223 protein-coding genes, 8 tRNA genes, 3 rRNA genes, 1 pseudogene and 3 riboswitches (2 of these 238 cut by a window edge) are annotated in these 230,686 nt (G+C 29.9%); of the genes and pseudogenes, 152 read left to right on the top strand and 83 right to left on the bottom strand.

The window, feature by feature from the left end; genetic code table 11:
• The 4 genes in view from LN42_RS05405 to LN42_RS05390 are tightly spaced (at most 52 nt apart) and all read left to right on the top strand, a layout consistent with a single transcriptional unit that may run on beyond the window.
• On the top strand, window positions 1-873 hold the 3' portion of the coding sequence (locus LN42_RS05405; protein WP_014296504.1) for an extracellular solute-binding protein. The gene continues 336 nt to the left of window position 1, outside the view; 873 of the gene's 1,209 nt are visible here — the last part of the coding sequence; the start codon falls outside the window, past its left edge; the stop codon is at window positions 871-873.
• A 52-nt stretch (window positions 874-925) separates the two neighbouring features.
• A complete protein-coding gene (locus LN42_RS05400) occupies window positions 926-1,801 on the top strand; it encodes a carbohydrate ABC transporter permease (RefSeq protein WP_014296503.1) in 876 nt (291 codons plus the stop codon).
• Window positions 1,801-3,036 (top strand): carbohydrate ABC transporter permease, encoded by a 1,236-nt coding sequence (locus LN42_RS05395; protein ID WP_014296502.1) that lies wholly within the window; start codon window positions 1,801-1,803, stop codon window positions 3,034-3,036. The genes LN42_RS05400 and LN42_RS05395 overlap by 1 nt, the downstream gene beginning before the upstream one ends.
• Window positions 3,033-3,962, top strand: a complete 930-nt coding sequence (locus LN42_RS05390) for an SIS domain-containing protein (protein WP_075780460.1) — start codon at window positions 3,033-3,035, stop codon at window positions 3,960-3,962. The genes LN42_RS05395 and LN42_RS05390 overlap by 4 nt, the downstream gene beginning before the upstream one ends.
• 32 nt (window positions 3,963-3,994) lie before the next feature.
• On the opposite strand, the gene LN42_RS05385 is transcribed toward LN42_RS05390, so the two are convergent.
• On the bottom strand, window positions 3,995-5,215 hold the full coding sequence (locus LN42_RS05385) for an aminopeptidase (protein ID WP_075780459.1): 1,221 nt from the start codon (window positions 5,213-5,215) through the stop codon (window positions 3,995-3,997).
• Between the two features lie 203 nt (window positions 5,216-5,418).
• On the opposite strand from LN42_RS05385, the gene nuoE reads away from it, so the two are divergent.
• Genes nuoE through LN42_RS05370 form a run of 3 tightly spaced genes read left to right on the top strand, consistent with a single transcriptional unit; the run spans window position 5,419 to window position 8,772 of the window.
• A complete protein-coding gene (gene nuoE / locus LN42_RS05380; RefSeq protein ID WP_075780458.1) occupies window positions 5,419-5,838 on the top strand; it encodes an NADH-quinone oxidoreductase subunit NuoE in 420 nt (139 codons plus the stop codon).
• Window positions 5,839-5,853: 15 nt separating this feature from the next.
• Window positions 5,854-7,062, top strand: a complete 1,209-nt coding sequence (locus LN42_RS05375) for an NADH-quinone oxidoreductase subunit F (RefSeq protein ID WP_014296498.1) — start codon at window positions 5,854-5,856, stop codon at window positions 7,060-7,062.
• Complete coding sequence (locus tag LN42_RS05370; RefSeq protein ID WP_075780457.1) at window positions 7,063-8,772, top strand: NADH-dependent [FeFe] hydrogenase, group A6; 1,710 nt, start codon at window positions 7,063-7,065, stop codon at window positions 8,770-8,772.
• 47 nt (window positions 8,773-8,819) lie between these two features.
• On the opposite strand, the gene LN42_RS05365 is transcribed toward LN42_RS05370, so the two are convergent.
• Window positions 8,820-10,289 (bottom strand): hypothetical protein, encoded by a 1,470-nt coding sequence (locus LN42_RS05365; protein ID WP_014296496.1) that lies wholly within the window; start codon window positions 10,287-10,289, stop codon window positions 8,820-8,822.
• A 157-nt stretch (window positions 10,290-10,446) separates the two neighbouring features.
• On the opposite strand from LN42_RS05365, the gene LN42_RS05360 reads away from it, so the two are divergent.
• The 11 genes from LN42_RS05360 (at window position 10,447) to LN42_RS05310 (ending at window position 29,336) form a co-directional block, all read left to right on the top strand.
• Window positions 10,447-10,722 carry a hypothetical protein gene (locus LN42_RS05360; RefSeq protein ID WP_014296495.1) on the top strand — a complete coding sequence of 92 codons (276 nt, stop codon included), beginning with the start codon at window positions 10,447-10,449 and terminating at the stop codon, window positions 10,720-10,722.
• Complete coding sequence (locus LN42_RS05355; protein ID WP_014296494.1) at window positions 10,716-12,380, top strand: LytS/YhcK type 5TM receptor domain-containing protein; 1,665 nt, start codon at window positions 10,716-10,718, stop codon at window positions 12,378-12,380. Before LN42_RS05360 ends, LN42_RS05355 begins: the two co-directional genes overlap by 7 nt.
• A 1-nt stretch (window position 12,381) precedes the next feature.
• On the top strand, window positions 12,382-13,059 hold the full coding sequence (locus LN42_RS05350; RefSeq protein WP_232223928.1) for a LytTR family DNA-binding domain-containing protein: 678 nt from the start codon (window positions 12,382-12,384) through the stop codon (window positions 13,057-13,059).
• A gap of 112 nt (window positions 13,060-13,171) precedes the next feature.
• Window positions 13,172-14,866: a carbon starvation protein A gene (locus tag LN42_RS05345; protein WP_014296492.1), complete on the top strand. Its 1,695-nt coding sequence runs from the start codon at window positions 13,172-13,174 to the stop codon at window positions 14,864-14,866.
• Between the two features lie 126 nt (window positions 14,867-14,992).
• A complete protein-coding gene (locus tag LN42_RS05340) occupies window positions 14,993-19,888 on the top strand; it encodes a PQQ-binding-like beta-propeller repeat protein (protein ID WP_075780456.1) in 4,896 nt (1,631 codons plus the stop codon).
• Window positions 19,889-20,046: 158 nt separating this feature from the next.
• On the top strand, window positions 20,047-23,394 hold the full coding sequence (locus tag LN42_RS05335; protein ID WP_075780455.1) for a hypothetical protein: 3,348 nt from the start codon (window positions 20,047-20,049) through the stop codon (window positions 23,392-23,394).
• A gap of 92 nt (window positions 23,395-23,486) precedes the next feature.
• A riboswitch (cobalamin riboswitch) is annotated at window positions 23,487-23,663 on the top strand.
• Window positions 23,664-23,715: 52 nt separating this feature from the next.
• Window positions 23,716-24,600 (top strand): ABC transporter substrate-binding protein, encoded by an 885-nt coding sequence (locus tag LN42_RS05330; protein ID WP_014296489.1) that lies wholly within the window; start codon window positions 23,716-23,718, stop codon window positions 24,598-24,600.
• A gap of 59 nt (window positions 24,601-24,659) precedes the next feature.
• On the top strand, window positions 24,660-25,613 hold the full coding sequence (locus LN42_RS05325) for an iron ABC transporter permease (protein ID WP_171814209.1): 954 nt from the start codon (window positions 24,660-24,662) through the stop codon (window positions 25,611-25,613).
• Window positions 25,610-26,380, top strand: a complete 771-nt coding sequence (locus LN42_RS05320) for an ABC transporter ATP-binding protein (protein WP_014296487.1) — start codon at window positions 25,610-25,612, stop codon at window positions 26,378-26,380. The genes LN42_RS05325 and LN42_RS05320 overlap by 4 nt, the downstream gene beginning before the upstream one ends.
• Window positions 26,381-26,457: 77 nt before the next feature.
• The gene (locus LN42_RS05315) at window positions 26,458-27,573 is read left to right on the top strand and encodes a KamA family radical SAM protein (RefSeq protein WP_014296486.1); all 1,116 of its coding nucleotides are present in this window, start codon (window positions 26,458-26,460) and stop codon (window positions 27,571-27,573) included.
• Between the two features lie 539 nt (window positions 27,574-28,112).
• The gene (locus LN42_RS05310; RefSeq protein ID WP_075780454.1) at window positions 28,113-29,336 is read left to right on the top strand and encodes an adenosylhomocysteinase; all 1,224 of its coding nucleotides are present in this window, start codon (window positions 28,113-28,115) and stop codon (window positions 29,334-29,336) included.
• A gap of 27 nt (window positions 29,337-29,363) precedes the next feature.
• Here the strand turns inward: LN42_RS05310 and LN42_RS05305 are convergent, their stop codons facing one another.
• The 5 genes from LN42_RS05305 to LN42_RS05285 form a co-directional block, all read right to left on the bottom strand.
• Window positions 29,364-30,173 (bottom strand): mechanosensitive ion channel family protein, encoded by an 810-nt coding sequence (locus LN42_RS05305; RefSeq protein ID WP_075780453.1) that lies wholly within the window; start codon window positions 30,171-30,173, stop codon window positions 29,364-29,366.
• A gap of 21 nt (window positions 30,174-30,194) precedes the next feature.
• Window positions 30,195-30,980 (bottom strand): flagellar basal-body rod protein FlgG, encoded by a 786-nt coding sequence (flgG, locus tag LN42_RS05300; protein ID WP_075780452.1) that lies wholly within the window; start codon window positions 30,978-30,980, stop codon window positions 30,195-30,197.
• A 47-nt stretch (window positions 30,981-31,027) separates the two neighbouring features.
• Window positions 31,028-31,762, bottom strand: a complete 735-nt coding sequence (gene flgF, locus LN42_RS05295; protein ID WP_014296482.1) for a flagellar basal-body rod protein FlgF — start codon at window positions 31,760-31,762, stop codon at window positions 31,028-31,030.
• Window positions 31,763-31,857: 95 nt separating this feature from the next.
• Window positions 31,858-32,796, bottom strand: a complete 939-nt coding sequence (locus LN42_RS05290; RefSeq protein ID WP_014296481.1) for a hypothetical protein — start codon at window positions 32,794-32,796, stop codon at window positions 31,858-31,860.
• A 13-nt stretch (window positions 32,797-32,809) separates the two neighbouring features.
• Complete coding sequence (locus LN42_RS05285; RefSeq protein WP_014296480.1) at window positions 32,810-33,247, bottom strand: hypothetical protein; 438 nt, start codon at window positions 33,245-33,247, stop codon at window positions 32,810-32,812.
• Between the two features lie 201 nt (window positions 33,248-33,448).
• Here LN42_RS05285 and LN42_RS05280 point away from each other — a divergent pair, with 201 nt between their 5' ends.
• A complete protein-coding gene (locus LN42_RS05280; RefSeq protein ID WP_014296479.1) occupies window positions 33,449-33,778 on the top strand; it encodes an STAS domain-containing protein in 330 nt (109 codons plus the stop codon).
• Between the two features lie 51 nt (window positions 33,779-33,829).
• Here LN42_RS05280 and LN42_RS05275 read toward each other — a convergent pair whose 3' ends face one another.
• The 7 genes from LN42_RS05275 to LN42_RS05245 all read right to left on the bottom strand — a co-directional run bounded on the left by LN42_RS05275 (window position 33,830) and on the right by LN42_RS05245 (window position 42,159).
• Complete coding sequence (locus LN42_RS05275; RefSeq protein WP_014296478.1) at window positions 33,830-35,131, bottom strand: hypothetical protein; 1,302 nt, start codon at window positions 35,129-35,131, stop codon at window positions 33,830-33,832.
• 152 nt (window positions 35,132-35,283) lie between these two features.
• The gene (locus LN42_RS05270; RefSeq protein WP_014296477.1) at window positions 35,284-35,556 is read right to left on the bottom strand and encodes a rod-binding protein; all 273 of its coding nucleotides are present in this window, start codon (window positions 35,554-35,556) and stop codon (window positions 35,284-35,286) included.
• On the bottom strand, window positions 35,556-36,545 hold the full coding sequence (locus LN42_RS05265) for a flagellar basal body P-ring protein FlgI (RefSeq protein ID WP_041638510.1): 990 nt from the start codon (window positions 36,543-36,545) through the stop codon (window positions 35,556-35,558). The genes LN42_RS05270 and LN42_RS05265 overlap by 1 nt, the downstream gene beginning before the upstream one ends.
• A 12-nt stretch (window positions 36,546-36,557) precedes the next feature.
• On the bottom strand, window positions 36,558-37,169 hold the full coding sequence (locus LN42_RS05260) for a flagellar basal body L-ring protein FlgH (protein WP_014296475.1): 612 nt from the start codon (window positions 37,167-37,169) through the stop codon (window positions 36,558-36,560).
• Between the two features lies 1 nt (window position 37,170).
• A complete protein-coding gene (gene flgA, locus LN42_RS05255; protein ID WP_014296474.1) occupies window positions 37,171-38,112 on the bottom strand; it encodes a flagellar basal body P-ring formation chaperone FlgA in 942 nt (313 codons plus the stop codon).
• Between the two features lie 112 nt (window positions 38,113-38,224).
• A complete protein-coding gene (locus LN42_RS05250) occupies window positions 38,225-40,702 on the bottom strand; it encodes an ATP-dependent Clp protease ATP-binding subunit (RefSeq protein ID WP_014296473.1) in 2,478 nt (825 codons plus the stop codon).
• A gap of 218 nt (window positions 40,703-40,920) precedes the next feature.
• Window positions 40,921-42,159, bottom strand: coding sequence for a hypothetical protein (locus LN42_RS05245; RefSeq protein WP_014296472.1), 1,239 nt, complete (start codon window positions 42,157-42,159; stop codon window positions 40,921-40,923).
• 189 nt (window positions 42,160-42,348) lie between these two features.
• Between LN42_RS05245 and recJ the strand changes: the two genes are divergently transcribed.
• From recJ to LN42_RS05175, 14 genes are all read left to right on the top strand, one after another.
• Window positions 42,349-45,477, top strand: coding sequence for a single-stranded-DNA-specific exonuclease RecJ (gene recJ, locus LN42_RS05240; RefSeq protein WP_014296471.1), 3,129 nt, complete (start codon window positions 42,349-42,351; stop codon window positions 45,475-45,477).
• A gap of 2 nt (window positions 45,478-45,479) precedes the next feature.
• Window positions 45,480-45,725 carry a hypothetical protein gene (locus LN42_RS05235; protein WP_014296470.1) on the top strand — a complete coding sequence of 82 codons (246 nt, stop codon included), beginning with the start codon at window positions 45,480-45,482 and terminating at the stop codon, window positions 45,723-45,725.
• The gene (ruvX, locus tag LN42_RS05230) at window positions 45,722-46,360 is read left to right on the top strand and encodes a Holliday junction resolvase RuvX (protein ID WP_075780451.1); all 639 of its coding nucleotides are present in this window, start codon (window positions 45,722-45,724) and stop codon (window positions 46,358-46,360) included. The genes LN42_RS05235 and ruvX overlap by 4 nt, the downstream gene beginning before the upstream one ends.
• Window positions 46,360-47,340: an AI-2E family transporter gene (locus LN42_RS05225; RefSeq protein WP_075780450.1), complete on the top strand. Its 981-nt coding sequence runs from the start codon at window positions 46,360-46,362 to the stop codon at window positions 47,338-47,340. Before ruvX ends, LN42_RS05225 begins: the two co-directional genes overlap by 1 nt.
• A gap of 185 nt (window positions 47,341-47,525) precedes the next feature.
• Window positions 47,526-48,335, top strand: coding sequence for a 16S rRNA (adenine(1518)-N(6)/adenine(1519)-N(6))-dimethyltransferase RsmA (gene rsmA, locus LN42_RS05220; RefSeq protein ID WP_014296467.1), 810 nt, complete (start codon window positions 47,526-47,528; stop codon window positions 48,333-48,335).
• Between the two features lie 150 nt (window positions 48,336-48,485).
• The gene (locus tag LN42_RS05215; protein WP_014296466.1) at window positions 48,486-49,739 is read left to right on the top strand and encodes an adenylosuccinate synthase; all 1,254 of its coding nucleotides are present in this window, start codon (window positions 48,486-48,488) and stop codon (window positions 49,737-49,739) included.
• Window positions 49,740-49,931: 192 nt separating this feature from the next.
• Entirely contained in the window at window positions 49,932-50,210 is a 279-nt protein-coding gene (locus tag LN42_RS05210) for a DUF5320 family protein (protein WP_014296465.1), read from the top strand.
• Window positions 50,207-50,470, top strand: coding sequence for a hypothetical protein (locus LN42_RS05205; RefSeq protein WP_014296464.1), 264 nt, complete (start codon window positions 50,207-50,209; stop codon window positions 50,468-50,470). The genes LN42_RS05210 and LN42_RS05205 overlap by 4 nt, the downstream gene beginning before the upstream one ends.
• Before the next feature lie 121 nt (window positions 50,471-50,591).
• Window positions 50,592-51,440, top strand: a complete 849-nt coding sequence (locus LN42_RS05200) for an ATP-binding protein (RefSeq protein WP_014296463.1) — start codon at window positions 50,592-50,594, stop codon at window positions 51,438-51,440.
• Window positions 51,437-52,309: an ATP-binding protein gene (locus tag LN42_RS05195; RefSeq protein ID WP_075780449.1), complete on the top strand. Its 873-nt coding sequence runs from the start codon at window positions 51,437-51,439 to the stop codon at window positions 52,307-52,309. Before LN42_RS05200 ends, LN42_RS05195 begins: the two co-directional genes overlap by 4 nt.
• 15 nt (window positions 52,310-52,324) lie before the next feature.
• Window positions 52,325-52,669 carry a NifB/NifX family molybdenum-iron cluster-binding protein gene (locus LN42_RS05190; RefSeq protein WP_014296461.1) on the top strand — a complete coding sequence of 115 codons (345 nt, stop codon included), beginning with the start codon at window positions 52,325-52,327 and terminating at the stop codon, window positions 52,667-52,669.
• A gap of 14 nt (window positions 52,670-52,683) precedes the next feature.
• Window positions 52,684-53,019: a NifB/NifX family molybdenum-iron cluster-binding protein gene (locus LN42_RS05185; RefSeq protein ID WP_050899158.1), complete on the top strand. Its 336-nt coding sequence runs from the start codon at window positions 52,684-52,686 to the stop codon at window positions 53,017-53,019.
• Between the two features lie 15 nt (window positions 53,020-53,034).
• The gene (locus LN42_RS05180) at window positions 53,035-53,325 is read left to right on the top strand and encodes a 4Fe-4S binding protein (protein ID WP_014296459.1); all 291 of its coding nucleotides are present in this window, start codon (window positions 53,035-53,037) and stop codon (window positions 53,323-53,325) included.
• Window positions 53,326-53,346: 21 nt separating this feature from the next.
• Window positions 53,347-55,215 (top strand): NAD(P)/FAD-dependent oxidoreductase, encoded by a 1,869-nt coding sequence (locus LN42_RS05175; RefSeq protein WP_075780448.1) that lies wholly within the window; start codon window positions 53,347-53,349, stop codon window positions 55,213-55,215.
• Window positions 55,216-55,239: 24 nt separating this feature from the next.
• On the opposite strand, the gene LN42_RS05170 is transcribed toward LN42_RS05175, so the two are convergent.
• On the bottom strand, window positions 55,240-56,826 hold the full coding sequence (locus tag LN42_RS05170; protein WP_014296457.1) for an NFACT family protein: 1,587 nt from the start codon (window positions 56,824-56,826) through the stop codon (window positions 55,240-55,242).
• Between the two features lie 129 nt (window positions 56,827-56,955).
• Between LN42_RS05170 and LN42_RS05165 the strand changes: the two genes are divergently transcribed.
• The 5 genes from LN42_RS05165 (at window position 56,956) to LN42_RS05145 (ending at window position 62,460) form a co-directional block, all read left to right on the top strand.
• Complete coding sequence (locus tag LN42_RS05165; RefSeq protein ID WP_041638508.1) at window positions 56,956-57,987, top strand: Rpn family recombination-promoting nuclease/putative transposase; 1,032 nt, start codon at window positions 56,956-56,958, stop codon at window positions 57,985-57,987.
• A gap of 19 nt (window positions 57,988-58,006) precedes the next feature.
• On the top strand, window positions 58,007-60,307 hold the full coding sequence (gene dnaE, locus LN42_RS05160) for a DNA polymerase III subunit alpha (protein ID WP_075780447.1): 2,301 nt from the start codon (window positions 58,007-58,009) through the stop codon (window positions 60,305-60,307).
• Between the two features lie 114 nt (window positions 60,308-60,421).
• Window positions 60,422-60,886, top strand: coding sequence for a ribosome maturation factor RimP (rimP, locus tag LN42_RS05155; protein ID WP_014296454.1), 465 nt, complete (start codon window positions 60,422-60,424; stop codon window positions 60,884-60,886).
• Between the two features lie 15 nt (window positions 60,887-60,901).
• On the top strand, window positions 60,902-61,927 hold the full coding sequence (gene nusA, locus LN42_RS05150; protein ID WP_014296453.1) for a transcription termination factor NusA: 1,026 nt from the start codon (window positions 60,902-60,904) through the stop codon (window positions 61,925-61,927).
• A gap of 104 nt (window positions 61,928-62,031) precedes the next feature.
• The gene (locus LN42_RS05145; RefSeq protein WP_014296452.1) at window positions 62,032-62,460 is read left to right on the top strand and encodes a Fur family transcriptional regulator; all 429 of its coding nucleotides are present in this window, start codon (window positions 62,032-62,034) and stop codon (window positions 62,458-62,460) included.
• Window positions 62,461-62,505: 45 nt separating this feature from the next.
• Here the strand turns inward: LN42_RS05145 and LN42_RS05140 are convergent, their stop codons facing one another.
• From LN42_RS05140 to LN42_RS05125, 4 genes are all read right to left on the bottom strand, one after another.
• Entirely contained in the window at window positions 62,506-63,201 is a 696-nt protein-coding gene (locus LN42_RS05140; protein ID WP_014296451.1) for a permease, read from the bottom strand.
• Window positions 63,198-63,674 carry a permease gene (locus tag LN42_RS05135; RefSeq protein ID WP_014296450.1) on the bottom strand — a complete coding sequence of 159 codons (477 nt, stop codon included), beginning with the start codon at window positions 63,672-63,674 and terminating at the stop codon, window positions 63,198-63,200. Before LN42_RS05135 ends, LN42_RS05140 begins: the two co-directional genes overlap by 4 nt.
• Before the next feature lie 88 nt (window positions 63,675-63,762).
• Window positions 63,763-64,395, bottom strand: coding sequence for a Crp/Fnr family transcriptional regulator (locus LN42_RS05130; protein ID WP_014296449.1), 633 nt, complete (start codon window positions 64,393-64,395; stop codon window positions 63,763-63,765).
• A gap of 23 nt (window positions 64,396-64,418) precedes the next feature.
• Window positions 64,419-65,000: a hypothetical protein gene (locus LN42_RS05125; RefSeq protein WP_014296448.1), complete on the bottom strand. Its 582-nt coding sequence runs from the start codon at window positions 64,998-65,000 to the stop codon at window positions 64,419-64,421.
• 159 nt (window positions 65,001-65,159) lie between these two features.
• Between LN42_RS05125 and LN42_RS05120 the strand changes: the two genes are divergently transcribed.
• A complete protein-coding gene (locus LN42_RS05120; protein ID WP_014296447.1) occupies window positions 65,160-66,545 on the top strand; it encodes a pyruvate carboxylase subunit B in 1,386 nt (461 codons plus the stop codon).
• A 38-nt stretch (window positions 66,546-66,583) separates the two neighbouring features.
• On the opposite strand, the gene LN42_RS05115 is transcribed toward LN42_RS05120, so the two are convergent.
• The gene (locus LN42_RS05115; RefSeq protein ID WP_014296446.1) at window positions 66,584-67,429 is read right to left on the bottom strand and encodes a GNAT family N-acetyltransferase; all 846 of its coding nucleotides are present in this window, start codon (window positions 67,427-67,429) and stop codon (window positions 66,584-66,586) included.
• Window positions 67,430-67,575: 146 nt separating this feature from the next.
• Here LN42_RS05115 and LN42_RS05110 point away from each other — a divergent pair, with 146 nt between their 5' ends.
• From LN42_RS05110 to LN42_RS05095, 4 genes are all read left to right on the top strand, one after another.
• A complete protein-coding gene (locus LN42_RS05110; RefSeq protein WP_075780446.1) occupies window positions 67,576-69,300 on the top strand; it encodes a CehA/McbA family metallohydrolase in 1,725 nt (574 codons plus the stop codon).
• 275 nt (window positions 69,301-69,575) lie between these two features.
• Complete coding sequence (locus LN42_RS05105; protein WP_075780445.1) at window positions 69,576-71,831, top strand: xanthine dehydrogenase family protein molybdopterin-binding subunit; 2,256 nt, start codon at window positions 69,576-69,578, stop codon at window positions 71,829-71,831.
• 19 nt (window positions 71,832-71,850) lie between these two features.
• Window positions 71,851-73,266 carry a pyridoxal-phosphate dependent enzyme gene (locus LN42_RS05100; RefSeq protein WP_014296443.1) on the top strand — a complete coding sequence of 472 codons (1,416 nt, stop codon included), beginning with the start codon at window positions 71,851-71,853 and terminating at the stop codon, window positions 73,264-73,266.
• Window positions 73,263-74,618, top strand: a complete 1,356-nt coding sequence (locus LN42_RS05095; RefSeq protein ID WP_014296442.1) for an 8-oxoguanine deaminase — start codon at window positions 73,263-73,265, stop codon at window positions 74,616-74,618. Before LN42_RS05100 ends, LN42_RS05095 begins: the two co-directional genes overlap by 4 nt.
• Window positions 74,619-74,648: 30 nt before the next feature.
• Here LN42_RS05095 and LN42_RS05090 read toward each other — a convergent pair whose 3' ends face one another.
• The 4 genes from LN42_RS05090 to LN42_RS05075 form a co-directional block, all read right to left on the bottom strand.
• On the bottom strand, window positions 74,649-76,100 hold the full coding sequence (locus tag LN42_RS05090; RefSeq protein WP_075780444.1) for an aminoacyl-histidine dipeptidase: 1,452 nt from the start codon (window positions 76,098-76,100) through the stop codon (window positions 74,649-74,651).
• Window positions 76,101-76,116: 16 nt separating this feature from the next.
• Window positions 76,117-77,340, bottom strand: coding sequence for a M20 family metallo-hydrolase (locus tag LN42_RS05085; RefSeq protein WP_014296440.1), 1,224 nt, complete (start codon window positions 77,338-77,340; stop codon window positions 76,117-76,119).
• Window positions 77,341-77,419: 79 nt separating this feature from the next.
• A complete protein-coding gene (locus tag LN42_RS05080; RefSeq protein ID WP_075780443.1) occupies window positions 77,420-77,782 on the bottom strand; it encodes an HsmA family protein in 363 nt (120 codons plus the stop codon).
• A 2-nt stretch (window positions 77,783-77,784) separates the two neighbouring features.
• Entirely contained in the window at window positions 77,785-78,273 is a 489-nt protein-coding gene (locus tag LN42_RS05075; RefSeq protein WP_075780442.1) for a TetR/AcrR family transcriptional regulator, read from the bottom strand.
• Between the two features lie 301 nt (window positions 78,274-78,574).
• Between LN42_RS05075 and LN42_RS05070 the strand changes: the two genes are divergently transcribed.
• Window positions 78,575-79,861, top strand: a complete 1,287-nt coding sequence (locus tag LN42_RS05070; protein WP_014296439.1) for a GGDEF domain-containing protein — start codon at window positions 78,575-78,577, stop codon at window positions 79,859-79,861.
• Here the strand turns inward: LN42_RS05070 and ispG are convergent.
• Both ispG and LN42_RS05060 read right to left on the bottom strand, forming a co-directional pair.
• The gene (gene ispG / locus LN42_RS05065; RefSeq protein ID WP_014296438.1) at window positions 79,858-80,904 is read right to left on the bottom strand and encodes a flavodoxin-dependent (E)-4-hydroxy-3-methylbut-2-enyl-diphosphate synthase; all 1,047 of its coding nucleotides are present in this window, start codon (window positions 80,902-80,904) and stop codon (window positions 79,858-79,860) included. The two genes, LN42_RS05070 and ispG, sit on opposite strands and share 4 nt — an antisense overlap.
• A 71-nt stretch (window positions 80,905-80,975) precedes the next feature.
• The gene (locus LN42_RS05060) at window positions 80,976-82,493 is read right to left on the bottom strand and encodes a site-2 protease family protein (protein ID WP_050899156.1); all 1,518 of its coding nucleotides are present in this window, start codon (window positions 82,491-82,493) and stop codon (window positions 80,976-80,978) included.
• A gap of 182 nt (window positions 82,494-82,675) precedes the next feature.
• Here LN42_RS05060 and ruvB point away from each other — a divergent pair, with 182 nt between their 5' ends.
• Genes ruvB through LN42_RS05020 form a run of 8 tightly spaced genes read left to right on the top strand, consistent with a single transcriptional unit; the run spans window position 82,676 to window position 91,930 of the window.
• Window positions 82,676-83,698 (top strand): Holliday junction branch migration DNA helicase RuvB, encoded by a 1,023-nt coding sequence (ruvB, locus tag LN42_RS05055; RefSeq protein ID WP_014296436.1) that lies wholly within the window; start codon window positions 82,676-82,678, stop codon window positions 83,696-83,698.
• 1 nt (window position 83,699) lies between these two features.
• The gene (locus LN42_RS05050) at window positions 83,700-84,398 is read left to right on the top strand and encodes a YggS family pyridoxal phosphate-dependent enzyme (protein ID WP_014296435.1); all 699 of its coding nucleotides are present in this window, start codon (window positions 83,700-83,702) and stop codon (window positions 84,396-84,398) included.
• Between the two features lie 4 nt (window positions 84,399-84,402).
• Window positions 84,403-84,708, top strand: coding sequence for a YggT family protein (locus tag LN42_RS05045; RefSeq protein ID WP_014296434.1), 306 nt, complete (start codon window positions 84,403-84,405; stop codon window positions 84,706-84,708).
• Between the two features lie 5 nt (window positions 84,709-84,713).
• Window positions 84,714-85,541, top strand: a complete 828-nt coding sequence (locus LN42_RS05040; RefSeq protein ID WP_014296433.1) for an NAD(+)/NADH kinase — start codon at window positions 84,714-84,716, stop codon at window positions 85,539-85,541.
• Complete coding sequence (locus tag LN42_RS05035; RefSeq protein WP_014296432.1) at window positions 85,538-86,257, top strand: DUF47 family protein; 720 nt, start codon at window positions 85,538-85,540, stop codon at window positions 86,255-86,257. The genes LN42_RS05040 and LN42_RS05035 overlap by 4 nt, the downstream gene beginning before the upstream one ends.
• Window positions 86,258-86,261: 4 nt before the next feature.
• Window positions 86,262-89,726: an LptF/LptG family permease gene (locus tag LN42_RS05030; RefSeq protein ID WP_014296431.1), complete on the top strand. Its 3,465-nt coding sequence runs from the start codon at window positions 86,262-86,264 to the stop codon at window positions 89,724-89,726.
• Between the two features lie 16 nt (window positions 89,727-89,742).
• Window positions 89,743-90,411, top strand: coding sequence for a uracil-DNA glycosylase family protein (locus LN42_RS05025; protein WP_014296430.1), 669 nt, complete (start codon window positions 89,743-89,745; stop codon window positions 90,409-90,411).
• Window positions 90,412-90,415: 4 nt separating this feature from the next.
• Window positions 90,416-91,930 (top strand): class I SAM-dependent methyltransferase, encoded by a 1,515-nt coding sequence (locus LN42_RS05020; RefSeq protein WP_014296429.1) that lies wholly within the window; start codon window positions 90,416-90,418, stop codon window positions 91,928-91,930.
• Between the two features lie 31 nt (window positions 91,931-91,961).
• Here LN42_RS05020 and LN42_RS05015 read toward each other — a convergent pair.
• Window positions 91,962-92,038 (bottom strand) — tRNA-Asp (locus LN42_RS05015).
• Window positions 92,039-92,295: 257 nt separating this feature from the next.
• Here LN42_RS05015 and LN42_RS05010 point away from each other — a divergent pair.
• The 7 genes from LN42_RS05010 (at window position 92,296) to LN42_RS10955 (ending at window position 97,266) form a co-directional block, all read left to right on the top strand.
• Complete coding sequence (locus LN42_RS05010) at window positions 92,296-92,568, top strand: HU family DNA-binding protein (RefSeq protein ID WP_014296428.1); 273 nt, start codon at window positions 92,296-92,298, stop codon at window positions 92,566-92,568.
• 81 nt (window positions 92,569-92,649) lie between these two features.
• Entirely contained in the window at window positions 92,650-93,027 is a 378-nt protein-coding gene (gene crcB, locus LN42_RS05005) for a fluoride efflux transporter CrcB (protein WP_014296427.1), read from the top strand.
• Complete coding sequence (locus LN42_RS05000; protein ID WP_014296426.1) at window positions 93,024-93,341, top strand: DUF190 domain-containing protein; 318 nt, start codon at window positions 93,024-93,026, stop codon at window positions 93,339-93,341. The genes crcB and LN42_RS05000 overlap by 4 nt, the downstream gene beginning before the upstream one ends.
• A gap of 33 nt (window positions 93,342-93,374) precedes the next feature.
• Complete coding sequence (locus LN42_RS04995) at window positions 93,375-94,307, top strand: MoxR family ATPase (RefSeq protein ID WP_014296425.1); 933 nt, start codon at window positions 93,375-93,377, stop codon at window positions 94,305-94,307.
• Between the two features lie 5 nt (window positions 94,308-94,312).
• Window positions 94,313-95,557, top strand: a complete 1,245-nt coding sequence (locus LN42_RS04990) for a DUF58 domain-containing protein (protein WP_014296424.1) — start codon at window positions 94,313-94,315, stop codon at window positions 95,555-95,557.
• 10 nt (window positions 95,558-95,567) lie between these two features.
• Entirely contained in the window at window positions 95,568-96,989 is a 1,422-nt protein-coding gene (locus tag LN42_RS04985; RefSeq protein ID WP_075780441.1) for a hypothetical protein, read from the top strand.
• 136 nt (window positions 96,990-97,125) lie between these two features.
• Complete coding sequence (locus LN42_RS10955) at window positions 97,126-97,266, top strand: hypothetical protein (protein WP_156865397.1); 141 nt, start codon at window positions 97,126-97,128, stop codon at window positions 97,264-97,266.
• Window positions 97,267-97,303: 37 nt separating this feature from the next.
• Here LN42_RS10955 and LN42_RS04980 read toward each other — a convergent pair whose 3' ends face one another.
• The 11 genes from LN42_RS04980 to LN42_RS11170 form a co-directional block, all read right to left on the bottom strand.
• Window positions 97,304-98,260 (bottom strand): asparagine synthetase A, encoded by a 957-nt coding sequence (locus tag LN42_RS04980; protein WP_083635651.1) that lies wholly within the window; start codon window positions 98,258-98,260, stop codon window positions 97,304-97,306.
• A gap of 283 nt (window positions 98,261-98,543) precedes the next feature.
• Window positions 98,544-99,110 carry a riboflavin synthase gene (locus tag LN42_RS04975; protein ID WP_075780440.1) on the bottom strand — a complete coding sequence of 189 codons (567 nt, stop codon included), beginning with the start codon at window positions 99,108-99,110 and terminating at the stop codon, window positions 98,544-98,546.
• On the bottom strand, window positions 99,095-100,156 hold the full coding sequence (gene ribD, locus LN42_RS04970) for a bifunctional diaminohydroxyphosphoribosylaminopyrimidine deaminase/5-amino-6-(5-phosphoribosylamino)uracil reductase RibD (RefSeq protein ID WP_075780439.1): 1,062 nt from the start codon (window positions 100,154-100,156) through the stop codon (window positions 99,095-99,097). Before ribD ends, LN42_RS04975 begins: the two co-directional genes overlap by 16 nt.
• Window positions 100,157-100,160: 4 nt before the next feature.
• Entirely contained in the window at window positions 100,161-100,625 is a 465-nt protein-coding gene (gene ribE / locus LN42_RS04965) for a 6,7-dimethyl-8-ribityllumazine synthase (protein ID WP_075780438.1), read from the bottom strand.
• Window positions 100,626-100,627: 2 nt separating this feature from the next.
• Window positions 100,628-101,812 (bottom strand): bifunctional 3,4-dihydroxy-2-butanone-4-phosphate synthase/GTP cyclohydrolase II, encoded by a 1,185-nt coding sequence (locus LN42_RS04960; RefSeq protein ID WP_075780437.1) that lies wholly within the window; start codon window positions 101,810-101,812, stop codon window positions 100,628-100,630.
• 117 nt (window positions 101,813-101,929) lie between these two features.
• Window positions 101,930-102,045: riboswitch (FMN riboswitch) on the bottom strand.
• Between the two features lie 242 nt (window positions 102,046-102,287).
• On the bottom strand, window positions 102,288-102,413 hold the full coding sequence (locus LN42_RS11180) for a hypothetical protein (protein WP_014296416.1): 126 nt from the start codon (window positions 102,411-102,413) through the stop codon (window positions 102,288-102,290).
• Between the two features lie 16 nt (window positions 102,414-102,429).
• On the bottom strand, window positions 102,430-103,170 hold the full coding sequence (locus LN42_RS04955; RefSeq protein ID WP_014296415.1) for a hypothetical protein: 741 nt from the start codon (window positions 103,168-103,170) through the stop codon (window positions 102,430-102,432).
• Window positions 103,154-104,041, bottom strand: coding sequence for an ABC transporter ATP-binding protein (locus tag LN42_RS04950; protein ID WP_014296414.1), 888 nt, complete (start codon window positions 104,039-104,041; stop codon window positions 103,154-103,156). The genes LN42_RS04955 and LN42_RS04950 overlap by 17 nt, the downstream gene beginning before the upstream one ends.
• A 3-nt stretch (window positions 104,042-104,044) precedes the next feature.
• Complete coding sequence (locus tag LN42_RS04945; protein ID WP_148265146.1) at window positions 104,045-104,701, bottom strand: SPASM domain-containing protein; 657 nt, start codon at window positions 104,699-104,701, stop codon at window positions 104,045-104,047.
• 209 nt (window positions 104,702-104,910) lie between these two features.
• Complete coding sequence (locus LN42_RS11175; protein WP_014296413.1) at window positions 104,911-105,033, bottom strand: hypothetical protein; 123 nt, start codon at window positions 105,031-105,033, stop codon at window positions 104,911-104,913.
• A gap of 144 nt (window positions 105,034-105,177) precedes the next feature.
• Window positions 105,178-105,303 (bottom strand): hypothetical protein, encoded by a 126-nt coding sequence (locus LN42_RS11170; RefSeq protein ID WP_014296412.1) that lies wholly within the window; start codon window positions 105,301-105,303, stop codon window positions 105,178-105,180.
• A 304-nt stretch (window positions 105,304-105,607) separates the two neighbouring features.
• On the opposite strand from LN42_RS11170, the gene LN42_RS04940 reads away from it, so the two are divergent.
• Window positions 105,608-107,035, top strand: coding sequence for a hypothetical protein (locus tag LN42_RS04940; RefSeq protein ID WP_014296411.1), 1,428 nt, complete (start codon window positions 105,608-105,610; stop codon window positions 107,033-107,035).
• A 42-nt stretch (window positions 107,036-107,077) separates the two neighbouring features.
• Here LN42_RS04940 and LN42_RS04935 read toward each other — a convergent pair whose 3' ends face one another.
• The 9 genes from LN42_RS04935 to LN42_RS10940 all read right to left on the bottom strand — a co-directional run bounded on the left by LN42_RS04935 (window position 107,078) and on the right by LN42_RS10940 (window position 115,132).
• A complete protein-coding gene (locus tag LN42_RS04935; RefSeq protein ID WP_014296410.1) occupies window positions 107,078-108,601 on the bottom strand; it encodes an AAA-like domain-containing protein in 1,524 nt (507 codons plus the stop codon).
• Between the two features lie 87 nt (window positions 108,602-108,688).
• On the bottom strand, window positions 108,689-110,344 hold the full coding sequence (locus LN42_RS04930; RefSeq protein WP_014296409.1) for an ABC transporter ATP-binding protein: 1,656 nt from the start codon (window positions 110,342-110,344) through the stop codon (window positions 108,689-108,691).
• Window positions 110,345-110,373: 29 nt separating this feature from the next.
• Complete coding sequence (locus LN42_RS04925) at window positions 110,374-111,006, bottom strand: ABC transporter permease (protein WP_014296408.1); 633 nt, start codon at window positions 111,004-111,006, stop codon at window positions 110,374-110,376.
• Window positions 110,990-111,901 carry an ABC transporter ATP-binding protein gene (locus tag LN42_RS04920; RefSeq protein ID WP_014296407.1) on the bottom strand — a complete coding sequence of 304 codons (912 nt, stop codon included), beginning with the start codon at window positions 111,899-111,901 and terminating at the stop codon, window positions 110,990-110,992. Before LN42_RS04920 ends, LN42_RS04925 begins: the two co-directional genes overlap by 17 nt.
• Window positions 111,902-111,916: 15 nt before the next feature.
• Window positions 111,917-112,087, bottom strand: coding sequence for a hypothetical protein (locus tag LN42_RS10950; RefSeq protein ID WP_014296406.1), 171 nt, complete (start codon window positions 112,085-112,087; stop codon window positions 111,917-111,919).
• Window positions 112,088-113,314 carry a 4Fe-4S cluster-binding domain-containing protein gene (locus LN42_RS04915; protein WP_014296405.1) on the bottom strand — a complete coding sequence of 409 codons (1,227 nt, stop codon included), beginning with the start codon at window positions 113,312-113,314 and terminating at the stop codon, window positions 112,088-112,090.
• Window positions 113,311-114,702, bottom strand: a complete 1,392-nt coding sequence (locus tag LN42_RS04910) for a radical SAM protein (protein ID WP_014296404.1) — start codon at window positions 114,700-114,702, stop codon at window positions 113,311-113,313. Before LN42_RS04910 ends, LN42_RS04915 begins: the two co-directional genes overlap by 4 nt.
• 101 nt (window positions 114,703-114,803) lie before the next feature.
• The gene (locus LN42_RS10945; RefSeq protein WP_014296403.1) at window positions 114,804-114,959 is read right to left on the bottom strand and encodes a hypothetical protein; all 156 of its coding nucleotides are present in this window, start codon (window positions 114,957-114,959) and stop codon (window positions 114,804-114,806) included.
• 17 nt (window positions 114,960-114,976) lie between these two features.
• Window positions 114,977-115,132 carry a huazacin family RiPP peptide gene (locus LN42_RS10940; protein ID WP_014296402.1) on the bottom strand — a complete coding sequence of 52 codons (156 nt, stop codon included), beginning with the start codon at window positions 115,130-115,132 and terminating at the stop codon, window positions 114,977-114,979.
• A 1,146-nt stretch (window positions 115,133-116,278) separates the two neighbouring features.
• Here LN42_RS10940 and LN42_RS11220 point away from each other — a divergent pair.
• Window positions 116,279-116,725, top strand: a pseudogene (locus tag LN42_RS11220) (hypothetical protein); the annotation flags it as partial.
• A gap of 41 nt (window positions 116,726-116,766) precedes the next feature.
• On the opposite strand, the gene LN42_RS04900 reads toward LN42_RS11220, so the two are convergent.
• The 6 genes from LN42_RS04900 to LN42_RS11160 all read right to left on the bottom strand — a co-directional run bounded on the left by LN42_RS04900 (window position 116,767) and on the right by LN42_RS11160 (window position 122,276).
• Window positions 116,767-118,290, bottom strand: coding sequence for an AAA-like domain-containing protein (locus tag LN42_RS04900; RefSeq protein ID WP_075780434.1), 1,524 nt, complete (start codon window positions 118,288-118,290; stop codon window positions 116,767-116,769).
• Window positions 118,291-118,385: 95 nt separating this feature from the next.
• Complete coding sequence (locus LN42_RS04895; RefSeq protein WP_014296400.1) at window positions 118,386-119,963, bottom strand: ABC transporter ATP-binding protein; 1,578 nt, start codon at window positions 119,961-119,963, stop codon at window positions 118,386-118,388.
• Window positions 119,963-120,757 carry a hypothetical protein gene (locus LN42_RS04890; RefSeq protein WP_014296399.1) on the bottom strand — a complete coding sequence of 265 codons (795 nt, stop codon included), beginning with the start codon at window positions 120,755-120,757 and terminating at the stop codon, window positions 119,963-119,965. The genes LN42_RS04895 and LN42_RS04890 overlap by 1 nt, the downstream gene beginning before the upstream one ends.
• Window positions 120,747-121,880, bottom strand: a complete 1,134-nt coding sequence (locus LN42_RS04885) for a radical SAM protein (protein WP_014296398.1) — start codon at window positions 121,878-121,880, stop codon at window positions 120,747-120,749. The genes LN42_RS04890 and LN42_RS04885 overlap by 11 nt, the downstream gene beginning before the upstream one ends.
• Window positions 121,881-121,927: 47 nt before the next feature.
• Window positions 121,928-122,050 (bottom strand): hypothetical protein, encoded by a 123-nt coding sequence (locus LN42_RS11165; protein ID WP_255370591.1) that lies wholly within the window; start codon window positions 122,048-122,050, stop codon window positions 121,928-121,930.
• 94 nt (window positions 122,051-122,144) lie between these two features.
• Window positions 122,145-122,276, bottom strand: a complete 132-nt coding sequence (locus LN42_RS11160) for a hypothetical protein (protein ID WP_014296396.1) — start codon at window positions 122,274-122,276, stop codon at window positions 122,145-122,147.
• A 294-nt stretch (window positions 122,277-122,570) separates the two neighbouring features.
• Here LN42_RS11160 and LN42_RS04880 point away from each other — a divergent pair, with 294 nt between their 5' ends.
• The 5 genes from LN42_RS04880 (at window position 122,571) to mutL (ending at window position 127,344) form a co-directional block, all read left to right on the top strand.
• A complete protein-coding gene (locus tag LN42_RS04880) occupies window positions 122,571-123,488 on the top strand; it encodes a hypothetical protein (protein WP_041638496.1) in 918 nt (305 codons plus the stop codon).
• 308 nt (window positions 123,489-123,796) lie between these two features.
• Window positions 123,797-124,165, top strand: coding sequence for a hypothetical protein (locus tag LN42_RS04875; RefSeq protein WP_232223921.1), 369 nt, complete (start codon window positions 123,797-123,799; stop codon window positions 124,163-124,165).
• Between the two features lie 147 nt (window positions 124,166-124,312).
• Entirely contained in the window at window positions 124,313-124,735 is a 423-nt protein-coding gene (locus LN42_RS04870; RefSeq protein ID WP_014296395.1) for a Mini-ribonuclease 3, read from the top strand.
• Window position 124,736: 1 nt separating this feature from the next.
• Window positions 124,737-125,459: a 23S rRNA (guanosine(2251)-2'-O)-methyltransferase RlmB gene (gene rlmB, locus LN42_RS04865; RefSeq protein ID WP_014296394.1), complete on the top strand. Its 723-nt coding sequence runs from the start codon at window positions 124,737-124,739 to the stop codon at window positions 125,457-125,459.
• Between the two features lies 1 nt (window position 125,460).
• Entirely contained in the window at window positions 125,461-127,344 is a 1,884-nt protein-coding gene (gene mutL / locus LN42_RS04860) for a DNA mismatch repair endonuclease MutL (protein ID WP_014296393.1), read from the top strand.
• Between the two features lie 18 nt (window positions 127,345-127,362).
• Here mutL and LN42_RS04855 read toward each other — a convergent pair whose 3' ends face one another.
• Window positions 127,363-129,006 (bottom strand): radical SAM protein, encoded by a 1,644-nt coding sequence (locus LN42_RS04855; protein ID WP_075780432.1) that lies wholly within the window; start codon window positions 129,004-129,006, stop codon window positions 127,363-127,365.
• 169 nt (window positions 129,007-129,175) lie between these two features.
• Between LN42_RS04855 and LN42_RS04850 the strand changes: the two genes are divergently transcribed.
• From LN42_RS04850 to LN42_RS04840, 3 genes are read left to right on the top strand one after another with little or no spacing between them, the layout of a single operon-like run.
• Window positions 129,176-129,634: a MarR family winged helix-turn-helix transcriptional regulator gene (locus tag LN42_RS04850; RefSeq protein ID WP_014296390.1), complete on the top strand. Its 459-nt coding sequence runs from the start codon at window positions 129,176-129,178 to the stop codon at window positions 129,632-129,634.
• Entirely contained in the window at window positions 129,627-131,825 is a 2,199-nt protein-coding gene (locus LN42_RS04845; RefSeq protein WP_075780806.1) for an ABC transporter ATP-binding protein, read from the top strand. Before LN42_RS04850 ends, LN42_RS04845 begins: the two co-directional genes overlap by 8 nt.
• Window positions 131,822-133,660: an ABC transporter ATP-binding protein gene (locus LN42_RS04840; protein ID WP_075780431.1), complete on the top strand. Its 1,839-nt coding sequence runs from the start codon at window positions 131,822-131,824 to the stop codon at window positions 133,658-133,660. The genes LN42_RS04845 and LN42_RS04840 overlap by 4 nt, the downstream gene beginning before the upstream one ends.
• Before the next feature lie 51 nt (window positions 133,661-133,711).
• Here LN42_RS04840 and LN42_RS04835 read toward each other — a convergent pair whose 3' ends face one another.
• Window positions 133,712-134,662 (bottom strand): Fic family protein, encoded by a 951-nt coding sequence (locus LN42_RS04835; protein ID WP_014296387.1) that lies wholly within the window; start codon window positions 134,660-134,662, stop codon window positions 133,712-133,714.
• A gap of 218 nt (window positions 134,663-134,880) precedes the next feature.
• Between LN42_RS04835 and LN42_RS04830 the strand changes: the two genes are divergently transcribed.
• Window positions 134,881-135,444 (top strand): TetR/AcrR family transcriptional regulator C-terminal domain-containing protein, encoded by a 564-nt coding sequence (locus tag LN42_RS04830; RefSeq protein WP_014296386.1) that lies wholly within the window; start codon window positions 134,881-134,883, stop codon window positions 135,442-135,444.
• Between the two features lie 14 nt (window positions 135,445-135,458).
• On the opposite strand, the gene LN42_RS04825 is transcribed toward LN42_RS04830, so the two are convergent.
• On the bottom strand, window positions 135,459-137,162 hold the full coding sequence (locus tag LN42_RS04825; RefSeq protein WP_014296385.1) for an oleate hydratase: 1,704 nt from the start codon (window positions 137,160-137,162) through the stop codon (window positions 135,459-135,461).
• Between the two features lie 337 nt (window positions 137,163-137,499).
• Here LN42_RS04825 and LN42_RS04820 point away from each other — a divergent pair, with 337 nt between their 5' ends.
• On the top strand, window positions 137,500-139,503 hold the full coding sequence (locus LN42_RS04820; RefSeq protein ID WP_014296384.1) for a [Fe-Fe] hydrogenase large subunit C-terminal domain-containing protein: 2,004 nt from the start codon (window positions 137,500-137,502) through the stop codon (window positions 139,501-139,503).
• 92 nt (window positions 139,504-139,595) lie between these two features.
• A complete protein-coding gene (locus LN42_RS04815) occupies window positions 139,596-140,609 on the top strand; it encodes a 3-oxoacyl-ACP synthase (RefSeq protein ID WP_014296383.1) in 1,014 nt (337 codons plus the stop codon).
• 41 nt (window positions 140,610-140,650) lie between these two features.
• On the opposite strand, the gene LN42_RS04810 is transcribed toward LN42_RS04815, so the two are convergent.
• From LN42_RS04810 to thiS, 8 genes are all read right to left on the bottom strand, one after another.
• Complete coding sequence (locus LN42_RS04810; RefSeq protein ID WP_014296382.1) at window positions 140,651-141,985, bottom strand: MFS transporter; 1,335 nt, start codon at window positions 141,983-141,985, stop codon at window positions 140,651-140,653.
• A gap of 167 nt (window positions 141,986-142,152) precedes the next feature.
• Entirely contained in the window at window positions 142,153-143,187 is a 1,035-nt protein-coding gene (locus tag LN42_RS04805) for a hypothetical protein (protein WP_014296381.1), read from the bottom strand.
• Window positions 143,188-143,210: 23 nt separating this feature from the next.
• Complete coding sequence (locus tag LN42_RS04800; protein ID WP_075780430.1) at window positions 143,211-144,839, bottom strand: C45 family peptidase; 1,629 nt, start codon at window positions 144,837-144,839, stop codon at window positions 143,211-143,213.
• 128 nt (window positions 144,840-144,967) lie between these two features.
• Window positions 144,968-146,149, bottom strand: a complete 1,182-nt coding sequence (locus LN42_RS04795) for a thiamine-phosphate synthase family protein (protein ID WP_014296379.1) — start codon at window positions 146,147-146,149, stop codon at window positions 144,968-144,970.
• Between the two features lie 11 nt (window positions 146,150-146,160).
• A complete protein-coding gene (gene thiC / locus LN42_RS04790) occupies window positions 146,161-147,462 on the bottom strand; it encodes a phosphomethylpyrimidine synthase ThiC (protein WP_014296378.1) in 1,302 nt (433 codons plus the stop codon).
• A gap of 12 nt (window positions 147,463-147,474) precedes the next feature.
• A complete protein-coding gene (thiH, locus tag LN42_RS04785) occupies window positions 147,475-148,542 on the bottom strand; it encodes a 2-iminoacetate synthase ThiH (protein WP_014296377.1) in 1,068 nt (355 codons plus the stop codon).
• Window positions 148,543-148,544: 2 nt separating this feature from the next.
• A complete protein-coding gene (locus LN42_RS04780; protein WP_014296376.1) occupies window positions 148,545-149,312 on the bottom strand; it encodes a thiazole synthase in 768 nt (255 codons plus the stop codon).
• Window positions 149,305-149,502 (bottom strand): sulfur carrier protein ThiS, encoded by a 198-nt coding sequence (gene thiS, locus LN42_RS04775; RefSeq protein WP_014296375.1) that lies wholly within the window; start codon window positions 149,500-149,502, stop codon window positions 149,305-149,307. The genes LN42_RS04780 and thiS overlap by 8 nt, the downstream gene beginning before the upstream one ends.
• A gap of 55 nt (window positions 149,503-149,557) precedes the next feature.
• Window positions 149,558-149,668: riboswitch (TPP riboswitch) on the bottom strand.
• Window positions 149,669-149,803: 135 nt separating this feature from the next.
• Here thiS and LN42_RS04770 point away from each other — a divergent pair.
• The 36 genes from LN42_RS04770 (at window position 149,804) to rplQ (ending at window position 170,137) form a co-directional block, all read left to right on the top strand.
• A complete protein-coding gene (locus LN42_RS04770) occupies window positions 149,804-150,373 on the top strand; it encodes a hypothetical protein (RefSeq protein ID WP_014296374.1) in 570 nt (189 codons plus the stop codon).
• A 169-nt stretch (window positions 150,374-150,542) separates the two neighbouring features.
• On the top strand, window positions 150,543-150,917 hold the full coding sequence (rpsL, locus tag LN42_RS04765) for a 30S ribosomal protein S12 (protein ID WP_014296373.1): 375 nt from the start codon (window positions 150,543-150,545) through the stop codon (window positions 150,915-150,917).
• 12 nt (window positions 150,918-150,929) lie between these two features.
• A complete protein-coding gene (gene rpsG, locus LN42_RS04760) occupies window positions 150,930-151,397 on the top strand; it encodes a 30S ribosomal protein S7 (RefSeq protein ID WP_014296372.1) in 468 nt (155 codons plus the stop codon).
• Between the two features lie 20 nt (window positions 151,398-151,417).
• Complete coding sequence (fusA, locus tag LN42_RS04755) at window positions 151,418-153,496, top strand: elongation factor G (protein ID WP_014296371.1); 2,079 nt, start codon at window positions 151,418-151,420, stop codon at window positions 153,494-153,496.
• A 42-nt stretch (window positions 153,497-153,538) separates the two neighbouring features.
• Entirely contained in the window at window positions 153,539-154,738 is a 1,200-nt protein-coding gene (gene tuf, locus LN42_RS04750; protein WP_014296370.1) for an elongation factor Tu, read from the top strand.
• 88 nt (window positions 154,739-154,826) lie between these two features.
• Window positions 154,827-155,135: a 30S ribosomal protein S10 gene (gene rpsJ / locus LN42_RS04745; protein WP_014296369.1), complete on the top strand. Its 309-nt coding sequence runs from the start codon at window positions 154,827-154,829 to the stop codon at window positions 155,133-155,135.
• A 33-nt stretch (window positions 155,136-155,168) separates the two neighbouring features.
• On the top strand, window positions 155,169-155,792 hold the full coding sequence (rplC, locus tag LN42_RS04740) for a 50S ribosomal protein L3 (RefSeq protein WP_014296368.1): 624 nt from the start codon (window positions 155,169-155,171) through the stop codon (window positions 155,790-155,792).
• Window positions 155,793-155,826: 34 nt separating this feature from the next.
• Complete coding sequence (gene rplD / locus LN42_RS04735; protein WP_014296367.1) at window positions 155,827-156,504, top strand: 50S ribosomal protein L4; 678 nt, start codon at window positions 155,827-155,829, stop codon at window positions 156,502-156,504.
• Window positions 156,504-156,803, top strand: a complete 300-nt coding sequence (rplW, locus tag LN42_RS04730) for a 50S ribosomal protein L23 (RefSeq protein WP_014296366.1) — start codon at window positions 156,504-156,506, stop codon at window positions 156,801-156,803. The genes rplD and rplW overlap by 1 nt, the downstream gene beginning before the upstream one ends.
• 16 nt (window positions 156,804-156,819) lie before the next feature.
• Window positions 156,820-157,644 carry a 50S ribosomal protein L2 gene (gene rplB, locus LN42_RS04725; protein ID WP_014296365.1) on the top strand — a complete coding sequence of 275 codons (825 nt, stop codon included), beginning with the start codon at window positions 156,820-156,822 and terminating at the stop codon, window positions 157,642-157,644.
• Between the two features lie 17 nt (window positions 157,645-157,661).
• Window positions 157,662-157,946, top strand: a complete 285-nt coding sequence (gene rpsS, locus LN42_RS04720) for a 30S ribosomal protein S19 (RefSeq protein WP_014296364.1) — start codon at window positions 157,662-157,664, stop codon at window positions 157,944-157,946.
• A gap of 14 nt (window positions 157,947-157,960) precedes the next feature.
• Window positions 157,961-158,413 carry a 50S ribosomal protein L22 gene (rplV, locus tag LN42_RS04715; RefSeq protein ID WP_014296363.1) on the top strand — a complete coding sequence of 151 codons (453 nt, stop codon included), beginning with the start codon at window positions 157,961-157,963 and terminating at the stop codon, window positions 158,411-158,413.
• Between the two features lie 12 nt (window positions 158,414-158,425).
• Window positions 158,426-159,058 (top strand): 30S ribosomal protein S3, encoded by a 633-nt coding sequence (gene rpsC / locus LN42_RS04710; RefSeq protein WP_014296362.1) that lies wholly within the window; start codon window positions 158,426-158,428, stop codon window positions 159,056-159,058.
• A 22-nt stretch (window positions 159,059-159,080) separates the two neighbouring features.
• The gene (rplP, locus tag LN42_RS04705) at window positions 159,081-159,509 is read left to right on the top strand and encodes a 50S ribosomal protein L16 (protein WP_014296361.1); all 429 of its coding nucleotides are present in this window, start codon (window positions 159,081-159,083) and stop codon (window positions 159,507-159,509) included.
• Window positions 159,506-159,712 carry a 50S ribosomal protein L29 gene (gene rpmC, locus LN42_RS04700; RefSeq protein WP_014296360.1) on the top strand — a complete coding sequence of 69 codons (207 nt, stop codon included), beginning with the start codon at window positions 159,506-159,508 and terminating at the stop codon, window positions 159,710-159,712. Before rplP ends, rpmC begins: the two co-directional genes overlap by 4 nt.
• Window positions 159,713-159,718: 6 nt before the next feature.
• Window positions 159,719-160,021: a 30S ribosomal protein S17 gene (gene rpsQ / locus LN42_RS04695; protein WP_014296359.1), complete on the top strand. Its 303-nt coding sequence runs from the start codon at window positions 159,719-159,721 to the stop codon at window positions 160,019-160,021.
• Window positions 160,021-160,389 (top strand): 50S ribosomal protein L14, encoded by a 369-nt coding sequence (gene rplN / locus LN42_RS04690; RefSeq protein ID WP_014296358.1) that lies wholly within the window; start codon window positions 160,021-160,023, stop codon window positions 160,387-160,389. The genes rpsQ and rplN overlap by 1 nt, the downstream gene beginning before the upstream one ends.
• A gap of 9 nt (window positions 160,390-160,398) precedes the next feature.
• Window positions 160,399-160,716 carry a 50S ribosomal protein L24 gene (rplX, locus tag LN42_RS04685; protein ID WP_014296357.1) on the top strand — a complete coding sequence of 106 codons (318 nt, stop codon included), beginning with the start codon at window positions 160,399-160,401 and terminating at the stop codon, window positions 160,714-160,716.
• Between the two features lie 17 nt (window positions 160,717-160,733).
• Window positions 160,734-161,288, top strand: a complete 555-nt coding sequence (gene rplE / locus LN42_RS04680; protein WP_014296356.1) for a 50S ribosomal protein L5 — start codon at window positions 160,734-160,736, stop codon at window positions 161,286-161,288.
• 14 nt (window positions 161,289-161,302) lie between these two features.
• Window positions 161,303-161,488, top strand: coding sequence for a type Z 30S ribosomal protein S14 (locus LN42_RS04675; protein ID WP_014296355.1), 186 nt, complete (start codon window positions 161,303-161,305; stop codon window positions 161,486-161,488).
• A gap of 13 nt (window positions 161,489-161,501) precedes the next feature.
• The gene (gene rpsH, locus LN42_RS04670) at window positions 161,502-161,906 is read left to right on the top strand and encodes a 30S ribosomal protein S8 (protein WP_014296354.1); all 405 of its coding nucleotides are present in this window, start codon (window positions 161,502-161,504) and stop codon (window positions 161,904-161,906) included.
• A 14-nt stretch (window positions 161,907-161,920) separates the two neighbouring features.
• Window positions 161,921-162,475 (top strand): 50S ribosomal protein L6, encoded by a 555-nt coding sequence (gene rplF, locus LN42_RS04665; RefSeq protein ID WP_014296353.1) that lies wholly within the window; start codon window positions 161,921-161,923, stop codon window positions 162,473-162,475.
• 14 nt (window positions 162,476-162,489) lie between these two features.
• Window positions 162,490-162,852 carry a 50S ribosomal protein L18 gene (rplR, locus tag LN42_RS04660; RefSeq protein WP_014296352.1) on the top strand — a complete coding sequence of 121 codons (363 nt, stop codon included), beginning with the start codon at window positions 162,490-162,492 and terminating at the stop codon, window positions 162,850-162,852.
• Window positions 162,853-162,890: 38 nt separating this feature from the next.
• On the top strand, window positions 162,891-163,403 hold the full coding sequence (gene rpsE, locus LN42_RS04655; RefSeq protein ID WP_041638849.1) for a 30S ribosomal protein S5: 513 nt from the start codon (window positions 162,891-162,893) through the stop codon (window positions 163,401-163,403).
• Between the two features lie 3 nt (window positions 163,404-163,406).
• The gene (gene rpmD / locus LN42_RS04650) at window positions 163,407-163,592 is read left to right on the top strand and encodes a 50S ribosomal protein L30 (RefSeq protein WP_014296350.1); all 186 of its coding nucleotides are present in this window, start codon (window positions 163,407-163,409) and stop codon (window positions 163,590-163,592) included.
• A gap of 13 nt (window positions 163,593-163,605) precedes the next feature.
• Window positions 163,606-164,061, top strand: a complete 456-nt coding sequence (gene rplO, locus LN42_RS04645; RefSeq protein ID WP_014296349.1) for a 50S ribosomal protein L15 — start codon at window positions 163,606-163,608, stop codon at window positions 164,059-164,061.
• Window positions 164,061-165,338 carry a preprotein translocase subunit SecY gene (gene secY, locus LN42_RS04640; RefSeq protein WP_014296348.1) on the top strand — a complete coding sequence of 426 codons (1,278 nt, stop codon included), beginning with the start codon at window positions 164,061-164,063 and terminating at the stop codon, window positions 165,336-165,338. Before rplO ends, secY begins: the two co-directional genes overlap by 1 nt.
• 2 nt (window positions 165,339-165,340) lie before the next feature.
• Window positions 165,341-166,000 (top strand): adenylate kinase, encoded by a 660-nt coding sequence (locus LN42_RS04635; protein ID WP_014296347.1) that lies wholly within the window; start codon window positions 165,341-165,343, stop codon window positions 165,998-166,000.
• Window positions 165,997-166,749 carry a type I methionyl aminopeptidase gene (map, locus tag LN42_RS04630; protein ID WP_014296346.1) on the top strand — a complete coding sequence of 251 codons (753 nt, stop codon included), beginning with the start codon at window positions 165,997-165,999 and terminating at the stop codon, window positions 166,747-166,749. Before LN42_RS04635 ends, map begins: the two co-directional genes overlap by 4 nt.
• 19 nt (window positions 166,750-166,768) lie before the next feature.
• Window positions 166,769-167,020, top strand: coding sequence for a translation initiation factor IF-1 (infA, locus tag LN42_RS04625; protein ID WP_014296345.1), 252 nt, complete (start codon window positions 166,769-166,771; stop codon window positions 167,018-167,020).
• A gap of 4 nt (window positions 167,021-167,024) precedes the next feature.
• Window positions 167,025-167,141 carry a 50S ribosomal protein L36 gene (rpmJ, locus tag LN42_RS04620; protein WP_014296344.1) on the top strand — a complete coding sequence of 39 codons (117 nt, stop codon included), beginning with the start codon at window positions 167,025-167,027 and terminating at the stop codon, window positions 167,139-167,141.
• A gap of 22 nt (window positions 167,142-167,163) precedes the next feature.
• Window positions 167,164-167,532, top strand: coding sequence for a 30S ribosomal protein S13 (rpsM, locus tag LN42_RS04615; RefSeq protein ID WP_014296343.1), 369 nt, complete (start codon window positions 167,164-167,166; stop codon window positions 167,530-167,532).
• A 15-nt stretch (window positions 167,533-167,547) separates the two neighbouring features.
• Window positions 167,548-167,931, top strand: coding sequence for a 30S ribosomal protein S11 (gene rpsK, locus LN42_RS04610; RefSeq protein ID WP_014296342.1), 384 nt, complete (start codon window positions 167,548-167,550; stop codon window positions 167,929-167,931).
• A gap of 21 nt (window positions 167,932-167,952) precedes the next feature.
• Complete coding sequence (gene rpsD, locus LN42_RS04605; protein WP_014296341.1) at window positions 167,953-168,582, top strand: 30S ribosomal protein S4; 630 nt, start codon at window positions 167,953-167,955, stop codon at window positions 168,580-168,582.
• A gap of 89 nt (window positions 168,583-168,671) precedes the next feature.
• On the top strand, window positions 168,672-169,721 hold the full coding sequence (locus tag LN42_RS04600) for a DNA-directed RNA polymerase subunit alpha (RefSeq protein WP_014296340.1): 1,050 nt from the start codon (window positions 168,672-168,674) through the stop codon (window positions 169,719-169,721).
• Window positions 169,722-169,726: 5 nt separating this feature from the next.
• Complete coding sequence (rplQ, locus tag LN42_RS04595) at window positions 169,727-170,137, top strand: 50S ribosomal protein L17 (protein WP_014296339.1); 411 nt, start codon at window positions 169,727-169,729, stop codon at window positions 170,135-170,137.
• A 44-nt stretch (window positions 170,138-170,181) separates the two neighbouring features.
• Here the strand turns inward: rplQ and LN42_RS04590 are convergent, their stop codons facing one another.
• Complete coding sequence (locus LN42_RS04590; protein ID WP_014296338.1) at window positions 170,182-171,306, bottom strand: sugar MFS transporter; 1,125 nt, start codon at window positions 171,304-171,306, stop codon at window positions 170,182-170,184.
• A 103-nt stretch (window positions 171,307-171,409) separates the two neighbouring features.
• Between LN42_RS04590 and LN42_RS04585 the strand changes: the two genes are divergently transcribed.
• From LN42_RS04585 to ppdK, 5 genes are read left to right on the top strand one after another with little or no spacing between them, the layout of a single operon-like run.
• Window positions 171,410-172,693, top strand: coding sequence for a hypothetical protein (locus LN42_RS04585; RefSeq protein WP_014296337.1), 1,284 nt, complete (start codon window positions 171,410-171,412; stop codon window positions 172,691-172,693).
• Between the two features lie 14 nt (window positions 172,694-172,707).
• On the top strand, window positions 172,708-173,613 hold the full coding sequence (locus LN42_RS04580) for an ABC transporter substrate-binding protein (protein WP_075780429.1): 906 nt from the start codon (window positions 172,708-172,710) through the stop codon (window positions 173,611-173,613).
• Between the two features lie 9 nt (window positions 173,614-173,622).
• Window positions 173,623-174,018: a MazG nucleotide pyrophosphohydrolase domain-containing protein gene (locus LN42_RS04575; RefSeq protein ID WP_014296335.1), complete on the top strand. Its 396-nt coding sequence runs from the start codon at window positions 173,623-173,625 to the stop codon at window positions 174,016-174,018.
• A gap of 36 nt (window positions 174,019-174,054) precedes the next feature.
• Window positions 174,055-175,071 (top strand): NAD(P)H-dependent glycerol-3-phosphate dehydrogenase, encoded by a 1,017-nt coding sequence (locus tag LN42_RS04570; RefSeq protein ID WP_255370590.1) that lies wholly within the window; start codon window positions 174,055-174,057, stop codon window positions 175,069-175,071.
• A gap of 46 nt (window positions 175,072-175,117) precedes the next feature.
• Window positions 175,118-177,781 carry a pyruvate, phosphate dikinase gene (ppdK, locus tag LN42_RS04565; RefSeq protein ID WP_014296333.1) on the top strand — a complete coding sequence of 888 codons (2,664 nt, stop codon included), beginning with the start codon at window positions 175,118-175,120 and terminating at the stop codon, window positions 177,779-177,781.
• A gap of 50 nt (window positions 177,782-177,831) precedes the next feature.
• On the opposite strand, the gene LN42_RS04560 is transcribed toward ppdK, so the two are convergent.
• The 6 genes from LN42_RS04560 to LN42_RS10935 all read right to left on the bottom strand — a co-directional run bounded on the left by LN42_RS04560 (window position 177,832) and on the right by LN42_RS10935 (window position 182,577).
• Complete coding sequence (locus LN42_RS04560) at window positions 177,832-178,764, bottom strand: hypothetical protein (RefSeq protein ID WP_014296332.1); 933 nt, start codon at window positions 178,762-178,764, stop codon at window positions 177,832-177,834.
• The gene (locus LN42_RS04555) at window positions 178,727-179,506 is read right to left on the bottom strand and encodes an ATP-binding cassette domain-containing protein (protein WP_014296331.1); all 780 of its coding nucleotides are present in this window, start codon (window positions 179,504-179,506) and stop codon (window positions 178,727-178,729) included. The genes LN42_RS04560 and LN42_RS04555 overlap by 38 nt, the downstream gene beginning before the upstream one ends.
• Before the next feature lies 1 nt (window position 179,507).
• Window positions 179,508-180,458, bottom strand: coding sequence for an ABC transporter transmembrane domain-containing protein (locus tag LN42_RS04550; protein ID WP_014296330.1), 951 nt, complete (start codon window positions 180,456-180,458; stop codon window positions 179,508-179,510).
• A 289-nt stretch (window positions 180,459-180,747) separates the two neighbouring features.
• Window positions 180,748-181,629, bottom strand: a complete 882-nt coding sequence (locus LN42_RS04545; RefSeq protein ID WP_014296329.1) for a flagellar motor protein MotB — start codon at window positions 181,627-181,629, stop codon at window positions 180,748-180,750.
• 5 nt (window positions 181,630-181,634) lie between these two features.
• Entirely contained in the window at window positions 181,635-182,405 is a 771-nt protein-coding gene (locus LN42_RS04540) for a motility protein A (RefSeq protein ID WP_014296328.1), read from the bottom strand.
• Window positions 182,406-182,430: 25 nt separating this feature from the next.
• Complete coding sequence (locus LN42_RS10935; protein ID WP_014296327.1) at window positions 182,431-182,577, bottom strand: hypothetical protein; 147 nt, start codon at window positions 182,575-182,577, stop codon at window positions 182,431-182,433.
• A gap of 278 nt (window positions 182,578-182,855) precedes the next feature.
• Here LN42_RS10935 and LN42_RS11115 point away from each other — a divergent pair, with 278 nt between their 5' ends.
• Both LN42_RS11115 and LN42_RS11110 read left to right on the top strand, forming a co-directional pair.
• Window positions 182,856-183,092 carry an AAA family ATPase gene (locus LN42_RS11115; RefSeq protein ID WP_050899152.1) on the top strand — a complete coding sequence of 79 codons (237 nt, stop codon included), beginning with the start codon at window positions 182,856-182,858 and terminating at the stop codon, window positions 183,090-183,092.
• Window positions 183,022-183,777, top strand: coding sequence for an AAA family ATPase (locus LN42_RS11110; RefSeq protein ID WP_337998608.1), 756 nt, complete (start codon window positions 183,022-183,024; stop codon window positions 183,775-183,777). The genes LN42_RS11115 and LN42_RS11110 overlap by 71 nt, the downstream gene beginning before the upstream one ends.
• Here LN42_RS11110 and LN42_RS04525 read toward each other — a convergent pair.
• The 5 genes from LN42_RS04525 to LN42_RS04505 are packed head-to-tail and all read right to left on the bottom strand — an operon-like array spanning window position 183,746 to window position 189,446.
• On the bottom strand, window positions 183,746-185,431 hold the full coding sequence (locus LN42_RS04525; RefSeq protein WP_014296326.1) for an alpha-amylase family glycosyl hydrolase: 1,686 nt from the start codon (window positions 185,429-185,431) through the stop codon (window positions 183,746-183,748). The genes LN42_RS11110 and LN42_RS04525 overlap by 32 nt on opposite strands.
• Window positions 185,432-185,445: 14 nt before the next feature.
• Window positions 185,446-186,258, bottom strand: coding sequence for a MurR/RpiR family transcriptional regulator (locus tag LN42_RS04520; protein WP_014296325.1), 813 nt, complete (start codon window positions 186,256-186,258; stop codon window positions 185,446-185,448).
• A 15-nt stretch (window positions 186,259-186,273) separates the two neighbouring features.
• A complete protein-coding gene (locus LN42_RS04515) occupies window positions 186,274-187,245 on the bottom strand; it encodes a carbohydrate ABC transporter permease (protein WP_014296324.1) in 972 nt (323 codons plus the stop codon).
• Entirely contained in the window at window positions 187,239-188,105 is an 867-nt protein-coding gene (locus tag LN42_RS04510; RefSeq protein ID WP_083635647.1) for a carbohydrate ABC transporter permease, read from the bottom strand. The genes LN42_RS04515 and LN42_RS04510 overlap by 7 nt, the downstream gene beginning before the upstream one ends.
• Window positions 188,106-188,165: 60 nt before the next feature.
• Window positions 188,166-189,446 (bottom strand): ABC transporter substrate-binding protein, encoded by a 1,281-nt coding sequence (locus LN42_RS04505; protein ID WP_014296322.1) that lies wholly within the window; start codon window positions 189,444-189,446, stop codon window positions 188,166-188,168.
• A 446-nt stretch (window positions 189,447-189,892) separates the two neighbouring features.
• On the opposite strand from LN42_RS04505, the gene LN42_RS04500 reads away from it, so the two are divergent.
• Together LN42_RS04500 and LN42_RS04495 are read left to right on the top strand one after the other, a co-directional pair.
• Window positions 189,893-191,953, top strand: coding sequence for an HD domain-containing phosphohydrolase (locus LN42_RS04500; protein ID WP_075780428.1), 2,061 nt, complete (start codon window positions 189,893-189,895; stop codon window positions 191,951-191,953).
• Window positions 191,954-191,967: 14 nt separating this feature from the next.
• Window positions 191,968-193,626 (top strand): methyl-accepting chemotaxis protein, encoded by a 1,659-nt coding sequence (locus LN42_RS04495; RefSeq protein ID WP_075780427.1) that lies wholly within the window; start codon window positions 191,968-191,970, stop codon window positions 193,624-193,626.
• 123 nt (window positions 193,627-193,749) lie between these two features.
• On the opposite strand, the gene LN42_RS04490 is transcribed toward LN42_RS04495, so the two are convergent.
• Window positions 193,750-194,634: an ADP-ribosylglycohydrolase family protein gene (locus LN42_RS04490; RefSeq protein WP_075780426.1), complete on the bottom strand. Its 885-nt coding sequence runs from the start codon at window positions 194,632-194,634 to the stop codon at window positions 193,750-193,752.
• A 124-nt stretch (window positions 194,635-194,758) separates the two neighbouring features.
• Between LN42_RS04490 and asnS the strand changes: the two genes are divergently transcribed.
• Window positions 194,759-196,057, top strand: a complete 1,299-nt coding sequence (asnS, locus tag LN42_RS04485; protein ID WP_014296318.1) for an asparagine--tRNA ligase — start codon at window positions 194,759-194,761, stop codon at window positions 196,055-196,057.
• Between the two features lie 31 nt (window positions 196,058-196,088).
• Here asnS and LN42_RS04480 read toward each other — a convergent pair whose 3' ends face one another.
• The gene (locus LN42_RS04480; RefSeq protein ID WP_014296317.1) at window positions 196,089-196,574 is read right to left on the bottom strand and encodes a hypothetical protein; all 486 of its coding nucleotides are present in this window, start codon (window positions 196,572-196,574) and stop codon (window positions 196,089-196,091) included.
• 351 nt (window positions 196,575-196,925) lie between these two features.
• On the opposite strand from LN42_RS04480, the gene LN42_RS04475 reads away from it, so the two are divergent.
• From LN42_RS04475 to LN42_RS04305, 34 genes are all read left to right on the top strand, one after another.
• Window positions 196,926-198,465, top strand: a 16S ribosomal RNA gene (locus tag LN42_RS04475).
• Between the two features lie 48 nt (window positions 198,466-198,513).
• Window positions 198,514-198,589 (top strand) — tRNA-Ala (locus LN42_RS04470).
• A 30-nt stretch (window positions 198,590-198,619) separates the two neighbouring features.
• A 23S ribosomal RNA gene (locus tag LN42_RS04465) occupies window positions 198,620-201,538 on the top strand.
• A 34-nt stretch (window positions 201,539-201,572) separates the two neighbouring features.
• Window positions 201,573-201,686, top strand: a 5S ribosomal RNA gene (rrf, locus tag LN42_RS04460).
• Together the 16S, 23S and 5S rRNA genes with 1 tRNA gene alongside form the textbook arrangement of a ribosomal RNA operon.
• A 150-nt stretch (window positions 201,687-201,836) precedes the next feature.
• The gene (locus tag LN42_RS04455) at window positions 201,837-206,222 is read left to right on the top strand and encodes a PQQ-binding-like beta-propeller repeat protein (RefSeq protein ID WP_014296316.1); all 4,386 of its coding nucleotides are present in this window, start codon (window positions 201,837-201,839) and stop codon (window positions 206,220-206,222) included.
• A gap of 14 nt (window positions 206,223-206,236) precedes the next feature.
• The gene (locus LN42_RS04450; protein WP_014296315.1) at window positions 206,237-206,953 is read left to right on the top strand and encodes a hypothetical protein; all 717 of its coding nucleotides are present in this window, start codon (window positions 206,237-206,239) and stop codon (window positions 206,951-206,953) included.
• A 116-nt stretch (window positions 206,954-207,069) separates the two neighbouring features.
• A tRNA-Leu gene (locus LN42_RS04445) sits at window positions 207,070-207,158 on the top strand.
• Window positions 207,159-207,187: 29 nt separating this feature from the next.
• Window positions 207,188-207,264: transfer RNA gene (locus tag LN42_RS04440), tRNA-Met, on the top strand.
• 10 nt (window positions 207,265-207,274) lie between these two features.
• Window positions 207,275-207,351 (top strand) — tRNA-Met (locus LN42_RS04435).
• Between the two features lie 608 nt (window positions 207,352-207,959).
• A complete protein-coding gene (locus LN42_RS04425; RefSeq protein WP_014296314.1) occupies window positions 207,960-208,220 on the top strand; it encodes a type II toxin-antitoxin system Phd/YefM family antitoxin in 261 nt (86 codons plus the stop codon).
• Between the two features lie 16 nt (window positions 208,221-208,236).
• On the top strand, window positions 208,237-209,349 hold the full coding sequence (locus tag LN42_RS04420) for an ABC transporter ATP-binding protein (RefSeq protein WP_014296313.1): 1,113 nt from the start codon (window positions 208,237-208,239) through the stop codon (window positions 209,347-209,349).
• Window positions 209,350-209,433: 84 nt separating this feature from the next.
• Window positions 209,434-210,171: a Nif3-like dinuclear metal center hexameric protein gene (locus LN42_RS04415; protein ID WP_075780424.1), complete on the top strand. Its 738-nt coding sequence runs from the start codon at window positions 209,434-209,436 to the stop codon at window positions 210,169-210,171.
• Between the two features lie 53 nt (window positions 210,172-210,224).
• Window positions 210,225-210,935, top strand: a complete 711-nt coding sequence (locus LN42_RS11045; protein WP_014296311.1) for a LysM domain-containing protein — start codon at window positions 210,225-210,227, stop codon at window positions 210,933-210,935.
• A 2-nt stretch (window positions 210,936-210,937) separates the two neighbouring features.
• Window positions 210,938-212,617 (top strand): HD-GYP domain-containing protein, encoded by a 1,680-nt coding sequence (locus LN42_RS04405; RefSeq protein WP_075780423.1) that lies wholly within the window; start codon window positions 210,938-210,940, stop codon window positions 212,615-212,617.
• Window positions 212,618-212,755: 138 nt separating this feature from the next.
• On the top strand, window positions 212,756-212,890 hold the full coding sequence (gene rpmH / locus LN42_RS04400; RefSeq protein ID WP_014296309.1) for a 50S ribosomal protein L34: 135 nt from the start codon (window positions 212,756-212,758) through the stop codon (window positions 212,888-212,890).
• Window position 212,891: 1 nt separating this feature from the next.
• Window positions 212,892-213,242: a ribonuclease P protein component gene (gene rnpA, locus LN42_RS04395; RefSeq protein WP_014296308.1), complete on the top strand. Its 351-nt coding sequence runs from the start codon at window positions 212,892-212,894 to the stop codon at window positions 213,240-213,242.
• Window positions 213,239-213,502 carry a membrane protein insertion efficiency factor YidD gene (gene yidD / locus LN42_RS04390; RefSeq protein ID WP_075780422.1) on the top strand — a complete coding sequence of 88 codons (264 nt, stop codon included), beginning with the start codon at window positions 213,239-213,241 and terminating at the stop codon, window positions 213,500-213,502. The genes rnpA and yidD overlap by 4 nt, the downstream gene beginning before the upstream one ends.
• A complete protein-coding gene (gene yidC / locus LN42_RS04385) occupies window positions 213,499-214,839 on the top strand; it encodes a membrane protein insertase YidC (RefSeq protein ID WP_075780421.1) in 1,341 nt (446 codons plus the stop codon). Before yidD ends, yidC begins: the two co-directional genes overlap by 4 nt.
• Window positions 214,840-214,867: 28 nt before the next feature.
• Window positions 214,868-215,518: an RNA-binding cell elongation regulator Jag/EloR gene (jag, locus tag LN42_RS04380; protein ID WP_014296305.1), complete on the top strand. Its 651-nt coding sequence runs from the start codon at window positions 214,868-214,870 to the stop codon at window positions 215,516-215,518.
• 131 nt (window positions 215,519-215,649) lie between these two features.
• A complete protein-coding gene (locus LN42_RS04375) occupies window positions 215,650-216,111 on the top strand; it encodes a YaaR family protein (RefSeq protein ID WP_014296304.1) in 462 nt (153 codons plus the stop codon).
• Window positions 216,083-217,114, top strand: coding sequence for a hypothetical protein (locus tag LN42_RS04370; RefSeq protein WP_175418199.1), 1,032 nt, complete (start codon window positions 216,083-216,085; stop codon window positions 217,112-217,114). Before LN42_RS04375 ends, LN42_RS04370 begins: the two co-directional genes overlap by 29 nt.
• Before the next feature lie 3 nt (window positions 217,115-217,117).
• A complete protein-coding gene (locus LN42_RS04365) occupies window positions 217,118-217,951 on the top strand; it encodes a regulatory iron-sulfur-containing complex subunit RicT (protein WP_156865395.1) in 834 nt (277 codons plus the stop codon).
• Between the two features lies 1 nt (window position 217,952).
• On the top strand, window positions 217,953-218,174 hold the full coding sequence (locus LN42_RS04360; RefSeq protein ID WP_014296301.1) for a DUF2905 domain-containing protein: 222 nt from the start codon (window positions 217,953-217,955) through the stop codon (window positions 218,172-218,174).
• A gap of 18 nt (window positions 218,175-218,192) precedes the next feature.
• Window positions 218,193-220,085 carry a transketolase gene (locus tag LN42_RS04355; protein WP_075780419.1) on the top strand — a complete coding sequence of 631 codons (1,893 nt, stop codon included), beginning with the start codon at window positions 218,193-218,195 and terminating at the stop codon, window positions 220,083-220,085.
• On the top strand, window positions 220,082-220,804 hold the full coding sequence (gene rnc, locus LN42_RS04350) for a ribonuclease III (protein ID WP_083635646.1): 723 nt from the start codon (window positions 220,082-220,084) through the stop codon (window positions 220,802-220,804). The genes LN42_RS04355 and rnc overlap by 4 nt, the downstream gene beginning before the upstream one ends.
• Window positions 220,801-221,604: a radical SAM protein gene (locus LN42_RS04345; RefSeq protein WP_014296298.1), complete on the top strand. Its 804-nt coding sequence runs from the start codon at window positions 220,801-220,803 to the stop codon at window positions 221,602-221,604. Before rnc ends, LN42_RS04345 begins: the two co-directional genes overlap by 4 nt.
• Window positions 221,605-221,621: 17 nt before the next feature.
• Entirely contained in the window at window positions 221,622-222,662 is a 1,041-nt protein-coding gene (gene rlmN / locus LN42_RS04340) for a 23S rRNA (adenine(2503)-C(2))-methyltransferase RlmN (protein WP_075780418.1), read from the top strand.
• Window positions 222,659-223,171 carry a PASTA domain-containing protein gene (locus LN42_RS04335; protein ID WP_014296296.1) on the top strand — a complete coding sequence of 171 codons (513 nt, stop codon included), beginning with the start codon at window positions 222,659-222,661 and terminating at the stop codon, window positions 223,169-223,171. Before rlmN ends, LN42_RS04335 begins: the two co-directional genes overlap by 4 nt.
• Window positions 223,168-224,070, top strand: coding sequence for a ribosome small subunit-dependent GTPase A (gene rsgA, locus LN42_RS04330; protein ID WP_075780417.1), 903 nt, complete (start codon window positions 223,168-223,170; stop codon window positions 224,068-224,070). Before LN42_RS04335 ends, rsgA begins: the two co-directional genes overlap by 4 nt.
• Window positions 224,061-224,720: a ribulose-phosphate 3-epimerase gene (rpe, locus tag LN42_RS04325; protein ID WP_014296294.1), complete on the top strand. Its 660-nt coding sequence runs from the start codon at window positions 224,061-224,063 to the stop codon at window positions 224,718-224,720. Before rsgA ends, rpe begins: the two co-directional genes overlap by 10 nt.
• Window positions 224,717-225,322: an RdgB/HAM1 family non-canonical purine NTP pyrophosphatase gene (rdgB, locus tag LN42_RS04320; RefSeq protein WP_014296293.1), complete on the top strand. Its 606-nt coding sequence runs from the start codon at window positions 224,717-224,719 to the stop codon at window positions 225,320-225,322. The genes rpe and rdgB overlap by 4 nt, the downstream gene beginning before the upstream one ends.
• 72 nt (window positions 225,323-225,394) lie before the next feature.
• Window positions 225,395-225,470 (top strand) — tRNA-Glu (locus LN42_RS04315).
• Between the two features lie 14 nt (window positions 225,471-225,484).
• Window positions 225,485-225,560: transfer RNA gene (locus LN42_RS04310), tRNA-Val, on the top strand.
• Between the two features lie 12 nt (window positions 225,561-225,572).
• Window positions 225,573-225,648, top strand: a tRNA-Phe gene (locus LN42_RS04305).
• A 31-nt stretch (window positions 225,649-225,679) separates the two neighbouring features.
• On the opposite strand, the gene LN42_RS04300 is transcribed toward LN42_RS04305, so the two are convergent.
• The 5 genes from LN42_RS04300 to LN42_RS04280 form a co-directional block, all read right to left on the bottom strand.
• The gene (locus LN42_RS04300; protein WP_075780416.1) at window positions 225,680-227,377 is read right to left on the bottom strand and encodes an HD-GYP domain-containing protein; all 1,698 of its coding nucleotides are present in this window, start codon (window positions 227,375-227,377) and stop codon (window positions 225,680-225,682) included.
• 28 nt (window positions 227,378-227,405) lie between these two features.
• Window positions 227,406-228,236, bottom strand: coding sequence for a carbohydrate ABC transporter permease (locus tag LN42_RS04295; protein WP_075780415.1), 831 nt, complete (start codon window positions 228,234-228,236; stop codon window positions 227,406-227,408).
• A complete protein-coding gene (locus tag LN42_RS04290) occupies window positions 228,233-229,114 on the bottom strand; it encodes a carbohydrate ABC transporter permease (RefSeq protein WP_075780414.1) in 882 nt (293 codons plus the stop codon). Before LN42_RS04290 ends, LN42_RS04295 begins: the two co-directional genes overlap by 4 nt.
• A 21-nt stretch (window positions 229,115-229,135) precedes the next feature.
• The gene (locus LN42_RS04285) at window positions 229,136-230,398 is read right to left on the bottom strand and encodes a sugar ABC transporter substrate-binding protein (RefSeq protein WP_075780413.1); all 1,263 of its coding nucleotides are present in this window, start codon (window positions 230,396-230,398) and stop codon (window positions 229,136-229,138) included.
• Between the two features lie 79 nt (window positions 230,399-230,477).
• A protein-coding gene (locus LN42_RS04280) for an SLC13 family permease (protein WP_014296288.1) crosses the window boundary here: on the bottom strand, window positions 230,478-230,686 show its final stretch. It continues 1,069 nt past the right edge of the window; only the last 209 of its 1,278 coding nucleotides appear in the window; its start codon lies beyond the right edge, outside the window; its stop codon occupies window positions 230,478-230,480.

Genomic DNA, 230,686 nt, shown 5'->3' with positions numbered 1-230,686 from the left:
TCAGTTGAATATGATGGCCATTATTGGGCAATGCCATGGTTATTGGGAACAAGAGCTTTATTCTTTAATTTAGACTTATTTGAAAGAGCAGGACTTGATCCAAATAATCCACCAGAAACATGGGAAGAATTATATGTTGCAGCACAGAAAATCGATGCTTTAGGTGATGATATTTATGGATTTGGTATGCCAGCTGGTGAAAATTTCAGTCCATGGCAGCAATGGTTCTTACCAGCAGTATGGGGAAATGAAGCATCAATTCTCTCAAAGGATATGAAAAAATCATTATTATATTCAACAAAGGTTATAGAAACTGCAAAATTCTATAAAGCATTATCAAAATATTCATTAAAGACAAAACAGGCAGATTTAGCAAAAGCATTTGGAGAAGGAAAATTAGGTATGTATGTAAGTGGAGCATGGGATATTTCAGGAATTGAAAACAATTATCCAAATATATTATTTGATGTAACATTAATACCAAAACCAAACAAATGGAGCGGTTATCATGCATCATTTGCCGGAGCAGAAGTATTGGCAATTACAGAACAGTCAAAGCATAAAGAAGCAGCTATGAAATTAGTAAAATACTTATTAAAGTCAGACGTTGCAATGCAGATTACAAAATTAGTACCTTCAGTATTCCCTTCAGTAGTTGGAGCAGATAAGGATCCATGGTTTGAAGACCATCCAATGCATCAGGTATTCTATGAACAAAACAAATATGCAAGACCAGCACCTTCACATCCACAATGGTTCAAGATTCAGCAATATTTAACAGAAGCTATAGAAAAAATGATTTTAGAAGATCAGGATGTAGAAAGCACATTAAGATATTATAACCTCAAGATACAGCAAGTATTGAATCATTAAGAAAATTGCCTGCGTAGAGCCACCTACGCAGGCCTTTTAAGGAGTTGAAAAAATGAAAAAGAAAACACGATATAATTTAGAAACTCTTATATTGCTTTCGCCATTTTTAATAATATTTATGGTTTTTGGAATATTTCCAATAGGATATTCCTTTTTTATGAGTTTTACCAATTATACAGGATTAAATCCACATTTTGATTTTGTTGGATTTTCAAATTATACACGTGCATTTAGCGATGAAGTCTTTTTAAAGGCTTTAAAAAACACGTTTATATTTGTAATTGGAACTATTCCATTTACCACAACATTTTCTCTTATACTTGCTGTATTAATCAACAGTAAGTCATTGCCTTTAAAAGATTTATTTAAGGCTGGATTTTTTCTGCCTTCAGTAATATCCATGGTTGTTATATCAACAATATGGATATATCTATACAGCGCAAATGGATTTTTCAATCAAATGTTGCCGTTAATAGGAATAAAACCTCTTGGGACAAGCTGGCTTGCATCTACAAAAACAGCATTGCTCGCAATAATGATTATGGATATATGGGCAGCTATAGGTTATTATACCATATTATTCCTTGCAGGATTGCAAAGTATTCCTGGGGAGGTTTATGAAGCAGCATCAATAGACGGTGCTTCAAAAATACAGACATTTTTTTCTATAACATTACCTTTATTAAAACCAACCATGTTTTTCATTATATCCTTGAATACAATTAGATCATTTCAGATATTTGCAGAAATCTTCACCATGACAGGTGGAGGACCATCAAATGCCACACAGACAGTGGTACATTATCTCTATCAAACTTCGTTTAGGCAATTTGATATGGGTTATGCTTCTGCAATAGCATATATCTTAATGACGATAATTCTTATATTCACCATTATACAGAAGCGCCTGCTTAGGAGTGATATATAATGAAGAGATTTACATTTCTTTTGATTATGTTTGTTTTACTTGGAATCTCCCTATTTCCATTATTAACAATGTTTTTTACTGCGATAATTCCGCAGGGAAATTTAACACATGTGATTACTGAGAAATATCTTAATGATTTTGAGATTAAGTATATTCGTTATGTAAAAAGAAAAGTAAAAACATATAATGGCGCTAAAATAGGATTAGTAAAGGATTCTCCAGAAAGCACACAGAGTTTAAAGGTTTTAATCACAGGTGAAAACCAAAAAATAGCTCTTCTTACAAATGATATGGATTTAAGAGTTATGAAAACACTGGATTTTTATATAAAATCAGATAATGTAAAAGCTTTTGATATGCAGTTTTATGATATTGATGGCAATTATTCTGATATTAAGGTTGAAATTAATAATGATTCAAATAAATGGCAGAAAGTTTCAATTAGTTCAAAAAATATTAGCAAAAATGGTGTAAACTTGAAACACATAACCAAAATAGCATTTTTATTTAACACTAAAAATGCCACTGTTTATCTTGATGATTTTAAGATAAAATACAAATTCCCAACGATGCTAAATTTTGTAAACGTCTGGAAAGAAAATATGTTTGGGCGATATATGTTTAATAGTTTTATAATAGCTATTTTTGCAGTTGTTGGAAATATAATATTCTCTACAATGGTGGCATATGCATTTGCTCGAAGAGAATTTTTTGGAAAAAATGTGTTATTTTTAATAGTATTGGCAACTATGATGATTCCCCCTCAGGTTACCATAATACCAATATTTATCCTTATGAAAAACTTTGGATGGATTGATACCTATTATTCCCTAATCGTCCCGTTTCTTGTAACCCCATTTGGAATATTCTTATTAAAACAGTACATAGAACAACTCCCTATAGAGCTTGAACAGGCAGCATATGTGGATGGCGCAAATACCTTTCAGGTATTGTTCCATGTAATATTCCCATTGTCAAAACCAGCGCTTGCGGTTATGGGAATAAATACCTTTATCAGTTCATGGAATATGCTGTTTTATCCATTGGTAATGACTACTTCAAAGGAAATGAGAACTGTTCAGGTTGGTCTTGCATTATTCCAGAAGTTCAATCAGGTTGAATGGCCAACATTAATGGCAGCATCATCGATTATAGGAATACCGGTTATAATTGCATTTTTGATTTTCCAGAAACACATTATAGCCGGAATAACACAAGGGGCGGTGAAAGGATGAAAGGTGAAAAAACTTTAAGGGAAATAGAAAGAATACCGGAATTATTAAAACATACAAAGGAATTTGATTTTTCATTTGAAAAAGATAAAAAATATACCTTTGTAGGATGCGGTTCTTCATATAATCTTGGATACATTACAACAGAAATGCTAAGAAAAAATGGATATAATGCCGAAATAATTTCAGGTGGAAATGTAATAGTATTTGATAAGGTTCCAGAAAGCGATGTTGCAATATTCCTATCAAGAACAGGAGAATCAACAGAAACAGTGAAGGCTGTAGAGCATTTTAAAAAAAGAAAGATAAAGACCATAGGTATTACATGTGAAAAGAATTCAACACTTACAAAGGTATGTGATGAAAGTTTTGTTTTTGATTTTGCCAATGAAGAAAGCGTGGTAATGACAGGTTCTTTTGTGTTTATATTAAACTTTTTATTAAATGGTATAGAAAAGCATGAGCTTTCAAATGAATCAATTGAAGTGGTAAAGAATGTGGAAAGCATAATAGACAAAATAGACTTAAAAAAATTCAGCCATTTTGTATTTTTAGGTTTTGAAGAACAATATGGAATTTCTAAAGAAGGCGCTTTAAAGATTCAAGAAATGGCTATACAAAATGTGGAATTTCATGAGCCATTGGAATATAGACATGGACCAAAATCATTGGTTACGGATAAAACGCTTGTTATAATAAATTCAAAGGATACAAAAGAAGAAAGAATACTTGCAGAAGAATTAAGGGTAATGGAAGCCGAAGTGATTTTTGTAGGAGAAAATGGTGATTTAAAGATACCATATAAGAATGGATTTGAAAGTCCCCTCAAAATGATACTTCCACAGTATCTTGGATACAAAAAAGCTTTAGCAGAAGGTCATAATCCAGATAAACCAAGAAATCTCAGCAAATCTGTTATTTTAGAATAAAAATGCCCGGAGAAAACCTCCGGGTATTTTTATTATATTGCCCATTTTCCATTTTTCATAATTAATTCTTCTTTTCCGTCTTTTATTCCATAAACATCTAATTCTTCATTTCCAATCATAAAGTCAACATGTGTAATGCTGGTATTTAAACCATGTTCTTTTAATTCTTCCTCAGACATTTTTGTTCCATCTTTAATACATATTGGATAAGCCTTTCCAAATGCAAAGTGTGAAGCGGCATTTTCATCAAAAAGTGTATTATAGAAAATGGTATTGAGTTGATAAATTGGTGAATCTACAGGGACAAGAGCCACTTCGCCAAGGTAGCTTGCGCCTTCATCAAGTGAAATTGCCTGTTTTAATACGTCTTCACCTTTTTCAGCAGTTACCTTTACGATTTTTCCGTCCTTAAATTCCATTGTAAACCCATCTATAATATTTCCGCCATAAACTAAAGGTTTGCTGTTTCTAACATATCCATTTATCTTATCTTTATGTGGAGCACTAAAAACCTCTTCCGTTGGAATGTTTGGTAAAAATACAGTTCCATCTACATTTTTTTGTGTTCCTGCAACCCAAATATGATTTTCCGGCATTCCAACCATTAAATCTGTTCCTGGACCTTTGTATCTTAAATATTCATACTGTCTATTATTTAAAAATTCTGTTCTTTTATTAAGGTTTTCTATGTGTTTATTCCATAATTCCACAGGATCATCATTTTCATTAACCCTTATAGTTTTTAATATAGCATCCCATAAATCTTCAACGGGATTTGTGGATTCAGGGAAAACCTTTTTAGCCCATTTTTCATTAGGAACTGCCACAACAGACCAACTTACCTTTCCTGACATAATTTCTTTTGATACCTCTTTCATTGCCATTTGATTTGCTTTGGAGAATTTTCCTATAATTTCTGGAGGTATTTCTTTAAAAAGATCTGGATCTGAGCTAATTACACTGAGGAAAGCCCCTTTTTCGTCACAGAAAAATTTTGCTGCTTCAACTTCCCAACTGTGAACCTCCTCAATAATTTCTTCAGGTGCATTTTTTAATTTTAAAAAGGTTATATATTCATCACTATATCTAACATATACCTCTTTTGCCCCGGCTTCATAAGCCTTTTCAGCGATTAATCTTGAAAATTCAACAGCGTCTACAGAGGTTCTTAACAATAATCTCTGTCCTTTTTGAATATTTACGCCAACCTTCACAGCAAGTTCAGCATATTTTTCCAATAATTTTCTATCCATAATACACCTCTTTCTTTATAATATGAAATTACTTTTATTATAACATATAACTTCTGCCATTAATATAATCAGAATAAGTGGAAAAATGCACAATATTAAACTTTTATTGTTTTTTATTACTTCTCAATGCAAATAAATGAATATAATCACAATAGTATTTTTTTTAATAAAGTGCTAATATTGAATTAAGGGGGTGAAAAAACATGGAAAAATTCTATGAAAAACCGCTTCTTGATGAGTTGCATGAAATTCAAAACACATATGGGTATATTCCAGAAGAACAGATTATCAGAATTGCAAAAAAAAGAGGTATGCCAAAATCTGAATTATATGGTGTAATAACTTTTTATTCAATGTTTCACACTAAACCACGTGGTCGTTATATAATTCGTGTATGTAATAGTCTATCCTGCCATTTAAATAACAGTAAAAATGTAGTTGAAATGATTAAAGAATATTTAGGGATTGACTCGGGAGAAACAACAAAGGATAGAAAATTTACACTTGAAATTGTTGAATGCTTGGGACATTGTGGTGAGGGACCTGTAATGATGATAAACAACAAAATATATACCAAAGTTACACCACAACAGGCAGTTTCATTATTAAAAGACTGTATATAAAGGTGGTGAGAATATATGATAGAAGAAAAGATTTTTTTAAAAACTGACTTGAAAAAAACACCAGAAGAATATGAATACTTAGGGTTGAAAAACTCTTTGAAATTAATGCCAGAAGAAATTGTGAAAAAAATAACCGAATCTGGGTTGCGTGGAAGAGGTGGAGCAGGATTTCCAACAGGAAGAAAATGGCAATACGCCCTTGCTCAGGAAAATGATGTGAAATTTTTAATTTGTAATGCTGATGAGGGAGAACCAGGTACATTTAAAGACAGATTTTTATTGGAAAATATGCCATTTAAGGTACTTGAAGGAATCATTATAGCTGCTTATGCTGTAAAAGCAAATTACGGATATATTTATATTAGAGGTGAGTATTCAAAGGCTATAGAAATATTTGAAAAAACTATTAAAGATGCATATCATAGTGGGTTATTAGGAAAAGATATTTTGGGAAGCGGATTTGACTTTGAATTGAAACTGGTAAAGGGTGCAGGTGCATATGTTTGTGGTGACGAAACATCATTAATAAATTCAATAGAGGGTAAAAGAGGATTTTCAAGAATTAAACCTCCATATCCAGTTCAAGAAGGGTTATTTGGAAAACCAACTGTGGTAAATAATGTTGAAACATTAGCAACAGTTGCGGAGATTATGAAATATGAAGATAATGTATATGCCAGATTAGGAACTGAAAAAAGTAGAGGAACAAAACTTATATCAATAAATGGAGATGTTAAAGTTCCAGATGTGTATGAAATTGAATTTGGTAGTTGTACAATAAGGGAAATAGTGGAATTAGCAGGAGGACCTATTGAAGAATTAAACTTTGTAGTTCCAGGAGGTATAGCTACTTCAATATTAAAGGATAATGAGATTAATGTTAGATATACCTATGAAGATCTCGAAGCAGCTGGAAGTTCTATTGGCTCTGGCGGAATGATAGTAGTATCCAAAAATCATGATTTAATTGAAATATTGCTGAATGTATCGGAATTTTTTGTAAAAGAGACATGTGGAACTTGTTTCCCCTGCCGTGAAGGAAATAGGAATATCAAAGAGATATTATTGAAATTAAAAAGAAATGGCTATAATGATGAATATAAAAAGATAATAGGTGAATTAAAAGAATCTATTATGCTCGCTGCGAGATGTGGATTTGGACAATCTTCAGTTAATTTTATCTATTCTGTTCTTGATAAATTTTTTAAAGAAGAGGTGATTTAAATGAGAATCACTATAAATAATAGAGAATATGATATGCCAGAAGGAATTACTATTCTTGAAGCTGTAAAAAAAGCAAATATAAAAATACCAACATTGTGCTATATAGAAGGTATGGAGCCATATGGCGGATGTAGATTGTGCGTTGTTGAGGTTGAGGGTTCAAAAACATTAGTTCCATCATGTGCCGTGAAGATTTCTGAAGGGATGAAGATAAAAACACATTCTGAAAAGGTAAGAAGAGTTAGAAGAACGATAATGCAGTTGATAATAGCTTCTCATGGTATTAGTTGTGAATTGAATTGTTTGACATGTTCAAAAGCTACATCATGTGAATTAAAGGAAATTGCTGAAGAAATAGGAGTTACAAAGGTTAATATTCCACCAGTTGAGAAAAACCTTGTTTCTGATTATTCCAGTTATGCAATTGTTAGAGAACCCACAAAATGTATAGTTTGCGGAAGATGTATAAGAGCTTGCTCTAATATACAAAGTGTTAATATTTTCACATTCGCTGATAGAGGTCCAAATACAATAGTAACTACATTTATGGATGAAGGTATGGGAAATGTAGATTGTACAAATTGTGGTCAATGTGTAATGAATTGTCCTACGGGTGCATTACATGAGGTTTATCATATAGATGGTGTTTGGAATGCATTAAATGATCCGGAAAAAGTAACCATAGTTCAAACTGCACCCGCAGTTAGAGTAGCTATAGGAGAACCATTTGGTATGGAACCTGGAACAATTTCAACAGGTAAACTCGTAGCAGCTTTAAGATTGTTGGGATTTGATAAGGTATTTGATACTAATTTTACTGCAGATTTGACTATTGTTGAGGAAGGAACTGAATTTATACATAGATTTAAAGAAGGGGGAAAGCTTCCGTTATTTACTTCATGTAGTCCTGGCTGGATTAAGTTTATAGAACACAATTATCCTGAATATCTTCCTCATCTGTCTTCAGCAAAATCTCCACAACAGATGTTTGGTGCTGTTGCCAAACATTATTATGCAAAAAAATTGGGTATTCCAAAAGAAAAATTAGTAGTGGTATCGATAATGCCATGTACAGCGAAAAAATATGAAATGAACAGACCAGAACATGCTGGAGATGTAGATTTTGTATTGACGACAAGAGAATTAGCCAAGATGATAAAAGAATCAGGAATAGACTTTAAAAATCTACCTGAAGAGGAATATGATAATCCATTTGGCATATCAACAGGTGCTGGAGCAATATTCGGCGCATCAGGTGGTGTTATGGAAGCCGCTTTAAGAACAGCATATGAAATATTAACAGGAAAAGAGCTTGAAAAGCTTGATTTTACTGCTGTTAGAGGTTTGGATATGGTAAAAGAAGCCGAGGTTGAAATAAATGGAAAGATTATAAAAGTAGCTGTTGTAAATACCTTGGGTGCAGCAAGAAAATTGCTTGAAAGAATGAAAAATGGCGAAGTGGAATATCATTTTGTAGAATTTATGGCATGTCCGGGTGGATGTATAGGTGGTGGCGGACAACCAATTCCTACAACAGAGGAAATTTTATTAAAGAGAATGGAAGCAATTTATGAAATTGATTATGGTTCAAAATTAAGAAAATCACACGAAAATCCTGCTGTAAAAGAATTGTATAAAGAATTTTTAGGTGAACCAAATAGTGAAATAGCCCATCATCTCCTTCATACTCATTATGTTGCCAGAAATTAATAAAATCCCCGATTGATATTCATCAATCGGGGATTTTTATATAATGTTTATTCGATTAAATTTCCGTCTTTGTTAAATTTAAATTTTTGATCATTTAAAGCAATTCCAATAGAACTTATTATTACATTATTATAAGTTTCTCCATTATATTCATATGTTCCAACAAATGCGCCATTGGCAAAATGACCTTTAAATGTGCCACCGTTTTTAAGTTTTATTACAAGTTCATTATCCACAATCTGGAAACTTTCTATATTGGAATCTTCGCTTGAAGCATCTCCTTTAGTAATTGATTTATCTGTAGCTTCAAACCATTGCCAGCCTATACTAAAGACATAATTATCATTTGAATCCTTTTTCAAAGAGACATAATATCCATTTCCAGTATCATTACCATTCCAGAACTTTTTAATAGTTCCTTCATATTCTGCAGTATTTTCTCCTGTTTCTTCTAATTCAATAATTTCCTTATATGAGAAATTATTTTCGCTTATATTTTCTGGTGAATCCCACCATTCCATAAATACTTTCTTATAATGCGTAAGATTATTTTCTGAACCAGTGGCATCTATAGTTACATCATCACTTGCAGAATACCAGATTACGCCTATATTTCCAGTTGCTGTAAAGGATTTTGTTGTTTGATCCTTTCCAACCGTTTTGAACCTAACAACAGTTTTTGTGTCGGTATCCCAGAGAAAATCCTTTTCTGTTTTGATATATGTGATACCTGAATTCATAAATATATCTTCTCCATTAATTTCTGTTGAAGATTCGGTATAAAATTCTTCTGCTGTAATTCTATTCCAGAAAGAATCAATTTCAGAAATAGTATGTGAATACCAATCTATACCTGTTGTTGTGGCAGGTTGTGGGATATTATCCGGATATAGATATTCATTTAGATTTTGCAAAATATCAGGTGCTTCAAACATTGCATATCCTACAGTAGAATCCCAATCTTCTTTTTGTTCAATAATATTTCTATTAACAACGCTACCATCTGATAATACTGTTTTATATTCTAAGAGATTTTTCAATTTGAATTCCCAGGAATTAAATGCAACCTTATATTTTTCATAATCATATTTTACAGAAAGATCAAGATAAGGATCCATATATACTTCTAAGATATATCCTGTACTTTCATCTGTTAATGTTGTAGGAGTCATATAAAATGCAGCTCTAATATGAGAATCTTTACCGTAAAAGTTATCAAAATACCCTGTATTAGGAACTCTTACGGTGTTAGAACCTGTACCTCCGTATTCAATATAAACCTGTTCAGGAGTTTTGCCAATTAAATCGGGGATATGTTCTATATTTACTGTTTTTTCTGGAATAACATCCTCTTTTTTCCCCTGAGCAAGACCAATTATTGTTTCAGCAGTTGAAATATATTCCCTTAACGGTGCGAGTGTTTCAGCAACAGGTTTTAGTGAAACTTCTTCTTTATTAAAAATACATCCTGAAAACAGAATGCTTAAAGCAAAAATAAATAATAATACTTTTTTCATAAAAATCACCTCTGATAATTTTTGTATTGATTATATTTTTAAAATTGTTCAATATTATTATACTCTTTTAATGTTAATTGAAAATTACATAAAAAGTTTTGTAAGTGGTATAATAATATAGATGAAATTAATAAAAAGATTTTGAGGGGGGATAACATTGAAGAGCTTAGTGTTATATGGTTTTGGTATAGGAGTTATAGACGTTAGAAGTATAAATAAGATAAAAGATAAGTATGAAAAAATTTATGTATTTGTATCAAAGGCGCCTCAGGGGAAGGCAAAAGAAATGCTTGATGAAATGGATTTTGTAGAAATCATTGAAACATTGAATTTTTATAAAGAAGCTAAAAGAAAGAACAAAGAACTTACTGATTCAGAAATTAAAGATCTTGGAGATTTTGGAGATAGAGCAATGATGAGGGATCCATGTTGAAGGATAGCATAAGTTTTTTACTGCTTGAAAGGGTTTCACTTATTCTTGTTATTACCTATATTATAATGCAGACATATTTTATAAAAAAGATTTTTGGCAATACTCTTGTTGTCAAAAATAAGCTTATTCTTGGAATAATTGGAGGATTTTTAGGGATTCTTGGAACAATTTTTGGAATTCCGTATAATGGTGCAATTGTAAATTATAGAGATATAGGCGTTATTCTTTCTGGAATGATTGGTGGAATGCCAGGAGGATTGGTAGCTGGCATAATTGCAGCGACGTTTAGATTGTTTTTAGGCGGAATTACCGCTGTTCCATGTTTTTTTGGAACAATATCAGCAGGTTTAATTAGTGGTTTTATATCTCAATATTATGGAAGAAAACATTTTACCTTTTTTAGAACTTTGTTTTATACAGCGGTAATAGAGATTATACATTTAACCTATGTGTTATTAATGGTAAAACCTTTCGAGGTAGCTTATAATATAACCTTTAATATATTATTCCCAATGGTTATCACCAATGCTTTAGGTGTTTCATTCCTTAATTTCATGATAATTAATATGGAAGAAAAGCTGGAATATACAACGGAAAATGCTATAAACTCAATTTTTGTAATAATGGAAAGGTCTTTGAATACAATAAAAGACGGATTCACTGAACGAAGCGCAAGAGAGATTGCAAAGACAATACTTGATAATACTTCTTTTGAAGCTGTTGCATTAACAGATAAAAAGAAAATATTAGCTCATGTTGGGATAGGTGATGACCATCATTATTCTGGAATACCAATAAAGACAGAGGCTACAAAAAAAGTAATAAAAAGCGGTCAGGGATTAAAGATAGTTGGGAAAAAGGGAATTAATTGCCCATATCCTAATTGTCCGTTATATTCGGCGATTATAGTTCCTCTTGAAAATGTAGAAGGGAAACTAATAGGGACATTGAAGCTGTATTATTCCAGAAATAATACAATAAAAAATTCAGATATAGTCTTTGGTAAAAAACTGGCACAGACACTTTCATTAATAATATCAACTGCCAAAATCAATGAAGAATTAAAAATGGCAACAGAGGAGAAATTGCGTGAATTAATGGCGAATTTAAGTCCGCATTTCTTATTTAATACATTAAATGCTATAAAATATATTTCAAAGAAAGAACCTGAAAAGGTAAATAAATTTATAGACGATTTGTCAGAACTTTTGAGATATACTTTATATGAAAATAGCACGTATGTTACTCTTAATAAGGAATTGACATTTACTAAAAATTATCTTTCATTAATGAAATTAAGATTTAAGGATAAAATAAATTATAATGTTGAAGATTATGAAAAATACAGTGAAATACTTGTTCCACCTTTTATACTTCAACCTATTGTAGAAAACTCAATAAAACATGGAATGAAGGATACTATTCTAAATATAAATATACGATTTTTAGAAAAAGAAAATAGTTTTTATATTTATGTGGAAGATGATGGAAAGGGTATGTTGAATTCGAGAAAAAAGGGTAAGGGGTTGACATTAATAGAAAATAGACTAAAATCCCTGTATAATGATGATTATAATTTCTCAATAAAAAGTGGATTGTTTGGTGGGACTACTGTGGAAATAAAGATACCTAAAAAAGTAGGTGAGACAATTGATTAATGTGGCTATAATAGATGATGAATATTACGCAAGGGAATCATTAAAGGATTTAATACATGAAATGAGTGATTTTAATATTGTTGGTTGTTATGAAAGCATTGAAGAGTTTATGAAAAAATCAAAGAATAATGAAATTCACGTTATATTTTTAGACATAGAACTTCCAAAAATGAACGGAATAAAGGCAGCGAAATACTTAAATCAGCATAAAATAGTTTTTGTAACAGCATATTCGGAATATGCTGTAGATGCATTTGAGGTTAATGCTCTTGACTATATAACAAAGCCTGTCTCAGAAGAACGTTTTATTGAGACAATAAATAGAATAAAACAATTATTTACCAACACAGAAAACAAAACTACAAAATTGGCTGTTGAAGATGAAAAAGAAATAATATTTCTTGATTTTAAAGATATATATTATTTTGAATTTTTTGACAAAACCATACATGTATTTACATTTGATAATGAATATATACTTAAGCATTTTAGAAAATTTTCAGAACTATCAAAAAATTTGCCAAAAAATTTTGTAAGGATTCATAAATCGTATATTGTGAATCTTGATTATATAGAAAAATATATAAAAGAACTATCTTCTCTGGAATTGAAAAATAAAAAAATATTACCAATAGGTAAAACATATTTAAGGCATGTCAAGAAAATTTTAAATCTTTGAGTTTAGAAATTTGCCCGTTTGGGGCATTTTTTTTTACTTTTGTCGAAAAAGATGAATATTGTATGATATTTTTATAATGGTATAGTTTAAAAATTGAAAGGGGGTATTTTTAGTGAATTCGTTATTGTTGGCTATTTTAGCATTTGTAGGTTATTGGTTGGCCTATAACACATATGGCAAATGGATAGCAAAAAAGATTTTCGGTCTTAACGACAACAACCCGGTACCTTCAAAGGAATTTGAAGATGGTGTTGACTATGTTCCTACTAAAAAGCATATTTTATTGGGACACCACTTTACAACTATTGCAGGAACAGGTCCAATAGTTGGTCCAGCAATAGGTGTTATCTGGGGTTGGGTACCTGCATTTATCTGGGTATTCTTTGGTTCTATATTTATGGGTGCAGTACATGATTTTACATCACTTGTAGTTTCAGCAAGAAATCAGGGTAAAACTATAGGTGAATTAACAGGTAATTTAATTAACGAAAGAACAGCAAAGATATTCTTGATTTTAATCCAGTTCTTATTATGGATAGTTCTGGCAGTATTTGGACTTATTGTTGCATTGTTGTTTAATATGTATCCACAGTCAGTATTTCCAGTATGGATGGAAATACCTATTGCCATGTGGTTAAGTTATATGATTTATAACAAAGGTAAAAACGATACACTTTATTCAATAATTGCTGTTATTTTAATGTATGTAACTATTGGCATAGGTGTTGTTATGCCTATAAAACTTGGTGGAAATGCAATAATTACATGGATTTATATATTGATGGCATATGTTTTCATCGCTTCAACTATGCCTGTTCATAAGTTATTGCAGCCAAGGGATTATATAAATTCACATGAATTATTAATTGCTATGGGATTATTGGTTCTTGGAGTAATTATTGGACATCCAAAAATCGTTGCTCCTGCATTTCAAACAGTTCCAGATGCACCACCTATATTCCCAATTCTTTTCATAACAATAGCCTGTGGTGCAATATCAGGGTTCCATAGTTTAGCTGCTTCAGGAACTACAGTTAAACAATTGGAAAAAGAAACAGATGCTCAGATGATTGGTTACGGCGGAATGATTTTAGAAGGAGTTCTTGCAACAATTGTTATTATTGCAGTAACTGCAGGTCTTGGTATGAATGGTGGAGGCGTTGAAGCATTTACATCACATTATTCATCATGGGCAGCAGCAAGCGGTCTTGGTGCAAAATTATCAGCAGTTATCAATGGTTCAGCAAATCTTATGAACTCTTATGGTATTCCTCTTGACCTTGCAAAAACAATAATGGCTGTATTTATTGTTTCATTTGCTGGTACAACAATGGATTCATCAACAAGAATTCAAAGATTTGCATTGCAGGAATTATTCTCAAATAAAGAAGGAAAAATCATAGTTAAACCTCTTGAAAATAGATATGTTGCAACAGCAATAGTGATTCTTGCAGCAATGGGATTAGCATTGTCAACTGGAGACGGTAAAGGTGCTTTAATTCTCTGGCCAGTATTTGGTGCTTTAAATCAGTTACTTGCCAGTCTAGCATTGCTTATTGGTACTGTATATCTTGCACAGAAGAAAAAGCCAATATGGATTACAGGATTACCAATGTTATTTATGATGGTTATGACATTATATGCAACAGTATTAAACTTAAAGAAATTTATAGCAAGTAATAATAGCTTATTAATATTCATTACAGTTGCTACTCTCATTATAGCTCTCTGGATTTTTGTAGAAGGATTTATAGCTATCGCCCGTGCAGGTAAAAAAGATCTGGAAGAAGTAGAAGAAGAAATTTAATGTTATAAAGTATTTTAGGCAACCTTAAATGGTTGCCTTTTTTATTTGTTATTATTTTTGGGGGATAATCGATATATAATATAGAATAATAATTTAGAGATAGTATAGAAAATTGGAGGAATTGAAATGAAGAAAATTTTAAATCTTATAATTATATTACTGATGCTTTTTCTCTTTCAGGGATGTATATTTAAAAACAATCCCCCGAAAATATTGGAGATGACTCCACAAAATGGCGAATCTTTAACTGATAAAGAAGTTAAATTTTCCTGGAAGGCAGAAGATCCTGATAACGATCTTCTGTATTATAATTTTTATTTATTTTCCAATACTGATAAAAAGGTAATAAAAGATATTAAGGAATATACAGAAACAGAAATTAATTTATCCCTTGATGAAGATAAAACATATTCATGGAAACTTGAAGCAGTAGATAAAAAAGGGAATTTAGATAGAAAAATTATTGAATTTAGAATTGAAAAAATCAATAAAAATCCTCCAACTAAAACTTTTTTAATAAATCCAAGAGATGGTGCAGAAGAAGTTTTTCCATATGAAATAAAGTTTCAATGGATTAAAAGTGTGGATTTTGATGGAGATAATGTTTATTACAATCTTTATCTTGATGAATCTACATCGCTTATAACACCGATTGCAACATATCTTACAAAAACAGAATATACCGTAAAAGATTTAAAGTTAAATACAAAATATTATTGGAAAGTAGTAGTTTTTGATTCAATGGGTGCAAGTGAAACATCAGATATATGGACATTCAAAACAGATGACAATACACCTCCTGTTGTTGACTTTCCCGCTAAAACATTTGTGATAAAAGAAAATGAAAAATTTGAATTGGATTTGAAAAATTTTGTATACGATAGAGAAAACGATCCAATAGAATACCATATATTAACAAATAATAAAGGTGCAATGATTGAAAGAAGTAAGTATATATTCAAACCAGATTATGATTTTGTAAAACATCCAGATTTAACAAAACAAATTCAGGAACAGATAGTGGTATCGGATACAAAAGAAAATTCACTGGGAGTTTTAAATATAATAGTTCAGGATGTAAATCAAACACCTGAAAATCCGGAATTTATATATCCAAAAAACAATTCAATAATTCCGGATAATATCAGATTAAATTGGAATGGAGTGGATAAAGATAATGATAAATTGAAATTCTCACTTTATATGGGTAATAATCCAATGTACTTATCTCCAATTGCCACAAATCTTGAATATACATACTATGATATATCTCTTGAAAAGAATAAGGTATATTATCTAAAAGTAATGTCAGAAGATCCTTATGGTGAGAAAAGCTGGAGTGAAGTGTATAAAATAAAAACAACAAAAGAGCCCGTTTCCCTTGAATGGCAAAAAGAAATAGAAGATATAAAAGATATGTTTATCTATGATGAAAAAATTTATGTTATAACAAATGATAAAATATATAAATTAAATACAGATTCTTCAGAAAATAATATCATAGAAGTTGAAGGCCTTTTACCTGGTGGTATTATTTATAACGGAATTTTATATATTCCTTCTGAAAATGGTGAAATAAAGGTAATTGATTTAAGTAAATTCATTATTCAAAAAACAATATCTCTGGAAATATCAGATACTATTATAGGTTTAACAGCAGGTCAAAATACACTTTATATTACAGTTAAAAATGGTAATATAGTAGCTTATGATCTTTCTAGAGATACAGTAAAATTTAATAAAATATATGAAATTGAACCAATAGCCCCATTAACGATAATTGAAAATGGTAAAATGGTAATTTCGGGTAATTATGAAAATAGTGGGAAAATTATAATTACAAAACCACTTGGCAAGGTACTTTGTGAAATTGATTTATCAAATAAATTGACAGGTTCTATTATTTCTGATGAAAATTATAATTTGTATTTTGCAACAGGTGAGAAATTATATAGTTATACACAGGAAGGAGATGAAAATTGGGAAATAACTTTAAGTGATAATATATATGGTGAAGGAATTTATGATGGAGAGTATGTTTATGTTTCCGGAAATTCTAAAATATTTAAAATTTCAAAATCCGGAAAACTTAAAGCAAGTTATTCTATTGCTAATTTGTACAATAAGAGCAAAATAATTCATGGAAATAATATATATATTTTTACGAAAAACGGAATATACAAAAACTTTGAATCTACAAATAATAAAGATGAATTTGGAGAAATATTATCCTCATCTTTTAATGATGGATTGCTATTGGGAATTTCTCAGAATAATTTATATGCATTATCTATAATTCCCTCAGAAGAGGCTACAGATAATATATGGTGTCAAGACGGAAAAAATTCAGAGCATAATAGAAATCTATATAGTAGAAATAATCACCAACCTGAGAAACCTGTGTTAATTTATCCTGAGAATCAAAGAACAGAGGTTCCTATAAAAGTAACACTCTCCTGGAAAGGCGAAGATCCAGAAGATGATCCTTTGAAATATACTATATATCTTGCTCAGGAAAATGAAGAATTACAGGCTATTGGTACAACCGAAGCTACATATTTTAACATTACACTTGAAAATAATAAAAGATATTATTGGAAAATTATAGCTTCTGATGGAGAATTTGAAACAGAAAGCGATATATATTCTTTTAAAACAATTTTAAAGCCCGCAGATTTAAAATTTAAAAAATATATAGGTAGTGCAATTCAATCGCCTGCAATTTCTGAAGATAATACAATTTATTTTTCAACATCAGACGGAGCAATATATGCATTGGATACCTATGGGAATATAATATGGAAATATAATACAGAAGGCTTTATAAAAGCTCCTGTGGTGTTGAATCCAATTAATCAAATAATTATAGGTGATGAATTAGGTGAGTTATATATAATAAATCCAGATGGAACGTTATATGAAAAAACAGAGCTGGAAGGTCCTATATCAAAGCCTGTGTCTATTGGAGTGAATGGAGAAATATTCGTAGTAACGGATACAGGTATATTGTATAAATTTGGAGCGTTTGGCAACGAAATATGGAAAAAAGAATTATTTGGTAATGCAACTACAAATATAGTAGTTAATGGAAATAACCTGTATTTAGGTATTGGACAATTTCTGTATGGATTATCCAGCAATACAGGAGAAGAATTGTTTAAAATATCCTTTGCTCAACAGATTTCAACAGATTTATCCATGGATAAAAATGGAAACATATATTTTGGAACAAAAGAGAAAAAAATATATGGATATGATTTGTATGGAAATAAAATATTTGAAAAAGAATTAGATGAAGTAATTACAGGAAGTATAGTAGTTGATACAGATAATTCAATAGTATTTGTAGGCGAAAGTGGATATCTTTATAAATATTACTATATAACTGATATTCTGGAAAAAGATTTATATAATGAACAATTATATAATGTTACTCTTACAGGAGAATATAAATATTTAGGCGGTAAAAAAAGTTTTAGGGTAATAAACTCTACTGAAGAGTGGACGTATCAGGATACGGAGGAAACGCAGTTAAAATTAAAATCATCACCAAATATAGATGAAAATGGTGTTATAGTTTTTGGAACGTTAAATGGGTTCATTTATGGAGTATATGGCGATTCAATAGAGCTGAAAGATTCAGGATGGCCAATATATCTTGGAGATAGAAAACATACCGGAAATATTCATGCAAACTTAATCACAATGCCGGATAATAGACCTCCAATAAAGCCATATAATCCATACCCGGCAGATAAAAGTACATTAAGTTTAAAGACACTTACTTTGAAATGGGAATCATATGATCCAGATGGAGACAGCGTAACTTATGACTTGTATTTTGGAAATGTACAGGAGCCTGGATTAAAAGCAAAAAATATAACTGCTAAAAATTATGAAATTACAAATTTGGTTCCAGGAACATATTATTGGAAAGTAATAGCAAAAGATAGCGAAGGAAATATAACCTCAGGGCCATTGTGGGTATTTACAATAACAGAATCATCCAATGAAAATAATCCACCATTAGAACCAGAGTTGCTTGAACCAGCAGATAAAGCAGAAAATATTCCTACAACAGTAACATTAAAATGGCAGGGAAACGATCCGGATGGAGATACGTTAAAATATGATATATACATCTCAGATTCGCAGCAATTTACAACACCAAAAGAAAGCGACTATACAAATACCGATTATACAGTAACTCTTGATTCAGGTAAAACATATTACTGGAAAGTAGTTGCAAAAGACGGAAAAGGTGGAGAGACATCAAGTAAAACATATTCATTTACAACTGCTTTACAACAAAATACGCCGCCTGATAAGCCTGTATTGCTTTCGCCACAGAACAATGCAACAGATATTGAACCGGATATAACCTTACAGTGGAGTTGTAGTGATCCTGATGGCGATTCACTAACATATGATGTATATTTATCAACAGATCCAAATCTTTCAACACCATATAAAACAAATTTGGCCAATACATCATTAAGTGTATCCAATCTTCAAACTGGAGCAACATATTACTGGAAAGTAGTTGCGAAGGATGGAAAGGGTGGAGAAACATCAAGCGATACCTATTCATTCACAATAAAAGAAGATACAGGACCATTAGTTCCAAAACTTTATTTTAAAGATACAACGATACAATCAGGGTCTAAAGGTAATGTGATAATACACGGGCAGGTTATAGAAAATATTCAAGCATGTGATATAGAAATTACATATGATCCGGCTAAACTATCCATTACAGAAAACGATATAAAAGGTATAGGAGAATTAACTGGTAAAGGATTACTTATAAGCATTTCAAATGGAAAAATAAGCATATCTATTTTATCCTTAGGAGGAACCTTTAGTATAAATAATAGTGATATATTACAACTTACCTTTAAAGCAATTGGAACTCCTGGAGAAACAGAACTTAGATTTACAGATAACACAAAGTTTGCATCGGGAATAGATAACTATTTGGATATTGATATATCTGATGTAGGTAAGGTTTTAATACAATAACAGCGCCTTAAAGAGGCGTTGTTATTTTTTTATTGAACCAAAAAAGATAATTTTAAGTCTAATATAATATCATATTAATAAAAAATAACATTAAAGATATTCAAAAAAAAGGACGATAATCAGATTGGATGGAATATAAACCACATGGAGGTGAAATTATGAATATTAAACGGAAAGGATTTGTAATCCTGTTGGGGATAATGATAATTATCCTGTTGAGTAGTTGTTTTAAAAGAATTCCTGTTTCATCGTTGAATACCGATGAAGTCAGCGTAACTCTGGCATCAAATTACAATTTTTATTCTAATGTAAATGCTTCAGCTATTGAAATAGTGATCAATAAAAAAATACCAGAAGATGCATTTTTATATGATAAAGATAATTCAATAGCTATAATTAAACCAATGGATAATAAAACAATTGTATTATTTTCTAAAGCTCAAAGAGATATAACCAAAGGTGAAAAGCTATTTACATTAAAAAGAAAATATCTAAACCTTGAAACAGACAAGTTGGAAACAGAAGCTGCATTTTATGATGAAAAAAGTAAACGCGTTATCACAAAAGCTTCAGATCCATTTGAAGATGGCATATCGGTTACAGATAACCTTGCAATAAAATCAGGTGATCCAGCAACTGTTGCTATTCACATGAAAGGAGTTTCCGATACTCTTGCTCTGGAATTTGATGTTATGTTACCTTCAAATAATATTGTAAAATTCGATGATACAACAAATGCAACAGTGGAATATATAGGCAGTGAAAGTGCTCCTCAAATGATAGTTAAAGAAATTCCAAATGGATTAAGAATTTCACTTGTAAAAACAGATGGAATGAATTTTGAAGATGAAGATGTGTTGGAATTAAAATTAGTGGGTCAGGGAGATTCTCCAAAGACTCCAGGACAGATTACAATAACAAATTTAAGTGCAAAGGATTTAAACAATGCAGATATTAGTTATAGTGTATATGCTGGAGATATAGTTGTTTATAATCCTGTTCTTTTAGGTGATTTTGATAATGAAGATACGAGTGATGATGAGAGAGATAATAAAGTTGATTTAAATGACTTCCTTATTTTTGTAAAACATTATGGAACACAGCAGGGAGATACATTGTACTCAACACAATGTGATATATATCCTGCAGAAATTGCACCTGTTAAGGATTGGGTTGATGAAAATATTTATAGTGTGGCTTTTAAAGATGGGAAAATAGGAATAGAAGATTTTATTATCTTTGCAAGAAATTATAAAAAGAGTGTTCCTGTTGAAAATTCAATTCCAGAATTTCCATCAGATGCTGATTCAAATGTAACACCTTCAGATGAAGCGCAAAATGTGAATATTGGTACGGAAAATGTAACTTTCCCAGATGCCAGTGATGAAAATGGTGATGAGCTAAAATACACTGTATACATAGGAGTTGATAAAAATAATCTTAAGAGTGATACTTCATCATCGACAACGGTGAATATTCTTAAAATCTTAGGAGTGGATAAATTAGATAGAGGTAGAACCTATTATTGGAGAGTAAAGGTATCAGACGGAAAAGGCGGAGAAGATTGGATACCTTCTAAAGATGATTTCTATGAATTTACCACTTCAGGTCTGGATACATTGTTTGTAGCAGGAGGATATGAAGGAATATTTGTAATTGATATTTCTGATACTTCTGCTTCAACCCCAGCAACTGTTGCAAATTCAGTAAATACAGAAGGTTATGTATATAATTTATCTAAATTTGAATTTGATAGTAAAGAATATATAGCTGTTTCAGATGGAAATAACGGAGTAGCAGTTTATGAATATACACCATCAAGTTCAGCTTTAACAAAGAAAACAGATTCTTATTATTTTGGAAGTACTGCATATGATGTTCTTGAAACAACTGTAACAAGTCCATCTACAAAGGCATATATTCTGGTTGCAGCATCAACAGAAGGATTACAGATATTGCATTTTGATAATAGTGCAGGAGAATTATCTTACGTTTCAAGTATTTTAGGTTCTTCAGATGTAAGAGGATTGTACCAATCTGGAGATTATGTATATGTTGCTGCAAATGATGGATTGCATATTGTAGATATTAGCAATATTAATAGCCCAACAGAAATTGGTAGTTATGAAATAAGTGGTGCATTAAATGTATATGTTGACGGAAATTATGCATATGTTGCAGCGGGAAGCGGAGGAGTATATAAGATAGATATTTCAGATCCAGCAAATCCTTCAGAGGTTGCAAATGCAAGTATGGAAGCATATGATGTTAGTTACAAAGACGGTTATGTATATATAGCTGCAGGAACAAATGGAGTTATAAAATTAGATGGAAATACATTAAGCGAAGATTCAAAATATGATAGCGGTATTTATTATGTAGGTAATATACTTATCGATGGTGGAACTTTATTTGCTGGAAATAAGAGATATGGATTATTAATCTTAAATATTGATACTATGGAAAAAATTAATACATTGGATAATGGGGCTGTAGCAAAAGCCACAAAAACATTGGAAAATTATATTATTGTAGCTGATTCAGAAAATGGAGTAAATATTTTAGACGCAACAACATTATCCTTTACAACTGCAAAATCAACAGCATCAATACAGCTTGATGGAATTGCAAAGAGTGTTGAAGCTACACAATTAACAAATATTTTTGTATCCAAAGGGAGTTATGGAGTAGATGTATTAAAATTTGATACTTCAAATGGAAATCTTACTAAATTAAAGAGTTTACCTATTTTAGGAGAAGCTTATAATGTAACTATAGTTTCAACAGTTGTTTATGTAAGTTCCGGTAGTGGAGGATTAAATGTTTATGAAAATAGCGGAAATTATGATTTTGTAAACAGAGTTCAGCTTTCTGGAAAAATAGTAACTGATTCAGCAACAACTGATGATAATAGATTAATAGTTTCTACAACTGATTCTATTGAAATATATGATATTTCAAATCTTGGTGCCCCAACAACAAGTTCAGATTATAGTGGATATAATTTAAGTAATGGTAGTATTTTTGATATTGAAACAGCAACAATTGGTGCAACAAAAACGTATATATATGCAGCAGCTGGATCCGAAGGTGTAATAATTTTGAAATATGAAGGAGATACCAGTAGCGCAACGTTAACTAAATTAGGAAGTTCAAGATTTGATGATGCATTTATTACAGATATAACCTTAGATGGCACAGATACGCTTATATTATCTGCAGGAAATAAAGGTGTAATAATTATGAAGGTTTCTGATCCAACAGAACTTGGTGATGCAGATGCAAGAAATATAGGTGCAAGCAATGATTCAGACAGTGATGGAAATTACGTAGAAAATTCTTATGATACTCAGGGAAATACAACGTTTGTGGAAAAGGTAAATGATGGAACTAATGATCATTATGTTGTATCTGATGGCGAAAACGGCCTTGTAATATTAGATAGCAATCTTGATTTAGAAAAGGATTATAACTGGTTAAACTTTGAAGGTTTAGCTGCAAATTGATCTGTTATACCCCCGGGAATTTTCCCGGGGTTTTTTATGGTTCTTTATATTCATGAAATTATATGATATAATATACTCGAAAAATAAAAAGTAAATAAAAATTCCTTTAAAGTGTAAGGGAAAGCGGTGAAAATCCGCTGCGGGCGCGCCACCGTGAGTGGGGACGAAACTGGCAAAGTAACGCCACTGGAATTGTTTATATTCCGGGAAGGCGCCAGGAGTAGGAAGATCCACAAGCCGGGAGACCTGCTTTAAAGGGATTTGTTCCATCTTCTCGCGAAAAGAAGATGGAAAATAGATTTTATATAGGAGGGATTATAGATGAAGAAGGTATTTTTGGCAACGCTGTTGTTATTATCTTTTATGGCATTTGCTTTTCAATCTGTGACACTTGTAGATGATCTTGGAAGGGTTGTTGTATTTGATAAAGAGGTAGAAAGGATTGTTGTAGCTGCACCAGCTATTTCTGATTTTATTGTAAAGCTTGGTGCTAAGGATAAAGTTGTTGGAGTTACTGATTTTGATTCCTATATTACAGATGTTGAGAAAATAGGAAATATGGTTCCGCTAAATGTTGAAAAAATTGTATCTTTAAATCCTGATGTTGTATTATTAACCGGGGGATTTCAGGAAGGGGAAGTTTCAAAGCTTGAAAAATTTGGAATAAAGGCTTTTGTTATAAATCCAACTACTTTAAATGAAATGTTCAGGGATTTATCTCTTGTAGGTGTAATTCTTGGGAAGGAAAAAACTGCACAGGATTATTCATTTAAGTTAAGACAGAGAATGTTGAATATAGCCAAAAATACATTTACATGGAAAGAGAAACCAAGAGTTATATATCTTTCTGCATATGGTAGTGTTTCACAGATGTGGACATGTGGAACTGGAGCATATTTAAATGAATTAATTGCATATGCTGGTGGTATTAATGTAACTGCTCCATATACAGGAAATAATGGATGGTTTGCAGTGGGTCCGGAATTTGTAATTAAGGAAGATCCTGATATAATTCTTGTTCCTTCATATTATCCTGGGGATAAAGGAGCATATGATTTAATTATGAATGCTGAACAATTTAAAGATATAAAAGCTGTAAAAAACAAGAAAGTATTTATCATAGACGGAAATAAGGCTTCTTTACCAAATACAGGATTAATAGACTTATTGGGAGAGCTAAATAAACTCTTCAGTGAAAATAGATGAAATTAATTAAATCGGGGAAAACTTCCCCGATTTTTTACCTGATTTCTGGAATTGTTTTAGTGTTTTTTTCTATAATTCTTTTTGTTTCACTTGGAACTATAAATATTCCATTTGTTGAGGTAATAAAAGGATTTTTTAATTTATCTGAAAATACATTGTACAATAGAATAATATTTAATTTAAGATTGCCTCGTGTTTTAGGAACATTGCTTATAGGGGCAATACTTGCCGTTGCAGGGAATGATTTTCAAATGATAATAAAAAATCCACTTGCAGATCCGTTTATTATTGGTATTTCTTCAGGGGCAAGTTTTGGAGCTATATTATACACCGCTTTAAAAAGTGTATATGGTCTTGAATTACCTTTTGGAATAGAGATGTTTTCGTTTATTTCAGCGATTATAGCAACATTTATTACCTTTTTATTAGCAAAAGAAGGGAAAAAAATTCCTGTTATATCTTTAATTTTAAGTGGTGTGATTGTTGGATTTACATTTAATTCAGTTTCGACATTATTGACAGTTTTATTCTGGCAAAATTTATTGCATATAAACTTCTGGCTAATGGGAAGTACAGGAAATATAGTCTGGGGAGATTTATATCTTCTATTGTTTTTTTTGATTTTACAAATTACTGTGAATTTTGTATTTCATAAAAAAATTGAAGTGGTAGCAATGGGAGACGATATTTCGGTTTATTCTGGAGTTAATCCCGAGAAAATAAAAATTTTAGTACTTTTAATTAATGTTTTTGCAGTTGCTGTTGTTGTTTCCAAAGCAGGGATTATAGGTTTTGTAGGTTTGATAATTCCACATCTGGTGAGGAAATTAACAGGTCCTGGAATTAGATATTCAACATTGGGATCTATTATTTATGGAGGAATATTTCTCGGGTTTGCCGATTTGTTTTCAAGATACCTTTTTAGACCTACAGAGCTTCCAATTGGTGTAACTACTTCTATAGTAGGGGCTCCTATATTCATAATTATCATGAAAAGAGGAAGAAAGATATGAGTATTTTAAAGATAAAAGATCTTATCTTTTCATATAACAATCATTTTAAATTGAATATTTCTGAAATGTATCTTGAAAAAGGTGAATTTGTTTCTATAATAGGGCCAAATGGTTCAGGGAAAACAACTATATTAAAACTTTTAACTGGTTTAGAAAAACCAATGAAAGGGAATATATATGTTGAAAATAAATCTATTTATGAATATTCCAAAAAAGAATTGTTTAAAAAGATTGCTGTTGTTCCACAGGAATTCTTTACATCATTTGATTTTAAAGTGGAAGATATTATTTCTTCTGGAAGAATTCCATATGCGGGTTTAGTATCAGTTGAGGAAAATAACAAAGTAATGGAAGAAACAATGAAAAAAACAAATACATATGTTTTTAAGAATAGAGTATATAATTATTTAAGTGGTGGTGAAAAGCAACGCGTGATGTTAACGCGTGCTCTGGTTCAACAGACCGATATTTTATTACTTGATGAATTTGTTTCTCAAATAGATCCAGGATTTACCCAGCAATTAATAAGAATGGTGAAAAATGAAGTTGTAGAAAATAATAAAGGAATACTGGCAATATTCCACGATATTAATATTGCATCATTGTATTCTGATAGAATATATATTTTAAAAAATGGTGAAATAAAGTATTCAGGAACGCCTGAAAAAGTAATTACCAGGAAAATAATGAAAGAAATTTTTGATATAGAATGTTTTATTGTGGAGCATCCTTTCAAAAATAAGCCACAGGTGATTTTTGAGTATTAATTTGATAAAAATTGTGAAATTTGATATAATAGAATTGAGTTATATTTATACAAAAAGAACGAAAGGAGGAGGATGAATTGAGTAAGGTAAAGTATTTAGTAAAAATTGATCAGGTGGAACAATTATCACAGGAAGAGAAAGAACAGTTAAAAAAAGTAACTGAAAAATACAAATTTAGAGCAAATGATTATTATCTTGGATTAATTAATTGGGAGGATCCCAATGATCCTATAAGGAATTTGATAATTCCGCAAATGGGTGAATTGGAAGAATGGGGAAGATTAGATGCATCCAATGAGAAGTCATATACCATAAGCAAAGGATTGCAGCATAAATATAGAGATACAGCTTTGCTTTTGGTAAATGATGTATGTGGAGGTTTTTGTAGATTCTGTTTTAGAAAAAGATTGTTTATAAATGTTGGTGCAGAGGTTGTTAGAGATGTAAGTGAAGACCTTGAATATATAAGACAACATAAGGAAATAACAAATGTATTATTAACAGGTGGAGATCCATTATTGCTTGCAACTGAAAAGCTGGAAAATATTATAAAACAGATTAGAGAAATTGAACATGTTCAGATTATAAGAATTGGATCAAAGATGGTTGCATTTAATCCACATAGAATTATTGACGATCCAAAATTAATTGAAATGATTAAAAAATATTCAACTGATGAAAAGAAGATATATATTATGACACAGTTTAATCATCCAAATGAAATAACTGATGTAGCAATTAAAGCTGTAAATATGTTATTAAAAGCAGGAGCAATTTTAGCCAACCAGACACCGTTAATTAAAGGTGTAAATGCTGATTATAAGACATTGGAAGCATTGTTTAAAAAGCTTTCATTTATAGGTGTTCCACCATATTATGTATTTCAGGGAAGACCTGTTGCTGGTAATAAACCATTTGCAGTGCCTGTTGAAGAAGGATATCAAATTTTCTTAAAGGCTATTATGAATGTTTCTGGACTTGCTAAGAGAGCTAAATTTGCTATGTCTCATGAAACAGGTAAGATTGAAGTTGCAGGACTTACAAAAGAGCATATTATCTTTAGATATCAAAGGGCACATGATCCTAATAATGCAGGTAAGTTTATGGTATATAAAAGAAATCCAAATGCATATTGGCTTGATGATTATAAGGAACTTGTTGAAGAATTCGTTGTTGAAAATCCACAACCATAATAAAATCCCCGGTTATTTTTTATAACCGGGGATTTTATTATATAAGTAAAACATAAAAGAAAACATGAATAAAAAGGTGAATGAAGGCTTGAAATTTCCCTAACGGAAATATTGTGTGAGCCGGAACAGCAAAAGTATTGTGAAAAATAAAAACGAATGAAGACTCGAAGAACGCCCGAAAAAACTGCGAATGAAGAGGGACAAAAAAACAGGATGTTTTTTTGAGCGCAGCTTCTGCAGGGATGCAGAATCTAAGCGACCCCGCGAATATGAGCAGTTTTTGAGGATCAGCGTTCGAGTTGTCTGAAAGAGTTTTTATTTTTCACAATTATAAGAAATTTCACCGCCTGAAGAAACCTTTTTAGGAGTGTTTTTTATAGAACAAGGATTAGAAATTCTTGCCGTCTGAGTGAATATTATTTTTCTACTTGAGGGAGTTTTTATTTTTCTCAATCAACACCACAAAAAGATTTTTGTTTATTGTAAAAATAGTGTATAATTTTAGTAAGGGATAAGATGAAAAACAGGAGGGGAAGAATATGGATTTAGTAGAATCAGGAAGAAAGAAGATTGAATGGGTTAAACAGCACATGAAGGTTTTAAATACTTTAAAAGAAATGTATATGGATGAACAACCTTTTAAAGGAATTAATGTGGCAATGAGTATTCATTTAGAGGCAAAAACAGCATATACAGCTGTTGTTTTACATGAGCTTGGTGCAAATGTTGCTATTACAAGTAGTAATCCTTTGTCCACGCAAGATGATGTTGCTGAAGCGTTGAAGACATATGGTGTAAATGTATATGCAAAAAGATCAACAGATGAAGAATTATATTGGAAAAATATAGATAAAGTTCTTGAAATTAAACCTAATATTGTTATAGATGATGGTGCAGATCTTGGAATTAGAATAGTTGAAAAATTTCCAGAATTGCTTGAGAATATTTGGGGGATTAATGAAGAAACGACTACAGGGATAAAGCGATATAAGGCGCTTTTAAATGATGGGAAATTGCCAGTTCCTGTAATAGATATAAATGATTCATATATGAAATATCTTTTTGATAATAGGTATGGAACAGGGCAATCAACATGGGATGGAATAATAAGATCAACCAATCTTACAGTAGCGGGTAAAAATGTTGTTGTAGCTGGATATGGCTGGTGTGGTAAAGGTGTTGCAATGAGAGCCAAAGGGTTAGGAGCAAGGGTAATAGTAACAGAAGTTGATCCAATAAAGGCAATAGAAGCTGTAATGGATGGATTTTCTGTAATGCCAATGGATGAAGCAGCAAAAATTGGAGATTTCTTTGTTACTGTAACAGGAGATATTGATGTAATAACTGAAAAACACTTTATGATGATGAAAGATGGAGTTGTTTTAGCTAATGCAGGACATTTCGATATTGAAGTAAAGGTTGCAGATCTTGAAAGAATAAATACAGAAAAGAAAGAGGTAAGACCGGGTGTAACTCAATATACAATGCCAAATGGAAATAAATTGTATTTACTTGGAATGGGGAGACTTGTAAATCTTGTAAATGGCGATGGACATCCAGTAGAAATAATGGACTTATCTTTCTCTTTACAATTAGAAGGTGCAAAATATATTAAAGAACATAGAGGTGAAATAGAAGTTTCTGTAAGGCCTGTTCCTTATGAAGTGGATTTAAATATTGCGAAAATAAAATTAAAGACAATGGGAATTGAAATTGATGAGTTAACTCCTGAACAAATTGAATACTTAAATAGTTGGAAATAATAATAAATAATAAAACAACGCCAATCATTAAAGGTTGGCGTTGTTTTTTAAGTTAACGTCTATTTGAGTAAATGGGATTTCAATATTATGTTCTTTAAGTAATTTATGTATTTCTGCTGCAATTTTATTTGGATTTTCGAAATAAACTTCTTTTTTAAGCCAGAATTTTAAAGAAAAGTCAATTGATGATGAATTAAATCCAGAAAATAAAACCCATGGTTTATGATTTTCATCTCTATATATTAAAGAGGAAGAATTTAAATATTCATCTATAATATTAAGGAATTTATTCAGGTCTGTATCATAAGAAACTCCAATATTTATCTCGTTTCTTCGTATGTCTTCAGGCCAGAAATTTGTTATTGAACTGTTCCAGATTGTTTTGTTTGGAATTCTTATAAGTTTTCCATCAAAGGTTTTTAGTATTGTATGATTCAAGTCTATTTGATCTATTATTCCAGATATTCCATTAACTTCAACAATATCTTTTTCTTTTATTGTTTTTGAAAACATTAATAATATTCCACAAATAAAATTAGATAAAGGTTCTTGAATTGCAAATGCCACAATAACTCCGGAAACTCCAAGTCCTGTAAGAAAGGGCATAAAATCTTTAAATATGAGGGATAATATTATGAATCCACCAAGAGTATATGAAACTATATTTGTTAATACTTTTAAAGTATTTTTGTATTCAAGTTCTTTTCCAGTTTTTTCTGTTACCGCTATAATGGTTTTATATACAATTTTAGAAAAGTATTTTGAAAGAAATAAAACTATAATACTTATTCCTATTCGTATTGCATAATCTATCATCAAATTAACGTCAATATTCATATTATATCCCCCAGTTAATTATTATCTCTTAAGTGTTCCCACCGTTCTTAAGAAATCATCTGCTGTTTGAACAGCTTTTGCGTTTAAATCATATGTTCTTTGAGCTACAATCATATTTACCATTTCTTTTACTACATCTACATTTGATTTTTCAAGAGAACCCTGTTCAATTGAACCGTAGCCGTCCTGATTTGGTATACCTTCAGTTGCTACACCTGAAGCGTCTGTTGCAAGATAAAGATTATTTCCAATAGCTTTTAATCCAGCTGGATTTACAAATTTTACCAATGTTATATTTCCAACGTTTTGAGTTGTTCCATCTGGTAATTTTGCACTTACAATTCCATCAGGTGATATATTTACACCTGTTGCGTTTGCTGGTATTGTAATATTTGGAACCATCAAAAGACCGTTTGAATTAACAAGCCTTCCATTTGCATCGATTTTAAATGCACCGTCTCTTGTATATGCAATTCTTCCGTCCTGCATTTGTACCTGAAAGAAACCGTCTCCGAAAATGGCTAAATCAAATGTTCCACCAGTTTGTTCAATGTTTCCCTGTGTGAATATTCTATTTGTTGCTGCTATTCTAACACCATGACCAACATATTCTCCAGTTGGTAGCATTGAGTTTTGTGCTGTAGGTGTTCCAGCTTCTTTTATAGGTGTGTATAACAAGTCCTGAAACTCAATCCTTTGAGCTTTATAACCTGTTGTGTCAACGTTAGCAAGATTGTTTGATACAGTATCAAGTCTTCTCTGTTGAGCAATCATTCCTGTTGATGCAGAATATAATGATACTAACATAATATCTTCCTCCTTGAATTATCTTAAATAGGTTATTTTATATTATTTTAAATTCTTTGAGCGCTTTCTATTACCTTACCTGTCATTGTGTCCTGGGTAGTTACAGATTTTTCTAATATATTAAATGCTCTATTAGCATTTATAAGATTTATCATTTCTTTTAAGGTATTCACATTTGATTTTTCTATACTTCCCTGAATAATCCTGAAATTATCAGCTTTTATTTCATTTCCTGTAAAGAGATTTATTCCAAATTTTGAAGGGTTTTCAAGATTTACTATTGCTATTTTTTGACCTGTTAATTGATTACCATTGTAAATATTTCCTTTTTCATCAACATTGAAATTTTGTGGGATTTGTATAGGTTTATTATTTTCGTCTAAAACATAATCGCCTTCAGAAGTAACTAAAAATCCTTTATCATTTCTATTGAATTCTCCATTTCTTGAATAATAAATGTTGTTATTTCTCATAACTTTAAAAAAGCCATCTCCAAAAATTGCAAAATCTAAAGGATTATTTGTTGTTGTTATCTGTCCTTGCTCCAATATGGGTTTTGTTTCATCGGCAATTAAAGCAGTTTCCATATAACCAACATGTTTTCCGCGGTTTATATCGGTAGAATCATAATTTCTAAATTCTTTTTCAAGATAGGCTTTAAACATTATTTCATCTTTTTTATATCCTGCAGTATCAGCATTTGCAAGATTATTTGAAATATTATCCAGTTGAGCCATGTTGGCAAGCATTCCCATTGTTGAGAAATATAAACCTCTTGTCATATATAAAATCGCCTCCTGCGAATATACTCATTAATATATTTCTATTGTTGAGGTAATATTCCCTAAAAAATTAAGGCTTTCCATATTGGAAAGCCTTAAAAGGACGATATCTTTGACATCTCTGATACTAAATTGATAGTACATGTGTATTTGGAGTTTTCGAAATTATTTGAAACATATGTGTTGTCATCTTTTTTGATGAAGTTATTTAAATCTTTCATGGAAAATTCTCCATTGTGTTTTAGAATTACAAAAACTTCATTTGGTATTTCAAATATAATGTTACTTAGATATGATTTTATATAAATTTCACTGTCGTTCTTTGAAGATGGGATTATATGGATTTTTGAAGCTTTTGCGTCAATTTTTGTTATTTTGTTGTTTATTCCAAATAAATCCAGTAATAGATTTCCTGTGTTTGAATTTATTTCAATATGTGTTTCATAATTTTCCGGGATTTTTATTATATTTGCCATCTTTTCCATGGATTTTATTGAGTCAAAACGTAATTTGTTTTTAAGCTTTAATTCGTTATTTTCAAAAAGAATATAATTTTTAAATAAGGAATTTTTATAGGATTCGATAACTTTAATTTTATTTTTTTCGTCTTCGTTTAGTGTTACGCTATTATCACTCCAGCTGGTATCAATATAAACTTTTAATTCAGAATTTTTTTCAGGCGTAAAAACTTTTTCTTCCTGTGTTTTATCGTTTTTTTTCATGGATATAGAAACTTTAAATGAAAAGATTCCAATTAATCCGGCGGAAAATAATAAACTTCCAATATAGAGCATAAATACATCACCAAAGGAAAGAGGATTTTTAAATCCGATTGTGATATCAATTACAAGTAAGAGGCCAAATATAACTGAAGCAAGGGCTTCTTCTGTTTTTTTCTTAAAATTTGAAATACCAAATACAATACTTGCTGCGGCTAAAAAACCTTTTATAATGATTCCTATTGTTATAATATTTCCTGAAAGTGATAATAATATTAAAGCTCCTAAAATTATAAATAATATGCCGTATATCATTGTCCCACCCCGCTTATCGTTTTAAGATTTTTGTTATTCCATAGGATATTAACCATGCGCCGACTATCACAAAAAAAATATCTTTATATCCAAAATTAAAGTTATATATATCAAATGCATCGAGTAGTAATATAGGTCCTGTTAATAAACCAAAAATCAAATCTGATACAAACTTTATTTTTCGATTTTTTGAGGTTAAAAAACGTTTATTCCATAGATTTTCTGTTATATCATCTATTATTTCTTCGGCTTCTTCACCCCTTAATGTTACCTTTTCGCCATCTGTTGAAAGTTCAAGTACAGTATTTTTGTTTCCAAGAAATGGAAATATTAATGCAAAAATTCCAAAGAGTATTTCAAAGATTATCAAAAAAGATGTAGGCCAGCTTATTGTAATTGAAGTAATAATAAATAATCCTAAAGCCATAAAAAATACAGGAATAAATTTCATAAAACCCCTCCTTAAAAATATTAAGTATTTGATTTATAATCATTAATATTATATACTATTTTTTTATAAAAATCAAGTTATCTATTTAAATTTATTTATTCGAATAAAATTATCTTTTTTTAAATGTTTTTGAATCTGAAAAAAAATATGGTATAATATCGTTGAGATATCTTAATAGTACATGATTATGGAGGTGGAATAATGGATTTCACAGTTGATTTCTCAGAAAAGGACTCCTATTATTTAATAAAGGTTGAAGGTGAAATTGATGCTTATCATTCCGCAACGTTTAAACAAAAGGTAAAAGAGAAATTTGCTGAACCTAAATTTACTAAGTTTGTGATTGATATGTCAGCGGTTTCATATATTGACAGTGCTGGATTAGGGGCAGTTGTAAGTTTATTAAAAGAAGCAAGAAATCTTAATAAAGAACTTGTTTTAGCAGGATTACAATCACAGGTTAGAAAGATTTTTGAAATGACAAAGCTCGATAAAATCGTTAAAATTGTAGATACTGTTGAAGAAGCTTAAATAATAAAAAGCTGGTTCGAAAATGAACCAGCTTTTTTATTTATAGGAGTATTATTTCATAACAAAATTAATTTCAACTACAGGATTTCCTTCAACATCCTTTGTTAATATAGCAGATGCCAATCCGCCATAATTTTTTTCTGTTAATCCTGAAATCCCAAGATAATCTTCTGCAAATTTTATTATATTTTTTAAATCAAAGAACATTATGCTAAATTGTGGATTTGGAACCTTGTTTTTTAATTCATTGTATACTTTGTTTTGAGATAATTTTTCTTTTGATTTCTGGAATTTATAAACTTCTTCTTTTTCTTTGTTTGAAACGTATAATAAATCTCCATCCTTCCATATATATATGCTTAATTCTTTGTCTTCTACATTTTCTTCGATTTTTATATAATTATCTGATATTACTTTGTATGTGGTATCATTTTTTGAAAGAATATCTTCAACTTCTTTAATTGTTAATCCAGTGTTGGCAACCAAAGAGAAGATAAGATCTATATTTATTTCTCCAGTTTCTTCATCGCTATTTATATTCATATTCATGTTTTGCTCAACCCAATTTGATTTGTTTAATATATCTTTTATTGTATCGCCGGAGATATTTAAACCTGGAATATTTGTATCAAAATCTTTTGGAATATAATTTGTTTTTGAATAATATAATCCATAGAAATTATCTGTTTCGTAATTAAATGAGTCTTTTATATTTTCAGGTATATTATCCAGGATATAGAATTTTCCATATAAGATAGAATCTTTTATATATGAGAATCCATAACCGTTTAAGCTGCTTGTTTGAATTTCTTCATAAATACCTGTATCATTAAATCGTTTTTTAGGCGTATAACCAATTTTTGTATTGTTGTAAAAATCACCATTTGATGTAATGATTAAATAATCCTGTAAATCGCTTTTTTTAACTATATAGCTGAGGTTAAGATTTACATCGTCTGTAGGGATTAATGTATCTGCTAATTTTTTGAATACTTCAACAAACTTTTCGCCATCGTTTAAAGGACCGAGTATAATACCGAAATCGTAATTGTTATCTTCAGGTTCAACTACAAAAAAAGCAATGTTATTTTTAAATGCATCGTATATATCAGAGCTTTCCATTTCCAGAGATTGAGCTATAGCATCGATATATGCGACAGCATATGTTTCTGCATATAGCGGATCGTCCAATACAGTTCCAAATGAATTAACTGTTTTTAAGTCTTCATATACTTTTTGTGCATTGTGAAAAACAAAAACTGTTTTGGAATTTTCCGGAATTAATTGATAAATATCAGCAAAAATACTCAATGAAATGATAAGAATGGTAAATACAAGTAAAACCTTTTTCATGCTCCACCTCCATAATTTTAATAATTAATAAAATCAATTTAATTATATCATAAAATAAAAATTTAAAGTGATGATTATGAAAAAATTAACATATAAATTAAATTTTTGAAAAATAAATTTATAATATAAATGAGGAAACCATTATGGTTTCCTCAAGGTTTTTGATAAGCTTTTAGGATGTCGTTTATAAGAGGTTTCATGTTGTTTTTTGCTATTAGTACTGAATATTGATCGATAATCATATCATTAAACCATTTCTCTGTATTAGATTTTGGAAGTAAGGTGTTTTCAAATGCCTTTGAGTTATACATATCTTTAAATACTTTTGAGAATACTGAACTTACCAATTCTGCAGCAACTTCTTCTTTTTTTAGATTATGATAATCCTTTGGAGCGCCATTTAATGTTATTGATGAAATATTCATTATATCACCACCAGTTCAGCATATAAATATCCGGCAGATGAAAGATTTTGTATAATAGCGATTATATCTTGGGGAGTTGCACCTGCTGCTTTTAATGCATTGACCAAATTATATATAGTTGCATCACTATCTCCCACTTTTCCATTATTAACAGTAATAACAAAATTACCATAACTTATAGTAAAATCTGCTATTTTTACATTTCCGCCAAATACTATAGTTCCTGTTTTTTCGTTTATAACAATTTTTGCTTTTGAATCTGGATCAATTTCAACATCTTCTATTAATGCGAGGAATGAAATTAAATCGTCTGAGAAAACATCAGGTATTTTTACACGTATAGCAGAAGGATCCATAGCCTTAGCTAATTTTTGACCAAATTGAGCATTAATTGATAATGCTGTTCTTGCTGCTGTTGTTATATCGGGGTTTCTGAGTAGCACTGTTACAGTATCATTTGAAACGATATTTGCAGGTATTTCATTTTCTACTATTGCTCCCTGGGGAATTGTACCGTTTACCTTGTTTCTCTTTTGAAGGTTTGCAGTATTGCTAACTTCTACACCACCTGTAATTACACTTCCCTGAGCAACAGCATACACCTGACCGTCTGCACCGTATAAAGGAGTTTGTATTAAATATCCTCCTTCAAGGCTTTTTGAATCTCCTGCAGCTGTTACAACAACATCCAGTTTCATACCTTCTTTATAAAAAGCCGGTATATCAGCAAAAACAAAAACAATAGCCGAATTTTTTGTTGTGAATGAATTTTGAATATTGATGTTAAGATTTTTCATCATATTTGATAGTAATTCTGATGTAACCTTCCCTGAATCTCCTGTGCCATTTAATCCTGTTACCACACCAATTCCAAATAACTGATTATCTCTTGCACCTCTAAAATAGGCAATATCTTTTAATCTTACAGCTGAAAAAGATATAGAATAAAGCATTATAATTAAGCTAAATATAATAAAAGTTTTTTTCACCATAGTCACCCCTTAAAAGAATAGATTTGATATTCCAGAAAGCATCCATGCCAACCATGTTTTTTTGTTGGGATTTTTTTGTAAATCAGTATCTCCCTGATACCATATTTTTGCTTCAGCAAGATTTTTAGAGTCTATAACGCCATCTTTAATATATTGCGGATCAACATAACCTTCTATTATCATTATCTTTTTCTGTGAATCTACCTTAAATTCCTTTTCTCCGTATATTTTTACAATGCCATTATCTAAGACCTCAACTACTTTTGCAGAAACATATAAACTAACCTTTGCCTGACTTTGAGAAGAGGTTTTTTTATTTGAAACGCTAACCTTATCTGGAGAATTTGCGCCAAGAGGTAAAAATTTAGTTAGATCAAGATTTCCTATTGTATTAAATATTGCGCCAACTGTTCCCATTACACCAGAAAAAGGATCAGGGTTGTTATCTGATAAACTTAAAGATGGTGCTTCAGAAACAGCTACTGTTATAATATCTCCCAGGGAATATACCTTTTCTGGATTTGAGTATAAATTTTTTGTATGGGCTTTTTTCCATAATGAATCCGAAAATGAAAATGTTGATAATAAGATTATCATGATAATAAACGAAATCCTTTTCATCTTAGTTACCTCCTATGTCAATAATTACTTTTGGTCCTTTGTATAACTTTCCTGTTATTAATACTCCTGTTTTTTCATTTCTTCCTGAAACAATTTCACCAATTATTGCATCATTTAAAACGCGCATCCACGATAATATTTTTACACCATAAGCATAAACTTCGACAGGAATTATCTGGCCGGCTTTTACATCAGGTATCTTTTTTACTGAATTTTCGTAAATAATTTCATTTTTTCTTATTTTTCTATTAGCTTGAAATTTTATTAAATCTTTTTTTTCAACTATAAGTGGTGAAAAATTAAGAGAATATATATCAACGGTTTTTGTTGCTAAAAGTGAATCATTTAAAGGAGTTTTATAATCTATATTGTTTTTTGCTATAAATACATTTTTATAATTTGAAACATTTGCTTTGAAGGATATATATTTTTTATTATTAAAATCATCAAGTATTAAAAAATTACCAAATACATTGTTCATAGTTCTTCGATAATTTATATCAAGTACAGTTGAGACTTTTGTGTCTGTATAAAACTTGCTTATTTCAAAGGAATTGATAGTTGCTGTTTTTGAATCTTCAAGGAATATATTTTTAAAATAATCTTCCAATATATATTTTGTATCATTTTTGTTTAAATTAGAATTATTTTTTGTTTTAGTTGGCATATAAAATATTGTTATTATGGTTGACTCAAAGGTTATATTTTCATAATTTGTAAGAGACTCAATCATATTTTTAAGTTTTGAAGCGTCATAAGTTATAGTTTCGCCTGTAAAGAAAGCAAGTGTTCTGTCATTTTTTATTTCAGGAAAAATATCTTTTAAAGAAAAGATATTATCAATAGAAATTATGCTTGCTGGTAATGTAATCTGGTTATTTGCAAATATGAAAGTAGATAAATATATTAAAAATACTATTGAAAGAAATTTTAGATGTTTCATCTAATCACCACGCTTTTTAATCTAATTAATTTTTCAATAGACGGATAGGAAAATCCTTAAAGAATAAATAATAAAAAGGCAGGTTTTGCACCTGCCTTTAAATATGAATTATTTAATTTTTCTTTTCTTCTTTTGGTTTTATTTCGCCGTTGCTGGTTCTGATTAATAATTTATCATCTTTTAAGTCAATAATTACTTTACTTTTTGGAGGAATTTCGCCAGCAATTATTTTATTTGCCAATTCCATTTCGATTTCTCTTTCTATAACTCTTCTTAATGGACGAGCACCAAAGATTCTATCATAACCTTTTTTAGCAATATATTCTTTTGCGTCTTCTGTAATCATTAATTCTATATCTTTTTCTTTTAATCTTTCTTCTGTGCGTTTTAATAATATTCCAACAATTTCTTTTACTTCTTCTATGGTTAATGGTTTAAATACCACTATTTCATCTAAACGGTTAAGGAATTCCGGTCTAAAGAATTTCTTTAATTCTTCTTTTATCAATTTTTCCAGTTCTTCTTCTGTAGAAGCCTTTTCTTCTTCGCTTACAAATCCAAGGTGCCCTTTGTGTTCTAATGTTTTTAAAATCCCTTCAGAACCGATGTTGCTTGTCATTATAATAATGGTATTTCTGAAGTCTACGGTATTACCTTTTCCGTCGGTTAATCTTCCGTCGTCTAATACCTGTAATAATACATTGAATACATCTGGATGTGCTTTTTCTACTTCATCGATTAGTATTACTGAATACGGTTTTCTTCTAACAGCTTCTGTTAATTGACCTCCTCTTTCATATCCTACATATCCTGGAGGTGAACCAATTAATCTTGAAACTGCATGCTTTTCCATGTATTCAGACATGTCAATTCTGATTAGTGCGTCTTCTGTATCAAATAATACTTCAGCTAATGCTTTTGCTAATTCTGTTTTACCAACTCCAGTTGGACCAAGGAATAAGAATGAACCTATAGGTCTTGTTGGATCTTTTAAACCAGCCCTTGCTTTTCTTATATGTTGAGCAACTTTAACAATAGCATCTTCCTGCCCTACAACTCTTTTGTGTATTTCTTTTTCAAGGTTAAGTAATTTTTCTCTTTCTTCTTCGAGCATTTTTTTAGCTGGAATTCCTGTCCATTTTTCAATAATTTCTGCAATTTTGTCTTCATCTACAATTACTTCTTCCTCTTCTTTGTCTTTTTCCTTTTCGTATTCTTCTTTTAGTCTCTCAATTTCTTTTTCCAATTCAAATAATTTTTGTTTCTTTAAAGCAGCTTCTTCATATTTTCCTTTTACTGTTAAGTCGTTAATTTCTTCTTCTAATTCCTTTGCTTCGTATTCCAATTTCTTAATATTGGATAATTTAGAGCTCTTTTCAAGTCTTGCTTTTGCTGCAGCTTCGTCGATTAAATCTATAGCTTTATCTGGTAAGAATCTATCTGTTATATATCTATGTGATAACTTCACTGCTGCAACTACTGCTTCATCTGAAATTTTAACATTGTGATGTTTTTCAAATGTTTCTTTTATACCTCTCAAGATTTCTATTGCGTCTTCTAATGAAGGTTCATCAACCTGAACAGGTTGGAATCTTCTTGCAAGAGCTTTATCTTTTTCAATATACTGTCTATATTCATCAAGTGTTGTTGCACCTATAACTCTTAATTCTCCTCGTGCAAGATCAGGTTTTAACATATTTGCAGCATCCATCGAATTTCCTTCTGCTTTTCCTGCGCCGATAATTGTATGCAATTCATCAATGAATAATATAATTTTATCACCCTGTTTTTTTACTTCATCGATTACATTTTTTAGACGTTCTTCAAATTCTCCTCTGAATTTTGCGCCTGCCAGTAATCTACCCATATCTAGCTGTAAAATTCTTTTGTCTATTAATGCATCTGGAACAGCACCTTTTACTATTCTCTGTGCTAATCCTTCTACTATAGCTGTTTTACCTACACCTGGATCACCAACGAGAACAGGATTGTTTTTTGTTTTTCTGCTTAATATCTCAATAGTTCTTTGGATTTCAATATCTCTTCCAATAACAGGCATTAATTTCTTTTCTTCTGCCATTTTTGTCAAATCAATGGTAAACTGTTCTAAAACATCTCCAACTTTTTCTTCTGTTCCTTCTTTGGTTACTTTTATGTTTTTTAATTCTTCATAAACTTCTGTGGTTGTTAATCCGTATTTTGAGAATAATTTTGCTGAATAAGATGTTCCATCGAGCATTATTCCAAGTAATAAATGCAATGTTGTAATAAGTTTATGTTTGGTTTTTCTTGCTTCTGTTTTTGCAATTTCAAAGATTCTTTCTAATGTGCTGGAAATATATACCCTATTATCAGTAAGGTTTCCGTATGAATATTGTGCGTTTTCTGCCAATTCACTTTCTATATTATCCTTTATAGCGTCTACGTTTATTGTTTCAAATAATTTTTTTACATGTTCATCATCGCTATCAAGAATGGCAAGTGTAATATGTTCAGGTGTTAACACATTGGTGCCATATCCATTGGCAATTGTTCTGGCGTTTTCTATTATTTCCAGCGATTTTTCTGTAAAGTTTTTTGGGTTTAGCATACCCATCACCTCCTGAGACATCTATTTTTAATTTTTATTTTTAGCAATCGTAATAATTATTTGCTAAGAATATTTCAAAAAATAAAGGATAGATTTGCTATCCGACATATTAGACTGTTTTTTGAATAGAATGTTCAAAAAAATAATTTCTTTTTGGTAACATAATAATTAAAATTAAATAAACCCGGGATTTTATTGCATCCCGGGTTTGAATTAATTTAGAATATTAAATCAATCCCAGCTTTTATATAAGGTGCATTGTTAGCTGGATAATTACCACCTATTGAGCTTTCAAAAGTATAACCGCTTTCTATGATAATTCCAAAATTCTTATGTGGTTTTAGTTCTAATCCTATTATAGGAGTTATACCAATACCAACATCAGCAATATAGTCTTCATTGTAATCAATTTCGGTATTGTAATAACTTGAGATATACAAATCGGCCCCCAGATTTAAATTTCCAAATGTATATTCAGGTGTGTATCTTATATTTAATCCTGTAGAAGTGTAAAATGTATTTATATCATCTGAAAATTCTACAAAAACACCATATGTGAAGTTTTTATAATTGTCAATAAGAAAATCCATTCTTAATGAATAAATATCCGGGAGTTTTGTTGTCATTGATAAAGAAAAATGTGCTCTAAATGGAGAAATATCCGGATTTTCTATTACACTGACTGTATTATCTAGAGCGAATTCAGGTTCTTCTAAAATCTCTAAGATTGCGGAATTGGAGGAAACTTCTTTTGTGACTAATTTTCCGCTTGTTTTTCTATATACATCACCATTTATTTCGTAATTTTTTGCGAATGAGAACATCATTCCTTTATATACTCCATTATTTCTTCCAATATTTACTAAAACACGTGAATTTGCTTCAATACCTATAATTTTACCGCTAATTAAAAATAATTTATTCATTCTATATACAAGGGTATTTACCAGACTTGATATGGCTTCCTCTCTTGCCATTTCTTTTGCTTCGTATTCTGAAACATATTGTGAAACGTAATGAGTTCCAACAGCATCTATAGTTTTTATTTCCAGAATCTGACTTGTTTCAATATCTATTAATCTATATGCCCCTTCAATGTGGTATTCATACCAGATATTATCATATTCATCGGTTTTTCTATATGATTCTGCATCTATAACTTCTATATAAACAATATAATCTGCTGCTAATTGATTTAAATTAAAATTATCTTTTGATGTGAGACCGTGTAAGATTCTTTCTATTTCATTCATTACGTTTATATCTCTTTCTACAAGTCTATACTTTCCCTGGTTAATTAATGCTTCTTTAAGTTTGTGTTCTACTTTTGTTGATAAAAATGAATAACCTCTTGAATAAATTAAAAGGGTTTTTCTTGAATCTTTGTTGTTTACAGCGAAAATAGAAATAAATAAAGAAAACATTAATAAAATTAATAGAATCTTTTTATTATTCATATAAATTCACCTCCAATAAGATTTCTTTTTTATTATATCACAATATACAAAATTTGAAATAAATATGAAATAAGAAATGAATTAACGTTAAATTAAAATTAATGGAATATATCTCTAATGATTTTGGTACTATAAATTTTGTATAATTATAACAAAATAAAAAAAATAAATAAGAGAGGAGAGAATATTTTGAAAAAGAATTGGAGGGTCTTTTGGGACTCGGCTAATCCTTTATTTGAGGAGAATTTAAAGCTTGCAAGGCACATCTCCTCAGAATTAGGATTATCCGAATTTCTGGTTAAACTGCTTATTGCACGTGGAATTACCGATATAGAGCAGATAAAAGAATTTTTATATCCCGATGAATCAACGGTTATAGATCCATATCTTTTGAAGGATATGGATAAAACTGTTGATATTTTATTTGATATAAGGGATAAAGGAGAAAAATTAGTTGTATATGGAGATTATGATGCAGATGGGGTTACAGCGGCTGCTGTAATTTACCAGGGATTTAAAGCATTGGGATGGGATATAGAAGCATATATTCCAAATAGAATAGATGAAGGATATAGTTTAAATATTGAAGCTATAGATGAGCTATATAATAAGGGATATAAAAATATTATTACTGTAGATTGTGGAACAACGTCACTTAAAGAAATAGCTCATGCAAAAGAAAAAGGAATGAGAATTATAATTACTGATCATCATGAAATGCAGGAGGTTTTACCGGAAGCAGATGCTATTGTAAACCCTAAAAGGCATGATGATGAATATCCGTTTAAAGGATTATCGGGAGTAGGTGTTGCTTTTAAGGTATTACTTGCAGTTTATGAGAAAATAAATGATATAAAATTTGATCCGTTTTCTCTTGTGGATCTTGTTGCTCTTGGAACTATTGCTGATATAGTTCCTTTAAGATCCGAGAATAGGTATTTTGTAAAGAGAGGGCTTGAAAAGTTAAGAACTGATCCCAGTCCTGCATTAAGGCATTTGATGAGGGAAATTGGTGTGATGCCAGAAGATGTAAAATCTTATGTTATAGCATATAAAATTGCACCTAAAATAAATGCAGCTGGAAGAATGGCTGATGCCATGAAAGCATTTGAGTTATTGCTTACGGAAGAAGAAAAAAATATAGAAAAGAAAGTTAAACAATTATTAGACTTAAATACCGAAAGGCAAAAACATGAAAGGCGTATATATAAATCAGCATTAAGTTTAATGGATATTAATCCGGATTTTCATGATAAAAAGGTTCTTGTTTTAAGCGGCCAGGATTGGCATCTAGGGGTTCTTGGAATTGTGGCTTCTAAGCTTTCAAATAAATTTAACAAGCCTGTTCTTCTTGTCTCAACTACTTCTGAAGATAATCTTGGAAAAGGGTCTGCCCGAAGTCCGCAGGGAGTTAGTCTTATTGAATTAATGAAAAATATTACTAAAGAAAATGAAGATTTCTTTAAGGAATATGGTGGTCATGAATTGGCTGCCGGATTTACAATTGATTCTGAAAAAATAGAAATGCTTAGAGAAAAGATTAATGAAGTATACTCAAATATTTATGGCGATAAAGAACCGGAATCTGAAATAGAAATAGACATGGAAATTGAGAATTTATGGGGTAATTTCTTTGACGATATATCTCTTTTAGAACCATTTGGTTATCAAAATCCAGAGCCGACATTTTTAATAAAGGATGTAGTACTTGAAAAAGTAAAACTTTTTGGTGCTGAAGAAGAGAATATAGCAGCAATAGCAAAAACACCTAAGGGTATGATATTTGAAATTGTTGGTTATGGTGTATTAGCAAATAAAAGGGAAAATATTACGGGGAATATAAAATGTAATATAGTTGGTAATTTCAGAGTTGAGAGAACATTTTATAACAATCAAAAGGTATTGAAATTTTATGTAAAAGATATAGAATTTGTCGGTGATTCTTTAACTGAAAAAGAAAATCATGGAAATTTATTAATATCATTACATGCTAAAGATAATGTTCATCATCTTACAAATTATAAGTATAAAATATTGCTCGATATTATAGAACAAAATAGAACTGCAATATTTGCACCTCTTAAGATAAAAAATACATTATTAATTGAAAAGATTAAAAATACTGTATCAAAGGGAGAAAAACTCATTATCATAGGTGCATCGCACTTGTTGCTTGAATATACTTATAAAATTATTAATCAATATATTTCTTCCGATAAAATTTATTATAATAAAAAATCTCATATAGAAAATAGTGTATTAAAAAGTAAAAGAGTTATTCTTTTAACAGTACCGGCGTATATGCAAAATATACACAAGCTCAATGAGTTTTCTAAAAACCTTTTAATTGATGAACCAATCTATTCATTCTCGCATCAGGCTATAGCAAATATTCCAGAGTATATTCAGTTTAGAAAAGTGGTTAGAACTAAAATATATAATATAAACATTTTAGGGACATTTTATGATGAAACCATAAAAGAATTTTTGAAACTTAGTGGATATAGAGTTGCAAATGTTAACTCCAATGTTCCTTCTTTTGAAGTTGTAAAGGAAATAAATTCCAACAAGCTAAAACTTATAAAGGATTATTTATATAATTCCAAAAATCTCAATATTATAGTTGATAATGTCACACCATATAAAAATTTAAAGAATTATATTTCTCAAACATATGAATATTCCGAAGATTATATATTGTATTATTCGCACATGCATACATTTTTTGAAAAAATAAATATTAGAGAGATTAATAAAAAAGGACCTTCGAGAATATTAATTTCAGAATTTGCAAATGATGGGTTAGCTTTAGAACAGAAGGATAGAAATTCTATAATTATGTTATATGATGTTCCTAAGACGCGTATTGAATTATTGGATCTTGTATCATCATGGCCACATAATAAAAAAGAAAATATAATATTTGTTATGGCATATAATACAGATTTTTCAACAAAATTAATGTATGATTTTTCAAGAAATTATCCTTCACCAGAAGTATTAAAGAAAGTATATGAAATGATAGAAGAAAATACAAACATTACCATAAATGCATTATCGGAAAAATACTTTAATAATGACACAGAACTTGTAAAGACTATAACAGACGAACTGATAAATTCCGGTATAGTTGTAAATACATCAAATGGACTTAAAGCAGTAGACGACTTTAAGCTTGATTTAATACATAAAAATGTAAAAGCTAAAGAAAGTATTCTTGATAAATGGTTATTAAAGAGTTCTATAAATTTCTTTATGAATTTCAAATCAAGACAGTTTATTTCTCTGTTAAATAACCAATTTGCGGAGGTTAAGTAAAAATGTTCAAAACTACAAGGGATTTAAATATGTATATAAAATTAGAGCAAAAACATATAATACATATTTTAGATAAATTAAGAGAAAATAATGTTTTTTCAAAATTATTTGCACTTGGTGCTAATCCTGTAATTGCATTTTCCGAAGAAGATAAGGAAAAAGTTGTAAAGATATTGAAAAATGAAGAAATTGAATATAATATTATAAAAACTCAAAAGGATATTATAGAGGAGATGTTAACGTTTTGAAATTTATAGCGCTTGACTATGGATTAAAAAAAACAGGTATAGCTACTGCAGAGGCTGCTTTGAAAATTCCAACAATAAAAAACAGTGTTGGAAGCGATAAATTATTAAAGGTGCTTGAAAATGAAATTTTTAAAGATGGAGATATATTTATAGTAGGTCTTCCAATATCAATGTCCGGGAGATATTCCACACAAACATTTAAAACAATAGATTTTGCAATAAAACTAAAAAATAAATTTAATTCTGAAGTGTATTTGGTAGATGAAAGACTTACAACACAAAATAGCTATTTAATGACAAAGGATTTTTTAAATTCTAAAAAGGCAAAAAAGAAAAAAGATGAAAATAGTGCATTGATTATATTACAACGTTATCTGGCTAATCCAGCTAATTCTATAAAATTAGCATCTCAAAAAGAATATAAAATAGAATATGATGAATCATATAATGATAAAAAAATATTAATAGATAATGTAATAATAAAAAATTCAAAGATATATTCGATAGCAGATGTCTATGCAACAGACCCATATATCTTCTGGTGGTATTTTAAAAGAAATGTTCATTCCACAACTCTGGAATCAGATCTTGAACCTCCATATGATATAATATTTAATTCTAAGGAGGTAGAATAATGAAAAAAAGCTTTTGGTTTATAATGATGTATTTAATAGTGTTTATGATATCATTAAAAATTTTCTCTACAATAGTTGGAAGTTTAGTAATAGCCATGTTCTTTACTATTTTAATAGATGTAATTGCATCATATCTTGAAAAAATAAAAATACCGAGAAAACTTACTGTTCCTATAGCTTCATTGATATTTTATGGAGCAATAGTATATGCTTTTTATAGTATAATTCCTATTACAATAGAAGAGAGTAAAAAGGTTTTTGATTCAATAGCTGAATTTGATTTTCAGGGAATTCCCGGAACAACTGGTGAAGTTGTAAATACATTATTGGATACTGCAGGAGATTATTTAAGAAATATGATAGTTCAATTTGCAAGTTATTTAGCTTCTAATATATCCAATTTTCTAACTATTGCATTATTATTAATAGTGGCATCAGGATATATGGCAATAGCAAGTAAAAGAATGTGGAATCTTATTGATATGTTTTTTCCAAATTCCGAAATAGATAGCACAAAGGATTTTTTAATAAAAACATATAATGATTTGAGAAAATTTGTTTCAGGGCAGATAATAACAGCATTATCAGTTGGTGTGATAACCTGGATAATGGCATTGGTATTTGGTTTCCCTTATGCTTTGTTCTTAGGAATACTTGCGGGTATTACAGATTTTATTCCATATTTAGGAATATTTATAACAGCAATTCCAATATTGTTATTAGGATTTACTAACTTTGGTTTAATGGGATTATTAAAGGGATTGATAATAATAACCTTTGCCAATCAACTTGAGATGTGGGTGCTTGCGCCAAGAATTTCAGGTGGTCAGGTAAATATAAATTGGTTCCTGATATTGACTTCGATGTTGATTTTTGCCCAATTATACGGTGTAGTTGGTGTATTAATAACAATTCCTTTGCTGATAATATTTAAAAATATCTGGAAAATGTATGTTGTTGATTATTTAAAGAAAATATAATGTATAAAAAAAAGCAGCCCGATTTTCGGGCTGCTAAAGAGTTAAACAGGGGGAATTACTACAAGTTGTTTACCTTTGATATTGGCATTTATTTGGGTTTATTGGCAGTTATTTTCTTTTTTTGATATTATACAACAAAAACTATACTTTGTCAAGTATATATATTTACATGCGAGGCGAGAAGAATGAAGACATCAGACTGGTTAAAAAAATATAATATACAACTAAAAAAAAGTCTTGGACAGAATTTTTTGTCTACATCTGAATATGCTAAAAAAATAGTAAAAAAAGGTTCTGTAACAGAGGAGGATACAGTTATAGAAATAGGACCTGGTGCAGGCACACTAACAGAGGAAATTGCTAAAACCGGGGCAAAACTATATGCATTTGAAATAGATGAACGACTTAAACCATTATTATTAGAACGATTTAAAGAATATCAAAATGTAGAAATTCAATTTATAGATTTTTTAAAAGCGAATATATCAGAAATTCAGAAACCAAAGTATATCGCCAATATTCCGTATTATATAACCTCACCAATACTAGAAAAGATTTTTTTTGAGACGCCAGATTTTCAATTAGCGTTATTAATGGTTCAAAAAGAATATGGCGAAAGAATGATGGCAAAAAGCGGGAAAAATTATAGCCCTTTGAGTATATTTGTCCAATTTTTTTGTAAGGTGGAAAAAGTATTAAATGTTCCACCTCATGCATTTATTCCAAATCCAAAAGTTGATTCTGTTGTATTAAAATTAACTCCAAAAGAAGATATTCCTGATATTAACAAAAAAGGATTTTTCAAATTTGTTCATGTTGCGTTTTCGCAGAGGAGAAAAACAATACGGAATAATTTAAAGGGATTAATAAAGGATAGGCTTGATGAATTACTTGAAAAATCAGATATAGATCCAAAAACAAGGCCGGAAAATATTTCTATAGAAAAATTTATAATCTTATACAATAATTATATGAAATTAAAAAATGATTATTGAAATCACAGGATAATTATGATATAATACATGTGTATTTTTGTATGGAGGAAAAGAAAATGCGGAAATATACAATATTACAATTACATAAAAATACTAAAAGAAGCCCTTTATAGGGCTTCTTTTACTTTGTTGGAAGGAGGAAGCAAAAGTATGGAAAGAGTTGCTATTGTTGGTGCTCAATGGGGTGATGAAGGAAAAGGAAAGGTGGTAAATTATTTTTCTGGAAATTACGAATGGATAGTAAGGTTTTCTGGTGGTGCCAATGCCGGTCATACAATATATTATAAAGGGAAAAAATATGTAAATCATTTGCTTCCGTCTATAATTCCTGAGGGGGATTCAAAGGCATTTTTAGGTGCTGGAATGGTTATAGATATTGAACAATTAATAAAAGAACTGGAAATATTAGAAGCAGATTTTCCAGGAGTTTCATCAAAAATATACATAGATTTAGAAGCCTTTCTTGTTCTTCCGTATCATAAAGAAGAGGATGGAATCCTTGAAGAATTAAGAAAAAATCCAATAGGTACAACAAGAAAAGGAATAGGTCCAGCATATACAGATAAAGTATCAAGAGAAGGATTTAAAATATATCATTTATTTGATGAAAAACTTTTAAGAGAACGATTAGAAGAAGTAATGTATTTAAAGAAAAATATATACAAAGAAAGATTTAATTTTACATCTGAAGAAATTTTTAATTATTTAATGGAACAAAAAAGAAAGCTTGAAAAATTAAATGTCAAATTCACATCAGCAATAGATATGGCGCAGGTATTCAGAAATACTTCTGTTCTCTTTGAAGGTGCTCAGGGTGTATTGCTTGACCTTGATTTTGGGACATATCCATTTGTAACCTCTGGTGCAACAATGGCTCATGGTGTATCTTCTGTAGGGTTTTCAACATTTGAATTAGATGAGGTATTGGGAGTATTGAAAGCGTATACCACAAGGGTTGGTGAAGGGCCATTTCCAACAGAGGAATTTGGTGAAATTGGAGAAAAAATAAGAAAATTTGGAAATGAATTTGGTGCAACAACTGGAAGGCCAAGAAGGGTTGGCTGGCTTGATTTACCAGCTTTGAGATATGCAAAATTGAGATCAGGTTTGACAAAATTTGTTATTACCAAAGCCGATGTTTTAAATGGTTTTGATGAAATTAAAGTGTGTGTTGCATATGATGTAAATGGTGAAATAAAAGAAATTCCATCTTCTTCATATGATTTTTTTGTTGGAAAACCTGTATATGAGACATTAAAAGGCTGGCCAGATACAAATCATGTTAATTTCTTAAAGTATATGGCGTTTATTGAAGAAAAAACAGGAATAGAAATATCTCATATTTCATATGGTCCTAAAACAGAGGAAATGTGCACAAAAAATGATTTAATAAAAAATATTTAATTAAATGAAATAACCGATCACCGTCTGAAGTAATGCTATTCAGACGGTGATATTTTTTATATGTTTATTGAGGAATTTTCATTGATGTGAAAAAATTTTTTTACAATGTTTACTTGACATATATATGTATTAGGTATATAATAAAAATGGATATATGCAAAAAACATATATAATTTATCCGGAGGTGAGGATATGAGATACGGAAATGGTGGATATGGTTTTGGAAGAGGCATGGGTAGAGGATATGGAAGAGGATTCGGTAGAGGAGCAGGATTTGGACGTGGTTATGGAAGAGGTTTTGGTGGATACGGAAGATATTACGATGAACCATATGATGATTACTATGGATATTCAGTAGAAGAAGAAAAAGCTATGCTTTTGGATTATAAAAGATATCTTGAAGAGGAGTTGCATTTTGTAGAAGAAAGATTAAGAGAACTCGATAGATATAATCAGGGAGGTGAAAGATGATGCCAGGATTTGATGGTACAGGCCCAATGGGTACAGGTCCAATAGGTTTAAGAAGGGGACCATGCAGCAATCCAGGGTATTATACAACACCAGTAAGGAGAGGTTGGTTTGGAGGATTTGCAGGATTCTTTGGATATGGTAGAGGATACGGAAGAGGATTCGGTAGGGGATATGGTTACGGTAGAGGAACATACGGAGCAGGTTATGGATATGGAAGAGGATTTGGCAGAGGTCGTGGGTTTGGTAGAGGCTGGTGGTAAAAAATAATTGTTTAAAAAGGGGGTTGCCATAATGACAACCCTCTTTGAAATTTAAAAATAAAGTGGTATGATATATATGAATTGTATATATAGTCCTAATATATAGAATGGAGGTTATGAAATGAGAATAACCGTTTTAAGTGGTAAAGGTGGAACAGGAAAAACTACAGTTTCAACAAATTTAGCTTATGCATTATCAAAAAAATATAAAATTCAATTATTAGATGTTGATGTTGAAGAACCAAATGATCATCTTTTTTTCAATATAGACTTTTATAAAGAAGAAAGTGTAGATATGTTATTACCAGTAGTTGATAATAATGCATGTATTAGATGTGGTGAATGTGCAAAAGCCTGTCAATTCGGAGCAATTTCAGTATTTCCAACGGGAACGTTGGTTTTTGAAAGTTTATGTCATGGTTGTGGGGCATGTGCAATGGTATGTCCTGTTGATGCAATTACAGAGAAACCAAAAAGCCTCGGTAAAATCAAGTTAGGTAAAATCAATGAAAATCTCGAATTTGGAATGGGATTATTAAATATTGGAGAACCTTCAGGAGTAAGGATTATAAGGGAATTAAAAAAACATATAGATGATAATGCCGATGTTGTTTTAATAGATTCACAACCAGGAACTTCTTGTCCTGTTGTTGAAAGTTTGAGAAATGCAGATTTTGCTATTCTTGTAACTGAACCAACTACATTTGGATTGCATGATTTAAGCCTTGCTGTAGATCTGGTGAAAGAAATGGGAATCCCGTCAGGTATTATTGTAAATAGAGATAGTGATGATACAACAATTATAGATGATTATGCCAGAGAAGCAAATGTACCAATATTATTGAAGATACCTTTTGATAGAGAAATTGCTAAATTATATTCAGAAGGAAAAATCTTTTCTGAGTATTTACCAGAATGGGAAGAAAAATTCTTAAATGTGTTTGATGAAATAAAGGGGTTGGTTAAATGAGACAACTTGCAATAGTTAGTGGAAAAGGTGGAACAGGAAAAACCACATTGAGTTCATCATTTGGTGCTTTGTTGAAAAATGCAGTATTAGCAGATTGTGATGTTGATGCAGCAAATTTAAACTTAATGTTTAATGGTGATTTAAAAGAAAAATATGAATATTATGGTGGAAAAAAGGCTATAATAGATCAAAATAAATGCGATAAATGCGGTATTTGTAAAAATGTTTGTAGATTTGAAGCTATTACATTTGAAAATGGAATATATGATGTTGATCCATATGCATGTGAAGGATGTAATGCCTGTGTTATTGCATGTCCTCAAAATGCAATAAGATTAGAAACAGCTTTATCGGGAGAATATTATTATTCTGTAGTATCTGATGGAAAAGAAATTGTTCATGCTAATCTAAATCCTGGTGAAGAAACATCAGGAGGTTTAGTAGCAGAAGTTAGAAAACTCGCTTTGAAAAAGGCAGAAGAAAATAACAAAGATATTGTTTTAATAGATGGAGCACCTGGTATAGGTTGTCCTGCAACATCTTCAATTACAGCAACAGATTATGTTGTAATTGTAACAGAACCAACCTCATCAGGACTTCATGATTTAAAGAGAATAGTAGAAACAGTAAGATACTTTAAAAGGGATTTTGGTGTAGTTATTAATAAATACGACTTAAATCCAGATGTAAGTAAAGAAATAATCAATTATTGTATAAGCGATGGCATAGAAGTATTGGGAGAAATACCTTTTGATGAAATAGTATTAAAAGCAGTATTAGAAATTAATCCTGTAGTGAATTATGAAAACAGTAAAGCGGCTGAAGCAATAAAAGAAATCTTTGAAAAAGTAATGGAAAAATTAAAATAAACGGAGGTGTTAGTGATGAAATTAGCTATACCATCACAGGGAAGAGACTTAGAATCATTAAGTAATGACAGATTTGCGAGGGCAGAGTTATTTGTAATTTATGACCTCGATAATGATGAAATTGTAGAAGTTGTTGAAAATAATGCAAGCGAAGCACATGGAATGGGACCAAAGGTTTCACAAATGCTTGCTGAAAAAGGCGTTAATGTATTAATACTTGAAAGTGTTGGTAAAAATGCATTTGAAGTGTTAAATGCTGCAGGTATTGAAGTATATTTAACAAAAAAGGATAAACTTTCAAATATCATAGAAAATTATAAGAATGGAAAATTAGAAAAAGTAGAACACGCTACACATTAATTAGGGGTGAAATGATGAAAATAGCATTTGGTACAAAAGACGGAGTACACTTGAACGATGAACATTTTGGTCACTCAGAATTATATGTAGTATATGAATATGATGGAGAAAATTTTAAAAAAGTAGAAGAGATAAAAAATCCATATGCAGAAACGCATATGCACGCAAAAGTTGAAGAAATATTGGAGTTTTTGGGTCACTGTAAGGTATGGGTAGGATTAAGCATGGGAAAAGGTTCAATGATAAAACTTGATAAACTTGGTTATAAACCTATTATAGTGGAAAGTGAAACAGTTGAAGACGCTATGGAAGAATTGAGATTTATTCTTGCAGGAGAAGTGGAAGAGTAAAGGAGGGGATATTATATGCCCTGGGTAAAAGAAAGCGAATGTATAAAATGTAAGATATGTGTAAATGTATGTCCTGTGGAAGGCGCAATTGAATTAAAAGATGATGGATATCCATATATACATAATGATATATGTACAAGATGTGGTATTTGTATGGAAAAATGTCCTAAAGATGCTATAAGACCAAATTCTGAAAATCCAGCAATGAGAGGTATGGGTAGAGGTGCTGGAATGGGAAGAGGAATGGGTCGCGGCATGGGACATGGAATGGGAAGAGGTGCAGGATTAGGTAGAAGGGGATATTAAAATATAAAAGGGGTGATTTCTTTGAAATTCAGGGATTTTGAAGCAAAAAACCATATTTTTATGTCACCTGTAAAAACAGCATTAGCTACACCAAAGACAGGTTTTATTACAGAAGAATTGATTAAATATTATGAAAGAAAAGCAAAAGGTGGAGTCGGAGCAATTATTCTTGAGCCTATATCAGTGTTAAAATCAGGAAAAGAACATCCAAAACAGGTAATGTTGGATACTGATGAACACATTGAAGGATTAAAGAAACTTGTTGACACATTACACAAATACGACACCAAATTAATTGTACATCTTAATCATGCTGGAAGGGCAGCAAATCCAAAAGCATCTGAAGTTGTAAAATCATCTTCTGCTGTAAAATGCCCATCTACAGGAGTAACTCCTGAAGAATTAACTCTTGATGAAATAAAGGAATTAATACAGGCATTTAAAGAAAATGCTGAAAGAGCACAAAAAGCAGGTGCTGATGGAATAGAAATCCAGTTTGGTCATGGTTATATTGTTCATCAATTCTATTCTGAAAGATTGAATAAAAGAGATGACGAATATGGAAAAGATAAATTTAAATTTGCCAGGGAAGTTTTATCAGCTGTAAAGGAAGTTACAAATATACCTTTAATTTTAAGAATCTCAGGAAGCGAATTTGTTGAAGGTGGAATTACAGATGAACATTTAACAAAGATATTTGCTTTAGCAGAAGAGTTTGGTGTATCAATTATTCACGTTGGTTGGGGTAACGCATGTGATTCAGCACCATGGTATTATAATCACATGTCATTACCAACAGATATAATGGATAATAGATTGAAAGAAATTAGAAAATTAACAAAAATTCCTATTATTGCAGTAGGAAGAATGCAAATTGATGAAAGATATAAGAAACTTGTAGATGACGGAACAATTGATGGAGTTGTATTTGGAAGACAATTAATAATAGATCCAGATTTTCCTAATAAAATTTTATCTAACTCAGATGATTTTGTAAGATGTGGAGGTTGTTTGCAGGGCTGTCTTGCAAATGTTAAAGCAGGAAAACCAATTAATTGTATTGCAAATCCAGAAGTTCATAGTGAATTTGTTGTTGAAAAGATTCCTGAAAAGAAAAAGGTTGCTATTATTGGTGCAGGACCTGCAGGTTTATTTGCAGGAACATATTTATCTAAGAAAGGTTATGAAGTAACTATTTACGAAAAGAATGATTATGCTGGTGGTCAATGGGTATTAGCTTACAGAGCTCCAGGAAAGATTTATATGAAAGATACACTTGAAGATATTATAAGAAAAACAGAAAAATCAGTTGAAATAAAATATAATACAGAAGTAACGCCAGAAATGCTCAAAAAAGAAAATTATGATATTATAATCGTTGCTACTGGTGCAAAGCCATTTGTTCCACCAATTCCTGGTTTAACAGATTACATTACAGGATTTGACTTCTTTGACGGTAAAAAGGTTGAAGGTAAAAATGTATTGGTAATTGGCGGTGGATTAATTGGGTTAGAAGCAGCAGAAGCACTTGTTAATGAAGGTAAAAATGTAACTGTTGTTGAATTAATGGAAGAAGTTGGAAGAGGAATGGAAGTAGTTGCAAGTAAATTGTTCCAGAAAAATTATGCTCCAAAGATAAATATTTATACTAAAACAATGGTAAAAGAAATAAAAGGTAAAGAAGTTATTGTTGAAAAAATAGGAGAAGGAATAACTTCTTTAGGCGAATTTGATGATATTGTAGTTACAGCAGGAACAAAACCTGTAAATGAATTATATGAAAAACTCAAAGAAGAATTTAATAATGTATATGTAATAGGTGATGCAAACAAAGTTGGCCAAATAGTAGATGCAATATCTTCAGCGAAAGAACTTGCAGAACAATTGTAATTTTTAAACAATCCCCATCCTGATTCAGGATGGGGATTTTGGTTCTATGTATATGGTTTTGAAGTTTTTATATAAGACCATTCCTGGTTTTGCCCCTTTTGGTTTCCATACATGCTTTTTTTGAGTATAATCTACAGAAACCTTTGAAGACATTCGCCCTTTTGAATAATATGCAGCAAGAGATGCAGCATATTCAATAACTTCTTGTGGAATATCTTTTTTTCTTTCTGTTTTTATAATTACATGAGCTCCGGGAATCCCCTGTACATGAAGCCATATGTCTTCCTTATCAGCTTCTCTTGTAATCTGGTCATTTTGAATATTATTTTTTCCAACGAGAATTTTAAAGCCGTTATAATTAAATTCAAGTGGTTTTGAAATGATTTTTTTTCTTTTCTTCTTTTTATTATTTTCATTAATAAATCTTTCTTGAATCATTTCTTCCCTGATTTCCATTAATGTTTCAATATCTTCTGCCATTTCTATGCTCTGCCATAGTTGATACAAATAGTCAATCATTTCAGATGTGATTTTTAGTCTTTCTTTTAAGTGAATTTCCTTTGATTTAAGTTTATGAACCTTTTTAAATATGGTTTGTAAATTTTCATTTGGTGTTTTTAATGGATTAAGCTTGATTCTCATTTTTTCACCAGTTTCCCAATCTTCTACTTCAACAAAATCAGTTTTCTGATTAAACATATACAGATAAGCCTGCAATAATCGTCCCTGTTTTTCAAGTTCGGGAATTTTTTGTATTTCTTTTTCTTCTAATTTTAGCTTTTTATGAAGTTTTTCATATTTTTCGATTTCTTTTATTACTATCTTTTCCAATCTTCTCTTCAATTCAGAAAACCTTGAATTTATACTTTGCTTTTCAAAGAAATTTAATAAGCCTTCTGAAGGCGATTTAAATTCATTATATTCATAATTTACAGGTCTAAAAGCGAGGATCTCCTTTTTATTTTCATAATCAAAGGTATAAACATTTAAATTATCCATGAATTCAGAAACAAAGGATATATAATCATATTTTTCAATATACTCAAAAAAGAATTTTTTGCTTAACTTTGAAAAACCCATTAATTGCCTGTCTATATCAAAATCAATTTTATCGTGTTTTAATATGTTGATATATTCTTCTTTATAAAATGGAATATATTCTGCGCCAGGCATTATACTTCTTGAAGGTGTAATCCCTTTTTTTAATGCATCTAAGATTTTATTATTTTCATCTACCAATAATATATTTGAATTTCTTCCCATTAATTCAAAATACAATTTGTAATTTCTCATTTCAAAGGTTTCATCTATTACTGAAAGTTCAATATATCCAACTCTATCAAGTCCAAGTTGCTCTATTTTCATAATTTTAGCATTCTTAATTCTTTTTCTTAGGAACATTGAAAAATTTTGTGGTGTATCAGGCATATTTGGTTTTGTTTCAAGTGAGATTATATACGAGGGATTCTTTAATACAAACAACAAAAAACCGTTTTGAAGTTGCAAAAGCACTTCATCATTTACCGGTTGATATATATTTCGGATTTTTTGACCTTCAAATTTTTTGGCTTCCCTTATTAATTTATTTAACAAAAGTCCATCTATGGGCATATTAACATTCCTCCATTGTTATGTAGAAATTTTCTAAACCAATTATATCATAGTTTTAAAGAGATTGATGATGTGAAAATAAAAATTATGATATAATAAAATATGAAAAAGTTAACAAGGGGTGAAACAATGGGGATATATGATCAACTATTTAAAGAGATATTATCCGATAAGGAAATGATCGTTGAGTTTATAGATATCTTTATTCCTAAATTAAAAAGTTATGGGATTTCAGCAGAAGATATAACAATAGAACATACAAAATTTACAGATATAAAATATGGAGATAAGGAAAGTGATTTACTATTTAAAGTAAAATATTTTGAAAATGAGGTATATCTATATTTATTGATAGAACATCAATCAACTGTAGATTATTTAATGCAATTTAGAATACTCGAATATATGGTGCGAATATGGAAAAATTATATAAATGAACATAAAAAAGAATCGAGAACAAAAGGATTTAAATTAATACCAATAATGCCAATAGTGTTTTATACAGGAAAAAGAAAATGGACGGCTGAAAATTGGTTTATGAAAAAAGTAGAAAATTGGGAAATGTTTGATGAATATACACCAAAGTTCAAATATGAGGTGATTGATTTAACTCAAATACCTGAAGAACAATTAATAAAAATAAAAAAGGCATTAGGGTTATTACTGGCATTAAATAAGGCAGAAAACAAAACAGTAACCAGAATAATAGAGGAAATAAAAATAGAATTAGAAAAATTACCTGAAAAAGAAAAGGAAAAATTTGGAAATTACGTGAACGGAGTGATAAAAACTCTCGTCAAAAGAAATAGAGATTTGAATTTAGATGAAGAGATATTTGAAGAGGAGGAGGTGGAAGAAATGTTTGAAAATTTTGTAAAAGCTGTAAATGGTGCATATAAAGATGCTATAGAGCAAGGAATGAAACAAGGGATAGAGCAGGGAATAGAACAGGGAATAGAACAGGGATTTAAAAGTGGAATGTTAGCTGGAGAAAGAAAACTAACGCGTTCATTATTAAGAAAAAAATTTGGTGAAAAAATAGAACCATATATTGATGCTCTTGATTATATGACTTTAAAAGAATTAACTGAAATTGCTGAAAATATATTAGATCTTTCTTTTGAAGAAACGATAGAGTTGTTAAAAAAGGTATCCAATTAATATAATGAGGTGAAGCTATTTGAAAAAATTTTTAGGACCTGTAGTCACATCAAAAAGTATAGGTAAATCTCTAATACAAATAAATGACCTTTTTCCTATGGCCAAGAGATTTGGATATGATTCAATTATTTTATGCGAATCACATCCGAAATCCTGGCCAACATTTATTAATTTAGCTAAAAAATATAAAATAGTACCATATATTTTATTTGAAATGAAGGGAAAAATTTATTTTCCTGTAAATTCAAAAGAGTTGTTGGAAATTATACAATTTTACAACGGAAAAAAAGAAAATATAAATGTAAGATATTTTGAAAAAAATGAGATAAAAGAGAAGATACTTTTCCCCACACAGACGGTTAAAGAATTATTGGATTCTGAAAATATTTCTGGTGGATGTTTAAAAGGAAATCTTAAAATAGAAGATTATTTGGGAAGTAATATATTAAAATATATAAACTCAACAACTCTCTCTTATAATGTAAAAGATTTTTATGTAAATTTGCCTCAAATGGGAGGATTTAAAAGATTATATGAATCGCTATTGCCCTATATGGCAAAATTGCCAGATGAATATATGCAAAGATTAAAAAAAGAATTATTGGTTATAAAGGATATGGAAGTTTCAGATTATATATTAACTGTAAAAAAAATAGTTGAAACAGCTAGAAATACAGGGGCATATGTTGGTCCAGGAAGAGGTTCTGCTGTTGGTTCGCTAATAGTTTATATGTTGGGAATAACGCTAATAGACCCTATAAAATATAATTTATATTTTGAAAGATTTCTTAATCCGTCTAGAAAAGAATTGCCAGATATAGATCTGGATATAGATTCTGAAAATAGAGATAATGTCATAAAAAAATTAAATGAAATTTTTAGTATTGCTCAGGTTAGAACATATGTAAGAATGAAAGAAAAAAGCGCTGTAAAAAAAGCAAAAGAAATTTTAGGATATGATATGTCTCAAAAGTTAAAATTTCCAATTAGGTCTTTAGAAAATATGAAAAGATATCCTAATATGGATGAAAAATTAAAAAAGTTTTATACTCTTGCATTTTATTTTGAAGGATTGGAAATAGCTGAATCTGTACATGCGGCTGGTGTGATATTATCAAAAGAAGATATGGGATTAAAAATCCCTCTTGATTATAGGCAAAACAATATTCCAATTACATTATGGGAAATGGATGAATTAAAGCTTTCAGGTATAGAAAAATTTGATATATTGTCTTTAGATACACTTGCCCTGTTAAAACGTTTTAATTTTAAATATGCTAAAGATAAATTTGTAAATTTAGAAGATAAAGAAGTATATAAGTTAATTTCTGCTGGTTTAACAGAAGGGATATTCCAGCTTGAATCCAGATTGGGTAAAAAACTATCCAGAAAATTAGCGCCTAAAAATTTTATGGAGTTAACAATTTTACTTGCAATGAATAGACCGGGACCTTTGAATTCTGGAATGTTTGATGAGTATCTTGAGGGTAGTTCCAGGGAATATCTAAAAAAACTCTTGCCTGAGACTAAGGGAGTTATTATTTTTCAGGAACAGGTGATGTATATTGCACAAAAATTGGGAGGATTATCCCCAGAAGAGTCAGACGATTTTAGAAAAGCAATGTCAAAAAAGGATATAGAAAAATTAAAAAAGTTGAAAGAAAAGTTTATTTTTAATGCAGCTAAAAAGATTGGAAATAAAGAATCACAGGAGCTCTACTCTAAAATAGAAAAATTTGCAGAATATGCGTTTAATAAATCACATAGTGTTGCATATGCTCATCTTAGTTATTGGCTGGCTGAAATAAAAACAAGAGAAAGATGTAAATTCTTTTTGGAATATATAAAGTTTAAAGGTTTGTCAGAAACTCTTTTTGAAGAAAGTAAGTATATGAATATTCAAATTAAAAATGCAAGTATTCTTTATCCACAAGGTATGTGCAAAGATAATGCATTATATTTACCTTTAAGGGTTATAAAAGGAGTAGGTATATTTGCAGAAGAGGTTTTAACTAAAGATATAAAAGAAAAAGGGAATTATAAGGATTTTGAAGATTTTATAAAGCGAACAAAGGAAAAACGCATAACAAGAAATATAATTGAACAGATGATAAAAGGTGGAGTTTTTGATATTTTTACAAAAAATCGAAGACAATTATTGAGAATGATTTCTGAAATTGAACATAATACAAGTAGAAAAGCAAAAAAAATATTAAGTGATGTTTTTGGAGAAAATATATCAACTGACAAAGAGGTTATTACAGATAAAGAAGATATAATTAAATTTGAAAAAGAAGTATACGGATTTAAAATCAACTAATTTAAACTACTTGATTTTACCTATATTTTATGGTATAATCAATTGCAGATATAGAAATAATCGTTCGAGGGCAGTAGCCCTCGAATTCTGTTTTATTATAAAAGGAGGTGCAAAATGAAAGATTTAAAAGACCTGATTTTAAAAGAATCGCAAGAAATTGCCAGGAATATGGATTTAGAAATTTTCGACGTATCGATTAAAAAAATTAGAAAAAAAGTAAAGCTTGAAATTATTATTGATAAAGAAGATGGATATGTTGGAATTGATGATTGTGAAAGATTTTCAAGAACAATAGAATCATATCTTGACGAAAAAGATCTTATAGATACATCATATGATTTAATAGTAAGTTCTCCGGGATTAGATAGACCTTTAAGAAGTTTAAAGGATTTTATTAGATTTAAAGGGAAGTTAGTAAAAGTAATTCTAAAAGAAAGGGTACAAAACAGAACAGCTATAAAGGGATATATTGAAGATATAAATGACGAAACTATTTATATAAAAGAAAAAGATGGTGGTAAAATAATAGAATTCCCGTATGATATAGTATTAAAAGCAAACTTAGAAATAGATTTGTAAATGGAGGTGATTATAATGAATCTTGCATTAAGAGAAGCATTAACAGAATTAGAAAGAGAAAAGGGAATAAAAAAAGAAGTATTACTTGAAATAATTGAAAAGGCTATAGAAAAGGCATATAAAAACAATTATGAAATGGAAAACGTGGAGGTTATTGTTGATAAAAATCATGGGGAAATCACAATATATCAGCTGTTGAAGGTTGTTGAAGAAGTAGAAAATGAAGGAGAAGAAATTACATTAGAAGAAGCTAAAAAGATATCTTCTAAAGCCCAAATTGGAGATATTATCAAGAAAAAAATAAACCCTAAAAAAGAATTTAAAAGAATAGCTGCACAAACCGCTAAACAGGTAATTAAACAAAGTATAAGGGAAATAGAAAAAGAAAAGTTATATCAGACATATTCTACATTAGAGGGAAAAATAACAACAGCTGAGGTGTTAAAAGTAACTCCAGAATATGCAGATATTAGAATAGGAAAACTTGAAACAAAGTTACCAGCAAAAGAATGGATTCCGGGAGAAAAAATGTACAATGGAGACATAATAAAAGTTTATATAAAAAGTGTTCAAAAAACAACTAAAGGTCCAAAAATTCTTGTTTCAAGAAGTGTTCCTGAATTTGTAGAAGAGTTATTTAAAATGAATATCCCAGAGATAGAAGATGGAATAGTAAAAATAAAAAAAATATATAGAGAACCAGGAGTTAGAAGTAAGGTTGCAGTATATTCAGAAGATCCTAAAGTTGATGCTATTGGGGCATGTATTGGAGAAAATGGCATGAGAATTGCGCAAATATTGGAAGATTTAAAAAATCTTGAAAAAATAGACGTAATAAAATGGTCTGATGATATTGAAGAACTAATAAGAAATGCACTTGCACCAGCTCAGGTAGTAGAAATAAAATTAGACAAAAAAGAAAAATTTGCATTAGTGCATGTTCCGGAAAATCAATTATCTCTTGCTATAGGTAAGGGTGGGCAAAATGCTCGTGCTGCCGCTAAAATAACAGGCTGGAAAATAGATATACATACTGTATAATTTAATTAAAAATGCACACAATTTTAATAGTGTTTAAATGAAATATTTTTCTTTCTGATGTAAAATTTAGTCGAACTAAAGAATGAGGAGGCGGATTTAATACTATGTCCCAACAAATGCTTAAAAAAGTTCTCAGAGAAAAAAAACAAAGAATGACAGCCCAAAGGGAATTAATTCTTAAGGTTTTTCTCGAATCCAATGGAAAATTAATGAGTCTTGATGATGTGTATATGCAAATTAGAAGAAGAAAAAATCACAAAACCAGTAAAATGACTATAAAACGTGGAATAGAACTTTTGGAAGAACTTGGAATAATAAGAAAAATAGATTTTGATGATGGTGTTGTTAGGTATGAATTAATTGATGATGTAACAGATGAAGTAAATGCAATTTTCATATGTGAAAATTGTGGGAAAGCAGTAAAAATGGAAGTAAGTAAAGAAGCAATAAAAAATCTTTTACCTAAAAAAGATATTGAAATCAAAGATTTTGAATTAAAGATTTATGGTATTTGTACAGAATGTCAGGTATAAAATAAAAGGAGGCCCGCGAAGGGCCTTTTATTTTTATGTTATTAATTAAGCGGATTTACGCATTTTTGCTCTAATTACACAATCATCTATTGTAACTTCGCCTTTTATAACTCCCTCTGCAAATAACTTACAATTTGCATAACCACAAGCACCACAATTCATATTTGGTAAATCATTTAATACTTCTTTTTCATTCCTATATACAATTTCTGTATTTTCAATTTCATTTAATATATCTTCACGTTTTACAAGTTTTTCCATTATATATCCCATAATAAATATTGCAGGAATTGTTAAAGCATATCTTGTTAAAGCGAAAGGCAATCCAAGGAAGCTTGATTCAACCATGAACATAACAACCTTAACTACTGCCCATGAACTAATAATTATAACTAAATTAGCAATACTTGCTCCTTTTAAGAATAAAGCCTGTGCAACTGGAAATGCTGCATATATAGGACCGGCTGAAATTGCACCTGTAAACATTGATAACAACTTTCCTTTAAATCCAGATTCTTCACCGAAATGTCTCATTATAACTTCTGATGGTACCCATACAGTAATCAATGAGGAGATTATAAGAATAGGTGGCATAACCTCAACCATTTCAATTAGAAATCCTTTTGTCATTTCTAACCCTTTAAAGAAAATTTCTGGTTTTACAAAAAATGCAATTCCATACAAAACGATACTTACAAAGATTAATTTATTATTTTTAATTAAATCCAATATCTTCTTCATAATATCACCGCCATTCCTGTAGCAATTAATATAGCAGCAACAAAACTAAGCCATAATCTATGCAATGTAAATTTCTTTCCAAAATATTTAATTTCAATTGGCATAGTAGCGAATCCAACCATAGTTAATGTTGTGATAAATGCTGCAATTGCTGTTAAATTTGCTCCACTTTGGTAGAGAGATTTAGAAAGCGGGAATGCAATAAATGCTGGTATTATAGTTAAAGCACCTATAACTGCACCATATATTGTGCTTAAAAACTCGTTTGAATTTCCCAATAACTGTTTAATTAATTCCGGTGGCAATATAGCCAATACTAAACCTACTAAAGCCATAACTCCAATAATTTCAATAAAAGTTTTTACCAACAAATTTTTTGATAATACTAAACTTTCCTTTGTTTTATCTTTACTCTTAAAAATAGACCAACCTAAAAATGAAACGGCTATTCCATATAATACAATGGTATTCACTGTATCAACCTCCTACTTCTTTGTTTTTTTTATTCATACCCTATTATAGACAATATAAAAAAATAAAACCGTGATTTTAAACACGGTTTTATTTTAGAGATTTAATATTCAACAACTTGACATGATTTCTATCAATAATTTTAATATAACCTTCATTTTCTAATTCTTTTATCTTTTTTGATACCACTTCACGAACACTGCCGATATCATTTGCTATTTGCTGCTTTGATTTAAAATAAATAATATCAGATTTTTGCTGTTTATGTAATAATAGGAAATATCGAATTAAACGCTCCTTTATTGATTTTATAATTAGAATATCCACAATATTAGAAAGATTTAATAATTTCTTGGAGATTTCATTTAAATACAATATAAGAAAAGTCTCATTTTCTTTAAATAACTTCAAAACACCTTCTTTTGATATTTCAAAGACTTCAGAATCCTTTTCCGCAACAATATATGAAGGATAATTTTCATCAGAAAAAATTAGTCCCTCACCAAAACTTTCATTCTCTTTCAAGTATTTTAAAACCTGTTCATTACCGTCTGGAGCATATTTTACAACTTTCAATTTACCGGATAATATAATACTAATTTGTTCTAATTTTTCATTTGGTGAATGTAAAACGTGATTTTTTTTGATTTTAAGAGTACGACCGTACTTTTTTAATATCTCACTGTTTTCACCAAAAACATTTTGAAAAAATTCACTTCTCACTTTTTTCCTCCTATATAAAAATTTTATGCTTTAGAATCAAGAATTTTTCCCCAGGTTACACCACCGGTATAAACCAGATGTCCATTTGGATCATATGAAGTAAAATAGCGAACATACACCTGAGCCATCTTTCCTTTAAACATAGCTTCCTTAATAATTTCTCGTGCATGTTCTGATTCATGAGATTTTATAAATAAAAAAGAAGCATTTTCACTAACCGGTGTTGGATATTGAAATGAAACAGCTGAATCAGGCGAATCATCCTGAAGATAAACAACAGATTCCGAAGTTTCTGGAAAATTATTTTTTGATATTTTATTATTAATATTCCTATTAACAACATGCTCATTTGAATTGGAAATACCCTTTTTATTTTTTTGAGATTTTATACCCTGCTCATTGATATTTCTGTCTATGCGTTCCAATTCTTTTTCGGCTTCTGAAATATTACCTATTTTTATCATTGAACTGATTTTTCCAAGTTTAAACAACAAAGCATTATCCTTATTGTTTATAGCTTCAATAAGGATTTTTCTTAACTTACTCTCAAGATATTTCTCTTTAAATTCAGTAGGAGAATAATAATTATTAACATTAATACGCATAAAATCACCTACATATTCATTATACACCTTTTTAAATTATTGAAAATTCTATCATTATATTTTTCCATTAGAATAATAATTTTCCTACCAAACTAAATTCTTATATTCTTAACCCTTTTTTAAAAAAATAATGTTTTAATTTATAGTGGAGGTGAAACTATGACAAAATTTGTTGATACCACATTACGTGACGGCCAGCAATCAATAATTGCGACTCGAATGAAAACCTCTGAATTTGAGCCTGTTTTAAAAGATTTTGATACAGTAGGTTTTCATTCAATGGAGGTATGGGGCGGTGCAACATACGACTCATGTATAAGATATCTAAACGAAGATCCATGGGAAAGACTAAAAACAATAAGAAAAAAGTTAAAAAACACGCAAATACAGATGTTATTAAGAGGACAAAATATTGTTGGATATAGAAATTATGCTGATGATGTAGTTGAATTATTTATAAACAAAGTAGCGGATTATGGTATGGACATAATAAGAGTATTTGATGCTTTAAATGATATAAGAAACTTAAAAAAGAGTATAGAAGTTGCTAAAAAGAGGAATATACATGTTCAGGGTGCAATATCTTATACAATAAGTCCTGTTCATAATCTTGAATTTTATTTAAACTATGCAAAAGAATTAATAGATCACGGTGTTGATTCAATAGTTATAAAAGATATGGCTGGATTATTAACTCCTAAAATGGCGTATGATTTAGTAAAAGAATTAAAGAGAAAATACAATGTACCAATAGAATTGCATTCTCATAATACGGCAGGTATGGCTTCTATTGCATATCAAGCAGCAATTGATGCTGGCGTTGATTTAATAGATACAGCATTAAGCCCATTTGCAAATGCAAGTTCTCAACCGGCAGTTGAACCATTTAACTTTGCATTAGGAGAACCGCTTGATTCCGATAAACTTTATGATCTCGCGCATTATTTCTGGAAAGTAAGGGAAAATCATATAGAAGACGATATGCGAATGGTATCAATTGACTCAAGAATATTAAAGGCACAAATTCCAGGCGGAATGTTTTCAAACCTTGTATCCCAATTAAAAGCTCAAAAAATGTTGCATTTATTAGATGAAGTATTAGAAGAAGTTCCAAGAGTGCGAAAAGATCTTGGATATCCACCACTTGTAACTCCTACAAGTCAAATAGTTGGTGTTCAGGCAGTTTTAAATGTTATGTATAAAGAACGATATAAGTCAATTACAAAAGAGGTTAAAAATTACCTAAAAGGAATGTATGGAAGACCACCTGCACCAGTAGATGAAGAACTTTTAAAGAAAGCACTTGGAAACGAAAAACCAATAGACTGCAGACCAGCAGATTTATTAAAACCTGAAATAGAAAAAGCAAGAAATGAAATATGTGTTTTAGCTGAAACAGATGAAGATTTATTGACATATATCCTATTTGGTGAAGTAGGGAAAAAATATCTAAAAGACAAATATGAAAAAGAAATACAGGTTGATTTCGAACTTGTTGAAGAAACAGAAGATTTTGTTGAAGATGAAAGTATATATCCAGTATAATAATAAAAAAATGCTCTGGTTAAAACCAGAGCATTTTTTTAATGTATTCTTTTTTCCATTTCTACCTGTTTTAAAAATACATTGAAGTTGAATTTTTTTAGTATTTTGTTTAAAGGATCATCTTCTGGAAGAGATACCATAGTTACGTCTTTGAATTTTAAATCAGCGAATCTATTTAAAAGGTCTTTTACAATATCCTCATATTTTGTTTCATCAACCAAAGGTGCAACATCTACAATAAACGCCCCTTTTGATGTCATTCCCCAAACAACATAACCAATTGAAAAGCCTTTTGAAGTGATTTTTTCCATTTGGTATCTATCATAGGAAAGATCTAAAGTTTTAGGCTCTCTTTGCCAATTTGGTTTTCTTCCAATATAATGCAAAGCTTCAACTGCCCTATCATGAATCCATTTATGATCAACAATAGAATATCCAAATTTAATCTCATCAGTTTTTTCTAAATAACGTATGAAGCTTTCCAAAACGCGTTTTTCTTTAAAACCATGTTTAGCATAAAACTTTTTTGCGCTTGTTTCAGTATCTACAACCTCAAGTGTAACTTTAGAAATGCCTTTCCATTTCATTTTTTCAAGTGTATAGTATAATAGCTCAGAACCGTAGCCTTTTAATCTGTATTCCTTTAAAAAACCAAAAGCATCGATTCTTCCCCTCGCTCCTCTAATTGAAACCAATGAAAATCCAATGGGTTTTTCGTCTTCAAATACTATATAAGAGTCATCAAGAGAAATTGAATTTTCTCTTATATCAAGCTCAAATGAGGTTAATGTCCAATTGACAGGTACTTCATAATCTGCAAAAGTTTTATTTACAAGATCGACAATTATTCCTTTTGAAACTTCACTGGCTTTTTTGAAATCCATAAAGATCCCTCCTTCCCCTACATTATAATTATAGCACAATTTTTTAATCTAAAAAAGTAAAGGTATTTTATTTTAAAAAAGGTATTTAAATTATGATATAATACAATGTTATTAAAACTAACTAATTTAAGGAAAGGGTGAGATAATTGAAAAAACTGTTTTTGTTTATTTTCATTTTAATGATAGTATCTTTGTTTTCTTTTCCACAAAAATATATATTACTTTTTGGTAATCCACATTCGCATACTGCATTTTCTGATGGTGCAGTAAACACTACACCAGCAGATGCATATAAATATGCAAGAGATATTGCCAAACTTGATTTTCATGCTGTTACAGACCATGCTTATTATTTTGAAGCATTATATAATGGTGAAGATAAATTTTTAGTAATGAAAAGAATGGCAAAAGAAAATACGACAAAAAATTTTATTGCACTTGCTGGATTTGAGTGGACTGCTGGTAGTGGGCATATTAATGTATATGGGTCAAAAGAGTGGACAAGTAGAAATATTGATACCACAATAGAAGAATTTTATAAGTGGCTAATAAATGAAAAAGCTTTGGCCCAATTTAATCACCCAATATCGATGTTTGGTACATTTAAAAATTTTGAATATTATCCTGAAGCAGATAATTATTTAAATCTTGTTGAAGTTGGAAATGGAAATTGGTCAAAAAACGATACAATTACACCTGAAATGTTTTCAAATTATATTGTAGCCTTGAAAAAAGGCTGGCATCTTGGCGCTACAATTGGACAGGACAATCATAAAGCAAATTGGGGAACTGCTAATGATTCAAGAACAGGAGTATGGGTATTATCCAGAAGTAAAGACGGTTTATTAAAAGCAATGTGGAATAGGAAAACATATGGAACTGAAGATAAGAATGCAAAAATATGGGTAGAAACAGATAATGCTGAAATGGGAGATATATATTATTATGATAAAATGCCCGGGGAAATATCCTTGAAAATTGAATATGAAGATGAAAATTCTCTTTCAGAATTAAAGGTATATACTCCAGATAAAATTTATGAGTTATCACCTAATGGAAATAAGATTAATGAAGTTGTAAAAATAAAGGTAACCTCACCATATTTCTGGCTTTTTGTATACTTTAAACAGATGGATGGTGATGAAATAGTATCATCGCCAATATGGTACGAACCAGAAAATAGAATTAGAATTTTCAATGTTCCTGATATAAAATTATATAGAAATTCGGAAAATACATTGAATCTTTATTTTTATAATACAGGAAATAATGTAGAAAATTCTCCGGTAAAAATAAAAATTAATGATAATATAGTTTTTGAAAAAGATTTAATTTTGAAACCATATGAAAAATCTTTGATTCCATTGTCTTTTAAAACACCTGATATATCAAACGCAAAAATGGAGATCTATATAAATAATTTATTATGGTACAGCAAGGAGGTAAATTTATTAAATCAAGATACAATTTCTGTAATAAATGTCGAGATAAGTAAGTTAGAAAATTCATATAAAGTAATAAACGAGATTAACGATACATCGAAAGCAATAATTATAAACGCTAAAAGTATAAATAGCGAAGAAATATTGAAAAGATTGTTAGAAATCGCTAAAAAGAAACGAATAGGTATTATTCTTGATGAAAAGAATAAATATGTTCTTTCATTAATTCCATCTCGTTTTACTGTAACTGATGAAAAAATAGAAAATATAAAGGTTAATTATATTTATTATAATGAAGCATGGAGAATTTTATATAAAAATAAAGAAAGAGGTTTTGTATTAAATAAAAATTTTGTGATATTTCCTGGTAATCCATTTTTAAATGATGAAAATCTAACTTTTGTAAAAAAGCTATTGAGAATCCAATAAAGAAAAACAACCCCGTTGTAAGGGGTTGTTTTTCTTTTATAATCGATATTTTAGAAACTTTTATATTATAATATTTTTATCCTGGACAAATCAATATAATAAAAAGAATATTTTTCTATATTCTCGAATAAAACGGATTTAACGACGTTATGTTTATTTAAGTTTAAAAAAGAAACTTTTTCTTTTTAAAACGAGTTATTAAAATAAGCCTAAAATAAGGTAAAATTTAATCTAGAGTTAAAAAATAATTCAATAGTATTTCGGGGGGATAATATATGAAAATAGTTGGAAAGGTTGCGAAAAGAATAGAAGCTCATGAAAAAGCATATGGCGAAGCCAAATATACACCTGATTTATATTTAGATAGAATGATTTATGCAGGTGTTGTTTATTCAAATGTTCCTCATGGTATCTTAAAAAGTATTGATATATCTGAGGCTGAAAACGTTTCCGGGATAATAAAAGTGGCAACATATAAAGATGTACCGGGAACAAACAAATTTGGAGTTTTAATAAAGGATATGTGGTTTTTGGTTCCTGTTGGGGAGAAAATACGTTTTGAACATGATGCTATTGCATTAATTGCAGGTGAGACAAAAGAAGCTGTAGAAGAAGCTATTAAAAAAGTAAAGTTTGAAATTGAAGAATTACAGCCGGTACTTACTATAGAAGAATCCATAAAAGATGAAATAAAAGTACATGATCCTGAATCCAATATAGCATTTCATAAGAAAATAAGACGTGGAGAAATAGATAAAGCATTTGAAAATGCTGATCTTGTAATTGAAAGAGAATTCAGAACAGATTATCAGGAACAGGCATATCTTGAAACACAGGGAGCGGTAGCATATTATGATGGTGAAATAATGAAAATATATGCCTCGATGCAATGTCCTTTCTATGTTCAGGAAGACGTTTCTGAAATACTCGACATTCCATTTAATAAAGTAGATGTAATTCAAATGGAAACTGGCGGCGGTTTTGGTGGAAAAGAAGATGTTCCATCATATATTGCTTCGAAGGCAGCTTTGCTTTCATATTTAACAAAAAGGCCTGTGAAGTTAATATATTCCAGAGAACACGATATAAAAGAAACAAGTAAAAGACATCCATCAAAATCTCATTATAAAGTAGCGTTTAAGAAAGATGGAACTTTACTTGGAGTAAAGGTTGAATCTTATCTTGATATGGGAGCATATTCAACATTATCGCCAATAGTAATGTATCGAACGCTTACACATGCAGCTGGAGCATACAAAGTTCCAAATGTACATGTAGATGTTTATGGTGTATATACAAATAAAGTTCCATGTGGTGCATTTAGAGGATTTGGTTCACCACAGGTATTATTTGCTATAGAAAGAGTAATGGATGAAGCAGCGGAAAAATTAAATATAGATCCGTGGGAAATACGTTATAAAAATGCTCTTGAAGTTGGTGCGGAAACATCAACAGGTCATAAATTAGAATTTTCTGTTGGAGCTAAAAAAACACTGGAAAATATTAAAAAACTATCAAATTATGAAGAGCTAAAAAAGGAAGTTGAAGAATTTAATAAAACAAATAAAATAAAAAAACGTGGGTTGGGATGGTCTCATATTATATACGGGGTTAGTCTTGGTGCTGGCGGGCAACATCTTGATGCATCAAATTCAGAAGTTCATGTATTTCCAGACGGAACAATAAACATAATGTTTGGGGGTACTGAAATTGGTCAGGGTTCTAAAACGGCAATATCAATGATTGTTTCTGAGATATTAGGGCAAAAACTTGAAAAAATAAAAGTATTGCAGACAGATACATTTATTGTTCAGGATAGTGGTCCAACAGTTGCTTCAAGAACAACAATATTTAGTGGTAATGCAGCAAAAGATGCTGCAGAAAAGATTAAAAACAACATACTTGAGTTTTTATCTGATAAATTTGATGTTGAAAAATCTGATATAGAAATTAATCTTGGGTATTATAAAATAAAGGATAAAAACTTTACCTTTGATGAAATTGCTAAAATGGCCAATGATGCCAATGTAAAGCTCAATGAATCGGGCTGGTTTAAGTCACCTAAACTTCATTTTGATATGGAAAATGGAGTTGGCGAGGCATATGTTACTTATACGTATTCTACACAATTATCCCTTGTTGAAGTTGATACATTAACAGGAAAGATTGATGTAAAAAAGATGTGGATTTCCCACGATATAGGAAAAGCAATAAATTATGACGGAGTAATTGGACAGATTCAAGGCGGAGCTGTTCAGGGTATGGGGCATGCTATTATGGAAGAAATAAAGCAAAAAGAAGGAAAAATTATAACAGATAACTTTAATAATTATATAATTCCAACAATAAAGGATATACCTGAAATTGTTGCTGATGTTGTAGAAGAAGAATTTCCATATGGGCCGTTTGGGGCTAAAGGTATAGGAGAGCCTTCATTGATGACAGCACCACCTTCAATAGCAAATGCGGTTGCGCATGCAACAGGTAAAAAAATAACAAAAATTCCAATATCTATGGAAGATATAATATAAAACTCAGGGGGGTAATAGTATGAAAAAAGTGCCTATAGTAGGACCTACATATGAAGAAATGCTACATCCAGAAAAAATCGATCCAGAGATTAGACAGAGAGCTATTGAAATGAAAGAAAAGGATCCGCTTCATCCAATTAATCTTTTTAATATATCCTGGAAGGATGAAAACAATGAAATTAGATATTTTGTTATGCCAAAAGAATTAACAGGTGTTGAAGCAAATATTATAGTGCTATATGCAAAAGATTTTCCATCAGGAAGTCATAAGGTTGGAGCAACATATTCTGTATTGATGGAAAAAACAATTACACATGAAGTTGATCCATCAATACATAAATTGGTATGGCCATCAACAGGAAATTATGGAATAGGTGGAGCATTTGTAAGTTCAAGAATGAACTATGATTCTCTTGTATTATTGCCTGAAGAAATGAGTCAGGAAAGATTTGATATTATTAGAAAGTATGGTTCAGACGTTATTCCAACACCAGGTTGTGAATCAAACGTTAAAGAGATATATGATAAATCCAAAGAACTATACGAACAGGATCCAGAACATATTAGAATATTGAACCAGTTTGAAGCATTTGGGAACTACAGATTTCATTACTATGTAACAGGTAATACAATGATAGAAACAGTTAGAAGATATCATATAGGTAATGAAAGAATTGCAGCAATTGTATTGGGAGTAGGTTCTGCGGGAACAATTGCCAGTGGAGATAGAGTAAAACAGGAATTTCCTGAAGTTAAGGTTGTAGCTATGGAGCCAGTACAATGTCCAACAATTTCATTAAATGGATACGGCGGGCATGATATTCAGGGAATTGGGGATAAACACGTTACATGGATTCATAATGTAATGAATAATGATGCTGTTGTACTTGTTGATGATATAGACAGTAAAAAGATGCTTCAGGTATTAACAGACGAAGAGGGTAAAAAATTCCTTAAGGAATTTGTAGATCCAGAAATGGTTGAATATATTTCAGATAAATTTGGTATATCAGGTGTTGCTAATGTTATCGGTGCAATAAAAATGGCTAAATTCTATAATTTAAAATCAGATGATAATATTTTTGTTGTTGCAACAGATAATATAGATAGATATCATTCAGTTATGGAACAGATGACAAAAACATATGGAAAATTGGATAGAGCTGAGGCAAAATCAAGAGTGGAAAGAATATTCCTTTATCAGGAAACATCAGGTATCTTCGAAGGAGACAAGTATAACAGAGAAAGATGGCATAATCTAAAATACTATACATGGATAGAACAACAGGGAAAAACGCTTGAAGAATTAAATGCACAAAAGGAACAGGCATATTGGGAAGAACATCAGAGAAAAGTAAAAGAAATGGATAAAATGCTTGAACAATATAGGGAAGAACATAAAGCAACTTTAAGAAAGGTGTGGCTTGACGAATGAGAAAGTTATTCAAAAATATTTCATATCTTGCCACTTTTGATAATAAAGATACTGAAATTGAAAACGCCTATATTCTTGTTGAAGATAATGTGATAAAAGATATAGGTAGCGGGAACTTCGATGAGGAAGTTGATGAAATTATTGATTGTAAAGATATGCTTATAATGCCAGGTTTTGTAAATACGCATCATCACTTATATCAAACATTAACAAGAAATGTAAAAGGAGCACAAAATGCAAAACTTTTTGACTGGCTTGTATTTTTATATGAACGCTGGAAAAATATAGATAGAGAAGGATTCTACATCAGCTCAATAATTGGTAATTATGAAATGATGAAAACAGGTGTAACAACCACTACAGACCATTTATATCTTTATCCATATGGATTAAATGAGGCATTTGATGCTGAAGTGGAAGGGGCTATAAAAACTGGTATTAGGTTCCATCCTACAAGAGGAAGTATGTCAATGAGTAAAAAAGATGGTGGACTGCCACCTGATAGTGTTGTTCAAACAGAAAAAGAAATCATAAAAGAAAGCATTAGGGTAATAGAAAAATATCATGATTCATCAAAATACTCAATGTTACGAGTAGCACTTGCTCCATGTTCTCCATTTTCAGTAACAGCAGATTTAATGAGAGAAACAGTAAAAATTGCCGATGAATATGACGTATTAATCCATACACATGTTGCAGAAACACTTGATGAAGAGAATTATTGTATAGAACGTTTTGGTAAAAGACCAGTAGATTACATGGAAGAACTTGGATGGTTAAATCCAAGAGCATGGTTTGCACATCTTGTATGGTTAAACGAAAGCGATATAGATAAATTGGCAAAAAATGATGTTGGAATGGCTCATTGTCCATCATCAAATATGAGATTGGGCTCAGGTATTGCACCAGTTACAGAAATGAAAGATAAAATACGCATAGGGATTGCAGTAGACGGAAGCGCAAGTAATGATACAAATAATATGATAGCAGAGGTTAGAAATGCATTGTTGCTTCAAAGAGTAAAATATGGTGCGGATGCTTTAACAGTAAGAGAAGCGTTAAAGATGGGAACAATGGGCGGAGCAAGAGTGTTAAGAATGGATGATTATATAGGAAGTCTTGAAATCGGAAAAGCTGCCGACTTTATAGGTTTTAACCTTAATAGACTTGAGTTTGCAGGAGGCCTTGATGATCCACTTGGTGCAGTGTTAATGTGTGATGGAAAACAGGTAGATCTTTCAGTAATCAATGGTAAAATTAGAATAAAAGATGGAGAAATATTAGATGAAGAACTTCCGAAAATTATAGAAAAACATAACGAAATATCTAAAAGAGTTATAAATAGTCTTTGATAAAGAAAACCCCCGTTAGACGGGGGTTTTTCAATAATTTTTCATTTCTTTTAATACGTTAAGAAGAAATTCCCATACCCTTTGTGTTGAAGAAATACTCAATTTTTCTTCAGGTGTATGAGCACCATAAATATTTGGTCCAAATGAAATCATGTCCACATCTTTCATTTTTCCGGATAAAATACCACATTCAAGTCCAGCATGAATAGCTGTTATTTCCGGTTCTTTTCCGTACATATCTTTATAAACCTTTTTCATTAATTCTCTAATTTTAGAATCTTTTTTATATTCCCATGCAGGATATGGAGCATTTGTTGTAATTTTAGCGCCATTTAACTTTGCTATAATTTCAGCTTTATTATGAATAAGATCTCTTAATGTCTCAACAGAACTTCTTGTGGCGCTTGTAAATTCAATTCTATTATCAAAAGTTTTAACAACGCCAAGATTACTTGAGCTTTCTACAAGACCTTCTATTGCTTTACTCATTGTTTGAATTCCGTCATGAACAAGCATTAAAATATTTATAGCTTTCTCAAACGAATCTTTTGTCATAACTTTATTATAATGCTCAATTTCATTTACAGATAATTCAACATCAGGATCTGTAATAGAAAATTCATTTTTAAATACATTTTTCCAATAATCTATAATTTCAATTAATTTTGTTTTATCTTTTGCAAGAATTTTTGCAGTAGCTTCCCTTGGGATGGCATTGCTCTTATCTCCACCATCAATTGAAATACCATAAACTTCTATTTTTTTATTTAAATCATATAAAACTCTTCCAAGAAGTTTATTTGCATTTCCTCTTTGTTTTATTATTTCCATTCCTGAATGGCCACCCTGAAGACCAAAAACTTTTATTTCATATGATTTAAAACCTGATGGTGCATCCATAAATTCAATAGGTAATGTAATTATATCCCTTAAACCACCAGCACAGCTTACGTAAAAGATTCCTTCTTCTTCAGAATCGATATTTAATAATACCTTTCCTTTTAATAATTCTGGATCTAAAGCATTAGCTCCGCCCATTCCTGTTTCTTCTTCAGTTGTCATCAACACTTCAATATACGGATGTTCAATGTCGTCAGAATCAAGTATTGCAAGCGCATAAGCTACAGCAATTCCATTATCAGCACCTAAAGTGGTATTTGTAGCTTTTATGAAATCACCATCTATTTGAAGTTTTAAAGGATCCTTTGAGAAATCATGATTACTATCAGAAGTTTTTTCACATACCATATCTATATGTCCCTGTATAATAACTCCAGGAACATTTTCATAGCCAGGGGTTGCAGGTTTTTTTATAATTACATTTAATGCATCATCCTGAATATATTCAAGATTTCTTTCTTTTGCAAATTTAACAAGATAATCGCTAATGGCTTTTTCATTACCAGAACATCTTGGAATCATACTTATTTCTTCAAAAAATTTAAAAACTTTTTCAGGTTTTAATCCGTCTAAAACGCCCATTGTAATTCCCTCCTGTTTAAAAATTTGCCATTAAATATGCATAGATTTTTGTATCTGCAATTAGATGTTCTATCTTTATATATTCATTTGGTTGATGTGCAGTGTGATCCATGGTTCCCCATACAAGAGCAGGTAATCCTGCTTCTCTTAAAATGGCAGCACATGTTCCGCCACCGATTCCGCCAACTGTTGCATCAATATTTCTTAATTCTTTAATAGCTTCTTTTAATTTCAATACAGATGGATGATCCGCTGGAGTTGGATCAGGAGCCTTTTCCATTTGTGGTGTTTCAATATGAATCTTTACACCGAATTTTTCTTCGTATTTTTTCTTTATATTTTCCACATCTGCAAGTATTTCATTTAAATCGTATTGAGGTAAAATTCTGCAATCAAAATACATTATATCTGTTCCTGGAATAGTATTTATATTATCCACATTATGTTCTTTTTTGGTAGGTTCAAATGTTGAAAACGGAATATTAAATAAAGGATCTTTTGCGACATATTTTTCATGTAAAAATTCATCTAATTCTTTTGCAAAGTATATTGCAGCTCTATGAGCGTTTTTAGCAACAGTTGGTGCAGAAGCATGAGCCTGTTTTCCTTCTGTAACTATTTTTAACCATAATATGGATTTTTCTGCAATTTCTATAAAAGAACCTTCAGGATTACCTGAATCGGGTACGTAATACCAGTCATTTTTATCAAAAATTCCCTGTTTGACAAGATATTTTATACCATAATCGCTACCTGTTTCTTCATCTGAAACAAAAACAAGAGCAATATTGTTTTTAGGTCTAATATTTAAATCCATTAATGTTTTTAAACCGTGAAGAGTTGCAACAAGTGAGCTTCCGTTATCTTCTGCACCTCTTCCGTATATTTTTCCATCTTTAATTACTGGATCAAATGGATCATGATCCCACAATGAAAGATCCCCTTCAGGCACTTTATCCATATGTGTAATAAACCATATAGTTCTTTCTGGTGAAGTTCCCTTATAAATAGCTACAATATTAGGTCTGAAACCATATTCCACAATATCATCTGGTGCGTCATAACGTTTTATTTCATCAAATTTCATTGTTTTTAAATATGATTCAAGCCATTCAGCAACTTCTTTTTCCCCGGGGCCACCTGCACGGGGATTTACGGAATTTATAGATATAAAACGTTTTGAAGTTTCAATAATTTCATCTTTATTTTTTTCTACATGTTCAAGAATTTTCTCTTTCATAATGCTAACCTCCTTTAAGGATATATATGATAATTAAATTATATCATAAAAAATCAGGAAGTTAGCACACCGAATTTTATTATCTACTTGCACCAAAAAACATTCCACTTAAAAAGGGGATTAACCATATTAACCACACAAATAAGCTAAATTTATGAAAGTTTTTAATCCATTTTTCGTCCTTTTTGAAATAAACAAGACTTCCCCAAAGTGCATGTATTAACATTAAAATTATTGCAGCCATTCCTGTTATTTTATGAAATGGTTGAGGATTTGTTGAAATCATTGACATTAATGTTGTTCCAGTTGTATCAAAGACAAAACCTATCCAGAAAAGAGATAAAAATTTTCCTGTTAATTTACCTTTTATTTTTTCACCAAATACTCCCCATGTATAAAAAACAAATGCCAATACAATAGTAATAATAGCACCTAATAACATTTTTATCCCATCCTTTCTAATAGTATTTTTTTAACTTCTTCATATTTTATAAAATCCCAAACAGCTGTTGCCATAAGATTTTGAATTATAAATTCAGGATTGTCCAGTGTGCTTTTTTCTAAAATTATCTTTTTTAATTCGTTTATCATATGAAATCTTTTTTGAGGAATTTTTAGTAATTCATGGTTTTTCCAGAAATCTTTGAAAAGAAATTGATATTTATAAATCTTTGAATATAATATGTCTAAAAAATCCTCATTATTGTTGAAATTTCGATTTTTTAAATCGGTGATAGCTTTTTTCCAGTAAATTTCTATACAACGTAAAATTATTTCATCTTTATTTTTAAAATAATTATATGTTGTTCCTAAACCTATTCCAGCAATTTTTGAGATGTATCTAATATTTAGTTTCTCAATACCTTCATTTTCAATAACTCTCATAGATGCATCTAAAATTTTTCTTTCAACATCTTTTAAAATTTTTGGCATAAAGGTCACCTCCTTATATGAACAATGTTCATATAATGTTATACTATTTTTGTTAAAATAATATTACATAATTAATATGATTACTGGATTTAGAAAATTATTCGGATTTTGGAATGTGTTTTTATTATATTGTCATTTATAAAAGTAATATTTATGTTATAATTCTTAGTGAGCTCATAATTAAGGAGGGAAAAATATAAACAAAGAATTACTTGGTGGATTATTTGAAAAATTTTTAAATAAAAGTGATGTTGGAATTGCAATTTTAAAAGATAAAAAGTACATATATGTAAATGAAAAAATGACGGAATTAGCAAAAAGATTCCAGGTAGATTTGCAGCAAATCCCTCCCATTTGCTCTCAAAATGCGTTTGATATGTTTATAGAAAAATTTCCTAATTTCAAAAAATTTATGCCGATTTTTCAGGTTTTAACATATTTTAAGGATAATAAGAACGAAATGGATTTTTCATATCTTGAAGAGATAGAGAATACTTTATATGAAATAGGTTTTCGTGGAATTATATATAATAATGAGGCCTATTCTGTTATATATGTTGCTGATATTACACGTGATATCATTTTGTATAATAAAAAATATCTTGAAGTTGCTGAGAAATTAAGACGAGAAACTTTATCGCTTTTTTCTCCACAAAGTTTTGATAGTATGAAATTATACAATAAGATTTTTGAAACATTAAGAGAAGAAGGAATTATTGATTCTCTTGTAATTGCAACATTAAAAGATAATAAAATATATATTGATTTTGGTTATATTGAAAATATTGAATATAGCAATAAAATATTTCCACGAGATAATAAGAGTTTGACTAATTTTGTAATTGATAAAGCCCAGAAGATATACATACCAAATTCTGTGAAATTTAAACTTCCTGAAGGATATGAAATTTATCATGTAACAGACCCAAAGGTATATAGCGTATATGGGGTTCCATTAAAAAAAGAAAATAAGGTTTTTGGAGCTATATTGTATGAAAAAGTGGGTGAAGATTCATTTACAAAAAATGAAATTCGTTTAATGGATGAAATAACTAATATAATAGATGCTATTATAATCTTTAAAGATTTATACAATCAATTAAATGAAGAGAGAAAAAAATATTATGAGGCATCTATCAGGGATTACTTAACAGGAGCATATAATAGAGCATTTTTTGAAGGGTATTTTAAAAAACTTTGTGAAAAATCAAAAAGATATAATGAAATATTTTCTATAGCATTTATTGATATAAATGATTTTAAATTGATTAATGATAGATATGGGCATAATGTTGGAGATTTAATATTAAAAGAATTTGCCAGAATTGTTCATGAAACCATTAGAGGATCTGATATTTTTGCAAGATATGGTGGTGATGAATTTGTAATAATATTTCCAAATACAAATAAAAAAGATGCCACTTTAATTATGAAAAGAATCGAAATGAAAACGTTAAAAATAAAAGAAAATATAAGTTTTTCGTATGGAATAATTGAAGTATCACATGAATTAAGTCCTGAGGAAAATTTGAAGCTGGTTGATGATTTAATGTATAAAATGAAAAGAAATAAAAAATCCTGCGATTAATTCGCAGGATTCATTTTTTCAATATATCTTTTGAATGTTTCTTCTAATTTTTCATGTGAAACACTTTCGACAATTTCACCGTTCACAAAAATTGCTCCACCTGTTTTTGTTCCGGCAATTCCTATATCAGCGTGTTTAGCTTCTCCCGGGCCATTTACTACACATCCCATTACAGCTATATTTATTTCTTTGTCTATATCTTTGGTCCATTCTTTAACTTTCAAAGCAAGTTCTTCAACGTTGATTTCTGTTCTTGCACATGTTGGACATGCAATTACTCTTGGTCCTTTTTTAAATCCCAATAATGTTAATAATTTTCTTGCAACACCGACTTCTTTTTCCGGATCGCCTGCAATTGAAATTCTTATTGTATCGCCAATATAATTTAATAACAAAGCACCAAGTCCAGCTGAAGAAAGAATTACAGCATCCTCATAAATTCCAGCTTCTGTAATACCTATATGAATAGGATATTGAACCTTTTCAGCAAGACATTTATTTGCTAAGAAATTTTCTTTTGCATCAGTAGATTTGATGGAAATAACAATATCATCAAAACCTATTTTTTCCAGTATTCTTACTTCTTCAAGAGCACTTTCTGCTAATGCCCTATATCTTGGGACAAGGTTTTCATATTTTTTCTTTATAGAACCTGAATTTGCACCAACTCTTATAGGAATTCCATATTCTTTTGCAACTTTTGCAACCTCTTTTACTTTCCATTCTGCGCCAATATTACCCGGGTTAATCCTTACTTTTGAAGCACCAGCTTTTATAGCTTCAATTGCTACTTTGTAATCGAAGTGAATATCTGCTACCAGAGGTACATTGGAATTTTCGCATAATTTTTTAAATGAAGGTATATCATCAAGTGTTCTTACAGAAACTCTTACTATTTCAGCTCCTGCATTTGATAATCTAATTATTTGTCTTAATGTGGATTCGAAATCTAAAGTGTCTGTATTTGTCATTGATTGTATAACAATGGGATTATCTCCACCTATTTTAACATTTCCAACAGTTACTACTTTTTTTGAAAACATAAAAACACCTCTCGTATTCAAAGATTCTTGTTTAATTTCACCATATTATGGCTAAAAATTAATTTATAAGTTTATTTGAAAAATCTTGATATGTCATTAAAAGTAATAAAAATAAATAATATCATTAAGAGTATAAAACCAATAGTGTGAATTGTAGCTTCCACCTTTGGATTTGTTCTTTTTCCGGTAATCATTTCATATATAGAAAATACTATCCTTCCGCCATCTAAGGCAGGTATAGGCAATAAATTAACAATACCAAGGTTCAAGGTGATTAATGCAATTAGAGAAATCAAAGCTTCAGGACCGGCTTTGGCAGCTTGACCAACAACTCCAGCTATTCCGACAGGCCCCATAACTTCACTGGTTTTAACCTTGCCAGTAAATAATTGTCCAATCATATCAACCATAGCCTTTAACAATGTATTTGCCCATTGAATTGAAGTAGTAATAACCTCAAAACCTTTTGGTCTCCATTTATCAAAATCAAATTTTAAAACCATTGGCTCCTGTAAAATCTGTATAAATGCATCTTTAGAAATTTTTATATTTGTTTTTTGATTGTTTCTTAATACAGTTATATTCAGGTCTTTATTTTCTTTTCCTGTGTAATTTTCTACTATTTTCCCATTTTTTATTCTGATTAATTCAGTTCCAGGTTCAAGAGTTATTTTAGAAAGTGCATCTATAAGATTAATACCATTTTTTATTTCAATGCCGTTTATACTTGTAATTCTATCTCCTGCTCTAAAAGGTTCAATATCTTTATTTATTTCATTTGAAAATGAGGCAAAGTATACACCTATAGCATATCTTTCAGGAATAATAGAATAAGTTACTATTTTTCCTTCTATAGTATTTCCATCATCTAATTTCAAAATTAAACGGTCATTTTTTTCCAGATTAGGCAAAATGTCCTTTATTTCATTTGCAGAATGTGTATTGAATTCCAGAATTTTTTTATTAGTTAATTCGATATTGTTTGTATCAGGTTTAAATGCGATAACATATTCAGGTATTGTTTTTTCAGGTTTTACAGTAATTTCTACAGGTATATTATTTCTCAAAACTTCAAGTTTTACAGGTTTTCCTTCTTTTATGGTAAAGCTTAAAATAGAACTGTCAAAAACAAGATTTCCATTTACTTTATGAATTACATCACCAGCTTCAAGACCGCTATAAAATGCCGGAGAATCAGGTATTACTTCTGCAATTTTAACTTCGTTAAATCCATATATCATTCCAGAAAAGGCTAAGATTATATATCCAAGTAATATTGAAAATGCCGGGCCAGCAAAAGCAATGAGAAATTTCTGCCATGGTTTTTTATTATAAAATAAAGATGGATCGTCAGAAATTTTATCAGTATCTTCCATTTCTTCACCGGCAATTTTTACATATCCGCCAAGAGGAATTAGATTAAATTTAAATTCTGTTTCTTTACCTTTTATACTAAATAACTTTGGTCCCATTCCTATTGCAAATTCTTCTACTTTGGTTTTGAACAATTTTGCAAATAAAAAATGTCCTAATTCATGAAAAAAGACTACAATTGTTATTACCACTAAAAACCAGAAAATAGTTGCCATTGAAACACCTCCGTCAATAAATCCTTTTATAAATATTTTACCATATGTATGTGTTAAATTATGAAGGTATATTGTTTCTAATATGTTATATTGTTTTTTTATAATTTTTGTCAATAATTATATATTTTTTGTATATCATAATATGATATAATAATAAAAGCGAAGTTTTTTGGAGGGAATATATGGACGAAAGAATTTTTGACCCACAGGAAAAGCCAGAAGAAAGTACAATAATAAATTTAAGACCACAATTTTTAAATGAATATATTGGTCAGGAAAAAGTAAAAGAAAAATTAAAAATAACCATTGATGCGGCTAAAGAAAGAAAAGAGCCGTTAGATCATATTTTACTTGCAGGGCCACCTGGTCTTGGTAAAACAACTCTTGCAAATGTAATAGCAAATGAAATGGGAGCTAATATACAGATAACAAGTGGTCCTGTTCTTGAACGCGCTGGCGATTTAGCAGCTATTTTAACCAATTTACAAAATGGAGATGTGTTATTTATAGATGAAATTCATAGAATAAACAGATCAGTTGAAGAAATCTTATATTCTGCTATGGAAGATTTTCAGCTTGATATTGTTATAGGCAAAGGACCAGGTGCCAGGTCAATAAGAATAGATTTAAATCATTTCACACTTATTGGTGCAACAACTCGAACAGGATTAATTGCTGCGCCATTAAGAAGTAGATTTGGAATAATTATGGAAATGAATTTTTATCCACCGCATGAATTAAAGGAAATAATCATAAGAAGTGCGAATTTATTAAATGTAAAGATTACCGATGATGCCGCCTTATTAATTGCGGAACGTTCGAGAGGAACACCAAGGATTGCAAATAGATTATTAAAGCGTGTTAGAGATTATGCTCAAATTAATAATGGTGGATTAATAGATGTCGATACTGCAGAAAAAACAATGACACTTCTTGAAATTGACAAAGAAGGTCTTGACGAAATGGATAGAAAGATATTAAATACCATTATTGATTTTTATAATGGTGGTCCGGTTGGATTGAAGGCGCTTGCAGCCTCGTTAGGAATAGAAGCTGATAGTATCAGTGAGGTATATGAGCCATATTTATTACAAAAAGGATTTTTGGTAAGAACACATAGAGGCAGGATGATAACAGAAAAAGCTTTAAAACATTTAGGAATTGAAAAGTCAAATAAAAATTTATATTCGTTATGGGGGAATTAATATGGAATTTATAAAATCAAATCTTGATTTTGTAAATGAAAAGATAAAAGAATCAGCTGAAAGATCAAATAGACAATTTGACGAAATTAGATTGGTGGCAGTTTCTAAAACATTTCCAGTTGATTATATTAAAGCAGCATATGAATATGGAATAAAGAATTTTGGAGAAAACAAAGCTCAGGAATTAAGAGCAAAACATCAGGAATTAGAGGGTTATGATATAACATGGCATTTTATAGGAAGAATTCAAACAAATAAAGTTAAATATATAGTTCCAATTGCTGAATATATACATTCTGTGTATCGTGAGAAGGAATTAAAGGAAATTGATAAAATAGCTAAAAAACACAATAAAATTCAAAAGATATTGATAGAGGTAAACGTTTCTGGAGAAGAAACAAAAGGTGGTATTGTTCCAGAAGAAGTTGAAGAATTTATAAAAATGGCGATGCATTATGAAAATTTAGAAGTTGTGGGTTTAATGACAATGGCACCATATACAGATGATAAAGGGCTCATAAAAAATATCTTCGATAAATTGAGAGAATTAAGAGATAAATTAAATGTAAAATATAAAAAAATTACTGAATTATCAATGGGTATGAGCAATGATTATGAAATTGCTGTAGAAAGTGGCACAACAATGGTGAGAATTGGATCTCTTATATTTGGAAAACGAAATTATACAACAGGAGGTTGATAAAATGTTCATATTAGGGAATCTTTTTTATGGTATAGCAAATGTTTTAAGAATAGTAATAAACTTTTTTGAAATATCTATAGTTATATCTTCTATTTTTTCATTTATATCCTTTAATTATCATAATCCTATTAGAAATTTTTTCGATCAGGTTTCTGAACTTATAAATAGACCTGTAAGAAGGTTATTTGGTGGGAGATTGGTTGTTGGAATGTTTGATTTTACACCATTTGTGTCAATATTAATTTTAATATTACTCGATAGCTTTTTGGTTAATACGCTTTTTGACCTTGCTCGAGTTTTGAGGTGATAATCTTGAAAGGAATTTTATTTTTTAATCCTATAAAAGCAAAAAAACAGGAAATAATAGACAATTATCTTCATGTTTTTGAAGAAAATGATATTGAAATTTTAAAGGTAATGCCAGCAGGTTCTGCACTTCCTGATAATACTCTTTATCAGGAATCTGATGTTTTTATTGTCTTGGGAGGAGATGGAACTGTTTTAAGAGTTGCAGAATTATCTGCTGAATATTCTGTACCTATAGTTGGGATAAATCTTGGAACATTGGGATTTTTAACTGCATATGATAGCACAGAAATGGAACAGGCTGCTAAAGACATAGCTTCTAACAATTTGCATTATTCAGATAGATTTTTGCTTGAATGCTATGTTGGAGGAAAGAAAATATTATCTTTAAACGATATAACCATTCAGAAAAGTCAGCCTATTGGAACAGTTGATCTTGAAATATTAATAAAAGGAGAAAGCGTTTTAAATTATTCTGGAGATGGAGTTATTATTTCAACTCCAACAGGTTCTACGGGTTATGCTTTGTCCATGGGCGGACCGGTAATTGAGCACTCATTAAATCTTATAACTATAAATCCTTTAGCTTCACATTCTTTAAATATAAGACCGTTGGTAATTTCTCCTGATAATTATGTTGAAATAATGATTCATCATATTGATGCGGGTAATGCATATGTAACTGTTGATGGCGATATAGTTCATAGAATTGAAAGTGGAATGGCTGTATTAGTTTCATCATCTGATAAGAAAGTAACTCTTGCACAGAAAAATGATTATTCATTTTTTAAAGTATTAATAAATAAATTAGGCTTTGGTAGGAGATTGATATGATAGATTTATTACCAGAAGAAACAAAGAATATAATAATTTCATATCATAACGAAATTTTAAAAATGGGCAGAATTGTCCAGGGAATGTTTTTAAAGTTCAAAGATGCTTTTTTTGAAAAAAATATGAAGTTATCAAAAGAAATTATAGAACAGGATGCGCGTGTTGATTTTGTAGAAGCACGCCTTGAATATAAGGCTATGGAGATTATAGCAACCAATAATCTTTATGGAAAATCATTAAAAATTGTTTTTTTAGGCAATAAAATAATAGGAATCCTTGAAAGCATGGCAGATATGTGTGAAACAATGGCTAAAAATAATGTGGATCTTTTAAAATTACCGAATTCTATAAATCCATATCAATTTGAAGATCTCTTTGAAATTTCTCAGGGAATGTTAGGTGATGCGTTAAAATTATTTTCAAATGTTATAGAAGACGGGAATGTTCTTGGAGAGTCATTTGAACTTGCTAAAGAAATTTGTAATACCGATAATGAAATAGATAGTTTGTATGAAGCGTTTAAAAGAAATTTAATGTTGAAAGTTTCAAAAGATAATTTTAGATCTATTATGGCACATATTGAAATACTTTCAAATATAGAAAAGTTTTCTGATTTAAGTGCTAACATTGCAGAGTATACAATATTTATATTGACCGGGGATAGATATAAATGTACAAAAGAAGGATTTGATATATTTTATTCAATGGGGGAATAGATAAATGACAAAATTGCTGAAATACATATCCAAAGAGTTTATATCCCCTTTTTTAATGGGACTTGTTGGATTTATCGTATTTGTAAGTGTTGAATTATTGTATCAATTATCAGATATAATTGTAAGAAATAAAGTTGGAATTGATAAATTATTTATATTAATCTCTTTCCATATTCCATATTTTCTTGTGATGGGTATTCCCGTGGGAATACTTTTTTCTATATTCTGGGTTTTATCAAGGTTATCTAATGATAATGAAATTATAGCTTTACAGTCCTTGGGTATCCCATCAAAAAAGATAATATTACCTTTTCTGGTGTTATCGTTTATTCTTTCAATTTTTACTTTTGCGTTATACGATACAATAGTTCCAAAATCAAATATGAAAGCAAAAGAAGCTATTTCAAAGTATGTGTATAAAAGTGCTCAAGCAAACATAGAGATGAATAAATTCGTTGAGGTTGAAAGAAATAAAAAGTATTTATACGTAAGGAAAATAGATAAAGATAAGGGTATTTTGTATGGAATATTATTATATGAGGTGGATTATTCTAAAACAACGGTTTTTCATGCAGAAAAGGCATTTAAGGATAAAGATACCTGGTATATGGAAAATGGAAGAATTTTTAGATTAACAGATGATGGACTTTTAAAACTTGATATTACATTTAAAAAATTAAAATTGGATATATCAAAGGATGTTGAAGAATATCTGAGATTTTCAAAAAGTCCAAATGATATGACAACAAAAGAATTAAAGCACAAAATTGAAATAACCCAAAGACTTGGTGGAGATCCATCAGCTTTAATTGTTGGTTATCAGGAAAAATTTTCTAATTCAGTTGCGCCAATGGTTATAGCGCTTCTTGGAGTAGCGCTTTCATTATTTATAAACCTGAAAAGTAAATCGTGGAGTGTTATTTCAACATTTATACTTGTTGTATTATATCAGGGGTCTGGTGCATGGTTAAGTGCTTTGGGAAAGGAGAAGATTATAAATCCATATCTTGCACCGTGGCTGCCTAATATATTTTTTGGTATAGTTGGAATTGTATTATTTATATTACTTGATACAAGAGCAGCATATAAATTAATTGAACCTTTAAAAAGAATAATTGGTGTTGGTATTGTAGTGGTATTTCTTGCAAATTACGGATATTCTGAAAAGGTATTTATTGATTCCGAGAATATCACTATAGATGGAACAAAGATTACATTTGAAGGAAGTACAACTATAAAATACAAAGATTCAATTATTAAAGCTCCAAGAGGATATGGGTTTCTTAATGATAAAAATCAAATTCAAAACGCATATTTATTGGATAATGTTACATATATTCAGGGCAAAAGAACCATAGAAGCGTCTCAAATGGAAGTTAATTTTGAAAGTAAAGATGTAATTTTAAATCATACATATTCAATAGAATCATTTAAAAATGAAAAAAAAAAGAATGTAAAAATACGCGTATGGTCTGAAATTTCAAAAAAGAAAACAGATGATGATGTTGTATTTTCCGAAAGAGTAAAGATGACAACATGTAAGGAATGTATTACATATTACTTTAAATCTTCTCATGTAACAATCTATCCTGATCAATTTCTTATTGCGCGTGACGTTACACTTGAATTTTTTGGTATTCCAGTTTTTTATTTTCCTTTCTATTTTCAAAGTTTAGCTGAAGAACAGAAAGCTCCATTTTTGGCTGCTTTTGCATTTAAAAATGATTCAATTACTATTACAGTAAAAATTAATCACACATTTCCAGACAAATCTATACTATCTTATTCACAGGAATATTCAAGAAATACAAAAGAAAATACAGTTTCACAAAAAATGAGTTATACATATTCAATTCCTATGATTCTTGGAACACTTGCGTTTTCAAATAGTATTTCAAATTCAAGCATTTCAGATTTGAAATTTTCATTAACAAAAAAATTGGAAAACCTTACTTATTCTGCACAGGTTATTCATAGTTTTTCAAACAATTCAGATGCATTTTCTCTGTCTTTAAAGGATATAAAAACAGATTTAGGTAAGTTTTCATTATATTCAGCGTATTCATGGAGAAATAGAAATTTAAGTTCTGTAACTTTTTTAAAACTTACAACACCTTCACTGGAAAAAAAATATAAAAAAAGTTATTTTAAGTTAAATTCTACTCGTCTATATATTACTGGACCTGCAACTAAATTATCGGATTCGTGGGATAAAAAGAAAATAAGTATAAATACATCTACAAATTCAAAAATATACAATGGTTCTCTAAAAAATGAAATAAAAACATCTTTTTCAGCTCTATATGAAAGAGATAATTTAAGAAGTTTGAATTTATATTTAAAAGATGCAATATACAATAAAATTACACCTATAAAATATTCAAATGATTTTTTTTATAATAATTGGTTTTCAATAGACTCATCTCTTTCTCCTGAGATGAGAATGTCATTTAAACATATATATCCTGATAGAATATACAATTATTTTACCTATGGGACAAAAGGTAACTTTAAAATTAGAGCTTTTGTTTTTCAATATGGTGTTTCAGATTATCAATATTATAGAGTTTTAGTTAATGAACCGAAATGGATTTCCACTCCCGCTACGCATACAAACAAATTAACCGATTTTGTTGGTATCGATGCATCGTGGGATATATTAGATGTAAAAAACTCTTTTGATGGAAGATATAATAGAACTTTTGATTTTATGAAAGAAAATAGAGAAGATAGATTTATTGCGCATTTTTTTACAACAAAATATAATTTAAAATATAGTATTTTAGAATTTGAAAATAATACAAAAACATCTCTGGAAAAAGAAAATTTTGAATTTATTACGACAAATTTCAATGGTTTTTTAAAGATTGCAATTTTAAAGCATAAATATGAATTTGAATACAATCACAAAGATGAAGAATTACCTATAATAAAGATAGAAAATAACGATATAATAACCTTTGGTAAAAATAAAATAGAAATATTTTATGATTATTATTTTAAAAAAGAAGATTGGAAAGAAACAATTCCTCAAATAAAATCAAAATATCTTTTTTACGATAAATATGGTGGAAAATATAAAGGGAATTTAAATTTATTTAATGATTATAACAATATTCATTACGATTTGAGCTACAAAGCCAAAGATGCGTCTAAAAGTCTTACGACTTCAATAGATTATGATATTGAAAATCAATATTTAAAAACTGGAATAGGTTATGATACAGCGACTAAATATGATTGGGCGAAGATTTCGTTTACATATGATATAAAAAATAACGAATGGACATTTTCGCAGTTTGAAATTAATAAAAAGATCATATGTTGGTCAATATACTTAAAGGGAGATTTACAATTATTGCCAGAATTTTCATTTAAACAATTTGAATTAAAGTTCTTTATTGCAGATATACCTGAGAAATCATTTGGATATACCGAAGAAAAAGGTGTAGATATAAATATGTTCTAATTCTGGAGGGAAAACAATGGGAAAAATGGAAGATATGGATATAATTAGCGAAAAAATAAAAAAATGTAAAGGGTGTTCTTTAAGTTTATCAAGAAATAATGTAGTAGTAGGTGAAGGGAGTTTAGATACACCTATAATGTTTGTTGGTGAAGGTCCTGGTGCAAATGAAGATTTACAGGGAAGACCATTTGTAGGAAGAGCAGGGAATTTACTTGATAAATTGTTAAAAGAAGTGGCAAAGATAAATAGAGAAGATTTATATATTACCAATGTGGTAAAATGTAGGCCACCTAAAAACAGAGTGCCCACAGGCGAAGAAATGGAAAAATGCAGTCATTTTCTCCTTGCGCAGGTTATGACAATAAAACCAAAAATTATAGTTGCGTTAGGTTCTACAGCATTAAATTATTTTTTGAAGCAAACAGTTCCCATTACAAAACATAGAGGAAGATTCAAAGAATGGTATGGCGATATATATATATTCCCAACATTTCACCCAAGCTATCTTCTTAGAAATAGGAGTGAAAAAGAAGGATCTCCATTGTTTTATGCAAAAATTGATATGCAGGCGATAGGTTATATGTACAAACAGTTGAAAAATAATCCAGATTTAGATATAAAAAAGCTGGTAACAACGGTTGAAAAAGGCGTAATTGCAGCAGAAAATAAAATAAACAAAGGATGATAAAATGTATAAAAAACCAATAGGTTTTGTAGAAACACCTGAATTAATAGCAGAATTAATGGTTAAATTAACCGGCAAAAATAAAAACTCCCTTACCCTGGATACTGGATGCGGAAGGGGAGTTTTTTTAAAAAAATTACAGGAGTATGGATTTAATAATGTATATGGAATAGAGATGAATAAAGAATTTTATAAATTATGCAAAGAAAAATATCCACAATATGAAATATTAGCAGAAAATTTTCTTACAAAAAACTTTAAAGAAAGATTTGATCTTATTATGGGTAATCCACCTTATGTACATTATAGTGATTTACCAAAGAGATTATCCAAACAAATAAAAAAGATTGCAAAAAATGCTGAAGCGGATATTTATTATGCATTTATTATAAAATCAATAGAGTTATTAAAAGAAGAAGGAGAACTTATATATATAGTTCCATACCATTTCTTTTTTAACACACATGCGGCATATTTAAGAAATTTTATGATAAAAAACGGATCTTTTGAGATTATAATAGATCTTGGAGAAATAAGGTTATTTTCAAAAAATCCTGAAACAATTATATTTAAGTATAAAAAAGGAATATTTGAAAAAAAAATAAAAGTATTAAATATCAAAAACCAGCAAATAAATGATATAAATAAAATTAGATCAGATATTGAAAAAGTTCTGGAAGAAAAAAAAAGCAGTGAGCTTTTTGAATATTATGAATTACCGCCATTTAAAAAAAATACTGTATGGTCAACATCAGAAATGCGAAAATGGGATATTCAAGAATATAAATTATTAAAAGATATAGCAAAAATAGGTGTAGGATTTGTATCTGGATATAAAAAAGCTTTCTATATTTCTGAAAATGAGTATCAAAAAATGGATAACTCATCAAAAGAACTCATAAAACCGTTTATAAAAGCTAAAAATTGCGATAGATATATAGTAAATGGTTTTCATAGATATATATTTATAGATAAAAGCATTGAAGAAAAAATTTTGAAAGAAAAGTATCCAGAAATATACATAAGATTATTAAAACACAAAAAAGAAATGTCAGAAAGGTTTTTGCCAGGGAGAACAAAATGGTATCAATGGCAGGCGGCAAGAAACTATAAATTTTTAATGGAAAATCCAGGTAAAAGAATATATGTTCCAGCATTAGATAGAAAACCATATAATCGTTTTAGTTTTTCAGAAGAAAGTTATTTCCCTTCAGGAGATGTATTGTTTATTCAACCGTATTTAGAAAAAGATATATATTTTCTTTTAGGATATTTAAATTCGCTATTTTTTAGAGAGTATTATATATCCTATGGCGGGAAGCGTGGCGGAAGAATGTCTTTTACACAAAAATTGCTTGAAAATATAAAAATACCTGAATTTGATTTAACAATACAAGATGAAATTTCTCATATTACTAAAGAAATAATAAGATTGAAAAAACAGAAAAAGGAAACAAAAATATATGAAGAACAAATAGAAGAAGTTATAAAGAAGAATATAAAAAAGATATATGTATAAAAAAAATCCGGATCATAAGATCCGGATTTTTTGGCGGGGACGACGGGACTCGAACCCGCGGCCACCGGTGTGACAGACCGGCATGCTAACCAACTGCACCACGTCCCCAAGCTTTCCGGATATATTATACCGAAAGAAATATTACAAATCCAGTCCTGATTGGTTTCTAAATAGTGACATGTTTTTTAGTAATATTTTAATGATGAAAACCTTGAAAATAAATAATATTCATATAATAAGAAGAGAACTTTTAAAAATAAAGTCTTTTGTAATGTTTAAAATTAACATAGATGCTTGATTTTAACAAAAAAATGTGGTAAAATTGCCTTGAAATACGTTTATATCAATACATAGGGGGTGCATGTATGAACAAAAAGGAACTCGTTAGTGCATTAGCTGAAAAATTATCCGTTACAAAGAAAGAAGCAGCTTTATTTGTTGATTCATTTGTAGACGTTGTGTCAGAAGCTTTATCAAAAGGCGACAACGTAAAAATCGTTGGATTCGGTACTTTTGAAGTTGTAGAAAGAAAACCAAGAAAAGGTGTTAACCCACAAACAAAGGAAACTATTGAAATTCCTGGTGGAAAAGTACCTAAATTCAAAGCTGGTAAAGAATTAAAAGCAAAAGTAAAATAATTTAAACGGAGCCCATTCTGGCTCCGTTTAAATTTATGATAATAATCCATATTTATAAAATTAAGATACTGGAGGAATTGTATGAACTTGATTTATATTGGTATTGGAGGATTTTTAGGAGCAATATCGAGGTATCTTGTATCAAAATATGTAAATACAGCATTTCCATTTTCAAATATGCCTTATGGAACATTAATGGTAAATTTAATAGGTGCATTTGTTTTGAGTTTTTTAATGTCGCTGAGTATATACAGACTTGAACTACCTAAAAATTTTATGTTATTTTTCACCACAGGGTTTATAGGCTCTTTTACCACATTCTCAACATTTATGTATGAAACAATAGTTTTAAGTGAAGAAGGGTTTAATGTATATTCATTATTGTATCTATCAATAAGCGTGTTTTTAGGTCTTTTATTTGCATTTCTTGGCTATGCATTGGGGAGGTTGGGAACATGAAATTTTTAAGAATTTATCTTGGTGAAGGTGATCATTGCGATGGAACCCCTGTATATAAACATATAGTAAAATTATGTTATGACCATGGAATTAAAGGAGTTACTGTTTTAAAAGGGATAATGGGTTTTGGAGAAAAACATCATGTACATAGAGTTGATTTTTTTACATTAAGTGAAGATTTGCCAATAGTAGTTGAAATAGTAGATTCCAGCGATAAAATAGAAAAGATAATTGAAGAAGTAAAAAAATGTAATTTTGATGGGTTAGTTGTATATTGGGATGTTGAAAGCATAAGAATAGAAAAAAACAAGTAATAATATAAAATCAAAGCAGGAAGGGGATTTTAAATGTTAGCAGAAAAACTAACTAATAAAATAATATCAAATGTGAATGAAGTAATAAAAGGAAAAGATGAAAAAATAAAATATGTATTAGCAACGTTTTTTAGTGAAGGACATGTTTTATTAGAAGATGTTCCAGGAACAGGAAAAACAATACTTGCAAGAGCAATTGCAAAATCATTTAATCTTGATTTTAAAAGGGTTCAATTTACACCGGACTTACTTCCAAACGATTTAATAGGTTTATATATATTCGATAAAAATAAAAATGAATTTGTCTTAAAAAAAGGTCCTATTTTTACCAATATATTACTTGGTGATGAAATAAACAGAGCAACGCCAAGAACACAATCAGCATTGCTTGAATCACTTGCTGAAAATCAGGTGTCTATAGATGGAATAACCCACAAACTTGAAAAACATTTTTTTGTAATTGCCACGCAAAACCCAATTGAGTTCGAAGGAACATTTCCATTACCAGAAGCACAGGTAGATAGATTTATGATTAGATTATCCTTAGGATATCCTGATCCTCAATATGAAGTTGAAATGTTAAATTCGCAGGAAAAAGAACATCCTATAAATCATATAGAAAGTGTATCTTCTGCTGAAGAATTATCAGAAGTGAAAAAAGAAGTAAATAATGTACTTGTTTCCGATGAAATAAAAGAATATATTATTGAAATAGTTAATAGAACAAGAAATCACAAAGATATAAAGGTAGGTGCCAGTCCAAGAGGTTCTATTGCTTTAATGAAATTATCAAAAAGCGTTGCTGCAATAGAAGGAAGGGATTTTGTTATTCCAGATGATGTAAAAAACATAGCAAAATATGTTTTGGCACATAGAATAATTCTCAAAGCAGAAGCAAAAATAAAAAAAGTATCACCATATGACTTAATAAGCGATATATTAGAAGAAGTAAGAGTTATAAGGTGATATAAGTGAGATATAAAATAAAAGGTCTCGTCTGGTACTCTGTTATAGGGGTAACAATAAATATATTTTATTTTAGCAATTATACATTGCTATTATTGGCATTATTGGGATATATCTGGTATGATTTTTTTAGAAAAAAAGCAATTATTGAGAATATAGAAATAGAATATAAATTAGAATATGAAAAGGCATTTATTGATGAAATCTTTGAATACAGAATATATTTAAAAAACAATTCTAATGATGGTATTTTATTACTTGTCTCACCATCGAACTTACTTCAGAGAATTCGACCATTAAATCAAAAGGTTTATCTTGAACCAGGTGAAAGAAAAAAACTGATTTTTAATATATCCTTTGGGACAAGAGGAATTAAAGATATAGGAAGAATTAGCATTAAATACAATACTTCATTGGGTTTTGAATTCTGGAAAACAAAAATCGTTGAAAAAAAGGTTGAAGTTTTGCCGGAATTTATATATTCTGAGTTTAACAAAGAAAGTTTGAAAAAGTTATTGCCAGCTCAAAAATCTAATATAAGAGTATTGGAAGACGTTACTTATGTTGAAAATATTGATGAATACAATAATGAACCATTAAACAGAATAAATTGGAAAATTTCAGCGAAATATGACAGGTTAATGGTAAAAAAATATGCACATACTTCAACAGGGCAGGTATATATGTTTGTTGACTTAAATTTGCCAGATGGTATTCCGAAAGAAAATATCTTCTGGAAAAATGAAAGAAAAGTATATGAAGAATATGCGTTAAAGGCGACCGCAAGTATTGTAAAATATCAAAAAGAAAAATATCAGGATCTTAACCTTGTTATATTGGGAAAAGAAATAAAAAAAATATCTTCAAACGATTGGGTTGAATATTTTGATACAATAGCTTCAGCATATGGGGATAATAATAGTGATATAAACCTTGAAAAAGTACTTGAATCAGAAATTCCGTATCTCACATTTGAAGATACAGTAATAATAATATCAATACATTTAACCGATGAAATAATTCCATATTTAATAAAAATGCGTTCAAAAGTTTCAAAAGTCATTGTGCTGGTTATGCCATATGGTTTTAGAGTTGAAACCGAAGGGAAACTGGATGTAAATAATCAGGAGATTTTCAGGGTTGAAGCTATTGAATTGGAGAAAAAAGCAGTATTACTTGAAGAAAATCATATAATTGTTAGGTTAGTTTCGCCAGATGATTCATTAACAGAAGTCTTTTCAAGTATTTGAGGTGATGGGGTTGGATAAAAAAGTTCGCAATTTATTTGAGCAATTAGTTATAATTTCTCTTTTGCCGCTTAATGTAATAGACTTTATAGCCCTTTTTATAGTTACTCAAATTTATACATTATTATTTAAAAAGTTTAAAAAGATGAATATGCCGTATTACATAGCCTTTCTCGCATTATTTCTGGTATTTGGAACTGCATTTTCCATTGAAATGGCTTTAGATAGGAGCCCTTTTTTTGCATATAATGTTACATTGATAATTATAGTGAATTATTTTCTTCCAGAAGAAAGAAAGGATTTATTTAGATATATTTATGTATACATAATAGCAGCAGTAATTCTAAGAAATACAATTAATCATATTCTTGTGGGAGCTGTATTGTTGTATTTCTTATATGAACTATTAAAAGAAGAAAAAAACAAGAAATTATATATAACACTTTTTGCTATATTTTTTGTATTTTCATTTGTGTCCTTTCAAACAAGTATAAATCCATTTAAAGATTTTAGTCTCTTTATGGATAAAAAATATTATAAAACATATGAAAATGAGAATAATATAGAAAATAATAAAATAAATGTTGAAGATGAAAATACTGAAAAAAAAGAAAGGGTCAAAAGATTATTTAAAGAATCAGAAACAAATCCAATATACACAAGGGTATATAAACCACAGGAAACCATGACACAAAAGGAAAAATTATTTTTAGGAGTATTAGTGTTAGGGGTAATATCAAGTTTGGTAATTGCATATTATTCTTATAAATATATGACAAAAAAAGATAAAAAACGTTTATACATTTCTCTTGCTTTATTTTTTATTATTACATTTATGGGATTAAATACAATAGCGCATCTTAAACCTTTACAATATAAATTAGAAACACCAGAATTCTTTACATCAAATATTGAAAAACAAATTTCAAAAGAACCAACTGCAATAAATCGTGAAGATAATGCGATAGCAGCAAATTCAACACAAACTACATATAATGGAAAAGCAGAAATTTTAATACTAAAAATTGCATACCTAATAATAAAATTCTCAAGATATGTTTATTTAATAAATATATTAATACTGGCGTATTTTATTTATAAAATACTTAAAAAAGATAAAAATAATAAAAAAGAAAATCTTGAATCTAAAGAATTAAAACATGAAAAATTTGAAGAAAATAAATTTAATGAAAAGGATATACCCTATTTAATTGATAAAGGATATATATACATAAGAAAAAGATTCTTCGAAAAATTTCAACATCTTACTCCATATGAATTGCTAAGAAAAGTAGATTCACCAGAAGAGTTCAAAAAATTAACAGATTTATTTATATTAAAAGAATATGGTAACAAAGATTATAATCTGTCTAAAAAAGAAATTATAAATCTTATAAATAGCTCTATAGAACACTTTAAAACCCAGGAGATTTAATCCTGGGTTTTAATTTATCATAATGCAATATAATATTACAATAACATAATAGTTCGGAAACCGAATTGCATAGATTTAGGAATAGAATAAAATTGAAAATATATTTAATACATTCTTTTTAAAGGAGAGGGAGAGTATGAAAATTATAAAAGGATATCTTGACAGAAGATTAAACAACATGTTTGAAAGAATTTCTGAAAACAACGTTGATAACTTAGTAGAAAACTTTAAAGAAGAAGCATTAGAGGTTTATACAAGAAACAATTATATTCTTTAAAAAAGAAGCCCGGAATTTCCGGGCTTCTTTTTTAAATTTAGATAGAGTGCTTTCCAGGAATTTTTGCAAAAAGTCTGGTTTTTTCAACATGATCAAGCGCTAAAATCCATCTTGTAAATCTTTCTATTCCAATTCCACATCCGGCAGAATGTTTTAACAAACCAGCTTTTGCAACTTCCAGATAATCCTGGAAAGCCTCTGGTGGAGTTCCCTTTAACTCCATTCTTTTTAGAATCTGTTTGTATTCATGCTCCCTCTCCCCACCGGATATAGCTTCTTCATAACCTTCAGGGTAAATCAAATCAAAATCCAATAAAACATCAGGTCTTTCAGGATCCTGTTTATCATAGAATTCTCTTTCTAAAAGTGGAATATCGATCATCCAGAATGGTTCAGTTGCTTCAAGAGAAGCTCTTTTCTCATAGTCCTCGCCATATTTTTCCTTTAATTCCTTTACGGTATAACGTTTAAAAGGTTTTTCAGGAACTTTCAAAGAAGGATGATACTTTTCAATAATTTCAGGATATTTTTCTTTTATTGTTTTTATTGTATGGATAATGGCATCTTCCATTACATCAAATACAACTTCTCTTGGTGTTTCTAACATTTCCATATCTATTTGTACAAAATCAAATAGATGCCTTCCCGAATCCATTTTGTCCTCTGTTTCCAATCTAACGTTTGGTGAAACAATATAAATCTTTTTGTGAACAAGAACAGCAACCTGCTTGTGTAAAATCATAGATTTTGTAACTGAATACTTTTGTCCATAATATTCAAATTCAGCTTCAAAATGTGGATGGTTTAGCGGATCGGTAATAGGTGAAACAGTTACAGGTAATAATTCCACAAAGCCTTTTTCATCCAATACATGTCTAATTCCTTTTAAAATTTCGCTTTGAATAAGTGTAGCGTCTTTAAATACAGGATTTTCCATATATTCCTTTACCAATGATACCGTGTCAACCTTTCTTTCCATACTTTCTTTCATCATAATACCCTCTCCCTTCAAATGTAATTTTATAAAAATCTCTCCCTCTCATTAAATTTAAATAGATAATAAAAAACCGGCGCTGGTAAAATCCAGCGCCGGTGAATTGATAGTAAACGACAGCTTACCTCGCGTTCCACCAACGCTGGTTGATATTATTATTATTGAAATTATTAACTTTTATTATTATTGTTCTTATCGTCATACCTAACACCACCTGAAAAAAATATATATATTAAATTTTTTCTTATTATACTACATTTTTTTTACAATGTCAACTACCTGGTTAATAAATGTATTCGGATTGTTCTTTTAAATAACGAGCAATTATATCTACTTCATAATTAACAAAATCATTCGTGTTTAAAAATTTCAAATTTGTATTTTGATATGTATGTTCTATTATTTGTATTTCAAAGGTATCTAATTCTTTTTTTGCAATTGTCAAACTTATTCCATTTATTGTAATAGCCCCTTTTGTTGCAATAGCCCATTTTTCTTGAGGAATTTTAAATTTCATCCAAAATGTATTTGAAGATTTTCTTAAACCTAAAAATTTTGTTATTCCATCAACGTGACCGGTAACAATATGTCCCCCAACAAAATCAGATAATCTTAAAGCTCTTTCAAGATTGACAATTTTATTATTATAATATCTTAGATTTGTTTTTCTATATGTTTCTTCCCCAATTGAAAAATAAAGCCTGTTATCATCTGTTTTTTCAACAGTTAAACATACACCGTTAATTGAAATGCTTTCCCCTAATTGAATATCTTTGAAAGGATTATTTATAATAAGTTTATTATTTATAATTTTCATTTTTGCTAAATGCTGTATTATTCCTGTAAACATGGTATCAGCTCCCAATAAAGGTTATTCTCAAAAATTTTATTTTCTACAGGTTTAAACCTGATGGAATTTTCTATTTTATCAATTTTTAAATTATTAAAAGGAGATATACCATTTCCAATAATTTTAGGTGCATAAAAAACATGAATTTTATCAACAAGATTATATTTTAGAAATAAAGATAAAATTGTTGCACCGCCTTCAACTAAAATACTATCAATTTTTCTTTCAAATAATATTTTTAAAATTTGATGTATGTTTGTTTCATTTATTATTTCTGTATTTTTGTATTTTATTTCTTTTTTTAGATTTGAGAATATTATATTTTGCCCTTTTTCCATAAAAATATTTAATTTTTTACCATAAAATTTTCCCTCTTTATCCAGAATAATTCTTATGGGGTTTCTTCCATTTTTTATTCTACAGGTTAATTTTGGATTATCCTTTATTAAAGTATTAGCTCCAATTAAAATTGATGAATAGTAATTTCTTAATTTATGTACAAAATTTCTTGACATATTATTTGATATCCATTTTGAATCAAATTTTTCTGAAGCAATGAAACCATCCATTGTCATAGCAAATTTTAAAGCAATAAAAGGTCTTTTTTTAGTTATATATGTAATAAAAATTTCATTTAATTTTTTGATTTCACTTTCTAAAATGTTGTATTTTACTTTTATGCCGTGTTCTTTTAATATTTTTATTCCATTTCCATTTACCATTGGATTTGGATCAAGCATACCTATATAAACCTCTTTAAATCCTTCCTTTACCAGTCTGTTTGCACATGGAGGAGTTTTTCCAAAATGAGAACATGGTTCAAGAGTTACATACATTGTAGCTCCTTTTAAATCTATATTTCTTTTTTTGGCATTTTCAATAGCTACAACTTCTGCATGTCTCCCACCATAATATTCATGATAACCTTTCGATATAATTTTTCCATTTTTTACTATAATAGCCCCTACCAAAGGGTTTGGATTTACCTTTCCTATACCTTTTTTTGCTTCATTTATAGCAAGTTGCATAAAATATTCATGATTCATGTTTTTACACCTTCAATTGCTTATTGAGATTTGCCATTTCTAAAGCGGCCATTGCAGCTTCAAAACCTTTATTTCCAGCTTTTGCACCTGATCTATCCATACTCTGTTCCAGAGTTTCTGAAGTTATTATTCCAAAGGTAATTGGTATATCTGATATTAAATTTAAATGAGCAATTCCTTTTGAAACTTCATTGGCAACAACTTCGAAATGATATGTTTCTCCTCTAATTACAACCCCTAAAGCTATAATAGCATCATAATTTTTGTTTGTTAGTTTTTTTGCAATAAATGGAATTTCAAAAGAACCCGGGGCTTTGAAAATATCTATATTGCTTTCTTTTACATTATGCCTTTTTAATGCGTCCAGAGCCCCCTCTAATAATCTTTCAGAAAAAAATGAGTTAAACCTTGAAATTACAATAGCAATTTTTAAATCTTTTCCATCAAAAATACCTTCAAAAATTTTCATAGTTATATTACCTCCTCAATTGAAAGATTATGATTCATTTTTATTTTCTTGATTTTTAAATAGAATTTATTTTCTGGCGTTACTTCGCCTAAATGTTGTATTGTATTTATCACATTGATACCATATTTTTTTAATTGATTGACTTTATCAGGATTATTTGTCATTAAAATAATGTTTTTAATGTTTAATGATTTTAAAATTTGTGCTGCTATTGCATAATCTCTATTATCTGCTGGCATACCAATTTTTTCATTTGCTTCTACTGTATCCATACCCTTATCCTGTAATTCATAAGCTTTTATTTTATTTGTGATTCCTATATCTCTACCTTCCTGTCTTAAATAAATTATTAAACCAGAGCCGTTTTCCTGTATTTTTTTCATTGCAAGATGCAATTGACTTCCACAATCGCATTTTCTTGAAGTTAACACATCACCAGTAACGCATTCGGAATGTATTCTGACTAATAAAGGTGTGTTTTTTAAATTACCTGTATATATTGCAAAATGTTCTTTTTCATCAAAATTATTTTTAAAACCTATAATTTTAAAAGAGCCAAATTGTGTAGGAAGATTTGCTTCAGAAATTGGAGTTACATATAAATTGCTTTTAAATACTTCAACGGCTATATCTTCTACAGAAATTATGGGGATTTTAAACTTTTGAGATAATGATTTTATATAATTAAAATTATGGGAATTTCCATTTTCATCTAAAATTTCAATTAATATAGAAAAAGGTTTAAAACCCAATAATTTCATTAATTCAATAGAACTTTCTGTATGTCCTTTTCTCTTATTTAATCCGATACTTCCTAATAACTGAATATGACCTGGATATTTATAATCGTTTATTGTGGTATTTTCAGAGATAGATTTTATAGTTTTTGCACGTTCTTTTGAAGAAATACCGGTTATTGTTTTTTTATGATCAATACTAATAAAATAATTGGTATTAAGTATATCAGCATTATTAGAAGGAAGTTTAAAAAAACCTCTTTGTAAAAGCTCTTTTTCTTCAGCTGCTAAACATAATAATCCTCTACCATTGGATATTAAAAAATTAATAATATCCTTGTTTGCCATTTCTGCTGGAAATACAAAATCAGCTTCATTTTCCTTTTTTTTATCCCAGAGGATTATAGGTTTGTTTGAAAAAAATGTTTTTGTAAGAATTTCCTTATCCATGTAAAAACCTCCTTATAATAAAATAAAAGCCCTGGATATCTCCAGGGCCTGATTTTATATATATTACATATATAAACATAAACGCAAATTTATGCATTTATGTCTATATAAATATATTGTTCTCTCCTCCCATCCAGACTTTCACTGTCGGCTCCGGAATTTCACCGGATCAGTCCGAAGACTCGCGGGCTTTAACCGCCGGTCGGGAATTTCACCCTGCCCCGGAGAGTATTAACTTTTCTTAATTATATCACATTTTTATAAAAAAATAACAAAAAAATAAAAACGTATTCCCAACAAATGAATCATTGATAATAAAAGCAATATATTTTGCAGCAATGAGAATAACAGAAAAATGAACTACTAATAGCTTATAACCAACTATAATTATTTTAAGCTCAGTGATGAGGAAACGAGACTTTTTGATGTGTTTTTAAGAAATTGCGTTCAATCGATATTAATTAATATATTTTCTTTAGGGGACTAAAACTATTTTTCCACCAATTGGACTACAAAATTTACAAAACTTACAGAAGTTTGGTTCTTCAATATTATAACTACCGATTTCTAATATTTTAATTTTTTTATTCTTATTTTTCATCAATTTCACCTCCTTATCAAAATATTTTTTCTAAAATATATATATCTTTTAATTTTTTATTTATATAAAATATTAGCCATAATGAAATAATAATTATTATTCCATAAGAATACTTTGAGGAGAAAATTATATAGCTTTCATTTAATCCCACTCTTAATATATTCAATATATGAGTAATTGGATTCAAAAATAGTAAACTTTTTACTATTATATTTTGAGTTTTTATTTGGTAATAAATAGGGGAAATTATTATTAAAATATAACTCACAAGAGGCATTATCCCCATTAATGTATAATAATTTCTCACTTTTAATCCAATTGTTATGGAGATTAGAATTAAAAAGATATTTCCTATTAATAACGGTACCAAGGTACTTAAAAATTTTTCTGTATTATTTGATATCATGAAAATATAAGATATTCCAAAAATTGGTAGCGTTAACAAAAAATATGTTATCCCCATCGATATTACTATTACAGTCTTTGAAACAGAAAAAATTGTATATAATTCAATAACTTCAGTTTGCATTAAGTTTGAAACTCTCAAAGAAAGTATTCCAAAATATGTTCCTATCATCATTGAAACCATAAATCCGCTAATTAAATAATCTATATTTGAATTCTTATTTAATAAAACAATTATTAAATAAGAAAAAGGTATTAATATCATACTTACAAATATTTGAAATTTAAACATTCTCATTCCTTTAAATTCTAATTCTATTCCTGTTTTTATTTGATTAAATATTTTTAACAAGTTCATACACTCCTTTTTCAAAGGATGGGTATTCAATTTTTAAATATTTTATATAATTATCTTTTTTTATTTTTTCAAGAAAACTCAAAGCTTCTGATAACTCAGAAAAGAATAAAGAATAATTATGTTCATTTGAATTATATACAATATTTTCTCTTCTAATAAGATTTTCTATTTTTTCTATATTTTTAACTGATATATTTAATTCAACAGGTGTTTTTACTTTTGTATTTATTTCTTCAATCTTACCTTTATATATAATTTCACCATTTGTGATTATAATTACTTTATCAGCCAAATTTTTTATTTCATTCATATCATGACTTGCTAGTAATATTCCTTTTCCCTTTCTGTATTTTTTTATTAAATCCCATATTTTTTCTTTGTTTATTATATCAACCATTGAAGTGGGTTCATCCAATATTACCACATCAGGTTCCTGTGAAAAAGCTAATGCAATCATAATTAGTTTTTTTTGACCACCTGAAAGTGTATAATTGTATTCTTTTTTTATTTTATCTAATCCTGTTTCATAAAGTATTTTTTCTACTTTATAACTTACTTCATGCGAATTTAACCCTTCTAATTTTAAAGGTATTTTTATACTTTCTTCAACTGTAAGTGATGGAAAGAAAATCGGTAATTGCGGTACATATGCAATTTTTTTCACTCTATCATTTATAATAATGTTTCCTGAAGTTGGTTTCAATAATTTTAAAATCTGTCTTATTAATGTTGTTTTTCCTGCTCCATTTGGACCAATTAATCCAATAATTTCATTTGTTTTTAAACTAAAATTTATATTATTATTTGCTCTTACTCCATTTGGATATGTTTTGCTTATTTTTTCTACTTTTAATAATTCTTCCATTTGTTATACCTCCAGAGGATAATTGCTTATAACATAAGCTTTTATCAGCGTTTGAATATTTTTATCTAGATAGGCTTTTTTACAAACACCTTTTTTATTATTTCCACCCATCCATCTACATCCTCCATAACAAATTGGTGCATAATTGCAATTTTCTATGCATTCAGGTTCATAACTTATATTTTCATACCACTTAGAATTATTAATTTTTAAATTACTATTTTCATCTATATATCCTTCTTTAACTTCGTAAAAAGTTCCAGGACATGAATATATATTTAAATTTTCATCAACAGCGAAAGATAAATCAAGAGACACAGAACATGGGCCTCCAACAAATTCTTTATCTATTTTAAAGCCGAATTTTGCCGCTTGAAGATATAAATTCGCAATTTTGCTTTCTAATTCTAAATTTATTTTTCTTTCATGTCCATACCTTCTTATTTCTTTTTGGGATGAAAATATAGGTGAAAATGATAAACTTGATATTTTTTTATTGATTTTTTCTTTTTTTAAATATTTTAAAAATTCTTTTGCATTATTTATATTATTTTCATTTATATTCATTCTAAGAGTTATTTCACCTTCAAAGTATTTAGTTAATAATACAAAATTATTAAAAACAATATCAAAACTTCCCGTATCATTTAATAATCTCAACTTATCATGAGATTTTTTGTTGCCATAGAAATCAAATTTCTTGTTAATGTATTAAAAATGACTATATTATCATTTATTGGAGTATATATATTATAAAATGATGTGTAATATTTTATTATAATCACCTCCTAATATTTTTATCTTTTTTAAACAATTAAAATCTATATATTTTGGGGATATCTTTTAAACCTGGATCCAGGTAAAAGAAATTATTTAGTTAATACTTTTTTACCCCATATTGGACTACAAAATGAACAAAATCCACAAAAATTAGGTTCTTCAACATTGTATGTTCCTATTTCTAAAATTTTAAATTTTTTAATGGTTTTCATTTTATAACCTCCTTGCTCTTTTATATTTAATAAGTTATAATAGTAATTAAGTTTCTGGCACCAGAATAATCCAGCCGGCTGAAAAGATTTAAAGTTTTGATATAATATCTATGCAGATATAAAAAGAGAAAAATAGATTGTTTATTATTTAAAAAATTCAATTTGAGGATTTAAAGAACGAGTTGAATATTTTTTATCCACCTCATCTCCAGAAAAGATTATTGAATTTAAAATTATCATTATGCCTATTATTAAAATGATTTTTTTCACTATTTCACCTCCGGTGAAAAATTATACCAGTTTCCATTTGACTTTCAAGTGTTTTTTTTTAAAATAAAAATCCGCTATTTATCAGTGTTTCAGAAGTTGATTTTCGTTACAGTTTAATTAATTCATGTAACACACGATTTTCTCACAAACTTACCAAATTTTTTTAAAATTTTTTATATTCAGGATTCTGGCGATTTTTTATTTATGTGTTTATGTTACAAACAAATGTTAAGAACAAAGTCCCCGGGTTTTAAAAATTCGATAGTAACAACATAATTAAAACACAGTGTCCTGGAGGTTAAAAATGGATTTTTCTATAAAAGATATTCTGAATATAGTTGAATATGGTTATTTTTCAAGAACGGTTATTAATTACATTTATCCATATATTATTGATGAATCTTTGAAATTCTATCTGCTATTATTAAAATCAATATGGAATGAAGATTTAGACAAAGCTTTATTTTATGCAAATAAAGTTATTTCAACAACAACAACAACAATGTTAAAAGAATTAGCAAGATTTGAAAAAATAGATATATTATTAAAACAAAATAAATTTGAGGAATCAAAAAAAGAATATATGAAATTAAAAAAAGGTATTAAAAATCTTTCTGAAAATGCAAGAAATATAATTTTTCCAGGATTAAAATATCTTGTTTCAATATATGAAGAAAATTATGATTGTATACGATTATGGAGTAAAAATTACGAAGAAAGTTACGTTGAAAAATCAATAATAAAATATTCAAAAGCGCGAAAAGAAATAAAAAAAGAAAATTATAATAAAGCATATAAATTATTTATAGAAGGATATAATCTTGCAAAGAAATTTCCACATCCAACTATGATATGTTCTGGTTTAAATAATGCTGCATGGTGGATAATGAATGAAGGTAAAGAGAAAGATTTGATTGCAGCTAATTTACTTGAATATTATATTGGCTATTATTTCGAAGATTTAAATTATACCTATAACTGGTTTGATACTATTTTTGAAGTAAAAAAGATTAATAATGATATGCGTATTTCTGAAATATGTAATATAGTAAATGAACTAAAAAAGATTTTTCCTGAAGTAAATCTCGATAAGAAATTTAATAGAAGCTTTTATTCAAAAGAATTTGAAAAAGAAATAAAGAAGAATTTTAAAGAAAATACTATTAAATTTAGAAAACAAAAAGAAGTAAATATTCCAATATTATTCTTTTCAACATATACAGCATTAATAGAAAAACCATTTTTTACAAAGAGTCATATTTTAAAATTGATTTTTGAAGGTAATAAAGATAAAATCATTAAATTCTTCTCTGCTAATTATGAAAAGATGTATTTCTTTAACGTCATGATGAGTGATTTTGATTTGAAGAAAGCTGAAAGAAGATTATTGAATTCTGAAGATGTTGAAGATTCGGAATATAATATTTCACCATTTTATTTAGCAAGAAAAAAACTCATCACTGAGCTTTTTAAGAAACCAAAGAACTTTAAGGAATTTGTTTTTAATTATTTTAAGCTCAGAGATGAGGAAATGAAAGTTTTTGATGTGTTTTTAAGAAATTGCGTTCGATACGATATTAAATGGCCCGTTACTCCTTATCCAAAAGGTAAAGTTCGTGATTTTGCTCTTAAATATGGTTTAGGTTATAAGCGTGTTGCTCTTGGTTATTACTCTTTTGAAGATGATGAAAGAGTTTTGATTGATGATATTATTGAGGGATTTTTAAAATAGTTCTTCCAGAATTTCTGGAAGAACTATTTTAATAGAATTATCTTAATTCACTTTCGATGGACTTTCAAAATTCGTTTTTATAAACCATACATTGATTTTTACTCCATCTATTTCTTCTATTTCATGTTTGAAATCCTCTATTGCTTCTGAATATATCACAAGCCAGCCTTCTTTTAAGCCACTTCTTTTTAAATATTCTACTAATTGTTTTTTTGCCAGTTGAAATTTTCTCGGACCAGGATTCCTTTTTATTTCTATTAAATATTTTTCTTCTTTATATCTTACCAATAAGTCTATTCTTCCTCCTCCTACTTCTACCTCCGTTAATACTTCTCCTCCCAATTCTTCCATATATGTGCTCAAGAATATATCAAGATTATATTGATATACTCCTTCATATAGTTTCTTTCCTTTGAACATTACCGCTCCTCTTTTGTTTATGTATTCTATGTATTTTTTCATTAATTCGTTTATTTTTAATTTTCCTTCTTTTGTAAAGTATTTTGATAGATTTTCATATATGTTTATTATGTAATCTTTTTCTCCGTTTATTTTTGGCTTAAAATGATTATATAATTTTTTGTAGTATAACGGTACTTTTACACAACATTTCCCTTCACAATCATCTATTACTCCATGTAAATACAGAAATTTTATTCTTTCATCACTTATATCAAATTCAACGCTTTCTGGTTCAAATAGTATCTGCATTACTATTTCTTTTTCTTCGTGTGCTTTTGATATTATATTTTCCATATTTTTGTCTATGTATTTTTTTATATAGTCATATAATGTTTTTTCAAAATGCTTTTCTGTTATTATCTTTTTTCCTTTTGCTTTTTTTGCTACTAAATCATATGCAAGACCATTGGTTAGTCCAGGTTGCCCTGCTGCGTTATGCCATATTAATTCTTTTACTTTTTCATCGAATAATTGTCCTGTTTCTTTTTCGTGTTGTGAGAGTAAGTCATATACCTGTTCTTTTGTAAAGTATGGTACTTCCATATGTTCTGCTATATTAAATGGACTTGCGTTGTCTTCTAATATCCCGCTTAAATAGCTTACACTGATTAATACTACACTTCGGAGTTTATATATTTCCTTTTTATGATATACACTTCTTATTACATGTAAAAATTCATTTATTATCTCCTCATTTAATCTTTCAAATTCATCTATCATTAAAATTATCTCTCTTCCAAATTTTTTATATAATTCTTTTAGTAATATTCTTATATTATCTATATTTTTGGGGATTTGTAATTCTATTTTTTCATTATATCTATATTCAATATCATCAATTATATCCATCACTAATGTTTCAATAAAATCTTCTTTATCTTTTTCTCCATAACTTTCAAATGAGATAAATATTGTTAAATACTTATCTTTTATTTTTTCTACAATATCTCTTAATAATGTGGTTTTCCCGCTCTGTCTCGGTGCAGACACTGTAAAATATCTCCAGTTTTCTATATGATCAAGCGCTTCTTCCATTATATCCGGTCTTTCCACATAATAACATGTTTTCTTATCAACAGGTCCTGATGTACAAAACATTCTCATCACTTCCACCTCCTATTCTTCAATTATACCATATCAAAAAAAATGAGGCTTTCGCCTCATTTGATTAATTCCAGCAATTTTCTTTACTTATTCAAACATAGAAACTTCTTCAATGTTTTTTAATTTTATTATTTTATCTCCTATCTCATCAAAACTATCTTCGTGAGTTATTATAAAACATATTTTATCTTTTAATTCCTCTTTTATTATCCTTTTTATTGTTTCTTTTGTTTCTTTATCTATATGCACTGTTGCTTCATCGAATATGAATATATCTGCTCCTTTTGCCAGTGCTCGAGCTATTGCAATTAATTGTTTCTGTCCTCCTGATAAATTTTGCCCATTATTTGTTATCATATGATTATCCTTCAATGGAAATTTTTCTATTAATTTTTCCAAATTGCTTTTCTTCAATATTTCTTTGTATTTTTCTTCTTTTATCTCTTTTGATGAATACATTATGTTATTCTTTATTGTATCGTTAAATAGGAATATTTTCTGCGATACTATTCCAAACCTTTCTCTCAATGATTTTATATCTATTTCTTTTTGATTTTTTTCATTTATTATTATTCTTCCTTTATATCCATCATATATCCCCAATAGCAATTTCATCAATGTTGTTTTTCCTGACCCATTTGGTCCTTTTATTATTATTTTTTCCCCTTTTTTTACTTCCAGATTTATACCTTTCAATACTTTTGTTTTTCCATCATATGAAAATTCTATATCTTCCATCTTTATTTTTTTTATCTCTTCTGTCAATTCTTCACCATTTATATTTTTTTCTTCTTCTGTTAATTCCTCCATTATTTCCTTTACTCTTTTTAATGAATTCACTGCTGGCTGTATTGTTAATGTTGTTGTTCCTAGCTGTATTACAGGTGCATATAATTTTCCTATATAGTTTGCAAAGGCTATATATCCTCCTATTGTAAATCCTGAAAAAATTATGTCTTTTCCAGCATATAATAGTACTATTACACCTGCTATTGCACTTATTAATGTTAACAATTCCATTCCTATTGAGTATAATATTCCCTGTTTTATCGCTGTTTTTACAAATTCTTTGTTATAATCTATATTCTTTTTGGTTTCTTTCTCTTCTATATTTAAATTTTTAACTTCTTCTATTCCACTTATACTTTCCTCTAATTTCCCACTCATTTTTGCGCCTTTTTCCATCAATTCCATTGAAATTTTTGATATATTTCCCATAAATTTACTTGTTACTATATAATATAACGGCATTATTGCCAGCGCGATTAATGTCAGTTTTATATTATATTTCATCAATATATATAACACTATTATAAATTCTATTATACTTATCAATATTTTAAATGTTTGTTGTGAAAATAATATCTGTAATTTATCAGTTTCTCCAACTCTTGCCATTATATATCCCGTTTCTTTTCCTTCAAAAAAAGTCATTGGTAATTTTAATACCCTTTTTAATAGATCCTTTTTTATTTCAAATATTATACTCTGACTGCTGATTATAAATATTTTTGAGGTTATATAATTCAATATACTTTTTAATACGTATATCACTATTAATGTCATACAAACCTTTTTTAAATATTCATAATCACCTGTCAGTATCCCATTATCCATCGCTTCTTTGTAGTATTTTGCTGGCATTATTGATACATACGATAATATTATCATCATTATCATCGATATCGTCAATCTTCCTCTATGTCCTTTTGTGTATTTATAGAGAAATTTTATGTTTTCCATTTCTTTCCTCCTGATTATCAAATTCATTTCTAAATTTTTTCTTTGTTAAGAATAAGTGGTGTTAAGTATATTATTCCTATTATTAGTAATATTCCCAATAGTATGTAATACCATTCAGACATTATAAGTACTTCTTTTATTTTTTCGCCTTTAAAAGCAAAAAAATAAATTAATAAAAATAGTACTATTCTTATTATAAATGGATTATCCAGAATCATAAGACTAATTCCCATAATGGCACTTATTACTGTCATTCCTACAGGTATTGTAAGAATTAATGTAATTAAATCAGAAACTGTTGGATATATCCCTGCAGCAAATGGATTTATTATCATCCCTATTGCTATAAGTAAAATTTCTATACCTATTGTAAATATAAATAAAGCTATGATTTTACCTGCAAACACCTCTTTTATATCAAGTGGGGAAGATAATAAATATAAAAGATTCTTATTCTTTTTTTCCTCATTAAAAGCTATCCATCCAAATATATATGGAATAAAAAAAGAAACTAATACACATACAGTAAAATATGGATTGTATATATGTTTTTTTCCTGAATGTATTGTTACTGCCCATATTATCATTGCTATAAAAAATAAATTTCTTTCTTTCTTTTTACGAAAAAATGTTTTTAATTCTTTTTCAATTATAGCCCACATTTTCTTCATCCTCCCTGACAATTGAGATATACATGTCTTCAAGTGTTGTTTTTTCGTCTTCTATTCTTTTTACATCAATTCCTTCTTTTCTGAATATTTCCAATATTTTATCAAGCTTTTCTTCTGGTATAATTGTTGTTTTTTCATCAGATAGATTTATGTTGTTTTCTCTTATTATTCTTTCAGGTATTTTTTGACTAACTATAATTTTTACTTTATCTTCTATTTTTAATGCTTTTTTCATTTCTTTTAATGTTCCATCAACTATTACTTTCCCTTTCCTGAGAAATATTATTCTCGTACAGATCCTTTCTATATCAAATAAATCATGTGATGTTATTATCAATGATTTATCAGTTCCTTTAAAACCTTTCAAAAAATCCACTATATCTCTCCTGGCTTCAGGATCAAGGTTTGATGTGGGTTCATCCATTATTACTAATTCAGGATCATGCGATAATGAATTTAATATTGCAACCTTTTGCCTCATTCCTGCCGAAAGATTTTTTATCAATGTTTTTTTCTTTTCTGTTAATTTCCATCTATCAATTAAATTCCAAATTTCATTATTGTTCTTCTTATATACTTTTTGCCAGAATTTTATGTTCTCTTCTATTGTTAAATCATCATATAATCCCGGTGTATCAAGCACCATACCTATTTTATTCCTTTCTAATTTTTTTATGTTTTTTATGTTTTTTCCAAAGATTTCTATTTCGCCTTCTGTCGGTTTTAATAATCCAAGTATTAATTTTATTAATGTGGTTTTCCCGGCGCCATTGGGACCTATTATACCTATTATTTCTCCTCTTTTTACTGAAAAATGTATGTCTTTTAATGCCTCTGTCCCGCTATAATATCTCTTCTTTACTCCTTTGAATTTTATTATTTCCATATATATCCTCTCCTCTTATTTTAGTATTATCCAGAATAATGTTAATATAATTATAATAACTATAAAATGTTTCAACTGACTTTTTAAATAATATTTCAGTGTCCCTTCTTCATATTCCATTTTTATTCTGAAAATATAATATATTATCACAGCAGTAATAATGATAAGAAATACACTTAACTCCATTTAATCACCTTCTTTACATAATATTTTTCCATTTAATTTTTTAGTTATTTTTGTTTCTATTGCTCTACATTCAAAACAACCAAATCTATATATACATTCTTTACATTTATCTATTTTTCCAAGATGTAATTCCCAATATTTATCTATTTTGTTTTCTAAAAATATTTCTTTAAGAATATTTTCATTTTCTGTAATATCTCCAATTATTTCATTTTCCATTGATGGGCAGGGCAATATTTTTCCTTCTGCATTCAAGGTTATGGTTCCATTCAAACACGGATGATAATAATAATTATTCCAGAAAATTTCGGGAGTTATTCTCATAAATGAATGATTCATAAAACTCTTATTATTTTCATCTAAAAGTTCTGAAATATATATTTTTGTTTTATACTTATTTATTATAATTTCCAGCGTATCTTTAATTTCAAATTCGGGTATTTCATCACTATCCTGTACAAAAGTTAATTCAAAATTTTTCGTATATTTTTTTATATAATTTAACGTTTCCATAAATGAAGAAATATTTTTTTCGTTTTCTTTATCAAAGATATCACTTGTAGAAAATATGATATAGAAATTTATTTTTTTGTATATTTCTTTTTCTAATTCTAATATTTTATTATCTCTAATATGCATCCAATGAAGTAAAATCCAGATTTCTGGTCTTTTTTCATTATTTAAACATATATCTAATAAGTCTTCTGTATTTATATAAGGAAGAGGATTCCCTCCATAAAATATTATGTTATGAACATTTAAATTTAACAATTTATTTAGAAATGTTTTATATATTTTTGAATCAATAGAATTTATATTTGAACTTTTGGTACATACAAAACACGGATAACTTTTCAAGGAAAAACAAAATTTGCAATTTAAATCACAATCTGATGGTATTTGGATATAGCATTTTTGAATTATAGGTGGTAATTTCTGCATACCTTGTGGAGGTAAAATCGTACCTTTACGATTTTTCTCTTCATATATAAAATTATCATAAAATTCTCCCATTGTTTCTTCTTTGATTTTTTCTATGACTTCATATGTATAGGATGATTTTACATTTTCAACTTTAGTGCCATTTTCTAGCTGTACTAAAACGTCAGTCCAAGTTTTCTCTAATTCTATCATATTTCCATCTTTTAAGTCGTAAATTAAACCTTTATTTTCTTTTCCGACAACTAAAATATAATCTTTGTTTAATTTAAAATATTTATTCTTCATATATACACCCCACATTGTTTATATTTTGAAAACTTTATTAAATCAAATATATTAACTCCTTCCTCCAGTAAATTCCAAATCTCTTCGAAAGATTTTTTTATTCCTTCTTTGACATTTTCACAAATATCCGGTGGATCTTTTTTAAATTCTCCATTTCCAGCTAATAGTGCAAAACAAAGAGGACATAATCTTGACACAGGACATATTAAACATTCTGATTTTAACTTTTTATTGTATTTTTTCACGATTTCTTCTATTTTTGAATAATCCAACCAGTTTTCAACATTGCCAATAGGGAAATCATAATTAATTTTTTCACAGCAATGTAAATCTCCAGAAGGTGAAATTGCTATTTTTTCTCCTGGAACACATGTTCCTGTAAACGGAAGAAAAGAAGGTCTAATTTCATATAAATTTACATTTATATTTCTATTGAGTATCGCAAAATACGATAACCCAAATAATAAAGATAAAAATTTATCATTTTCATTTTTTTTAATTTTATGGAAGTATAAATTTTTGAGTTTTCTCATTTGAGAAAAGAATTTTTCTTTTTTTTCTTTTGAGTATTGGTTATACCAATTAGTATAAGAACTTCCTATCATATTAAGTCTGATAAGTCTTTCTGATAAATTACTATTGTCAAAAAAATCCTTCATTTTAAATAAATCTGTTCCATAATCATAACAGGCAATTATAGAACAATATTTTTTATAATAGAAAGGATACTTTTCTTTTATTTTTAATAAATTATTATACACAATTTCAAATGTTCCATTTTGATTTGAAAATACTCGTAATCTATCATGTTCTTCTTTAAAACCATTAAGACTAAAAGCAAGAGAAACTTCATTTTCAGCAAGAAACTTTATTATTTCATCGTTTAATATAGTTCCATTTGTTGTGATAGTAAAATGACATTTGTATTTTTTATTTTTTATATACATTATTGTTTTTTTTATCAAATCAAAATTAATTAAAGGTTCTCCACCATAAAAACCAATAGCTGGAATAAAATATGGGTTTATTTTTTGTGTATTCGAAATATCAGAAAAATATTTATCAATAGCTTTTTTAGCAATATTATAATCCATATATACATTATTATGTGTCCTCATGTTAGAATATTCTCCAGAATATGCACAATATTTACATCTAAGATTACAATCTTCAGTAACAATAAAAAATAATTCTTTACTTCCTTTGTTTTTGATATAATTTTTAATGTTTTTAACATTAATTTTTTTATTATCATAAAAATACTTTTTTCGATAATTACTTTGTAATTTTTTAATATCATTTTTTGACTTTACAAATATAACATTTCCTGTAATATCATCATAAAAATATTCATTTCCTTTTTTTGTTTTAAAAAAAAATCCTTTCATTATTTCACCTCTCGTGTATATTGTTTTCATATTATATGAATAATCAAATTGTTTTTTAAAAAGCCCCCAGGCAATATAAAATATTATTAAAATTTAGTATCTTAATCCATAGCAGCAATATTCCCAGAAATTCCCGCAGCTGCATCCATTACAGGAATTATTGGGGAATCAGTTTGGCATCCTATGCTGCAAATTACTCCACATCCTATAATACATAATAACCCTTCATCTTTGTTATTATCATTAATTATTTTCATAGAAATCAACTCCTCTTTTATAATGATGTTTGTTCTGCTTTAGCATATGTTGCTACACCCATCGCATCTAAAAGCGGTGTAAGAGTATCCAAAGTGCAAATAACAATACATGTACCAGAACAAACAACGAAACATTTTAAACTTTCATTTTTTTCATCATTAACTATTTTCATTATATCTCCTCCAATAAATTATTATTTAGCCCGGGGGATAAATAAAAAGATATACATAATTTATTAGATATGTAATATCAATTCATTCGATTTACTATTAACCTCAAACCTTTTCACTTAAAAATCTCAATTTGGATACGAAGATTGGTTAAATCTATTTTATATTCATCATATTTCCAGCAAAAACAATGTTAGCTGACATTAGTAGTAAAATAACAAATAAGGTTATTATTTTTTTGTTTCCTTACATGATTTTTTCTTATTTTTCTTTCCATTTTTTCTATTTTCTTCTTCTTTTTTCGGTTTTACTTCCTGTAATATTTTTATTTAATCTTTACTTTATTTTCTCTCTATTTTTGAAGAGATTAATAAAAATTATAGTGTCAATTATATAAATGTTTTGTTTACAGGATTTTCACAACATCTTATAAGTATTTTTCAATGTTTATTGATTTTATAATTTTTATAAAATCTGGCACGAGAAAAATTCAGCCGGCTGAGAAATGAAAATTTTTTGATTATAGAACTTGCTCAGTTATATTTAAATAATATTTCTAACTATCCACAAGTGTAATTCAAAATTATTTTTGAAATTTATTTAGGTATTATGTGATTTATTTAATAATACTAGAGATAATATTGTGAATTTTATAACTTAATAATTCAAGATAAAACCCAATAAATGGATAATTTTTATATTATATTATTGTATAATTAAAAGATATTATTTTCACTTATTTAATTCACAATAATTTTAGCAAAAAAAAAAAAAGATGTCAATATAAAATGTAAAATTCGAGTAAAATTACAATTAATTTTTATTTTGATAAATTCGATAAATTTACATAATTATTATATCATCTGATATATTTTTATTGTTATTTTTTTGTTTAATTCAAAGGACAATAATCATTAATTTATTTTATGATTTTTATAAAAAATGACCTGATTATTAGAAAATAAATTTTTTTCCGGGGTTCATTTCAAATTCCATTCTTTCACCTTATTTTTTTATTTTATCCTTTCTAACACGACTTGCAAGTGTTTTTTTAAAAATAAAATTCGCTATTTATCAATATTTTAGAAGGTTTATTTTATGCAAATAAAGTTATTTCGACAACAACAATGTTAAGAGAATTAGCAAGGGAGGATAAGATTATTAAATTCTTCTCTGCTAATTATGAGAAGATGTATTTTTTTTAATGTTATGATAAGTGATTTTGATTTGAAGAAAGCTGAAAGAAGATTATTGAATTCTGAAGATGTTGAAGATTCGGAATATAATATTTCACCATTTTATTTAGCAAGAAAAAACTCATCACTGAGCTTTTTAAGAAAACAAAGAACTTTAAGGAGTTTGTTTTTAATTATTTTAAGCTCAGTGATGAGGAAATGAGAATATTTGATGTGTTTTTAAGAAATTGCGTTCGATACGATATTAAATGGCCCATTACTCCTTATCCAAAAGGTAAGGTTCGTGATTTTGCAATTAAATATGGTCTCGGTCAAAAATGTGTTGCTCTTGGTTATTACTCTTTTGAAGATGATGAAAGAGTTTTGATTGATGATATTATTGAAAGGTTTTTAAAATAACCCTTTCAGAAATCTGGAAGAACTATTTTAATAGAATTATCTTAATTCACTTTCGATGGACTTTCAAAGTTCGTTTTTATAAACCATACATTGATTTTTACTCCTTCTATTTCTTCTATTTCATGTTTGAAATCCTCTATTGCTTCTGAATATATCACAAGCCAGCCTTCTTTTAAGCCACTTCTTTTTAAATATTCTACTAATTGTTTTTTTGCCAGTTGAAATTTTCTCGGACCAGGATTCCTTTTTATTTCTATTAAATATTTTTCTTCTTTATATCTTACCAATAAGTCTATTCTTCCTCCTCCTACTTCTACCTCCGTTAATACTTCTCCTCCCAATTCTTCCATATATGTGCTCAAGAATATATCAAGATTATATTGATATACTCCTTCATATAGTTTCTTTCCTTTGAACATTACCGCTCCTCTTTTGTTTATGTATTCTATGTATTTTTTCATTAATTCGTTTATTTTTAATTTTCCTTCTTTTGTAAAGTATTTTGATAGATTTTCATATATGTTTATTATGTAATCTTTTTCTCCGTTTATTTTTGGCTTAAAATGATTATATAATTTTTTGTAGTATAACGGTACTTTTACACAACATTTCCCTTCACAATCATCTATTACTCCATGTAAATACAGAAATTTTATTCTTTCATCACTTATATCAAATTCAACGCTTTCTGGTTCAAATAGTATCTGCATTACTATTTCTTTTTCTTCGTGTGCTTTTGATATTATATTTTCCATATTTTTGTCTATGTATTTTTTTATATAGTCATATAATGTTTTTTCAAAATGCTTTTCTGTTATTATCTTTTTTCCTTTTGCTTTTTTTGCTACTAAATCATATGCAAGACCATTGGTTAGTCCAGGTTGCCCTGCTGCGTTATGCCATATTAATTCTTTTACTTTTTCATCGAATAATTGTCCTGTTTCTTTTTCGTGTTGTGAGAGTAAGTCATATACCTGTTCTTTTGTAAAGTATGGTACTTCCATATGTTCTGCTATATTAAATGGACTTGCGTTGTCTTCTAATATCCCGCTTAAATAGCTTACACTGATTAATACTACACTTCGGAGTTTATATATTTCCTTTTTATGATATACACTTCTTATTACATGTAAAAATTCATTTATTATCTCCTCATTTAATCTTTCAAATTCATCTATCATTAAAATTATCTCTCTTCCAAATTTTTTATATAATTCTTTTAGTAATATTCTTATATTATCTATATTTTTGGGGATTTGTAATTCTATTTTTTCATTATATCTATATTCAATATCATCAACTATATCCATCACTAATGTTTCAAGAAAATCTTCTTTATCTTTTTCTCCATAACTTTCAAATGAAATAAATATCGTTAGGTATTTATCTTTTATCTTTTCTACAATATCCCTCAACAACGTGGTTTTCCCACTCTGTCTTGGTGCAGATACTGTAAAGTATCTCCAGTTTTCTATATGATTAAGCGCTTCTTCCATTATATCCGGTCTTTCCACATAATAGCATGTTTTCTTATCAACTGGTCCTGATGTACAAAACATCCTCATCACTTCCACCTCCTACCCTTCAATTATACCATATCAAAAAAAATGAGGCTTTCGCCTCATTTGATTATTTTATGAAATTATTATTCTATAAAATTTTACAACTCTATTATTTTATCAAAAAAATTCGCTATACTTTTTCTGTGCGTTATCATTAATATTGTCATATCAGGATATGCTTTTATTATTTCCTGAAGTATTTCTTTTTCCATTTCTTCATCAACGGAAGAGAGAGTTTCGTCTAAAAGTAATATTTCTGGTTTTCTTAACAAAACCTGGGCAAGATTTATCCTTGTTTTTTCCCCACCTGATATCTTATCCTTATTTATTATTCCATTTTTTTCTTTTTCCAATTTTTCTAATTTCAATATTTTCAAAATCTTCTTATATTCATCTTCAGAAATATTATTCAATTCCATTAAAATATTTTCTTTTAACGTTCCATTAAATACATATCCTTCTTGATGAACAAGTTTTACCTTTTTTCTCAAATCCTCTATATCAATGTTTTTAATATCTTTATTTCCTATTTTTATCGTTCCATTATAATCTTTTAATATTCCAATTATTGCATTAAACATTGTGCTTTTCCCTCTTCCACTTTCACCAAGAATTAAAATCTTTTCTCCTTTATTTACTTTTATATCAGGGATTTTTACCTTTTTATTTCCATAATTATATTCAAAGTTATGAATTTCTAAATTTCCCTTATTTAACTTATTTTCACCGAGTTTTTCATCTTCCAAACTCAAATGTTCTTCAATTGTTTTTATATATGGCTTTACGCCATAGAAATCGAGAAATTTTTTGTATATTTTCTTGTATGAATTAAAGAATAATGGAGAGAAAATATATATTACAATTAATTCACCCTGAGTAAGCTTAAACGAAGACATATGTGTATTTCCATAATATATTATAATTAATGGTGATAATGCGGTTACTATTAATATTATATTTTCCCATAATGTAGTCAAAACATTGGTGCTTATTGCTGCGTTATTCATATCTTCATGATTCTTTTTAAATATATTTAAAAAATAATCGTCGTTATTATTGGTCTTTATTATTTTAGCCATTGATAATATATCCATTGCATTTCCCATCATCGCTCTATATGAATCAAGCATCTTCTGTTCGTATTTTCTTATTTTCTTTCCTGTATAATAACTTATCAAAATTAAAAAAGGAATAAATAATGAAAGTATTATACCACCGACAATACTTGCTTTATAGATTATATATGTATATACAAATGCTTCTACAATGTCAGCTGGTAAAAAAATTAATGATGTATAAAATATACCAACTCTATTAGGCGGTGTATAAATTTCTCCCCATATTTTTCCTGTTGGATTATTTACAAAATAATTATAATCGGTTTTCAAAACTTTCTTAAATATTTCCTTTCTTATTGCAAGCATTCCGTTATATAGAAATTTGACTGATTCATAGTTCTGTATCAAATTCAGGAAAAATAATCCTATATATAATCCCATAAGGAGAAAAATACTTTCTTTTATTATTGAAATATTGTTATTCACAAATCCTTCATCAAAGAAGATTTTTGTGTATTTTGAAACATACAGTGATACAAAAACCATCAACATTGTAATTACTGTTAGAATAATTATATTCCACTTGTTGTTTTTTACAAAAATTTTAAATCCTTTCATTATATCACCTTTTCCATTGGAGGTAAATATACTTTTTCTGAAATGAATTCTAAAAATGGAGCTTTATTCATAGTTTTATATTTGTATAAAAAATCCTCTTCAAAATTTGTATAAATTCCTTGATTTATATAATTATTTAATTTCTCACCTTTTAATTTAATAATACGATTTTTAAATCGATTAATTTCTTCTAGACAACGCTTTTTATTTTCTTCATTGTATTCAAATACAAACTCATATATTATTTTATCATTTGCTATATTATAATCAAAAAATATTCCAGAAAAATTCTCTTTAAATTCATTTAAATTATATATATTAGCCAAAAGATTATATATTCCATTATATATATCTCCTTGAAAAAATAACACACTAATAAATTTTTCAGAATAGTAATTTTGTTCTTTGATTTCAAACTTATTTATTGTAAATAAATTCTTTAATTCCTGGTATTGATCAAAAACATTATCTTTATAATAATAAGCTAGTTTTATATTGTTTTTTATTGCATAATATTTTACAATAAAATTTTCAAATGGAAAATTGGAAATAATCCTTTCTCTTTTCATTAAATACATATTTTTTATTTCATCTGGCACATCATTGTCAAACATTCTCTTTATTTCAAGAGGTATTTTATAAAAACATTCCATGTGTGAAATTTCTCTATATATATTTTCTGAAATATATATAGAATTATTTTTATATATAAACTCGATATTTTTTTTAGCTAAATAATTAATAATAGCTAAATCCAGAGATTGATTACCGCTATATAGTAATTTATAATTCATTTTTTATCCCTACTTTCTCAAATGATTCATAGATAATTTTTTTTATACAAATATTATTTTTATTATTTTTTTGTCCTTTTCTATATTTATATCTAGCATAAAAACACTGATTTTTATTATGGTAGTATATCCTATTGGCACAAAGATAATAATACTTACATTTATCACAACCTTTTTTTACTAATTCATTCATACTAATATTCAATATTTCTTTTTCAGAAAAATAGTCAAAATCATTATTTTTTGAAAAATAATCTCTTGTAAATGACTCTATTTCTTCAATTTGATTAAAATTATAGATATTAATCTTTTTAAAATCCTGTTTATCATCGGTTTCTGAAAAAAAATGACATGGTGTAATGTTACCTTCCGAAGAAATTGCTATAGCCATATTCTCTTTATCATAGCATGAATCTCTTGAAGCATATACAATTTTTTTTCCTGATTTCAAATGTTTTAAAAATTCATATTCACTCTTTATAATCCAAAAATTTATATTATTTTCTTTTTCACTAATTATATCTTCAACTATTATCTCTATTTCTTTTTTTAATATATCAAGATTAATTATAGAGAAATCAATATTCATATCAACATTCACTTCAACATCTAATCCTAATTTTTTAAAGTAAAAATAATCTCTTGATAAATATATGTAATTATTGATATCAAGAGTTTTTGCTATTTTAAGATTATTTTTATTAACTTTATTTAATAAATTTTTTAAATTTTTTTCTACAATCTCAAAAGTTGGATTATCAAATTTATCCTTTCTATTAATATCATGGGATTCTTTAATCCCATCTAAGCTTATCAAAAGGCTAAATTCATATTTGTTCAAAAAATTTATCATTTCACTATTTAATATTGTTAAATTAGTTGTTAATGAATACTTCTTAACACTATCTTTAGTATTAGAAACTATCTTTTTAATATTATCAAAATTTATTAAAGGTTCTCCCCCAAAAAATTGTACTACATCAGGTTTACTCAAATTTATCATTTCAATAACCCTTTGTGCAGTATATTTATTTAAATTTATACGTGTTTTATTAAAAGACTGATAACAATATCTACAATTTAAATTACAATTTTCAGTAATAGATATCCAAAAAATCTTCATACTATGTCCTCCTAAATGAAATGGGGAATATTTCATTCCCCATTTTTTTATCTGTTACATTGTGCAGTGAATGTTCCATGTTCTTCTATCATTATATAACATGCATCTGGAGTTATAATGACAACTTCCTTTGCTTCATTTTTGTTTTCATCAAAATACATTAAATTCACCTCTTTTTTTCATTTTTTATCAGCCGGCTGAAAAAATTTAAATTTTTGATATAATATCTACGTAGATATAAAATATAAAATAGATTTTAGTTGATTACTCAGAAAATTCAGTTTGAATTTGAGGATTGATTGAATCAGTAGAGTAAACATCATCATTATTTTCATCACTAAAAATACTTATAGAAAACAAAAATATTATTAATATTAATAATATAATTTTTTTCATCTGTTTCACCTCCACAATTTTCATTTTAGCAATAAAATTTTGTGATTTTATTAAGTAAATCCTGAAACCAAAATCCGTTGTTTATCAATATTTGAGATACTGCAAAAATCTTATTTTTAATTAATTTGTTTTTATTTACAAATGTGTAATATTTCTTGTATTGGGCTTATATTAATAATTTAAGTAATTTTATTTTGAATTTTTTACTTTCTATTTTTCTTTGATTTTTAGTTCCTACTTATTTTGAATTTTTATGAAACATTTATATTAAAATTTTTATACGTGGTGATTAAAATGAATGGAATTTCTTTAAAAAAAATTATTAATGTTGTTGAATTTGGTAGCTATTCTATTCCTATTCTTAATTATGTTAAAAAAAATATAGATAAAAATAGTATTTTAAACTTGTATATTAATTTGTTAAAAGCTAAATGGAAAAAGAAATACAATCTTGCTCTTGAATATGCAAATATTATTATTTCAACAACAACAACAACTCTAAAGGAGCTTGCAAGATTTGAAAAGATAAAAATTCTTATTATTCTGGACAAAAAGGATTGTGCAAAAAAAGAGTATTTTCATTTGAAAAAAATTTTTTCTCTTATTTCGGATTATGCCAGAAAGATTATCCTTCCTAGCTTAAAACATTTGAGTTCTATTTATAATGACAATTTAGAAGATATCAATATCTCCAGTAATAAATATAATGAAAGTTATGTTCAAATGTCTTTACTAAAATATTTCAAAGCAAGAAAGTTTTTAAATGAAAAGAAATATAATGAAACATATAAGAAAACTATTGAAGGATATATTTTAGCAAAAAAATTTCCTCATCCAACTATGATCTGTGCAGGTTTAAATAATGCTGCATGGTGGATGAGAAAAAAGGATAAAAATAAAAGTGTATATGCCGCTAATTTACTTGAATATTATCTTGGTTATTATTTTGAAGATTTACCAAAAATGTACAATCAATTTGATACTATTTTTGAGGTTTATTTTATGAATAATGATTCCAGAATTTTTGAAATTTCTGAGATCGTTTCTAAACTACATAATAAATATCTTGATTTTAATATTGATAATAAATTTAACAATTTTCTTTTTAATGATAATATAAAAAATTACGAATTAACAAAAAAATTAAATAATTTTATAGCAAAAAAATCCAAAAAGAAAATTATCATCCATCAAAAAAATCTTCCGAATTAAAAAAAATTATTAATGATTATAATCTTTCATTTAATTCTGATTATCCTTTTGCCATAAATAATGAAATTTATAAGATTCATATTAAAAATACTTTCAATAGTAATATTGAAAAATTCAAAAATATTGCAAAAAATAATATTCCTATATTATTTTTTTCCACATATACATCGTTAATTGAAAAACTGTTTTTTTCAAAAAATTATTTATTAAAGCTGATATTTAGCAAAGACAGAGATAAAATTATAACTTTTTTTTCAAGAGATTATAAGAAGATGTATTTTTTTAATGTTATGATGAGTGATTTTGATTTGAAGAAAGCTGAAAGAAGATTATTGAATTCTGAAGATGTTGAAGATGCGGAATATAATATTTCACCATTTTATTTAGCAAGAAAAAAACTCATCACTGAGCTTTTTAAGAAAACAAAGAACTTTAAGGAGTTTGTTTTTAATTATTTTAAGCTCAGTGATGAGGAAATGAGAATATTTGATGGTTTTTTAAGAAATTGTGTTCGATACGATATTAAATGGCCCATTACTCCTTATCCAAAAGGAAAGGTTAGGGATTTTGCTCTTAAATATGGTTTAGGCTATAAGCGTGTTGCTTTAGGATATTACTCTTTTGAAGATGATGAAAGAGTTTTGATTGATGATATTATTGAGGGATTTTTAAAATAGTTCTTCCAGAATTTCTGGAAGAACTATTTTAATTTATTTTCTATAAATTATATATTAAATTTACATAATTTCTGTTTTTAAATAGAATAATATAATTATAAATTATGATATAATGAAGATGCATAAAATTATGAGAGGAGACTGATAATGCAAGAGTTTGAAGGGCTTGAAAGTTTATTTCAAAATAATATTAGAGATTTAAAAGAAGTACCTGTTGATACATTTGCATATATTGGAGATGCTGTTTTAAATCTATATTTTATTAATTATATAATAGATAATGGAAGAAAAAAAGCAGGGCGTTTGCATAATGAAACTAAAAATTATATAAGCGCTTCTGCTCAATCAAAAATTGTAGATCAATTAAAAGACGTTTTTACTGAAGAAGAATTTGATATATATAAAAGAGGATTAAATTCAAAGGGTGCAAAAAAGAGAGGAAATGATCCTGAATACAGAAAAGCAACGGCTTTTGAAACCGTAATAGGCTATCTGTTCTTGAAAAAGGATTATATTAGATTAAACGATATACTTGAAAAATCAAAAAAATTATTAAAGGAGAGAGAATAAAATGTATGTTTATGGAAGAAATGTATTGAAGGAAATAATAAAAGCAAAGTATCCCGTTAAGAATATATTTTTTACTGATAGCAAAAAAGTGGATAAAACACTAAACGATTTAATTAATCTTGCAGAAAAAAACAAGTATCCTTATTCTTTTGCGCCTGATAAGGTATTGCAGAAAATGTCAGGAATATCAAAACATCAGGGCGTTGTTATAGATATTGGAAAAGAATTTAGATATGCGGATGAGGAGATACTTGAAACATTAAGAGAAGATGCCACAATAGTTATACTTGATCAATTACAGGATCCACACAATTTTGGAGCAATAATTAGATCTTCAATAGCGGCAGATGCTGATTTAATAGTAATTCCAAAGGATAATTCCGTTGAAGTTACTCCGACAGTTATAAAAGTATCTGTGGGATTGGCTTTTAGGATTCCAATATTGAAAGTAACCAATTTATCAAGGTTTATTGAGGAAATAAAAAAGCAGGGATATTGGGTTTATGGTGCAGATATGAGTAATAATGTATATTATAAAACCGATTTAACAGGAAAGGTTGCTCTTGTTATGGGAAATGAAGGAAGTGGAATAAGGGAAAAGGTAAAATCAAAATGTGATGCATTAATTTCAATTCCAATGGCAAATGATGTAGATTCCCTAAATGTTTCAGTAAGTGCTGGAATATTATTGTTTGAAATATATAAACAAAAGAGGGGCGAGTAATATGGCAATAATTAAATTGCCACAATCGGTAATAATGAAAATAGCTGCTGGAGAAGTAGTAACAGGTACCTTTGCAGTTGTAAAGGAATTATTTGAAAATTCAATTGATGCACATGCAGATGAAATTACTGTTGAAATACAGGATGGAGGAAAAACATATATAAAAATTTCAGATAATGGAATAGGAATGTCGGAAGATGAGATATTATTGGCAGTTCAACCACATACCACAAGCAAAATAAAGGATGTTGAAGATTTATATTCAATACATACATATGGGTTTAGAGGAGAAGCTCTGGCAGCAATATCAAGGGTTTCCAGAATGAAAATAACTTCAAGAAGAAAAAGTGATGAAATAGCTACAGCAGTAGAATTTGTTGGTTCTGAGCCTATTAATGTAAAAAAAGTAATGGCACCGTATGGTACAACAATAGAAGTAAAAGATCTCTTTTTTAATCTTCCAGCACGAAGAAAATTTTTAAAATCTTCTGCTGTTGAAGGAAGAATGGTAACTGAAATAATAGAAAAATTTATATTTGCCACAAATGTAGGAATTAAGTTTATAAAAGACAAAAAGAACATTTATAATATACAGAAAGATACACCGCTTATACAAAAAATAAATACTGTTTTTCCGGAAACAAAAGAGGAAGATTTTTTTGAATTAAATTTTGAAGAAAACTGGTATAAAATAAAAGGATATATATCACATCCAAGGGTTACAAGGAACAACAGAAGCGCACAAATATTCTTTGTCAATAATAGATATATACGTTCAGGAGAGTTGTTCGCAGTTTTTGAAGCAGGATATGGCGAAATGCTCGAATCAAGAAGACATCCATATGGAATTGTGTTTTTTGAGATTGATCCATCTGAAGTTGATGTCAATGTTCATCCTCAAAAATTAGAAGTAAAGATTTCAGAATCAAAGATATTATATAATGCATTTAAGCGGCTTGTAAGGCAAACACTTCTTAATGAAACAAAATTTAAAATGCAGATTTCTATTGAAAAGCATGAAGAAAATAACCTAAATTCAGATATTGAAAATAATCAAATAAATTTAAATCAGAATATAATTAATTATGAGAAGGAAAACAAAAATGAATACGCTTTAAAAGAAGAAACAATTGAATATAAGACATTTAATATAAAACGGGAAAATACCGAAAAACCAGGATTAAATATGAATTATGAAAGAACTAATCCAATTAAAAATTTAATATCACCTGAAAGGATAAAAAAAGAAAGCATAATTGAGCATAGCTCAAAAAATAATATTTCAGAAAATAGGAATTATGTAGAAGAAACAAAGGATTTTTCTCAGTATAGGATATTAGGATTGCTTGCTAATAGATATATTCTTTTGGAGGTTAAGGATGCCTTATATTTTATAGATTTTCATGCAGCACATGAAAGGGTTATTTATGAGGATTTAAAAAAAGAGTTTATTGAAAATGGAAATATAACAACGCAATTTATGATGATACCTATAAAATTGAATTTAGATGCTGTGAGAAAGGACATATTGGAAAATAATATTGAAAGGGTTAGAAAGCTTGGTTTTGAAATTTCAAAAATTAATGAAGATTACTATATAAAAGGAATGCCTTCTAACATTAAAATAAACGAGCCAGAAAAAACAGTTATAGAAATTCTTGATGAGTTAAGACTTGAAGGTATAGAAAATGAAAAAAAGATTTTTGATAATGTTATAGCAACTATGTCATGTAGAGCAGCAGTAAAAACGGGTGATGATCCTGTGGGTTTGGAAACATTAATTTCTAAAATAATAGAATACAACATTTTAACCTGTCCTCACGGAAGACCAATTGCAATGGAATTGAAAATAAAAAAAATAGACGATTTTTTTGAAAGAACATAATAAAAAAACAAATCTGCCTCAAATGGCAGATTTGTTTTTTATTAAGAATGAAATTTTTCTTTTTGCAGTATCATCTATTTCCAATTTTGAAATATCTGTAATAGGTTTAGAAAGAACGATTTTTTCTGCAGTTTTTTTCCCTATTCCAGGAATTGCAGATAATTCATTTATATTTGCATTATTAATATCAAAAGGATACTTTAATGCTGTAATAGAACGCGCACCATGGTCTATTACAATGGCATCAGTTTTTTCGAAAATATTGAAGTTCCCAATAATACCTGTTTTAATAGGATAAGTTCCAATTTGCCTTCCAAATGAAATCTTTCCTCTTATTTCCTCTATAATTACATTTTTTAAAATACTACCCATAGGGAAAACCTTTTTCAACATCTCATGATTATATGATTCCATATATTCCTTGAATTTTCTAAATTCCTTTTTATGTTGTTTCGGTTTTTCTTTAAATAGTAAAGTGCCTGGAAAAGCCATTGCCTGGCGAACGTTGATTCTTCGTACAAGCAAATCTTCTTTCATTATGCGTTCAAGATATCTTTTATTTATTTCAAAGGTTTCTTTTGTCTCACCAATTAAACCAAATAACAGATTAATGCCCGGGAGAAGTTTAGGAATACCGTTTTCATCTCTAATTCCGCCCACTTCGTTAACAATTCTTATGGCTTCAATAGATTCCTCTGGAAAAATATCCACTCTATTTTTTCTTACCACATTTTCATCAAAAGATTCAACGCCAAAAGAAAGAATATCACCAGCAGTATTGTATTTAACTATAATCTCCAACAATTTTTTAATATCGTTTTTGTGTTTTATTATATAAGCGGGATTTGCATTATCTGTATGCAATATCTCAGCAAACTTAACAGCTTCGCTATATAATTCCTGGAATAATGGTATATTTGGTTTTCCATTATTAAGTTTTGAACCATATGCAAGAAAGTTTGCAGCCCTTCCAAACCTGAAGTTTTTAACACCAACATCTGCAATAGCCTTCATTTCAATTAATAAATCTTCAAGAGGCCTTTCCCTATATTTACCACTAATTAAAGGTTCTGTACAAAAAGAACAAAAACCATTAGTTCTTTCGCAACCACGTGAAAGATCCATTTCTGCAATAATGTCAGGATATCTTGGATGTTGTTTTAAAATTTGTGCCCCTAAAGGAGCTATTTTCGAGATTAAATCATAATCTGATTTATCGTTTAAATTATAATCATCGGAAACAGGATAAACATATAAAAACTTTTCTATATCACCATTTACAATAAAGTCAACATTATCAGGATTAACCGGGATAGCTGCTTTTCCGCCTTTTAATGTATAGCCTTTTACAATAGAGCCACCTAAAACCTTTAAAGGTTCTCTATTTTTCGAAAAAAGTTTGTCTATTTCAGTTAATGAAATGGGGGTTCCGCCCATATAATGTCCAGGAACAGTAACACCGCCTATTATTATTAAGTATTCATAGTGATTAAAAGATTGCCATAAATCTTTATCTCTTACCTGATCAATTGTGTAATAATCAACATCAATTTCGTGATAATATAATGCTCCAGCTGCATATCTAACATATGGAGAAACATATGGCGGAACACCTAAAATTGCTGGTTCATCAACATAACCGTCAATAATTACAGCTTTCAATTTAATTCCCCTTTCATAATCTTTGTGATTTTATTATACCAAAAATTATCTATAATTTTTAGTTAACATATCGAACCTTTTTATTTAACATATAAATGTTAATATTATTTCGTACAAAAATATTTCGCGTACGAAATAAATTGTTTTTTATAAATAGTGAGGTGATGAAATGGATGAAAGAAGCTCTGCTATAGAGGTAATAAAGCTTATCAAAGAAATAAAGGAGTTGCTGAGAAAAGCTATGACTACACAATTTGAAAACATGGAAATAACATCTTCCCAATGGATGATATTAGGGATACTAATGAAGAACGGGAGAATGAAAATAGGTGATTTGAGCAAAGAAGTTGGATTATCAAATAGTACGGTAACCGGTATTATAGACAGGTTGGAAAAACGAAATTTTGTCAAAAGAGTGAGGGATTCAAAGGATCGGCGGGTTATATATATTGAATTAACGGAAGAATTTGAAAAAAATAAAAAAGGATTAAATCTAAGTATGGATAATAAACTCAATGAATTTTTGGAAAATGTATCAGAAACTGAATTAAAAAAGGTTATAGACGGGCTTGGAATATTAAAAGATGTTTTAACAAAAAATTTGAAAGGAGATGATGAAAATAATTAAACTAATGAAATTTATGAAACCATATACTGTGTTATTAATATTATCTATAGGCTTGCTCTTTATTCAAGCTACAAGCGATCTTTCATTGCCTGATTATATGTCAAATATAGTTAATGTTGGTATTCAAAAAAGCGGCATTACAGAAACTATACCGGAAGTTATAAGAGCTACTGAAATGAAAAGATTATTTTTGTTTATGAATAAAGATGAGAAAAAAAGCATATTAAATGGTTATGAATATATAAAAACAGGCAGTGAAGAGGCAAAAAATTATATAGATGAATATCCAATACTTGAAAAAGAATCAGTTTATATTTTAAAGGAGAATGAAAATACAGAAGGATTTGAAAAAATATTTTCAAGGGCTTTTTTTGCAGTTCAGGCAATAGAAAAAGGTGAAACAGAAGGCCTTAAAATAAATAAAAATAGCAAAGTAGATATATTTAAATTACTTATATTTTTACCAGAAAAACAAAGAATAGATTTTGCTGATAATATATATGAAAAATTCAGTAAATTAGGGGATTCAATGATAAGTCAGTCATTGGCAATGGCCATAAAAAATGAATATGAAAAAGTTGGAATAGATTTATATCAGAGACAAAAAAGCTATATTTTAACAACAGGAAGCATAATGCTTTTAATAGCTTTGATAAGTGTAACAAGTGCAGTAATAGTTGGTTTTTTTGCATCTAAAACGGCAGCAGGAATGGCAAGGGATTTAAGAAAAGCCATATTTTCAAAGGTAGAAAACTTTGCAGGAGAGGAATTTGACAAGTTTTCCACTGCATCATTAATAACAAGGACAACAAATGATATAACACAAATACAAAATTTAATGGTTATTTTAATAAGAATAGTGTTTTACGCGCCTATACTTGGTATTGGTGGAGTATTTAGAGCACTTGATAAAAGTCCTTCCATGTCATGGATAATTGGTGTAGCAGTAGCCGGAATACTTACATTGATTATATCAATATTCAGCGTAGCATTTCCAAAATTCAAATTAATACAGAAATTAGTTGATAAAATAAATTTAATTGCCAGAGAAAACCTTTCAGGTATTATGGTTATAAGAGCATTTAACACACAGGAACATGAGAAAAAGAGATTTGATAAAGCAAATGTTGAACTTACAAAGACTTCATTATTTGTAAATAGATTAATGGCTGTAATGATGCCAGCAATGATGCTTGTTATGAATATTACAATGATACTTATAGTTTGGGTAGGAGCACATCAAATAGACAATTTCAATCTTCAAGTTGGAGATATGATGGCATTTATGCAGTATTCAATGCAGATAATCTTTTCATTCATAATGATGTCTATGATATTCATATTATTCCCAAGAGCTTCTGTATCCGCAAATAGAATAGCAGAAGTACTTGCAATGGAACCATCAATAACAGATCCAGAAAAACCAAAACACTTTAAAAAGCCATTTAAAGGAGTTGTTGAATTCAAAAATGTATTCTTTAAATATCCTGGTGGTGAAGATTATGCTTTAAAGGAGATATCTTTTAAAGCAGAACCTGGAAAGACAACTGCTATAATTGGTTCAACAGGTTCCGGTAAATCTACGCTGGTAAATTTAATTCCACGAATATATGATGTAACAGAGGGTGAAGTATTAATAGATGGAATAAACGTAAAAGAAGTTACACAAAAAGAATTACGAGAACACATAGGATATGTCCCACAAAAAACAACGTTATTTAGCGGCACCATAGAATCCAATATAAAATATGGAAATGAAAACCTTACTGATGAAGAAATGAAAAAGGTTGCCGATATAGCAGAAGCATTGGAGTTTATAGAAAAACTTCCAGAAGGTTTTAAAACAGATGTGTCACAGGCAGGTAAAAACTTTTCTGGCGGTCAGAAACAACGTTTATCCATTGCAAGGGCACTTGCAAAAAAGCCTGAAATATTTATATTTGACGATAGTTTTTCAGCGCTTGACTTTAAAACAGATTTATCAATAAGGAGAAAATTAAGAGAATACACCAAGGATAGTACAATAATCATAGTTGCCCAGAGAATTTCCACAATAATAAATGCTGATCAAATTATAGTTATAGATGAAGGAAAGATTGTTGGAATAGGAACTCATAATGAATTAATGAAGAGCTGTGAAACATATAGAGAAATAGCCTATTCACAGCTATCAGAGGAGGAATTGGCATGAGCGCACGAAGAGGAGGCCCAATGGGCGGTGGTCCTGGAATGAAAGGACCTGTTGAAAAAGCCAAGGACTTTAAAGGTACAATGAAGAGATTAATGCAATATTTAAAAGTATATAAATGGTCATTTATAACAGTTATTGTATTTGCAATGGCAAGTGCAACGTTTTCAATAGTTGGTCCTAAAATTCTTGGTAAAGCTACAACAAAGATATTTGAAGGTATAATTGGAAAAATAATGGGAAAAACAGAAGGAATAGATTTTGCATATATATCCAATATAATATTAATTTTAGGTGGATTGTATATTTTAAGTGCAATTTTTGGATATATTCAGGGTTGGATAATGTCCGGTATTTCAATGAAGGTTAGCTACAATTTAAGAAAAGAAATAATGGAAAAAATACACAGAATGCCATTAAAATACTTTGACGGGACAAATCACGGTGAAGTGCTTTCAAGAATAACCAATGACGTTGATACAGTAAGTAGAACATTAAATCAAAGTATTTCACAATTAATTATATCTTCCACCATGATAATTGGTGTTATTGTAATGATGCTTTCAATAAGCTGGATGATGACTTTAATTGCTTTATTTATACTTCCATTATCAGGATTTTTAATGATGACAGTAATAAAACATTCTCAGAAATTTTTCAAAAAAAGACAGGAATATCTTGGACATGTTAATGGACATGTTGAAGAAATGTATGGCGGTCATACAATAGTAAGGGTGTTTAATGGAGAAGAAAAAAGCATAAAAAAGTTTGAAAATTTAAGCGATCAATTATACGATTCTGACTGGAAATCCCAATTCCTCTCCAGTATGATGATGCCAATAATGAATTTTATAGGAAATCTTGGATATGTTGTAGTTGCAGTGGTTGGTGGATGGTTTGCTGCAAAAAGATTAATAGAAGTTGGGGATATACAGGCATTTATACAATATATGAGATCATTTACACAACCTATTGCACAATTGGCAAATATATCAAACATTTTCCAGCAAACTGCAGCAGCTGCAGAACGTGTATTTGAATTTTTAGATGAAGAAGAGGAAATAGAAGACGTTGAAAATCCTGTTGATGTTTCGCAGATAAAAGGTAAGGTTGAATTTAGAAATGTGCGTTTTGGATATAATCCAGATAAAATAATTATTAAAAACTTCTCCGAAATAATTCAACCTGGACAAACAATAGCCATTGTTGGTCCAACTGGTGCAGGTAAAACAACGCTTGTAAAATTGTTAATGAGATTTTATGATGTAAATGACGGTGCAATATTAATAGATGATATAGATATAAGAAAATTTAAAAGAAATGATTTAAGATCATTATTTGGAATGGTATTACAGGACACATGGCTTTCAAATACAACTATAATGGAAAATATAAGATACGGAAGACTTGACGCAACAGATGAAGAAGTAATAGAAGCCGCAAAAATGGCACATGTGGATTCGTTTGTTCATGCATTGCCTGGTGGATATAACATGGTTATAAACGAAGAAATAAATAATATATCTCAAGGTGAAAAACAATTAATTACCATAGCAAGAGCCTTTTTAGCAAATCCTAAAATACTTATACTTGATGAAGCGACAAGTTCTGTTGATACAAGAACGGAATTAAAGGTTCAGCAGGCAATGGAAAAATTAATGAAAGGAAGAACGAGTTTTGTTATTGCGCATAGATTATCAACAATAAAAAATGCAGATCTTATAATAGTAATGAATGAAGGTGACGTTGTAGAACAGGGAACACATGAAGAATTACTAAAGAAAAATGGATTTTATGCAAATCTTTATAACTCTCAGTTTGAAGTTGTGGAAAATTAATAAAATCTAGAAAATCCCGGAATCTTACAAAGTAGGATTCCGGGATTTTGATTAATTATTTTTAATCTGAAATGGGTAAATTAACCATCTTCCTCGGGGTTTCCAAGCAATTAGTTTTTTTCTTGAAATCATTTTTCGAATATTTTCCTGTGTTTTTCCTGATAAATTTGAATATTCTTCAACAGTAACCAATTTTTCTTTATTTTCAGAACATATTAACTTATCATATGTTTCTATTATAGCATCTCTTATAATTTTTGAAAGTTTTTTGGTGTCCTCCTTTTTAAAATGATTATCAATTTGTTCAGGAGTAAAAGATGTGGGTGAACTTTTAAAAATTTCTCTTATTCCTTTTTCTGCAGATTCAAGAGCTAAAATATAATTATTTCTGTCCTTTTCCTTTTCACCTTTTAAAACAATATTTAAATATCCATTTGCTATAAGTAAAAAATTTAAAAGGATTCTGCCAATACGACCATTACCATCTTCAAAAGGATGTATAGATTCAAAAAAAACATGTACTCTTGCAGAGGCTTCTGCAATAGGATGATTAGAAAATGCATATTTTGAGTAATTACACCATAACCTTATCCAATCGGCTATATCATACATAGGAGGATTGATTTTTGCGCCGGTAATTTTTATAGGACCATTTCTAAAATTTCCCAGTTTATCATAATTTTTAATAATATTTTCAAATAACATTCTATGTGTGTTTTTTACGAAGGTTAAACATGGAATTTCTTCATTTGTTCGAGACAATTCAATAGCCATGTTGTAATAATATCTTGCTGTTCTAAAATAATTTGAAACTTCACTACCAGATTTGTATTTTCCTGAAATTGCTGAATCAAGTTCATCTTCGTCTACAAATATTCCTTCAATCATTATTGAATTTCTGGTTTCAGAACCAAGCATATATAACCATTCATTGTTTGGGATTTTAATTACTTGAAGTGAAAAAAGTTTTTTTCTAAATTCAATTAAGTTATCTTTTGCCATGTTACACCTCTGTTTTGTCCTGTTTTAAAAAGGGAGTTATTTTTATTATACACTATAATCTGCTTTTTTTCAATATTATAATGAAAAAAGAAAGTTGTCCTGTTTGATCAAAAAAATAAAAACAGGACAACTTTGATTTTTTTCAATTAACAAAGAGTTTTTTAACTTAAGTATGATATAATTCTTTGAGAATAATAACGAAGATAGGAGAAGGTTTTATGTCAGAAATAACAAAACGAGCATTAGCCGCATCATTAAAGAAATTAATGAAAGAAAAACCATTATCTAAAATTACAGTCAATGATATTGTAAAAGATTGTGGAGTAAACAGAAGAACTTTATATTATTATTTCCATGATATTTATGAATTACTTGAATGGATGTTTATTACAGAAGTAGGCGAAGCAATAGGAGAAAATAAAACTTATGAAACATGGCAAAAAGGATATTTAAGTATTTTAAACTATTTAAAGGAAAATAAGAAAATAGTATTAAATGCATATAATTCTATAGATAGAAATCGCCTTGAAGACCATCTTTATGATTATGTGGCGAAATTAATATATGATGTGGTAGAAGAGCTTTCAAAGGATATAAATGTTCCTGAAAATCTAAAAAAAGACATAGTAAAATTCTATGAAATAGCATTAACAGGTATTATTATAGACTGGATAAAAAACAAAATGGAAGAAGATCCACAAATTCTAACAGATAAAGTAAGCAAGATAATTGAAGGAGATATATCAAGATCGCTAAGAAAATTTGAAAAAAAAGCCCCTTAAAAGGGGCCATTATTTTATATCAATCCTTCTAAAGAGGTATCTTTAAGAAGTTTCTTTACAAAAAATTCTCCAGGTAATGGTTTATTTCCATAGAGAGTTTTTGTTGCGTTTATTACATGTCTAATATCGTATTTACTTGGATAAATTTCTGGAACTTCCTTATCAAGATTTAATAATTTATATACTGCAATAACAGCTGAACGAACTGAATATTCCACGGTAAATACACAGTCGTCTTTGATTTCAACAAATTGTCCGAGGAATGCAAGGTTAACACTACCTTCTGGAACAACTTCTGGTCTGTCACCTTTTACCCTTGGCATGAACTGACTTGTAATATGTGGCATCATTGCAGGAATAACAATAGCGCTGTCAACAATTTCTTCCATTAATTCTCCTTCTACACCAATGTGATACAACAATTCTCTTAATAATTCTTCACCTGTACATTCACTCATCTTTTTCTTTATATAATCTCCTTCATTATCTGCAAATAAACCATATGCCCACATTACCAATACATCGTCTGGCTGATTTGCAAAATGAGGTTGTCTACTAAATGTGAAACTCATACCCCAGTTTGAATCTTTTATAGTAATAATTCCTCCGGTTACAACCCTTCCTGAATAAGGATCTCTATTTGTAATTTCTTTAATTACATCAGCCATTTTTGAGTCTTTGAAAGTAACTGTAAATGATTCCCATTTTGTTTTATCTATATTTTCATAGAACACTTCTGGTCTTCCAAATGCAGGATCCTTTGCTGCGATATTTTTCCATAAACTCCAAACAGGTCCTAATTCTCTGTTTAGTTCAGGTGCTTTATCCATGCTACCCAAAGTGGAATTTTCTGTCATGGAACCGTTAATTACAAATACAAGATCATCTCTTGTTGTTTTTATAACCTGTTCTTTTCCATCTTTTACAATATGAATACCTGTAACAACCTTTTCCTTTTCATTGATTTCAATATCGAGGTCTGTAACTAAAGTATTGTTTTCAAATTTTACACCATGATCCTTTAACCATTTTACCAATGGTAAAACGAATGAATCATATTGATTGTATCTTGAGAATAAGATATTTCTTAATTCTGTCATTCCAGGTAATAAATGAATAAATCTTTCCATGTATCTTTTCATTTCAACAACGCTGTGCCATGGTTGGAATGCGAACATTGAACGCCATAATAACCACATATTTGTTTCAAGATAATCTGGTGTAAAGAATTGTTCAACAGTTAAATCTCCTAAATCTTCTTCTTTTGCTAAAAATAATTTTGTTAATTGTTTTATATGATGTTCCTTTAATCCAAGTGTGGAAGTATCAACTTTTTCACCGCGATTTTGAATAACTCTTTTAGCTGCTACGTTAGGATCCCAATCGTTGATTTCTTTCATATCATCAAGTACTGTTCTTTCAGGATCTTCAAGTGTTGGAATATCTCCAAATAAATCCCATGTACATTCGTAATGTTCTTCCATTTCTCTACCGCCACGAATAATATAACCGTCTTCGAAGTTTCCAGCTCCGTCTAATGCACCACCATTTACATTTTTTCTTTCAAAAATAGTAATATTCTTTCCATCCATATGTCCATCTCTTATTAAATAAAATGCTGCTGCTAAAGTTGCAATTCCTGAACCAACTAAATATGCTTTTTTGTTTTCAATACCTTCTGGTTTTTTAGGATGATACTTTAAATGATAACTGCCCATTTTACTCACTCCCTTTATCTAAAAATTCGATGCAATAAAAGTATATAACTTTTTATTTGATTTGTAAATTATCAAAATTCGCTATTTGTGCAAATTTGCAACAAATTTGGTGATTTGTGAAAAAACAAAATTATAAAAAACATAATAATTAATATTGTACATATATTAGACATAAAATATCATAATTATTAAAACTTTAAAAATAAAAAGTGTGTTTTTTACAAAGATGTAATTATTTATCAATAAATATGGATATATAAATGTAATATAATAATCTGCGAATATGAGAATGAGTTCATAATAAAATTTTAGAGTTAATTTTTGAGAGGTGAAATTCATGAATGGAAATATAATCTATACTGAACCAGAAAAATGTACGTTATGTTATAACTGCATTAGAGTGTGTCCAGTTCATGCAAATAAAGTATATGATGACTATGTAGAACCAGATTCCGATTTATGTATAAAATGTGGACAATGTATATTATCTTGTGAATCACAAGCACGTAGATATAGAAAGGATATTGATATATTTGAAGATTTTAAGAATAAAAACGAATATCTTGTTGCGATAATTGCACCTGCATATGTTGGTGATTTGGAAAATACCACACCTAATCAATATGCAGCAGCATTAAAAAAATTGGGTTTTAATGAAGTTCATGAAGTAGCGTTTGGTGCAGAATTAACAACATTGGAAGTGTTAAAAGAAATGGAAGAAAAGAAACCAGAATATGTTATTATGAGCCCATGTCCATCTTTAATAAATTATCTTGAGAAATGGCAACCAGATTTATTACAATATTTTTCAGAATCATATAGTCCAATGTTGAGTACCGCAGCATTTGTGAAAAAAGAAAAACCAAATGCTAAGGTTGTATTTATTAGTCCATGTACAGCTAAAAAAAGTGAAATTGAACATGAAAGCATAAAGGGATTAGTTGATATTGTATTAACTTTTGAAGAAATAAATGAATTATTTGAAAAAAACAATATAAAACCTTCAGTGTTAGAAGAAGAATTATTTGATGGATATCAACCAAATTATGCAACTTTATTCCCTGTAAGTGGTGGTTTGACAAAAACAGCTGCAAGTTATTTAAAAAACAAAAAAATTGATGATATAATGCTTGAAGAAGATGTTCTTGTAATTGAAGGAAAAGAACGTTCGATTCCGTTTTTTAAGGATTTTGAAAAGAATATAAAAGCCGGTAAAAAAGATGTAACGCCAAAATTTATCGATATACTTTTTTGCGAAGGATGTATAGACGGTCCAGCAACAAGAAAAGATATACCTTTATTTGAAAAAAGAGCGAAGATTATAAAATATACAAAAGACAGATTGGTGAAAAATAAGTTTTTAACCAAAGATGGAAAGCAAGTAGCTCAGAAAACAATTTCTTTAAAAGATACAAAGAAAATATATGAAGAAATGAATTTAAAAAGATATTTCAAAGCAAAACCTGTGAATTATAAAGAACCGCCAGAATCATTTATTGTGAAAATATTAGAAAAAACAAATAGACTTAATGATGAGAGAAATTGTACGGCTTGTGGATATGAAACATGTCGTGAAAGAGCAAAGGCAGTTTATAATGGATTAATGCCAGAAGATTTATGTATTATATACATAATGGAAGAAGCCGAAGAGTTATTAGATAAAATTAGAAAACAAAGAGCAAAAAGCAATGAAATGCTGGAAAGTGTATCTTCTATTTTAAGTGAAGTAAGTGTAGTTGTTGATGAAGTGACTGAACAAGCTGTTTCCTTAAATACAAAAGCTGAAGAAATTACAGAAATTAGTATTAAAGGAAAAGACGTTGTTTCAGAATTAGAAGGGAAAAATAATATTATAGAAAATAATATAGGAGATATAACCGAAAAACTTAATAGACTAACTGATAAAACAAAACAGCTTGTACCAATCCTTGATATGATAAATAAAATAGCAAATCAAACAGGTTTGTTGGCATTAAATGCATCAATAGAGGCTGCAAGAGTAGGTGAGGCTGGAAAAGGATTTTCGGTTATCGCTGTTGAAATAAGTGAGCTTGCAAATACTACAAAAGAATATTCCAATAATATTAATGAAACAATTAATGAAATGAAAGAAGTTGTAGAAATGGTAAATCAAGGAATTGGAAATATGATTGAACAAATAAAAGATGAAAGTTCTATGGTTCAAAATACAACAGACCAATTTGAAAAAATAAATGAAAAAATCAATATATTATCTGAAGATATACAAAAGGTATCAGCTTCTGCCGAGGAAATGAATGCAAGTGTAAATGAAATGGAAACGACTATAAAGAAAATCTTAAAATCTTCTGTGGAAGAATAAATATATAACAAATAAAGGGGCTGTTCATTCAAAAGCCCCTTTATTTGTTATAATTGAAGTGTATGTGATTTAAAGTTATATGGGGTGAAAATATGAAAGTAGGGATAATGGGAATAGGGACGTATATTCCTGAAAATTATATGACAGCAGAAGAAATAGCAGAAAAAAGTGGAATACCGGTTGATGTAATAAAAGAAAAATTTGGAGTGATAAAGAAACCAATACCAGGTCCAGAAGATACAACAAGTTATATGGGAATACAGGCAGCATTAAAAGCAATTAAAGATGCTGAGATTTCTCCAGAAGAAATAGACCTGGTAATCTGGAATGGAGGACAACATAAGGATTATCCAAATTGGTTAGCAGGACTAAAAGTAGCAAATGATATAGGGGCAGTTAATGCATGGTCATTTGATATGGAAGCAATGTGTGGTTCGATGATGGCAGGAATGGAAGTTGCGAAATCAATGATGATAGCAAATGAGGATATAAATACAGTACTTTTGGTGAGCGGATATAGAAATGGAGATTTAATAGATTATAGAGTAAAAGAGACATCATTCATGTTTGACCTTGGAGCCGGCGGAGCAGCAATGGTATTAAGGAAAGATTATAATCGCAATATAATACTCAGTACAGCATTTAAAGGTGATGGTTCATTTGCAGAGGATTGTGTAATAGAAGTCGGGGGAAGCAAAAAATGGCCAATGGAAAAAGAAGATGTAAAAAGAATGCATTTTGTAGTGAGAGATATAGAGAATTTTAAGGAAAAACTAAAAGAAAAAACAATGCCAAATTTTTATTATGTAATAGACAGATCGCTTGAAAAGGCAGAATTAACAAGAAAAGATATAAATTACCTTGCAATACTACATTTTAAAAGATCAGCACATTTAGGAGTATTGGAAGAATTAGGATTAAAAGAAGAACAGAGTACATATTTAGAAGAGTATGGACATATGGGGCAAAATGATCAGATATTATCAATAGAATTGGGATTGAAAACAGGAAAGATAAAGGAAGGGGATAATATAGTAATGGTAGGAGCTGGGCTTGGATTTGTCTGGGCTGCTGCTGTTGTGAAATGGGGAGAAGCTAATAAATAAAAAGTAGGCTGTAAAAATTTTTACAGCCTACTTTTTATTTATTATTTCTTTTTTAACTTTTTTCCTCTAAAAATCTTTAAGTATATAGGTAATGAGATTTCTCTACGTTTAAATAAAGATGGGTTAGATAGCAACCAGCTTTTATAACGTATAGGTTTTTCATATGCTTCAACATTTGTCAAATGCAGTAAAGCATAGATTCTCAATAAAAATCCGGCAAATATTAATAATTGTATTCCATGATATTTGTCGCCAAGTATATAAAATGTTTTATCCTTTAAAATATTTCCAAAAAAACCACCTATATTTGAAGCTATAATTGCTGTAACTCCTGAAGTTAAAGCATATGCAGCAACATAATTTTCAGCAGGTTCTGAAATGGTTTCAAGTAATAGATTGAAAAATGTAAGGTTTATAGCAGCCCACGCAAATGCTGAAAACACACTATCAAGCAATAATAAACTTCTATAATTATAATCTGTCATAACAAAATATAATAATGGTGCAATAGTTGCAAGAGAAATTCCAATCATAAGTATGCTCTTATTCCCATATCTATCGCTTAATTTTCCATAAAATGGATATAATACTAATGAAATTATTCCGGTTATAACACTCATTTTACCGAGAAATGTTGTATTAATGTGTAATATAGCAACCTGGAAATATGAAAAATATGGTCTTGTTAATTCTATTGCAAATGTCCATATTCCAACAAATACAAGAAACGTTTGAAATTTTTTATCCTGAAAGGCTTTTTTTATTTTTAATTCATTTTGTGAAGTTTCGCAGATTTCTGGAATCTTATGAAAGGCAAGGAGGATTATTGTTATTACAGCAAATAAGGCCATAATAGAGGTTACCAGCAAAATTCCCATTTTTTCATTTGGAAAATCAAGAAATTGGGAATAAAGGTAAGTGGCTAAGATACCTATTGCTGAGGCAAAAACATTTCGCATTCCAAAATATTTTCCTCTATCTTCGAAAGGTACTAACTCCCGCATAGCTGCTGTCCATATATTACTGATAAACGTTCCAAAAAAAGCATATAATATCATGATCATTACAAATATATGAGAATTTCTTATATTTAATAAAACTATTATAGGCAGCAATACAAGAGATCCTCTTCCTATTATGGAAACTATAATTAAACTCTTTTTTCGAGTTCCAAATAATTTATAGATTAAAGGTGTAAAAACCTGAAACATTTGTGCAAATACAGGGAAAGAAGATATTATCGAAATTTGAAAAGGTGAAGCGTTAAAATAAAGAGCTATGGAGATTATAATGAACGTTTGTGTTGCTACAAAGAAGGCATTAAATGCCATAGCCTCTAATACGGATAATTTCAAGGTTGTAGAAAGTTTTTTCATCCCCATCACCACCATGTATTATTTCTTATCTTGATTATAACATGATATTTCTTAAAGAAATATGTATTTCTTTGCAAAATGAAAACGAGAAAAATATATTTTTATTATAAGAAAATCTCCCGAATTTAATCGGGAGATTTAAAAAGATTTTATATTACCAGAAAAGGTTATTTTTTTATATAAATTTTTATAGAGTTAGGAGGATCATCTTGATTTTTTATAAATAAGTATGATTTGTTATTATATCTTTTTAAGAGATATTGTGTAGTTGGAAATGTTGAATTTAAAGGTGGAAGAATGTTATATGATTTTTCTTTTTTTGTATTTAAATTAATTTCAAAAAGTTTATATTCATTTGAATCTTTTAAAATTCCAAGAATATACATTTTATTGTCTAAAACAGAAATGAATTTTAAACTAAACCAATGATATTTTTTATCAGAATCGTTGGATTTGAACCAACCACTAGAATTAAATCTTTTTCCATCAATTGAATAAATCTTTTTTAAAGAATCGTTTTTTATTTGGTATAAATTATATTTTTCTGAATATATATCATGGCAAAAAATATAAACTTCATCATTATTTTTAATTATGTTTAAAGGTACATCTTCGATTTTTATTGTTTTTTCAGATATAAGAACATCATTTTTTTTGGTATATTTATAGATACCATATTTTTTACCTATACGATAAATTGGTTTGCTAATTATCCAGAAAGAATTTTTGAAATATACAAAACCACCATTTGCATAGTCAAATTCAATTTTGTTTAAGAAAGGTAAAAATTCAACTTTATTATTTTCTATTTTCCAAATTCCTTTGCTACCTTTATAGTATAAAATATTATTATCAAAAGTTAGTGATCCAAGGATAATTCCATGGTTTTCTGTAGTTTCAAAAGTTTTAGTATCTAAATATATATAATCAATATTTTTTGATAGAATATTTAATTTTGAGACTAGCAATTGTTCCTTATTTTTTTCTGAATTAAAGATTGGTGTGACATAATATAAATAACCATTTTCATCAGCGGTAAAATTGCCTTTGTTTAAGTAAACAATATTTTTATTTTCAGGGTAAATAGGGAATTGAACATCAATTTTTTTATAGGTATTATTTAATGGTGTTTTGAATATAAAGTAAAAAAATAATATTCCAACTAAAACCAATCCTACTAAAAAAAGAAAAGTTTTTTTCATATTTATACCCCCTTATATTTGAATTACTTATTATAATATTCTTTAAACTTCATGCTATACCATTTGTCATCTTCAATTACATTATCATTTAAACCAAGTTTGCTATATTCTTTCATTTTCTGTTTATTATCAATGATTTCATATGCCAATATTAAATTTAATAATGAATTATTATAATGGTCCCTTAAAAGAAAAGTTTCCGGTGAATTTATTTTTTCAGCTGGAAGATTAAATAAAGCATTTTTGTCTTTTTCAAAAATTGATTTTAATTTTTCAATAAGTGAAGATGTTTCATTTTTAAGGTCAAGTTCTTTATAGAATTTTATAAGATCTATTATATCCCAACCTGATAATTTTCTATTTTTAATAAATGATTTTATATATGAAATGGCTTTTTGGTTTGACCATTCTTTGTTTTTGTATTTGTCAATAAATAAATTTTTTGTTATCCATAAATAGTCTGGAGAATAATCAATATAATCAATATATTGTATGATTTTCTTATCATATTTAAAGTGAAAAAATCTTCCGGCGGAAGCATATATTCCGTCATTGGCTGCAACGTAAAATTCAGAACTAATTGGAAGAAATACTATACTATGAACAGCTTCATATTTACATATAGGTTCATCATTTTCATTATTTGCTATAAGGTCTCTTAATATTTCAATAATATTTTTTACTGTGAGATAATTATAAGATTTTATGTAATTTTCTGCTTTATTTTTTCTTGAAATTGATCCTTTGTAAATTCCATTTTTGTTTTTTAGTAAAACAAAATGATTTGTAGAAACAATATAATTATCATTTTTTCTTACTTTTAAGTTATTGCTATCAAATTCAAAAACTACAGCTTCTTTGTCATGTTTACTTCCTATCATCAAATTGTTTCCAATAGTTCGTTTATTGTTTTTTAATATGACTTCAACATCTTTGATATCTTTTGCATTTTCCATAATCATTCTATATAATATACCAGTAGGTATTCCGGAGGAACTTTGATATTTTGATTCTGATGTCATTGAACCAAGTGAAATCCCTCTTTCGTTCATTCCGGATAATACACCAATTAGTCCTGGCCACGTGAGAGAAATAAAATTATATCCGTTTTGTGGCTGATATACAAATAAAACATTTTTATCCCATAGTTTATCTGATAAAAAATAATCCAGGTTTCTTCCATGCAATATTTCCCCATTTTTTGTTTTTTTGCCAAAAACAGCAATATTTGTGCATCCATATAGATTAAAAAGTTCATCATATATATTCATTAAGAATATTGAATCCAGTGAAGTATTACTTCCTTTTGCAATTGCAGCCATTTCTGTTTTATATTCTTTTGGTATCTTTCTAAAATAATTTTTCATTGTATATCGTATAATAAGTTTTTCAAATATCGTTTTATTTTTCAATTCATTTTCAAGAAGCTTTTCCATATTATTAATTTCATTTCGTAGAGCTAAACCATGTTGGTAACCAATATCTTGAGGTTCTCCTGATAAATATAAAATTTTCAAATTTCCAATTTTTTCTGTTTTATACTCTGCAGTAGTTATATTTTTTATTGGATATTTCAAAGGTGTGAAAATATACACAATATATAGCAAAGTAATAAAAAATACAATAAATAATGAATACAAAAATTTTTTCATATAAAAACTCCTCCAAACAAAAAGTTTATGTTCAGATTAATTATATCATTATTTTATTTTTTTCAAAAATAAAATTTTTATTAATATAAGCCTCCTAATATGACTTATTAGGAGGCTTATAATACATATCACAAAACAATATCTTTTACTTTTTTTATAACCTCTGTTGGCGTTCTACCAAAAACCCTTATCATAGCTTCTTTTCCGAAAAATCCATCATCCCATACAAAATCTATAGGAGAATTAGTTTCATTATATATATTTGATAAACCATAAGGTATAGAATGTCCTTCTTTTGACTGTATTTCAACAGGTTCATTATTTCTATCAAGGTAATAAGTTTTATATCCAAGTTCTTTTGCTTTTTCTATATATATTTTTTCATAGCGTATATTCATGGCAGATCTTATCCATGGGAAGTATTTCATTGTTGCAATTACTGCCCTTGCCATATGGCTTTTTCCAAAAAAAGCAGGTTCATGAATGAAATTAATCTCATTTTCCAGTTTGTGTATTCTTCCAGGAAATTTCCCAACTTCATTTTCATTTGAAGCAAATGGAAGTGCATAAACAATATTTTGACCTACTTCTGGAATAGTATACTTTCCAAGTTCTATTATTTGTGGTTTTATCTTCCATAATTCCTCTATTATATATCCTTTATGTGCTTCGTATAATAAATTTTCCGTTTGAACAAATTTGATTGAATTTAAAACAAGTTTATCCATATAATTTAAAGAAGCAATAATGGCTTCTTCAACACTATATTTCATATATATATGAGCGGAAATTAATGATGAGAAAACACAGCCTGTTCCATGTAAGGATTTTTCATATCTTTTTGAAAAGAAAGTTTTATTTTTATAAATAACCTCGATTTTCTCAGAATTTTTATGTCCGCCTGTTATAATTGTTTCGCATAATGGATTTGTTAATTGAAATTCTTCTGAATTCATAATTATTAAATCCACATATTTTGAACCTTCATTTACTTCTTCTGGAGAAATGATGTTGAAGTTTGTAGAGGTTTTGATTATGGGATTCCATATAATTTTAGCTTCTGGATATTTTTCTCTTAGTAATTTTATTTGTTCTGCATTTGCCATTCCTGCTTTAATTATAGAAATATTTTTGAATAATTCAAATTCTTCAAAAGAACTTCTAAATTCGATTTTTTTAAATATCTCTGTGTTTTGGATTGTATAAGCGGATATAACAGAAATAGGATTTATCTTAAATAATTTCATTATAGATATATCTTGAGTTATTCCGGCACCACCTGATGGATCGAAAGCTGAGAAAATAAGCATTATAACGCCTCCTATTCTATAAAAATACTTTCTTCTTTTTCTAAAAACTCTTCTGTAATTCTCATTGCACATAGCGGACCACACATTGAACACATATTATTTTCCATTCCCTTTCTTGAACTATAGAAATTCAAAGCTTTTTCCTTATCAATTGCTATTTCAAATTGCTTTTCCCAGTTAAATTCTTTTCTTGCATGACTCATTTGATTATCTATGTTCATATGTTTTCTATTTTTTGCTATATCAGCGGAATGTGCAGCGATTTTTGTTGCAATAACACCTTCTTTTATATCTTCAAGAGTGGGGAGTCTTAAATGTTCAGCTGGAGTTACAGCGCAGAGAAAATCTGCGCCTTTAGCTGCAGCAATAGCGCCGCCAATTGCAGAGGTTATATGATCATATCCAGGTGCAATATCTGTAGTAATTGGGCCAAGAACATAAAAAGGTGCTCTATCACAAATCTTTTTTTGAAGAATAACATTTGCTTCAATTTCATCAATAGGCATATGCCCCGGTCCTTCAACCATTACCTGTACCCCGGCATTTCGAGCTCTTTTTACCAGTTCTCCAAGTCTTAATAATTCTTCAAATTGCAAATCATCAGTAGCATCATGAAGAGAACCCGGCCTCATTCCATCGCCGAGACTAATAGTAACATCATATTCCCTACATATCTCAAGTACTTCATCAAAATACTCATAAAATGGATTTTCTTTGTGATTTTTAATCATCCAGCCAACTATTATTGAACCGCCACGCGATACTATTTTTGTTATTCTTCTGGAGTTTCTCAACTTTTCTATGGTAGTTCTTGTAATACCGGCATGAATAGTCATAAAATCAACACCGGCTTTTGCGTGATCTCGAACCATCTGTATAAAATCATCTGCATCAAAATCTATTACACGTTTTTTATTCTGGACAGCTTTTGTTGCTGCGTCATAAACAGGAACAGTTCCAACCATAATATTTGAATTACGTATTATTTCATCACGAATATATGAAAGATTACCCCATGTAGACAGATCCATTATAGAATCTGCGCCAAATTTCTCAGCAATTTTCAATTTTTCAATTTCTTCTTTGACGCTTGAATATCCCTGAGAAGTTCCGAGGTTAATATTAACCTTGGTTTTTAAACCTTCTCCTATAGCTCTAATATTATCAAATTTATGATTCTTATTAACCGGTAAAACCGCATATCCTTTTTCAATTTTATTTCGTAATTCTTCTGGTGAAATTCCTTCATATTCTGCCGCGATAACCATTTCTTCTGTAATAATTCCAGCTTTTGCAAATTCCAATTGTGTCATTTAAATTCCTCCTTAAAACCAATTTACCGTTGTTGGATTATAATTTCTTGTTTTGATATAATTCATAAATTCTTTTACTGTTCTGGTATCTTCAATTTCAAATTGTTTTGTTGAATCTTTGTATAATGTATATCCTCCAACATTTGTTGTTGATCCTGCTGACATTTTTGTGGCAATGCCCAGTATTGCATTTCTAAATTTTATGCTTTCTCGAGTGGAGATATTTATATGTACTCGAGGGAAAATTAATTTTAAAGCAAGAATATAATGGATAAGTTTTTTATCAGAAATACTATAAAATTTATCTTTTACATTAAAAGCTGTTCTAATTCTTGGAAAAGATATCGAATATTCTACATTAGGATAATTCTTTAAAAGATAATCCATATGGTATGCCATCATTATAATTTCAAACTCCGGTTCATAAAGCCCTAATAAAGCTCCTATATTTATTTCTCTTACCCCAGCTTTTATGGCTTCTTCAACAGTATTAAGCCTTTTTTTGAAATCTTTTTTTGGACCAAATAAATGAACTTCTCTATATTTTTCCGGAGAATAGGTTTCCTGATACAATGTAACCCCTACAAGACCTGCTGTGACTAATTTCTCGTATTTTTCCCGGGTTAAAGAATATGTTTCTATAGAAATTTCTTTGAAAAAGTTTTTCAATATTTTTATGGTATTATATAAATACTCAAAATTAGAATTTACAGGATCTTCTCCAGTTAATATTAGAACGTGGTCAATTCCCTCGTGGTTTAAGTATAAGGCTTCCTGTTCTATTTCTTTATATGATAATTTCAATCGATGTATTTTATTAGAAGCCTTAAATCCACAATATGTGCAACCATTTATACAATAATTTGAAATGTAAAGTGGAGCATATAAAAATATAACATCACCAAAGAATTTTCTATTATTTTTTATTACTTTCTTCGCCATTGTTCGAAGATCATTATTTTGAAGCAATCCATATATGTCATTTACAGAAAAAAATTCTTTATTTAGATTAATATTATATTTGTTCTTTCTGGCTGAATTAACATAAGCAATGATTTTTTCTATGTTTTCTGAAAACATAGTTAATCTCTTCCTATATAATCGAACAATGGCGAAGATGCTTCTGCCACTTCTTTTTCTTCTGGAATTCCGGCCAGATAAGCCAGTCTTCCAGCCTGAGCTGCTAAAGAAAAGGCTTTTACCATTTTTACAGGATCTTCCGCAATTGAAACAGCAGTATTTGCAAGTACAGCATGACATCCAATTTCCATTGCTTCAGAAACATGAGATGGTTTTCCAATTCCAGCGTCAATAATAATTTTCGCATCAAATTCATTTAGAAGAATTTTTACAAGTTCTTTTGTAGTAAAGCCTTTATTTGTTCCTATAGGAGAACCAAGAGGCATTAAAACCTCAGCGCCATTTTCAATCATTTTTCTTGCATCATATAAATCAGGACACATATAAGGGAAAACCTTAAAACCTTTTTCTGTTAATAATTTACAGGCTTTTATAGTTTCCTGATTATCAGGCATTAAATACTTTGAATCATTTATAATTTCAATCTTTATCCAGTCTGTATTCATTAATTCTTTACCAGCCTGTGCAATTAAAAGAGCTTCTTCAGCGTTCCTTGCACCTGAAGTGTTTACCATAATTTTTTTTGCACTAATATAATCCAGAATACTTTCATTTAAACTTCCGTATGATGCTCTTCTCATTGCAACAGTGACAACCTCAATTTTTGCTTCTTCAATAGCTTTTTTCATAATAGAATAATCCTTAAATTTTCCTGTGCCCATAAAAAATAGATTATTTATTTCCTCATTATAAAATTTAATATCAACCACCTCCTACAACAGTAATAATTTCAATTTTATCCTTTTCCGAAATTTGAGAATCAGGATAACTTTTTTTTGAAACAATGGCTCCGTTTTTAATTACGACAATTGGTTTGTTATGAAGGGATAATTCTTCAACTAAATCTTTTATATTGGTGCTTTTACAGACCTTTTCTTTTCCATTTATAAATACCTTCAAAAAATCACCTCCTGATATAAAAAAATCTCCTGCACGAAGCAGGAGATTGATTTTTTATACTCTCTGCTCCGCTCCTTTCGCCGGTATTATCCGGATCAAGTTATGAGGGTCAGAGGTTTCCACCTCACTCTCAGCTGCGGTATCAGCAGCTCCCCTGCGGATCATAAATATTCACTTTTCATTTTGATTATATCATTAATTTTTTTAATTTTCAAGAATTTATTCAGTATAATCATAATTATGTTTAATGAGAGCAATATGAATATGATATAATAAATAAAACCAATTTTGAGGTGATTATATGTCAATAGAAATTGAAAGAAAATATATTATTTCTAATGATGAAAGTGAAGAATTAATAAAAAAGGCTATAAAGAAAATAGGTATTGTTCAATGGTATATTCGTGATGATATTAATGAAATAGAAAGATATAGGCTTTCAATAATAAAAAATAATAAAGATTATGATTACAAATGGACATACGCATATAAAGCAAATACAAAAATTGCACATGAAAAAATAGAAAAAGAAAGAGTAGAAAAACCACAGGAATTGGAAAATCTGATAAAATATAAAATGGTAGCAAAAATAAGATATATGATAAATGATAATCCAGAAATTGTTGTTGATGAATTTGTTGATTTTAATAAAATAAGGTATAATATAGAGGAAAAATTTTTACTTGAAATAGAAATGAAAGAAGAAAAAAAATATAAAAAAGAAGATTTTGAAGAAGTACTAAAAAAATTTGATATTGAAACGATAAAAGATGTTACTGAGGACTTTAAATATTATAATAATAGAATAGCAGTAGTTGCAAAAAATATTATCCTCAATGAGATTATTGAAAAAATAAAAGAAAAGTTATAATGTTATCGTACACACAAAACCGTGGATAGTACTGTAACAAAATACATAAAACTTTTTAGTTTTTGTAACTTCACAAAAAAATCACAACATTTTAATTGAAAATTAAAAAGACCTGAGGTAAAATACACTTGGTATTTTTAAAAATTCTGAAAGGAGGAATACAAATTATATGCCAACGATAAATCAACTTGTTAGACATGGAAGAAAACAACTAAAGAAAAAGTCAAAATCTCCAGCATTACAGAGCAATCCTCAAAAAAGAGGTGTATGTGTAAGGGTTTCAACAATGACACCTAAGAAACCTAACTCAGCTTTGAGAAAAATTGCAAGGGTTAGACTTTCAAACGGAATTGAAGTTACAGCATATATTCCAGGTGAAGGTCATAACTTACAGGAACACTCCAATGTATTAATAAGAGGCGGAAGGGTTAAAGACTTGCCAGGTGTTAGATATAAGATTATCAGAGGTACATTGGATGCAGCTGGTGTTGAAGGAAGAAAACAGAGCAGAAGTAAATACGGCGCAAAAAGACCTAAGAAGTAAGGAGGTAAGTAAATGAGAAGAAGAAGAGCACCAAAGAGACCGGTTACACCAGATCCAATATATAATGATGTATTGGTATCAAAATTGGTTGTTAGGGTAATGAAAGATGGTAAAAAAACAGTTGCACAGTCTATAGTATACGGTGCATTTGATATAATAAAAGAAAAATTGGAAAAAGATCCTTTAGAAGTATATCATCAAGCAGTACAAAATGTAAGACCATTAATTGAAGTAAGACCAAGAAGGGTTGGAGGAGCTACATATCAAGTTCCATTTGAAGTACCAGAGGAAAGGGCTATCTCTTTAGCTTTAAGATGGATTGTTAAAGCTGCAAGAGATAAATCAGGAAGACCAATGAAAGAAAAATTAGCTCAAGAATTAATAGATGCTTATAATGGTGTTGGAGCAGCAGTTAAGAAGAGAGACGACGTACACAAAATGGCTGAAGCTAATAAAGCATTTGCTCATTACCGCTGGTAATTTATTGAGGAGGGATTGTTTTGAAAGAGCGGTTATATGCCTTAAATAAAACAAGAAATATTGGAATTATTGCACATATTGATGCTGGTAAAACAACAACAACAGAAAGAATATTGTTTTATACAGGTAAAAAACATAAAATAGGGTCCGTTGATGACGGTACAGCAACAATGGACTGGATGGAACAGGAAAAAGAAAGAGGTATCACAATTACCTCAGCAGCTACAACATGTTTCTGGAGAGATCACAGGATTAACATCATTGATACACCCGGACACGTGGACTTTACAGTTGAAGTTGAAAGGGCATTAAGGGTATTAGATGGTGCTGTTGTTATATTTGACGCACAGGTTGGTGTTGAACCTCAGTCAGAAACAGTTTGGAGACAGGCTGATAGATATAATGTTCCAAGGGTTGCATACATGAACAAAATGGATAAACTTGGGGCAGATTTTTATAATGCAGTTCAAACAATGATTGACAAATTAGGAACAAACCCATTACCTTTACAGATTCCTATAGGAGCAGAATCTGATTTTGAAGGTGTTGTTGATCTTGTAAAAATGAAAGCAATATATTGGGTTAGTGAAGATGGATCAAAATTTGAATACAGAGATATTCCAGAGGATTTAGTTGCTAAAGCAGATCAATACAGAGAAGATTTAATAACAGCTATTTCAGAATATGATGAAGAAATAATGGAATTATTCTTTGAAGGAGAAGATATTCCAGAAGATAAAATAAAAGCTGCAATAAGAAAAGGAACAATTGAAGGTGCATTTGTTCCAGTAGTATGTGGAACATCATTTAAAAACAAAGGTGTTCAACCTGTATTAGATGCAATTGTTGATTACTTACCTTCACCGCTTGATTTACCGCCTGTAAAAGCATATGATGCAAGAACAGGTGAATTTGTAAGAGAACTTGAACCAGATGAAAATGGACCATTTGTTGCTCTTGCATTTAAAATCATGGTGGATCCATATGTTGGTAAGCTCACATTTGCAAGGGTATATTCAGGAAAATTACAAAAAGGAAGCTATGTTTTAAATACAACAAAGGGTAAGAAAGAAAGAGTTTCAAGATTAATGTTCATGCATTCAGATCAAAGAGAAGAAGTAGATTACATCAGAGCTGGTGATATTGTAGCTATAATAGGTTTAAAGAATACAATTACAGGTGATACATTAACAGAAGAAGGACAGGATATTGTATTGGAAAAATTGGAATTCCCAGAACCAGTTATCTCATTGGCAATTGAACCAGAAACAAAAAATGATGAAGCTAAATTAACTAAAGCATTACAAGCATTAACAGAAGAAGATCCAAGTTTAAATGTTAAACTTGATCACGAAACAGGTGAAACAATACTTTCAGGTATGGGTGAATTACACCTTGAAATTATAGTAGATAGGTTAAAGAGAGAATTTAAAGTTGGAGTTAAAGTTGGTCAACCACAGGTTGCATATAGAGAAACAATTAGAGGAACAGCTGATGTTGAAACTAAATACATCAGACAATCTGGTGGTAGAGGTCAATACGGTCACGTTAAAATTAAAATTGAACCTATTGAAAATACAAAAGTATTGGAATTTGAAGATAAAATCGTTGGAGGTATTATTCCAAAAGAATATATTCCAGCAGTTGAAGCGGGTATAAAAGAAGCTATGCAATCAGGTGTGTTAGCTGGATACCCAATGGTTGGTATAAAGGCTACATTGTACGATGGTTCATACCACGAAGTTGACTCTTCAGAAATGGCATTTAAGATTGCAGGTTCTATGGCATTAAAAGATGCTGCTAAAAAAGCAAATCCTGTATTATTAGAACCAATCATGAAAGTTGATATTACAACACCTGAAGAATACATGGGTGACATTATAGCTGACTTAAACTCAAGAAGAGGAAGAATTGAAGGTTTTGAAAATGTGGGAAATACAAGCACAAGATTAATTCACGCTTTAGTTCCACTTTCAGAATTATTCGGTTATGCAACAGTATTGAGATCATTGTCTCAGGGAAGAGCAACACAATCAATTCAATTCTCACATTATGATGAAGTTCCAGCTTCAGTAGCTGAAAAAATAATGAATAAATAATCTTATTAAATAGCATCACAAAACATAGAGGAGGGACAAAAAATGGCAAAAGAAAAGTTCGTCAGAAGCAAACCACATATGAATATTGGTACAATCGGACATATCGACCACGGTAAAACAACATTAACAGCAGCTATTACAAAATCATTAGCTTTAAAAGGATACGCAGACTTCACACCATTTGAACAAATCGATAAAGCTCCAGAAGAAAAACAGAGAGGTATTACAATCAATATTGCACACGTTGAATACGAAACAGATCACAGACACTATGCACATATCGACTGTCCAGGTCACGCTGACTACATCAAAAATATGATCACAGGTGCTGCACAGATGGATGGTGCTATCTTAGTTGTAGCAGCAACAGACGGTGTTATGCCACAAACAAGAGAACACGTTCTCTTATCAAGACAGGTTAACGTTCCAGCTATCGTTGTATTCATCAACAAAACAGATATGGTTGATGACGAAGAAATCATCGAATTAGTTGAAATGGAAGTAAGAGAATTATTAAATCAGTACGAATTCCCAGGAGACGAAGTTCCTGTAATCAAAGGTTCAGCTTTAAAAGCATTAGAAGCAGATTCACAGGACGATCCATGGGTACAGAAAATCTACGAATTAATGGATGCAGTAGACAGCTACTTCCCAGAACCACAGAGACCAGTAGATCAGCCATTCCTTATGCCTGTTGAAGACGTATTCTCAATCACAGGTAGGGGTACAGTTGTTACAGGAAGAATCGAAAGAGGAGCTATTCACCCAGGTGACGAAGTAGAAATCGTTGGTATGACAGATGAAATTAAGAAAACAGTTGTAACTGGTGTTGAAATGTTCAGAAAATTATTAGACGAAGGTATCGCTGGTGACAACGTAGGATGTTTGTTAAGAGGTATTGACAAAGACGAAGTATGGAGAGGTCAGGTATTAGCAAAACCAGGTTCAATCACACCTCATAAGAAATTCAAAGCACAAATCTACGTATTAAAGAAAGAAGAAGGAGGAAGACACACTCCATTCAAGAAAGGTTACAGACCACAATTCTACATCAGAACAGCTGACGTTACAGGTACATTGTTAGAATTCGAAGGCGGAGCAGAAATGGTTATGCCAGGAGATAACATTGTAACAACAGTAGAATTAATCTACCCTGTAGCATTAGAAAAGAACATGAGATTTGCTGTTCGTGAAGGTGGAAGAACAGTTGGAGCAGGTGTTGTTACAGAAATAGTAGAATAATAAAATCTTTTTGCAAAGTTTTTATTATAAAATATAAAATCGGGGAGCTTCCACGCTCCCTTTGCTAAATGCTTAAAGGAGGGTCAGTATGGCAAAAAAGTTGATTAAAATAAGATTAAAATCATATGATCATAGATTATTAGATGAATCAGCACAAAAAATAATAGATGCAGTTAAAAATAGCAGTGCAAAGGTTTCAGGACCTATTCCACTACCAACAGAAAAAACAATTTACAGTGTTATAAGATCACCACATAAATACAACTATTCAAGAGAACAATTTGAAAAAAGAGTACATAAAAGAGTTATTTACATCTACGATGCAACACAGGAAACAGTAACAGAATTATTAAAAATTCAGTTACCATCAGGTGTATCAGTAGATATGAAGGCTTAATTTTAATGATCGGGCTCTGGAGGTGAAGTTAGCATGAAAGGTATTTTAGGAAGAAAAGTAGGTATGACAAGAGTTTATAAAGATGGTAAAGCCATCCCGGTCACAGTTATAAAAGCTGGACCATGTGTAGTAGTGCAGAAAAAAACAGAAGAAAAAGATGGTTATAAAGCTATTCAGGTTGGTTTTGAAGAAGTAAAAGAATACAAAGTAAACAAACCAAAGCTTGGAATCTTCAAAAAAGCAGGCGTAAAACCAATGAGAGTTCTTAAAGAATTCAAAGTTGATGACGTAGATGCATATGAAATTGGTCAGACAATTGATGTATCAATTTTTGAAGAAGGAGAAAAAGTAGATGTAACAGGTTGGTCAAAAGGTAGAGGTTACGCTGGTGTAATTAAAAGATGGAATTTTGGTGGAGGAAGAAAAACACACGGTTCTAAATTCCATAGAGCTTTAGGTTCAACAGGTAACCACACAGAACCAGCAAAAGTATTCAAAGGTAAAAAGATGTTCGGACATTACGGAAATGAAAGAATTACAGTATTAAACTCAGAAGTCGTAAAAATAGATAAAGAAAACAACCTTATAGCAGTTAAAGGTGGAGTTCCAGGTGCGAGGGGTGGATTGTTAATAATCAGAGAAGCAATCAAAAAGTAAGCCCCGAAAATGAAGAACGAGGAGGTAAGAAGAAATGGCTCAGTTAGACCTTTATTCAGTTAAAGGTGAAAAGATAGGTACAATTGATGTAAAAGATTCAATATTTGCAATTGAACCAAACACAGACTTGTTATACAGATATGTAGATATGCAGTTAGCAAATAGAAGAAGAGGAACCGCTTCAACAAAAACAAGAGCAGAAGTTAGAGGTGGCGGAAGAAAACCTTGGTCACAGAAACATACAGGAAGAGCAAGGGCAGGATCAATAAGGTCACCATTATGGAGACACGGTGGAGTTACATTTGGACCAAAACCAAGAGATTGGTCAAAAAAATTAACAAAGAAAATGAAAAGATTAGCATTAAAATCAGCATTAAGTGTAAGGGTAAAAGAAAATAATCTTATTGTAATAGATGACTTGACATTTGAAAAACCAAGAACAAAATCTATGAAAGAAGTATTAAAGAACTTCGGATTTGAAAACACAAAAACATTAGTAGTATTACCTTGGAAAAAAGATGGATATATTAATGTAAAATTATCAGCAAAAAATATTCCAACAGTAAAGGTTATAATTGCTGATAATCCAAATCAGGGTAAAGATGGTAAAAAAGTGAATGTAGATGGATTAAATGTATTCGACATAATAAACAACGAAAAAGTAATCCTTACAAAAGATACAGTAGCAAAGATCGAGGAGGTGCTCGGCTGATGGTTAAAAAAGAATTTAATTATGACGTTGTTATAAGGCCGGTCCTCACAGAAAAAACATACTTATTAATGGGCGAGGGCAAATATACATTTGAAGTAGCTAAAGATGCAACAAAGCCTGAAATAAAAAAAGCTGTTGAGGAATTATTTAATGTAAAGGTTGAAAAGGTTTATACAATGAATGTAAAACCAAAACCAAAGAGATTGGGAAGATTTGAAGGTAAAACAAGATCATGGAAAAAAGCTATTGTTAAGTTAGCTGAAGGATATGTAATAAAAGAGCTTCAAGGTAATTTATAAGGAGAGGTGAGCTGAAATGGGTCTTAAAAAGTTTAAGCCAATAACTCCTTCCAGGAGATTTATGATAATCACAGATTTCTCAGAAATTACAAAGGATACCCCAGAAAAATCATTGATAAAGCCTCTCAAAAAAACTGGTGGTAGAAACTCTTATGGAAGAGTTACCATGAGACATAGAGGTGGCGGACACAAAAGAAGATACAGGGTTATTGACTTCAAAAGAGATAAATTTGGGGTACCTGCAAAAGTTGTATCTATAGAATACGATCCAAACAGAAGCGCAAGAATTGCATTATTAGTATATGCAGATGGTGAAAAGAGATATATTCTTGCTCCAAAAGGAGTTAAGGTTGGAGAAACATTAGTTTCAGGACCAGATGCAGAAATTAAGCCAGGTAATGCATTGCCATTAGAAAATATTCCTGTGGGTACAATAGTTCATAATATAGAATTTGAACCTGGAAAAGGTGCAAAGATTGCAAGATCAGCAGGAACATATGCACAATTAATGGCAAAAGAAGGAAAATACGCATTATTAAGAATGCCTTCAAGTGAATTAAGAAAAGTTCACATTAAAGGTATGGCAACAATAGGTATGGTTGGAAATGAAGATCATATAAACGAAGTATTCGGTAAAGCAGGTAGAACAAGATGGTTAGGAAGAAGACCACACGTTAGAGGTATGGCTATGAACCCAGTTGATCACCCAATGGGTGGTGGTGAAGGTGCAAGTAAAGGTCATATTCCAAGAAGTCCTTGGGGAACACCTGCAAAAGGATACAAAACAAGACGTGGAAAGAGAAAATCAGATAAATTTATTGTAAGAAGAAGAAAAAAGTAACCTAGGGGGTGCTGTTAGTGAGTAGATCTTTAAAGAAAGGGCCTTATGTACACCCAAGTCTGTTGAAAAAGATAAGAGAAATGAATGAAAAAGGAGAAAAGAAAGTAATAAAGACTTGGAGCAGAGCTTCAATGATATTACCAGAAATGATAGGACATACAATTGCTGTACATAATGGAATGAAACATATACCTGTTTATATAACAGAACACATGATTGGACATAGATTAGGTGAATTTGCACCAACAAGAAGATTTGGTGGTCACGCTGATAAAAAGGCTAAAAAAGGCAAGGTGAAATGAGGAGGGACGTAATCATGGCTGTATCAAGAGTTCAAGATGGTAAAAGGTTAAAAAGGTCAGTTTATCATAGATTAAGAAAAGAAGCTGAAGCAGCACAGCCAAAAATTGAAGCAAAAGCAACAGCAAAATACTTAAGAATATCTCCTAAAAAAGCAAGATCAGTAATAAATGCAATAAGAGGAAAAAATGTTGATGAAGCATTACAGATATTAATGTTCAGCCCTAAAAAAGCTGCAAGATTAACATATAAAGTATTAGTATCTGCTATTGCTAATGCAGAAAACAATTTTGGCTTAAATGCAGACGATTTATATGTTGCAGAAGTATATGTAAATGATGGTCCAAGAATGAAAAGACTTTGGCCAAGAGGAAGAGGAAGAGCTGATATTCTTTTAAAGAGAATGTCACACATTACCGTTGTTGTTAGAGACAGACAAAAAGAAAAAGAGTTAAAATCTCAGAAGTGAGGTGGAATATCCGTGGGTCAAAAAGTACATCCATATGGTTTCAGGTTAGGAATATCAAAACCATGGAAAGCAAACTGGTTTAGTGAAGATAATTATGCAGAATATTTAAAAGAAGATTTAAAAATAAGAGATTACATAAAACAAAAATATTATGAAGCAGGAATTGGAGATATATTAATTGAAAGACCTTCTTCAACACAAATAAACATAACAATAAAAGCAGTAAGAGTTGGAATAATTATTGGAAGAAAAGGTGCAGAAATTCAGGCATTGAAAAAAGAAATTGAAGGCATGGTAAATGATAGAAACGTAAGAATTAACATAGACGAAATTAGAAATCCTCAAACAAACGCTGTATTAATTGCAGAAAACATTGCTGGCCAGATTGTTAAAAGGGCATCATATAAGAGAGCAATGAAAAGAGCAATTTCAGCAGCATTAAAAAGAGGAGCAAAAGGAATTAAAATAATGGTTTCAGGAAGATTAAACGGTGCTGAAATCGCAAGAACTGAATGGTATATGGAAGGAAGATTACCTTTACAAACATTGAGATCAGACATTGATTACGGAACTGCTGAAGCACAAACATTATCTGGAACTATCGGAATAAAAGTTTGGGTTTATAAAGGCGACACTCAGTTATGAACTAAAGGAGGGCGTGATGTAAATGTTAATGCCAAAAAGATATAAATATAGAAAAATACAAAGAGGTACAATGAAAGGTAAAGCCAAAGGCGGAACATTAGTTGACTTTGGCGAATGGGGTTTAAAAGCATTAGAACCAGCAATGATTACTTCACAACAAATAGAAGCATGTAGGTTAGCAATGGTTAGAACATTAAAAAGAAACGGTAAAATATGGATTAAAATATTCCCTGATAAACCAATTACATCAAAAGGAATTGGAACAAGAATGGGAAAAGGTAAAGGTGACGTAGAAGGATGGGTAGCAGTAGTAAAACCAGGAAAGGTTTTATTTGAAATTGCTGGAACATCTGAAGAATTAGCAAAAGAAGCATTAGAATACGCAGCAACAAAATTACCAATCAAGACAAAAATAGTACCCAGGTACCATATAAGGGGGGAAGCAAAATGAAGAAACAAGTAGCTGAATTAATCAACTTAACAGATGAAGAATTAAAAACAAAATTAGAAGAAGCAAAGAAAAAATTATTTGAAATGAGATTCCAACACGAATTAGGTCAGATAAAAAATACTGCTTCCATAAAAATGGTAAGAAGAGACATAGCAAGAATAAAAACAATTCTCAGACAAAGGGAATTGGGTATAAGGAGGTAATGAGTAATGCCTAAAAAAACATTAATAGGCGAAGTTGTTAGCGACAAAATGGATAAAACAGTTGTTGTTAAAGTTGAAAGAAGAATAAAACATCCTATATATAAAAAGTTCGTTAAGAAATCAAAGAAATTCCATGCTCATGATGAAAACAATGAATGTGGTATTGGAGATATAGTAGAAATAGAAGAATCAAGACCATATTCAAAAACAAAAACATGGAAAGTTGTAAGAATTGTTGAAAAGAACATTTTTGCGGAAAAAAATAATGAAACACCCGAAACAGTGGAAGAAGTTGGGGGTGACGCATAATGATACAGACTGAGTCATATTTAAGAGCTGCAGATAATTCTGGAGCAAAAGTATTAAGAGTAATAAGAGTATTAGGTGGATTTCATAAATCAGTAGGAACAGTAGGCGACGTTGTAGTATGTTCAGTAAGAGAAGCTATTCCTCACACAGACATAAAAAAAGGTCAGGTTGTAAAAGCTGTAATAGTTAGAACAAAAAAAGAAATCAGAAGAAAAGATGGTTCACATATTAGATTCGATGAAAATGCAGCTGTTTTAATAGATAAAAACAATATGCCTGTTGGAACACGTGTGTTTGGACCAATTGCTAGAGAAGTAAGAGAAGCAGGTTACACAAAAATAGCATCTCTTGCACAAGAAGTATGGTGAGGTGAGAGCATGAAAGTAAAAAAAGGCGATTTAGTAAGAGTAATATCTGGTAAAGATAAAGGTAAAGAAGGTAAAGTTTTAAGAGTAATGCCTAAATTAAATAAAATTATTGTAGAAAATGTAAATATTGTAAAGAAACATCAGAGACCAACACAGCAGTTAAGAGAAGGTGGAATTATCGAACAACCAGCACCAATATATGCAAATAAAGTAATGGTTGTTTGTCCAAACTGCGGAAAACCAACAAGAGTTGGTTACAGGGTTCTCGAAGAAGGCAAAAAGGTTAGAGTTTGCAGAAAATGTAACGAAATCATAGATAAGGTTTAATGAGGGAGGAATAGATAATGAGATACGAATTTATACCTTTAAAAGATAAATATGAAAAAGAAGTAGTTCCAGCCCTCATGAAAGAATTTGGATACAAAAACATTCATGAAGTACCAAAAATCGTAAAAATTGTTGTGAATATGGGTATTGGTGAGGGCTCAAGAAACGCTGATGTAGTTGAAAAACACGCTCAGGAATTATCAATAATTACAGGCCAAAAAGCTGTAGTTACAAGAGCAAAAAAGAGTGTTGCTAACTTCAAATTAAGAGAAGGAATGCCTATTGGTGCAAAAGTAACATTAAGAAGCATGAAAATGTACAACTTCCTCTACAAATTAATTAATATAATTTTCCCAAAATTAAGGGACTTCAGAGGTATGAATCCAAATAGCTTTGATGGAAGAGGAAATTACACATTTGGGTTAACAGAACAATTAGTTTTCCCAGAATTAAAACCAGACCAGGTAAAAAGAGTACAGGGTATGGATATTACTATTGTTACAACTGCAAAGACAGATGAGGAAGCAAGAAAACTCCTTCAATTAATGGGCTTCCCTTTCAAGAGAGATTAAGGAGGAGGTAAATAATGGCAAAAAAATCAATGGTTGCAAGATGGAAAAAACCAAAAAAATATAAGACAAGAGAATATTCAAGATGTATAGTTTGTGGAAGACCAAGAGCTGTATATAGAGAATTCGGTTTATGTAGAGTATGTTTCAGAAAATTAGCCTTGGAAGGAAAATTACCAGGCGTTAAAAAGGCAAGTTGGTAAGGAGGGAATCTTAATGTGGAGTGATCCCGTAGCAGATATGCTTACAAGAATAAGAAATGCAAACCTTGTTATGAAAGAAAGTGTAGAAGTTCCAGCATCAAACTTAAAGAGAAATATAGCTGAAATATTAAAAAGAGAAGGTTATATTGCAGATTATAAATTTATCGAAGATGGAAAACAGGGTATATTAAAAATACAGTTAAAATACAAAGGTGACAGAAAGAACAGACAAAGAGTAATTCAGAGCATAATAAGAGTATCAAAACCAGGTAGAAGAGTATATGTATCAAAAGATAAAATTCCAGTTGTAAAAGGTGGAATGGGAATATCAATAATCTCAACTTCAAAAGGTGTTCTTACCGACAAAGAAGCAAGAGAACTTGGAGTCGGTGGAGAATTAATTTGTTACGTTTGGTAGGAGGTGCTGAATAAATGTCACGTATATCAAAAAATCCAATAGATATACCAAATGGGGTAGAAGTGACAGTAAACGAAAAAGAAATTAAAGTAAAAGGCCCTAAAGGTGAATTAACACAGGAATATTTACCATATGTAAAATTCGTAATTGAAGATAATAAAATAAAAGTAGAAGGTAATGAATCAGCAATGAAAAGAAAAAGTGATGCAAAGAAAATCAATATGTTCCAGGGTACATATGCATCACTTGTTAAAAATATGATTAAAGGTGTAACAGAAGGATTCACAAAAGAATTAGAAATTATTGGTATTGGATACAGAGCAAAATTACAGGGTTCAACATTAGTATTAGAACTTGGTTACTCACATCCAATAGAATATATTCCACCAGAAGGAATAACAATTGAAGTACCAGCACCAAATAAAGTAATTGTAAAAGGAATTGACAAATACTTAGTTGGTGAAGTTGCAGCAAAAATTAAGAGATTTAGAAAACCAAATGTATACTCTGGAAAAGGTATCAAATATGTTGGCGAGGTAATCATTAGAAAACAAGGTAAGAAAGTTTAAGGGAGGCTGACCAGATGATTAAACCCACACCAAGAAAAAAATTAAGAAGAAAAAGACATTTAAGGGTTAGAAGAAAAGTTTTTGGAACTCCTGAAAGACCAAGAATGGTAGTTTTCAAAAGCAATAAACATATTTATGTTCAAATTATAGATGATACAAAAGGACATACATTGGCAGCTGCTTCTACTTTAGATAAAGAATTAAATCTTGAAAAGACATGGAACATTGATGCAGCAAAAGAAGTAGGAAAATTAGTTGCTAAAAGAGCAAAAGAAAAAGGTATTGCTAAAGTAGCATTTGACAGAGGCGGCTTCAAATATCACGGAAAAGTAAAAGCATTAGCAGATGCTGCACGTGAAGCAGGTCTCGAGTTTTAAGGAGGTGTTGACAGATAATGGCCTTAGATAAAAATTTAATGGCTTCAGCAGCTGCTGAAGAATTTGAAGAAAGAATAATAGAAATTAGAAGAGTTACAAAAGTTACAACTGGTGGTAAAAATATATCATTCAGGGTTGTAGCTGTAGTAGGTAACAGAAATGGTAAAGTTGGAGTAGGAAGTGGAAATGCAAGAGAAGTTCCACAAGCAATAAGAAAAGCAATTCAAAATGCAAAGAAAAATATGATAGAAGTTCCTGTAAAAAATGGAACAATCCCACATGAAGTATTTGGAAGACAGGATGCTTCAAAAGTGCTTTTAAAACCAGCTGGACCTGGTACAGGTATTATTGCTTCTGCAGCAGTTCGTGCAGTTGTTGAATTAGCAGGAGTACACAATATCCTTTCAAAAGCATTGGGTTCAACAACATCAATTAATTTAGCAAAAGCTACATTAAACGGATTGAAAGAATTAAAATCACCAAAAGAATATGCAGAACTCAGAGATTTGAGTGTAACAAAGGTATTCCAGGGTGCCCATAAGGAGGGATAATAAATGGCTAAGTTAAAAATAAAATTAGTAAGAGGAAGAGCGGGTAAGAATTACAGACAACTCGCCACCTTAGATGCCTTAGGATTGAGAAAGACAAATCAGGTAGTAGTAAAAGAAGATAGACCAGAAATAAGAGGAATGATAAGAAAAGTTCAACATCTTGTAACAGTTGAAGAAATTGAAGAATGAGGGGGTAGCAAAGATGTCTCTTAAAATATCTGATTTAAGACCCGCCGAAGGATCAAGAAAAGTAGCAAAGAGAACCGGAAGAGGATGGAGCTCTGGGTTAGGAAAAACTGGAGGTAAAGGACACAAAGGTCAAAAATCAAGAGGTAAAGGTAAAGTAAGACCAAGTTTTGAAGGTGGTCAAACACCATTATTCAGAAGAATTCCAAAATACGGATTTACAAATGCACCTTTCAAAAAGGTATATGCAATAGTAAATGTATCAGTTTTAGAAAACAGATTTGAAGCAAATGAAGAAGTTACACCAGAAAAATTACTTGAAAAAGGAATATTAAAGAAGTTAAATGATGGTGTAAAAATTCTCGGAAATGGAGAATTAACAAAACCATTAACAGTAAAAGCACATGCATTTAGTAAAAAAGCACAGGAAAAAATAGTATCAGCCGGCGGTAAGGTCGAGGTGATCGAATAATGAAAGATGCATTTAAAAATATGTGGAAGATCCCGGAACTCCGGGATCGTATTATATTTACATTGTTAGCACTTATTGCATTCAGGGTTGGTATTTATATACCTATTCCTGGAATAGATTTAGCAAGATGGGAAAGCTTTTTAGCTGGACTTGGAACATCATCACAGGGATTAATAAGTTTTTTTGATATATTTGCTGGTGGTGCTTTAAAACAATTTTCTATATTTGTTTTAAGTGTTACACCATATATTAATGCATCGATTATATTACAGTTATTGTCATCTGTAATACCAAGTTTGAAAGAAATGTTGAAAGAAGGGGAAGAGGGAAGGAAAAAGTTTGGAAAGTTAACAAGACAGGTAACATTAGGTCTTGCTATCCTTCAAGGTTTATTCCTCTCTATGGGTGTTTCTGCTTATAGAGCAGCAAATTTAAATTATTTTGTATTCTTAATTGTTTCAACAATTTCTATTGTTGCAGGTACAATGTTCTTATTATGGTTAGGTGAAATGATAACAGAAAAAGGTATAGGTAATGGTATTTCTGTATTGATCTTTGCAGGTATTGTTGCAAGATATCCACAGTACATAGCAAGTGGTTTTGTTGGAAGATTAAGCGTATTTGAATGGATAGTACTTATAATTATTGCAATTGCAGTTGTAATTGGTACAATTTACTTACAGACATCAGAAAGAAGAATAAACGTTCAATATGCAAAAAGAGTTGTAGGAAACAAGATTTATGGTGGAGCATCAACATACATACCAATAAAGGTTAATGGTGGAGGAGTTTTACCAATTATCTTTGCTTCAGCAATTATGACATTACCATCAATGCTTGCAACAGCAACAGGTGCAGGTTGGGTAAGCAAATGGTTTGGTTATGGAACACCATTATATCTTGTATTATATGCAATTTTAATATTCTTCTTTGCATATTTCTATAATTCAGTTGTTATTGATCCAAACGACATTTCAGAAAACATCAAAAAATATGGTGGATTTATACCAGGAATTAGACCTGGAAAACCAACATCAGATTACATAACAAAAACAATGATGAGAGTTACATTTATTGGTGCAGTATTCCTTGTAATTATCTCATTATTACCATACTTAATCAGAAGTGCAGCAGGTGTAAATATCTGGATTGGTGGAACTTCAGCACTTATTTCAGTTGGGGTTGCCCTTGATATAATGCAGCAGATTGAAGCACACATGATCACAAGACAGTATGAAGGATTTATGAAGAAGGGGAAACTCCGCGGGAGGAGATAATAATGTCTAAATTAAACCTTTTATTCTTTGGACCTCCGGGAGCTGGAAAAGGAACCATAGCTAAAGAGGTTTCAAAAAAATATGGAATTCCCCACATATCCACTGGAGATATGTTAAGAGCAGAAGTTGCTTCTGGTAGCGAGCTTGGTAATAAAGTAAAAGAAATTCTTGAAAAAGGCCAGCTTGTATCAGATGAAATAATGCTCGAAGTAATTAAAAACAGATTACAGCAAAAAGATGTAGAAAAGGGATTTATTCTTGATGGATTTCCGCGAACATTACCGCAGGCAGAAGGATTGGAAAAATTACTTGAAGAAATAAAAAATCCAATTACTGCATCATTATATTTCGAAGTAGATGTAGAAACAGTTGTAAAAAGGATTACAAACAGAAGAATCTGTCCAAAATGCGGTAAAATCTACAATCTTATCACATTAAAACCTAAAGTTGATAATATCTGTGATGAATGTGGAACGCAGTTAATCCAGAGAGATGATGATAAAGAAGATGTAGTAAGAGATAGATACAAAGTTTATATGGAAAAAACATATCCTGTAATACAATTTTATATGAAAAATAACAATTTCTTTACGATTGACGGCAGTGGTACGGTAGAAATAGTTACAAAAAAAGTGTTTAATATATTGGAAGGGATAGTATGATATTAATAAAAACTAATTCAGAAGTAGATAAAATGAGGCGAGCTGGAAGGCAGCTCGCTATCCTCTTTGAGAAAATAAAGGATTTAGTTGTTGAGGGATCCAGCGCATATGAGGTAGAAAAATTTGTAAATAGCTATATGAAAGAAAAAGGATTTATTCCTACATTTAAAGGTTATGCAGGTTTTCCATATGCAACATGTATTTCTGTAAATGAAGAAATCGTTCACGGATTCCCTACAAAAGAAAAAGTATTTAAAAATGGAGATATAGTTTCAATTGATATGGGACTTACATTAGACGGATACATAGCAGATGCCGCAAGAACGTTTATAATCGGAGAAGTTCCAGAAGAAGTGAGAAAGCTCGTTGAAGTTACAGAAAAATCATTCTGGCTTGGAATTGAGCAGGCAAGACCTGGAAACAGGATAGGCGATATAGGTAACGCGATACAAACATATGTAGAGTCTCAGGGATTTTCAATAATAAAAGAGTATGTAGGACATGGTGTAGGTCGAAAATTACATGAAGATCCACAAATTCCTAATTATGGTGTAAAAGGAAAAGGACCATTAATTAGAAAAAACATGACATTTGCTATTGAACCTATGGTTTCTATGGGAGATTGGCGAGTAAAAGTGCTTGATGATGGTTGGACAGCAGTAACAGCAGATGGCTCATTATCTGCACATTATGAAAACAGTCTTGTAGTAACAGAAAATGGTCCTGAAGTATTAACAAAATTAGATTAAGGCCCGAGAGGTGATTATCGTGGCAAAAAAAGATGATGTTATTGTAATGGAAGGTCATATTGTTGAGTCATTACCAAATGCTACTTTTAGAGTGGAATTGGATAATGGTCATAAAATATTGGCACATATTTCTGGAAAAATGAGAAAAAACTTTATAAGATTAGTTCCAGGAGATAGAGTGATAGTTGAAGTATCAATATATGATTTAAACAGAGGAAGAATAATAAGAAGAGAAAGAATAAAGAAAAATCCAAGCAGCGAGGAGGAATGAGCAAATGAAGGTAAGAGCCTCAGTTAAAAAAAGATGTGAACACTGTAGAGTTATCAGAAGAAAAGGAAGAGTTTGGGTAATTTGTTCAAAGAATCCTAAACACAACCAAAGACAGGGATAATTTTTAAAGGAGGGAAAGTTGAATGCCACGTATTTTGGGTGTTGAAGTACCAAACAACAAGAAGTTATTCATTGCTCTTACATATATTTATGGTATAGGAAGACACAGAGCAATGGAAATATTAGAATCAACAGGAATTGATCCTGACAAAAGAGCAAAAGAATTAACAGATGATGAAATCAGTAAAATTACACATTTCATCAACGAACATTACCTTGTTGAAGGTGAATTAAGACAGGAAATTCAGAAAAATATTTCAAGATTAATTGAAATCGGATCATACAGAGGTTACAGACATAAGAATGGATTACCAGTAAGAGGACAAAAAACACATTCAAATGCAAGAACCAGAAAAGGTCCAAGACCTTCAAAAATCGGTAAGAAAAAGTAATAAGGAGGTTTAGCAATGGCTAGAAGATCAGCACAAAAGAAAAAGAAGATATCTCTTGAAAAAGCAGTTGTGCATATTCAATCAACATTCAATAACACAATTATCACTTTAACAGATCCAGCAGGAAATACATTATTCTGGGCAAGTGGAGGAACAGCTGGTTTTTCAGGAACAAAGAAAGGAACACCATATGCATCACAGTTAGCAGCAGATAAAGTTGCAAAAGAAGCTTTAAAATATGGTGTAAAAAGACTTGATGTATATGTAAAAGGACCAGGAGCTGGAAGAGAATCAGCAATAAGAACCTTACAAGCAGCAGGATTGGCAATTGAAAATATAAAAGATAAAACTCCAATACCTCATAACGGTTGTAGACCAAAGAAAAGAAAAAGAATGTAAGGCCAAAGAGGAGGGAATGTAATGGCAAGATATATAGGATCTCTTTGTAAACTTTGTAGAAGAGAAGGATTTAAATTATACTTAAAAGGCGAAAGATGTTATACAGATAAATGTGCAATTGCAAAAAGACCATACGCACCAGGTCAGCACGGAAAACAGGCTAAAAAACCAACACAATATGGAATGCAATTAAGATCAAAGCAGGCTTTAAAAAGAATTTATGGTGTATTAGAAAGACAATTCAGAAGATACTTTGAGGAAGCATCAAGAAAAGAAGGTAACACAGGAGAAAACTTAATGAGAGTTTTAGAAACAAGACTTGACAATGTTGTATATCAAATGGGTTTTGCAGTAAACAGAAGAACAGCAAGACAATTAGTAAGACATGGTCACTTCCTTGTAAATGGTAAAAAAGTTGATATACCATCATACAGAGTTAGACCAGGAGATGTAATTGAAGTAAAAGAAAAGAGCAGATCAGCATTACCAATTAAACAGGGAATCGAATTAGCTCAAAAGGCAAACAGAAAGTTAGACTGGATAGAAGTAGATTACAATGCATTTAAAGGAACATTCTTAAGATTACCAACATTAGACGAAATGGATGTACCAGTAGACTTACAGGCTATTATCGAGCTTTACTCAAAATAATAGTTGTTTGTATGATGATCGCAACAACGCGCCTAACAAAAAGAAAGGGGGTGCACTCCAATTTAGGAAAGCTAAATTGGGGGTAATGAATGGAATTTGTAAAACCGGAAAAGATGATATTAGAAACATTAGAAGAATCAGAAGAATTAGAATACAAATATGGAAGATTTGTCCTGTCGCCTCTTGAAAGAGGATATGCGGTTACCATAGGTAACGCATTAAGAAGAGTATTATTATCCTCAATACCAGGGCTTGCAATAACAAGCATAAGAATTCCTGGTAAATTACACGAATTTGATGTAATTGAAGGCGTACAGGAAGATATACTTGAAATAACAGTTAACCTTAAAAAAGTTGAATTAAAAGTTGTAGATTTTGATAACATTGGAAATTTAAAAGAACCAATAGTTTTAAGAATAGAAAAAATGGGACCAGCAGAAATTAAAGCAGGAGACATAATTACACCACCAGGTATTGAAATTGCAAATCCTGATTTTAAAATTGCAACAATGAATGCAAACAAAAAATTTGAAATGGAATTATATGCAACAGTAGGAAAAGGATTTGTATCAACATCAGAAATGGATCTTTCAAAGGACATTGAAATGATTTATATAGATGGTGTATATAGTCCTGTAATTAGAGTTAATTATCTCACAGAAAAAGTTCGTGTTGGAAAAAGAACAGACTATGATAAATTAATACTTGAAGTATGGACAAAAAAATCTATAGATCCGAAAGAAGCATTGGTAAAAGCCACAAAAATATTAATTGAACACTTTAATATAATCTACTCATCATGGAGAGAAGAGATAGATTTAACAGAAGCTGAAGCTATTCCAGAATCAATGGAAACAAATGTTTCAGAAGAAATTGCTGGTCAGGAAGTAGAAGAAGAATTTAAAAATGTAAGTCTTGAAGTTCTTGAAACAAGAATAGACGAGCTCGATTTAAGCAAAAGAGCAAAAAATTGTTTAAAGAGAGAAAAAATCAATACAGTAAGAGACATATTAAAGAAGGATCCAGATGAATTAATGAAAATCAAAAACTTCGGTAAAAAATCTTTAGATGAAATTAGAAAGGAATTAAAAGAGAAATTCCAGTTGGATTATGACGAGATCCAGAAGGGAGGAGCCTAATAACCATGAGACATAGAGTAAAGGTAAATAAATTAAGCAGATACGCTTCACATAGGAAAGCATTATTAAAAAACTTAGCAAGAGAAGTATTTGAACACGGTAGCATCATTACTACAACAGCAAAAGCAAAGGCAGTAAGACCATTAGTAGAAAAAATCTTAACAAAAGCAAAAGAAGCAAAAACAACAGATAACAAAGATAGAAGTGTTGCATTAAGAAGACAGATTAACAGATACTTCAACGACAGAAGATTCACAAACAAAGTTGTTGATGAAATCGCTCCAAAATTCGAAAATAGAAATGGCGGATACACAAGAATCTTAAAGATTGGATACAGAAGAGGAGATGCAGCAGAATTATCATTATTACAATTAGTAGAAAGCATTGAAAATAAAGAAGAAGAAAAAGCAGAATAATATAAAAAATACCGGGCAGTTACTGCCCGGTATTTTTTATTAAATTATAGTTTTCTTACCATTATTGAAAAGATAAAAACTATTAGAAGACCGGTAATAGGAATTAAGTAACTATATAAAATAGAAAAATCTCCCACGAAACCCATAAGAGTTGTAATAATAGACGCACCAATTCCTATACTTAAAGAAACAATTCCGGAAACAAGGCCGACTTCCCTATGAGATAAGTGAGAATTCAAAAATTTTTGTGTAACAGGAAAAATTGGTCCAAGCATAATTCCTAATATTGAAAAAGCATATGGAGAAAAAGACTTTATTGAAATCATAATAATTAAAGTAATTGCTGAAAACAATGAAAAAATAGTTGTAAGAGTAAAATTAAATTTCTTATACAATGTATCAGTTAGTAATCTTCCAATTGTAAAAAATACCCAGAATAAGCTAATAAAAATCGAAGCTGAATCCTTTGGGATATTAAATTGATCAGTAAAAAGATTACCAGCCCATGTGACAGCTCCAATTTCCACACCGGAATACATAATAAAAATTACCAGGATATATATGATAAATTTATTTTTTAAGACTGAAAGAGCTTCAGTAAATTTAAAAGCTTTATATTTTACGTTTTCTGGAACCTTTTTCAAAATAATAAAAAAGAAAATAAATAGAAATACAAATTCATAAATATAAAAAGGAAATTTATAATTAATATTATTTCTTAAAATAAAAGATATAATCAAAGGACCTGTTATTCCGCCGAAACCAAAAAAAGCATGTAACAATCCATATTTTTGAAATTCTTCAGGCAAATGATCAAACATAGAAATTAAAGATAAAATAGTTTGTCCCATAGAAGCACCTATAAAAAACATAGAAAAAATCAATGTATAAATATCTTTTGAAATAATAAATAAAAAAACACCGAGAATTTCAAAAATAATGCCTAAAAGGAGACTATTTCTTAAACCTAATATTGCTATTATAAAAGCTCCTATAATAGAAACACTCATATTTCCTATAGTTCTCGCCAGAGGTAAAAAAGAAGAAAACCCTATTGTTAAAGAATAATTATCCTGCAAAGTAGTCATTAATGGGGGTATGGAATTTACAATAATAGCAAGAAAAAATATATTAAAAAAAATAAAAAATTGTAGTTTTTTATCTGACATAAAATCCTCCTTTGAAATTGTTGATATTTTAAGGTATAATTAAACAGGATAAGGTTTTATAATAGAAACCAATATTAATTATATCAAAAAACGGAGGAAAAGTATGAAAAAAACATATAGTATATTAATTATAATAATACTTGTGATGTTATCAGGTTGTTCTCTTTTTGATTTTAATAAAGAAAAAGCGCAACAAGATAAAATTGCAAAAATAATAGAAAAAGAACAAAAACTCAATATAATTATAGAAAAGAATAAATATATAGCTTTTAAAGAAAAACAAATTCCGATAAATCTAGAAATAAAGGATTTAAAGAATTTAAATCCTGAAAATTACGTTGATAAAATTGAAATAAATTCTGATTCTACTAATGCAACAGCAACATTGGAAGGTAGTTTATTGCATCTAAAAAATTTTACAAAGGCTGGAACATATACATTAACCTTTTATCATAGTGATATATCAACAGATTTAAATATAGAAATACTTCCAGCAACACCCATAAATTTAAAAGTAGAATTGGATAAAAAAATATTTATTGCCAATAAAAAAGTTGAAATACCATTAAAAATTTATTTTATAGATAAATATGGAAATAGCATAGTAAAAAAAATAAAGGAAATAAAATTATATCCAGTAGTAAAATACGATATTGAACATATCTCTGAGGGATCTTATATGTTAAATTTGTATAATTTAACCAGACCAGGAAAATATATATTTTCCATGTTCATTAATGGGAATAAAAAGGACATAGAATTTTCCGTAATTCCAGATATAATAAAACAAATTAGCTTTGACAATAGCATCGTTAAAGTTGCCACATATTCAGAAAATAAAAAAGATTTTATAATACAAAAAATAAAATATAAGTTATACGACAGATACGGAAATTTAATACCTGGAATAAAAAATTTAGGATATAAAATAATTTCTGACAATATATATACTCCAAAAATAAAAATAAATTACGATGAAAATTATATAGAAGTAATAGGTGGTGTATATCCTGGAATATATAAAGTAGAATTTTACAATGGTAATTACAAATTAAACGGTGAATTAAAAATAGAAGTAAAACCATTTCCGAGAAAAATTATAATATTAAATAAAAAAATAGGAAAAAATTTCTCGGTGGAATTTTCTGTATACGATGGAAATTCAAATTTTGCACAAAATATAAAAATTGAAAAAATAAAAGTATTTTATTCAAATACTATAAAAGAAAAAGAATTTTCCAGTAGTGAACTAAAAAAACACCTGCGGTTAAAAGGGAATATATATACTTTTAATACTATACTTGATGATTATCCAACAAAAATTGAATTATACATAAAATCCAAAGATTTTAATACTATAAATATATTCACAATTTCTTTAAAATAAGGAGGGATTCTTTTATGAAAAAAGGTTTAATAACGGGAATGATTTTATTATTGATGATTTCAGTTTTCTCAGCAACGTTTTATAACCCATTGGGGCCAACATTATTACCAGCAGCAGGATTGTATATAGATGGAGTACCGGGTTTAAAAACAGATTATTGGAGAACAATAGATCAAGCTCAAACATTAATGTTAAAGCAACAGGCAGATTTCATCATATTACCTGTTGCACTTGGAATTGAGATGGTGAATAAAGGCGCAAAATATAAACTTGCAGGAGTATCGTTATGGAAAACATTTTATCTAATTTCCTCAGAAAAGATTACAAATGTTGATGAATTAAAAGGAAAAAGAATAGTTACATTGCATGGCCCAGGCCAAACAGCAGATGTGATATTGAAAATATTAAAAAAAAGCAAAAACATGGACTTTGAAATTGTATATGTTACAAGTGGTCCGGAAATAATACAAATGCTTGCAGCTGGAAAAGAAAAGATAGCTGTTCTTCCAGAACCATTTGTATCACTTGCAGAAATAAAAACAAAAGGCAAGGTTAAGGCGCAGCTTGACTTTCAAAAAGTATATGCTGACATATTCAATTTAAAAGAAGAAAAATTACCAATAGCGGGAATATTTGTATCCGAAAAAATAATAAATAACGATATGAAGATGGTAAAAAAAGTATTAAATGAATACGAATGTTCAGCAAATGTATTCTATAAAAACAGCTTTGATGAAGCAATAAAATTCGTTTTTGATACAATGAAAACAATGCCGGAACCAGTATTAAGAAAAGCAGCAACAAGATCAGAAATATATTACTCAAAAAATATAAAAGAAATAACAGACTTATACATGAAAAATCTCTTTGAATATGGGGCAATATCAAAAATACCAGAAGACTTATATTTAATATATTAGGTGAAATATATGGATAAAAAATTTCTGGAAGAATTTAAAAAATTATATGACATTGTTCAAAGAAATATAGAAAAATGTCCATGGATAAGTTCTATAAATACAGAATATATGCTTAACGAAACGGAATCTGAAATTAATGAAATAAGAGAAGCCATAAAAAATGAAGATATTGAAAATCTTGAAGAAGAAATTGGAGATCTCATATATGATGCATTTCTCGTTTTAAAAATTGCAGAACGTGATTATAATGTTTCATCTGAAAAAATCATAAATGGAGTAGTAAATAAAATATCCAATAGAAAACCCTGGTTATTCTGGGATAAACCAATAACAAAAGAAGAAGCGTCAAAAATCTGGAAAGAACGAAAAGAAGCAGAAAAAAGAGAAAAAAATAAAAAACTTTAACACCAGATTGTTACAAAAGTTATGATATAATATTTATTGAAAACGTTATATAAACGGAGGAAAAGAATGAAAATAGGAATAATTGGTTCAGGAAGTTGGGGAACAGCTATTTCTAAAGTATTATTAAACAATGGACATGAAGTTTTAATATGGACAAGAGAAGAAAACGTCTTTAATGCTTTAAAAAACGGAGAAAATCCTTATTATCTTCCAGGAATTTCAATACCAAAAAACATAAAGCCTTCTATGGATTTAAAAGAAGTTATAGAAAATTCGGAAATTATTGTAATGGCAGTGCCAACGCAGGCAGTAAGAGAAGTAGCAAATAACTTCAAAAGTTATTATAACGGACAAATCATAGTAAATCTTGCAAAGGGATTAGAAATAAAAACACAGGAAAGAATAAGCGAAATTTTAAAGGATATACTTACAGATTTAAAATACGTAGTTTTAAGTGGCCCAAGTCATGCTGAAGAAGTAGCAAGAGATGTTCCAACAAGCGTTGTAGCTGCTTCTGAAAATCTGGAATATGCTGAAAAGGTTCAAGAAATATTTAGCAATGCATCATTCAGAGTATATTCTCAAACAGATGTAATAGGTGTTGAACTTGGTGGTTCTATAAAAAACGTAATAGCAATAGCAGCAGGGGTTATTGATGGCATAGGTGGTTGGGATAATGCAAAAGCTGCATTAATAACAAGAGGGCTTACAGAAATAATCCGTTATGGTGAAAAAAAAGGTGCTAAAAAAGAAACCTTTATGGGACTTGCTGGCCTTGGAGATTTGATAGTTACATGTAATAGTCAGCATAGTAGAAATAGATATGTCGGCGAAATGATAGGAAGAGGCAAAAAATTAAATGAAATCATTGAAAACATGAATATGGTTGCTGAAGGTGTATATACCTGTAAAGCGTTATATGAAGAAATAAAAGAATTACAAATAGAAATGCCAATAGTGGAAAAAACATATGAAGTATTATATCTAAACAAAAATCCACAAAAGGCAATACATGAATTAATGAGAAGGGAATTAAAAAGAGAAGAATTCTGATTTTGAATTTTTCGTAAATTTTCTTTCGATAAGGAGGGAGAAACACATGGAAAAGATGGTATATTTTTACGGTGGAGGAATTGCAGAAGGTAGCGCAAAAATGAAAAACTTACTTGGAGGTAAAGGTGCTAACCTTGCTGAAATGGCAAGATTAGGATTACCAGTACCTGCAGGTTTTACAATTACAACAGAAGTTTGTGACTATTACTGGAAACACGATAGAAAATTCCCTGAAACACTTGAAGCAGAAGTAGATAAAGCAATGAAAAAATTAGAAGAAGTTTCAGGAAAGAAATTTGGTGACAAAGATAATCCATTATTAGTATCTGTTAGATCAGGTGCTGCAGTTTCAATGCCAGGTATGATGGATACAATCTTAAATTTAGGTTTAAACGATGAAACAGTAGAAGCATTAGCAAAAAATACAGGTAACCCAAGATTTGCATATGATGCATACAGAAGATTCATGCAAATGTTTGGTGATGTTGCTTTAGGAATTCCACATCACGATTTTGAAGAAGCATTAAACAAAGTAAAAGAAGAAAAAGGTGTAAAATTAGACATCGAATTAGAAGCAGAAGACTTCAAAAAAGTTGTAGAATTATACAAAGAAATCTATAGAAAAGCAGGAAAAGAATTCCCACAAGATCCTAAAAAACAATTATGGATTGCTATAGAAGCTGTATTTGGTAGCTGGATGAATGAAAGGGCAATAAAATATAGAGCTATCAATGGAATTAAAGAAGGAGAATTATTAGGAACAGCTGTTAACGTTGTTATGATGGTATTTGGTAACATGGGTGAAGATAGTGGAACAGGAGTATGTTTCACAAGAGATCCTAACACAGGTGAAAAAGTAAAATACGGTGAATACTTGCCAAATGCACAGGGTGAAGACGTTGTTGCTGGTATCAGAACACCATACCCACTTGAAAAATTAAACGAAATGATGCCTGATGTATATAAACAATTAACAGAAATAATGGACAAATTAGAACTTCACTATAAAGACATGCAGGATATCGAATTTACAGTAGAAAAAGGAAAATTATACTTCTTACAGACAAGAACTGGTAAAAGAACAGCTAAAGCAGCAGTAAAAATCGCTGTTGACTTAGTAAAAGAAGGATTAATTGATAAAGCTACAGCAGTTATGAGAGTAGCTCCTGATCAAATCGACAAATTATTACATCCTGCATTTGATGAAGAAGAAATCAAAAAAGCACAGGAAATTGGAGAAGGATTACCAGCATCACCAGGAGCAGCAACAGGTAAAGTTGTATTCAGCGCTGATGATGCAGAAAAATTAGCAAAAGAAGGAACACCAGTTATCCTTGTAAGACCTGAAACAAGTCCAGAAGATGTTGGAGGTATGAACGCAGCTGAAGGTATCTTAACAGCAACAGGTGGTATGACATCACACGCAGCAGTTGTTGCAAGAGGTATGGGTAAACCAGCTATCGTTGGTGCTGGAGAAATTGTAATCGATGAAGAAGCAAAAGAATTTGAAGCAAGAGGAGTTAAAGTAAAAGAAGGAGACTGGATCTCAATTGATGGTACAACAGGTAAAGTTTACCTCGGTAAAGTAAAAACAATAAAACCAAAAGGATTAGAAGGAGAAGTTGCTGAATTATTAGAATTCGCAGATGAAATAAGAGTATTAGGAGTAAGAGCTAATGCTGATATTCCAAGAGATGCAACAGTTGCAAGAAACTTCGGAGCGGAAGGTATTGGATTATGTAGAACAGAACACATGTTCTTTGAAGGCGACAGAATCCAGAAAATGAGAAGAATGATCGTATCAAAAACAGTAGAACAAAGAGAAGCAGCATTAGAAGAATTATTACCATTACAGAAAGAAGACTTCAAGGGATTATTTGAAGCTATGGAAGGATTCCCTGTTACAATCAGATTATTGGATCCACCACTTCACGAATTCCTTCCAAACGACGAAGAACAGATGAAAGAATTAGCTCCACAATTAGGAGTAAGTGTAGAAGAATTAAAAGAAATCGTAGAAAACTTACACGAATTCAACCCAATGATGGGACACAGAGGTGTAAGATTAGCTATAACATATCCTGAAATTGCAGTAATGCAAACAAAAGCTATAATCCTTGCTGCAATTGAAATGGTAAAAGAAGGTAAAAAAGTTAAACCAGAAATCATGATTCCATTAGTAGGAACAGTAAAAGAATTAGAATACCTTGACAAAATCGTAAGAGAAACAGCAGACAAATTAATCGAAGAAGCAGGAGTAGATCTTGAATACAAAGTTGGTACAATGATCGAAGTTCCAAGAGGAGCTGTAACAGCAGACGAAATTGCTAAAGTTGCTGAATTCTTCAGCTTTGGTACAAACGACTTAACACAGATGACATTAGGTTTCTCAAGAGACGATTACGGAAAATACATCAACGATTACATCGAAAAAGGAATCTACGAAAAAGATCCATTCAAACACGTTGATCAAACAGGTGTAGGTAGAATGGTTAAAATTGCAAAAGATTACGGTAGATCAGTAAATCCAGAATTAAAATTAGGTGTTTGTGGTGAACACGGAGGAGATCCAGAATCAATCGAATTCTTCCACAAAACACAGCTTGACTATGTAAGTTGTTCACCATACAGAGTTCCAATTGCAAGATTAGCAGCAGCACAGGCAGCTGTTAAATTCAAGAGAGGAAAATTCGTAAACTACGCTGACTAATAAAAAATCAACACCGGGAGAGATTAAATTCTCCCGGTGTTTTTTAATTTTTATCCAACAAATTCTTCCAATTGTTTTGCAGCTATCATACCCTCTCTTATAGCATGCCAGGCCCCCATTGCATTATAAAGTTGCATTCTTATCATAATAAATATAGTTGTCATAGAATACAATTTTCCTACATCATTTAATTTAATTCCTCTATAAACAATATAAAAATAAAACAATGTTGAAATAAAACGTCTTGAAGTATTTGAATATAATAAATCGATTATATATAGCTTTCTTAATCTTTTCCAGTAATCTTTTACATAATTATTATAAGAAACCATTTCATGATCTATAGCATTAAAAAGAGCACTTTCAAATTTTCCTGCAAACATATCTGAAACATATTCCTTTACTTCCAATTCCAGATCATTTAATTTTTTGCTTCTTGGATAATAATAGGCATTTGAACCCAATAATAATAAAATTAATATTATAGAAAATAAAATGGAAGCCAGACCCGAATAATAATCAAGAACAAAAATAGTGCTCATATAAATAAACAACTTGAAAAAATAAACAAGGCCACCCATAGTTGCATAATTAGAAAGTGTATTTGCAACCTTTTCTACTGTTCTTAACGAAAGTTCTGCATATTGTGCAGGCGTTTTTTTAATAAAATCCTGAAAATTCTTATTAATAATAGTTTTATACGTATATATTCCTGCATCGTGCATATATCCTCCCTTAAAATACGAAACATATGCTTTGCTTATACCAAATGTAATATGTCCTATAATAACCAGAAAGAAAAATATAATTGAATAAAAATAAAATTTATCATTCTTTTCAATGGCAAAATTTATAATATCCTTACTGATTACAGCAGAATAAGAAATTGCAATTGAAGATAAAATACCGCAAATATTAAGTATAGTTATTTCCACATAACGTTTTTTATTGGACTTCATAATCCATTTTATCAGCGTTCCCATTCTCCTTCCCCCTTCTGAATTTTTCAGTAAGCTCATTTTCCGCCTTGAAAAATTTCTTTAAAAGACTATTTTCAGAAAAATTATGGAATTTATCCTTTTCCACAATCTTACCATCCTGTAAAACAGCAAATTCTTCAGTTAAGGATAAAATGCTGAATCTATGAGAAATTAAAAGCAAAGTCTTATCTTTTATAAAATTCCTGATATTTTCTATAACCTCTTTTTCCACTAATTTATCAACACCTTCAAGCGGTTCATCGAGAATAAGAAATTCTGGATCTTTTAATAACAATCGTGTAAGCGCTATTCTTGTTCTTTCTCCTCCTGAAATGGCAACACCTTTACTGCCAAGTTGCGTTTCAAGACCATTTCTTTTTTCAAGAAACTTCTTTAAGCCTGATCTTTCAAGTGCTTCTAATAATTCTTTATCAGTTGCTGATGGTTTTGCTATTAAAAGATTTTCCCTTAATGTTCTGTTGAAAATATGCGCATTCTGACTCAATACACCAATTCTTCTATACCATTCCTCATCTGGAATATCTTTTAAATCATTATTCTCTATTAATATTCTCCCTTTTTGTGGTGTTAAAAATTTCAACAACAATCGTATAATAGTAGTTTTTCCTTCACCACTTGAACCTACAAGAGCAATTTTTTCTCCTTTATTTATTTGAATATTAAAATTATCAAGAATCACTGTCTCATTATATTTATATTCAACATTTTCAAAAGATATAAACATATTATGCAACCTCCTTTAAATATTTATTATAAGCAGTTTTTGCCTTTTCAACCATCCAGGATATATAATCCATATCATCTAAATAAAGAGAAAAATAATCATTAAAATAGTCGATATACATCATTATAGCTAAAGCATTTCCTGCCTGCATATTTCCTGAAAAAATCATAAAACCTAAATATAATAACGAAATGGGTTTTAATAAAACACTTATTATTTCATAGGTAACAGCATATTTTAATTCCACATTTCCATATGCAATATAAGAACGTTTTAAATTTTTATAAGCATCAATTACCCATTTTAAAGGTATTTCAAAACTTCTAAAACTCTTTATCTCCTGATATCCATTTAAAACATCTTCCACAACAGCGGCAACATTATATTCACTATCATTCATAAATTTAGAAGCCTTTGACGCTTCTTTCATCTTCTTATTTGCACTGAAAGTTAAAAAAATTGCGCCTATAATCGTTAAAACTCCTATAACTATATTTTGAACGAAAATAATAACAGTAAATGCTACAAGCAACAAAGGCAATAATGCAAATAAAAGAGTGAATGAATCATAAAAAAACCTATATGCATATCTAAAATCAAAAATCTTATCCATCTCTTTTGCAGGAGAAATATTATCTTTTTTCTTAAGAACATTTTTAATAGAAACCTGATAAAAATAAGCAGGTATAGAAACATCATTTAAAGATGTTCGGAACAATCCTTCTCCTTCACCTATTAAATCCCTTAGTATATAAACAATTATAAACAATTTCAGGTTAATCCATACTGTTTCACTTCCAAGAGAATTTACCAATTTACCAAAAATCATCGGTATAAAAAGATTTATAATTTCTCTTGAAACATATAAAAGATCAAGAAATACTTTTTGATAAAAAAGCTTTTTTGGTAATAATCTGTGAAAATCAAAAAAATACTTATAAAATTCTTTCATAAACTTATCACCCCCGAAAGTTAAATTGGCAACAAAAAAAACCCCGACAACGCGGGGTTAAAAATTGACAAAAAAATCACATACCTTTTTTCAAAAACAAAGGCAAAGTTCTCCCGTTGTCGTATTTATTTTTATTAACTTTTAAATTGATAATATCTCTCTTCTTCTCATCTGTGGATACCTCCTGTAAAAAAGTTTTCTAAAATATTCACATAAATGAATTAACCTGAAATTAACAAATAGAATATACCAGAAAAAAATGAAGATTTTTTTTCTGGATTGTAAAAAATCATCTCAAGCGCTGTCTTAAAATCAATAAATCAATTCTTCTGTATAGATGTCTTAGTCTATCAAGATCATTTTTGTATTTTTCATCTAATTCTTTTTCTTTTGTTTTCAAGGTTGCAATATCTATTATACCTTTTTCAAATTCCTCTTTTAATTTCATCTTTTCTGCTTCGGTGTTTGATTTTAATTTTTGTATATCTTTTAATATGTCTTTATCTCCTTCTGAGATTGGATAGAATCTTTCAGGATTATAGTAATAATCAGGATCAAATTTCCCGGCTTTTACTTCTGCCAATCTTTCAAGTGTTCTTTTCTTTTTCATTTCTTCTGTAAAGAATTTTGCCACACTTGCTGCACGCGCGGCTCCTAAATGCCAGTTTGATGGATATATTAATTGTTCTTTTGGCGGTCTGTCATCTGTAAATCCATATATTTCTATTGCATTGTTTGAATGTTCTATTAGAATTATACCCAATTTATATAACAACTCTTTTGCATCTTTGGTTAATTGAGCGCTACCAGGCTCGAAAAATGCCATGTCCTGCATTTTTATTATTGTTCCTTTGTCATTTTCTTCTATTGTTATTCTTCCTTTATACTTTGGATTGTCCTGTAGTCTGAAAAGTTCAACTCTAATTCCAGGATTTGATGTAATTAAGCTTTCTTCTGATAGACTTTTTCCACCCGTCAAAACACTTGGTGGCGTTCCGCTAAAGGGACTTCTAAAACTTACTGCTGCCTGCTGGAATTTACCGGGTGAAATTGTTGCCATGGAGAACAACATAACAAAGAATGTCATAAGCAACGAATTTAAATCACTGAATGTTGCCAGCCAACCAGGTGGTGGTGGTGGCCCTTCATCTTTTTTACATTTATCTGCCATTTATATCACCCTTCTTTTTCTGATTCATATTTTTTCTTTTCATCAGGGCTTAAAAATGCTTTTAGTTTTTCTTCCATTAATCTTGGGTTTTCACCTGAAACTATTGATAATATTCCTTCAGTTATCATCCTTAAAAGATTTACCTGTATTGATGTTCTTCTTCCTATTTTTTCGGCTATCGGTAAGGTGAATATATTTGCAACAAGAGCACCGTATAACGTTGTAATAAGAGCAATAGCCATATTAGGACCTATAGTAGATGGATCGTTCAAACTACCAAGCATCAAAACGAGACCTATCAGCGTTCCAATCATTCCGTATGCCGGAGCTAATGTGCCCCAGGTATTTAAAAGACCTGACCATTTTCCCTGTTCTGCTTCAAATAACTCCATTTTTATTTCAAGGATTTTCCTTATTTCTTCTGGATCAGTACCATCAACTGCAGCCCTTAAACCTTCTTTCATAAATTCGTTATCAAGGCCTTCAAGATCTGCTTCAAGGGATATTAAACCTTCTCTTCTTGCTTTTTCTGCAAATGAATATAATGTTTTTAAAATTTCGACCGAATCAATTTTAGGTTCTTTTATTCCCATCATTATTGCTGTTACAAATTTAAAAGATATATCTTTTGGCGCAGCAATCATCATACCACCAACTGAACCTAAAACAGTAATAAAGAAGGAGTTTGTATCCCATAATTGTCCTAATCCTGAATATCCACCAATTAATATAGCAACAAAAGCCAAACCCAATCCTATTAAAGTAGAAAGATCCAACTTTATACCTCCTCCTCGATATTTTTTAGTTCAAAAATTCACAAAAAATTTTATATTCAATATCATTTAATACAATGGCACCAGCTTTTTCTGGAGAAAGAAGCAAAACTTTATCTTTTTTTCTATATTGTAAAATATCCTCAGGTAATTTAATTATTTGAGGAATTTTCATAAAATACCTCCTTTAATTATGTTGATAATATATTTTGGAAATTCTATGCAAATAGAAATGAACATAAATATTAAACAACTTAAAACGAAATTAGTGAAAATAATAACTTTTAATAAAAAAGAACTTTGTTCTATTAAGAATTTTATATAAAAATAAAAAAATTGTCAACAAAATAAGTAAAATGAATGTAAAAATAATTTTATTAATGGATTAATAAAAAAATAAAAGTGAATTGGGAATTATTATGATATAATCATAATATAGGGAGGTGGAAAGCAGTGAAGAAGTTACCAGTAGGGATAGAAGATTATAAGGAAATAATAACAGGAGATTATATATATGTAGATAAAACAAAATATATATTGGAAATGGTATATTCAGGAATACCAACATTCTTATCAAGGCCACGAAGATTTGGAAAAAGTTTAACAGTATCAACATTATATTATTTATTCAAAATTATATTATTTATTCAAAGGAGAAAAAGAGTTATTCAAAGGGACATATATATATGACAAATGGGATTTCAAAGAGTATCCAATAATAAGATTAAACCTGTTTAAATCATCAACGGAGAGCGAAGAAAAATTCAAAAAAAGTCTGGTAAAGATGATAGAGCAGGAAGGTGAAAGAAACGGAATAGAGATAACTGAAACAGATTATACATTTGCATTTGATGAATTAATAATGAAACTTTCAAAAAAAGAAAAAGTGGTAATTTTAATAGACGAATATATAACAGAAAAAGAATTGCTTGAAGAAATGAAGAGATATTATAATGGATTTTCATTTGACGGAGAACATACAGTATATAATCCATATTCAATATTGAGATTTTTTTCAGAAAAAGAATTCCAAAACTTCTGGTTTGAAAGTGGCTCACCAAGTTTTTTGTATGAATATATAAAAGGCAAAAAGATAGAGTATGAAGATTTAGTAAAAACACCAGTAAGTGCAGAAGATTTCTCAACAAGAGAAATAGAAGATGCAAAAGCAAATATCTTCTTTACGCAGGCAGGGTATTTAACCTTTAAAGGAATAAAAAAATATGGATTAAAGAAAAAATATATACTGGACTATCCAAATTTTGAAGTGAAAGAAAGTCTTCTTAAAATACTTGAAGAGATAAATAAAAATAATAATAAAGCGAGGGAGTTTGCCCTCGCTTTTATTTCAACCATTTGGTTTCATATGGCTTAAGAATAATATGAAGTTTATTATCGGAAATATCAACAGAAGTGTTATTTAAAAAGTCATAAGGATTTTTAGAAAGCGGATTATCAATATCAAGAGTAATTTCTCTATTAGCAACATTGGTTAAAACAAGAACTCTTTCATCTTTAAATTCTCGCATAAATGCAAAAACAGAATCATCATAAAACATAACCATTTGTTTTCCTTTTGGATTAAATGCTTTGTGTTTCTTCCTAATATCCAGCATATGTTTGAAGGTATTAAATATCTTAAACCTTAAAGAACTTTTATCGTTTAATTCTGAAATTAAGGTATCATAATTCAATTTTTCTCTATTAATAGTTCTGTTCATTCCGGTGATTTTAACACCTTCAAGATAATTTCGTGATCCCAATAAACTGTGAATATAAATACCTGGAATACCTTTCATTGCAGCAGCAATTGCATAAGCGGAAATAAATTTTCTTATATTCAATTCCATTGATTCGTTTTCATCGTACAAAGCATCAAAATAATTAATATTCAACTCATACGGTGATTTTGTCCCATCAGGATTGCTTTTATAAGAAACAAGTCCGTTATTTCTTAAAGTATGTTCAACAAGAAAATCAATATCTTCATCTTTTAAAATTCCTTTTGCTGGCATTAATCCAATGCCGTCATGTGAAGCGAGAAAATTGAAAAAAGTAGTCTTATCAGATGGTGTTTCTAATGTATAAGCCCATTTTGATATAACAGTCGCATCATGAAATAAAAAAGAATATAAAACAAGGGGAGGAAGTGAAAAATTATAAACCATTTGAGCTTCATTATATCCATTTCCAAAATAAGAAATATTTTCATGATGCGGGACATTTGTTTCTGTAATCAGAATAACGTCTTTGGCTGTGAGATTTAAAATATCTCTAAACAACTGAATCATTACATGTGTTTGTTTTAAGTGGATACATGATGTTCCAATTTCTTTCCATAAATATCCAATAGCATCAAGTCTTATTAATTTAGCTCCCATTTTTGCGTAGAAAAGCAATATTTCAACAATTTCAAGGAACAAATCTGTAGATTTATAATTTAAATCAATTTGATCTTCACTAAATGTAGTCCAGATATGTTTTTCTTCGCCTGAAGCAGTTTTATATACATGTAATAAAGGTAGTGCCCTTGGACGAGTTACATTCTTTAATTCCTCCACAGGCTCCTGTTCAATAAAATAATTTTTGTATTTTTTATTTCCCTTTAAATATTCCTGAAACCATTTGCTTTCTTTGGAAATATGATTTATAACTGCATCAAACATTAGTTTGTAATCTTTTGAGAGCGATTGAATATCTTCCCAACTGCCCAATTCTGGATTAACCTGTTTATAATCAATTACAGAAAAGCCATCATCAGATGAATAAGGGAAAAATGGAAGTATATGTACAGTATTAATACTATCCTTTACATATTCATTTAAGAAATGATGTAAAGTATTTAAAGGCTTTTCATTATTTTTCTTTATAGAATCACCATAAGTAATTAAAATAACGTCCTTTTCCGAAAAATCAAAATCCTTATCAGAAATTTTATATTTTTCAATAATATTCATAAGTTTTTGATATACACCTTTTGCTTCATCGCCATATAAAAATTCTAATTTATCGTATATATTCTTATGCATAAAATACACCTCTTTTACTGGAACTTTTTTGGCTCAATAACATTTTTCAACTTATTAAAATGTTTATCTGTAAATTTCTTTGAAACCACGAGGTTATAAAGTATTTCTATCATATACATTTCGCCTATTCTATCATGGGTAAACTCATTCTCAGAAGGATCGCTTGGTGTAGTATATATAACAATATCTGAAATCTTACTTAAAGGTGAATTTACACCTGATGTAATAGCAATGGTAAAAGCTCCAGCGTCCTTTGCAACTTGAGTTGATTTAAACACATCACGTATAAATCCTGAATGGCTTATTGAAATAACAGTATCTTCAGAGGTTAATCCAGCGCCAACAATAACCTGCATATGAGGATCGCTGTATGCCATTGCAGAAAAACCTAAAGCAGCAAATTTTAGTGAACTATCAAGAGCAACAGGAAAAGATCTTCCAACACCAAAAAATATAAGTTTTTTAGATGCAAGAATTCTTTCAGCTACTCTATTCAACAAATCTTTATCGAGATTCTGGTTTATAAGACTTAAACTTTTACAAATCTTATTATATAGATTTGAAAAAATATCCTGCTCAGTTTCAACTGTTTCAAAAACAGGCTCGGATAATTCTTTGGCAAGAGAAATTTTAAAATCCTGATAACCGTTAAATCCCAGTTTCTTAATCACTCTATAAACAGTTGTTTCACTTACTTCAGCCCAATTTGCCAATTCAGTAATACTATAATGAATTACATCATCAGCCCTTTCAATAATATAATCAGCTACTTTTTTTTCTCTTTTTGTAAGAGAGTTATATATACCTTTTATTTGGTTTATAATCATAAATGGTCACCTCTTTTATTCTTTTACACCACCGGCAGTTAATCCACCTGTTAAATATTTTTCCATCATCATAAACATAATAACAACAGGTACTGCAGTAACAACAGATGCTGCCATCATTTTTGCCCATATTGCATGTTCAGAATTAAATATTTCATTTAAACCAAGAGGTAGAGTATAAAATTCCGGGAATGGTCTTACAAAAATTGAAGCAAATAAGAACTCATTCCAGGCTATCATAAACGCATATATATATACAGTAATTATAGCAGGTAAAGATAAAGGAATTATTATCTTTGTGATAACGCCCATTCTTGAAGAACCATCAATAATAGCAGCTTCTTCAATAGATCTTGGAATTGTTCTAAAATAATTACCAAGCATATACAAAGAAACAGGTATAGTTTGAACAATATATATAATGAATAAAGCGATAGCGGAAGAAATCCCTGATGATGTCAATCCAATTTTTACAAAAATTTGATATAGAGGTACTGCAAGTATAGTGCCTCCAAAGAGATAAACTACAAGAACACCTCTTTGAATAGTTCCTCGCCCCTTAAACTCAATCCTACTAAATGCATATGCTCCGAAAACCGATAAAATTAAACTTACCAGAGCACTCAAACCTGCAAGAAGCAAAGAATTTCTAAAAAATCTTAAAAATGGGAATGACTCCTTTTTTCTTTGTGCATTTATTTGAGCAAGAACAGCTTCTTGCTGGTCTTTAGGCAAAGTTTTTATAAGATCCAACAATTGTTGTTGCTCATTACTCAATTCCTCTCTTATGGACTTTTTAAATCCAAGTAATATAGCATAAGTATCAAGTGTAGGGCGTTTAGGTATTATACCAGGATCAAAAGCATCTGTATCATATCTAAAAGATACAGAAAGCATCCATGCAAATGGATAAGTAATAAATATTACCAATAATATAATCAAAGTCCAGAAACCAATTATTTTCAAAGGGCTTTTTCTTTTTACCATTTTAACACCTTCTTTACGTATATACCGATTAATGCAATCATTATTACAAATAATATAGTTGCAATTGCAGCTGCGACACCCTGTTCCGGTAATCCAGCAAATGCTTTTTCATAAATATAAATAGGTAAAGTATTAGCGAATTTTGACATAAGATAAACTTCATCAAACTTGTAAAAATTCCAGATACCTCTTAGCAAGGCAACAGAACCTATAACAAAATACAATTCTGGTAATGTAATATGAACAAACTTCTGCCAATCGCTTGCACCATCTATTTCAGCTGCTTCATAATAATCTGTAGGAATAGATTGAAGCCTTGATAAAATCATCAAATAAACAAATGGGAAATTTCTCCATATATTAAAAATCGAAACAACCCAGAAAGCATTATTGGGATTATTTAAAAAGTCATTTCCTGGATTCATGCCAAAATTAGCAAGGAATTTCATTAAAGGTCCATCAATAGGTAAAAATATATATTTCCAGGCAAAAACGATTGCAATTAATGGAGTTACATAAGGCAATAACAATAAAGCTCTAACAACATTCCTTCCAGGAAACTCCCTGTTTAGCAATAATGCCACTCCAAGTCCCAACAAAATACTTCCTACAACAGTTGTAACAGTAAACAGAACAGTAATTCCAAATGATTTCCAGAACGAGGAATCAGATAAGATTTCTCTATAATTCTGCAACCCAACAAACTTATTTGGGGCATCTGAAATTGACACCTCAAAAAAACTAAGATAAATATTATAAAATACAGGATATAAAATCAACAAAGCAATTAAAATTACAGTTGGCATAACCAATTTCCAGCCAAATCTCGCTTCACGTTCCTTTAACGACATCACAGCCATATTTCAAACCTCCTTTTTAAAAAAAGGGGGACAGAATTCCCCCTTTTTCATGAAAAAGAATTATTTTCCAAGAATCTTTTCTGCTTCTTTTTGTGCCCACATTGCAGTTTGCTGTGGTGTCCAATCATTTGCAAACATATAATTAATAGCCTTACCTATAACAAAATTAGCGCTTAATTTACTCATATCTGTAATAACCTTACCGTTAATAAATTCAAATCTTTCTACAGAATCAAGTGCTGCAACAATTTCTGCGATTTTAGCTTTTCCATATCTTTCAAGAACAGGATTATCAAGGAATTCATCACTTTCAGCTACAGATTTTCTTGTTGGATTCATTCCGCCTGGTGCCATATGTACCCAGTAAACATAGTTTTTATCTGTCATAAGGAATTTAACAAATTTTTCTACTTCGCTTGCGTTTGCATTCTTTGTAATACCAAGGGCTACAACCTGTCCATAAGATGTTGGTCTTACATTAATCATTTTATTTGCAAAACCAGTATTAACAACTAATTGAGGATTAAAGTTATCAATTCTTCCTCTTTGTACCTCTTCAACAGCAATATCGTCCATAATATAAGTTGAATAGAAAATCATTGCTGTTTCGCCTCTTAAATAACCCTTTAAAGCGTCAAGAACATCTGTAAAACCAGGTTTTGAATATTTACCCAATTCCTTATAGAATCTGAAAGCTTCAATCATTTCTGGTGTATTAAAGGTTACATTTCCATTTTCGTCTATAGGTCTTGCACCATTTGCAAGAGCAATTTCTGTAAATACCTGTTCTGCATAAGCATTTGCCTTTTTAGGTAAAATAATACCGTAAACACCTTTCTTTGGATTATTTAATACCTTTGCAGCTAAAGCGATATTATACCATGTTATTGGATCGCCAAGATCCTGTGCTTTAAACCAATCTTTTCTATACCATATACCCTGTACCCATGCGTGGAAAGGAATTGCATAATATTTACCTTCGCCATTACTTAATAATCTTGCTGCACCATTATAAACATCACCAAAATCATTTATAATCTTTGTTGCAAGGTCAACATTCATGAAATTTTCTGAACCTAACAACAACATTGGTTCAATACCACTTTCAATTAGATCAGGTAATGTTCCAGCATTTTTTGCAATAGGAATCTGTTTCAATAAATCATTTTCTTCAACAGGAACAACTTCAACATCAATACCTGTTTGAGCTTTAAAAATTGTTGCAAGAGCTCTAATTCTCTGCATTCTGTTAGATTCAACCTCTGTTGTCCAGAAAGTAATCTTTGCGAATACAGCAGATACCAATAAAACTACCATTATCAAAACCAATAATCTCTTCATCACAATACCCCCTTTAATAGAATTTCTTTTTTATTTCAAAAATAAAAAAGAAAATTTTCATTTTAATTATACAATAAAAAATTTTTTTTCAAAAATCCATTATTGACAATTAAAAAGGATGATATGAAAATATAGCATATTAAAAGATAAAAACAAATGAAATCGAAATTATGTTAATAAAAGGTTAAAAATGATAATTAAGCATATACGCAAAACAAAAATTATTAAATTCCAAAAATAGAATATATTGACTATCATAAACTTTTTAGTTGTTTGAAGTTACCTTTTTTTAACAAAAACGCAAAAAAAAAAAAAAAAAAAAAAATAAACAAAAGAGTTATAATTTTAATGATTTAGCGTTAAATTATAGCTCTATTTTGCAAATAACGTGTAAATGAAATAATATATAAATGCTGTAATTTATTTAAGTAAGTGGAGGAACAGGAATGAGAAAGAAACTAATAATATTAATACTTTTTTTATCTATTTTTGTTATTACAAATTTAGGGGAAATATTTTCAGTTGGTGTTTATGATAATCCGCCTTTAGTGTATTTTGAAAATAATAAAGCTAAAGGCGTTTTTGTTGATATATTAAATGAAATTGCATTATCTGAAAATTGGAATATTATTTATAAATATGGTACGTTTAGTGATCTGATTGAAAAATTGAAAGAAGGAAATATTGATATGATGTTAGATGTTGCCTATTCAAAAGAACGGGCAAAATTTTTTTACTATAATAAAGAGCCAGTTTTTACAAATTGGGGAATGGTATATACACGAGATGAAAATATAGAGTCTCTACTTGATTTTGAAGATAAAAAAATTGCTGTTATTAAAAATGATATTTATTATGTTGGAAAAGAAGGAATTAAAAATATTTTAAATAAATTGCACATAAAAGCGTCTTTTATTGAAGTTTCTTCTTATGATGAATGTTTAAAATATGTATATGAAAAAAAAGCAGATATCGCAATAATTAGTAGATCATATAATGGAAATAATTATGGGCTAAAAAAAACGCCTATAATTTTTTCTCCGGTAGATGTATATATAGTTTTTTCCCATTCTATTAATGAAAATATTATAAATACAATAGATGCATATTTGCAAAAATGGAAAAATCAAAATAATTCAATTTATTATATGATAATAAATAAATATTTTTTTAATGAAACAATACATTTTCCCAGGTGGTTTTTTATAACAATAGGGGTTATTTTATTGTTATTATTAATTGTTTTAACTTTATTATATATATACAGGAAACTACTAATAAGAGCTACATCTGATCTTAAAATAAAAAATAAAAAACTTGAAGCATTTAACGAAGAACTTGTAGCTATGAGCGAAGAACTTGAAGATCTTTATAATAAAAATAATGAATTTTCTAATAATTTATTTAGAATGACGGAAGTTCTTTCTCATATGATACCAGGTAATTCGTTTGAAAAATTTTATAAAGAAGTTCTTGAATTAGTTATAGAAATAGTGCCGGAAGCAGATTATGGAAGCATTGTGTTAATTGATGTAGAAAAAAAGACAACAAAATTTATAGCCTCTTATGGTCATAGTTTCGAAGACTTAAAAAAGATAAAATCTTTAATTGGAAAAATTCCAAAACGTGAGAATACCCGAATTGTAAAAGATGTATTGGATGAAGAAAGGAATAAAGAATTAAATGAAAAGGATTATAAAACTTTAAAAAATGCAGTTAAACCGATAAAAGAAACATTAATTCGAGAAATACAATTAAATCCAAATATATGGATAAAAATAGCTGTTGATATTGCTGAAAATTCAAAGAAAAATTTTTCGGAAAATTCAATGAAATTAATAGAAGGTTTTGGTAATCTTATAAAAGCCTTTTGGTTAGAAAAATTATCTGTTCAGGAAGTTAAAAATGCATATTTGAATTTTGCCACAAAGCTTGCTATTATAGCTGAAGCACATGATGATATTACTGGCGCTCATATATATAGAGTTGGAAAGATATCAGGTTTTATTGCAAAGAAAATGGGACTAAATGAGGAAAAAGTAAAAGAAATAGAAACCTTTGCACCACTTCATGATATAGGTAAGATATTTATTAATCGAGATCTTTTAACGAAATCGGACGAATTAACTGAGGAAGAATTTGATTTAATAAAGCAACATACAATATTTTCATTAAAATTATTAAATGATCCATACTTTATTACTGCTAAAAATATAGCTTTATATCATCATGAGAGATATGATGGAAGTGGATATCCATTTGGTTTAAGTGGAGATGAAATTCCAATAGAAGCACAAATTGTAGCTCTAGCAGATGTTTATGATGCTTTACGCTCTGTGAGAACATATAAAATAGCATTTAGTCATGAAGAAGTTGTAAAGATTATAACTGAAGGAGATGGCAGAACGAAACCGGAACATTTTCATCCGGAAATATTGTCATTATTTAAAAAATATCATAATGAAATAAGGAAGATTTATGATGAAATAACAAAAGAACATTTTTAGATTGGGGGGGTATTATGAAATTAAAAACGAAGATAGGTTTTACAGTAGTTATTTTATTGCTTATGCAAGTTGTAGTTTTTATTTTAAATAACAACTCCATAGCAACAATTTTAAATAATGAACACATATTGTCTGAAAAATATGTGGAAAATATGAAAGAATTTGGAAAGTATTCTGTTGAATTCATGGAAGCAAGAAAATTTGTTGCAGAATATATAGCATTTAATGATAAAAAAATAAAATTAGAAGCAGAAAAAAAACTTGATTATCTAATAAAAAAAATAGAAGATCTTAAAGTAAATGAGGATTTGATACCTTTAAAAAAGCAAACAATAAGTGCAATAGAAGATTATAAAGAATTATTACAATCATATAATTCTGTTGAAGATATAAAAAATGATGCAGAAAATTTTAGAAAAATAGGCAAAAATGCGGTTGAAACATTTCAAAAATTTCAAGAAAGTATAGATAATAAAGTATTGGAAATGACAGATTATAATTTTAAAAATGGGAAAAAAGCTAAAACTTTTGGAATAATAGTTATAGTATTTTCATTAATTATAGGAGGTATAATTTCAATATATTTAATTAGAACAATTACAAAGCCACTAAATATATTGATGGAATATGCAAGAAAATTATCTAACAAAGATTATACAGTTAAAATTCCTCAAATAAAAGATAATAGTGAATTAGGAGAATTAATAAACGTGTTTAAGATTATGCACGAACACTTAAAAAAAGATATGGTTCAATTAAAAGAAGAAAGTATTATCCTTATAAGCTCAATGAAGGAAATAACTGATTCGTTGGATGTTTCATCTGTAGCTGTTCAGGAAATAGCTACATCTGTTAGTAATATATCCACTGAAATGGAAGATGTAACAGCATCAATTCAGGAAACTACAGCATCAATAGAAGAAATTTCATCTGCTACAAAACTCATCGCAGATGATGCATCCCAGGCAGCACAATTTGGACATGATTCAACAGAAATGGCAGAAAAAGCCGGAAAAATAGTAGAAAGTTCTATAAAAAAAATGGATGAAATTACAGAAGTAACTTTTGAAATTGATAAGGTAGTAAAGGAATTTAATGATAGTGCAGCTAAAATTAATGAATTCGTTGATACAGTTTCTAATATAGCAGAGCAAACCAATCTTCTTGCATTAAATGCTGCGATTGAAGCTGCGAGAGCTGGAGAGGCTGGAAAAGGTTTTGCTGTTGTTGCTGATGAAATAAGAGTTTTGGCTGAAGAAAGCAGAAAAGCAGCGAATGAAATAAGAGAAGTAGTTGATGGTGTAATGAATGTATCTAAAGAAGCTTTAAATGTTTCAACAGAAATAAATAAAAAGGTTGAAGAAGGTTCGGAGCTTTCAAATAAAGCAGGTGAAAATTTAGATGAAATATTAAAAGCCATGAAAGAAATAACAAATAAACTTGAAGGTATTGCAGCAGGAGTTGAAGAACAAACGGCTGGTGTTGATGAAATAGCAACTGCTATGACAGAGCTTTCAGATAATTCTATGAAAATAAATGCTGCTGTTCAGGAGATAAATGCATCTGTTGAAGAACAAACAGCAAATATAGAAAATATAGCTTCTGAAGCCGATAATTCAAAAGAATTGGCAATAAGGCTTGAAGAGATTGTAAAACAGTTTAAATTAAATTAAAATAATTAAATATGCAGTTATCTCAAATTGATGGCGGTCTAAGTTTGGTTAAAAACAGTATTTTAATATGTTACGTTAATTTAGATCAAATAAGAAAATGCCTGATTTTGAACAGGCATTTTCTTATTTATTACACAACTTCTCTGCAAGTTCCAATATCATGTCTTTTTTTGAAAGCTTTAAAAGCCAAACCTTTGGAATATTCTCTAATCCATAAAGAGCACCAGACATTTGTCCAACAATAGCACCTAATGTATCTGTATCTCCGCCAAATCTAACAGCTGTTAGAACAGCATCTTTAAATGAATTAGTATTATGAATAGTCCATAATGCTATTTCAAGTGAATTTATGGCTTTTCCGTCGTTTATTAAATCATTTATATCTTTATATGTAACATCAACAATTTTAAGTTTTACATCATAAATTAAGTCCATATGTCTATGAACTTCTTCTAATAAAACGCGTTTTGTAGCGCCATTAATTGCCTGTTGTATAAATCCACCGATGAATTTGCATGAATGAATTGAATAGATATTATTATGAGTGGTATATGCGCTTTGTCCTGAATAAAAAACAGCATCATTAAAAGAATTTTTAAAGTACATAGGAATTGGAGCAAGTCTTGCTAAAGGTTTATGTGAATCTTTATCTATTATCTTTGGCAAAGAAGCGTCTTTTTCATATTGAATTAATGCATCCATTGTTTGGTTATCAATTCCAAAAGCCGTTTTTTTACAGGAATAGAGACCTTCATCAATCCATTTTAAATATTTTTTCATTTGACTATCAAAATCAAAACCGTCTTCTATTAAACTTTCTGCAAGGCAAAGAGCCATAGAAACATCATCTGTCCATTCGCCGGCATTTAAATTATATATTCCACCGCTATGAAAATCATTTATTTCAGGAAGCTTTTCCATATCTATATATTCAAAAGGTGCTCCTAATGCATTTCCAATTGCTAATCCAATTAAAGCACCTAAACATCTATTTTTTGTTTCTTTCATTGTACCATCCCCTTGACTGATTTTTATATTTTAATTATATCATAGATTTTGACACAATTGTATTAGCGTGTTATAATATAAAAAATAGAGATAAATAAAATATTGTGATTTGGGAGGGAAAAGTATGGAATGGATATATATAAAAGATATGAAAAAACATATAGGTGAAAAAGTTGAATTTAGAGGCTGGCTCTGGAATAAAAGAGTTAGTGGTAAAATAGGATTTTTACAATTAAGAGATGGAACAGGTTTTGTTCAGGGAGTTGTTGAAAAATCAACACTTGGTGAAGAAAAATACAAAGAAGTAAAAAAATTAAAAATGGAAAGCTCATTAATTGTTAGAGGAACAGTTGTTGAAGATCAAAGATCACCAGTTGGATTTGAATTACACATTGATGAAGTTGAAATAGTACATAATCCATCAGAAGATTATCCTATTTCAAAGAAAGAACACGGAATTGATTTCTTAATGGAACACAGACATTTATGGTTAAGATCAAGAAGACAATTCCATATATTAAAGGTAAGACATGAAATAATAAAAGCTATAAGAGAATTTTATAACAACGAAGGTTTTGTATTAATTGATACTCCAATATTTACAGGTTCAATTGGTGAAAGTGCAGGAAATACATTTGAAATAGACTATTTTGATTATGGAAAAGTATATCTTGCACAGACAGGTCAGTTATATCTTGAAGCAGCAGCTATGGCTTTAGGTAAAGTATACAATCTTGGTCCAACATTCAGGGCTGAAAAGTCAAAAACGAGAAGACATCTTATAGAATTCTGGATGAATGAGGCAGAAGTTGCTTATTATACACATGAAGACAATATGAGATTACAGGAAAATCTTGTATCATATGTGGTTAAGAAAGTCCTTGAAAATGCTTCTGAAAATTTAGTTGCTCTTGGAAGGGATATAAGTAAACTCGAAAAAATAGAAGCGCCATTCCCAAGAATTACATATACAGAAGCAATAAAATTATTAAATAAAAAGGGTTCGGATATACAATGGGGTGAAGACCTCGGAGCAGATGATGAAACATTAATCTCTGAAGAATTTGATAAACCTGTTATTATAGAAAAATATCCAAAATCAGTAAAGGCATTCTATATGCAACCAGATCCAGAAAATCCAGATGTAGTATTATGTGATGATATGATTGCACCTGAAGGATATGGTGAAATAATTGGTGCATCTGAAAGAATCTGGCAGGAAGATGTATTAATTGAAAGATTAAAAGAAAACAACTTACCAGTAGAAGAATATCAATGGTATCTTGATTTAAGAAAATTTGGTTCAGTTCCTCACAGTGGATTTGGTCTTGGAATTGAAAGAACAGTAGCCTGGATATGCGGCCTTAAACATATAAGAGAAGCAATACCATTTGCAAGAACATTATATAGAGTGTATCCATAATAATAAAACCCGCTCGATTTGAGCGGGTTTTTTATTTATTCTGAGTCACATATAAATTAAAGGTAGCATAATCATTTTCATCATCATTATCTGGTTGTTCATCACCGCCACGTGCATTATCAATAACAAAAACATAACTTCCTTCTGGAATTTCTCCGGAGAATGTATAATTATTTTCAGTATAAAAAATCTTATGAAGTACATAGTTAAAACTTTTATCATAATATAAATTATCGAAATCATCTTCTGTAAGAACATAAAATTCAAGGCCATAATCGCCATCCCAATGAGTAAGTTCAAAATTGAAATTTAAAATAGCTGTGGAATCAAAGGTAAAAACCTTTAAAGGAGATAAGTAATGTCCTTCTGCAACAGACCAATCCTTCCAATCCAATAAAACGATATCATCAGTATTAGTGTCATTTTCATTATTCAAGATTTGAGTTCTATCGAGACAGGAAGAAAAAATAAATAATAAAGATAAAATAAAAATACTAAAAAAACCTATTTTTTTCATAAAAACACCTCCGAATTAAAAAGTTTTAAACTTAATTATAACATATTTTTTAAAAAATAAAAAATCGTATCCATGTCAAGCAAAAAAATCAGAAAAAATAAATAAAAATAAAAAATCTAAAAACATTATAAATAAAGGTTTATAGAAGATAAAAAGAATGAATTCACGTACGTTTAACGAAATTAACGAAACTGTAAGTTGACAAAAGAGGAAGAAGGTGGTAATATATATACTCGGACGCGGGTGAGAGCGTCTGGAAGAAAAAGAGAGAAGGAAGAGAAGCTCCTTGACAAGTGAACAGAGACACCCAGCGGAAGTAGATTCAAAGAGTTAAGATCGAACTCGAAATCTTGGATGGAGGGTTTGATCCTGGCTCAGGGCGAACGCTGGCGGCGTGCTTAACACATGCAAGTCGAACGAGGAGGCAGCCTTCGGGCTGTAGTACTAGTGGCGAACGGGTGAGTAACGCGTAGGAAGGTGTCCTCCAGACCGGGACAACCACTGGAAACGGTGGCTAATACCGGATGAGCCCGAGAGGGGAAAGCGAGCTAAGGCTTGGCTGGAGGAGCTGCCTGCGACCCATCAGGTAGTTGGTAGGGTAAAGGCCTACCAAGCCGACGACGGGTAGCCGGCGTGAGAGCGTGGCCGGCCACAGGGGCACTGAGACACGGGTCCCACTCCTACGGGAGGCAGCAGTGGGGAATATTGGACAATGGGGGGAACCCTGATCCAGCGACGCCGCGTGGAGGAAGAAGTCCTTCGGGACGTAAACTCCTGAACTTACCGAACAATAAGGATGGTAGGGAATGGCCATCTGATGAGGGTAGGTAAGGAAAAGCCCCGGCTAACTACGTGCCAGCAGCCGCGGTAATACGTAGGGGGCGAGCGTTGCCCGGAATCACTGGGCGTAAAGGGGTGTAGGCGGTCTAATAAGTCAGATGTAAAAGGCCCTGGCTCAACCAGGGAAATGCGTCTGAAACTGTTAGACTTGAGGTTGCTAGAGGGAGACGGAATTACCTGTGTAGCGGTGAAATGCGTAGATACAGGTAAGAAGGCCGGTGGTGAAGACGGTCTCCTGGGGCAAACCTGACGCTGAGGCCCGAAAGCTAGGGGAGCAAACCGGATTAGATACCCGGGTAGTCCTAGCCGTAAACGATGCCCACTAGGTGTGAGCGGTAGTACCGTTCGTGCTGAAGCTAAGGCGATAAGTGGGCCGCCTGGGGAGTACGTCCGCAAGGATGAAACTCAAAGGAATTGACGGGGACCCGCACAAGCGGTGGAGCGTGTGGTTTAATTCGAAGCTAAGCGAAGGACCTTACCAGGGCTTGACATATAGGTGGTACTCTGCAGAGATGCAGGGGACCCGGTACTTCGGTACCGGGAGCCTATACAGGTGGTGCACGGCCGTCGTCAGCTCGTGCCGTGAGGTGTTGGGTTAAGTCCCGCAACGAGCGCAACCCTTGCCGTTAGTTGCCAGCACTTAGGGTGGGAACGCTAACGGGACAGCCGCCGACGAGGCGGAGGAAGGAGGGGATGACGTCAGGTAATCGTGCCCCTTATGTCCTGGGCGACACACGCGCTACAATGGTAGGGACAGAGGGCAGCGAGGCCGAGAGGTGGAGCGAATCCCAGAAACCCTACCCCAGTTCAGATTGCAGTCTGAAACCCGACTGCATGAAGCCGGAATCGCTAGTAATCGCAGGTCAGCCACACTGCGGTGAATACGTTCCCGGGTCTTGTACACACCGCCCGTCAAGCCACCCGAGTTGGAAACGCCCGAAGATGGTGAGGCTAACCGAAAGGAGGCCAGCTATCGAGGGTGGAGTCAGCGAGGGGGGCTAAGTCGTAACAAGGTAGGTGTACCGGAAGGTGCGCCTGGATCACCTCCTTTCTAAGGAGAAAAAAGGAATGGGTGTCTCTGTTCAGTAGTGAAGGAGTAGGGGTAGTAGCTCAACTGGGAGAGCGTCTGCCTTGCACGCAGAAGGTTAGGGGTTCAAGTCCCCTCTACTCCACCAGCTCATTGACAAGTGCATAGTGAAAGATAAGGTCAAGGTAAAAAGGGCTTACGGCGGATGCCTAGGCGACGGGAGGCGAAGAAGGACGTGGCAAGCTGCGAAAAGCCACGGGGAGCTGCAAGCGAGCGTAGATCCGTGGATGTCCGAATGGGGGAACCCAAAAGATCCCGAAAGGGAGGCGAACCCGGGGAAGGGAAACATCTTAGTACCCGGAGGAAAAGAAATCAAGAGAGATTCCCTGAGTAGTGGCGAGCGAAAGGGGAGGAGCCCAAACCATACTGGTGTAAAAGGGTGCTGCCGTTGCCAGTATGGGGTAGCGGGACATAATCGGAGCCGACAGCACGAGGCTCGGTCACGAAGCATGTATAGCCGAAATACCTGGGAAGGTATGCCGGAGAGGGTGAAAGCCCCGTAGGCGAAATACATGTGAGTGGCTGGATTATGATCCCAAGTAGCGTGGGACACGAGGAATCCTGCGTGAATCAGGGTGGACCACCATCCAAGGCTAAATACTACCCGTCGACCGATAGCGTAGAAGTACCGTGAGGGAAAGGTGAAAAGGACCCCGGGAGGGGAGTGAAAGAGAACCTGAAACCGTAAGCCTACAAGAAGTGGGAGCTCGAGAGAGTGACCGCGTGCCTTTTGATTAATGTGCCCACGAATTGCATGTACTGGCGAGGTTAAGCCGGGAGAGGCGAAGCCGAAGTGAAAGCGAGCCTGAAGAGGGCGGATAGTCAGTATATGCAGACCCGAAGCCAGGTGAGCTATCCATGGGCAGGGTGAAGTTGCGGTGAAACGCAATGGAGGCCCGAACCGGTATGCAGTGAAACGCATTCGGATGACCTGTGGATAGGGGTGAAAAGCCAACCGAACCTGGTGATAGCTGGATCTCCCCGAAACGTGTGTAGGCACGGCCTCGTACAAGACTAACGGGGGTAGAGCACTGATAGGCGTAGGGGGGTAACCTCCGAAACTTGTCAAACTCCGAATACCGTTAGTTGATGTACGGGAGACAGACTGTGGGGGAAAAGCTCCATGGTCGAGAGGGAAACAGCCCAGACCGCCAGCTAAGGTCTCGAAGAGACGGCTAAGTGTGAAAGGTAGTGGACTGCCAGAGACAGCCGGGATGTTGGCTTAGAAGCAGCCATCATTAAAAGAGTGCGTAACAGCTCACCGGTTGAGGCGGACTGCGCCGAAAATGTAAGGAGGCTGAAGCCGTACGCCGAAGCTGCGGAATCTGCGGATTGGTAGGGGAGCATTGTGCAGTAGGGAGAAGGTAATTCGTGAGGATTACTGGACGAAGCACAAGAGCGGATGTGGGCATGAGTAACGAGAGGAGGGTGAGAATCCCTCCCCCCGAAAGCCCAAGGGTACCTGGGGAAGGGTCGTCCGCCCAGGGTAAGCCGGGACCTAAGGTGAATCCGAAAGGAGTAACCGATGGGAAACTGGTAAAGAATCCAGTGCCATGTATATACGAGATAAGAGGGGGGACGCAGAAGGCGAAGCCTCGTGAGCAAGTGGCACGCTCATCCAAGCGCAAAGGACAGAGAAGGTAGTAGGTAAATCCGCTACTGGAGTCTGAAGCGTGAAGGGGAGGACATAAGTCCAACGAGGTGGTAGCCCGGCTGCCAAGAAAAGCCTCGCTTATCGTTGAGTATATACATGCCCGTTCCGAAAACCGACACAGGTGGGTGAGCTGAGAAGGCTAAGGGGAGCAGGCTAACCTCCGCTAAGGAACTCGGCAAAATAGCCCCGTAACTTCGGGAGAAGGGGTGCTCCTTGGTGTGGGCAACTGCACCGGGGAGTCGCAGTGACAAGGCCCAGGCGACTGTTTACCAAAAACACAGGACTCTGCGAACTCGGAAAGAGGAAGTATAGGGTCTGACGCCTGCCCAGTGCCGGAAGGTTAAGGGGAGTTGTGAGAGCAACGAACCGAAGCCCCGGTAAACGGCGGCCGTAACTATAACGGTCCTAAGGTAGCGAAATTCCTTGTCGGGTAAGTTCCGACCTGCATGAATGGCGTAACGATTTGGGCACTGTCTCAGCGGAGGGCCTGGTGAAATTACAGACTGGGTGAAGATGCCCAGTACCCGCAGTTAGACGGAAAGACCCCGTGGAGTTTTACTGTAGCCTGACATTGTAACTTGTCATGTTGTGTACAGGATAGGTGGGAGGCAGAGAAACCTGCTCGCCAGGGTAGGTGGAGCCGCCGGTGGGATACCACCCTCAGCATGATGGGTTACTAACCATTGAGTGTGAAGAGCACTGATGGGACAGTGTTAGGTGGGCAGTTTGACTGGGGCGGTCGCCTCCTAAAGAGTAACGGAGGTGCGCGAAGGTAGGCTCATGTGGGTTGGAAATCCACAGGAGAGTGTAAAGGCAAAAGCCTGCCTGACTGCGAGACTGACAGGTCGAGCAGGGTGGAAACACGGTCTTAGTGACCCGGCGGATCCGAGTGGAAGGGCCGTCGATCAACGGATAAAAGTTACCCCGGGGATAACAGGCTTATCGCGCTCAAGAGTTCATATCGACGGCGCGGATTGGCACCTCGATGTCGACTCATCGCATCCTGGGGCTGAAGTAGGTCCCAAGGGTTGGGCTGTTCGCCCATTAAAGCGGTACGTGAGTTGGGTTCAGAACGTCGTGAGACAGTTCGGTCCCTATCTGCTGCGGGCGTAGGAAACTTGAGGGGGGTCACACCTAGTACGAGAGGACCGGTGTGAGGGTACCACTGGTAAATCAGCTGTTCCGCCAGGAGCAGGAGCTGAGTAGCCACGTACCTGACCGATAACCGCTGAAAGCATCTAAGCGGGAAACGGGCCCCGAGATGAGGTTTCCCACTCCATATGGAGGTAAGGGCAGTTCGAGACTAGGACGTAGATAGGCCGGAGGTGTAAGTACAGTGATGTATTGAGCCGACCGGTACTAATAGCCCGAGGCCTTGACCTTATTGAGTAACTATGCACATGTGAATGAGAGATTGAGGGGTGCAGATACCGGATATGGGAACACGCGGACCCATCCCGAACCCGACCGTTAAGCATATCCGGGCCGATGGTAGTATGGCTTGTCCATGCGAGAGTAGGTAGCGCCCCTCTTTTTATTTTTCCCCCAGTCAAAAGACTGGGGGTTTTTGTTTATGTTATTAATAATTTATTATTAATAAATAGTTTATACAAAATTAAATATATTTTTTTATATTTTTTGATATAATTATTTTTGATATATTTAATTTGGAGGGATTAAAATGAAAAAATTTATAATTAATTATATTATTTTTATTTTTTTGATCTTTGTTTTAAGTTCATGCTCTTCTAATTATTTTAATGGATTATTTAATTTTGATATTTCCAGTATCTTTAAAAATCCTTTTATTGCGTCTTCTTCGAATACTACTTCAAAATCCAATAACGCTGCATTAAGTAGTCAGACTTTTAATATAAAGACTATTGATATTAATACCAAAATTAGAGGTTCTTTCATTACATATAAAGATTATATTGCTTTTCATGATCTTGATACTTTATATGTTTTTAAAGATTTTAAGATGATTTTTTCTAAAAAATTTGAATCTTCTTTGTTTAGCAACTTTCTCATTTCCAATAAATCTGAGCTTGTTTTTTCTAACGGCAATACACTTTATTTTTATAATTTTTCCAATAATAATCTCTTTAATTTTAAATTTGAGGATAATATTAAATCCATTGCTTTAACTCCATTTGATGAATATTATATTTTAACTGTGAATGGTAATATTATTAAATTTGTTGATTTTAAAAAGGTCTGGATAAATAGTTTAAATACTTCAGTTACTTCAAAATTGCTTGTTACCTATAATAATAATGTTGTTTTTGGAGATATTCAGGGGAATATTTATATTTTTAATTCTTTAGGTGATAAAATTGCTACTTCTAAGGTTAATGGAAGTGTTATTGGTAATTTTGCATCAGATAATTTGGGGAATATATATGTTATTACAAGTACAAAATGGCTATATGTTATTTCTACTAATGGAAAAACTATTTGGAAAAAGCATTTTGATAACGATAGAATATTATTAAATATATTAGTCGATAAAAATAGAAATATTTATCTTACCACTACAGGCAATATTTATATGTACAATTCTAATTTTAAACTTGTTAAAAAAGTATCTGTAAACAATTTAATTGCTAAATCTATTCTTACTAATAAAGGAATTGTTACCGGAGCAATTGATGGAACTATTTTTATTTTTGATTTTAATAAAAAGAATTTATCAAGATATGAAATTAAGAAAAAAATTACCAATACCAATATCTTTTTAGATGATGGAAAAATTTATTTTGTATCTGAAAATAGTATTGTTTCTATTGATATTGAGAATCTAAGAAAAGAAGAATTGTATTGGACATATTCATATGGTTTATTAAATAGGCAATATGTTAATTTGCCACCTGTAAATGTTCGAATTATCTATCCAGCTAATAATTCAAATACTTTAATTAAAGATAAAATCAAAGTTGTCTGGGATTCTAAAGATTTAAATGGAGAGAATTTAAAATATGATTTATATTTTGGAACATCAAAGAATAATTTAAAATTAATTGCTGGGAATTTATCAGCAAAGAGCTATTATTTAGAAAATTTAGACGGAAATGTATCATATTTCCTAAAATTAGCAGCAAAAGATAGCAATTTTTCTATTTTTAGTAATACAATTCAATTTAAGGTAAATTATGCACCGGATAAACCTGTTGAAAAAAATCCGGTTAATCATTATACCAATGTCTCATTATCTCCTGTATTAAAATGGATTGCGAGAGATAAAGATAGTAAAAAGCTATTATTTAATCTTTATTTTGGACAATCTATTGATAGTCTGGAAAAAATAGCTGAAGGATTAGATGTACCGGAATTTTCTTTAAATCAAAAACTTGAACCTGGAAAGCAATATTACTGGAAAGTTGAGGTTTTTGATGAGCTTGGAAATAGAAATGAAAGCGATGTTTTTGATTTTGTTACATCACATGCTCCGGAGAAGCCTGAAATTATTTTTCCAGATATAAGTGAGGCTATTTCAAAAGATTCAACAATTGTTTTTGCTTCAAAAGATATTGATAATGATCCTCTGTTATATGATATTTATTTTGGAAATAATATAGATTCTTTAAAGAAAGTAGTAGAAAATTATAGTGAAAATAAAATAAGAATTTCAGAATTTTCTCCTGGTAAAAGATATAAATTAAAAATAGCAGTAAAAGATGGAAAAGGAAATTATGTCGAAAGTAAGATATATGATATAAAGATTAAATATGAACCAAAATTAAATTGGAAATATTATACCAGAAATAGAATTAAAGGTAATGGGGTACTGGATGATGAAGGTAATATTTACATTGGAAATGATAGTGGATATTTTTATAAATTGGATTCAAAAGGATCTATAATCTGGAGGTTTAAAACAGAAAATAAAATATGGTCAACGCCATTATATGCTGATAATCTTATTTATTTCGGAAATAATGAAGGATACTTATATGCTTTAAATAAAAATGGAGATTTAAAGTGGAAATTTAAAAGTGAAGATATTATAACTGCTTCACCTGTAATTGATAATAAAGGAATAATATATATAGGAAGCTGGGATGGTTATCTATATGCAGTTAATCCAGATGGAACATTAAAGTGGAAGTTTAAGACTAATAATTCAATTAGCGGAAGTCCAGTTATCGGAAGAAGCGGAACATTGTATATAGGAAGTTGGGATGGCTATTTATATGCAATTAATAGAGATGGAACGTTAAGATGGAAGTATAAAACTGAAAATAGAATTTCTCAAACTCCAGCTTTGGATAACAATGAAAATATATATATAGGCAGTGAAGATGGATATGTATATTCTCTTGATTATAACGGCAATTTAAGATGGAGTTTTAAAACAGAAAGTTATATTAAATCATCTCCAGTAGTTGATGAAAATGGCACAATATATATAGGTGGTTGGGATAATTATTTATACGCAATAAATTCTGATGGAACCTTGAAGTGGAAGTTTAAAACTCAATATATAATAACTGGATCAGCTGTATTGGGAGATAAAGGAAATATATATATTTCCAGTTATGACCACAATATATATTGTCTCGATACAAGAGGAAGATTAAATTGGAAATTTAAAGTAGAAGATATAATAGATTCTAATCTACTTTTAGATAATAATAATTTGATTTTTAGCGATGTTAGTGGAAATTTATATTCTATTATCGTAGAAGATAAGGGTTTAAATGAAAAGGCTCAATGGCCAGCATTTAAAAAGAATAATTATAATGTTGGAAAGATAAAAATAGTTAAGAATTTGTTGCCTCTTGGTCCGGATAATCCTGAACCATCCAATGGAGAGGTAAATGTTCCTACGGATATAACTTTAAGCTGGATGGCTTATGATATGGATGGAGATAAACTGGAGTATACAGTCTTTTTTGGAGAAGATAAAGATAATTTAAAAGTAGTATTGAGAAATGTTGACACATTAACCTATACTCCTGAAAAATTAAAACCAAAAACTACATATTATTGGAAGGTTATAGTTAAAGATTCCAGAAACGCTGTAAAAGAAGGGCCTATATGGAGTTTTAAAACTGTAAATCCATATGGTAAGATTAAATGGAATTATAAAACTAAAGGATGGATAGAAAATACACCTTTAGTATTAAATAGTGGAATATATTTTGGTAGCTACGATAGATATTTCTATGCAGTATCTTTTGAAGGTGTTTTAAAATGGAGATTTTTAACAAATTCTGAAATTATTGCGTCTCCAAATACCGATGATGGAAGAAATATATATTTTGGAGACAGCTCAGGAAGGTTGTATTCAATAACAAATGATGGTACTTTAAACTGGAAATTGAATTTGAGAGGTAAAATACTTTCAACTCCATTAATAGCAAATAACAGAATTTATGTTGGCACATCAAAAGGTGTATTATATTCAATAGATTTAAATGGAAATATTTTATGGACCTTTAAAACAAATGATTATATATTATCAATGCCTGCATTTTATAATGGAAATATAATTTTTGGTGGTTCAGATTCATATGTTTATTCTCTTAATGAAAGAGGTGAATTAAACTGGAAATTTAAAACTGGAGGATCTGTAAAATCATCTCCAGCTATAGATAAAGAAGGAAATATTTATATAGGCAGCGATGATAATTATTTGTATAAAATATCAAAATTTGGAAAGTTAATATTTAAATTTAGAACCAATAGTTCTATACAAACAAAGGTTAGCATAGATGAAAATGGAAATATATATTTTGGAAGTCTCGATTATTATCTTTATGTTTTAAATCCAAAAGGAGAATTAATAAATAAATTTAAAACTGATGGTGAAATTTATTCGACACCTACCTTTGATGATAAAGGTTATATATACTTTGCAAGTTTAGATTCTAAAGTTTATGCATTAAATAAAGATTATAGCATCGATTGGATATTTAATAGTGGATATGGTATTGTTTCAAGTCCAATTATAAAAGATGGAATTTTATATATTACAAGCAGGGATGGAAATTTATATGCTATAAAAATTGAAGGACATAACACACCTGAAAAATCCATAATAAAAAATTATTATAATAAATGAGGAGGTTGTGGTTGATGAAAAAAGTCTATTTATTTATTGCAATTTTAGTGGTTTCTACAATGATGTTTTCAGGAAATCTTTTCTTTGAATTTGGATTATATAATCCAGGAAATAATGCTATATCAGTTTTAAATAATAATTTTGTTGCTGGATATAATATGGGAATGTTTGAAACATATATAACATTATCAGGAGTTTCAGGAAGTTTAAATGCTAAAATGGAAACTACTAAACTTGGAGCAGAAAAAGATGTTAATTTTTCAATTGGAGTAAATTTAGGTTATGGTGGAATTGGAGGAGCATTTTATTTAATTAAAGAACCAAAAACCGAGTTAGCTCTTTATGGTGGATATAATATGGTTTTTTATAAAAAGTTTAATATTAAGGGAAGCGGAGATATAGGTATTGGTGAAGGAAATACAACTTCTGAAGATAATAATACTTCTTCCGCTGATGAAACAAATTTTATAGATAGTTTAAATGAACAATTGAAAAAGATAAATATAAATATAATAGATGCAGGACTTAAAATAAAATACAGGTATGATAATAATCTTTCATTATTTGCAAAATATGGATTATCATTAAACATTTTTGCATATAAAGATGAAATGGATTTTGAAGATGTAAAATTACCATATACAATAAGTTTAAATTTTGGTACTATATCATTTATAACATTTGGTGTTGAATTTGATTTTGGAAAAGAAGAAGTAGATTGGGACTTATAAATATAAATTATTATTAATGAAAAAGAGAAATTCAGAAAGAATACTGTAACGAAAAAAGTATTGACAAAAAAGGAAAAAGATGGTAGAATAATCATGGTTTTTCAACCAGAAAGGTTGCCGAGGTGGCGGAATTGGCAGACGCTGCGGACTTAAAATCCGTTGGGTGGAGACACCCGTGAGGGTTCAAGTCCCTCCCTCGGCACCATTTTATTTATAGAGAAGGAAATTACGTGGTGCGGGGTGGAGCAGCCTGGTAGCTCGTCGGGCTCATAACCCGAAGGTCGTAGGTTCAAATCCTACCCCCGCTACCATTTTTTATATGGCGGCGTAGCTCAGTTGGCTAGAGCATGCGGTTCATACCCGCAGTGTCAAGAGTTCGAGTCTCTTCGCCGCCACCAGAAAAAGCGCAGGATTAAAATCCTGCGCTTTTTTGTTGTATAATAGAAGTAATAAAACTAACCAGAACGAAGATTTTTTACAACAGGCATTATAGGACAGTTGTAAAAAATAATACGAACAAAGACTAAGAATTTTCCGCAGCGGGAATTAAAGATAGTTGAAAAAAATAAAAGCGAGTGAAGGCTCGAAGAGTTCCTGAATTGAAACTACAAATGATTAAGAAATAAAAGTTACGTTTAAGGATTAAAAAACACGAATAAAAAGGTGAATGAAGGCTTGAAATTTCCCGAACGGAGATATTGCGTGAGCCGTAAAAATCACACGGATGTGATTTTTAGCGAAGCAGCGCAGGAGGCGATGTTTGAGTGAATATTATTTTTCTACTTTCAAAGATAAATTTCGAGGATTAGCAACCAAGTCTTTTGAGGGAATTTTTATTTTTCTCAATCAACAACAAAAGGATAAACAAAATTTTTATTATTTAATGAAAAAAGGCGTATTTTACCTTTTATTCCATTTAATTTGTTATATTGAATTCTTATTACCTTTCAACAGGTTTTTATTTTAAAACAATAATGACTATAATTATAGTCAAGGAGGAATCTTTGTGGATATAGAAAATTTAAAATTTTATAGTGTCGCTGAAGCAAAATCAAAATTTTCCCGAGTTACTGAAGAATCCAAAAAAAACTTTATCGTTATAACAAAAAATGGAAAACCTGAATTTGTTGTAATTGGTTTTGATAAGTTTAAAAAACTTATGAATTTTATAGATGAAATAAGGGATCTTTATTTGCTTGAAATAGGAGATCCTTCGAAATATGAAGATATAAAGGATATTTTTAAAGAAATAGAAGATATTGAATAAATCGGAGGTGTTTTAAATGGCACAGGTTGTATTGGAAAATATTGATAAGATTTACCCTAATGGATTTCATGCTGTTAAACAGGCAAATTTTACTATTGAAGACAAGGAATTTTGCGTTTTATTAGGTCCATCAGGTTGTGGTAAAACAACAACATTGAGAATGATTGCAGGACTTGAAGAAATTTCAGGTGGAAGATTATTAATAGATGGTAAGGTTGTTAATGATGTTGAACCTAAGGATAGAGATATTGCATTTGTTTTCCAGAATTATGCTTTGTATCCACATATGACAGTATATGATAATATGGCATTTGGATTAAAATTAAGAAAATTTCCAAAAGATGAAATTGATAGAAGAGTTAAAGATGCAGCAAAAATTTTGGATATTGCACATCTTTTAGATAGAAAGCCAAAACAATTATCAGGTGGTCAAAGACAAAGGGTTGCTGTTGGTAGAGCTATTGTTAGAGATCCAAAGGTATTCTTATTTGACGAACCTTTATCAAACCTTGATGCTAAATTAAGGGTACAGATGAGAAGTGAATTGAAAAAATTACATCATAGATTAAATGCTACTATAGTTTATGTTACACATGATCAGGTTGAAGCTATGACAATGGCTGATAAGATTGTTATCATGAAAGACGGTGTTATTCAGCAAATAGGTTCACCACATGAAGTATACTTTAAACCAGCAAATAAATTTGTTGCAGGATTTATTGGAACACCACCTATGAACTTTATTGAATCAAAGATTATAAGAGGCGATGGAGGATTATGGGTAACTGCAGAAGGATTTAAGGTTAAGGTTCCAAAAGATTATGAAGATATGCTCGCTGATTATATTGATAAGGATGTTGTATTTGGTATTAGACCAGAAAATATTCACGATAAAGAATTATTTAAAGGTGAAATTGAAGGTGATGCAATAATTAAAGGTATTGTTGATGTTGTAGAACCTCTTGGTAGTGAAACATTATTACATGTAAATGTTGGAGGACAATCACTTGTTGCAAAAGTTGATCCAATAACAAAAGCAAAAGAAGGACAGGAAATAGAATTGCTTCTTGAAATGCATACTATGCACGCATTTGATAAGGAAACAGAAAAAGCAATTTTAAAAAAATAATATAAATTAATCCCCCGTTTTCGGGGGATTTTTCAACATATATGGAAAAATAAAATGATAAAATAAAAAGATGGAGGGATAGAAATGGCAAATGTTTTTGAGATAGAAAAATATTTAAATGAATTATTAGAAGTTGAAAAATTTAATGATTTTTGTTTTAATGGAATTCAAATTGAAGGAAAAAGTGAAGTAAAAAAGGTTGCAATAGGTGTTTCGTTTAATCTTGAATTTATAGAAAAAGCTATTGAAGAAAATGCGGATATGATGTTTGTACATCATGGTATATTTGGAAAAAACTTTTTTAAGTTAAGAGGATATTTGAAAAAACGTGTTGAATTGGTTATAAAAAACGATATGACTTTAATGGGATATCATTTACCTCTTGATTCGCATATTGAATATGGAAATAATGGACAAATTGCTAAAAGATTGAATTTGAAAAATATAATTCCATTTGATTATGGAGTTATAGGCGAGTATGAAAAAGAAATACCATTTTCAGAATTCAAAGAAAAAATGGAGGAAGTATTTCAAAGAAAAGATTTATTTATTTATAAAAATAAGGAATATGTAAGAAAAATAGCTATTATTTCCGGTGGAGCATCATATATTATAGATGCACTTGAAAACACAGAGGTTGATACATTTATTACAGGAGAGGTAAAAGAACATATCAGAGATATAGCAAAAGAAATAGGGATAAACTATATAAATGCCGGTCATTATACAACAGAAACATTTGGTGTAAAAGCAATTGGAGAAATTTTAGAAAAAAAATTCGGATTAGAAACAATTTTTATTGATGTATATAATGAAATTTAATTTTATTATGATATAATATAATTCGAAATAGTATGTTTATGGGAGGCAATTAAATGAGAAGGTATGTTATTTTAATAATAATGATAATTTTTTCTATACTCTCTTTTTCGATTACCTTTATGAAAAGTAATGAAGGGTATTATGAACTTCCGTCGTATAAAAATTTTTATAATATAACCTTTAATGAAAACCTTTTTGATTATAATATGCCATTGTTAGTGGCTAATTTGATATATAAAGATAAAGAATATTATATGCCATACACTAAATATCTCTATAATAATAATGAGGTATTTGTTATGGGGATAATAAATACAGAACGTGAAATACAAAAGGATGGTTTTGTAATACAGAAAACAGATGACGTTTTGAAAAAATATTCGAAAGAAATAAGAAATTCCAATATTTCCATATTGATTTTATATGAAAATATTTCTGTACATGGAGAAATAATTTCTTCAGAAAGTACAGATATGTCAGGATTTAATGATTTTTCATTTATAATAAGAGACACAAATCCAAGGGATTTTTATGCTATAGATGAAAATGTTTTTGAAAAATACTATCAAAAACCAATTTTAAAAGATGATTATATATACTATAAAATTAAAGAAGGAGATACGTTATATAAAATTTCAAGAATTTTTGGAGTTTCTGTAGATTATTTGTTGAAAGTAAATAATCTAAAAAAACCAGAACTTATTAAAAAGGATATGTATATAATTGTGGGGAATGCCAATAATATAAAATTAAAAGGGGAATAGTTATGATTGAGAATGTATTAAAAGAGTTAAATCAGATTATTGCCAAAATAACCTTAAAAGATTTTAGATTTATTCTCGGAATCAAATTATCTGATAATTTATTTAAAATTATCTCATATTATGATTCTAAATTAAAGAATTATGATATTGCAATGGAAAATATGTATTTTTCGGTTGAGGATAAATTTAAAGAATCGCATTTTAATATAGTAAAGTATGAGGAGAGTATTAATAAACACTTTTTTGAAGGAATTGAAAATTATTTTGCTATTGGAGAATTAATAAAGTTTAGAAATAAAGATCTGGGCTTTATTTATTTTATAGTTGATCAGGCAGAAGGCAAAAATGCCATTATGAATGTAAAAAAAATAATAAATGAAAATGCAAAACAGATTTTATCTATATTATTGGATATTAAAGATGATTATTTAAAAGAATATGCTGTTGAACAAAATATAAATTCTTTATTGTATATTTTAAAAGCGCATGATGCATATACATATTATCATTCTTTGAGGATTTCTGAATTATCCCTGTTAATAGCTGAAAATTTAAAGCTTGATCAAAAAGATGTTGAAAAATTATTTTATGCATCTTTAATACATGATTTTGGTGAAATCTGGATACCTAAAAGCATATTACAAAAATCCGGGAAATTAACTCCATCTGAAATTGAAGAGGTAAAAAAACATACATATAAACTTGATTTTCTTTTTGCTGGTAATGACTATTTTTCTGAATATGTTGAGATAGCCAAATTTCACCACGAATTTCTTGATGGAAGTGGTTATAATAAAAGAATGAATAATGAAATTCCATTTTTGTCAAGAATTCTTGCTGTGGCAGAGGTTACAGATGCTTTGTTATCAAATAGGCCGTGGCGTAAAGCGCTAAGTATGGAAGAAGCAATAAAGGTATTAAGTAATATGGCGAAAATAGGAAAACTTGATAAAGACGTTGTTGATATAGTTATAAAAATAATACCGGAGTTTTATGGAGGATTATATCAAACACATACATTAAAATATAAAGATATTTATTTAAGTCTTGATGTAAATAATCAAAAAACTCTTGTAGAAGCAAAGGTAATAGATGCAAAAAAAGATTATATTACTTTATATGTTGCAACAGAAGAAGTAGAAGTTAACGGTAATATAATAAATATCTCCAATGAATATTTAACAATAGACAAATACTTTGATCTTGAGTATTATGTAAATAATATGCCTATAAATACAAAGTGTAAGGTTGTTGGAAGAAATAAATTGGGGTATGTAGCTAAAATAGATAGAAGTGTTAAAGATGATGAAAATGTTTCTATAAAATGGAATTTAACAGGTATTGGAATACCTTTAAAGAAAGTAATATTTGTAAATAAATATGTCTGGAGACTTGATAATGAAAAAGCTTTTAAAGCCCATATAGAGACAATTTCAAATAAAAATATAGTTTTTTATGCATTAAAAGAAAAGATAGACTCAATGGCTGAAACAAAAATGGTAATTAATTTTGAGGCTTTTAGCGTAAAAGTAAATTTAATAGGAGAAATTATAAATAAACAGGAAATTTTTACAGGATATTATCATTGTGATTTTAGAGTTGGAGAAATCACCGATGAAGAATATTATAAATTACTTCAGGTAATTGAATTAAGGATGCAACAGATAAAAAGTATTAAATAAAACACAAAATTATTATATGATTTAGAATTTTTTCTTAAAAAAAAAGGAATTGTAACTTTGTTTATTGACATAAAAAGCATTTAAAAGGTATAATAATTGAAGGTATAATATCAAAAAAATATATAAGGAGGCATGAAGATGAAAAGAACATATCAACCTTCCAGAAGAAAAAGAAAGAACACACATGGATTTCTCGTAAGATCAAGAACTCCAGGTGGAAGAGCTGTATTAAGAAGAAGAAGAGCTAAAGGAAGAAAAAGATTAGCTGTTTAATATGGGAGAGACATTTAAGAAATTTGAAAGAATCTATCTCAGAAGAGACTTTGACAAACTTTTTTCTTGTGGAAAGAGACATGTAAACAAATATTTTGTGGTTGTTTATTTAAAAAATGAATTGGGTTATTCCAGAATTGGAATAACGATAAAAAGGAAATTTGGAAAAGCACATAAAAGAAATAAATTAAAAAGATATATCAGAGAGATATATCGCAGAAATAAAAGTCTCTTTCCACAAGAATTTGATATTATATTCCTTCCACGAAAGACACTTTCAAAAGAATTTGATAATTTAACATTTGAGGAGATAAAAAATATTTTATTAGATATAGCGGAGAATTTAAAATGAAAAGAATATTTTTAGGGCTGATTAAAATATATAAAAAATATATCTCGCCTTATAAACCGGCAAAATGTATATATTACCCAACATGTTCAACATATACATATGAAGCAATTGAGAGGTTTGGAGTATTAAAAGGATTATATCTTGGAATATTGAGAATATTGAGGTGTAATCCTTTTCACCAGGGCGGGATAGATCCAGTTCCTGAAAAATTTGTATTTATACCACATAATAAAAATAAACAAAGGGGTGCAAAAAATTGAAAAAAGCATTATTAATTATAGGACTCTTGGTCCTAAGTATTTTTGCATTTACACAAATGCCAGAATATACAATAACAACAAAAGCTACAGAGATTTCACTGCAAATGAGATTATATGAAGTAAATTTTGATTTAAACGGACATATGAAGGATTTTAGTATTTTACAGAATAGAAGCAATACAATTTTTTTAAATATCTATAAATATTATAATGACAGTTTTGATATTTTAGATGAAAATGGTAATGAAATATTACCGGAGTCATATAAAATTACAGAAGGAAAAGACAAAGAATATGTTGAAATTACATTTTTATTTAAAAATGGTGGAGAAAAAAGTTATAAGTTCTATAATTCACCATATTATGATTTTGATGTATCGTTTAAAAATATAAATGGAAAGGTTATAATTCCTACTATCTCTTATCCAAATACAGTGGCTGTAGATAATGAATTATTAATTTCATATCTTGCGAAACCAATAAAATCCATTTTCATTTTTGATTCAAAGGATATACCAATAGAAAATAATTCCATAATGATTTCTGGTTCCAAAACATTTAAAGCATATATGGGACCAAGGAAATATGTATTTATAAAACAGGTATTTCCTGAAAAATACGATAGAATAAAGGAATTATCAAAACAGGTTGGAGCAATTAACTGGTTATGGTATATAAATTATGGTTTTGTTACATTCTTATGGTGGCTATACAAATTTACAGGAAACTTTGGTTGGGCTATAATGATCTTTACATTTGTTATAAGATTATTGTTATACCCGCTTTATCATAGACAGACAAAATCTATGATAGAAATGAGAAGATTACAACCAGAAGTTGAAAAGATAAAGAAAAAATATAAAGATCCTCAAAGACAGCAACAGGCTTTGATGGAATTGTATAAAGAGCACAAAATTAATCCAGCAGATGGTTGTTTAACAGCGTTTATACAATTACCAATATTCTGGATATTATACGGTGCTATTAATTATTATCAGGGGACATTTGCATATAATCCACAGTTCTTAATATGGTCAGATCTTTCTCAGGGTGGATTTAAACAAAATATTTTGCTTGTTTTAATTAGTGTTGCAGCATACTTCTTTAATGCATTGCAATCAGCTACAGATAGAAAAACAGCCTGGAACACAGCATTTATGATGATAATATTCCCATTCTTATTTATAGGATTGCCAACAGGAATATTCATTTACTGGGTAACAAATGCTATATTACAGGTATTCATTACATATTACGTAAATAAAAAGAACAATATAAAAGGCTTAACCGTAAGGGAATTTTTTGGGCTTGGGCCAAAGCCATATAAAGCAAAATAGTTTTAGCATTAGGAGGTGCTCTTTAAAAATGAATATTAAGATTCGAGAAAAGGACTTTGAGGGGAAAAGTATCGATGCAGCATTTGAAGAAGCGGTAAAATTTTTTGGTGTTACACCTGAAGAAATTAACTTTGAAGTGATTCAACAACCAAAAAAAGGTTTTCTTGGGATAGGAAACAAACCAGCTATTATTAACGCTTTTTTGAATGAAAAGTATATGATTAATAGGTTAAACGAGTTTTTGGGTGATATTCTCGAAAACTTTGACGGCGATTTTGATTATTCAATTAACTTTCAGGGAAAAAACATTCTTGTAAGGCTTGAAGGAGATGGACTCGGTAAATTAATTGGAAAGTATGGAAGAACTATAGGAGCTATGCAACATATATTATCTATTTTTGTGAATAGATTATCCTCAACCAAGATAGATGTAAATCTTGATGTTGGTGAATATAGGAGAAAAAAGAAAGAGAAAATATATGAAATAGTTGATAATGCAGTAAAAAGATTAAATGAAACAAATGACAAAATAGAATTAGCTCCGATGTTTTCATATGAAAGAAGAATTGTTCATGAATATGTAAGAAGTAAATATCCTCATTTAGAAACAGAATCTATTGGATTGGAGCCATATAGAAAAGTAATAATAAAAAGCGTTAAGTCAAAAATAAAAGCATAATAAAGTTATGAAATTCAATAAAGGGGGCGTTGTCCCCCTTTATTGAATTATTATTAGTTTTTAAATTAATCTTTTTACTTATTAGACAACTTAATATGGTATAATAATGTGTAAAGGGGGAGGTGGCTGTTATGTTTATAAACCCCATGTCAGGAAGTTCTGCTCAAAAATCCGAAAATAGCAAGGTAAAAAATAAAAAATCATCTAAAAAAAGTAAAGCGTCTCGAAAAAGAAAGACAACTTTTTCTGAAATTCTTGATTTAAATGAAGCGGATATAATAAAAAAGGATCTTGAAAAATTGCTTGAAAAAATAGAAGAATATGGTGCAGAGTTTAAAAGGTCTCCAGTTGAAAGGAATCTTGAAAAATATAAAAAAAGCGTCAAAGACTTTTTGAAAAAGATAGAAAAAAATTTATATAAATTAGAATCGAAGTTGAATTTTAGAGAGAAAAATTTTTATGTTGTTGCGGATCAGGTAAATAAGGAATTAAAGGAATTAACAGATAAAATTTTAAAAAATGAGAGTGGAGCTTTTGTATATGCTAAAAAAATAGATGCCATTAATGGATTATTACTTGATTTATATAAATGAGGTGATACACATTAAAATAAAGTCACTTAATACATTTTCAGGAAGTTCTTTGTGTTTTGTCAATGGTGATATTAATTACTTATATGAAATAGTAAATGAAGTAAAAAAAGAGATTAACATAAACGATGTATATGAAATATTTCCTGAAAAAGGAAATATAAAGATTGATGATATAAGGAAAATGCAGGAATTTCTTGAATATAAACCAAATTTTTCTTCATATAAATTAGTTGTTATACATGAAATTGACAAAATGAATCAACAGGCAGCAAATGCGATATTAAAAATTCTCGAAGAACCGCCAACATTTGCAGTGATGCTTTCAACAACAACAAAATGGTATAATTTATTACCAACAATTAGAAGTAGATTATATAAAATACTCATTCCAAATTCAGATATAGGAAAAAAAATAAAAGAAAAAAATGAAAAAATATATATAGAATTTTCTTATTCTATAAATAGTAATTATAAATTGGCGAAATATATTTTTGATAATATAGATAATGAAAGTAAATTAATTGAAATGATAAACTCTTTGAAGGGATTAAAAAATCTTGAACTTGTTGAAATAATTCTTAGTGAAGATGAAGATACAGAAAAGGAATTATTAAAATACGAAGCTTTTTTTGAATTGATAAAAAGATTTGAAAATCTGGACTTAATAGAAATTCAAAGTGTAATTGATAAAATAATATCAAAAAAGAATTCTATAGCAAATAAATTAGATACAATAAAACTATTTGCCAGATTATTTCTTTCACTATATCATGATGCATATGTATATAGACTTTCCAGCTATTGGAAAGAATTTTCTTCGTTAAAAATGTATGAGTTTTTTGGATTTTCAAATTTCAAACTAAACTTTGAAAACATATATGAAAACATTAAATGGTGTGATAACCTTACTCGTTTAAATATATCAAATTTAAACTTTGATTTAGTTATAACAACGATGTTTTTCAGGTTTTTGCATGCTTTCTTTTCAGATAAGGAGGAATAGATAATGATAAATTTAAAGGCTTTAGTATATGGGGTTGAAATAACAAAATTATCACCTATTTTATATTATGCAAGTAACGGAGAAGATATAAAAATAGGTGATTTAGTATTGGTAAATACTTCAATGGGGCTTGATGTTGGAAAGGTAATTTTAGGTCCTAAAGAATTAACCTTTGAAGAAATTGGATATGAAGTTACCACTATTTTAAGAAAATTAAATGATGAAGATATGGAAATATATGAAGAAAATAAAAAACTTGCAAGAAAGGTAAAAGAGGTTACTGAAATAAAGGTAAAAGAATTGCAGCTCCCAATGAGGGTATTATCTGCGAGATATATATTTGACCGTTCAAAAGTAATTGTATATTTTGGTTCAGATACGAGAGTGGATTTTAGAGAATTGGTAAAAGAACTTGCAAAGGAATTTAGGGCAAGGATAGAGTTAAGGCAGATAGGTATAAGAGATGAAGTAAAAATGGTTGGATCAATGGGTTTATGTGGTCAAATGACATGTTGTTCGAGGTTTTTAAGGAAATTCGATTCAATAAAAATGGAAATGGCAAAGACCCAGCAGATGTTAATAAACACAGCAAAAATTTCCGGACGATGCGGAAGATTAATGTGCTGTCTTGCATATGAAAATGATTTTTATGAAGAATCATTAAAATGTATTCCTAATGAAGGAACAACAATTGAATATGACAATGTTCCTGCAAGGGTAATTACAGTAAATATATTCTTGAAACAGGTAACCCTCCAGATTATTGAAAATAATCAGCCGGTAATGGTAAAACTTCCATTTGATTATTTTAAGAAAAACTGCAATACGGAGGAATAAAATGAAAATAATTGGCAATATATTTATTGAAATGGGTATATTGCTTATAGTTATAGGTATTATAATTATTGTTATTGGAAAATCTGGTATAAAATTAGGGCATTTGCCCGGGGATATTATCATAAAAAAAGAAAATTTTGTATTTTATTTTCCCATAACTACAATGTTGGTTATAAGTGCAGTATTAAATATAATATTTATCCTGATAAGGAGATTAAAATAAGTTAAGGAGGAAGATAAGATGAAAAAATCATTGAAAGAATTAAAAGAACTTGCAAAAATATGTAGAGCAGATATTTTGAAAATGACAACAGTTGCAAAATCAGGACATCCAGGAGGTTCAATGTCCTCTATAGATCTATATTTAAGCGTATTTAACGTTGCAAATATAGATCCAGAAAATCCATATGATCCAAAAAGAGATAGAGTTGTAATCAGTCACGGTCATACATCACCAGGTGTATATTCAGCACTTGCAAGACTTGGATTCTTTAATCCAGATGATGTATTAGCAGGGTTCAGACATCCAGGTTCAATATTTGAAGGCCATATAACAAGAGGTATCCCTGGAGTAGAATGGACAACAGGAAACCTTGGACAGGGATTATCTGCAGGAGTAGGTATGGCTTTAGCATCAAAGATAACAGGTGCAGATTATAGAGTATTTGTATTACACAGTGATGGTGAATCACCAAAGGGGCAGATAGCAGAAGCAAGAAGAACGGCTGTAAAGGAAAAATTAAGCAATCTTACAGTATTGGTTGATTATAACGATATACAGATCTCTGGAAGAGCAAGAGACGTATTATTTGTTGATATTGCAAAGGAATATGAAGCTGACGGTTGGAAAGTATTGGAAGTTGATGGGCATGATTTTGAGCAGATATTAAATGCTATTGAAGAAGCAAAAAATTATAAACTCGGTCCAACAGTAATTATTGCCAAAACAATAATTGGTAAAGGCGTTTCCTTTATGGAAAACAGACATGAATATCATGGAGCACCATTAAAAGAAGATGCTCTCGAAAAAGCATTAAAAGAACTTGGTGTTGAAAATGATATAGAAAAATATAAAGAAATGAGAAGCAAATTACCATTAATTAGAGAAAAATTAGAATTTGAAGATAATACAGTAGTAGCAGAACCTGGAACACCTATTGTTTATACAAAAGAAGATAAGATTGATAACAGAGGAGCCTTTGGTAATGCAATAGCAGATCTTGCAAAAGCAAATAAAGGTAAAGTACCTGTTGTTGCAGTAGATTGTGATTTAAAACCATCAGTAAAACTTGAAAAGTTTGAAAAGGTTGCACCAGAAAACTATGTTCAAATAGGTATTCAGGAACATAACGCAGCAACAATTGCAGGTGCAATGTCAGTTTGTGGAGTAGTTCCATTCTTTGTAGACTTCGGTGTATTTGGTCTTGATGAAACATTTAACCAACAAAGATTAAACGATATAAACCATACAAACTTAAAAACAGCAGTAACTCACTGTGGTATTGATATAGGTGAAGATGGAAAAACACATCATGAAATTAATTATGTAGGTATAGTAAGAAGTTTCTTTGATACAAAATTAATTGTTCCAGCTGATCCTAACCAGACAGATAAAGCTGTAAGATACGCAGCTTCAACACCTGGTAATGTAGTAATTGCAATGGGTAGATCAAAGATTCCTGTAATCTTAAATGAAGCTGGAGAACCATTCTTTGGTGAAGGTTATACATTTGAATATGGTAAAATGGATATCTTAAGAAAAGGTGAAAAAGTAACAATATTAACTCATGGAAGTGTTGCACATAAGGCTGTTAATGTAGCAGATAAATTAAAAGAAGAAGGAATAAAGATTACAGTAATAAACGTGTCAGCACCACTTGAATTTGATGCAGCAAAAATAAAAGAATATATTGAAAATACAGAAGTAATAATCTACGAAGACCATAATAAATACAACGGATTATTTGTAGAATTTTCAAAATCTGTAGTGGAAAATGGAATAAAACCAGCTGGTATAGAGGTATTAGGTGTAGATGATTATTCACCATCAGGAAGCAATGCATTATTATTCAAGATCTTTAAATTAGATGAAGAATCCCTTTATGAAATAGTAAAGGAGAAAATAAGTAAATGATAATTAATGATCATGAGAAAAAGATAGTAAAAGCAGTAAAAAAGATAATTGGTATTGAAAATATAGACGAAGAGCTTCTATTTGAGGCTCTTTGTCATTCTTCTTATGCTAATGATTATAAATCAAGAGGGAGAGATATCAATTCAAATGAAAGAATGGAATTTCTTGGGGATTCTGTATTAAATCTTATAATAGCAGAGCATTTATTCAAAAATTACAATCTCAATGAAGGAGATATGGCAAGAGTTAGAGCCACAGTAGGGAGTGAATTAATACTTTTTGAAGCAGCTAAGAAACTCAATCTTGGCGATTATATATTACTCAGCAAAAATGAGGCAAAGTTTGGTGGAAGAGAAAAACATTCCATTGTTTCAGACCTATTTGAGGCTATAATTGCTGCGATATATCTTTCATTGGGTTTTGAAAAAGCAAAGGAATTTGCATTAAAGAACCTAAACGAATATATTCAACAGTCAATTGAGGGGAAACTCTTTCTTGATTATAAAACAAGATTGCAGGAATTAACCCAGAAAGATTTAAAAATAAGGCCAGAATATAATCTAGTTAGACAGGATGGCCCACCCCACAATAGAACATTTGTTGTTGAGGTTAAGATAAACGGCAAAGTATATGGCAAGGGGATTGGAAAATCTAAAAAAGTTGCAGAACAACTTGCGGCAAAAGAAGCATGTGAAAGATTTAAAGGAGATCAGGAATGAAAAAGATACATTTTGTAAAAATGCAGAATACAAAATCCATATCTCTAACTGGAAATTATTGTTATCTCAATTGCAAACATTGTAATAAGCATTATTTAGAACATATGGCAACAATTAACGAAATAGATAATTTTTCAAATATGACATCTTTATTATTAAGTGGAGGGATGAATTCAGAGATAAAGGTGCCTGTATATAATTTTGTGGAACGTTTAAAAGAATACAAAGAAAAGTATGGATTTAAATACAATTTACATACAGGATTTATGGATAAAAAAGAATTGAAAAAAATAAAAGAAATTAGCGATGCAATATCCTTTGATCTTGTTGGAAATGCTGAAACAATGTTGGAAGTATATGGCGTTGATAAATTTGAAGATATGTGGGATACATTTGATAACCTTATAAATATGAAATTTAACGTAAAACCACATATAACAATAGGTCTTAACGGTGGAAAAACAACCCATGAGATTGAAGCTATAGACAGATTATCAAAGTATAATGTTTCAGATATAGTATTCCTTGTTTTTATACCAACTCCGGGATCATATTTTGAAGATAGAGAACCGCCAGAAATAGAAGAAGTAATTAAAATTTTTGAGTATGCTAAAGAAAAAATTTCAGGAATTAAATTAACCTTAGGGTGTATGCATCCAAAAGGAAGGTACAGGAGGGAATTACAGGAAAAATTGCTATATATTGCAGACAAAATAGTGCAACCTGTTCAAAATACCATAAAGATTGCCCAGGAAGAGAACTTTGAAATTACGTGGAGCTATGAATGCTGCGTATTTTAAAATAGGAGGAGTATGAAATGGTGAAGAAAAATATTTTAGACTATAGTTATGAGAAATTAATAGAAGAATTTAAAAAGATAAATTTGCAAAAGTTTAGAGTGGATCAGGTATTGGATTGGATATTTAAAAAACATGTTTTTGATTTCTATGAAATGACAAATCTTTCTAAAGAAATGAGAAAGCAATTGGACGATTATTTTTATATATACATTCCAGAACCTGTAGATATACAGAGATCTAAAAAGGATAAAACAACAAAATTCCTATGGAAATTGGAAGATGGCAGAACAATTGAATCTGTTTTACTTTTTTATCCTAACAGGGTGTCAGCATGTATATCCTCACAGGTTGGTTGTGCATTAAAATGTAAGTTCTGCTCAACTGGAGCAAGCGGATTTGAAAGAGATTTATCCACAGGTGAAATTATAGCTCAGGTACTTGCAATAGAAAAATTGGAAAATGTAAATATAAACAATATAGTTTTAATGGGCATGGGAGAACCATTATTAAATTATGATAATGTAATAAAAGCCATTAGAAATTGGAATAATAAAAAAATGAAAAATCTTGGCGCAAGACATATCACTATATCAACAGCAGGAATTGCCGATAAAATAGAAGAACTTGCAGATTTTGAGCTTGATATAAGACTTTCAATATCTTTACATGCAGTATCAAATTATCAGAGAGATCAGATTATGCCAATTAATTCAAAATATCCTATAGAACAGGTATTACAGGCAGCTAAGATATATCAGCAAAAGACGAAAAATAGGGTAACTATAGAATATATAGCCATAAAAGGATTTAACGATACAGAAGAAGATGCGATAAAACTTGCAGAAATATTAAAAGGATTAAAGGTAATGGTAAATATAATTCCAGTTAATCCAAATCCGGCAGGGTTTGAAAGACCTTCAAAAAAATTCCTTACAAATTTTGTGAAAAAACTCAAGGAAAATGGTATAGAGGCAACATTAAGAATTGAAAAAGGAACAGATATTGACGCTGCATGTGGCCAATTAAAAATGAGAAAAAAGGGTATTAATTTAAAATGAAAAATGTCTTTAGATATATAAAAAAAGGTATAAAAAATTTAATACTTTTTATTCTTGGATTAATAACAGGTGGAACAATATTTTTCCTGTTAATATTTGCTTTTGTTAATGCAAATACATATGTGAGTATTCCTTCATTAATGGGTGAAGACAAAGAAACAGCAATAAATGCTCTAAAAGAAAAAGGACTTATTCCAATTGTAAAAGGTGTTGGAGATAGCGTATTATATACAGATCCTCCAGCCAATACAAAAGTAAAAAAAGGAAGACATGTATTTATTCAATTAGGGCGTATTGAAAAATTAAAAGTGCCTGATTTAATAGGAATTCCTGTTGAGGTTGCCGAAGAATTTTTGACTGAATATAAATTAAAATATAAGATTATTAAAATTTATTATCCAGACGAAAAAATTGAGACGGTAATTGATATGACGCCGAAACCAAATACACCTGTAATGGAAGGCGATACGATAATTTTAAAGGTAGCATCTTCGGAGGTGAATAAGTGAAAATAAAAAAAGGAATAGTGACTCGATTTCATTCCAATACATTGGAACTTTTAGATCTTGAAACAAATGAAAAGATAACAGCATATTTAAGGGGAAAATTCAAACTTCAAAAAATAAAACCTATTGTAGGGGATTATGTTGAATACTCAATTGATGGGGTTGGCGGTGCAAAAATAGAGAATATATTGCCAAGAAAAAATATGCTGTATAGACCTAAAATAGCAAATGTTGATCAAACAATATTGGTAACCTGTTTAAAAAGCCCAAAAGTTGATTATTTGATAATAGATAAGTTTCTTGTACAGGTTGAAAAAAATAATCTTGATTGTGTTATTGTATTAAATAAAGTAGATCTGCTTGAACAAAACGAAATAGATGAATTTATGAAAATATATTCACCATTATATCCTGTAGTTCTTGCAAGTGCAAAAAAGAATATAGGTATAGATGAAATAAAAGAATATTTAAAAGATAAGGTTTCTACATTTGCAGGAATGTCTGGAGTTGGAAAATCCTCATTATTAAATGCTATAAATCCAGGATTACAATTGAGAGTTGGAGAGATTTCAGAAAAACTTCAACGCGGAAAACACACAACTACATATACAGAACTGTTAAGCTTTGATTTTGGAGGATTTGTTGCTGATACTCCGGGTTTTGCAGCACTTGAAGTATATGATTTTGAACCGGAAAAACTAAAAGAATTCTTTATAGAATTTGATGAACATTCAATGTATTGTGGTTTTAATGACTGTGTTCATATAAATGAACCAAATTGCGGTGTAAAAGATGCTGTTAAAAATGGAGAAATCTCTGAAATAAGATACAAAAATTATTTGAAAATATATAACGAAGTGGAAGAATATAACAGAAGAATAAGGAGGAAAAGATGGAAATGAAGATATACCCTTCAATATTAGCTGCTGATTTTTTAAAATTGGGAGAGGAAATAAAAAAAGTAGAAAACAATGTTGATGGTATTCATATTGATGTTATGGATGGAATGTTTGTTCCTAATATATCCTTTGGAACCCCTATCGTTAAAGCAGTAAAAAAAGTAACAGATCTATATCTTGATGCACATTTAATGATAGTGGATCCAGATAGATATATTGAAGATTATGCGAAAATGGGAGTTCATGGTATTACCGTACATTATGAAGCAACAACACATTTACATAGAACAGTATCAAAAATAAAAGAATTGGGTTGTGATGCAGGTGTTTCATTAAACCCACATACTCCTGTATTTCTCCTCGAAGAAATATTGCCATATTTAGATAGAGTACTTATAATGAGTGTAAATCCAGGTTTTACAGGGCAGAAGTTTATTCCTTCATCTTTAGAGAAAATAAGAAAATTAAAATCTATGATAGATGAAAAGAACCTTAATGTTACCATAGAGGTTGATGGTGGTGTTGGATTGAAAAATATAAGAGACTTATATCTTGCAGGAGTTAGAGAATTTGTTGTTGGTGCTGGAGTGTTTCATCAGGAAGATTCTGCAAAAGCAGCAGAAGAATTGAAGAAGGTTGGTTTGGGAGAATGACGATATATCTTGCCACTGGAAATAAACATAAAGTAAAAGAAATAAATGAGATAAAGCCAAAAAATATTGAGTTAAGAGGAATTTTTGAAATAATAAAGGGGTTTTCTGTTAATGAAGACGGAAAAACCTTTATAGAAAATTCAATAAAAAAAGCAATAGAGGCAGCAACACTTTTAAGAATGCCAGTAATTGCTGATGATTCGGGATTGGAAATAGATATATTAAATGGATTTCCTGGCATATATTCTGCAAGGTTTATGGAAGGGAAAAGCTATAATGAAAAAATGAAATATATACTAAAAAAATTAAATAACGTTCCATACGAAAGAAGAACAGCACGATTTGTTTGTGTTGCTACATATTATGATCCAAAAAAGAACCTGTTATTCTCTGTTGAAGGAGAGGTAAAAGGTAAGATTGGTTATTCCATTTCAGGAAAGGAAGGATTTGGATACGATCCAATATTTATTCCAGATGGTTATACAATATCCTTTGGAGAATTGGGACAGGAAGTAAAGAATAAAATAAGTCATAGAAAAAGAGCATTTGAAAAGTTATTTAGGATATTGAATAATATTACAACAATAGAAAAGAACTCTTAAACTTTTTAACTTATTGTTTTCTTGACTTTTTTTGATATTTCTGGTATTATATACTCGGTTGTGAAAGAGATTGCCCCCATCGTCTAGCGGCCTAGGACATTGGCCTTTCACGCCAAAGACACGGGTTCAAATCCCGTTGGGGGCGCCAGATAAAACATGAGTGGGTGCTTAGCTCAGCTGGGAGAGCGTCTGCCTTACAAGCAGAAGGTCGTAGGTTCGATCCCTGCAGCACCCACCATTTTTAAATAGTGGCCAGGTAGCTCAGTTGGTAGAGCACTGGACTGAAAATCCAGGTGTCGACAGTTCGATTCTGTCCCTGGCCACCAAAAAATCCCCGAACTAAGTTCGGGGATTTTTTTATTCTTCATGAAACCCGCCAATTGAACGTATAGAAGCTTGTCTCCTGAATATAAGTCTATAAATTGCAGCCTGCATTCTTTCAGGTAATTCAAAAAATTTCGAAGTATATTCATTGCAATGTAACCCGGTCTTTTTTTCTATTAAAGTTGCCGGAATATATAAACTTTCGCCAAATTCTGTTATGTGAAATATCACAACATCTCCAACCTTGAATACATCATTTTCACTATTAATAGTGAAAATAATCCCTTCTGCTCCAAAAATCTTGCATTTTGCTCTTTTAAATTTTGATTTTAAAATATTTTTCATAACAGGAGTTAACTTTTCCTTTAAAAGAGGAGTTATATCGTTTTTAAACCCTATATAAAAATCAAATCCCCAGAAAACCTTTAATTTTGATTTTTTACTTATTTTTGTTTCTATAATTTTTAAAACATAACCATATGGAGTTTTTAAAATTACTCTTGCTTTTGCATATTCTGGAAAATCTTTTGTGGTAATCTTTAATTTTAATATACTATCTTTTGATATTTCGTCAAATGTTTTTGAATTAATGTGGATAATATCTCCAAATTTTTTTTCTATTATTCCGGAAAATTCTATAACTTCTCCGCCGGGTGCCTCATAAAAGAGATTAAGTGTTTTTGATTTTAAAATTAGATCACTGAATGATTCTGTATGAAATTCCGTATAATAAATCTTTATTGCTTCTGCAGCAACATTTACAACATCTTTATTAAAAATTTTTCCAGCTTTTTTCTCTATATCTTTAATAACAAAAGTTATGTCTTCATTTTCCGTTAAAACAATCTGTTCGTCTATATAATTTGAAATAATAAGAATGTTATCTTCTATTGAAAGGTTACTCTTTCCAAAATATCCTTTTCCATCAAGTCTCTCATGATGATTTATAGCAATATTTACATATGGTGTCATTAATACATTGCCTAAAAACATTTCTTCTAATCTATTTAAATGTATTCCAATTAAATTGTTATCAAATTCAGGATTTTTAATGTATTCAGAAATAGCTTTTTGTGAAACCCAGATATATCCAATGTCGTGAATTAATGATGCAATTTGAAGTTTAAAAATACTTTCTTCATCAAGATTAAGTAATGAAGCTATTATACTTGAAAGATCAGAAACTCTTAAAGAATGTTCATAAATTATTCTGGAATGGTTTCTTAAAATTGTGAGATAATTCTTTACAAAAGCATTTATAGAATATTTGCTGTATTTATCAAAATAAATTGTATCCACATTATTTTCAAAAACAGAAATAAACTTTCTAAAAATATTCTTTTTTTCTTCATCGAAAGAAAATTTTTCTTTTGAAATAATATATAAAAATCCATAATTTTTCTCTTTTGAAGGTAATCCGTATAATTTCAGATAGAATTCATTAAGTTGATTATTAATTAAAAACGAAAATTCATTTGAATAAGAAATCCTGAAATTTGACTCTTTTTTCTCAAAAAAAGAGTCAAATATTTTTTCCGGTATTTTAAACACAATATCTTCTGATTGTTTAAAGTAGAATTTTTTTAAATTGTTATATGTAAATATATTTAAATAATTATGATTTTCAAGTCTTAAAGCAAAACCAATATATATTTCATTATTAGAAAATAATGATCTTGAATATATGTTTAAAGCGTTTTTTAAAACATCTAATTGTAAAATAACTATCACCTTCTTTATTTATAAGGTGCAAATATTTTTAATCCTTTAATCCACCTTGAGTCAATCCGGCTATTATGTATTTTTGAGCAATAGCAAAAACAATAATAGTTGGTAAAAGTGCAATAACAATTCCAGCAGCCAGTACATTCCATTGAACTCCTGCTTTTGAAACAATAGAATATAAACCAACTGGAACGGTATATTTATCCGATGTATTTAAAAACATAACAGCGGTAAATAATTCATTCCAGTTATTTACAAAAGAAAAGCTTAAAATAGCAGATAATCCTGGCAACATTAAAGGAATTGTTATTTTAAATAATGCTTCTAATTCGTTGCAGCCATCAATTAAAGCGGCTTCTTCAAGGCTTTTTGGAATTCTATCAAAAAAACCTTTTGCCATAATTGTACTAAATGCTGCACCAAAACCACTATATACAATTGTTATACTAATTAATTTATTAATCAGATGAAGATTGGAAAACATAACATATTGAGGAACCATAATCAGATATGTTGGTATCATTTGCGAAAAGAATAAAAATAAGGTTATTGCATTTCTAAATTTAAATTCCTTTCTTGAAAGTATATATCCGCTCAGCATGGCAAAAACAGTTGAAATGGAAGATGCAGCCAATGCAACAATAATGCTATTTGAAAAATACTGTTTGAAATTAACAAATTGAAATAACTTTTTATATCCATACAATGATGGATTATTTGTCCAGTATTTTATTGGAAATGTATATAACTCGCTAACAGGTTTAAAAGAGGTTAAAATAATCCAATATAGTGGAAATAATGCAAAAACAGCAAACAACAATAATAATATAAAACGTAAAATCTTAACCTGCTTTTTCTTTTTCATAGGCTAAACTCCTTTTTAGAGGTTAATTTTAAATACATCATTGTATATATGAATAATACAAGAACGATAATTACACCATGTGCAGCAGCTTTGCTGTAATTTGATTCATAAAATACTACATTAATCATTTTTACAGAAAGGATTTCCGTACTTCCAGCAGGTCCACCTCTTGTCATACCGTAAATAACATCCGGAAAATTCATAACCCATATTATTCTCAACAACACGGTATTTACAATAGTTGGTTTTATGTATGGAATTGTAATATGAAAAAGTTTTGAAAAATAACCTGCTCCATCTATTTCAGCAGCTTCATATAAAGATTGTGGGATTGATTGTAAAGCTGCAAGTAGCATAATTGCAAAAAAGGGTATTCCATACCATACATTTACTAATATAACAGAAAACATTGCAAGTGACGGATCAGAAAGAAAATTAAGCCCTTCTTCAAGAATGCCGGTTCTAATTAAAATATCGTTTATTACACCAAACTGTCCATTAAGAAGCCATGACCATATTAAACCTATTGCAAATCCAGAGATAGCCCATGGGTAAAATACAAGTCCGGCGTATATTCCTCTACCTTTAAATGGTTCTTTCATTAAAAGGGCCAGTATAAAGCCAAAGATCAATTGAAAGAATACAGAAAAGAAAATCCATTTTATGGTATTTATCACTATGTCCATGTAAAAGAAATCGGAAAATATTTCCCGATAATTTTCAAATCCAACCCATTGAATATTTCCAAAATTAAAAAGAGAATAATTTTTAAAAGAAAGCAAAACCCCACTTATAGTGGGGTAAAGAATTATAAATGAAATTAAGGTAATTGTTGGCAACAACATAAGAATAATAAATCTTTTACTATGTCTTTTCATATAATCACCATCATATTTAAATTATTTTAAACCAGCCTTTTTCCAGAAATCTGTCCACATTTTTAAACATCTAACAACTGATAATTTTCCAAGCAATACCTGTTGCATAGTTTTTTCCTGATATTCATTCCATTTTCCCCAGCTTTCGTTATCAAGTGGGTATTGTGTAAATTGATAATGTTCAGAATCTTTAAACATTTCTGTCCAGCCTTCAAATACATCTGAACTGAAGTAAGAATCATATTTATATACTGATTTTAATATTGGTAATGCACCATAACTCTTGCTCCAGTATCCGTTCATCTCTGCGGAACTTACAAATTTTATAAATTTCCAAGCTAAATCCTTATGTTTGGAATATGTTGGAATTCCCCAACCAACAAAACCAAATGTAGGATAAGCTTTTCCATATTTTCCAACAGGTAGTGGAGCTGTTTTATATTGTCCAGGTTTTAACATTTCGTTGAGCATACCTGTTGTATCTGGATCCTGGAACAATAATGGAGTGATACCTGAAACAAATGAATTAACTTGTTCATCCCAACCCCAGTTAATAGCATCTTTAGGAGCTGTATCCTTATATAAACTTATATAGAAATTCAAACCTTCAATAGCTCTTGGATCTTCAAAAATAATTTTTCCACTTTTTGTCAGATACATATTATCTGGATCAATATCATCAAAGAATGATGTAACCACAAGATCTATAAATGATGTTGGGTATCCTTTACCCCTAAAATCAAAACCATATTGATTCTTTGAAGCTTCTGTCAATTTTTTTGCCATATCATACATTTCTTGCATAGTTTTTGGATAAGTGTTAAAACCGTATTTTTTAAGTATATCTGGTCTATAGAATAAAGTTTTTACATAAATACCATGAGGTAATAGATAAGGGGTATTTTTATATATGCTTGCTGCTTTTAAAACACCATCTATTAAATCACCTTTCTCAGGCCATTCATTGATATATGGAGTTAAATCTTCCAATTTGCCCATTGCAGCAAGAGTACTTAAATTCCAGTCTCCTATTTCAACAATATCAAGTGGCTGTTCTGTACTTACCATTAAATTAATTTTCTGATAAGCAGTTTCATATGGTGGGGATATTACGTTAATTTTTACACCAGGATTTAATGTTTCAAACATTTCTATAATTTTATTTAGAGTGGGTGTTCTCCAAGGACTTGAAAATGCTTCGATTAAATTTAAAACAACGGTATCTTCAGCAATTAAAAAAACGGAAGTAATTAATAATACCAATACCAAAAACAACTTTTTCATCAAAACTCCCCCTTTATGTAAAATTAGTTTCACTAATATTATACCATAACTTTACAAAAATTATAATAAAATCTAAAAACTATAAATTCATTAAAATATATAGATATAATGAGGATATTAAAAGTCCAAAAACAGCAACCTTCATTCCAATTTTCATAAAATCGAAAAACTTAATCTTTCTATCAAAGTTACTTTCAATCATCCCTACGATAACCATATTTGAAGCAGCACCACTAATAGTTCCATTTCCTCCAAAACTTGCTCCTAATGCCAATGCCCACCATAACA

Origin of the sequence: Marinitoga sp. 1137, from assembly GCF_001941525.1 — a bacterium.
In the GTDB taxonomy this organism is placed as follows: Bacteria; Thermotogota; Thermotogae; order Petrotogales; family Petrotogaceae; genus Marinitoga; species Marinitoga piezophila.
The sequence above is the reverse complement of the archived record's forward strand: the minus strand, read 5'-3'. Positions and strand labels throughout refer to the sequence as shown.

What these genes read in the sequence shown, in the direction of transcription:
- rnc (WP_083635646.1), top strand. Translation starts at nt 220,082, where the DNA reads ATGATAATTAATGATCATGAGAAAAAGATAGTAAAAGCAGTAAAAAAG.
- LN42_RS04900 (WP_075780434.1), bottom strand. Translation starts at nt 118,290, where the DNA reads ATGAGGATGTTTTGTACATCAGGACCAGTTGATAAGAAAACATGCTAT.
- LN42_RS05370 (WP_075780457.1), top strand. Translation starts at nt 7,063, where the DNA reads ATGAGAATCACTATAAATAATAGAGAATATGATATGCCAGAAGGAATT.
- LN42_RS05020 (WP_014296429.1), top strand. Translation starts at nt 90,416, where the DNA reads ATGTATAAAAAACCAATAGGTTTTGTAGAAACACCTGAATTAATAGCA.
- rplO (WP_014296349.1), top strand. Translation starts at nt 163,606, where the DNA reads ATGTCTCTTAAAATATCTGATTTAAGACCCGCCGAAGGATCAAGAAAA.
- LN42_RS05260 (WP_014296475.1), bottom strand. Translation starts at nt 37,169, where the DNA reads ATGAAAAGGATTTCGTTTATTATCATGATAATCTTATTATCAACATTT.
- LN42_RS04290 (WP_075780414.1), bottom strand. Translation starts at nt 229,114, where the DNA reads ATGAAAAGACATAGTAAAAGATTTATTATTCTTATGTTGTTGCCAACA.
- flgG (WP_075780452.1), bottom strand. Translation starts at nt 30,980, where the DNA reads ATGTTAGTATCATTATATTCTGCATCAACAGGAATGATTGCTCAACAG.
- LN42_RS04365 (WP_156865395.1), top strand. Translation starts at nt 217,118, where the DNA reads ATGATAAATTTAAAGGCTTTAGTATATGGGGTTGAAATAACAAAATTA.
- LN42_RS04840 (WP_075780431.1), top strand. Translation starts at nt 131,822, where the DNA reads ATGAGCGCACGAAGAGGAGGCCCAATGGGCGGTGGTCCTGGAATGAAA.
- LN42_RS05060 (WP_050899156.1), bottom strand. Translation starts at nt 82,493, where the DNA reads ATGGCAACTATTTTCTGGTTTTTAGTGGTAATAACAATTGTAGTCTTT.
- LN42_RS04920 (WP_014296407.1), bottom strand. Translation starts at nt 111,901, where the DNA reads ATGGAAATAATAAAATTCAAAGGAGTAAAGAAGAGATATTATAGCGGG.
- rpsJ (WP_014296369.1), top strand. Translation starts at nt 154,827, where the DNA reads ATGGCAAAAAAGTTGATTAAAATAAGATTAAAATCATATGATCATAGA.
- LN42_RS04635 (WP_014296347.1), top strand. Translation starts at nt 165,341, where the DNA reads ATGTCTAAATTAAACCTTTTATTCTTTGGACCTCCGGGAGCTGGAAAA.
- LN42_RS05285 (WP_014296480.1), bottom strand. Translation starts at nt 33,247, where the DNA reads ATGAAATTTATTCCTGTATTTTTTATGGCTTTAGGATTATTTATTATT.
- LN42_RS04810 (WP_014296382.1), bottom strand. Translation starts at nt 141,985, where the DNA reads ATGAAAAAACTTTCTACAACCTTGAAATTATCCGTATTAGAGGCTATG.
- LN42_RS04560 (WP_014296332.1), bottom strand. Translation starts at nt 178,764, where the DNA reads ATGGGAACGCTGATAAAATGGATTATGAAGTCCAATAAAAAACGTTAT.
- LN42_RS04910 (WP_014296404.1), bottom strand. Translation starts at nt 114,702, where the DNA reads ATGAAAGGATTTTTTTTTAAAACAAAAAAAGGAAATGAATATTTTTAT.
- LN42_RS04450 (WP_014296315.1), top strand. Translation starts at nt 206,237, where the DNA reads ATGAAAAAAGTCTATTTATTTATTGCAATTTTAGTGGTTTCTACAATG.
- LN42_RS04420 (WP_014296313.1), top strand. Translation starts at nt 208,237, where the DNA reads ATGGCACAGGTTGTATTGGAAAATATTGATAAGATTTACCCTAATGGA.
- LN42_RS10945 (WP_014296403.1), bottom strand. Translation starts at nt 114,959, where the DNA reads ATGAAAATAATTAATGATAATAACAAAGATGAAGGGTTATTATGTATT.
- LN42_RS10955 (WP_156865397.1), top strand. Translation starts at nt 97,126, where the DNA reads ATGAAAATTATAAAAGGATATCTTGACAGAAGATTAAACAACATGTTT.
- LN42_RS04375 (WP_014296304.1), top strand. Translation starts at nt 215,650, where the DNA reads ATGTTTATAAACCCCATGTCAGGAAGTTCTGCTCAAAAATCCGAAAAT.
- map (WP_014296346.1), top strand. Translation starts at nt 165,997, where the DNA reads ATGATATTAATAAAAACTAATTCAGAAGTAGATAAAATGAGGCGAGCT.
- ribE (WP_075780438.1), bottom strand. Translation starts at nt 100,625, where the DNA reads ATGAAAATTTTTGAAGGTATTTTTGATGGAAAAGATTTAAAAATTGCT.
- rpsG (WP_014296372.1), top strand. Translation starts at nt 150,930, where the DNA reads ATGAGAAGAAGAAGAGCACCAAAGAGACCGGTTACACCAGATCCAATA.
- LN42_RS04590 (WP_014296338.1), bottom strand. Translation starts at nt 171,306, where the DNA reads ATGTCAGATAAAAAACTACAATTTTTTATTTTTTTTAATATATTTTTT.
- LN42_RS04935 (WP_014296410.1), bottom strand. Translation starts at nt 108,601, where the DNA reads ATGAGAATGTTTTGTACATCAGGACCTGTTGATAAGAAAACATGTTAT.
- LN42_RS11160 (WP_014296396.1), bottom strand. Translation starts at nt 122,276, where the DNA reads ATGAAAAAAATTATATTATTAATATTAATAATATTTTTGTTTTCTATA.
- LN42_RS05290 (WP_014296481.1), bottom strand. Translation starts at nt 32,796, where the DNA reads ATGATATACGGCATATTATTTATAATTTTAGGAGCTTTAATATTATTA.
- LN42_RS05025 (WP_014296430.1), top strand. Translation starts at nt 89,743, where the DNA reads ATGGGAAAAATGGAAGATATGGATATAATTAGCGAAAAAATAAAAAAA.
- LN42_RS05400 (WP_014296503.1), top strand. Translation starts at nt 926, where the DNA reads ATGAAAAAGAAAACACGATATAATTTAGAAACTCTTATATTGCTTTCG.
- rplE (WP_014296356.1), top strand. Translation starts at nt 160,734, where the DNA reads ATGAGATACGAATTTATACCTTTAAAAGATAAATATGAAAAAGAAGTA.
- LN42_RS05320 (WP_014296487.1), top strand. Translation starts at nt 25,610, where the DNA reads ATGAGTATTTTAAAGATAAAAGATCTTATCTTTTCATATAACAATCAT.
- LN42_RS05115 (WP_014296446.1), bottom strand. Translation starts at nt 67,429, where the DNA reads ATGGATTTCAAAAAAGCCAGTGAAGTTTCAAAAGGAATAATTGTCGAT.
- LN42_RS05235 (WP_014296470.1), top strand. Translation starts at nt 45,480, where the DNA reads ATGTTCAAAACTACAAGGGATTTAAATATGTATATAAAATTAGAGCAA.
- LN42_RS05310 (WP_075780454.1), top strand. Translation starts at nt 28,113, where the DNA reads ATGGATTTAGTAGAATCAGGAAGAAAGAAGATTGAATGGGTTAAACAG.
- rpmC (WP_014296360.1), top strand. Translation starts at nt 159,506, where the DNA reads ATGAAGAAACAAGTAGCTGAATTAATCAACTTAACAGATGAAGAATTA.
- LN42_RS05045 (WP_014296434.1), top strand. Translation starts at nt 84,403, where the DNA reads ATGTTCATATTAGGGAATCTTTTTTATGGTATAGCAAATGTTTTAAGA.
- LN42_RS04585 (WP_014296337.1), top strand. Translation starts at nt 171,410, where the DNA reads ATGAAAAAAACATATAGTATATTAATTATAATAATACTTGTGATGTTA.
- LN42_RS04880 (WP_041638496.1), top strand. Translation starts at nt 122,571, where the DNA reads ATGAATGGAATTTCTTTAAAAAAAATTATTAATGTTGTTGAATTTGGT.
- LN42_RS04480 (WP_014296317.1), bottom strand. Translation starts at nt 196,574, where the DNA reads ATGAAAAAAATAGGTTTTTTTAGTATTTTTATTTTATCTTTATTATTT.
- LN42_RS05210 (WP_014296465.1), top strand. Translation starts at nt 49,932, where the DNA reads ATGAGATACGGAAATGGTGGATATGGTTTTGGAAGAGGCATGGGTAGA.
- rlmN (WP_075780418.1), top strand. Translation starts at nt 221,622, where the DNA reads ATGGTGAAGAAAAATATTTTAGACTATAGTTATGAGAAATTAATAGAA.
- LN42_RS05375 (WP_014296498.1), top strand. Translation starts at nt 5,854, where the DNA reads ATGATAGAAGAAAAGATTTTTTTAAAAACTGACTTGAAAAAAACACCA.
- LN42_RS04675 (WP_014296355.1), top strand. Translation starts at nt 161,303, where the DNA reads ATGGCAAAAAAATCAATGGTTGCAAGATGGAAAAAACCAAAAAAATAT.
- LN42_RS04770 (WP_014296374.1), top strand. Translation starts at nt 149,804, where the DNA reads ATGTCAATAGAAATTGAAAGAAAATATATTATTTCTAATGATGAAAGT.
- thiC (WP_014296378.1), bottom strand. Translation starts at nt 147,462, where the DNA reads ATGACACAATTGGAATTTGCAAAAGCTGGAATTATTACAGAAGAAATG.
- LN42_RS04285 (WP_075780413.1), bottom strand. Translation starts at nt 230,398, where the DNA reads ATGAAAAAGTTGTTTTTGGTATTGGTATTATTAATTACTTCCGTTTTT.
- LN42_RS04545 (WP_014296329.1), bottom strand. Translation starts at nt 181,629, where the DNA reads ATGGCAGATAAATGTAAAAAAGATGAAGGGCCACCACCACCACCTGGT.
- LN42_RS04495 (WP_075780427.1), top strand. Translation starts at nt 191,968, where the DNA reads ATGAAATTAAAAACGAAGATAGGTTTTACAGTAGTTATTTTATTGCTT.
- LN42_RS05035 (WP_014296432.1), top strand. Translation starts at nt 85,538, where the DNA reads ATGATAGATTTATTACCAGAAGAAACAAAGAATATAATAATTTCATAT.
- LN42_RS05195 (WP_075780449.1), top strand. Translation starts at nt 51,437, where the DNA reads ATGAGACAACTTGCAATAGTTAGTGGAAAAGGTGGAACAGGAAAAACC.
- LN42_RS05105 (WP_075780445.1), top strand. Translation starts at nt 69,576, where the DNA reads ATGAAAATAGTTGGAAAGGTTGCGAAAAGAATAGAAGCTCATGAAAAA.
- LN42_RS04490 (WP_075780426.1), bottom strand. Translation starts at nt 194,634, where the DNA reads ATGAAAGAAACAAAAAATAGATGTTTAGGTGCTTTAATTGGATTAGCA.
- LN42_RS04930 (WP_014296409.1), bottom strand. Translation starts at nt 110,344, where the DNA reads ATGGAAAACATAAAATTTCTCTATAAATACACAAAAGGACATAGAGGA.
- flgA (WP_014296474.1), bottom strand. Translation starts at nt 38,112, where the DNA reads ATGAAACATCTAAAATTTCTTTCAATAGTATTTTTAATATATTTATCT.
- thiH (WP_014296377.1), bottom strand. Translation starts at nt 148,542, where the DNA reads ATGTTTTCAGAAAACATAGAAAAAATCATTGCTTATGTTAATTCAGCC.
- ispG (WP_014296438.1), bottom strand. Translation starts at nt 80,904, where the DNA reads ATGTTTTCAAAAAAAGTAGTAACTGTTGGAAATGTTAAAATAGGTGGA.
- ribD (WP_075780439.1), bottom strand. Translation starts at nt 100,156, where the DNA reads ATGAATCATGAATATTTTATGCAACTTGCTATAAATGAAGCAAAAAAA.
- rdgB (WP_014296293.1), top strand. Translation starts at nt 224,717, where the DNA reads ATGACGATATATCTTGCCACTGGAAATAAACATAAAGTAAAAGAAATA.
- LN42_RS04455 (WP_014296316.1), top strand. Translation starts at nt 201,837, where the DNA reads ATGAAAAAATTTATAATTAATTATATTATTTTTATTTTTTTGATCTTT.
- rpsK (WP_014296342.1), top strand. Translation starts at nt 167,548, where the DNA reads ATGGCTAGAAGATCAGCACAAAAGAAAAAGAAGATATCTCTTGAAAAA.
- LN42_RS04940 (WP_014296411.1), top strand. Translation starts at nt 105,608, where the DNA reads ATGGATTTTTCTATAAAAGATATTCTGAATATAGTTGAATATGGTTAT.
- asnS (WP_014296318.1), top strand. Translation starts at nt 194,759, where the DNA reads ATGGAATGGATATATATAAAAGATATGAAAAAACATATAGGTGAAAAA.
- LN42_RS05270 (WP_014296477.1), bottom strand. Translation starts at nt 35,556, where the DNA reads ATGAATATTTCATCAATAACATTAAATGGCGCTCCAAAGGATTATCAT.
- LN42_RS04980 (WP_083635651.1), bottom strand. Translation starts at nt 98,260, where the DNA reads ATGATGAAAGAAAGTATGGAAAGAAAGGTTGACACGGTATCATTGGTA.
- LN42_RS05355 (WP_014296494.1), top strand. Translation starts at nt 10,716, where the DNA reads ATGTTGAAGGATAGCATAAGTTTTTTACTGCTTGAAAGGGTTTCACTT.
- mutL (WP_014296393.1), top strand. Translation starts at nt 125,461, where the DNA reads ATGGCAATAATTAAATTGCCACAATCGGTAATAATGAAAATAGCTGCT.
- LN42_RS04885 (WP_014296398.1), bottom strand. Translation starts at nt 121,880, where the DNA reads ATGAAGATTTTTTGGATATCTATTACTGAAAATTGTAATTTAAATTGT.
- LN42_RS04335 (WP_014296296.1), top strand. Translation starts at nt 222,659, where the DNA reads ATGAAAAATGTCTTTAGATATATAAAAAAAGGTATAAAAAATTTAATA.
- LN42_RS04925 (WP_014296408.1), bottom strand. Translation starts at nt 111,006, where the DNA reads ATGTGGGCTATAATTGAAAAAGAATTAAAAACATTTTTTCGTAAAAAG.
- LN42_RS04820 (WP_014296384.1), top strand. Translation starts at nt 137,500, where the DNA reads ATGAATGGAAATATAATCTATACTGAACCAGAAAAATGTACGTTATGT.
- LN42_RS05190 (WP_014296461.1), top strand. Translation starts at nt 52,325, where the DNA reads ATGAAATTAGCTATACCATCACAGGGAAGAGACTTAGAATCATTAAGT.
- LN42_RS05365 (WP_014296496.1), bottom strand. Translation starts at nt 10,289, where the DNA reads ATGAAAAAAGTATTATTATTTATTTTTGCTTTAAGCATTCTGTTTTCA.
- LN42_RS05225 (WP_075780450.1), top strand. Translation starts at nt 46,360, where the DNA reads ATGAAAAAAAGCTTTTGGTTTATAATGATGTATTTAATAGTGTTTATG.
- LN42_RS04960 (WP_075780437.1), bottom strand. Translation starts at nt 101,812, where the DNA reads ATGGATAAGGAAATTCTTACAAAAACATTTTTTTCAAACAAACCTATA.
- LN42_RS05000 (WP_014296426.1), top strand. Translation starts at nt 93,024, where the DNA reads ATGAAATTTTTAAGAATTTATCTTGGTGAAGGTGATCATTGCGATGGA.
- LN42_RS05215 (WP_014296466.1), top strand. Translation starts at nt 48,486, where the DNA reads ATGGAAAGAGTTGCTATTGTTGGTGCTCAATGGGGTGATGAAGGAAAA.
- rplR (WP_014296352.1), top strand. Translation starts at nt 162,490, where the DNA reads ATGATTAAACCCACACCAAGAAAAAAATTAAGAAGAAAAAGACATTTA.
- LN42_RS04870 (WP_014296395.1), top strand. Translation starts at nt 124,313, where the DNA reads ATGCAAGAGTTTGAAGGGCTTGAAAGTTTATTTCAAAATAATATTAGA.
- LN42_RS05390 (WP_075780460.1), top strand. Translation starts at nt 3,033, where the DNA reads ATGAAAGGTGAAAAAACTTTAAGGGAAATAGAAAGAATACCGGAATTA.
- LN42_RS05095 (WP_014296442.1), top strand. Translation starts at nt 73,263, where the DNA reads ATGAGAAAGTTATTCAAAAATATTTCATATCTTGCCACTTTTGATAAT.
- LN42_RS05050 (WP_014296435.1), top strand. Translation starts at nt 83,700, where the DNA reads ATGGAATTTATAAAATCAAATCTTGATTTTGTAAATGAAAAGATAAAA.
- LN42_RS04525 (WP_014296326.1), bottom strand. Translation starts at nt 185,431, where the DNA reads ATGCATAAGAATATATACGATAAATTAGAATTTTTATATGGCGATGAA.
- LN42_RS11045 (WP_014296311.1), top strand. Translation starts at nt 210,225, where the DNA reads ATGAGAAGGTATGTTATTTTAATAATAATGATAATTTTTTCTATACTC.
- LN42_RS05145 (WP_014296452.1), top strand. Translation starts at nt 62,032, where the DNA reads ATGTCCCAACAAATGCTTAAAAAAGTTCTCAGAGAAAAAAAACAAAGA.
- rpsQ (WP_014296359.1), top strand. Translation starts at nt 159,719, where the DNA reads ATGCCTAAAAAAACATTAATAGGCGAAGTTGTTAGCGACAAAATGGAT.
- rpsD (WP_014296341.1), top strand. Translation starts at nt 167,953, where the DNA reads ATGGCAAGATATATAGGATCTCTTTGTAAACTTTGTAGAAGAGAAGGA.
- LN42_RS04580 (WP_075780429.1), top strand. Translation starts at nt 172,708, where the DNA reads ATGAAAAAAGGTTTAATAACGGGAATGATTTTATTATTGATGATTTCA.
- crcB (WP_014296427.1), top strand. Translation starts at nt 92,650, where the DNA reads ATGAACTTGATTTATATTGGTATTGGAGGATTTTTAGGAGCAATATCG.
- LN42_RS05085 (WP_014296440.1), bottom strand. Translation starts at nt 77,340, where the DNA reads ATGAAAGAGAAAATTCTTGAACATGTAGAAAAAAATAAAGATGAAATT.
- LN42_RS04415 (WP_075780424.1), top strand. Translation starts at nt 209,434, where the DNA reads ATGGCAAATGTTTTTGAGATAGAAAAATATTTAAATGAATTATTAGAA.
- LN42_RS05170 (WP_014296457.1), bottom strand. Translation starts at nt 56,826, where the DNA reads ATGCCCATAGATGGACTTTTGTTAAATAAATTAATAAGGGAAGCCAAA.
- rplC (WP_014296368.1), top strand. Translation starts at nt 155,169, where the DNA reads ATGAAAGGTATTTTAGGAAGAAAAGTAGGTATGACAAGAGTTTATAAA.
- LN42_RS05245 (WP_014296472.1), bottom strand. Translation starts at nt 42,159, where the DNA reads ATGAATAATAAAAAGATTCTATTAATTTTATTAATGTTTTCTTTATTT.
- LN42_RS04915 (WP_014296405.1), bottom strand. Translation starts at nt 113,314, where the DNA reads ATGAAGAATAAATATTTTAAATTAAACAAAGATTATATTTTAGTTGTC.
- LN42_RS05180 (WP_014296459.1), top strand. Translation starts at nt 53,035, where the DNA reads ATGCCCTGGGTAAAAGAAAGCGAATGTATAAAATGTAAGATATGTGTA.
- ppdK (WP_014296333.1), top strand. Translation starts at nt 175,118, where the DNA reads ATGGAAAAGATGGTATATTTTTACGGTGGAGGAATTGCAGAAGGTAGC.
- nuoE (WP_075780458.1), top strand. Translation starts at nt 5,419, where the DNA reads ATGGAAAAATTCTATGAAAAACCGCTTCTTGATGAGTTGCATGAAATT.
- LN42_RS11175 (WP_014296413.1), bottom strand. Translation starts at nt 105,033, where the DNA reads ATGAAAACCATTAAAAAATTTAAAATTTTAGAAATAGGAACATACAAT.
- rplP (WP_014296361.1), top strand. Translation starts at nt 159,081, where the DNA reads ATGTTAATGCCAAAAAGATATAAATATAGAAAAATACAAAGAGGTACA.
- LN42_RS04825 (WP_014296385.1), bottom strand. Translation starts at nt 137,162, where the DNA reads ATGGGCAGTTATCATTTAAAGTATCATCCTAAAAAACCAGAAGGTATT.
- rplQ (WP_014296339.1), top strand. Translation starts at nt 169,727, where the DNA reads ATGAGACATAGAGTAAAGGTAAATAAATTAAGCAGATACGCTTCACAT.
- rpsL (WP_014296373.1), top strand. Translation starts at nt 150,543, where the DNA reads ATGCCAACGATAAATCAACTTGTTAGACATGGAAGAAAACAACTAAAG.
- LN42_RS04600 (WP_014296340.1), top strand. Translation starts at nt 168,672, where the DNA reads ATGGAATTTGTAAAACCGGAAAAGATGATATTAGAAACATTAGAAGAA.
- LN42_RS05100 (WP_014296443.1), top strand. Translation starts at nt 71,851, where the DNA reads ATGAAAAAAGTGCCTATAGTAGGACCTACATATGAAGAAATGCTACAT.
- LN42_RS04520 (WP_014296325.1), bottom strand. Translation starts at nt 186,258, where the DNA reads ATGATTATAAACCAAATAAAAGGTATATATAACTCTCTTACAAAAAGA.
- LN42_RS04830 (WP_014296386.1), top strand. Translation starts at nt 134,881, where the DNA reads ATGTCAGAAATAACAAAACGAGCATTAGCCGCATCATTAAAGAAATTA.
- ruvB (WP_014296436.1), top strand. Translation starts at nt 82,676, where the DNA reads ATGGACGAAAGAATTTTTGACCCACAGGAAAAGCCAGAAGAAAGTACA.
- rplD (WP_014296367.1), top strand. Translation starts at nt 155,827, where the DNA reads ATGGCTCAGTTAGACCTTTATTCAGTTAAAGGTGAAAAGATAGGTACA.
- LN42_RS05330 (WP_014296489.1), top strand. Translation starts at nt 23,716, where the DNA reads ATGAAGAAGGTATTTTTGGCAACGCTGTTGTTATTATCTTTTATGGCA.
- LN42_RS04500 (WP_075780428.1), top strand. Translation starts at nt 189,893, where the DNA reads ATGAGAAAGAAACTAATAATATTAATACTTTTTTTATCTATTTTTGTT.
- LN42_RS05385 (WP_075780459.1), bottom strand. Translation starts at nt 5,215, where the DNA reads ATGGATAGAAAATTATTGGAAAAATATGCTGAACTTGCTGTGAAGGTT.
- LN42_RS04355 (WP_075780419.1), top strand. Translation starts at nt 218,193, where the DNA reads ATGAAAAAATCATTGAAAGAATTAAAAGAACTTGCAAAAATATGTAGA.
- tuf (WP_014296370.1), top strand. Translation starts at nt 153,539, where the DNA reads ATGGCAAAAGAAAAGTTCGTCAGAAGCAAACCACATATGAATATTGGT.
- rplN (WP_014296358.1), top strand. Translation starts at nt 160,021, where the DNA reads ATGATACAGACTGAGTCATATTTAAGAGCTGCAGATAATTCTGGAGCA.
- rlmB (WP_014296394.1), top strand. Translation starts at nt 124,737, where the DNA reads ATGTATGTTTATGGAAGAAATGTATTGAAGGAAATAATAAAAGCAAAG.
- LN42_RS05140 (WP_014296451.1), bottom strand. Translation starts at nt 63,201, where the DNA reads ATGAAGAAGATATTGGATTTAATTAAAAATAATAAATTAATCTTTGTA.
- LN42_RS04515 (WP_014296324.1), bottom strand. Translation starts at nt 187,245, where the DNA reads ATGGTAAAAAGAAAAAGCCCTTTGAAAATAATTGGTTTCTGGACTTTG.
- LN42_RS04510 (WP_083635647.1), bottom strand. Translation starts at nt 188,105, where the DNA reads ATGGCTGTGATGTCGTTAAAGGAACGTGAAGCGAGATTTGGCTGGAAA.
- LN42_RS05090 (WP_075780444.1), bottom strand. Translation starts at nt 76,100, where the DNA reads ATGGGCGTTTTAGACGGATTAAAACCTGAAAAAGTTTTTAAATTTTTT.
- LN42_RS04555 (WP_014296331.1), bottom strand. Translation starts at nt 179,506, where the DNA reads ATGTTTATATCTTTTGAAAATGTTGAATATAAATATAATGAGACAGTG.
- LN42_RS05340 (WP_075780456.1), top strand. Translation starts at nt 14,993, where the DNA reads ATGAAGAAAATTTTAAATCTTATAATTATATTACTGATGCTTTTTCTC.
- LN42_RS04815 (WP_014296383.1), top strand. Translation starts at nt 139,596, where the DNA reads ATGAAAGTAGGGATAATGGGAATAGGGACGTATATTCCTGAAAATTAT.
- LN42_RS04895 (WP_014296400.1), bottom strand. Translation starts at nt 119,963, where the DNA reads ATGAAAGGATTTAAAATTTTTGTAAAAAACAACAAGTGGAATATAATT.
- rplV (WP_014296363.1), top strand. Translation starts at nt 157,961, where the DNA reads ATGGCTGTATCAAGAGTTCAAGATGGTAAAAGGTTAAAAAGGTCAGTT.
- rpsE (WP_041638849.1), top strand. Translation starts at nt 162,891, where the DNA reads ATGGCTTCAGCAGCTGCTGAAGAATTTGAAGAAAGAATAATAGAAATT.
- rplW (WP_014296366.1), top strand. Translation starts at nt 156,504, where the DNA reads ATGGTTAAAAAAGAATTTAATTATGACGTTGTTATAAGGCCGGTCCTC.
- rimP (WP_014296454.1), top strand. Translation starts at nt 60,422, where the DNA reads ATGAAAGATTTAAAAGACCTGATTTTAAAAGAATCGCAAGAAATTGCC.
- rplF (WP_014296353.1), top strand. Translation starts at nt 161,921, where the DNA reads ATGTCACGTATATCAAAAAATCCAATAGATATACCAAATGGGGTAGAA.
- LN42_RS11180 (WP_014296416.1), bottom strand. Translation starts at nt 102,413, where the DNA reads ATGAAAAATAAGAATAAAAAAATTAAAATATTAGAAATCGGTAGTTAT.
- LN42_RS05070 (WP_014296439.1), top strand. Translation starts at nt 78,575, where the DNA reads ATGACGGAATTAGCAAAAAGATTCCAGGTAGATTTGCAGCAAATCCCT.
- LN42_RS05030 (WP_014296431.1), top strand. Translation starts at nt 86,262, where the DNA reads ATGACAAAATTGCTGAAATACATATCCAAAGAGTTTATATCCCCTTTT.
- LN42_RS04975 (WP_075780440.1), bottom strand. Translation starts at nt 99,110, where the DNA reads ATGTTTACAGGAATAATACAGCATTTAGCAAAAATGAAAATTATAAAT.
- LN42_RS04950 (WP_014296414.1), bottom strand. Translation starts at nt 104,041, where the DNA reads ATGGAAGAATTATTAAAAGTAGAAAAAATAAGCAAAACATATCCAAAT.
- LN42_RS05250 (WP_014296473.1), bottom strand. Translation starts at nt 40,702, where the DNA reads ATGCTAAACCCAAAAAACTTTACAGAAAAATCGCTGGAAATAATAGAA.
- LN42_RS05165 (WP_041638508.1), top strand. Translation starts at nt 56,956, where the DNA reads ATGGGGATATATGATCAACTATTTAAAGAGATATTATCCGATAAGGAA.
- LN42_RS05275 (WP_014296478.1), bottom strand. Translation starts at nt 35,131, where the DNA reads ATGAAAAAGGTTTTACTTGTATTTACCATTCTTATCATTTCATTGAGT.
- LN42_RS04890 (WP_014296399.1), bottom strand. Translation starts at nt 120,757, where the DNA reads ATGAATTATAAATTACTATATAGCGGTAATCAATCTCTGGATTTAGCT.
- rnpA (WP_014296308.1), top strand. Translation starts at nt 212,892, where the DNA reads ATGGGAGAGACATTTAAGAAATTTGAAAGAATCTATCTCAGAAGAGAC.
- LN42_RS04850 (WP_014296390.1), top strand. Translation starts at nt 129,176, where the DNA reads ATGGATGAAAGAAGCTCTGCTATAGAGGTAATAAAGCTTATCAAAGAA.
- LN42_RS04795 (WP_014296379.1), bottom strand. Translation starts at nt 146,149, where the DNA reads ATGCTTATTTTCTCAGCTTTCGATCCATCAGGTGGTGCCGGAATAACT.
- LN42_RS04995 (WP_014296425.1), top strand. Translation starts at nt 93,375, where the DNA reads ATGTTAGCAGAAAAACTAACTAATAAAATAATATCAAATGTGAATGAA.
- rpe (WP_014296294.1), top strand. Translation starts at nt 224,061, where the DNA reads ATGGAAATGAAGATATACCCTTCAATATTAGCTGCTGATTTTTTAAAA.
- LN42_RS05080 (WP_075780443.1), bottom strand. Translation starts at nt 77,782, where the DNA reads ATGTTATTAGGTGCTATTATTACTATTGTATTGGCATTTGTTTTTTAT.
- LN42_RS04295 (WP_075780415.1), bottom strand. Translation starts at nt 228,236, where the DNA reads ATGAAAAAGAAAAAGCAGGTTAAGATTTTACGTTTTATATTATTATTG.
- LN42_RS05185 (WP_050899158.1), top strand. Translation starts at nt 52,684, where the DNA reads ATGAAAATAGCATTTGGTACAAAAGACGGAGTACACTTGAACGATGAA.
- LN42_RS04835 (WP_014296387.1), bottom strand. Translation starts at nt 134,662, where the DNA reads ATGGCAAAAGATAACTTAATTGAATTTAGAAAAAAACTTTTTTCACTT.
- LN42_RS04575 (WP_014296335.1), top strand. Translation starts at nt 173,623, where the DNA reads ATGGATAAAAAATTTCTGGAAGAATTTAAAAAATTATATGACATTGTT.
- LN42_RS05120 (WP_014296447.1), top strand. Translation starts at nt 65,160, where the DNA reads ATGACAAAATTTGTTGATACCACATTACGTGACGGCCAGCAATCAATA.
- LN42_RS04805 (WP_014296381.1), bottom strand. Translation starts at nt 143,187, where the DNA reads ATGAAAAAAACTTTTCTTTTTTTAGTAGGATTGGTTTTAGTTGGAATA.
- rpmJ (WP_014296344.1), top strand. Translation starts at nt 167,025, where the DNA reads ATGAAGGTAAGAGCCTCAGTTAAAAAAAGATGTGAACACTGTAGAGTT.
- LN42_RS05010 (WP_014296428.1), top strand. Translation starts at nt 92,296, where the DNA reads ATGAACAAAAAGGAACTCGTTAGTGCATTAGCTGAAAAATTATCCGTT.
- LN42_RS05305 (WP_075780453.1), bottom strand. Translation starts at nt 30,173, where the DNA reads ATGAATATTGACGTTAATTTGATGATAGATTATGCAATACGAATAGGA.
- LN42_RS05200 (WP_014296463.1), top strand. Translation starts at nt 50,592, where the DNA reads ATGAGAATAACCGTTTTAAGTGGTAAAGGTGGAACAGGAAAAACTACA.
- LN42_RS05125 (WP_014296448.1), bottom strand. Translation starts at nt 65,000, where the DNA reads ATGCGTATTAATGTTAATAATTATTATTCTCCTACTGAATTTAAAGAG.
- LN42_RS05280 (WP_014296479.1), top strand. Translation starts at nt 33,449, where the DNA reads ATGGATTTCACAGTTGATTTCTCAGAAAAGGACTCCTATTATTTAATA.
- rplB (WP_014296365.1), top strand. Translation starts at nt 156,820, where the DNA reads ATGGGTCTTAAAAAGTTTAAGCCAATAACTCCTTCCAGGAGATTTATG.
- LN42_RS04370 (WP_175418199.1), top strand. Translation starts at nt 216,083, where the DNA reads ATGGATTATTACTTGATTTATATAAATGAGGTGATACACATTAAAATA.
- LN42_RS04550 (WP_014296330.1), bottom strand. Translation starts at nt 180,458, where the DNA reads ATGAAAGAATTTTATAAGTATTTTTTTGATTTTCACAGATTATTACCA.
- LN42_RS10940 (WP_014296402.1), bottom strand. Translation starts at nt 115,132, where the DNA reads ATGAAAATAGTTAATGATGAAAAAAATGAAAGTTTAAAATGTTTCGTT.
- rpsH (WP_014296354.1), top strand. Translation starts at nt 161,502, where the DNA reads ATGTGGAGTGATCCCGTAGCAGATATGCTTACAAGAATAAGAAATGCA.
- rpmH (WP_014296309.1), top strand. Translation starts at nt 212,756, where the DNA reads ATGAAAAGAACATATCAACCTTCCAGAAGAAAAAGAAAGAACACACAT.
- LN42_RS05205 (WP_014296464.1), top strand. Translation starts at nt 50,207, where the DNA reads ATGATGCCAGGATTTGATGGTACAGGCCCAATGGGTACAGGTCCAATA.
- LN42_RS04360 (WP_014296301.1), top strand. Translation starts at nt 217,953, where the DNA reads ATGAAAATAATTGGCAATATATTTATTGAAATGGGTATATTGCTTATA.
- secY (WP_014296348.1), top strand. Translation starts at nt 164,061, where the DNA reads ATGAAAGATGCATTTAAAAATATGTGGAAGATCCCGGAACTCCGGGAT.
- LN42_RS04345 (WP_014296298.1), top strand. Translation starts at nt 220,801, where the DNA reads ATGAAAAAGATACATTTTGTAAAAATGCAGAATACAAAATCCATATCT.
- LN42_RS10950 (WP_014296406.1), bottom strand. Translation starts at nt 112,087, where the DNA reads ATGGAGTTAAGTGTATTTCTTATCATTATTACTGCTGTGATAATATAT.
- LN42_RS05395 (WP_014296502.1), top strand. Translation starts at nt 1,801, where the DNA reads ATGAAGAGATTTACATTTCTTTTGATTATGTTTGTTTTACTTGGAATC.
- rplX (WP_014296357.1), top strand. Translation starts at nt 160,399, where the DNA reads ATGAAAGTAAAAAAAGGCGATTTAGTAAGAGTAATATCTGGTAAAGAT.
- flgF (WP_014296482.1), bottom strand. Translation starts at nt 31,762, where the DNA reads ATGACAAGAGGTTTATATTTCTCAACAATGGGAATGCTTGCCAACATG.
- yidD (WP_075780422.1), top strand. Translation starts at nt 213,239, where the DNA reads ATGAAAAGAATATTTTTAGGGCTGATTAAAATATATAAAAAATATATC.
- rpsM (WP_014296343.1), top strand. Translation starts at nt 167,164, where the DNA reads ATGCCACGTATTTTGGGTGTTGAAGTACCAAACAACAAGAAGTTATTC.
- LN42_RS04405 (WP_075780423.1), top strand. Translation starts at nt 210,938, where the DNA reads ATGATTGAGAATGTATTAAAAGAGTTAAATCAGATTATTGCCAAAATA.
- LN42_RS05075 (WP_075780442.1), bottom strand. Translation starts at nt 78,273, where the DNA reads ATGCCAAAAATTTTAAAAGATGTTGAAAGAAAAATTTTAGATGCATCT.
- LN42_RS05335 (WP_075780455.1), top strand. Translation starts at nt 20,047, where the DNA reads ATGAATATTAAACGGAAAGGATTTGTAATCCTGTTGGGGATAATGATA.
- jag (WP_014296305.1), top strand. Translation starts at nt 214,868, where the DNA reads ATGAATATTAAGATTCGAGAAAAGGACTTTGAGGGGAAAAGTATCGAT.
- rpmD (WP_014296350.1), top strand. Translation starts at nt 163,407, where the DNA reads ATGGCTAAGTTAAAAATAAAATTAGTAAGAGGAAGAGCGGGTAAGAAT.
- LN42_RS10935 (WP_014296327.1), bottom strand. Translation starts at nt 182,577, where the DNA reads ATGAAAATTCCTCAAATAATTAAATTACCTGAGGATATTTTACAATAT.
- nusA (WP_014296453.1), top strand. Translation starts at nt 60,902, where the DNA reads ATGAATCTTGCATTAAGAGAAGCATTAACAGAATTAGAAAGAGAAAAG.
- LN42_RS04505 (WP_014296322.1), bottom strand. Translation starts at nt 189,446, where the DNA reads ATGAAGAGATTATTGGTTTTGATAATGGTAGTTTTATTGGTATCTGCT.
- rsmA (WP_014296467.1), top strand. Translation starts at nt 47,526, where the DNA reads ATGAAGACATCAGACTGGTTAAAAAAATATAATATACAACTAAAAAAA.
- LN42_RS04800 (WP_075780430.1), bottom strand. Translation starts at nt 144,839, where the DNA reads ATGAAAAAATTTTTGTATTCATTATTTATTGTATTTTTTATTACTTTG.